Annotated in this window: 209 protein-coding genes (2 of these 209 running past the window's edge); 120 read left to right on the top strand and 89 right to left on the bottom strand. The window is 64.5% G+C overall.

The annotated features are described in order from the left end of the window. Positions 1-1,661: the 5' portion of an ABC transporter substrate-binding protein gene (locus tag T31B1_RS02070; RefSeq protein ID WP_353247796.1), read on the bottom strand. Its footprint begins 562 nt before the window's first position; only the first 1,661 of its 2,223 coding nucleotides appear in the window; it begins with the start codon at positions 1,659-1,661; the stop codon falls past the left edge of the window. A 139-nt stretch (positions 1,662-1,800) separates the two neighbouring features. On the opposite strand from T31B1_RS02070, the gene T31B1_RS02065 reads away from it, so the two are divergent. Continuing rightward, positions 1,801-3,711 (top strand): AMP-binding protein, encoded by a 1,911-nt coding sequence (locus tag T31B1_RS02065; RefSeq protein WP_353247795.1) that lies wholly within the window; start codon positions 1,801-1,803, stop codon positions 3,709-3,711. Between the two features lie 87 nt (positions 3,712-3,798). Next, on the top strand, positions 3,799-5,001 hold the full coding sequence (locus tag T31B1_RS02060; RefSeq protein WP_353247794.1) for an SH3 domain-containing protein: 1,203 nt from the start codon (positions 3,799-3,801) through the stop codon (positions 4,999-5,001). A gap of 98 nt (positions 5,002-5,099) precedes the next feature. On the opposite strand, the gene T31B1_RS02055 is transcribed toward T31B1_RS02060, so the two are convergent. Both T31B1_RS02055 and T31B1_RS02050 read right to left on the bottom strand, forming a co-directional pair. Next, the gene (locus tag T31B1_RS02055) at positions 5,100-5,606 is read right to left on the bottom strand and encodes a GNAT family N-acetyltransferase (RefSeq protein WP_353247793.1); all 507 of its coding nucleotides are present in this window, start codon (positions 5,604-5,606) and stop codon (positions 5,100-5,102) included. After that, the gene (locus T31B1_RS02050; RefSeq protein WP_353247792.1) at positions 5,603-5,992 is read right to left on the bottom strand and encodes a DnaJ family domain-containing protein; all 390 of its coding nucleotides are present in this window, start codon (positions 5,990-5,992) and stop codon (positions 5,603-5,605) included. The genes T31B1_RS02055 and T31B1_RS02050 overlap by 4 nt, the downstream gene beginning before the upstream one ends. Positions 5,993-6,138: 146 nt before the next feature. Between T31B1_RS02050 and T31B1_RS02045 the strand changes: the two genes are divergently transcribed. Continuing rightward, a complete protein-coding gene (locus T31B1_RS02045) occupies positions 6,139-7,086 on the top strand; it encodes an alpha/beta fold hydrolase (RefSeq protein ID WP_353247791.1) in 948 nt (315 codons plus the stop codon). A 117-nt stretch (positions 7,087-7,203) separates the two neighbouring features. Here T31B1_RS02045 and T31B1_RS02040 read toward each other — a convergent pair whose 3' ends face one another. Continuing rightward, positions 7,204-8,298 (bottom strand): PA0069 family radical SAM protein, encoded by a 1,095-nt coding sequence (locus tag T31B1_RS02040; RefSeq protein WP_353247790.1) that lies wholly within the window; start codon positions 8,296-8,298, stop codon positions 7,204-7,206. 54 nt (positions 8,299-8,352) lie between these two features. Further along, a complete protein-coding gene (locus T31B1_RS02035; protein ID WP_353247789.1) occupies positions 8,353-9,111 on the bottom strand; it encodes an SDR family NAD(P)-dependent oxidoreductase in 759 nt (252 codons plus the stop codon). Between the two features lie 225 nt (positions 9,112-9,336). Here T31B1_RS02035 and T31B1_RS02030 point away from each other — a divergent pair, with 225 nt between their 5' ends. Beyond that, a complete protein-coding gene (locus tag T31B1_RS02030; protein WP_353247788.1) occupies positions 9,337-10,611 on the top strand; it encodes a GGDEF domain-containing protein in 1,275 nt (424 codons plus the stop codon). 2 nt (positions 10,612-10,613) lie between these two features. Here the strand turns inward: T31B1_RS02030 and T31B1_RS02025 are convergent, their stop codons facing one another. The 3 genes from T31B1_RS02025 to T31B1_RS02015 all read right to left on the bottom strand — a co-directional run bounded on the left by T31B1_RS02025 (position 10,614) and on the right by T31B1_RS02015 (position 13,856). After that, positions 10,614-10,907 (bottom strand): hypothetical protein, encoded by a 294-nt coding sequence (locus tag T31B1_RS02025; protein WP_353247787.1) that lies wholly within the window; start codon positions 10,905-10,907, stop codon positions 10,614-10,616. A gap of 66 nt (positions 10,908-10,973) precedes the next feature. Beyond that, on the bottom strand, positions 10,974-12,272 hold the full coding sequence (locus T31B1_RS02020) for an HlyD family secretion protein (RefSeq protein WP_353247786.1): 1,299 nt from the start codon (positions 12,270-12,272) through the stop codon (positions 10,974-10,976). A 24-nt stretch (positions 12,273-12,296) separates the two neighbouring features. Next, a complete protein-coding gene (locus T31B1_RS02015; protein ID WP_353247785.1) occupies positions 12,297-13,856 on the bottom strand; it encodes a DHA2 family efflux MFS transporter permease subunit in 1,560 nt (519 codons plus the stop codon). A gap of 97 nt (positions 13,857-13,953) precedes the next feature. Between T31B1_RS02015 and T31B1_RS02010 the strand changes: the two genes are divergently transcribed. After that, entirely contained in the window at positions 13,954-14,583 is a 630-nt protein-coding gene (locus tag T31B1_RS02010) for a hypothetical protein (RefSeq protein ID WP_353247784.1), read from the top strand. Positions 14,584-14,628: 45 nt separating this feature from the next. Here the strand turns inward: T31B1_RS02010 and T31B1_RS02005 are convergent, their stop codons facing one another. Then, positions 14,629-14,766 (bottom strand): entericidin A/B family lipoprotein, encoded by a 138-nt coding sequence (locus tag T31B1_RS02005; protein WP_353247783.1) that lies wholly within the window; start codon positions 14,764-14,766, stop codon positions 14,629-14,631. 127 nt (positions 14,767-14,893) lie between these two features. Further along, the gene (locus T31B1_RS02000) at positions 14,894-15,358 is read right to left on the bottom strand and encodes an Lrp/AsnC family transcriptional regulator (RefSeq protein WP_353248727.1); all 465 of its coding nucleotides are present in this window, start codon (positions 15,356-15,358) and stop codon (positions 14,894-14,896) included. A 183-nt stretch (positions 15,359-15,541) separates the two neighbouring features. On the opposite strand from T31B1_RS02000, the gene T31B1_RS01995 reads away from it, so the two are divergent. The 6 genes from T31B1_RS01995 (at position 15,542) to T31B1_RS01970 (ending at position 22,041) form a co-directional block, all read left to right on the top strand. Further along, complete coding sequence (locus T31B1_RS01995) at positions 15,542-17,236, top strand: 2-isopropylmalate synthase (protein ID WP_353247782.1); 1,695 nt, start codon at positions 15,542-15,544, stop codon at positions 17,234-17,236. Between the two features lie 145 nt (positions 17,237-17,381). Continuing rightward, a complete protein-coding gene (gene pstS, locus T31B1_RS01990) occupies positions 17,382-18,422 on the top strand; it encodes a phosphate ABC transporter substrate-binding protein PstS (protein WP_353247781.1) in 1,041 nt (346 codons plus the stop codon). 132 nt (positions 18,423-18,554) lie between these two features. Continuing rightward, positions 18,555-19,463, top strand: coding sequence for a phosphate ABC transporter permease subunit PstC (gene pstC / locus T31B1_RS01985; protein WP_502950923.1), 909 nt, complete (start codon positions 18,555-18,557; stop codon positions 19,461-19,463). Beyond that, a complete protein-coding gene (pstA, locus tag T31B1_RS01980) occupies positions 19,456-20,310 on the top strand; it encodes a phosphate ABC transporter permease PstA (protein ID WP_353247779.1) in 855 nt (284 codons plus the stop codon). Before pstC ends, pstA begins: the two co-directional genes overlap by 8 nt. Before the next feature lie 44 nt (positions 20,311-20,354). Continuing rightward, a complete protein-coding gene (gene pstB, locus T31B1_RS01975; RefSeq protein ID WP_353247778.1) occupies positions 20,355-21,179 on the top strand; it encodes a phosphate ABC transporter ATP-binding protein PstB in 825 nt (274 codons plus the stop codon). A gap of 85 nt (positions 21,180-21,264) precedes the next feature. Then, on the top strand, positions 21,265-22,041 hold the full coding sequence (locus T31B1_RS01970) for an enoyl-CoA hydratase/isomerase family protein (RefSeq protein WP_353247777.1): 777 nt from the start codon (positions 21,265-21,267) through the stop codon (positions 22,039-22,041). Between the two features lie 57 nt (positions 22,042-22,098). Here T31B1_RS01970 and T31B1_RS01965 read toward each other — a convergent pair whose 3' ends face one another. The 3 genes from T31B1_RS01965 to T31B1_RS01955 form a co-directional block, all read right to left on the bottom strand. Continuing rightward, the gene (locus T31B1_RS01965) at positions 22,099-23,331 is read right to left on the bottom strand and encodes a c-type cytochrome (RefSeq protein WP_353247776.1); all 1,233 of its coding nucleotides are present in this window, start codon (positions 23,329-23,331) and stop codon (positions 22,099-22,101) included. Beyond that, entirely contained in the window at positions 23,328-24,053 is a 726-nt protein-coding gene (locus T31B1_RS01960; RefSeq protein WP_353247775.1) for a c-type cytochrome, read from the bottom strand. The genes T31B1_RS01965 and T31B1_RS01960 overlap by 4 nt, the downstream gene beginning before the upstream one ends. Before the next feature lie 324 nt (positions 24,054-24,377). Further along, positions 24,378-25,805, bottom strand: coding sequence for an aminotransferase-like domain-containing protein (locus tag T31B1_RS01955; RefSeq protein WP_353247774.1), 1,428 nt, complete (start codon positions 25,803-25,805; stop codon positions 24,378-24,380). A gap of 173 nt (positions 25,806-25,978) precedes the next feature. On the opposite strand from T31B1_RS01955, the gene T31B1_RS01950 reads away from it, so the two are divergent. Next, on the top strand, positions 25,979-27,091 hold the full coding sequence (locus T31B1_RS01950) for an AI-2E family transporter (RefSeq protein ID WP_353247773.1): 1,113 nt from the start codon (positions 25,979-25,981) through the stop codon (positions 27,089-27,091). A gap of 15 nt (positions 27,092-27,106) precedes the next feature. Here the strand turns inward: T31B1_RS01950 and T31B1_RS01945 are convergent, their stop codons facing one another. From T31B1_RS01945 to T31B1_RS01935, 3 genes are all read right to left on the bottom strand, one after another. Continuing rightward, entirely contained in the window at positions 27,107-28,429 is a 1,323-nt protein-coding gene (locus T31B1_RS01945; protein ID WP_353248726.1) for an NCS2 family permease, read from the bottom strand. A 99-nt stretch (positions 28,430-28,528) separates the two neighbouring features. Then, positions 28,529-29,311: an alpha/beta fold hydrolase gene (locus tag T31B1_RS01940; RefSeq protein WP_353247772.1), complete on the bottom strand. Its 783-nt coding sequence runs from the start codon at positions 29,309-29,311 to the stop codon at positions 28,529-28,531. A gap of 41 nt (positions 29,312-29,352) precedes the next feature. Beyond that, a complete protein-coding gene (locus tag T31B1_RS01935; protein ID WP_353247771.1) occupies positions 29,353-31,164 on the bottom strand; it encodes a chloride channel protein in 1,812 nt (603 codons plus the stop codon). A gap of 272 nt (positions 31,165-31,436) precedes the next feature. Between T31B1_RS01935 and T31B1_RS01930 the strand changes: the two genes are divergently transcribed. Further along, positions 31,437-32,240 carry a YiiX/YebB-like N1pC/P60 family cysteine hydrolase gene (locus T31B1_RS01930; RefSeq protein ID WP_353247770.1) on the top strand — a complete coding sequence of 268 codons (804 nt, stop codon included), beginning with the start codon at positions 31,437-31,439 and terminating at the stop codon, positions 32,238-32,240. 24 nt (positions 32,241-32,264) lie between these two features. Here T31B1_RS01930 and T31B1_RS01925 read toward each other — a convergent pair whose 3' ends face one another. Together T31B1_RS01925 and T31B1_RS01920 are read right to left on the bottom strand one after the other, a co-directional pair. Next, positions 32,265-32,573, bottom strand: a complete 309-nt coding sequence (locus tag T31B1_RS01925; protein ID WP_353247769.1) for a carboxymuconolactone decarboxylase family protein — start codon at positions 32,571-32,573, stop codon at positions 32,265-32,267. A 102-nt stretch (positions 32,574-32,675) separates the two neighbouring features. Continuing rightward, the gene (locus tag T31B1_RS01920; protein WP_353247768.1) at positions 32,676-33,065 is read right to left on the bottom strand and encodes a YbaN family protein; all 390 of its coding nucleotides are present in this window, start codon (positions 33,063-33,065) and stop codon (positions 32,676-32,678) included. A gap of 145 nt (positions 33,066-33,210) precedes the next feature. Here T31B1_RS01920 and T31B1_RS01915 point away from each other — a divergent pair, with 145 nt between their 5' ends. Both T31B1_RS01915 and T31B1_RS01910 read left to right on the top strand, forming a co-directional pair. Continuing rightward, entirely contained in the window at positions 33,211-34,242 is a 1,032-nt protein-coding gene (locus tag T31B1_RS01915) for a YihY/virulence factor BrkB family protein (RefSeq protein WP_353247767.1), read from the top strand. Next, positions 34,239-35,192, top strand: a complete 954-nt coding sequence (locus T31B1_RS01910) for an alpha/beta fold hydrolase (protein ID WP_353247766.1) — start codon at positions 34,239-34,241, stop codon at positions 35,190-35,192. Before T31B1_RS01915 ends, T31B1_RS01910 begins: the two co-directional genes overlap by 4 nt. Before the next feature lie 32 nt (positions 35,193-35,224). On the opposite strand, the gene T31B1_RS01905 is transcribed toward T31B1_RS01910, so the two are convergent. The 3 genes from T31B1_RS01905 to T31B1_RS01895 form a co-directional block, all read right to left on the bottom strand. After that, positions 35,225-36,490 (bottom strand): inorganic phosphate transporter, encoded by a 1,266-nt coding sequence (locus T31B1_RS01905; RefSeq protein WP_353247765.1) that lies wholly within the window; start codon positions 36,488-36,490, stop codon positions 35,225-35,227. A gap of 70 nt (positions 36,491-36,560) precedes the next feature. After that, positions 36,561-37,247, bottom strand: coding sequence for a TIGR00153 family protein (locus T31B1_RS01900; RefSeq protein WP_353248725.1), 687 nt, complete (start codon positions 37,245-37,247; stop codon positions 36,561-36,563). 100 nt (positions 37,248-37,347) lie between these two features. Beyond that, on the bottom strand, positions 37,348-38,079 hold the full coding sequence (locus tag T31B1_RS01895; protein ID WP_353247764.1) for a GntR family transcriptional regulator: 732 nt from the start codon (positions 38,077-38,079) through the stop codon (positions 37,348-37,350). A 142-nt stretch (positions 38,080-38,221) separates the two neighbouring features. On the opposite strand from T31B1_RS01895, the gene T31B1_RS01890 reads away from it, so the two are divergent. From T31B1_RS01890 to T31B1_RS01810, 17 genes are all read left to right on the top strand, one after another. Further along, positions 38,222-38,506, top strand: coding sequence for a UxaA family hydrolase (locus tag T31B1_RS01890; protein WP_353247763.1), 285 nt, complete (start codon positions 38,222-38,224; stop codon positions 38,504-38,506). Positions 38,507-38,508: 2 nt separating this feature from the next. Then, positions 38,509-39,675, top strand: coding sequence for a UxaA family hydrolase (locus T31B1_RS01885; RefSeq protein ID WP_353247762.1), 1,167 nt, complete (start codon positions 38,509-38,511; stop codon positions 39,673-39,675). A gap of 103 nt (positions 39,676-39,778) precedes the next feature. After that, positions 39,779-40,828: an ABC transporter substrate-binding protein gene (locus tag T31B1_RS01880; protein ID WP_353247761.1), complete on the top strand. Its 1,050-nt coding sequence runs from the start codon at positions 39,779-39,781 to the stop codon at positions 40,826-40,828. Positions 40,829-40,934: 106 nt separating this feature from the next. Then, positions 40,935-41,771, top strand: a complete 837-nt coding sequence (locus T31B1_RS01875) for an ABC transporter ATP-binding protein (protein ID WP_353248724.1) — start codon at positions 40,935-40,937, stop codon at positions 41,769-41,771. Beyond that, positions 41,761-42,663 (top strand): ABC transporter permease, encoded by a 903-nt coding sequence (locus T31B1_RS01870; RefSeq protein WP_353247760.1) that lies wholly within the window; start codon positions 41,761-41,763, stop codon positions 42,661-42,663. Before T31B1_RS01875 ends, T31B1_RS01870 begins: the two co-directional genes overlap by 11 nt. A 34-nt stretch (positions 42,664-42,697) precedes the next feature. Further along, the gene (locus tag T31B1_RS01865; protein ID WP_353247759.1) at positions 42,698-43,459 is read left to right on the top strand and encodes a sulfite exporter TauE/SafE family protein; all 762 of its coding nucleotides are present in this window, start codon (positions 42,698-42,700) and stop codon (positions 43,457-43,459) included. Then, complete coding sequence (locus tag T31B1_RS01860; RefSeq protein WP_353247758.1) at positions 43,452-44,156, top strand: haloacid dehalogenase type II; 705 nt, start codon at positions 43,452-43,454, stop codon at positions 44,154-44,156. Before T31B1_RS01865 ends, T31B1_RS01860 begins: the two co-directional genes overlap by 8 nt. Further along, on the top strand, positions 44,153-44,872 hold the full coding sequence (locus T31B1_RS01855; protein ID WP_353247757.1) for a succinate dehydrogenase/fumarate reductase iron-sulfur subunit: 720 nt from the start codon (positions 44,153-44,155) through the stop codon (positions 44,870-44,872). Before T31B1_RS01860 ends, T31B1_RS01855 begins: the two co-directional genes overlap by 4 nt. 23 nt (positions 44,873-44,895) lie before the next feature. Next, entirely contained in the window at positions 44,896-45,225 is a 330-nt protein-coding gene (locus T31B1_RS01850) for a succinate dehydrogenase/fumarate reductase transmembrane subunit (RefSeq protein ID WP_353247756.1), read from the top strand. Continuing rightward, positions 45,222-45,563: a succinate dehydrogenase/fumarate reductase transmembrane subunit gene (locus tag T31B1_RS01845; RefSeq protein WP_353247755.1), complete on the top strand. Its 342-nt coding sequence runs from the start codon at positions 45,222-45,224 to the stop codon at positions 45,561-45,563. The genes T31B1_RS01850 and T31B1_RS01845 overlap by 4 nt, the downstream gene beginning before the upstream one ends. A gap of 10 nt (positions 45,564-45,573) precedes the next feature. After that, positions 45,574-47,325 carry an L-aspartate oxidase gene (locus T31B1_RS01840; RefSeq protein WP_353247754.1) on the top strand — a complete coding sequence of 584 codons (1,752 nt, stop codon included), beginning with the start codon at positions 45,574-45,576 and terminating at the stop codon, positions 47,323-47,325. A 19-nt stretch (positions 47,326-47,344) separates the two neighbouring features. Further along, the gene (gene argH / locus T31B1_RS01835) at positions 47,345-48,856 is read left to right on the top strand and encodes an argininosuccinate lyase (RefSeq protein ID WP_353247753.1); all 1,512 of its coding nucleotides are present in this window, start codon (positions 47,345-47,347) and stop codon (positions 48,854-48,856) included. After that, on the top strand, positions 48,853-49,788 hold the full coding sequence (locus T31B1_RS01830; protein WP_353247752.1) for a hydroxyacid dehydrogenase: 936 nt from the start codon (positions 48,853-48,855) through the stop codon (positions 49,786-49,788). Before argH ends, T31B1_RS01830 begins: the two co-directional genes overlap by 4 nt. Beyond that, entirely contained in the window at positions 49,785-50,798 is a 1,014-nt protein-coding gene (locus T31B1_RS01825) for an Ldh family oxidoreductase (RefSeq protein ID WP_353247751.1), read from the top strand. The genes T31B1_RS01830 and T31B1_RS01825 overlap by 4 nt, the downstream gene beginning before the upstream one ends. Before the next feature lie 84 nt (positions 50,799-50,882). Beyond that, the gene (locus T31B1_RS01820; protein ID WP_353247750.1) at positions 50,883-51,866 is read left to right on the top strand and encodes a Bug family tripartite tricarboxylate transporter substrate binding protein; all 984 of its coding nucleotides are present in this window, start codon (positions 50,883-50,885) and stop codon (positions 51,864-51,866) included. Between the two features lie 58 nt (positions 51,867-51,924). Further along, complete coding sequence (locus T31B1_RS01815) at positions 51,925-53,454, top strand: tripartite tricarboxylate transporter permease (protein ID WP_353247749.1); 1,530 nt, start codon at positions 51,925-51,927, stop codon at positions 53,452-53,454. Further along, entirely contained in the window at positions 53,435-53,920 is a 486-nt protein-coding gene (locus T31B1_RS01810; RefSeq protein WP_353247748.1) for a tripartite tricarboxylate transporter TctB family protein, read from the top strand. The genes T31B1_RS01815 and T31B1_RS01810 overlap by 20 nt, the downstream gene beginning before the upstream one ends. A 197-nt stretch (positions 53,921-54,117) precedes the next feature. On the opposite strand, the gene T31B1_RS01805 is transcribed toward T31B1_RS01810, so the two are convergent. Further along, on the bottom strand, positions 54,118-55,005 hold the full coding sequence (locus T31B1_RS01805; protein ID WP_353247747.1) for an NAD(P)-dependent oxidoreductase: 888 nt from the start codon (positions 55,003-55,005) through the stop codon (positions 54,118-54,120). Positions 55,006-55,240: 235 nt separating this feature from the next. Then, positions 55,241-55,987, bottom strand: coding sequence for a dienelactone hydrolase family protein (locus T31B1_RS01800; RefSeq protein WP_353247746.1), 747 nt, complete (start codon positions 55,985-55,987; stop codon positions 55,241-55,243). A 233-nt stretch (positions 55,988-56,220) separates the two neighbouring features. Here T31B1_RS01800 and T31B1_RS01795 point away from each other — a divergent pair, with 233 nt between their 5' ends. Then, a complete protein-coding gene (locus T31B1_RS01795) occupies positions 56,221-57,954 on the top strand; it encodes a glycerol-3-phosphate dehydrogenase/oxidase (RefSeq protein WP_353247745.1) in 1,734 nt (577 codons plus the stop codon). A gap of 300 nt (positions 57,955-58,254) precedes the next feature. Here the strand turns inward: T31B1_RS01795 and T31B1_RS01790 are convergent, their stop codons facing one another. The 4 genes from T31B1_RS01790 to T31B1_RS01775 all read right to left on the bottom strand — a co-directional run bounded on the left by T31B1_RS01790 (position 58,255) and on the right by T31B1_RS01775 (position 65,666). Next, on the bottom strand, positions 58,255-61,320 hold the full coding sequence (locus T31B1_RS01790; protein ID WP_353247744.1) for a type I restriction endonuclease subunit R: 3,066 nt from the start codon (positions 61,318-61,320) through the stop codon (positions 58,255-58,257). A 116-nt stretch (positions 61,321-61,436) separates the two neighbouring features. Then, on the bottom strand, positions 61,437-62,150 hold the full coding sequence (locus tag T31B1_RS01785; RefSeq protein WP_353247743.1) for a DUF3800 domain-containing protein: 714 nt from the start codon (positions 62,148-62,150) through the stop codon (positions 61,437-61,439). 16 nt (positions 62,151-62,166) lie between these two features. Then, the gene (locus tag T31B1_RS01780; protein ID WP_353247742.1) at positions 62,167-63,498 is read right to left on the bottom strand and encodes a restriction endonuclease subunit S; all 1,332 of its coding nucleotides are present in this window, start codon (positions 63,496-63,498) and stop codon (positions 62,167-62,169) included. After that, positions 63,495-65,666: a type I restriction-modification system subunit M gene (locus T31B1_RS01775; protein ID WP_353247741.1), complete on the bottom strand. Its 2,172-nt coding sequence runs from the start codon at positions 65,664-65,666 to the stop codon at positions 63,495-63,497. Before T31B1_RS01775 ends, T31B1_RS01780 begins: the two co-directional genes overlap by 4 nt. Before the next feature lie 216 nt (positions 65,667-65,882). Between T31B1_RS01775 and T31B1_RS01770 the strand changes: the two genes are divergently transcribed. After that, positions 65,883-66,125 carry a prevent-host-death protein gene (locus T31B1_RS01770; RefSeq protein WP_353247740.1) on the top strand — a complete coding sequence of 81 codons (243 nt, stop codon included), beginning with the start codon at positions 65,883-65,885 and terminating at the stop codon, positions 66,123-66,125. A 52-nt stretch (positions 66,126-66,177) separates the two neighbouring features. Then, entirely contained in the window at positions 66,178-67,062 is an 885-nt protein-coding gene (locus T31B1_RS01765) for a GIY-YIG nuclease family protein (RefSeq protein WP_353247739.1), read from the top strand. Positions 67,063-67,131: 69 nt separating this feature from the next. Here the strand turns inward: T31B1_RS01765 and T31B1_RS01760 are convergent, their stop codons facing one another. The 7 genes from T31B1_RS01760 to dsbG all read right to left on the bottom strand — a co-directional run bounded on the left by T31B1_RS01760 (position 67,132) and on the right by dsbG (position 74,414). After that, entirely contained in the window at positions 67,132-67,509 is a 378-nt protein-coding gene (locus T31B1_RS01760) for a type II toxin-antitoxin system VapC family toxin (RefSeq protein WP_353247738.1), read from the bottom strand. Continuing rightward, a complete protein-coding gene (locus T31B1_RS01755; protein WP_353247737.1) occupies positions 67,506-67,703 on the bottom strand; it encodes a type II toxin-antitoxin system VapB family antitoxin in 198 nt (65 codons plus the stop codon). The genes T31B1_RS01760 and T31B1_RS01755 overlap by 4 nt, the downstream gene beginning before the upstream one ends. A gap of 81 nt (positions 67,704-67,784) precedes the next feature. Then, complete coding sequence (locus T31B1_RS01750) at positions 67,785-68,414, bottom strand: LutC/YkgG family protein (RefSeq protein WP_353247736.1); 630 nt, start codon at positions 68,412-68,414, stop codon at positions 67,785-67,787. Further along, positions 68,411-69,907 (bottom strand): lactate utilization protein B, encoded by a 1,497-nt coding sequence (locus T31B1_RS01745; RefSeq protein ID WP_353247735.1) that lies wholly within the window; start codon positions 69,905-69,907, stop codon positions 68,411-68,413. The genes T31B1_RS01750 and T31B1_RS01745 overlap by 4 nt, the downstream gene beginning before the upstream one ends. Next, on the bottom strand, positions 69,904-70,647 hold the full coding sequence (locus tag T31B1_RS01740; RefSeq protein ID WP_353247734.1) for a (Fe-S)-binding protein: 744 nt from the start codon (positions 70,645-70,647) through the stop codon (positions 69,904-69,906). The genes T31B1_RS01745 and T31B1_RS01740 overlap by 4 nt, the downstream gene beginning before the upstream one ends. Positions 70,648-70,822: 175 nt before the next feature. Further along, positions 70,823-73,561 (bottom strand): M16 family metallopeptidase, encoded by a 2,739-nt coding sequence (locus tag T31B1_RS01735; protein ID WP_353247733.1) that lies wholly within the window; start codon positions 73,559-73,561, stop codon positions 70,823-70,825. A gap of 82 nt (positions 73,562-73,643) precedes the next feature. Further along, positions 73,644-74,414, bottom strand: a complete 771-nt coding sequence (dsbG, locus tag T31B1_RS01730; RefSeq protein WP_353247732.1) for a thiol:disulfide interchange protein DsbG — start codon at positions 74,412-74,414, stop codon at positions 73,644-73,646. A 201-nt stretch (positions 74,415-74,615) separates the two neighbouring features. Between dsbG and T31B1_RS01725 the strand changes: the two genes are divergently transcribed. Then, the gene (locus T31B1_RS01725; RefSeq protein WP_353247731.1) at positions 74,616-76,247 is read left to right on the top strand and encodes an acyl-CoA synthetase; all 1,632 of its coding nucleotides are present in this window, start codon (positions 74,616-74,618) and stop codon (positions 76,245-76,247) included. A gap of 90 nt (positions 76,248-76,337) precedes the next feature. On the opposite strand, the gene T31B1_RS01720 is transcribed toward T31B1_RS01725, so the two are convergent. The 4 genes from T31B1_RS01720 to T31B1_RS01705 form a co-directional block, all read right to left on the bottom strand. Next, the gene (locus T31B1_RS01720; protein WP_353247730.1) at positions 76,338-77,153 is read right to left on the bottom strand and encodes an SHOCT domain-containing protein; all 816 of its coding nucleotides are present in this window, start codon (positions 77,151-77,153) and stop codon (positions 76,338-76,340) included. A gap of 102 nt (positions 77,154-77,255) precedes the next feature. Then, positions 77,256-78,005, bottom strand: a complete 750-nt coding sequence (locus T31B1_RS01715) for an SDR family oxidoreductase (protein WP_353247729.1) — start codon at positions 78,003-78,005, stop codon at positions 77,256-77,258. Positions 78,006-78,079: 74 nt separating this feature from the next. Next, entirely contained in the window at positions 78,080-78,817 is a 738-nt protein-coding gene (locus tag T31B1_RS01710) for a sulfite exporter TauE/SafE family protein (RefSeq protein ID WP_353247728.1), read from the bottom strand. A 71-nt stretch (positions 78,818-78,888) separates the two neighbouring features. Beyond that, on the bottom strand, positions 78,889-79,431 hold the full coding sequence (locus tag T31B1_RS01705; protein WP_353247727.1) for a cytochrome b: 543 nt from the start codon (positions 79,429-79,431) through the stop codon (positions 78,889-78,891). Between the two features lie 192 nt (positions 79,432-79,623). On the opposite strand from T31B1_RS01705, the gene T31B1_RS01700 reads away from it, so the two are divergent. Then, positions 79,624-80,883 carry a Glu/Leu/Phe/Val family dehydrogenase gene (locus tag T31B1_RS01700; RefSeq protein ID WP_353247726.1) on the top strand — a complete coding sequence of 420 codons (1,260 nt, stop codon included), beginning with the start codon at positions 79,624-79,626 and terminating at the stop codon, positions 80,881-80,883. A 212-nt stretch (positions 80,884-81,095) separates the two neighbouring features. Further along, positions 81,096-82,511, top strand: a complete 1,416-nt coding sequence (locus tag T31B1_RS01695; protein ID WP_353247725.1) for an alpha/beta hydrolase — start codon at positions 81,096-81,098, stop codon at positions 82,509-82,511. 1,702 nt (positions 82,512-84,213) lie between these two features. Here the strand turns inward: T31B1_RS01695 and T31B1_RS01690 are convergent. After that, on the bottom strand, positions 84,214-85,182 hold the full coding sequence (locus tag T31B1_RS01690; RefSeq protein WP_353247724.1) for a TerC family protein: 969 nt from the start codon (positions 85,180-85,182) through the stop codon (positions 84,214-84,216). 185 nt (positions 85,183-85,367) lie between these two features. On the opposite strand from T31B1_RS01690, the gene T31B1_RS01685 reads away from it, so the two are divergent. The 5 genes from T31B1_RS01685 to T31B1_RS01665 all read left to right on the top strand — a co-directional run bounded on the left by T31B1_RS01685 (position 85,368) and on the right by T31B1_RS01665 (position 90,586). After that, positions 85,368-86,759: a hypothetical protein gene (locus tag T31B1_RS01685; RefSeq protein WP_353248723.1), complete on the top strand. Its 1,392-nt coding sequence runs from the start codon at positions 85,368-85,370 to the stop codon at positions 86,757-86,759. Between the two features lie 73 nt (positions 86,760-86,832). Beyond that, the gene (locus T31B1_RS01680; protein ID WP_353247723.1) at positions 86,833-87,444 is read left to right on the top strand and encodes an LOG family protein; all 612 of its coding nucleotides are present in this window, start codon (positions 86,833-86,835) and stop codon (positions 87,442-87,444) included. Then, a complete protein-coding gene (locus T31B1_RS01675) occupies positions 87,441-88,931 on the top strand; it encodes an SLC13 family permease (protein WP_353247722.1) in 1,491 nt (496 codons plus the stop codon). The genes T31B1_RS01680 and T31B1_RS01675 overlap by 4 nt, the downstream gene beginning before the upstream one ends. Before the next feature lie 29 nt (positions 88,932-88,960). Continuing rightward, positions 88,961-89,572, top strand: coding sequence for an exonuclease domain-containing protein (locus T31B1_RS01670; RefSeq protein WP_353247721.1), 612 nt, complete (start codon positions 88,961-88,963; stop codon positions 89,570-89,572). Between the two features lie 63 nt (positions 89,573-89,635). Next, positions 89,636-90,586 carry an oxygenase MpaB family protein gene (locus T31B1_RS01665; protein WP_353247720.1) on the top strand — a complete coding sequence of 317 codons (951 nt, stop codon included), beginning with the start codon at positions 89,636-89,638 and terminating at the stop codon, positions 90,584-90,586. Positions 90,587-91,586: 1,000 nt separating this feature from the next. On the opposite strand, the gene T31B1_RS01660 is transcribed toward T31B1_RS01665, so the two are convergent. Continuing rightward, positions 91,587-92,714 carry a M23 family metallopeptidase gene (locus T31B1_RS01660; RefSeq protein WP_353247719.1) on the bottom strand — a complete coding sequence of 376 codons (1,128 nt, stop codon included), beginning with the start codon at positions 92,712-92,714 and terminating at the stop codon, positions 91,587-91,589. Between the two features lie 146 nt (positions 92,715-92,860). Here T31B1_RS01660 and T31B1_RS01655 point away from each other — a divergent pair, with 146 nt between their 5' ends. Continuing rightward, a complete protein-coding gene (locus tag T31B1_RS01655; protein ID WP_353247718.1) occupies positions 92,861-94,282 on the top strand; it encodes an amidase in 1,422 nt (473 codons plus the stop codon). Between the two features lie 33 nt (positions 94,283-94,315). On the opposite strand, the gene T31B1_RS01650 is transcribed toward T31B1_RS01655, so the two are convergent. Further along, positions 94,316-95,290, bottom strand: coding sequence for an integron integrase (locus T31B1_RS01650; RefSeq protein ID WP_353247717.1), 975 nt, complete (start codon positions 95,288-95,290; stop codon positions 94,316-94,318). A 160-nt stretch (positions 95,291-95,450) separates the two neighbouring features. On the opposite strand from T31B1_RS01650, the gene T31B1_RS01645 reads away from it, so the two are divergent. The 4 genes from T31B1_RS01645 (at position 95,451) to T31B1_RS01630 (ending at position 98,466) form a co-directional block, all read left to right on the top strand. Further along, complete coding sequence (locus T31B1_RS01645) at positions 95,451-95,930, top strand: OsmC family protein (RefSeq protein ID WP_353247716.1); 480 nt, start codon at positions 95,451-95,453, stop codon at positions 95,928-95,930. A 561-nt stretch (positions 95,931-96,491) separates the two neighbouring features. Then, a complete protein-coding gene (locus tag T31B1_RS01640; protein ID WP_353247715.1) occupies positions 96,492-97,001 on the top strand; it encodes a hypothetical protein in 510 nt (169 codons plus the stop codon). 83 nt (positions 97,002-97,084) lie between these two features. Further along, on the top strand, positions 97,085-97,555 hold the full coding sequence (locus T31B1_RS01635) for a hypothetical protein (protein ID WP_353247714.1): 471 nt from the start codon (positions 97,085-97,087) through the stop codon (positions 97,553-97,555). A gap of 83 nt (positions 97,556-97,638) precedes the next feature. Continuing rightward, positions 97,639-98,466, top strand: coding sequence for a hypothetical protein (locus T31B1_RS01630; protein ID WP_353247713.1), 828 nt, complete (start codon positions 97,639-97,641; stop codon positions 98,464-98,466). Between the two features lie 346 nt (positions 98,467-98,812). Here T31B1_RS01630 and T31B1_RS01625 read toward each other — a convergent pair whose 3' ends face one another. Beyond that, positions 98,813-98,962 carry a hypothetical protein gene (locus T31B1_RS01625; protein ID WP_353247712.1) on the bottom strand — a complete coding sequence of 50 codons (150 nt, stop codon included), beginning with the start codon at positions 98,960-98,962 and terminating at the stop codon, positions 98,813-98,815. A gap of 398 nt (positions 98,963-99,360) precedes the next feature. Here T31B1_RS01625 and T31B1_RS01620 point away from each other — a divergent pair, with 398 nt between their 5' ends. The 6 genes from T31B1_RS01620 (at position 99,361) to T31B1_RS01595 (ending at position 104,927) form a co-directional block, all read left to right on the top strand. Beyond that, entirely contained in the window at positions 99,361-99,735 is a 375-nt protein-coding gene (locus tag T31B1_RS01620; protein WP_353247711.1) for a hypothetical protein, read from the top strand. 136 nt (positions 99,736-99,871) lie between these two features. Then, positions 99,872-101,239 (top strand): ApeA N-terminal domain 1-containing protein, encoded by a 1,368-nt coding sequence (locus T31B1_RS01615; RefSeq protein WP_353247710.1) that lies wholly within the window; start codon positions 99,872-99,874, stop codon positions 101,237-101,239. Between the two features lie 114 nt (positions 101,240-101,353). Then, positions 101,354-101,755, top strand: coding sequence for a hypothetical protein (locus tag T31B1_RS01610; RefSeq protein ID WP_353247709.1), 402 nt, complete (start codon positions 101,354-101,356; stop codon positions 101,753-101,755). Between the two features lie 122 nt (positions 101,756-101,877). Further along, positions 101,878-102,876, top strand: a complete 999-nt coding sequence (locus tag T31B1_RS01605; RefSeq protein ID WP_353247708.1) for a DUF4917 family protein — start codon at positions 101,878-101,880, stop codon at positions 102,874-102,876. A gap of 692 nt (positions 102,877-103,568) precedes the next feature. Continuing rightward, complete coding sequence (locus tag T31B1_RS01600; RefSeq protein ID WP_353247707.1) at positions 103,569-104,465, top strand: REP-associated tyrosine transposase; 897 nt, start codon at positions 103,569-103,571, stop codon at positions 104,463-104,465. Between the two features lie 66 nt (positions 104,466-104,531). Next, complete coding sequence (locus tag T31B1_RS01595) at positions 104,532-104,927, top strand: PaaI family thioesterase (RefSeq protein ID WP_353247706.1); 396 nt, start codon at positions 104,532-104,534, stop codon at positions 104,925-104,927. Positions 104,928-104,942: 15 nt separating this feature from the next. Here T31B1_RS01595 and T31B1_RS01590 read toward each other — a convergent pair whose 3' ends face one another. Beyond that, positions 104,943-106,127 (bottom strand): MFS transporter, encoded by a 1,185-nt coding sequence (locus tag T31B1_RS01590; protein WP_353247705.1) that lies wholly within the window; start codon positions 106,125-106,127, stop codon positions 104,943-104,945. A 433-nt stretch (positions 106,128-106,560) separates the two neighbouring features. Between T31B1_RS01590 and T31B1_RS01585 the strand changes: the two genes are divergently transcribed. From T31B1_RS01585 to T31B1_RS01570, 4 genes are all read left to right on the top strand, one after another. Further along, positions 106,561-107,043, top strand: coding sequence for a GNAT family N-acetyltransferase (locus T31B1_RS01585; protein ID WP_353247704.1), 483 nt, complete (start codon positions 106,561-106,563; stop codon positions 107,041-107,043). A gap of 80 nt (positions 107,044-107,123) precedes the next feature. Next, positions 107,124-107,336 carry a hypothetical protein gene (locus T31B1_RS01580; RefSeq protein ID WP_353247703.1) on the top strand — a complete coding sequence of 71 codons (213 nt, stop codon included), beginning with the start codon at positions 107,124-107,126 and terminating at the stop codon, positions 107,334-107,336. A 178-nt stretch (positions 107,337-107,514) separates the two neighbouring features. Beyond that, complete coding sequence (locus T31B1_RS01575) at positions 107,515-108,012, top strand: GNAT family N-acetyltransferase (RefSeq protein ID WP_353247702.1); 498 nt, start codon at positions 107,515-107,517, stop codon at positions 108,010-108,012. Between the two features lie 924 nt (positions 108,013-108,936). After that, entirely contained in the window at positions 108,937-109,560 is a 624-nt protein-coding gene (locus T31B1_RS01570; RefSeq protein WP_353247701.1) for a glutathione S-transferase family protein, read from the top strand. 43 nt (positions 109,561-109,603) lie between these two features. Here the strand turns inward: T31B1_RS01570 and T31B1_RS01565 are convergent, their stop codons facing one another. Together T31B1_RS01565 and T31B1_RS01560 are read right to left on the bottom strand one after the other, a co-directional pair. Next, positions 109,604-109,990, bottom strand: a complete 387-nt coding sequence (locus tag T31B1_RS01565) for a group I truncated hemoglobin (RefSeq protein WP_353247700.1) — start codon at positions 109,988-109,990, stop codon at positions 109,604-109,606. Positions 109,991-110,769: 779 nt separating this feature from the next. Next, entirely contained in the window at positions 110,770-111,438 is a 669-nt protein-coding gene (locus T31B1_RS01560) for a GntR family transcriptional regulator (RefSeq protein ID WP_353247699.1), read from the bottom strand. 173 nt (positions 111,439-111,611) lie between these two features. Between T31B1_RS01560 and T31B1_RS01555 the strand changes: the two genes are divergently transcribed. From T31B1_RS01555 to T31B1_RS01535, 5 genes are all read left to right on the top strand, one after another. After that, entirely contained in the window at positions 111,612-112,478 is an 867-nt protein-coding gene (locus T31B1_RS01555) for an isocitrate lyase/PEP mutase family protein (RefSeq protein WP_353247698.1), read from the top strand. An 87-nt stretch (positions 112,479-112,565) separates the two neighbouring features. Next, the gene (locus T31B1_RS01550) at positions 112,566-113,555 is read left to right on the top strand and encodes a TRAP transporter substrate-binding protein (protein WP_353247697.1); all 990 of its coding nucleotides are present in this window, start codon (positions 112,566-112,568) and stop codon (positions 113,553-113,555) included. 3 nt (positions 113,556-113,558) lie between these two features. Continuing rightward, positions 113,559-114,056 (top strand): TRAP transporter small permease, encoded by a 498-nt coding sequence (locus T31B1_RS01545; protein ID WP_353247696.1) that lies wholly within the window; start codon positions 113,559-113,561, stop codon positions 114,054-114,056. Continuing rightward, positions 114,053-115,339: a TRAP transporter large permease gene (locus tag T31B1_RS01540; RefSeq protein WP_353247695.1), complete on the top strand. Its 1,287-nt coding sequence runs from the start codon at positions 114,053-114,055 to the stop codon at positions 115,337-115,339. Before T31B1_RS01545 ends, T31B1_RS01540 begins: the two co-directional genes overlap by 4 nt. Positions 115,340-115,413: 74 nt before the next feature. Beyond that, entirely contained in the window at positions 115,414-116,814 is a 1,401-nt protein-coding gene (locus tag T31B1_RS01535) for an FAD-binding oxidoreductase (RefSeq protein ID WP_353247694.1), read from the top strand. Positions 116,815-117,106: 292 nt separating this feature from the next. Here T31B1_RS01535 and T31B1_RS01530 read toward each other — a convergent pair whose 3' ends face one another. Continuing rightward, on the bottom strand, positions 117,107-118,189 hold the full coding sequence (locus tag T31B1_RS01530) for a GGDEF domain-containing protein (protein ID WP_353247693.1): 1,083 nt from the start codon (positions 118,187-118,189) through the stop codon (positions 117,107-117,109). A gap of 446 nt (positions 118,190-118,635) precedes the next feature. Between T31B1_RS01530 and T31B1_RS01525 the strand changes: the two genes are divergently transcribed. Then, positions 118,636-119,130 (top strand): GNAT family N-acetyltransferase, encoded by a 495-nt coding sequence (locus tag T31B1_RS01525; RefSeq protein ID WP_502950905.1) that lies wholly within the window; start codon positions 118,636-118,638, stop codon positions 119,128-119,130. A gap of 21 nt (positions 119,131-119,151) precedes the next feature. Here T31B1_RS01525 and T31B1_RS01520 read toward each other — a convergent pair whose 3' ends face one another. Beyond that, positions 119,152-120,198: an NAD(P)/FAD-dependent oxidoreductase gene (locus tag T31B1_RS01520; protein WP_353247692.1), complete on the bottom strand. Its 1,047-nt coding sequence runs from the start codon at positions 120,196-120,198 to the stop codon at positions 119,152-119,154. A gap of 86 nt (positions 120,199-120,284) precedes the next feature. Here T31B1_RS01520 and T31B1_RS01515 point away from each other — a divergent pair, with 86 nt between their 5' ends. Both T31B1_RS01515 and T31B1_RS01510 read left to right on the top strand, forming a co-directional pair. Continuing rightward, complete coding sequence (locus T31B1_RS01515; protein WP_353247691.1) at positions 120,285-121,568, top strand: alpha/beta hydrolase; 1,284 nt, start codon at positions 120,285-120,287, stop codon at positions 121,566-121,568. Next, the gene (locus tag T31B1_RS01510; RefSeq protein WP_353247690.1) at positions 121,565-122,329 is read left to right on the top strand and encodes an MlaA family lipoprotein; all 765 of its coding nucleotides are present in this window, start codon (positions 121,565-121,567) and stop codon (positions 122,327-122,329) included. The genes T31B1_RS01515 and T31B1_RS01510 overlap by 4 nt, the downstream gene beginning before the upstream one ends. A 222-nt stretch (positions 122,330-122,551) precedes the next feature. Here the strand turns inward: T31B1_RS01510 and corA are convergent, their stop codons facing one another. Both corA and T31B1_RS01500 read right to left on the bottom strand, forming a co-directional pair. Further along, positions 122,552-123,508 carry a magnesium/cobalt transporter CorA gene (corA, locus tag T31B1_RS01505; protein WP_353247689.1) on the bottom strand — a complete coding sequence of 319 codons (957 nt, stop codon included), beginning with the start codon at positions 123,506-123,508 and terminating at the stop codon, positions 122,552-122,554. A gap of 44 nt (positions 123,509-123,552) precedes the next feature. After that, positions 123,553-124,683, bottom strand: coding sequence for a glycerate kinase (locus tag T31B1_RS01500; RefSeq protein WP_353247688.1), 1,131 nt, complete (start codon positions 124,681-124,683; stop codon positions 123,553-123,555). A 684-nt stretch (positions 124,684-125,367) separates the two neighbouring features. Between T31B1_RS01500 and fliA the strand changes: the two genes are divergently transcribed. Together fliA and T31B1_RS01490 are read left to right on the top strand one after the other, a co-directional pair. After that, complete coding sequence (gene fliA, locus T31B1_RS01495) at positions 125,368-126,072, top strand: RNA polymerase sigma factor FliA (RefSeq protein ID WP_353247687.1); 705 nt, start codon at positions 125,368-125,370, stop codon at positions 126,070-126,072. Positions 126,073-126,163: 91 nt separating this feature from the next. Next, the gene (locus T31B1_RS01490) at positions 126,164-126,739 is read left to right on the top strand and encodes a gamma-glutamylcyclotransferase family protein (protein ID WP_353247686.1); all 576 of its coding nucleotides are present in this window, start codon (positions 126,164-126,166) and stop codon (positions 126,737-126,739) included. Here the strand turns inward: T31B1_RS01490 and T31B1_RS01485 are convergent. The 5 genes from T31B1_RS01485 to T31B1_RS01465 form a co-directional block, all read right to left on the bottom strand. Beyond that, positions 126,733-127,842, bottom strand: a complete 1,110-nt coding sequence (locus T31B1_RS01485; RefSeq protein WP_353247685.1) for a glycosyltransferase family protein — start codon at positions 127,840-127,842, stop codon at positions 126,733-126,735. The genes T31B1_RS01490 and T31B1_RS01485 overlap by 7 nt on opposite strands. Positions 127,843-127,905: 63 nt before the next feature. Next, positions 127,906-128,877: a chorismate transformation FkbO/Hyg5 family protein gene (locus tag T31B1_RS01480; protein ID WP_353247684.1), complete on the bottom strand. Its 972-nt coding sequence runs from the start codon at positions 128,875-128,877 to the stop codon at positions 127,906-127,908. 82 nt (positions 128,878-128,959) lie between these two features. After that, positions 128,960-130,057, bottom strand: coding sequence for a glycosyltransferase family 9 protein (locus T31B1_RS01475; protein ID WP_353247683.1), 1,098 nt, complete (start codon positions 130,055-130,057; stop codon positions 128,960-128,962). 127 nt (positions 130,058-130,184) lie between these two features. Further along, positions 130,185-131,480 carry a sensor histidine kinase gene (locus T31B1_RS01470; protein ID WP_353247682.1) on the bottom strand — a complete coding sequence of 432 codons (1,296 nt, stop codon included), beginning with the start codon at positions 131,478-131,480 and terminating at the stop codon, positions 130,185-130,187. Then, positions 131,470-132,150, bottom strand: coding sequence for a response regulator transcription factor (locus T31B1_RS01465; protein WP_353247681.1), 681 nt, complete (start codon positions 132,148-132,150; stop codon positions 131,470-131,472). The genes T31B1_RS01470 and T31B1_RS01465 overlap by 11 nt, the downstream gene beginning before the upstream one ends. Positions 132,151-132,287: 137 nt before the next feature. Between T31B1_RS01465 and T31B1_RS01460 the strand changes: the two genes are divergently transcribed. From T31B1_RS01460 to T31B1_RS01450, 3 genes are all read left to right on the top strand, one after another. Then, complete coding sequence (locus T31B1_RS01460; protein ID WP_353247680.1) at positions 132,288-133,151, top strand: HAD-IIB family hydrolase; 864 nt, start codon at positions 132,288-132,290, stop codon at positions 133,149-133,151. Next, positions 133,144-134,376, top strand: a complete 1,233-nt coding sequence (locus tag T31B1_RS01455) for a glycosyltransferase family protein (protein WP_353247679.1) — start codon at positions 133,144-133,146, stop codon at positions 134,374-134,376. The genes T31B1_RS01460 and T31B1_RS01455 overlap by 8 nt, the downstream gene beginning before the upstream one ends. A 172-nt stretch (positions 134,377-134,548) precedes the next feature. Continuing rightward, on the top strand, positions 134,549-135,787 hold the full coding sequence (locus T31B1_RS01450; protein WP_353247678.1) for a GGDEF domain-containing protein: 1,239 nt from the start codon (positions 134,549-134,551) through the stop codon (positions 135,785-135,787). Positions 135,788-135,806: 19 nt separating this feature from the next. On the opposite strand, the gene T31B1_RS01445 is transcribed toward T31B1_RS01450, so the two are convergent. After that, complete coding sequence (locus T31B1_RS01445) at positions 135,807-137,528, bottom strand: sugar phosphorylase (protein ID WP_353247677.1); 1,722 nt, start codon at positions 137,526-137,528, stop codon at positions 135,807-135,809. A gap of 181 nt (positions 137,529-137,709) precedes the next feature. Between T31B1_RS01445 and T31B1_RS01440 the strand changes: the two genes are divergently transcribed. Then, positions 137,710-139,119 carry a DUF945 family protein gene (locus T31B1_RS01440; protein ID WP_353247676.1) on the top strand — a complete coding sequence of 470 codons (1,410 nt, stop codon included), beginning with the start codon at positions 137,710-137,712 and terminating at the stop codon, positions 139,117-139,119. Between the two features lie 53 nt (positions 139,120-139,172). Here the strand turns inward: T31B1_RS01440 and T31B1_RS01435 are convergent, their stop codons facing one another. After that, on the bottom strand, positions 139,173-139,934 hold the full coding sequence (locus tag T31B1_RS01435; protein WP_353247675.1) for a DeoR/GlpR family DNA-binding transcription regulator: 762 nt from the start codon (positions 139,932-139,934) through the stop codon (positions 139,173-139,175). Between the two features lie 9 nt (positions 139,935-139,943). On the opposite strand from T31B1_RS01435, the gene T31B1_RS01430 reads away from it, so the two are divergent. Next, positions 139,944-140,987: a carbohydrate kinase family protein gene (locus tag T31B1_RS01430; RefSeq protein WP_353247674.1), complete on the top strand. Its 1,044-nt coding sequence runs from the start codon at positions 139,944-139,946 to the stop codon at positions 140,985-140,987. Between the two features lie 133 nt (positions 140,988-141,120). On the opposite strand, the gene T31B1_RS01425 is transcribed toward T31B1_RS01430, so the two are convergent. Continuing rightward, positions 141,121-141,810: a class II aldolase/adducin family protein gene (locus tag T31B1_RS01425; protein WP_353247673.1), complete on the bottom strand. Its 690-nt coding sequence runs from the start codon at positions 141,808-141,810 to the stop codon at positions 141,121-141,123. Between the two features lie 156 nt (positions 141,811-141,966). Here T31B1_RS01425 and T31B1_RS01420 point away from each other — a divergent pair, with 156 nt between their 5' ends. The 8 genes from T31B1_RS01420 to T31B1_RS01385 all read left to right on the top strand — a co-directional run bounded on the left by T31B1_RS01420 (position 141,967) and on the right by T31B1_RS01385 (position 152,070). Next, complete coding sequence (locus T31B1_RS01420) at positions 141,967-143,226, top strand: RbtT/DalT/CsbX family MFS transporter (protein ID WP_353247672.1); 1,260 nt, start codon at positions 141,967-141,969, stop codon at positions 143,224-143,226. 27 nt (positions 143,227-143,253) lie between these two features. Beyond that, entirely contained in the window at positions 143,254-144,039 is a 786-nt protein-coding gene (locus T31B1_RS01415) for an SDR family NAD(P)-dependent oxidoreductase (RefSeq protein ID WP_353247671.1), read from the top strand. 15 nt (positions 144,040-144,054) lie between these two features. Beyond that, entirely contained in the window at positions 144,055-145,968 is a 1,914-nt protein-coding gene (gene mnmG, locus T31B1_RS01410) for a tRNA uridine-5-carboxymethylaminomethyl(34) synthesis enzyme MnmG (RefSeq protein ID WP_353247670.1), read from the top strand. Positions 145,969-146,040: 72 nt separating this feature from the next. Continuing rightward, entirely contained in the window at positions 146,041-147,693 is a 1,653-nt protein-coding gene (locus T31B1_RS01405; protein ID WP_353247669.1) for a peptide ABC transporter substrate-binding protein, read from the top strand. Positions 147,694-147,715: 22 nt separating this feature from the next. Further along, positions 147,716-148,630 carry an oligopeptide ABC transporter permease OppB gene (gene oppB / locus T31B1_RS01400; protein WP_353247668.1) on the top strand — a complete coding sequence of 305 codons (915 nt, stop codon included), beginning with the start codon at positions 147,716-147,718 and terminating at the stop codon, positions 148,628-148,630. Then, positions 148,599-149,522: an ABC transporter permease subunit gene (locus tag T31B1_RS01395; protein WP_353247667.1), complete on the top strand. Its 924-nt coding sequence runs from the start codon at positions 148,599-148,601 to the stop codon at positions 149,520-149,522. Before oppB ends, T31B1_RS01395 begins: the two co-directional genes overlap by 32 nt. A 257-nt stretch (positions 149,523-149,779) precedes the next feature. Continuing rightward, complete coding sequence (locus tag T31B1_RS01390; protein WP_353248721.1) at positions 149,780-150,610, top strand: ABC transporter ATP-binding protein; 831 nt, start codon at positions 149,780-149,782, stop codon at positions 150,608-150,610. Between the two features lie 11 nt (positions 150,611-150,621). Next, positions 150,622-152,070 (top strand): phospholipase D-like domain-containing protein, encoded by a 1,449-nt coding sequence (locus T31B1_RS01385; protein ID WP_353247666.1) that lies wholly within the window; start codon positions 150,622-150,624, stop codon positions 152,068-152,070. Here the strand turns inward: T31B1_RS01385 and T31B1_RS01380 are convergent. Beyond that, positions 152,067-152,867, bottom strand: coding sequence for an endonuclease/exonuclease/phosphatase family protein (locus T31B1_RS01380; protein WP_353247665.1), 801 nt, complete (start codon positions 152,865-152,867; stop codon positions 152,067-152,069). The genes T31B1_RS01385 and T31B1_RS01380 overlap by 4 nt on opposite strands. A gap of 58 nt (positions 152,868-152,925) precedes the next feature. Here T31B1_RS01380 and T31B1_RS01375 point away from each other — a divergent pair, with 58 nt between their 5' ends. Next, positions 152,926-153,933, top strand: coding sequence for an ABC transporter ATP-binding protein (locus T31B1_RS01375; protein ID WP_353247664.1), 1,008 nt, complete (start codon positions 152,926-152,928; stop codon positions 153,931-153,933). Between the two features lie 6 nt (positions 153,934-153,939). Then, on the top strand, positions 153,940-155,163 hold the full coding sequence (locus tag T31B1_RS01370) for an amidohydrolase family protein (RefSeq protein ID WP_353247663.1): 1,224 nt from the start codon (positions 153,940-153,942) through the stop codon (positions 155,161-155,163). Between the two features lie 132 nt (positions 155,164-155,295). Here the strand turns inward: T31B1_RS01370 and rbp are convergent, their stop codons facing one another. Both rbp and T31B1_RS01360 read right to left on the bottom strand, forming a co-directional pair. Next, positions 155,296-155,568 carry an RNA-binding regulator gene (gene rbp / locus T31B1_RS01365; RefSeq protein WP_353247662.1) on the bottom strand — a complete coding sequence of 91 codons (273 nt, stop codon included), beginning with the start codon at positions 155,566-155,568 and terminating at the stop codon, positions 155,296-155,298. Between the two features lie 167 nt (positions 155,569-155,735). Next, complete coding sequence (locus T31B1_RS01360; protein WP_353247661.1) at positions 155,736-156,515, bottom strand: M48 family metallopeptidase; 780 nt, start codon at positions 156,513-156,515, stop codon at positions 155,736-155,738. A 135-nt stretch (positions 156,516-156,650) separates the two neighbouring features. Here T31B1_RS01360 and uvrD point away from each other — a divergent pair, with 135 nt between their 5' ends. The 3 genes from uvrD to T31B1_RS01345 all read left to right on the top strand — a co-directional run bounded on the left by uvrD (position 156,651) and on the right by T31B1_RS01345 (position 161,255). Beyond that, entirely contained in the window at positions 156,651-158,810 is a 2,160-nt protein-coding gene (gene uvrD / locus T31B1_RS01355; protein WP_353247660.1) for a DNA helicase II, read from the top strand. Between the two features lie 105 nt (positions 158,811-158,915). Then, positions 158,916-159,926, top strand: a complete 1,011-nt coding sequence (locus tag T31B1_RS01350; protein ID WP_353247659.1) for a DUF3187 family protein — start codon at positions 158,916-158,918, stop codon at positions 159,924-159,926. Between the two features lie 201 nt (positions 159,927-160,127). Next, positions 160,128-161,255: a transporter substrate-binding domain-containing protein gene (locus T31B1_RS01345; RefSeq protein WP_353247658.1), complete on the top strand. Its 1,128-nt coding sequence runs from the start codon at positions 160,128-160,130 to the stop codon at positions 161,253-161,255. A 145-nt stretch (positions 161,256-161,400) separates the two neighbouring features. Here T31B1_RS01345 and T31B1_RS01340 read toward each other — a convergent pair whose 3' ends face one another. The 9 genes from T31B1_RS01340 to T31B1_RS01300 form a co-directional block, all read right to left on the bottom strand. Next, positions 161,401-162,132, bottom strand: a complete 732-nt coding sequence (locus T31B1_RS01340; protein WP_353247657.1) for an SPOR domain-containing protein — start codon at positions 162,130-162,132, stop codon at positions 161,401-161,403. Positions 162,133-162,197: 65 nt separating this feature from the next. Then, positions 162,198-163,865, bottom strand: coding sequence for an arginine--tRNA ligase (gene argS, locus T31B1_RS01335; RefSeq protein ID WP_502950904.1), 1,668 nt, complete (start codon positions 163,863-163,865; stop codon positions 162,198-162,200). A 37-nt stretch (positions 163,866-163,902) separates the two neighbouring features. Beyond that, positions 163,903-164,772 carry a class I SAM-dependent methyltransferase gene (locus T31B1_RS01330; protein ID WP_353247656.1) on the bottom strand — a complete coding sequence of 290 codons (870 nt, stop codon included), beginning with the start codon at positions 164,770-164,772 and terminating at the stop codon, positions 163,903-163,905. 43 nt (positions 164,773-164,815) lie between these two features. Then, entirely contained in the window at positions 164,816-167,023 is a 2,208-nt protein-coding gene (locus T31B1_RS01325; RefSeq protein ID WP_353247655.1) for a primosomal protein N', read from the bottom strand. A gap of 313 nt (positions 167,024-167,336) precedes the next feature. Beyond that, the gene (locus T31B1_RS01320) at positions 167,337-167,933 is read right to left on the bottom strand and encodes an NUDIX hydrolase (protein ID WP_353247654.1); all 597 of its coding nucleotides are present in this window, start codon (positions 167,931-167,933) and stop codon (positions 167,337-167,339) included. A 75-nt stretch (positions 167,934-168,008) separates the two neighbouring features. Further along, entirely contained in the window at positions 168,009-169,406 is a 1,398-nt protein-coding gene (locus T31B1_RS01315; protein ID WP_353247653.1) for an NAD(P)(+) transhydrogenase (Re/Si-specific) subunit beta, read from the bottom strand. A 54-nt stretch (positions 169,407-169,460) separates the two neighbouring features. Next, the gene (locus tag T31B1_RS01310; RefSeq protein WP_006914082.1) at positions 169,461-169,745 is read right to left on the bottom strand and encodes an NAD(P) transhydrogenase subunit alpha part 2; all 285 of its coding nucleotides are present in this window, start codon (positions 169,743-169,745) and stop codon (positions 169,461-169,463) included. Positions 169,746-169,794: 49 nt separating this feature from the next. Next, positions 169,795-170,967 (bottom strand): NAD(P) transhydrogenase subunit alpha, encoded by a 1,173-nt coding sequence (locus tag T31B1_RS01305; RefSeq protein ID WP_353247652.1) that lies wholly within the window; start codon positions 170,965-170,967, stop codon positions 169,795-169,797. A 151-nt stretch (positions 170,968-171,118) separates the two neighbouring features. Then, positions 171,119-171,895, bottom strand: a complete 777-nt coding sequence (locus tag T31B1_RS01300; RefSeq protein ID WP_353247651.1) for a DUF4412 domain-containing protein — start codon at positions 171,893-171,895, stop codon at positions 171,119-171,121. Between the two features lie 268 nt (positions 171,896-172,163). On the opposite strand from T31B1_RS01300, the gene T31B1_RS01295 reads away from it, so the two are divergent. From T31B1_RS01295 to T31B1_RS01280, 4 genes are all read left to right on the top strand, one after another. After that, a complete protein-coding gene (locus tag T31B1_RS01295) occupies positions 172,164-173,036 on the top strand; it encodes a 5'-3' exonuclease (protein WP_353247650.1) in 873 nt (290 codons plus the stop codon). After that, positions 173,033-173,923: a fructosamine kinase family protein gene (locus T31B1_RS01290; RefSeq protein ID WP_353247649.1), complete on the top strand. Its 891-nt coding sequence runs from the start codon at positions 173,033-173,035 to the stop codon at positions 173,921-173,923. Before T31B1_RS01295 ends, T31B1_RS01290 begins: the two co-directional genes overlap by 4 nt. Positions 173,924-173,991: 68 nt before the next feature. Then, on the top strand, positions 173,992-174,810 hold the full coding sequence (gene ttcA / locus T31B1_RS01285) for a tRNA 2-thiocytidine(32) synthetase TtcA (protein WP_502950903.1): 819 nt from the start codon (positions 173,992-173,994) through the stop codon (positions 174,808-174,810). 260 nt (positions 174,811-175,070) lie between these two features. Then, positions 175,071-176,258: an acyl-CoA desaturase gene (locus tag T31B1_RS01280; RefSeq protein WP_353247648.1), complete on the top strand. Its 1,188-nt coding sequence runs from the start codon at positions 175,071-175,073 to the stop codon at positions 176,256-176,258. Between the two features lie 184 nt (positions 176,259-176,442). Here T31B1_RS01280 and T31B1_RS01275 read toward each other — a convergent pair whose 3' ends face one another. Together T31B1_RS01275 and T31B1_RS01270 are read right to left on the bottom strand one after the other, a co-directional pair. Continuing rightward, positions 176,443-177,321: an ion transporter gene (locus tag T31B1_RS01275; protein ID WP_353247647.1), complete on the bottom strand. Its 879-nt coding sequence runs from the start codon at positions 177,319-177,321 to the stop codon at positions 176,443-176,445. 46 nt (positions 177,322-177,367) lie between these two features. Continuing rightward, on the bottom strand, positions 177,368-178,060 hold the full coding sequence (locus T31B1_RS01270) for a C40 family peptidase (protein ID WP_353247646.1): 693 nt from the start codon (positions 178,058-178,060) through the stop codon (positions 177,368-177,370). On the opposite strand from T31B1_RS01270, the gene T31B1_RS01265 reads away from it, so the two are divergent. Further along, complete coding sequence (locus T31B1_RS01265) at positions 178,059-179,585, top strand: Ppx/GppA phosphatase family protein (protein ID WP_353247645.1); 1,527 nt, start codon at positions 178,059-178,061, stop codon at positions 179,583-179,585. The genes T31B1_RS01270 and T31B1_RS01265 overlap by 2 nt on opposite strands. Positions 179,586-179,712: 127 nt before the next feature. On the opposite strand, the gene T31B1_RS01260 is transcribed toward T31B1_RS01265, so the two are convergent. Both T31B1_RS01260 and T31B1_RS01255 read right to left on the bottom strand, forming a co-directional pair. Continuing rightward, positions 179,713-181,323 (bottom strand): peptide chain release factor 3, encoded by a 1,611-nt coding sequence (locus T31B1_RS01260; RefSeq protein ID WP_353247644.1) that lies wholly within the window; start codon positions 181,321-181,323, stop codon positions 179,713-179,715. A 336-nt stretch (positions 181,324-181,659) separates the two neighbouring features. Next, positions 181,660-181,938 (bottom strand): acylphosphatase, encoded by a 279-nt coding sequence (locus T31B1_RS01255; RefSeq protein ID WP_353247643.1) that lies wholly within the window; start codon positions 181,936-181,938, stop codon positions 181,660-181,662. 58 nt (positions 181,939-181,996) lie between these two features. Here T31B1_RS01255 and T31B1_RS01250 point away from each other — a divergent pair, with 58 nt between their 5' ends. The 4 genes from T31B1_RS01250 (at position 181,997) to T31B1_RS01235 (ending at position 183,695) form a co-directional block, all read left to right on the top strand. Beyond that, on the top strand, positions 181,997-182,671 hold the full coding sequence (locus tag T31B1_RS01250; protein ID WP_353247642.1) for a hypothetical protein: 675 nt from the start codon (positions 181,997-181,999) through the stop codon (positions 182,669-182,671). A 105-nt stretch (positions 182,672-182,776) separates the two neighbouring features. After that, positions 182,777-183,118, top strand: coding sequence for a c-type cytochrome (locus tag T31B1_RS01245; protein WP_353247641.1), 342 nt, complete (start codon positions 182,777-182,779; stop codon positions 183,116-183,118). Next, positions 183,118-183,492, top strand: a complete 375-nt coding sequence (locus T31B1_RS01240) for a c-type cytochrome (protein ID WP_353247640.1) — start codon at positions 183,118-183,120, stop codon at positions 183,490-183,492. Before T31B1_RS01245 ends, T31B1_RS01240 begins: the two co-directional genes overlap by 1 nt. Before the next feature lie 26 nt (positions 183,493-183,518). After that, on the top strand, positions 183,519-183,695 hold the full coding sequence (locus T31B1_RS01235) for a hypothetical protein (protein ID WP_353247639.1): 177 nt from the start codon (positions 183,519-183,521) through the stop codon (positions 183,693-183,695). A 4-nt stretch (positions 183,696-183,699) separates the two neighbouring features. On the opposite strand, the gene T31B1_RS01230 is transcribed toward T31B1_RS01235, so the two are convergent. Next, positions 183,700-184,518 carry a ParB/RepB/Spo0J family partition protein gene (locus T31B1_RS01230; protein WP_353247638.1) on the bottom strand — a complete coding sequence of 273 codons (819 nt, stop codon included), beginning with the start codon at positions 184,516-184,518 and terminating at the stop codon, positions 183,700-183,702. A 115-nt stretch (positions 184,519-184,633) separates the two neighbouring features. Between T31B1_RS01230 and T31B1_RS01225 the strand changes: the two genes are divergently transcribed. The 5 genes from T31B1_RS01225 to plsB are packed head-to-tail and all read left to right on the top strand — an operon-like array spanning position 184,634 to position 190,626. Next, positions 184,634-185,452 (top strand): lysophospholipid acyltransferase family protein, encoded by an 819-nt coding sequence (locus T31B1_RS01225; RefSeq protein ID WP_353247637.1) that lies wholly within the window; start codon positions 184,634-184,636, stop codon positions 185,450-185,452. Between the two features lie 8 nt (positions 185,453-185,460). Then, positions 185,461-186,540, top strand: a complete 1,080-nt coding sequence (locus T31B1_RS01220; RefSeq protein WP_353247636.1) for an NAD-dependent epimerase/dehydratase family protein — start codon at positions 185,461-185,463, stop codon at positions 186,538-186,540. Positions 186,541-186,573: 33 nt separating this feature from the next. Then, a complete protein-coding gene (locus T31B1_RS01215) occupies positions 186,574-187,344 on the top strand; it encodes an MlaA family lipoprotein (RefSeq protein WP_353247635.1) in 771 nt (256 codons plus the stop codon). After that, the gene (locus T31B1_RS01210) at positions 187,304-188,056 is read left to right on the top strand and encodes a protein kinase family protein (RefSeq protein WP_353248774.1); all 753 of its coding nucleotides are present in this window, start codon (positions 187,304-187,306) and stop codon (positions 188,054-188,056) included. The genes T31B1_RS01215 and T31B1_RS01210 overlap by 41 nt, the downstream gene beginning before the upstream one ends. 59 nt (positions 188,057-188,115) lie before the next feature. Further along, positions 188,116-190,626, top strand: a complete 2,511-nt coding sequence (gene plsB, locus T31B1_RS01205; protein ID WP_353247634.1) for a glycerol-3-phosphate 1-O-acyltransferase PlsB — start codon at positions 188,116-188,118, stop codon at positions 190,624-190,626. 21 nt (positions 190,627-190,647) lie between these two features. Here plsB and sppA read toward each other — a convergent pair whose 3' ends face one another. The 6 genes from sppA to T31B1_RS01175 form a co-directional block, all read right to left on the bottom strand. Next, positions 190,648-191,670, bottom strand: coding sequence for a signal peptide peptidase SppA (gene sppA, locus T31B1_RS01200; protein ID WP_353247633.1), 1,023 nt, complete (start codon positions 191,668-191,670; stop codon positions 190,648-190,650). A 2-nt stretch (positions 191,671-191,672) separates the two neighbouring features. Then, positions 191,673-192,185, bottom strand: a complete 513-nt coding sequence (locus T31B1_RS01195) for a hypothetical protein (protein WP_353247632.1) — start codon at positions 192,183-192,185, stop codon at positions 191,673-191,675. Between the two features lie 156 nt (positions 192,186-192,341). Beyond that, positions 192,342-193,682 (bottom strand): ATP-binding protein, encoded by a 1,341-nt coding sequence (locus T31B1_RS01190; protein WP_353248718.1) that lies wholly within the window; start codon positions 193,680-193,682, stop codon positions 192,342-192,344. Next, positions 193,682-194,389 (bottom strand): response regulator transcription factor, encoded by a 708-nt coding sequence (locus tag T31B1_RS01185; protein WP_353247631.1) that lies wholly within the window; start codon positions 194,387-194,389, stop codon positions 193,682-193,684. Before T31B1_RS01185 ends, T31B1_RS01190 begins: the two co-directional genes overlap by 1 nt. A gap of 33 nt (positions 194,390-194,422) precedes the next feature. Continuing rightward, positions 194,423-194,779, bottom strand: a complete 357-nt coding sequence (locus T31B1_RS01180; protein WP_353247630.1) for a PepSY domain-containing protein — start codon at positions 194,777-194,779, stop codon at positions 194,423-194,425. Positions 194,780-194,820: 41 nt separating this feature from the next. Beyond that, positions 194,821-195,249 carry a glycine zipper 2TM domain-containing protein gene (locus T31B1_RS01175; RefSeq protein WP_353247629.1) on the bottom strand — a complete coding sequence of 143 codons (429 nt, stop codon included), beginning with the start codon at positions 195,247-195,249 and terminating at the stop codon, positions 194,821-194,823. Between the two features lie 175 nt (positions 195,250-195,424). On the opposite strand from T31B1_RS01175, the gene T31B1_RS01170 reads away from it, so the two are divergent. After that, on the top strand, positions 195,425-196,003 hold the full coding sequence (locus T31B1_RS01170) for a hypothetical protein (RefSeq protein WP_353247628.1): 579 nt from the start codon (positions 195,425-195,427) through the stop codon (positions 196,001-196,003). A 116-nt stretch (positions 196,004-196,119) separates the two neighbouring features. Here T31B1_RS01170 and T31B1_RS01165 read toward each other — a convergent pair whose 3' ends face one another. Continuing rightward, on the bottom strand, positions 196,120-197,169 hold the full coding sequence (locus tag T31B1_RS01165) for a DUF3080 family protein (RefSeq protein ID WP_353247627.1): 1,050 nt from the start codon (positions 197,167-197,169) through the stop codon (positions 196,120-196,122). 39 nt (positions 197,170-197,208) lie between these two features. Between T31B1_RS01165 and T31B1_RS01160 the strand changes: the two genes are divergently transcribed. Continuing rightward, entirely contained in the window at positions 197,209-198,513 is a 1,305-nt protein-coding gene (locus T31B1_RS01160) for a sigma 54-interacting transcriptional regulator (RefSeq protein ID WP_353247626.1), read from the top strand. Between the two features lie 36 nt (positions 198,514-198,549). Then, positions 198,550-199,920 carry an NADH:flavin oxidoreductase/NADH oxidase family protein gene (locus T31B1_RS01155; RefSeq protein ID WP_353247625.1) on the top strand — a complete coding sequence of 457 codons (1,371 nt, stop codon included), beginning with the start codon at positions 198,550-198,552 and terminating at the stop codon, positions 199,918-199,920. Between the two features lie 2 nt (positions 199,921-199,922). Here T31B1_RS01155 and T31B1_RS01150 read toward each other — a convergent pair whose 3' ends face one another. Together T31B1_RS01150 and T31B1_RS01145 are read right to left on the bottom strand one after the other, a co-directional pair. Further along, positions 199,923-200,249 (bottom strand): hypothetical protein, encoded by a 327-nt coding sequence (locus T31B1_RS01150; protein ID WP_353247624.1) that lies wholly within the window; start codon positions 200,247-200,249, stop codon positions 199,923-199,925. A gap of 11 nt (positions 200,250-200,260) precedes the next feature. After that, complete coding sequence (locus tag T31B1_RS01145; protein WP_353247623.1) at positions 200,261-200,863, bottom strand: BON domain-containing protein; 603 nt, start codon at positions 200,861-200,863, stop codon at positions 200,261-200,263. Between the two features lie 108 nt (positions 200,864-200,971). Here T31B1_RS01145 and dusB point away from each other — a divergent pair, with 108 nt between their 5' ends. Then, the gene (dusB, locus tag T31B1_RS01140) at positions 200,972-201,955 is read left to right on the top strand and encodes a tRNA dihydrouridine synthase DusB (RefSeq protein ID WP_353247622.1); all 984 of its coding nucleotides are present in this window, start codon (positions 200,972-200,974) and stop codon (positions 201,953-201,955) included. Here dusB and T31B1_RS01135 read toward each other — a convergent pair. After that, positions 201,952-202,503: a YIP1 family protein gene (locus T31B1_RS01135; protein ID WP_353247621.1), complete on the bottom strand. Its 552-nt coding sequence runs from the start codon at positions 202,501-202,503 to the stop codon at positions 201,952-201,954. The two genes, dusB and T31B1_RS01135, sit on opposite strands and share 4 nt — an antisense overlap. A gap of 148 nt (positions 202,504-202,651) precedes the next feature. Here T31B1_RS01135 and T31B1_RS01130 point away from each other — a divergent pair, with 148 nt between their 5' ends. Genes T31B1_RS01130 through T31B1_RS01115 form a run of 4 tightly spaced genes read left to right on the top strand, consistent with a single transcriptional unit; the run spans position 202,652 to position 207,860 of the window. Next, positions 202,652-203,566, top strand: a complete 915-nt coding sequence (locus tag T31B1_RS01130; protein ID WP_353247620.1) for a lipid kinase — start codon at positions 202,652-202,654, stop codon at positions 203,564-203,566. A 33-nt stretch (positions 203,567-203,599) separates the two neighbouring features. Beyond that, positions 203,600-205,822, top strand: a complete 2,223-nt coding sequence (locus T31B1_RS01125; protein WP_353247619.1) for an acetyl-CoA hydrolase/transferase C-terminal domain-containing protein — start codon at positions 203,600-203,602, stop codon at positions 205,820-205,822. Next, complete coding sequence (locus tag T31B1_RS01120; protein ID WP_353247618.1) at positions 205,819-206,718, top strand: AAA family ATPase; 900 nt, start codon at positions 205,819-205,821, stop codon at positions 206,716-206,718. Before T31B1_RS01125 ends, T31B1_RS01120 begins: the two co-directional genes overlap by 4 nt. Continuing rightward, a complete protein-coding gene (locus T31B1_RS01115; protein ID WP_353247617.1) occupies positions 206,715-207,860 on the top strand; it encodes a vWA domain-containing protein in 1,146 nt (381 codons plus the stop codon). The genes T31B1_RS01120 and T31B1_RS01115 overlap by 4 nt, the downstream gene beginning before the upstream one ends. 6 nt (positions 207,861-207,866) lie before the next feature. Here the strand turns inward: T31B1_RS01115 and T31B1_RS01110 are convergent, their stop codons facing one another. Next, positions 207,867-208,928 carry a DUF5924 family protein gene (locus tag T31B1_RS01110; RefSeq protein ID WP_353247616.1) on the bottom strand — a complete coding sequence of 354 codons (1,062 nt, stop codon included), beginning with the start codon at positions 208,926-208,928 and terminating at the stop codon, positions 207,867-207,869. A gap of 228 nt (positions 208,929-209,156) precedes the next feature. Here T31B1_RS01110 and lipA point away from each other — a divergent pair, with 228 nt between their 5' ends. Continuing rightward, positions 209,157-210,152, top strand: coding sequence for a lipoyl synthase (gene lipA / locus T31B1_RS01105; RefSeq protein ID WP_353247615.1), 996 nt, complete (start codon positions 209,157-209,159; stop codon positions 210,150-210,152). A 74-nt stretch (positions 210,153-210,226) separates the two neighbouring features. Here lipA and budC read toward each other — a convergent pair whose 3' ends face one another. Then, the gene (gene budC, locus T31B1_RS01100) at positions 210,227-210,994 is read right to left on the bottom strand and encodes a meso-2,3-butanediol dehydrogenase (protein WP_353247614.1); all 768 of its coding nucleotides are present in this window, start codon (positions 210,992-210,994) and stop codon (positions 210,227-210,229) included. A gap of 120 nt (positions 210,995-211,114) precedes the next feature. Then, complete coding sequence (locus T31B1_RS01095) at positions 211,115-211,951, bottom strand: methyltransferase domain-containing protein (RefSeq protein WP_353247613.1); 837 nt, start codon at positions 211,949-211,951, stop codon at positions 211,115-211,117. A 761-nt stretch (positions 211,952-212,712) separates the two neighbouring features. Between T31B1_RS01095 and T31B1_RS01090 the strand changes: the two genes are divergently transcribed. From T31B1_RS01090 to djlA, 6 genes are all read left to right on the top strand, one after another. Next, entirely contained in the window at positions 212,713-214,353 is a 1,641-nt protein-coding gene (locus T31B1_RS01090; RefSeq protein ID WP_353247612.1) for an ATP-dependent DNA ligase, read from the top strand. 52 nt (positions 214,354-214,405) lie between these two features. Then, positions 214,406-214,720 (top strand): YbaN family protein, encoded by a 315-nt coding sequence (locus T31B1_RS01085; protein WP_353247611.1) that lies wholly within the window; start codon positions 214,406-214,408, stop codon positions 214,718-214,720. Beyond that, positions 214,717-217,191 (top strand): ligase-associated DNA damage response DEXH box helicase, encoded by a 2,475-nt coding sequence (locus T31B1_RS01080; RefSeq protein WP_353247610.1) that lies wholly within the window; start codon positions 214,717-214,719, stop codon positions 217,189-217,191. Before T31B1_RS01085 ends, T31B1_RS01080 begins: the two co-directional genes overlap by 4 nt. Positions 217,192-217,341: 150 nt before the next feature. After that, positions 217,342-218,031: a ligase-associated DNA damage response endonuclease PdeM gene (gene pdeM, locus T31B1_RS01075; protein WP_353247609.1), complete on the top strand. Its 690-nt coding sequence runs from the start codon at positions 217,342-217,344 to the stop codon at positions 218,029-218,031. Next, positions 218,028-219,425, top strand: coding sequence for an MATE family efflux transporter (locus T31B1_RS01070; RefSeq protein ID WP_353247608.1), 1,398 nt, complete (start codon positions 218,028-218,030; stop codon positions 219,423-219,425). Before pdeM ends, T31B1_RS01070 begins: the two co-directional genes overlap by 4 nt. Positions 219,426-219,434: 9 nt before the next feature. Further along, complete coding sequence (gene djlA / locus T31B1_RS01065) at positions 219,435-220,235, top strand: co-chaperone DjlA (protein ID WP_353247607.1); 801 nt, start codon at positions 219,435-219,437, stop codon at positions 220,233-220,235. Here the strand turns inward: djlA and T31B1_RS01060 are convergent. Continuing rightward, positions 220,228-221,139 (bottom strand): LysR family transcriptional regulator, encoded by a 912-nt coding sequence (locus T31B1_RS01060; protein WP_353247606.1) that lies wholly within the window; start codon positions 221,137-221,139, stop codon positions 220,228-220,230. The genes djlA and T31B1_RS01060 overlap by 8 nt on opposite strands. 334 nt (positions 221,140-221,473) lie before the next feature. Here T31B1_RS01060 and wrbA point away from each other — a divergent pair, with 334 nt between their 5' ends. The 4 genes from wrbA (at position 221,474) to T31B1_RS01040 (ending at position 225,624) form a co-directional block, all read left to right on the top strand. Then, positions 221,474-222,076 carry an NAD(P)H:quinone oxidoreductase gene (gene wrbA, locus T31B1_RS01055; RefSeq protein WP_353247605.1) on the top strand — a complete coding sequence of 201 codons (603 nt, stop codon included), beginning with the start codon at positions 221,474-221,476 and terminating at the stop codon, positions 222,074-222,076. Between the two features lie 46 nt (positions 222,077-222,122). Continuing rightward, positions 222,123-222,719: a nitroreductase family protein gene (locus T31B1_RS01050; RefSeq protein WP_353247604.1), complete on the top strand. Its 597-nt coding sequence runs from the start codon at positions 222,123-222,125 to the stop codon at positions 222,717-222,719. 115 nt (positions 222,720-222,834) lie between these two features. Beyond that, complete coding sequence (locus T31B1_RS01045) at positions 222,835-224,829, top strand: BCCT family transporter (protein WP_353247603.1); 1,995 nt, start codon at positions 222,835-222,837, stop codon at positions 224,827-224,829. Positions 224,830-224,967: 138 nt separating this feature from the next. Beyond that, complete coding sequence (locus T31B1_RS01040) at positions 224,968-225,624, top strand: rhomboid family intramembrane serine protease (protein WP_353247602.1); 657 nt, start codon at positions 224,968-224,970, stop codon at positions 225,622-225,624. Positions 225,625-225,670: 46 nt separating this feature from the next. Here T31B1_RS01040 and T31B1_RS01035 read toward each other — a convergent pair whose 3' ends face one another. After that, positions 225,671-226,099: an organic hydroperoxide resistance protein gene (locus T31B1_RS01035; protein ID WP_353247601.1), complete on the bottom strand. Its 429-nt coding sequence runs from the start codon at positions 226,097-226,099 to the stop codon at positions 225,671-225,673. A 158-nt stretch (positions 226,100-226,257) separates the two neighbouring features. Here T31B1_RS01035 and T31B1_RS01030 point away from each other — a divergent pair, with 158 nt between their 5' ends. Then, on the top strand, positions 226,258-228,116 hold the 5' portion of the coding sequence (locus T31B1_RS01030) for an ATP-binding protein (RefSeq protein ID WP_353247600.1). Its footprint extends 589 nt past the window's final position; 1,859 of the gene's 2,448 nt are visible here — the first part of the coding sequence; the start codon lies at positions 226,258-226,260; its stop codon lies beyond the right edge, outside the window.

Genomic DNA, 228,116 nt, shown 5'->3' with positions numbered 1-228,116 from the left:
ATACCGAGCTTGTCGAACTGCTGTCGCATCCAGTCCATCTGCGACTTGAACTCGGGCCCGGTCGCCGGGGTGTCCAGATGCAGCAGCAGCGGCCGGCCGGTGTCGCGGCTGACACCGTTCGGATAGCCGGCCTCGGCCAGCAGCCGGCGTGCCGTGTCGAGCGATTTGCGCCGCGGCGCGCCGTCGTTCCAGTCGTAGACGACCTCGTTGGTCCCGGCTCTGCCCTGGCTGGCACCGGTGATGCCCGGTGGCAACGGGCCCTGGGCGACGATGCCGCGGCCGTTGAGGAAGATCGCCACATAGGCCTCGTAGTCGATGGCGATCGAGATCGCCTGACGCAGCTTGCGCTGTTTTTCATCCAGGCCGCCGACCACATCGTCGCGCATGTTGAAGCCCAGATAATAGATCGCCGGCAGGACCGTGGTCGCCAGGCGCATATCGCGTTCGGCCATGGTGGCGGTCAGATGCGGCTCGCCGTCGCTGTCGATACGAATCGCCTGGCCGAACGCATCCGAGGAAATACCGGAGCTGTCGTAATAGCCCTGCAGGAACTTGTTCCAGTAGGGAATGGATTCCTTTTCCAGCGAAAACACCACTTTCTTGATGAAGGGCAGCGGCTGGCCGGCGTCGTCCAGCAGCCCGGCCGCGCGATCCCCGGGTTCGCCTTCGGTGGGATAACGTTCGCCGTGGAAGTTGGGGTTGGCCTCGAGCACCATGCGCCGGTTGGGATTGTTGACCGTGAGCATGTACGGGCCGGTGCCCACCGGGAACGTATCGATCGTGATGTTCTTGGCGGCCAGCGCGGGCTGGTTGTAGAAACGGGTCACCTCGGCCGGCACCGGTGCAAAGAACGGCATCGCCAGCCAATAGCGCAGCTGCGGGTAGACGCCCTTCACGCGGATGACGAAGTGATGATCGTCGATCACCTGCGCCCCGGGGAAATCGTATCGGGTCAGATCCAGGTGTTGGTCGGCGGGTAGATCGGCCCTGATCGAGCGCAGCTGTTCGGCATAGTCCGCCAGCCCCTGGATATGCTCGACCATCACGCCGAGGATCGGCGAGTTCACTTCCGGGCTGGCCAGGCGCTTGATCTCGTGGACGAAATCCGCCGCCTTCAACTCGCGGCTGCCCTGGTGCTCGAAATCTGCCGGCGAGTCGATGCCGGCCAGGTCGGCTTCGGTGAGCGCGCTATAGCGCGGGGCGCCGTCGGCGGTGGTCGCGAACGCAGGATGCGGCTGATAGCGGATGCCCGGCTGGATTTCGATCGTGTAGACACTTGTCGCGACCTGATCCGGCGGCGTATCGGCAGGCAAGGGCCGGCCGTCGGCGTCCAGATATTGCGGCTCGGGCACGCGGGTCGCCGACCGCGGGATCAGCGTATACGGGCGCTTGAGATAGTGATATTGCAGCGGCGGCTCGTAGATCTGCTCGGTGAACGTGGCCTCGTCGGTGGCATACGAGCGCGCCGGATCGAGATGGCGCGGCGATTCCGAGAACGCGCGGTAGAGTACGTCGGCGTCGGTCGCGGCATCCGGGTAGGGGCTGTTCCATGGCCGCTCGCAGCCGGCGGCGAGTAGAGCCAGCGCCGTCCACAGCAGTATGCTGATCGCGCGACGGGTCGGCGAAACGCGCGATTCGACAGAGAACGGGCGAGCGGGCATAGACTGCAATCTAGCTGAATATCGCGCGCCTATGCACGCGGACGGGCAGCGCGCCACCTTCGTCGTATAGGGCAGGCATGGCCGACGCTGGCATATTGGCCGGCGGCTGTGCCTGCCACAGATAATTCGAGGAGAACGCATGAGTAACGACCACGACTATCGCGCCCAGTTCGATGCAGCCCGCGATGACCCCGCGACTTTCTGGGGCGAGGCAGCGCGCGCCATTCGATGGACCCGCGAGCCCACACAGATCCTCGACGACAGTGCGGCCCCGTTCTATCGTTGGTTCGCCGACGGCCAGATGAATACCGCAGACAACTGTCTGGACCGGCATGTCGACGAAGGCCGCGGCGACGTGGTCGCGCTCATCCACGACAGTCCCGTCACCGACAGTCAGCAGCGCTATACCTATGCCGAGCTGCGCGACGCGGTCGCCCGGTTCGCCGGCGTGATCCGCAGCCAGGGCGTGGACAAGGGCGATCGGGTGATCATCTATATGCCGATGATCCCGGAAGCGGTGATCGCCATGCTCGCCTGTGCGCGTATCGGCGCGGTGCATTCGGTAGTGTTCGGCGGCTTCGCCGGCGCCGAGCTCGCCAAACGGATCGACGATGCGACGCCCAAACTGGTGTTATCGGCCTCCTGCGGTATCGAGCCCACGCGTGTGGTCGAGTACAAGCCGCTGCTCGATCGCGGCATCGAGCTGGCCGAGCACCCCGTCGAGCGCTGTGTGATCTTCCAGCGCGATACCCTGCGCTGCGAGCTCATCGAGGGCCGCGATCAGGACTGGCAGGCCGCATTCGAAGCCGCCGAACCGGTGGACTGCGTGCCGCTTTCGGCCACCGATCCGCTGTATGTGCTCTATACCTCGGGGACGACCGGCAAGCCCAAGGGCGTGGTGCGCGACAACGGCGGCCATGCCGTGGCCATGCATTACTCGATGAAGGCGGTCTACGGGGTGGGCCCGGACGATGTGTTCTGGACCGCTTCCGACGTCGGCTGGGTGGTCGGCCACTCCTACTGTGTCTATGCGCCGCTGCTGGTCGGCTGCACGTCGGTGCTCTACGAGGGCAAACCGGTGGGCACGCCCGATGCCGGCGCGTTCTGGCGGGTGATCGCCGAGCACAAGGTCAACGTGTTCTTCACCGCGCCCACCGCCTTTCGCGCGGTCAAGAAGGTCGATCCCAAGTGTGAGCTCGGCGCGGCCTACGACGTCTCCAGTCTGCGCGCGCTGTTTCTGGCCGGCGAACACACCGACCCGGACACCGCGGTCTGGGCCGGCGAGAAGCTCGGCGTGCCGGTGGTCGATCACTGGTGGCAGACCGAGACCGCCTGGCCAATGAGCGCCAATCCGCTGGGCATCGAGACACTCGATGTCCCCGTGGGCTCGGCCGGGCGGCCCGTGCCTGGCTACGATATCCGGGTACTCGGGCCCGACGGCGTGGAGGTGGACAACGGCGAGATGGGCGATATCTGTGTGAAGCTGCCGCTGCCGCCGGGTTGCTTCCCCACGCTCTGGCAAAACGACGCGCGCTACAAGTCCTCGTATCTGGAAGATTTTCCCGGCTATTATCGATCGGGTGATGCGGGCTATTTCGATGCCCAGGGCAATGTCTGGGTAATGAGCCGGGTCGACGACATCATCAACGTGGCGGGCCATCGGTTGTCCACGGGCATGATCGAAGAAGTCATCGCCGGGCATCCGGACGTGGCCGAAGCCGCAGTCGTGGGCGCTCACGATGCGGACAAGGGGCAGCTCCCGGTGGCGATGGTGGTGCTCAAGTCCGGGGTCACCCGTTCGCCCGATGAGGTCATCGCCGATCTGATTGCCCGGGTGCGCGAGCAGATCGGGCCGGTGGCGGCTTTTCGCAAGGCCACCATCGTCGAGCGGCTGCCCAAAACCCGTTCCGGCAAGGTGGTGCGCGCGACCCTGCGCGAGATTGCCGACGGCAAACAGTGGAATACGCCGGCGACGATCGACGATCCGGCGATTCTCACCGAGATCGAGGCGCAGCTCGGCCGTATCGGCTATGGCAGCGCGCGCCGCTGATCGCTGACGGCGGATGCGCACGCCGATGTCGACGGCCATCGATCGAGTCCTGTGGGCAGACGCCTGCCTCGGGGCCGCGTCGCATTGGTGAACCGAGCGTGGCTGGGCGTCGCGCTCCTGGCGCTGAGCGGCTGGGTCGGCGGGCCGGCGCTAGCGGCGGAAAACGCGGCCGCCGCGGCTTTCACTGACGGTGACTATGCGACCGCGGGTGCGCTCTGGCGCCCCGCCGCCGAAGCCGGCGATGCACAGGCCCAATACGGGCTCGGGCTGTTATATGCCAACGGCTGGGGCGTGCCGCAGGATCCACTGGCCGCGCAGCGCTGGTATGGCCTGGCCGCAGAACGCGGCCTGGCGGCTGCGCAGTACAACCTGGCGGTGATGCGCGAAACCGGCCATGGCGTGCCCCGTGACGTCGCCGAGGCCGGGTATTGGTATACAGAGGCGGCCGCCCAGGGGCTGTCGCCCGCCGCCCGGAACCTGGCGCTGATGATTCTCGGCGGCGACGGACTGGAGCGGGACCCGGCACGCGCCGTCAAGTGGCTCGCACGCAGCGATCGCTCGGTCCGCGCCCGCCTGATCGCCTCGCTGCCGTCAGCGCATACGATCGGCCGTGCCAACCTGCGGGCCGAGCCGCGCATCGGCAGCCGTCGATTGACCACGCTGGCTGGTGGCCAGTCGCTGCCAGTGTTTGCCCGCCGCGACGGCTGGGCCCAAATCTGGCAGACCGATACGGATCGGGTGGGCTGGGTCGCCGAATCGCTGCTGCGCGGTTTGCCAACAACCGGAGCGCCGCGGGTGGCGCTGTCGCGTCTGGCCGGCGGCCCCTTAAGCGCGATCGACCCGACGTCCGCCGAGTCGGCGATGACCACGACCCGTGCAACGACATCGGATAGCGGCAAGCGCCGGTTGCTGCGCAATTCAGGCTGGCTGGTCGGGCTCGACACCGGCCTGGCAGCGGCCGGGTCGGGCCGGCGCATGCGGGTGGCCAGCGCCCGCCTGAACGTACGCGACGCGCCCGGTATGCAGGCGGCCATCGTGGGACGCCTGGCACACGACGACATCGTGCGCGTGCTGGCAACGCGCGCCGGCTGGCGTCAGATCGCCCTACCGGACGGCGGCCGAGGCTGGGTGGCCGGCTTTCTGCTTGCCGAGCCCGCGAGCGCGGTGGACACCGTCACGCCACGGCGCGGACCCAAGCCCCATGTCGGCGCCGTCACCGCGTCCGAGCGACCACCGGCCCGCCAGCAGCCACGCCCGGCATCGATACCGATCGGCCAGGGGGGCGGCTAGAGCGCTGGCTGGCGCGCGGTGGCTCGGATCGCGCATGGCGTGGCGGTCTTCATCGATGGTCATCCACGCGCTGCCAGCGTGGGGCGACGATACAGCGGCTACGGCCCGGGCAGGTGACGGCGCATGACATAGTCGTCCATGACGAATCCGTTGCCAATGGCTTTCACATCGGCCGTTTCGATGACGAAGCCGAGCCGGTGATAGGCCGCGAGCGCGTCGTGATTGTTGCGATTCACGCGCAGCCGGAGGGTCTGGCAGCCATGGTGGCGAGCGTGATCGATCGCATCCGCGACCAGCGCCCGGCCCATTCCGGTGCCGCGGGTTGTTTCCAGGACATAAAGCTTGTCGAGCCAGGCTGCCTCGCCCGCTGGCGTCGTGGCGGCAAACCCGCACGCCCGGTTGTCCAGCCAGGCCAGCATCAGGCGGGTTCCGCTGCGTTGCTGGTCGGCCAGCGCCGTATCGCTATAGCCGCGTTCGAGCATGTACTCGATCTGGGCGAGGCTGATGATGCCGGGATAATGCTGGTACCAGATCCGATGCGCCAGGGCGGCCAGCACGCCACGGTCGGCCGGCGTATCCGCCGGGTGCAGGCGTAGGCGACTCACGTGTCGGCATCCGGGGCGCCGCCGGCCAGCCGGCTGCGCACGGTCTCGGCATAGGCACCGCGGCGCAGCAGCGCGCGGCCCTGGCGTGTACTGCGCAGACGCGTCTCCAGCCAGCGCAGGCGTCGCGTCAGGCGTTCGGCCTCCGCGCTCCGGGGTTCGACGGTCTCCAGCAACGTTTCCAGGTCGCGGAACTGGCGCTGGGCTTCGATCTCGGGCGGCACGAAACCGGCGTTCTTGAGCAGCCGGTAGCCGGCACGCAGTTCGGCCGGCACGCGGCGCGCCGGGTCGGGCGGTAATGGCCGGCCTGACCCGGATAGATCGTCGAATTCGCCGCGTTCCACGGCGGCCTCGATATGGGCATCGGCCAGGCGGTCGAGCAGGCTCATCGTGGTGGGGTCGGACAGGACATGATCGATCTTTCGTGCGGTGCGGTCGAGGGTCGTGACGAGTCGGGCGCCGGTTACCTAAAATAACGTCTTTGGCTCTTTCATGGCACTGTGACGGGCATTCGAGGGACAAGGACCGTATGGCTATGGCCGATTTGCTGGCGCCGGATCTGGACGGCGCGGACATCCAGGGCAGCGTCGAAACCAACGGGCTGACGCTGGCGTACGAGCAGTTCGGCCACGATCACGACCCGGCCCTGGTGTTGATCATGGGTCTGGGCACCCAGTTGACCGGCTGGCCGGATGCGTTCTGCCGTGCGCTGGCGGACAACGGGCTCCGGGTGATCCGTTTCGACAACCGGGATATCGGGCTGTCGACCAAGATCCGTACGGCCACGCGGCACGACAGCCCGCGCAAGGCGTTCCTCAAGGCCTGGCTGAACCGGCCGATCGATGCCCCTTACACGCTCGAGGACATGGCCACCGACACCGTGGGTTTGATGAGCGCGCTCGGCATCCATCGCGCCCATATGGTGGGCGCCTCGATGGGCGGCATGATTGCCCAGCTGGTTGCTTCGCTGTATCCGCAGCGCGTGTTGAGCCTGACCTCGATCATGTCGAGCTCGGGTGCGCGCCGTCTGCCGCGCGCCCGTTTCAAGGTGCTCAACCGGCTGGCGAAGGCGCCCAAGCGCAACGATCCGGACACGGTGGCCCGCCATATGGCGCGCACCATGCGCATGATCGGCAGCCCCGACTACGGGCGCAGCCTCGACGACTGGACCAGCGAGATCCGTCGCAACGTCAAGCGCAGCTATTATCCGCCGGGTACCCGTCGACAGATGCTCGCCGTGATGGCCGCCCCGTCGCGGGTGGACCTGTTGGGGGCAATCGAGTGCCCGACGCTGATCATCCACGGCAAGGCGGATCCGCTGCTGCCGGTCAAGCACGGCCGGCACACGGCCAAGGTCATGCCGGATGCCCGTTATGAAGAGATCGAAGGCATGGGCCACGATCTGCCCCCCAGGCTGCTGCCCTATTTCGTGACCCTGATCACCGAATTGGTCGAATCCAGCGAGTCACCGGCGCCGCGCTGAGCCAGCGGCATACCGCCGTTCCAGCTGCCGCGGCCCTCCGAACCGGGCACGGTTGCGCCTCGCCCGGAGGCTTGTCGTAGCTTGTCGCAGCGGGCGCGCAGGAGACACGGCCCCGCGCTAGCCGAAGTCGAAACGGTGCTGGTCGCCGGCGGCCGGCGGCACCGCGAACGCCGTGGTATCGAGCGAGATGCGGCCGCGCCGGCCCGGAATGAGCCCGGCACGGCGACAGGCCAGACGGAAACGCTGGGCGAACAGATCCGCATACACGCCGGTCCCGGTCATGCGCTGCCCCCAGGTGGCATCGTAATCGCGCCCGCCGTGCAGTTGGTTGACCAGACTCATCACGTGATCGGCACGCTCGGGGTAGTGCTGCGCCAGCCATTCACGAAATAGGTCCTTGACGCCGTGAGGCAGGCGCAGCATGACGTAACCGGCGCTGTGGGCCCCGGCCTGTGCGGCCCGATCGATCAGGGTCTCGAGCTCGTGATCGGTGATCATGGGAATCACCGGCGCGATCAGCACGCCGGTGGGCACCCCGGCGTGCCGTAATGCACTCACGCAGCGCAGGCGCTGGGCAGGCCCGGCCGCACGCGGTTCCAGGCTTCGCTTGATGGTGGCATCGAGGCTGGTGAGGCTGACGAAAACACTGACCAGACGCCGTTGAGCCAGCGAGGTCAGAAGATCCAGGTCGCGCGTGATCAGTGCGCCCTTGGTGATGATGGATATCGGCTGATTGAAGCGATCGGCCACGGCGAGCAGCGATCGCGTGATGGCCAGGTTTGCCTCGTCGGGCTGATAGGGGTCGGTGTTGGCGCCCAGCGTGATCGTTTCGCAGCGATAGCCAGGAGCGCTCAGTTCGGCGGCGAGGCGTTCGGCGGCATCCGGCTTGTAGTAGATCTCGGTTTCGAAATCCAGCCCGGGCGAGTGGTCGAGATACTCGTGTGTCGGCCGGGCGAAACAATAGATACAGCCGTGGCTGCAGCCCTTGTACGGGTTGATCGAGGCGTTGAAGGGCACGTCCGGCGAGTTGTTGCGGCTGATCACGCGGCGGGCCGGGTCGGCGTGCAGCCGCGTCGGCGGGCGCGGCGGAGTCTGGCTGTCTTCAGCCAGCGTCTGCCAGCCGTCGTCGAAATCGACGGTATGGCCTGCCGCAAAGCGCGATGCCGGGTTGGTGAGCGCGCCGCGGGACTTGTGATGCGTGGGGCGATGCATTCGATAAACTGTATGTATGAACAGTCATGATGGCAAGCCCGGGCCGGCTCGCGGTCAGGGATTGATCGGCTGGCCGGCCCAATCGAACAATCGGCCGCTGTCGTCGGGCGTGAGGTTGGCGATCACCTTCAGCAGATGCGTCGCGGCCTGATCCGGGCGCTGCAGCTGGGCTTCGGGCACGCGTTGCTGGAACGGCTCCGACAAGGCGGTATCCACCGTGCCCGGGTGCAACCCGACACAGATCAGCTCCGCCGAGCGGCGGCGCAGCTCGATCGCGGCAGTCCGGGTCAGCTGGTTCTGGGCGGCCTTGGAGGCGCGATAGGCATACCAACCGCCCAGGCCATTGTCCGAGATCGAGCCCACCCGTGCGGACAGGGTGGCGATCACGGCGCGCTCGCCGTGGATCAGCAGATCATGAAAATGGCGAATCATGAGGATCGGCCCGGTCGCATTGACGGCAAAACTGCGCGCCAGATGATCGGCCTCGATATCGGCAAGGCGTTTTTCCGGCCACAGGTCGCGCTCGGCGTCGTGGAGCAGCCCGGCACAAGTGATCATCAGATCCAGACGATCGCAGGCGCGGCCGACGGTCTCGCGTGCGGCTCTGATGCTGTTCGCATCGGCGATATCCAGCGTCAGCGTCTGCAGCCGGTCGCCATGGCGCTTGTGCATCCGCTGCAGGCCTTCGGACTGCTCCGGCGCGCGTGCGCTTGCGAACAGGCAGGCCTCGGGCCGATCGGACAATAGACGCTCGACCAGGGCCAGACCCAGCCCGCGCGCACCGCCCTGGATGAGAATATTGTCTGCGCTCATGGGCTTGTCGCTCCCTGGCTCACAAGTGTAATCGGGGTGACTATCAAGTTACCGAACCTGCAGCCGCTAACATAGGCATTCCTTGCAGCGGTCGATGGACCATCGTCGGATGTTGGCATTACCCGGCCAAAGTGGCACAGACATGACATGCTCAATTGCGCACGATAAGTTGCACCCTCAAGCACGCGTGCGAAATTGAATGACGACTGAGTTGGCTCGCTGTCGATGAAATCCTCGACGAGCGATCTCTACACGCTCCGGCCTTCGCCCAACATCGCGGATGCCGATGCAATCGCACAGCCGCCCCCCGTGGAGCGTCTACGCGGCCAGATCGCACGCGGTTTCGCCACGCTGCGCTTCGAGCCCGGCCTGGAGCGGGATTTTCGACGCTATCTGCGTTACTCGGGGCGGATCAGTCGTGCCAGTCTGATCGCGCTGTCGTTCGTCGGCATGCTCGTCGTCTTGTCGGTCGATCGGTCCGTCATGCAGCTGCCCGACGTCCTGCTCGGTCCGACACGGTTATTGCAGGTCGGCGTGATGATGCCCGCCATCGTCGCCTGCGGCCTGTTCTGCTGGTTCCGTGCCGAATCCGCGGCCATCGAGCCAACGATGCTGGTGCTGTTCGCGGGCATGAACATCGGCATGCTCGGACAACGTATCGTGGCCGCGCCCTATGGGTTCGACGTGCCCGCGGAAATGTATGGCGTGACGGTGGTGGCCATGTTCTCGATGGCGCGGGTGCGTTTTCGGCTCATGCTGCCGGCGGCGTTGATCGGCGCGGTGGTTGCCTTCGTCGTGGAACTGGCGGTGATCCGGCCCCCGCCGAACGACTACTATCACCTGTTTTCTGCCTCGCTGTTGTTGGCGATCGGCGTGATGGGCGGTTACTCGACCGAATATTTCATTCGTTGGACCTGGCTCAACGGCACCCTGCTGCGTTATCTGTCGCGCCAGGACAGTCTGACCGGCCTGCTCAACCGTCACGCACTGGAGGAGGCGCTCGATCGTGCCCACGAGATGGCGCGTCGCGAACGACGCGGCTATGCACTGGCGATGGTGGATATCGATGCGTTCGGCGCCTACAACGATCACTATGGCCATCAGGCCGGGGATACCGCGTTGCGGCGTATCGCCGGCGAGCTCGGCGCGACCGTGCGACGCCCGCTCGATGTCTGCGGCCGTTTCGGCGGCGAGGAGTTCGTGCTGTTGTGGTGGGACGCCGACATCGCCGAGGCAGCAGCGCTGGCCGAAAAAGTGCGCCAGGCGATCGAGCGCGCTCGTATCGCTCATGAGGCGTCGCAGATTGCGCCCTGGGTCACGGCAACGGTCGGACTCTGCCATCTGCACGCCGCCGACGACCGCGTCGAGTTGAATCAGGTGCTTCGCCGCGCCGACGAGTTGCTCTATGAAGGCAAGAACGCTGGCCGCAATCGGGTAATCGAGGCTCGTTATGGCGTGGTCTCGACAGAGCGGCAGCGGCCGCTACGCCATTACGCTTGAGCTCAGTGAATCAGCCAGCTCAACAGGATCAACCCGATCACGATCCAGAGCACGCCGCCCACGAAGGCGCGCCGCAGCAGCGCACGCAAGCCGGCATAGAGCATCGCCAGGCCGATGACCAGTAGCAATATGCCAAACCAGGATGAATCGATACCCAGCGCGCCGGTCAGTCCATGGATGAAGCTGTCGATAGCGCCGTAGAGATTGCCGAAGATCCACTGCAGCCCCTGAACGACCAGACGGATCGCAGCGCCCAGCATTTCGCCGATCGAGTGAAAGAAGTCGTTCGTTTCCATGTTCTAAAGGCTCGCCGTCCGGTGCCGGCATGGTAGCAGCACGACCGTGTCGTCGGTGCCGTCCGGCTAGTTCGGCTGGGCCGCGCCGTCGGCGTTTTGCCGTCCGAGGCGATGGCCGCGCTGGACCGTGGCGGATTCAGCCGCCGGCTCAGGCTCGGCATGGCGCTGGCGGTTATCGGCGATGGTCGCGTCATCCGCGGTCAGGTCCACGCTGACCTCCACCATCATGCCTGGTGCGAGCAGCCCGCGCGGTCCGTCGTCGATCGCGATGCGCACGGGAATACGCTGGGTGATCTTGGTGAAATTGCCGGACGGATTCGGGTCCGGCAGCAGGGCGAACTGATTGGTCGCGGCATGGCCGATCACCTGCACATGCCCGCGGTAGGTCGTATCCGGGCGAGCATCCACGTGGATCGCGACCGGCTGGCCGATGGCCAGATCGGCGATCTTGGTCTCTTTCATCCTGGCCTCGATCCACACATCGTCCGGGTCATGCATCATCACGATCGGCTGGCCGGCCGCGACATACTCGCCCTGCTCGATGAACGTCTGGTCGACCACGCCGGCCAGCGGGGCGGTCACCGCCAGATCGGCGATCCGGTTGCTCTGATGGGCCAGCGCTGCCCGGGCCTCGGCGAGCTGGCGCTGCATCACCGCGCGCTCGTTGGTGAGTACGTCGGGGTTGGCCACGGTGGTCGACGGGGTCGTCAGCATGCCGGTCTTGGCGTTGGCCAGCGAGATGCGGTCGAGCGCCACCTGCCGCCGGGCCCGTTCGTATTCGGCCCGTGCCGAGGCGTAGGTATAGCGGTCGATATCGCGCTCTTCCTCGGACACGCCGTTCTGCCGATACAGCGACTGCGAACGCTCGGCGTTGTGGTCGGCCTTTTCCATGTCGGCCCGGGCGGCGTGCATGGCGGCGATATCGGCCTTCAGATGGTCGCGGGTCTGTTCTGTACCGCCTTGGATCTGGCGCCGGGCAATATCGATTCGTGTCGACTGCGCATCCAGCTGGGCCTGCATACGATCCACGCGCGCGGCGAGCTGCTGGCGCCGCAGCTCGTCCGGACGGCTGTAGAGCTGCGCGATGCGATCGTCGATAGCCAACCGGTCGCCCTGGATCAGGTCGAAATCGGTGACCCGGCCGTCGAGCCGGCTGCTGACGGTGATCTCGTGGGTCGCCACGCGCGCGTCGTTTTCGGCGACATGGGTCATGCGGTGGTAAAGCCAGAACGCCAGCCATGCGACTACGGCCCCCGCGGCCACTACCGCGGCGATCAGTTTGAGCAGTCGACGTCTGGGCCGGGGCACATTGCTGTCGGCATCGACCGTGTGGCGGTCGGTCTCGGGTGTACGGGTCTGGCTCATGTGGGGGTCATATCCATGGCGAGGTCAGCTCGCCGCGGCGTCGGTCTCCGCCCAGCGGCTGAGCAGGTACGACGGCAGGGCGACGCTGAGCAGGGCGAGTGCAACCAGTACAAAGCCGTCCTGATAGGCATAGATCACCGCCCAGATCTGGTCGAAGCCGGCCAGAACGTGGCGGGCCGCGGCGTCTCTGTAGACATCGCTGGTGCCGGTACGCGCGACCGTGGCACCGACCTGTTCCAGCGCCCGGCGCGCCATGTCGTTGCCCGGGTCGAGCTGGGCGGTCAGGTGATCGCTGTGATACAGGGTGTAGCGGTCCAGCAGGGCGACCAGGATCACCGTGCCGAAGGCGCCGCCCAGCTGCAGCGCGAAGTTGATCGCGCCCGATCCATAGCCGATCAGGTGCGACGGCAGCGCGCTGATCGCACGCGAGAGCGTCGGCGGCGGTACCGCCGCCATGGCCACGCTCAGCAGCGCGATGCTGGTGGCAAGACTGGCAAACGAGGTATTCCAGTCGGATCCGGCCATGCGCCAAACCGCCCAGGCAGCGAACGCCAGACCCGGCAAGGTCAGCCAGTGGGGCTTGAGTCGGTCACTGAGCTGTCCGACCAGCGGCACGAGGACGGCCAGCACCAACGTGGAAGGGGTGAACAGCATGCCCGATGTGATCGGGCTGTAGTGCAGCACCGCGTCCATGAACTGGGGCAGCAGGTACATCACGCCGTAGAACGCGCCGCCGAACATGAGCATGACGACGGAGCCGACCAGAAACCCGCGATTAGCGAAAATACGCAGATCGAGGATCGGCCGTGGCTGGCGCGGCTCCCACCAGATGAACACCACGGTGGCCACCAGTGAAATCGCCTCCAGCCGGAGGATGGCCATATCGCCCCAGCCCCAGCGCTGGCCGTTGGCCAGGGCTGCCAGCAGGGTGAAGATTGCCACGAACAGCAGCGTGGCACCGATCCAGTCCAGATAGGGGCGGGGGCCGCGCGCTTCACGGGTGGGCAGGTACAGCCAGCCCATCACGATGGCGGCCACACAGATCGGGATGACCACGAAGAATACATAGCGCCAGTTGAACGCCTCGACCAGCCAGCCGCCGATCACGCTGGCCAGGGTCAGTGGCAGCCCGAGGCTCATGCCGTACATGGCGGTGGCCATGCCGCGCTTGTGCGGCGGGTACACCGCGAACAGCGCTTCCAAGGCGACCGGGCGCACCACGCCGGTCATCGCCCCCTGCAGCACGCGCGCGACGATGAGGCTGCCCATGCCGGTGGACAGGCCGCCGATGAGCGAGGCCACGATGAACACGCTCAACAGCCCGACATAGGTCGCGCGCTGACCGAACGCCGAGATCAGCCATGGCGAGATCAGCAGCGATACCGTGGTGGCCGCGAGAAATCCGGTGGACAGCCACTGCACCTGGTCGGCGCTCATGCCGAACGCCCCTTTGATATAAGGCGTGGCCACGTTGACGATGGTGATCGACATGCCCAGCGCGACGAGGCCGAGCAACACCGTCAGTGTGACGAGCACACGGTATTTGCGACCGTGGCGTTCGAACATGGCCTCGATCTGGGTCATGGGGCGAGGCGGGCGCACAATGGGAGGCGGAATCAATGCATACTACAATATTCCCGTGTTTTATTGTTAGATGCAGCGAATGCCAAAGGAGTCGTTCATGACCCGAGTCACTGCGTTATGGGCCCGGGCCGGGCTGGTCGCGCTCGTGTTCAGCGGTGTGCTGGCCGCCTGTGCGGGTGCGCGACCGGGCGATCTCGATACCCCGGTGGCGGCCGGCCATACCCGCTTCGTCAGCGACGACTACGGCATCGTCGTCGTGTATCCGGATCGCGTGCACGCGGCCAATGCATTCCAACCGGATTATTTTCTTGGCTCGCGCTGGAATTCCACGGCCGACGACGACACCGCGGGTTCGCCGCTGCTGGCGCTGACCCTGCCCGGTTCGAACAAGCTCACCCGCGGCGTGATGCGCGTGGGGGCGAGCGACGATGCCCGTGCCGTGGATGCCTGCGAGCGGTCTGCCGACGGCACGCGGGTCACAACCCAGCGGATCGGCGGCGTGCGGTTCACGCGCGTCGACAGCGCGGATGCGGCGATGAACCATTACAGCCGTATGCAGCGCTATCGGGCCGTTCACGACGGCCGATGCGTGGCGATCGATCTGATCGTGACCGGCGTGAACGCCGACGTGTATGCCGCCGAGGATCGGCCCAGGCAACCGTTCACGCCCGATCAGGCCATGAACCGCCTGCACGCGCTACTGGACGGCGTGTTCTTCACGCGTTGAAGGCCGGGGGTGTCCGGCCGCCGTTGTCAGCGGCCGGACCGCGTATTAGCCAGCGGCGTCCTGAACGCCTTCGCCAGCGCGTTCGATATCTTCGCCTGCACCCTTCATGGTGTTGCACGCGGACAGCAGGCTGGTTGCGCCGACGAGTACGGCAAGCAGGGTGGCGATTGCGATCTTGTTCATGGGTGGGCTCCGGGAAAGACAGACATCGAGACAGCGAACTTCGCCCGTGCAGGGCTCGTGGATAGAATATATCCCCTGTCCGACCGGCGTGCATGCCAAGGCGCTTGATCAGGCCCCGCGAAGGCGCTCAGCGGGGCGGCAGGACGCGATCAGCCAGCACCGAGCGCAGCACGAAGCTCGAATGCACGCCGCTTACCCCGGGGATACGGGTGATGTGCTGTAACAGCAAGCGTTGGTAATCATCCATATCCGCGACCGCGATACGCAGCTGATAATCGGCCTCCTGGCCGGTAATCAGCAGGCATTCCCGAACCTCCGGCAATTCGGCCACGCGCGCTTCGAACTGGGAAAAGCGTTCGGGGGTATGGGCGTCCATGGAGATCAGCAGCAACGCGGTCAGCCCGTAGCCGAGCGCGCGGGCATCGACCATGGCGCGATAGCCCACGATGAGGCCGGCGTTCTCCAATGCGCGTACGCGACGCAGACAGGGCGACGGTGACAGATTCACGCGCTCGGCCAGGGCCTGATTGCTGATCCGTCCATCGGCCTGGAGGATCTCAAGAATCCGGCGATCGAAGCGGTCCAGGGTCAGGGTGTTTCGTGTATCTCCCATGGCGCGCAATAAAACCCTCACAAAGAACGGTTCATTGGCATGATAATGCGCGCAGACCCGGTTTTCCATCGCGGTTGGCAATCCGCTGCCGCTGAATGGCGGTTACACTGATCGCCTCGTCGCGGCTCGGCTGCGGCACCCAAACGTGGACAAGGATTCGTCATGACTCGTTTCGACCATCGCAAGTACCGCCCGATACCCCGGGTGACCGGTTTCGAACGGACCTGGCCCGATCGCGATCTCGACAAGGCCCCCATCTGGGTCAGTGAAGATCTGCGTGACGGCAACCAGGCCCTGCTCGAGCCGATGAGCGTGGAACAGAAGAAACGGCTCTGGCAGCTGTTGGTGGATGTCGGTATCAAGGAGATCATGGTCGGCTTTCCGTCGGCCAGCCAGCCCGACTACGACTTCGTGCGCTGGCTGATCGACGAGGACCAGATTCCCGACGACGTCACCATCGCCGCGTTGACTCAGTCGCGCGATCATCTGATCGATCGCACGTTCGAGTCGCTCGAAGGCGTGCCGAAGGCGATCATCCATCTGTACAACTCGACCTCCACCGTGCAGCGCGAGCGCGTGTTCGAGATGGACGAGGACGGCATCGTCCAGATCGCGGTCGAAGGCGCCAAGCGGGTCAAGGCCAACGCCGATGCGCGTCCGCACGTCGACTGGCGGCTGGAGTATTCGCCGGAGAGCTTTTCCTCGACCGAGCCCGAGTTCGCCGTGCGCATCTGCGAGGCGGTCATGGATATCTGGCAGCCCACGCCGGACAACCGGATCATCTTCAATCTGCCGAATACGGTGGAGCTGGCCGGGCCGCATCATCATGCCGACCAGATCGAATATTTCTGCCAGAACGTCAAGAACCGCGACTCGGTGATCGTATCGGTACACACCCATAACGATCGCGGCGGTGCCGTAGCCGCAGCCGAATTGTGCATGCTGGCAGGCGCCGAGCGGGTCGAAGGCACGCTGCTGGGTAACGGTGAGCGCACCGGCAACATGGACATCGTGATTCTGGCGATGAATCTCTACGGCCAGGGCATCGACCCTGGGCTGGATCTGTCCAACCCGGATCGCATCATCCGGGTGGTACACGAATGCACCGGCATTCCGTTGCACCCGCGGCACCCGTGGGTGGGCGAACTGGTCTATACGGCGTTTTCCGGCAGCCATCAGGATGCGATCCGCAAGTCGCTGCGCAAGCAGGGCGGCGACGAGCCCTGGCAGGTGGCCTATCTGCCGATCGACCCGCGCGATATCGGCCGCGACTATCAGGCAGTCATCCGCGTGAACAGCCAGTCCGGCAAGGGCGGCATGGCCTTCCTGCTGGAGCGCGATTTCGGCATCAACCTGCCACGCTGGATGATGCTGGCACTCGCGCCGCATGTTCAGGCCGAAAGCGAACGGACGGCCGGCGAGTTGTCGAGTACCCAGATACGCGATCTGCTGTTTGCGCATTTCGCCCGCAGCGCGCCGATCGCGCTGGTCGACTACGGGCTGAGTCGGGCCTCTGACGGCCAGTCGCTGGTGGTGACGCTCGAGCAGAATGGCGAGCAGTTCACGCTGGAAGGCCGGGGCAACGGGCCGATGTCGGCGTTCGTCAACGCCTGGCAGAGCCATTCGGGCGAGGATGTGGCCGTGGTCGACTATTCCGAGCACGCGCTGTCGGCCGGCTCCGATGCCAATGCCATCGCCTTCGTGCAGCTGCGCTCGGGTACGGTCCGGATACCGGCGGTCGCCGAGGATGCCGATACGGTCAGCGCCTCGCTCAAGGCGATCATCGGCGCGCTGAACCTGTCACGCGAGGCCGACGAAACCGGCCAGCGCGGCGGACTGACGGCCCTGGCGAGCTGATCGGACACCTCGAATGCGCTGTAAACCCCGCCCCGAGCGGGGTTTTTTATGCGTCATGATTGTGTAGCAGAACTGTCACAAAGCAGGCCTAGACTTTCTCCTGACATTCACGGGGGGCGCCACGGGCGTCCGATCAGGAGAAACCATGTTCAAACGTCTTTTGACCGCGGCCGCTGTCGGCAGCCTCATGTGCGCCAGTGCCGGTGCGATGGCCCAGTCCATCAACGGTGCGGGTGCGACCTTCCCGTATCCGGTCTATTCGAAGTGGGCCGATGCCTACCAGAACGAGACGGATATCGGCCTCAACTACCAGGCCATCGGTTCCGGCGGCGGTATTCAGCAGATCAGCGCACGCACGGTGACCTTCGGCGCCTCCGATGCGCCGCTCAAGCCCGAAGAGCTCAAGAAGAACACGCTGGTGCAGTGGCCGCAGATCACCGGCGGCGTGGTGCCGGTGGTGCATGTCGAAGGCGTGGACAAGGGCGGGCTCAAGCTCGACGGCAAGACCCTGGCCGATATCTATCAGGGCAAGATCAAGAAGTGGAACGACAAGGCTATCGCCCAGCTCAACGAAGGCGTCGATCTGCCTTCGACCAACATCACGCCGGTCTATCGCGCCGAGGGCTCGGGCACGAACTTCCTGTTCACCCATTACCTGGCTCAGGTCAGCGACGAGTTCAAGACCAACATCGGCGAAGGCAAGTCGGTGGCTTGGCCGTCGGGCGTGGGTGCCAAGGCCAATGCCGGTGTCGCCAGCCAGGTCGGTCAGATCAACGGGGCGATCGGCTATGTCGAATATGCCTATGCGGTCGAGAACGATCTGAACGTCGTCAGCATGAAGAACAAGGCCGGCAAGTTCGTGACGCCCAATATCGAGAGCTTCAAGGCCGCTGCCGGCAACGCCGACTGGAAGGACGCCGAAGGCATGTACCTGGTGCTGACCAACCAGCCGGGCGAGGGCAGCTGGCCGATCGTGGGTGCGTCTTTCATCCTGATGCACACCGACGTCAAGGACGCCGAGGCCGCCAAGCGGGCGCTGGCCTTCTTCGACTGGGCCTATGAGAACGGCGACGACGCGGCCACCGAGCTCAACTATGTGCCGATCCCGTCGAACGTGGCCGAGCTGGTCCGCGAGCAGGTCTGGAGCCAGATCAAGGCCGACGGCAAAGCGGTCTGGGACAAGTAATCGGACGGGCCAAGCCCTTCATCTCGGATCGATCAGCCGCGGACGCAGGTCCGCGGCTTTTCCCGACTCCGGGATCCGTTGCCAAAGCCAACCATCGGTCATCGCATGTCAACGCCTGAATATCCGTCGAATATGCCGCTGGGCGCCGATCAGCATCGGCTCCGGGCGCTGGGCCGCAACCACCGGCTCGATCTGGCCTTCCAGGGCACGACCTTCGTGTTCGCCATGCTCGTGCTGGTCACCCTGTTCGCGATCATCGCTTCGCTGGCAGTGGCGGGCTACTCGACGTTCGCAACCTTCGGATTCGATTTCTTCACCCTCAATCGCTGGTCGGCGAACCAGGAAATCTTCGGCGCGCTGCCGGCGATCTACGGCACCCTCGTGTCGTCGGCTATCGCGATCCTGATCGCAGCGCCGATCTCTATCGGTATCGCGGTATTCCTCACCGAGAAATGCCCGTCGAAGTTGCGCCAGCCCCTGGCCACCACGGTAGAGCTGCTGGCCGGCGTGCCGTCGATCATCTACGGCATGTGGGGTGTGCAGGTGCTCGCGCCGTTCCTGCAGCGGTATTTTCCGAGTGTGCTGCCGGCCGGCACCGGTCTGTTCACCGCCGGGCTGATTCTGGCGATCATGATCATTCCGTTTATCACGTCGGTCACCCGGGACGTGCTCATGACCGTGCCCAAGGCCACCCGTGAATCGGCCTACGGCGTGGGTGCGACCACCTGGGAGGTCACCCGCTCGATCCTGCTGCCGTCGGTCAAGGGCGGCGTGGTCGGTGCGATCATCCTCGGGCTCGGCCGCGCGCTGGGCGAGACCATGGCGGTGACGTTCGTGATCGGCAACAACCTGTTCTTCGCGCCGACGCTGTTCGGCCAGGGCACATCGATCGCAGCCCTCATCGCCAACCAGTTTCCCGAGGCCGACGGGGCCCAGCGCTCGGCGCTGCTCGCACTGGGTCTCGTGCTGTTTTTGATCACCCTGCTCGTGCTCACCGCAGCGCGCCTGATGCTGCGCAAGATGGATCGTGCCCATGGCTAGTCATGCCTTCGAGATTCGCGATATCGGGCTGTACCGGCGTCGGCGCTGGCGCAACAGCGTGTTCGTGTTCGCCTGTACCGGGGCCACGCTGTTCGGCGTGGTGTGGCTGGCGCTGATCGTCGCCGAGCTGCTCATTCAGGGGCTGCCCGGCCTGAGCCTGTCGGTGTTCACCGAGCGCACCATGATGTCCGGCGGCGGCCTGGGCAACGCGATCGTCGGCAGCCTGATGATGACCGCGGCCGGCACCGTCATCGGCACGGTGGTCGGTATCGCCGCCGGCACATGGCTGGCCGAGTATGGGCGTGACGGCAAGCTCGCCAACGTGATCCGTTTCATCAGCGATATCCTGCTCTCGGCGCCGTCGATCATCGTCGGCCTGTTCATCTATGCGGTCATGGTCCAGCCCATGGGCCATTTCTCCGGCTGGGCTGGCGGCGTGGCTCTGGCGATCATCCTGCTGCCGGTGGTGGTGCGCACCACCGAGGACCAGCTCGGGCTGGTGCCGCAGAGCCTGCGCGAAGCGGCGTCGGCGCTGGGGGCTCACCGCTGGCTGATCGTCACCAAGGTCTGCTACTCCGGGGCCCGGGCGGGCATCGTCACCGGCGTGCTGCTGGGCTGTGCGCGTATCAGCGGCGAGACCGCGCCGCTGATCTTCACCGCGCTCAACTCCAACCAGTGGACGACCCGCATGAACGACGTCATGGCGAATCTGCCGATGACGCTCTATCAGAACATGACCATCAACTCGTTCATCCCGGATCTGGTCCAGCTCGCCTGGACCGGCGGGTTGCTGCTGACCATGGCCATTCTGGCCTTGAACATCATTGCGCGCTTCGTCGCGCGCTGAGTATTACGTCTGACGGGCGCCGCGAGCGCCGAGGAATCATCGAAATGAGTCTGACCCACGCCGCCGACGATATCACCGGCTATACCATCAAGGCCCGCCGACAGCGCGAACAGGTGGCGGCCAAGATCGAGGTCGAGGGCCTGAACTTCTATTACGACAAGTTCCATGCGCTGAAGAACATCAGCCTGGAGGTGCCCACCCGCCAGACCACGGCCTTCATCGGCCCGTCCGGCTGCGGAAAGTCGACGCTGCTGCGCTGCTTCAACCGGATCCACAACCTCTATCCGGGCCAGCGCACCGAAGGCACCATCCGAATGGACGGCTACGACATCACCGATCGCAAGCTCGATGCGAACCTGTTGCGCTCGAGGGTCGGCATGGTGTTTCAGAAGCCCACCCCGTTTCCGATGAGCGTCTACGACAACATCGCCTTCGGGGTGAAGCTCTACGAGCGTCTGTCCAAGTCCGAGATGGACGAACGGGTGGAGTGGGCGCTCAAGCGCAGTTCGCTATGGGGTGAGGTCAAGGACAAGCTCAAGCAGGACGGTCAGTCGTTGTCCGGCGGCCAGCAGCAGCGCCTGTGTATCGCCCGCACGATCGCGGTCAAGCCGGAAGTCATCCTGCTGGACGAACCCACCTCGGCGCTGGATCCGATCTCCACCGGTGCGATCGAGGAACTGTTCACAGAGCTCAAGCGCGACTACACCCTGCTGATCGTGACCCACAACATGCAGCAGGCCGCGCGCATCTCCGACCTGACGGCGTTCATGTATCTCGGCGAAATGGTGGAGTGTGGCGATACCGACATGATGTTCACCAACCCGCGCAAGAAGCGCACCGAGGACTATATCAACGGCCGCTACGGCTAATCCGTTCGATCGTACACCGTCGACCGTAGCCGCGGACGCGTACAGCGCTTATATTCGTGCCTTCGATTCGTTCTGGGAGGCACGTGTGTCCGAGTTCGTCCAGTCATCCGTTCGCGACGGTATCGCCCATGTCCGGCTGAACCGCCCGGATGTGCTCAACGCCATGCATGCACCCATGCGCGATGCCTTCATCGCCTGTCTGGCCGGGCTCAATGAAGAGCCGGCGGTCGCGGCGGTGGTCATCACCGGTGCCGGCGGGCGCGCGTTCTCGGCCGGCCAGGACCTCGACGAAGCCGTCGGTTTTGCTGGCGCGGCGCGGATCGAGGCCTGGATGCGTCATCAGGGGGCGGTGATCGCAGCCGTACGCAATATGGACAAGCCCGTGGTGGCCGGTTTCAACGGGGTGGCCACCGGCGTGGGTTTTCAGATCGGGCTGGCCGCCGATTGGCGTGTAGCCTATCCCGAGGCCCGTCTCGGCCAGCCGGAGGTCAAGGTCGGGCTGGCCAGTATCTACGGCTCCTGGCTGATGTCCCTGCATCTGGGGCTGGCTGCAAATCAGGCGCTGTCGCTGACCGGCGATCTGATCGACGGCCGCCGGGCAGCTGCGCTGGGCCTGGTCAACGAACTGGTCGACCCAGCTGCCGTGGAAGACACCGCCTTCGCCAGCGCGCAACGCATGGCAGGCGTGCCCGCCACCGCAGTACGCTTGACCAAGGCCCGGTTCCGGCAGCAGAGCCAGGCCGATTTCGAGGCCACCTGTGACGCGGCTGTCGCTGCCCAGATCCAGGCGTATGCCGGCGGCGAGCCTCAACAGCGCATGCAAGCGTTCATCGATGCGCGCCGGGCCCGGGCATCCGGCTGAACGTTCGGGCAGGCCAGCGCCGAACGGAGCCCGGCGCCAGCGTGTTCGGGGTTCGGTCTATCGGCGCAGATTGGTGCCGGTGACCGGCGAGGCCTGGTTGCCCCAACTGCCACGGATATAGCTGATCAGCGCCGCCAGCTCGCGGTCGGAAAACCCGTGGAAGGGCGGCATGCCGTAGGGCTGCGGGTTGCCCTCGGTGGCCGGGGCGAAACCGCCGCCGCGGATCATGTTGGCCACGTTGATCGGATCCGCCAGCGTCACGGCGCGGTTGCCGGCCAGAGCCGGTGCTCCGTCGCCGCCCTGCCCGTTGTCACCGTGACAGTCGGCGCAATGCTTGCCATAGAGCGTACGGCCCTGATCCATGGCGGCGCGCTGGCCGTCCCGGCTCAGACGGATCAGCCGAACGGGTGATTCGACGTCACGGGCGGGCAAGGATTTCAGATAGGTGGCCGCGGCCAGTGCATCCTCGTCCGACCAGTACTGGAGACTGTCGAACACGACATCGGCCATGGGACCCATCATCGCGGCATGATCGGCCTTGCCACGCTTGAGAAAGGCCGCTGCATCCTTGATCGACCACTGCTGCAGACCGGCCTGGGCCGGATCGGCCAGCGGCGGCGCGTACCAGCCGTGGATCATCGCGCCCGGCGCGTCGTCGGCGCTCTGCAGCGTTCCGAACCGTCCGCGCGCGCGATGGCATTCGTTGCAGTGGCCGAGGCCTTCGACGAGATATCGGCCCCGGTTCCAGGCAGGGCTCTGCTGGGGCTTGTCGGCCAGCCCCCCGGGCTCGAAATACAGCCACTGCCAGACCGTGAGCAGGCTGCGATAGCGATACGGCCAGTCCAGCCGGTGGTCCGGGGTGTCGTTGGCGGCCGGCGGGATCTGGCCCAGATACGCATGCAGGGCGTCGATATCGGCGCGCTCGACATGGGTATAGCTGGTGTACGGACAGGCCGGATACATCGCCGAGCCGTCCGGCCGTCGCCCTTCGTGCATCGCCCGCCAGAAATCGTCGTCGGACCAGCGGCCGATGCCGTGGTCGGCGTCAGGCGTGATGTTGGGGGTGATGAACGTCCCATACGGGCTGTCCAGGTGCAGACCGCCCGCCATCGGCTGGCCGCCAGGCGCGGTATGACAGCCGGCACAGTTGCCCACGGTGGCCAGATACTGGCCGCGATCGACGCTCGAATCGCCCGAGGGGGTAGGCGGCTGGGCGTTGGCCGGGCAGACCACGCTCAACAGGCCGGCGAGCGCGACGACTGCCGCGGACAAACCGCGTGTTCGGCTCATGGTCGGCGCTCCGGGACGGGCACGCTGCCGCAATCCAGCGGCGGGTCGAGTACGGCGTTTGCCACCGGATGCGTATCGGTCGGAATCGGGCGCGAGGCCAGCCAGGCAGCCACGGCTTCGATATCGCCCGGGCCCATGCGCCCGACGATCGTATGCATGCAGTCCGGTGCCGCCGCGTGTCGTGTGCCGACCCGCCAGGCGCCGAGTTGGGCCATGATGTATTGCCGCGGCAGGCCGATGAGCCCGGGCGTGTTCGGCTGCACACCGGTCAGCCGCTCGCCGTGGCAGGCTGCACAGGCCGGTATATCGGCCCGGGTATCACCATGGCGGACCAGCTGTTCGCCGCGTTCGGCCACAGCGGTCGCGGGCGCAGCGGCCGGCTCGGGATAGGGTGTATCCAGGCCGGCGAAATAATCGGCGATCTCGTAGAGATAGGCAGGCGACAGATGCGCGACCATATGGTTCATGCTCGTGTTACGCCGCCGATAGTCCTGATAATTGATCAGCTGGTTGTAGAGATAGCCCGCCGGCTTGCCATGAATACGAGGCACGTAGCCGTCCTCGAGTTCGATACCCTGCGGCCCGTGGCAGGCCGTACAGGCCGCCAGCCGCCGGGCCATCGGATCGTCGTCCCCCGCTTGGGCGCGCGCCGAAGCGCTCGTGACGGCGATCAGACCCCAGGCAAGCAGGGCGCTGAGCAGCAAAAACCTTGGAACAGGCACGGTGGGCAGATCCTGGTTGGGTCGCCGGCAGGGCCGGCGATCGAGCGTGGCCCCATTATCCGTACATCATCGTCGGCGACCAAGCGACAGACGCGGGCGTGAATCCATAACAGTGGTGTGCGAAGGCTGCGGCGCGCGGCCCCGGTGATGCATGAGGCGACGGTCCGGCACGTGAACGGCCCCGGCCGGCGCGGCCGGAATCGCCAGCACGGCCCCGTGCCGTCCCGGCGTCGTAGCAAACCGTGGGCCGCCCGTTTGCCGGGTGGTCGGTCCTGTTCGCCGTGGCCCGGCGTTTCGCCTGTGCCCGTGCGATATCGCCCAGGCTTATTCGGACTGCTCGGTGAGGATGCCCGCCAGCCGTACGATGCCGCGCTCCAGTGCGGCCGGCGATGGGTGACCGTAGTTCAGGCGGATATGATCGTCAAAGGTGTCGTCGCAGCCGAACAGCACGCCAGGGGCAATGCCCACCCCGGCAGCCAGGGCCTGGTGGTACAGCCGACGCGCGCTGATGCCCTGCGGCAGTCGCAGCCACATGACATAACCGCCCTCCGGCCGGGTGAACTCGACGCCGGCCGGAAAGTGGGTTCGTACAAGGTCGATCAACCCGTCGCGGCGGCGGCGCAGCTGTTCACGCAGCGTGGTCAGATGCGTGTCGTAATGTGTCCCGCGCAGATAGTCGGCGATACCGACCTGCGCCGGCAGCGAGGCCGCGAGCGTACTTTCGAGCTTATATCGGAGCACGCATGACACGTAGCGGCCCGGCATGGCCCAACCGATACGATAGCCGGGCGCCAGGCTCTTCGAGAAGCTGCCGCAATGCAGGATATTGCCGGTGCGATCGAAGACGCGGGCCGGCGGGGGCCGCCGCGCCCCGTAATAAAGTTCGGCGTAGGCGTCGTCCTCGATCAGGGGAACCTCGTGCGCGGCCAGCAGCTCGACTATGGCCTGCTTGGCGGCCGCCGGCACGAGCGCACCGGTCGGGTTCTGAAACGTCGGCATCAGCCAGCAGGCGGCCGGGCGGTGCACGGCCAGCTGTCGTTTGAGCCGATCCGGGTCGAGACCGCGCACGGGGTCGATCGGCAGTTCGATGGCACGGCGCCCTAGGCGTTCGATCGATTGCAGCGCGCCGTAGAAGGTCGGCGACTCGATCAGCACCGTGTCGCCCGGGCGGGTCACGGCCTGCAGGCATAGATTCAGTGCTTCCAGCGCACCGTTGGTGATCACGATCTCGTCGGGATCGACGTGTTGGCCGTCCAGGTGATAGCGAACCGCGATCTGACGGCGAAGTGCGGCGTTGCCGGGGGACAGATCCTCGACGCTCTGATGCGCATCGACGTGCTGCAGGCCGCGATAGATCGAGCGGCGCAGGCGCGCCAGTGGAAACAGCCGCGGATCCGGGAACGCCGAGCCCATCGGTACCAGATCTCGCGAACGGGTCGCTTCGAGCACTTCGTGGATCAGCCCGCCGCGGTCGACCGGCACGCCCGAGGGCATCGCATGCATCGTCGTCACGGGCCGGTCGGGCTGGCGTGGATCGGCACGGTTGCGCGGGCTGACATAGTAGCCCGATCGCGGGCGGGCCTCGACCAGCCCGCGGGCTTCGAGCAAGCGGTAGGCCTGAAGCACCGTCGACACGCTCAAGCCGCGCCGCCGACTGACCTCGCGTACCGAGGGCAGACGTTCGCACGGGGTGAGCGCGGCATCGAGGATCAGTCGCTGGATTTCATCGGCATAATCGATATACAGCGCCATCGGATCGGCCGTCCGTCTTCGAGCGTCGTGGTCGGGCACGCGCAGTATAGCGAGGACGGCGACCCGGCCCGAATGGGGCAAAGCTACGGATAGCGCCCGGCCCGGCCTGGCTGTATTTTAGAGCGCTTCTGCGGTCGACCAATGCCGCACGATGCACTCAAACAGGGGATTGCATGGCCGAATCGGTTGGCGACACGGGGCAGTCGCGCAGGGACGACGTAATGCGGCTGTTCGAACGGCCGATTCATGTGCGCTCGGTGATCATGACCGCGCTGCTCGTGCTCGCGGTGTTCTATACCCTGTATTTCGCGCGTTTCGTGCTGATTCCGGTGGCGCTCGCGCTGATCTTCAACCTGCTGCTCGGGCCGATCGTCACGCGCATGCAGCGCTGGCACATTCCGCGTTCGTTCAGCGCGCTGCTGATCATCGGCAGTTTCACTGCGGTGGTGTGTTACGGCGGCTACATGCTCATGGGGCCGGCGCAATACTGGATCAACCGCGCGCCGGAGGCGTTCTCCGCGTTCAACGAACAGACCCAGGATCTGCAAAAGCAGATCAAGGACATGAACAAGTCCACCGAGGAGCTCAAGAAGGCGGCCGCCGATCTCATCGGCAAGGCGTCCCAGCAGACCACCATCCAGATCAACGAAAAAGGCCTGCGCGCCCAGATCATGGCCAATGTCCAGTGGGCGGCCGGCATTCTGTTCATGACCCTGATCATGCTGTATTTCATGCTCTGCAGCCGGGGGTCGATGTTTCGAAAGCTGCTGCTGATGACGCGTACCGGGCGTAGCCGGCGCAACGCGGTGCGCATCGTGCGTCATCTACAGGCCGATATCGGCCGCTATCTGGCTACGGTCACCGCGATCAATATCGTGCTGGGCGCCTGTGCCGCGGGCGTGCTGTGGGCGATCGGGCTGACCGACCCGATCCTCTGGGGCGTGCTGGTGGGCCTGCTCAACTTCGCCCCGTACGCCGGTGCGGCGATATCGCTGGCCGCGATCACGCTGGCCTCGTTTGCGACCTTCGATACCCTGGCCCATATCCTGCTCGCGCCGGCGGCTGTGTTCGCATTGAACGTGCTCGAAGGCAATTTCATCACCCCGGCGATCCACGGTCGGCGTTTCGAGATGAGCCCGCTGATGGTGTTCTTCGCGCTGTTCTTCTGGGGCTGGCTATGGGGCGTGGCCGGCATGCTCATGGCCGTGCCGTTGCTGGTGGTCTGCAAGGTCACCTGCGACCATATCGCCGAACTGCGTCCGATCGGCCGGGCGTTGGGCCGCTGAGGCGACGGGACGCCGTTACAGGCGCAGGAACGCGAAATAGATCAAAAACACCACCGCCAGCGCGGCCATCAGCGGATGGATTTCGCGGCGGCGGCCGGCGGCGATCATGGTGATCGGATAGGCGATGAAACCGATCGCGATACCGGTGGCGATCGAATAGGTCAGCGGCATCAGCAGGGCGGTGAGAAACGCCGGTACCGCGATCTCGAAGCGCTCCCAGTCGACGTGGCGCAGCGAGGCGGCCATGAGCACGCCGACCACGATCAGCGCCGGCGAGGTCACGGCCTCGGTCACCACGGCCAGCAGCGGCGAAAAGAACAGCGCGGCGAGGAACAACAGCCCCACCACCACGGCGGTGAAGCCGCTGCGTCCGCCGGCGGCCACGCCCGAGGCGGATTCGATATAGGCCGTGGTCGACGAGGTGCCGATCAGGCCGCTGGCGGTGGTCGCCAGGGCGTCGGCGAACAGCGCACGGCCGGCTCGCGGCAGCTTGTTGTCGCGGATCAGTCCGGCCTGGCGGGCCACGCCCATGAGCGTGCCGGCGGAATCGAAGAAATCCACGAACAGCATGGTCGCGACCACCACCAGCATATGCGGGGTGAACACGTCGGGCAGATGGCTGATGGCCGCGCCTGCGACCGGGCCGATATCCGGCACTCGGCCTACGACGTGCTCGGGTAAGGCGATCTGACCGGTGGCCAGGCCCAGTATCGAGGTGGCGACCATGCCCACGAATATTGCACTGGTCAGACCCAGCGTCATCAGTACCACGGTCACGATCAGGCCGAAGATCGCCAGCAGGGTGTGCGGATCGGTCAACGGCGCCAGGCTCACCAGTACCGCGTCGTCATTGACGATGATGCCGGCGCTGGTCAGCCCGATGAAGGCGATGAACAACCCCACGCCGGCGGCCACGGCGTGTTTGAGATCGGCCGGAATGGCGTCGATGATCTTCTCGCGCAGTCTGGATACCGACAGCGCCATGAACACCACGCCGGAGACGAAGGTCCCGGCCAGCGCGGTCTGCCAGGGAATGCCCATGCCCAGCACCACGGAGAACGCGAAGAAGGCGTTCAGCCCCATGCCGGGCGCCTGAGCGATGGGAAAACGCGCCAGCAGACCCATGACCAGCGACCCGAAGGCCGCGGCAATGGCGGTGGCGGTGAACACGGCATCGCGCGGCATGCCCAGGCCGGCCGCATCGGGGACTGATGCCAGCGACAGCACCGCCGGGTTCACGAACAGGATATAGGCCATCGACAGGAAGGTCGTCAGCCCGGCGACCGTCTCGGTCCGGAAATCGGTGGCGAGCGTGTCGAATTCGAAATAGCGCGCGATGGCGTTCACGATGGCAATCCCCCGATTGCATGACGGCGTGGACGCCGACGATATCAAGAACCCTGCCCGGCCTGCGCGGACCCCCAGGCGGATCCGGCCTCAGAGCCCGGCCAGAAACGCTTCGATATGCGGATTGACCGCCTCGGCGTGGGTCAGATTGGCCGCGTGGCCGGCGCCTTCGATGGTCACGAACGTCGAACGAGGCAGCCGGTCGGCCATGTCCCGGGCACGCTCGAGGGTGATCGCGCGGTCATCGGTGCCGTGGATCACCAATGCCGGGATATCGATCTCGCCGAGCCGGTCGCTGATATCGTCGCGGGTGTCCAGCGTGTCGTACAGATAGTAGACGTTGTCGGCGGTGAAACCCCGCCACTTGTCCTGCCAGTAGGCGGTATCGGCAAAATCCTCGCCCAGAATGCGCTGTGCCGTGTTGTCGGCCATGGCATCGGTGAAGCCGTGCTCGCGCCACATCGCCAGGGTCTTCTGGTGGGTGTCGATACGCTCGGCGGGTTCGGGCCGGGCCTGCGTGTCGATGAGCACCAGAGCGGCGATGCGCTCGGGATGGGTCAAGGCGGCACGCAGCGACAGATAGCCGCCCTGGGACATGCCCACCCAGACGGCGGAGGGGATGTCCAGGGCATCCAGCAGCGCAGCCGCATCGTCGGCCGAGTCGTAGTAGGAAAAACGCGCCGTGGCCGGCCCGGTCTGTCCGTGGCCGCGTTCGTCCCAGGCAACACAGCGGTAGCGATCGGCCAGCGCGTCGATCTGCGGAGCGAACATCTCGTGATCCATGTGCAGACCGTGCGAGAACAGCAGCACCGGCTTGTCGCCACCGGTATCGGTATAGAACAGACGCTGGCCGTTGGCTTGGATATGCGGCATGACGATTCCTCGGTGAGTCGGGCCGACCGGGCGTCGGCGCCTCAGGTCGGTGTCGTGGTCTTCGGCTTGATCCGGCGACGCTCCATCTGGCGCGCCAGCCGGCTGGAACGGGCGACGTCCGACAGCGTGAGCACACCCTGGACCTCGCGCGGATGGGTCATGGAACCGTCCGCGGTCACCAGGGCCACCTCGCAGTTGGCCGCGCGCAGACGGCCGACGATATCGAAGATCATGTCGTCGGCGCCCACCACGATGTAGTCGGTCTCCATGTGTTCGTCGGCCCAGCTTCGGATCGCGCCGCGCCGGGTCAGCCGGTAGTGGCGACGTGAGGAGAAGATCGCCTGGATCTTGTGGTCGGCGTCCATGACCAGCACGTTCGGTGTCTGGCGCCCGAAGCGGCGAAAGCGCCGGCGGATCTCGGCCATGCCGCGGGTCGAGCCCACACGCACCACGCGCGGGTCGTAGAAGTCCGACGCCTTGCGCAGCATGAACAGGTTGGTTTCCAGCGAAGCCGGTACGGGATGATTGCGCTGGGACAGCTTGAAGGTATAGATCGTGTCCATCATGAAGAACTGACGCACGCCGTAGGCGATCGACACGATGATGATCATGGGAATGATCACGTGATAGTCGCGGGTCATCTCGAAGATGATCACGATGGCGGTGAGCGCGGCACCCGTGGAACTGGCCACCACTGCCGCCATGCCGAGCACGGCCATGGTCGCAACATCCAGATGGAACCAGGGCGCGACCTGCTGCATGCCCACAGCGAATGCACCGCCCAGCGTCGCGCCCAGATACAGCGCCGGCGAGAACACGCCGCCCGACGCCCCCGAGCCGATGGTCAGCGAGGTGGCCAGCAGTTTGGCAGCGAACAGCAGCAGCAACAGCCAGGGCGCGGTGAGCGTGTTTTCCAGAATATCCTGGATGGTCGCGTAGCCCACGCCTTCGACATAGTAATGGCCGGTGTAATACACGAACGCGTACATCATCAGCCCGACCAGCCCCATGCCGATGATATGGCGGCTGTAGTCGTTGCCCGGCATCTTTTCGAACAGGTCCTCGAACAGATAGATGCTGCGATTGAACACCAGCGCGGCCAGGCCCATCACCACGCCGAACAGCACGTAGACAATCAGCAGTTCCGGCGAACTGACGTCCAGCGCGTTGTTGGTCAGGGCCGGAATATCGAACGAGGGCGTATTGCCGAAGAGCATGCGGCCGACGAACGCGGCCGCCCCGGTTGCCAGTGCCACGGGGATGAGCGTGCGACCGCTGGTCTCCGGCAGGATGATCTCGATGGCGAACAGCAGCCCGCCCAGCGGCGCGTTGAAGGTTGCCGCGATGCCGGATGCCGCGCCGGCGGCGATGAGTGTGTTGCGCTGCCATTCGCGCACCAGCGTAAGTTGGCCCACGGTCGAGCCGAGCGCCGAGCCGATCTGGATGATCGGACCCTCGCGGCCCACGGCACCGCCGGTTGCGATCGAGATCGACGAAGCGAGCGCCTTGGTCGCCGCCACGCTGGGCCGTATCTTGCCGCTCTTGTAGTAGATCGCGTCGATCACCTCGGGCACGCCATGCCCCTTGGCTTCGGGGGCGAAGTTCTGTACCAGGAAGGTCACGGCCACCGCGCCCAGCATGGGCACGAGGATGATCCATGCGCCCCACGGGCTGGCCGCGGTATGCAGGTTGGCGTCGTAGACCAGCGAGAAATGGCCGAAGAAGGCGAGGTTGTGGAAAAACGAGATCAGGCCGCGAAAGATTGCCGCACCGTAGCCTGCTGCAATGCCGACGCCGATGGCGAGCAGGCTCAGCAGAAGACTGGAACGTTCGATGGTGCGCGCCCGGGCCACAGATATCCTTCGGTCGGACGCCAGGCGGGGCGGTATGCACAAGCGGTACGCCGGTCACCGCTGGGGCCGTCTGTGCGTGGCGTCGTGAACTACGGGCCGGGCAAGATGCCGAACAACCCGTGCAGGTCGCTGGAGTATACAGTAGATCGGCGGATATTTCGAAGAGATGACCGGGATGACGAAACAGCGTCGAAAGGCCGAACTCGGCGAGCGCATGGCCTGGCGACAGGCATGTGCAGGGCCACGGCCGCCGACGGCCAGGCGGATAGACGATGAGTGACGACGACACGGCCCAGCATCGGCTGATTGCGCCGGTGGTGGCCTGGCTGGCCGCCGATGCCCAGCCGCTGGGGCCGCCGCGTACCGACTTTGCGCGCTTTCGATCCCACCTGCGGCCGGCCGATGTCGTGCTGGTGGAAGGCCGCAGCCGGGTCTCCGCGGTCATTCAGAGCGTGACCCTCAGCGCCTGGACCCACGCGGCGCTGTGTGTCGGCCGCCTCGACGAGCTCGAGCACAGCCGCCACGCCCACACGGCGGCTTCCAAACTGCGCGCGGCGGGCGTGGACGGTAGGAGCATGATCGTGCTCGAGGCCGAACTCGGCCGCGGCGTGCATCTGTCGCCGATCGAGCGCTATGCCGACGAGCACCTGCGCCTGTGCCGGCCGCGCGAGCTCGACGATGCCGATGCGGGCCGCATCGTGGGGTTCGCCGTGGAGCATCTCGGCATGCCCTACAATGTGCGCCAGATCGCCGACCTGTTGCGCTTTTTCTTCCCCTACGGCCTGCTTCCGCGCCACTGGCGCTCGAGCCTGTTCGAGGCCGGCCATGGCGAAATGACCCGAGCGATCTGTTCGACGCTCATCGCCCGCGCGTTCGCCAGCGTGCGATATCCGATCCTGCCCACGATCCACCGCAGCGACAACGGCGAGATGGTCTTTCGTCGCCGCAACGCGCGCCTGATCACGCCCAAGGATTTCGACCACTCGCCGTATTTCGAGATCGTCAAATACCCGTTTTTCGGCGACGATGTCGCACGTTATCGCGAGCTCAACTGGCAGGGCGACACCCGGCCCTGATCGAGCCGGGCGCCCCTGCGGCGGCTATTTCTTGAACATGTGGGTGGCGTGGGTCACCGCACCGCCGGCGCGGATGGCGGCGGCGACCATGGCGGTCTCGGCCAGTTCGTCGTCACTGGCCCCGGCCTTGCGAGCGGCATCGGTATGCAGCTCGATGCAATAGGGGCACTGGGTGGTCAGTGCGGTGGCCAGGGCCAGCAGCTGCTTGGTCTTGGCGTCGATCGCGCCGGGTGCGAACGCGGCCTTGTCGAAAGCCCAGAAAGCCTTCATGCCGTCGCCGGCGTGTTCCTGCAGGGTGCCCAGACGGGACTCGAGATGCTCCAGATCGTACATGACGCCTCCGTTATCGTTTTCTGGTTGTCGCGCGCCGTTAGTCACGGCGCGTCTCGAGACTGCGCCGGCGGTTTTCGTGTCGTCAATACGCCGCGTGAGGGCTCAGTGCGTCCGGGGCTCGGCCCGTGTGGCGAGAAAAACAGCCACACCGCACAGACCGAGCGTGACCCCGATCGCCAGCGGCCGGTAGTCGATATGCCACCACACCAGCGCGGCGCTGGTGGCCAGCATGGCCAGGGCGACACACTTGCTGCGCCGCGAAATCGCCCGTTCGCGTTCCCAGTGCACGATTGCAGGCCCCGCGTAACGGTTCGCACGGATCCAGGCCGCGAACCGCGGCGAACCGCGCGAGGCGAGCGCGACCGCGGCGAGCATGAACGGCGTGGTCGGCAGCAGCGGCAAAAACACCCCGAGCACGCCGAGCGCGAACAGCAGCGCCGCGGCGACCACGAGCAGCCGCTGGCCGACGGTGGGCCGGCGTGGCGCCGTCATGCGGGCACCGTCGGCAGCGGGGACAAGCCGTGTACGGTCATGGGCGCATGCTACGCGCGGCCCGATAGCGATGTCATGCCGACGACGGCGTCAGGCATGTGTCGCTCTGCGTATACTCGGTTACGGTATTTTCAGGCGAGAACCGATGGTGCATCGACGCAACGCACAGAAACTCAGGCCCGGGGCGCAGATCCGTCACGACGGGCGCGGCCGTACGGCCCATACGCCGGTTCGTATCCCGCTCAAGGGTTGGCGTGATGTCTTCCTGCGCGTCTACCACGCCTTTGGCGACAACAACCTGTCGATTATTGCCGCGGGCGTGTCCTTCTACGGCCTACTGGCGATCTTTCCCGGCATTGCCGCATTCGTGGCCATCTACGGGTTGTTTCTGGATCCCTCCGGCGTGGTCGGTCAGATGGAACAGCTGCGTGGGATCGTGCCCGCGGACGTGATCAGCACGGTCACCGGCCAGATGACGCAGATCGCGGCCAAGCCGCAGACGTCGCTGGGCTTTGCTGCGCTGTTCACGCTGGCCCTGGCGTTGTGGAGCGCGCGCAAGGGCACGACCGCGCTGATGGTCGCGCTCAATGTGGTCTATGCCGAACGCGAGCGCCGCAATTTCTTCGTCCAGATCGCAGTATCGCTGGCCCTGACGCTTGCCATCATCGCCGGGCTGATCGCGATCGCCGTGCTCGCGGCCGGCGTGCCGCTGGTGCTGGCTGCGCTGAACTTTCCCGGCTGGGCGGTGGCCGTAGGGCGTGGCGTCGGCCTGGGCGGGGCCGCGCTGTTTCTCATGGCCGGCATCGCCGGGCTGTATCGCTATGCGCCCAGCCGGCGCGCGCCCAAGTGGCGATGGGTGATGGTCGGCGCGGTCATGGTGACCATCTTCTGGATTCTGGGCTCGCTTGCTTTCTCGGTCTATGTGGCGTTCTCGGGCTCCTACTCCGCCACTTATGGATCGCTGGGCGCGGTCGTGGTGGTACTGACCTGGCTCTACATCACCGTGCTGATCATGCTGGTCGGCGGCGAACTCAACGCCCAGCTGGAGTACCAGACCACCGAAGACACCACCACCAGCGGCAACCGGCCGATGGGCCAACGCGGGGCGTTCGTGGCCGACAACGTGGCCATGCGCGCCGAAGACATCGATTTCGACAAACAAGAAAAACCTGAATGAACACAGTCTGTACCGATCTCGAGCTCGTCAGCAGTGCGGCGCCGGACGAGCGTATCCATTTGCGCGAAAAAGCCGCGGGCGATGATCCATCCGCGAGCGGCCGGGCGATTCTGTTCGTCCACGGCGCGACGTACCCGGGCGTCATGTTCGACGTGCCGGGCGCCAGCTGGCTGGATCATGCGGTGGCCGACGGCTATAGCGCCTACGCGCTGGACGTGCGCGGCTATGGGCGCTCCACCCGGCCGGCGGCGCTTGACGCGCCCGCGCGCGACAACCCGCCGTTCGCGCGCGCCGAATCGGCCGTGGCCGATATTGCCGACTGTGTCGCAGCCATCCGCGAACGGACCGGGCTCGCGCGGATCGATATTGTCGGCTGGTCCTGGGGCACGATGACCGCCGGCCTATATGCCGCGGCAGGCCCGGGCACGGTCGACCGGCTGGTGCTGTTCGCGCCGGTGTACTGCCATGCACGGCCCGACCGGATTGCCGGGCTGGCCGATCGCGACGACCCGGCCCGGCTGCGTCCGCTGGGGGCCTATCGCACCGAAACACAGGCCCAGGCCCGCGAACGCTGGGACAGCGAAATCCTGGCCGATGATGCGAACCAGTGGCGCGACCCGGCCGTGCTGTCTGCGTGGTTCCAGGCGATGCTCGCCGACGAGCCGGGCGAGGCCGTACGTGCGCCCAACGGAGTGCTCGTGGATCTGTGGGAGGCGTTCAACGAACGGCCCCGCTATGACGCCGGCGCGATCGACATGCCGACGCTGGTGGTACGCGGGACCGATGATGCCACCGCCGTGCGCGCTGACGCGCTCGGCCTGTTCGATCGGCTGGGCAGCGCGCACAAGCAATATGCCGAAATCGGTCATGCCACGCATTTCGCCCTGCTCGAGCGACGCGCGCCGCAGTTGTTCGAGACGGTCGGCCGTTTCCTGAACGGGCAGCTGTAGCCGTCTCGAGACGCCGCCCCGGCAGCGGCGGACTAGACGAAAATCGAGCGCAGGATGAAGTAGAACACGGCCGTGAACAGCGCCGCACCCGGCAGGGTCAGCAGCCAGCCGGCGAACACGCCGCCCAGCACGGAGAGGTTGAGTGCGCGCATGCCGCGGGCCAGGCCGACGCCCAGCACCGCACCGACCAGCGTCTGGGTGGTGGACACCGGAATACCGAACCAGGTCGCCAGCACTACGGTGCTGGCGGCCGACAGCTCGGCCGAAAAGCCGCGTGTGGGCGTGAGTTCGGTGATGCCTGCGCCGATCGTCTTGATCACCCGATGCCCATAGGTTGCCAGCCCGACCACGATCCCGGCGCCGCCGAGGATGAGGATCCAGCCGGCCAGCTGCGATTCGTCGCCGATCTGGCCGGGGTTTTCGATCACGTTGACTACAGCGGCCACCGGCCCGATGGCGTTGGCGACGTCGTTGGAGCCATGAGCAAAGGCCATGGTCGCGGCGGTGAAGATCTGGGCATAGCCGAACACGCGCTCGACGTTGCGATAGCGGTCGCTGGCACGCGCTTCCGGGCTCAGATCGATCCGGCGCAGCAGTACGGTGGTGATCGCGGCCGCGATCAGGCCGATCCCCACCGCCAGCACCACGCTCACGCCGGTGGACAGCACCAGCCCGATATGTGAAAGCCCCTTGATGAGGGTGACCAGCGCGATGACGAGCGCGGCCAGGAACACATAGCCCGGCACATAACGGCGGGCGCCGACCGCCGGGTCCGGGTGGTTGAAGATCAGGTGGCGGATGGACTCGAACAGCAGGAACGCGATCAGCCCGGCGATGATTGGCGATACGATCCAGCTGGCCACGATCTTGACGATCTCGCCCCAGTTGATCGGGTCCGCGCCCAGCGACACCAGCGCAAACCCCATGATGCCGCCGATGATCGATTGCCCGGTGGATACCGGCATGCCGCGCAGCGAGGTCACCAGCAAGAACGTGCCGGCCCCCAGCAGGGCCGCAAGCATGCCGATCACCAGCAAATGTGGTTGATCGGCGAACAGTTCCGGATGAATCAGCCCCTTGCTGATCGTCTGGGTGACCTGACCGCCGGCCAGCCAGGCCCCCAGAAACTCGAAGATCCCGGCGATGATCACGGCTTGCCAGATGGTGATCGCGCCCGAGCCCACGGACGTGCCCATGGCATTGGCCACGTCGTTGGCGCCGATCCCCCAGGCCATGAAAAAGCCGAAAATGCACGCGAGGATCAGCAGCGTGTCCGCGTGTTGCGCGATGATCGCCATGGTCTTCCTGGTCGTCGGACGCGTCGGCGTCCCGAGGGGGTGCGGATTGTAGCGCCTGACGGCCCGGCTTTCAGCGCGCCATCATGATCTGCAGGCGGGCGCCCACGCGTTCGGCCCGGTCCGAGACCGTGCCGATCCAGTCGATGATCTGGTAGAGGAACATCACCTCCAGCGGCGGCAGCTCGGACTCCAGATCCAGCAGACGATGGCGGATCACGATCTGTTCTTCGTCGGCGCGCTTTTCGAGCTTGCCCAGTTCGACGACCATATCCTCGATCATCTCGGACACATTGCGGCCGAACCCGGATTCCAGCAGCTCGTCGAGTTCTTCGAGCACCTTGCGTGCCTGGTGAACGGCAGCAATGGTGACCTTCATGTAGTCGTTGATGCCCGGCAGCAGGGCGGGCGGAAACTGCATGTGCCGGCCGGTCATCAACCCGGCGATATCCTTGATCTTGTTGACGATCTTGTCCTGGGCCTCGATCAGCTCCAGCAGATCGGAACGCGAGATCGGCAGGAAGAGCGTGCTCGGCAGGTTCAGCCGGATCTGATCCTTCAGATCGTCGGCCTCGTGCTCGCAATCCGAGATCTCGTGATAGAGCGTCTCCGCCCGTGCCCAGTCGCCTTCCGAGCTGTAACGGAAGAATTCGGTGAGCAGATCCGCCCCGCGGTCGACCTGGCGGATGTGTTTGGTCAATGCCTCGAAGGGCGAACGGCCGAACAGGCGCGACAGCGGGCTGGTCTTGCTGGGATCCATCATGGGCTCCGGGCGGAATCTGGCTCAATTATAAAGGCAAAGCGATGAGCCACGGAGCCGGGATCGAGCACGGATCAGCCGTATCGCGGCTAGGCGAGTATCAATCGAGCTCGTTTAAATAGAAATGATGGGCAGTATCGCAGTAGCTCAGGCGCCATTCGACCGGGCGATTTTCGAGATTGAGCGCGCGTCGCTCGATCGCCAACAGAGGCGCGCCGGCTGATACCCCGAGCAGTTCGGCGTCGGTTTCGCTTGCCGCGGCCGCGCGCAGACGCTCGCTGGCGTGGGCGACCACCACGCCGTATTGCGTTTCGAAGAATTCGTAGAGGGTGTTGGGTACCTCTTCGAGCGCGCGTTCGGCCAGGCCTGGGAACATCGCCGTGGGTACGCTCAGTGACTCGCTGATCACCGGCCGTTGGTTGAGATCGCGAACCCGCCGAATTCGGGTCACGGATGCGCCGGCGGTCAGGTTGAGTGCGCGCCGTTCGCACGCGCTTGCTTCGCCTGTAGCACAGCTGAGCACCCGGCTGACCGGCAGTTCCCGGACGTTGTCATCGCTGAGTAGATGGAAGAACTGGAACAGCGAGCGTTGCTGGCTATGGCGTGCCGCGAACGTGCCACGGCCCTGCCTGCGCTCGACCATATGCTCGATTTCCAGTTCGTTGAGCGCCTTGCGCACCGTGCCTTGGCTGACGTTATACGCCTGCGCCAGCGCGATTTCGCTCGGTAGCGCGGTGCCCGGCGGCCACTCGTTGGCTGCCAGGCGACTCACCAGCAAAGTCTTGATTTGTTGATAAAGCGGTTGGTAATTCGGCGAAGCGGCATCGTTCATGGCCGGAAAATCCACGGTAAAGCGAGCGTCGAAAGCATATCCGAGTCCTGGTTATTTGACAGTCTTATATAAGACATATTACAACAATGACCGGCTGCAGATTGCACCGGAACTCGGATAAATCGAAGAGGAGAGACGGCACATGGAGACCCACTTCCTGGTCCACAACAAGGCCGACAAGGTCGGCGTTGTCGTGGTCGAAGGCATCAAGGCCGGGCAGACGCTGTCGGGTTGGATGATGGAGAACGACGAAACGATCGAACTCAAGGCCAATCACGACATTCCGATCGGCCACAAGATCGCGCTCGATGAAATCGGCGACGACGACACGATCATCGAGTACGAGCACGACATCGGCCGTGCCGTAGCCGCGATCGCCAAGGGCGACCACGTCCACGTCCACAACATCAAGACCAAGCGGTGGTAACCATGAGCAAACGCACATTTCTGGGCTACCGGCGCGAGAACGGCCGTGTCGGTATCCGCAATCACGTCATCATTCTGCCGCTGGACGACATATCCAATGCTTGCTGTGAGGCGGTGGCCAACAACATCAAGGGCACGATGGCGATTCCACATCCCTACGGACGCCTGCAATTCGGTGCCGATCTGGATCTGCATTTCCGGACCCTGATCGGCACCGGCGCCAATCCGAACGTCGCGGCCGTGGTGGTGATCGGCATCGAGCCGGGTTGGACGCAGCGGGTGGTCGACGGCATCGCGAAGACCGGCAAGCCCGTCGAGGGCTTCGCGATCGAACAGCATGGCGATATCAACACGATCTCCCGTGCTTCGTGGGCGGCAAAGAAATTCGTTCAGGACGCCTCGGAAAAGCAACGCGAGGAATGCGGTATCGATGAGCTGTGGATATCGACCAAGTGCGGCGAATCCGACACCACGTCGGGCCTGGCTTCCAACCCGACCGTGGGCAACCTGATGGACAAGCTCGTGCCCGAGGGTGCGACGCTGTGTTTCGGCGAGACATCCGAGCTGACCGGCTGTGAGACGGTCTGTGCCGAGCGTGCCGCCGACGAGGCGACCAAGAAGAAATTCTTGGACACCTGGGGCAGTTACAACGATTTCATCAATCGCCACAAGACTAACGATCTGTCCGAGTCGCAGCCGACCAAGGGCAACATCGAGGGCGGGCTGTCGACGATCGAGGAAAAGGCGTTCGGCAACTTCATGAAGATCGGCAACGACTCGAAGTATATCGATGTGCTGGAGCCGGCCGAAGAACCGTCGAAAGGGCCCGGTCTCTACTACATGGATACCTCGTCGGCCGCCGCCGAATGCGTGACGTTGATGTGTGCCGCGGGTTTCGTAGTCCATCTGTTCACCACCGGGCAGGGCAACATCATCGGGAATCCGGTCGAGCCCGTGGTGAAGTTGTCGGCCAATCCGCGGACGGTGCGCACCATGTCCGAGCATATCGATCTGGACGTATCCGGAATCCTGCGTCGCGAAATGGATTTCGATCAGGCAGGCGATGCCTTGATCGAATCCATGCTCGAGACCTGCAGTGGCCGGCTCACCTCGGCCGAAGCGCTTGGCCACCGTGAATTCGTGCTGACCAAGCTGTATCGGAGCGCATGACTTGGCACCGGCCTGGCGTCGGATTTTGATGACGTCAGGCCGGGATACCGGGGTATCACATAACTAGATAGCGGCCTCGAAGTCGCAACCGGAGGAGAAAGCCATGACCACGAATCGACGTTCACGAAAAATTGCTGTCCGGCCTTTACGGGTCGTCACCGTGCTACTGGCCGTCTTGCTTGCGAACGCATGGCTGACAGGTTGCTCGGGCGGGGAAAGCGAGACACCGACCATCCGTTTCTCTCAGCAGTACGGTGTCGGCTATCTCCCGTTGATGGTCATGCGCCATAACAAGATGGTCGAAGCCCAGGCCGCGGAGCGCGGTATCGATCAGGTCGACATCGAGTGGGTGACGCTGGGTGGCGGCGCATCGACCAGCGCCGCACTGTTGTCCGGCAACCTCGACTTCGCCGCCAGCGGCGTAGGCCCGATGATCAAGATGTGGGACAAAACCCGTGGTGCCCAGAACGTCAAGGCGCTGGGTGCGATCAACAGCATACCGATCGTGTTGACCACGTCCGATCCGGAAGTCCAGTCGATCGAGGACTTCAACAAGACCGATCGAATCGCGTTACCGGCAGTAAAGGTTTCCATTCAGGCGGTCACCTTGCAGATGGCAGCGGCCAAGCAGTGGGGAAACGACGCCTACGATCGGCTCGACGACCTGACGGTGTCGATGAAACATCCCGATGCGATGGCGGCGATGTTGAGCAACAGCGAAGTCAACGCGCATTTTGGCTCGCCTCCCTACTACCAGCAAGAGCTCGAACGTGACGGGATACACCAGGTTCTGACCTCCTACGACGTCCTGGGCGGCAAGTCGACCTTCAACACGTTATGGGCATCCGACAGTTTTCGTAACGACCATCCGAAACTGTTCGCCGCGGTATTCGCCGCGCTCAAGCAGGCGATGCAGTTCATCGCCGACAAGCCGCGTGAGGCGGCCAAGATCTATATCGCCGAAGCCAATTCGAAGCTACCGGAGGATCTGATTTTCCAGATCATCACCGATCCGGACATCGAGTTCACGACCACGCCCAAGAACGTCATGAAATACGCCCGGTTCATGCACCAGATCAAGTCGATCGACCACGAGGCCGGTTCGTGGAAAGACATGTTCTTCCCGGAGGTCGCCAACGAGCCGGGCAGCTGACGCAACTAAGTCACATCACAACGCGGGCCGGGCCTACAACAACAACAGCCTCGACCGCGGTAACGCCTGAAGCATTTCGGAGGAGATTCAGATGCTGACCAGTGCCATGAATGGCATCGACCCATCGGTGCCGTCTTCGACCCATGCCGCCGAGCCGTTGCTCGACGTGCGCGGCGTGACTCTGCAGTACAAGACCAAACGACAGATAGTGACCGCCAGCTATCAGGTCGACTTCCAGGTCCATCCGGGCGACCGTTTCGTTCTGCTCGGGCCCTCGGGCTGCGGCAAATCGACGTTGCTCAAAGGCGTAGGTGGCTTCATGTCTCCAGTCGAGGGCTCCATCAATCTCGGCGGAAAGCCCGTTCGGGGGCCCGGACCCGACCGGATGATGGTGTTTCAGGAGTTCGACCAGCTACTGCCCTGGAAGACGGTGCTGGAAAACGTCGTTTTCCCCATGATCAGCAGCGGCAAGTACGGCCGTAAAGAGGCCTTCGAACGCGGACGCCTGTATCTCGACAAGGTCAATCTCAGCAAGTTCTGCGAGGTTTATCCACACCAGTTGTCCGGCGGCATGAAACAGCGTGTGGCGATCGCACGCGGGATGGCCATGGGACCGGCGGTCCTTCTGATGGACGAGCCGTTCGCCGCGCTTGATGCGCTGACCCGCCTGAAGATGCAGGAGGAGCTGCTGCAACTCTGGGACGAGCTGCGCTTCACCGTACTGTTCGTAACGCATTCGATTCAGGAAGCTGTGATCATCGGCTCACGCATTCTGGTGCTCTCGCCCCATCCGGGCCAAGTACGTGCGGAGCTCAACGCCGAGCAGTTCAATCACGCCAATCAGGACTGCCCGGAGTTCCAGTCCTTGCAGCAGCGGATACACCACATGCTGTTTTCGGAGCAGGTCGAGGCCGAGCAGAAGGTCGAAGCTCATGGCGAATAATACGAGTGCTACCGGAACGCCTGCGCCGATCGAGCCACCGGTCAGAGCCGAGTTCGAGAGGCAGCCGCGGCCTGTCGGCGAGATCGGCGAGATCGCCAGAGATCTCAGCCTCTGGCAACGCGTACGAGACAATACGCTGGTCCGTAACCTGTTCATTCTACTGGTGCTTGCCGGCATCTGGCAGCTCTATACCGTATGGGCAAACAACCCGCTGCTGTTCCCGACATTCACGGCGACGATCAGTGCGTTATGGGACTCGGCAGTCCACGGGCCGCTCCTGTCGCGGGCTTGGAATTCGATCAGTGTGCTGCTCGTCGGTTACGGCGCCGGCGTAGCCCTTGCAACCGTGATGACCACATTCGCGGTCCTGACCCGGTTCGGCTCCGACCTGCTCGGCATTCTCACCGCGATGTTCAGTCCGCTTCCGGCGATCGCATTGCTGCCGCTGGCTTTGCTGTGGTTCGGGCTCGGCACCGGCAGCATCGTCTTCGTGCTAATTCACGCCGTGCTCTGGGCGGTGGCGCTGAACATGTTGTCCGGTTTCATTTCGGTGAGCGAGACATTGCGCATGGCGGGTCGCAACTATGGCCTGACCGGCTGGCGCTACGTGACCAAGCTGCTCATGCCCGCGGCGTTTCCGACCATTCTGTCCGGGTTGAAGATCGGCTGGATGTTCGCCTGGCGTACACAGATCGCCGCCGAACTGGTGTTCGGTGCCAATTCCAGTGGCGGCGGTATCGGCTGGTTCATCTTCGAAAACCGCAACGAGCTGCAGACCGACGCCGTGTTCGCCGGACTGCTGACGGTCATTCTGATCGGCCTGCTTGTAGAAGGCCTGATCTTTCGCACGATCGAGGTCAATACGGTGCGCAAGTGGGGGATGCAGCGGTGACTGTCTACCCGTGCCTGACACACGGAGCGGCGTGATGGATGTGGCGGGTTTGTCACCCGTATCCGCCACGATGCTCGTGGCCTTGGTGCTGCTGCTGGCCGCGACCGTCAAGGGCACCATCGGCATGGGCCTGCCGGTGGTCAGCATCGCCTTGCTGGGCAGTTTTCTAGATCCACATCAGATGCTTGCGCTGATGGTCGCGCCGGTGATCGTGTCCAATTTCTGGCAGGCGGTCAGCAGCGGTTATATCCGGACCGCGTGGCGCAACTTCTGGCCGTTGATCCTTTGCTTCTGTGTGGCCACCGCCGTGGGCGGCTGGCTGATGGCCAGCATCGATCCGTCGGTGCTGTTGCTGATACTGGGCGTGATCGCGATCGGCTTTGCGATCGTCAACGTCCTCAAGCCGACGTTACGGCTGCGGCCCCGGGATCGCGGCTGGGCCGGTCTGGTCGTGGGGAGCAGCGCCGGCGTGTTGAATGGCTTGTCGACCGTCAATGGGCCGCCGCTGCTGATGTATCTGGTGGCCTGCGATCTCGACAAGGATCAGTTCGTCGGTGCCTATGGCCTGATCGCGCTTGCGGGCTCGATCCCCTTGGCGATGTCCTATATGGCCACCGGCGTACTCGGCGCCACCGAGCTGATCTGGTCGTGCGCCGCGCTGTTGCCGGTGTTTGCCGGCCTGACGATCGGCCGGATCGTTCGAGGCTATATCGACGCGGTGCTGTTCCGACGCATCCTGCTGGGCGTGCTTGTCGTGCTCGGGATCAACCTCATCAGGCGAGGCATTCATGGCTGATTCGGTAATAGACCGGTGGGTGACATTCGACGTCTACTCGGCGTTGTTCGATTTCCGCGGTTCCTTGCTGCCAGCGCTGACGCAGGCACTGGACGGCGACGATCGGTCGCATGCGAAAGGGGTGCTCGAATGCTGGCGAACCCGACAGCTGGCGGTGGCCATGCACCACAGTATGCTGCAAAGAGGTCATCTGTCGTTTCGTCGCGCTACGGCGCTGGCGTTGGACTATGCGTTGGCCACGAATGCGATCGATCTGCCCCGGCGCGTGCGCCAATCGCTGGTTGATGCCTGGGACGAACTGTCGCCTTGGCCGGACGCGCCTGCGGCGCTGGCGAAGCTGCATGAGCAGGGTTACCGACTGGCGCTGCTGTCCAACGGCGATCAGGACATGCTGGAAGCCCTGGCCCGTCGGTTGCCGTTCATCGAGGCAGTGCTGTCGGCTGAGCGCGCCGGCGCCTACAAGCCGCATCCAAACGTGTACTGGCATGCGCTGCACACGCTGGATGTCCTGCCCGAGGCATTGATTCACGTGGCCGGCTCGTCGACCGATGTCATGGGTGCCCGCGCGGCCGGCCTGGCTTGTGCGTGGTCGAACCGGTTCGACGATCGCCTGGTCGAGCCGCGTTTCACGCCCGACTGGGTCGTTGCCGATCTGTCACAGCTGCCGGCCGTACTGGCCTACGGAGTCGTTTCATGAGCCATAAATTGACGGTTGCCGTCTGGAAAGGCGCCGACGAAGGACACTACGCAGAACACCGGGTACCCCAGCGGGCCAACCAGACCGTGTTGGACGTCGTCAGCTATATCCAGCGCGAGATCGACGAGACGCTGGCCTATCGTTTTGCCTGCCGGGTCGGCATGTGCGGTTCGTGCGCCATGCGCGTGAACGGGACCGCGCGTTGGACCTGCCGTACGCACGTGGACAAGGTGGCCGCCAACGGCCGGCTCGAGATCGCGCCGCTGGCGAATCTGCCGGTGATCAAGGACTTGGTCACCGACATGGCACCATTCTTCGACAAATGGCGGGATGCGGGCGGCACCTATGTAGGTTCCACAGAAGATAAAACCGCCGAGTTCGCCGTGGTCGAGCCGGACTCGCCCGCACGCCGGTTGGCCGATCAAGCCCAGGAATGTATCGGCTGCGGCGTGTGCTACAGCAGTTGCGATGTCGTCGCATGGAAGCCGGATTATCTCGGACCGGCCGCGCTCAACCGGGCTTGGGTACAGATGAACGACGAGCGCGATACCGGGCACACAGCGCGCCTACGCGCCGTCAGCGGCGACGCGGGCTGTCATGCCTGCCACAGCCAGCAGAGCTGCACGCTGCGCTGCCCGATGGAACTCGACCCGGCAAGCGCCATCGCTGGCCTCAAACGCATGAGCGTCGTCGCGGCTCTCAAGGGCAAGTTATGAACCGCTCCTCATCAATGCCCGCCATGACGGAATTATGGATATGGGTCGCCATGCGGCTCAGCTCGATGGTGCTGGCGCTGGCCGTTGTCGTTCATCTGGCCACGATGATCATCGTGGTGCAGGGCGGTCTGTCGGCCGACGAAATACTAGCGCGTACGCGTGGGTCGGTCGCCTGGTACGGGTTCTACGCGATCTTCATGGTCGCGGCGTCCGTCCACGGTGCCATCGGTTTGCGCAATATCGTCCGTGAACATACCCGTTGGCACGGGCGCAGCCTGGATCTGGTGGCCATCGGCTTTGCGGTCCTGTTGTTGGTGCTGGGCCTGCGTGCGTTGCAGGGGTTGTTCGCATGAGGGGCGGGCCGAGACAGCACCTGCCGTACTGGGGCTTCGCCGTTCACCGGATCTCCGGGCTGCTGCTGGCGCTGTTCCTGCCGGCGCATTTCTATGTATTGGGGCTGAGTCTGGCTGGGGCTGCCGAGCTCGATCACTTCCTGGCGTGGACAGAGCTGCCGCTGGTACGCGTGGCCGAGGGCGGACTGGTCGTGCTGCTGTCGGTCCATCTGGCCAGTGGTCTACGCATCCTGGCACTGGAAATGCTGGGCTGGCGAGCCGCGCAGAAGAATCTCGTCGCAGCAAGTTTCGCCCTGGCGCTGGCCTGCGGGCTCGGTTTCCTTTTGCGAGCGTTCTGAGGACAACGGCATGAAACAGATATGTACCGACATTCTCGTTCTGGGCAGTGGTGGGGCCGGACTACTGGCCGCCCTGCATGCCAAGCGGGCCGCGCCCGAGCTACGCGTGACCATCGCCGTTAAGGGGCTGCTCGGCAAATGCGGATGCACGCGCATGGTCCAGGGCGGCTACAACGTCGCCTTGGCGCCAACCGACTCCACCGAGCGCCACTTCATGGACACCATCAACGGTGGCAAGTGGCTCAACAACCAGGACGTGGCCTGGACGCTGGTCGAGCAGGCCCAGGTACGGATCCGGGAGCTAGAGAACGAATACGGCTGCTTTTTCGATCGTAACCCGGACGGAACCGTCCACCAGAAAGCGTTTGCCGGCCAGACTTTCGATCGTACGGTCCACCGCGGGGATCTCACCGGCATCGAAATCATCAGCCGTCTCGCCGAACAGACCTGGGCCACCGGTGTCGAGCGTTTGGAGGAGCATCGCGCGGTCGCGATCATCCCGACCGACGCCGGCGATGCGCTCGCTGGCGTCCTGATGATCGATATCCGCAGTGGCGAATACCTTCTCTGTCGCGCCAAGGCGGTCATGCTCGGCACGGGCGGCGGGCCGACCATGTACAAGTACCACACGCCGTCCGGCGATAAATCCTGCGATGGATTGGCGATGGCGCTGGAGGCCGGCCTGGCCCTGCGTGATATGGAGATGGTCCAGTTTCATCCCACCGGGCTGTTGGCCGGAGAGCACACCCGAATGACCGGTACGGTGCTCGAAGAGGGGCTGCGAGGTGCGGGCGGCTACCTGTTCAACGGCGACGGCGAACGCTTCATGGAGCGCTACGACGAACGCGGTGAGCGCGCTACCCGCGACATCGTGAGTCGGGGCATCTTCAGCGAGATAGGTGCCGGCCGCGCGACGCTCAACGGCGGCGCTTATATCTACATGGCGCATCTGGGGCCCGACAACGTGCGCCGGCAGTTCCGCGGCATGGTCAAACGCTGTGCCGATTGCGGCTTCGATCTGGCCGGTGAACGCGTCGAGGTGATCCCCACAGCGCATTACATGATGGGCGGCGTCGTCTTCGACGAACGCTGTTTCACCTCCTTGCCCGGGCTGTTCGTGGCTGGCGAGGATGCCGGCGGCGTGCATGGCGCAAACCGCCTCGGAGGCAACGGGGTGGCCAACTCGACCGTGTTCGGCGGCATCGCCGGCGACAGCATGGCCGCATGGATCGACCGTGCAGCGCCCTTGGCCGAGCCCGACCAGGCCGTCGTCGAGCGCGCCGTAGCCGCCTGCAACAGGCCGCTGCAACAGGCCAGCGTTGCCTTGCAGCCGATTCGCGAAGCGCTCTACGAGCTCATGTGGCACCAGGTCGGCATCGTGCGCAATCACGCCGATATGAGCGCGGCGCTCGATGAGCTGACGGCGCTGCGACAGCGCCTCCACGCCGGCGGTGTGGATGCGAGTACGCGCGCTTACAACGTCACATGGCACGACTGGCTGAATCTCGACAACCTCATCACGGTCAGCGAGGCGATCACCCGAGCTGCGCTGGCCCGCCCGGAATCCCGCGGCGCGCATTTTCGTGCCGATTATCCGCACATGCTCGAGGCCGAGGCGGCCAGTTACACCGTCGTTCGTGCCGAGGAAGGCGAACTGGTCACTGCCCGTGAGCCGGTCCGGCATACCCGGATCGCCCCGGGTCAGAGCCTGATCGAGGATAACGAAGTGCCGCCGCTTACCGCTGCGCCGGCCACCCAATAACTGTATCGGAGGACAGACCATGTCGGAAGATCGTCGTATTTCGCGGGAACGCCTTGAAGGCCATCCCGGCGAAATCTATACGCGGACCGTGCTCAAGCCGAGCTATGACTTCATGCTCGAACATTATTTCGACGGGCTTATTCAGGCGAATAAAGCCTGGACCGTCATGCTCGCCGAGCAGCAAATTATTCCCGAGGCGACCGCGGCCGGTCTTCTGGAAGCCATTGAGGGGCTGGCCACCGATGGACGTCAGGGCATGGGTGAGTTCGATCCGCAGGTGGAATACTTTTATTCGACCATGGAGCGGTATCTGACCGCACAAGTGGGAGAGACCGTAGCCGGCGATATCAATATCGGCCGAACCCGTCCTGAGCCGCTGGTGCGCATCGTCATGCGCGATCGGTTGATCGGGGTCGCGCGTTTGTCACTGTCGTTACGCAATCAGCTGCTTGAACTGGCAGTGGCGCATCGAGATACGGTGATGCCGCTGGGTACCCACATGCAGCATGCCCAGATCGTCACGCTCGGGCACTATCTGGTCGGGCTGGTGAATGCCCTGGAGCGCGATCTCGATCGATTGCTGGCGGCCTGGCACCGCTGCAACTACTGCACGCTGGGCTGCGGCGCCCTGGCCGGATCGTCCTACGCGATCGACCGCGACCGGGTCGCCACGTTGCTGGGCTTCGAAGGCCTGATCGAAAACACCAACGACTGCGTCGGCGCCGGCGACTACATGCTCGAATCCGTGGCGGCACTGGCCAATCTGATGACCACGGTCAGCCGACTTTGTCAGGACTTCTATACTTGGCATACCCAGGAATTCGGTTATATCAGTATCGGCGATGACTATTCGGGGTCGTCGAGCATGATGCCGCAGAAGAAGAACCCGTACCCGTTCGAATACGCACGTTTTGCGGCGACCCACGTCATCGGCGACATGAGCGGGACGTTCGCGAGCCTGCATAACGTCAACTACCAGGACACCAAGGACGTCGAGGAAGGGCTTGCGCCGCCGGTGTTCCACGCCCTCGACGAAACCGGACGGATCTTGGAGTTGCTGACCGGCGTGTTTTCGACGGTCAGGGTCGATGCCGAACTCATGAAGCGACAGGCCGCTCGGCATTTTGCCAGCTGTACCGAACTCGCGGCGGTCATCCATCGCAACTCGGAGCTATCGTTTCGTACCGCGCACCGTATCGTCGGCAATCTGGTTTTGCGTGCGCTTCAGCAGGGCAAGGACGCGACCGAGGTCGATGCCGCGCTGGTCAACGAATCCGCACGAGAGATCTACGGACAGGACCTGCCGATTGACGATGCCATGGTACGTGGCGCGCTCGATCCCGAGAGTTTCGTTCAGGTACATACCGTCGCCGGCGGCCCGGCTAAACGGCCGATGGAGCAGGCACTGGCCCGGGCGCGTGCCCGGCTGGACGACGATCGCAGCCGTATCGACTCGCTGACCGAAGCGCTGGATATGGCCGATCGCGAACTCGAGGCGGCGGTGAGTCAATGGCGGGATGGTGCCGCATGAGCGATATCGTGATCACCGAATTCATGGATGACACGCCCGTGGCGGATCTGCGGGCTCGTCATTCGGTATGTTTCGACCCGGGCCTGGTCGACGACCGGAAAGCGCTGCTCGAAGCCGTCGCGCCGGCGGTTGCAATCATCGTGCGTAACCGCACCCAGGTCGACGCCGAGCTGCTGGACGCAGCGCCGGCGCTGCGGGTGGTGGGTCGTCTCGGCGTGGGGCTGGACAATATCGACCTGGACGCCTGCCAGCGGCGCGGCATTCGCGTGTTGCCGGCCACCGGGGCCAACGACGTCGCGGTCGCCGAATACGTGATTTGCGCGGCGTTGATGCTGCGTCGCGCCGCATATACGGCCAGTGCCCAGGTCGCCGCGGGTGCCTGGCCGCGCGCCGAGCTGATCGGCCATGAAGTCGCCGGCCATACGCTCGGGCTTGTCGGTTTTGGCGGCATCGCCCGTCGGGTCGCCGTACGTGCAGCCGCACTGGGGATGACGATCGTCGCTCACGATCCGATGCTGGCCGCAGACGACCCATGCTGGGCAGCCCATGCCGTCACGCCGGTGTCGTTCGACGATTTGCTGGCCGAGGCCGATGTGATCAGCCTGCATGTGCCGCTGGTCGAGACCACGCGTCATCTGATCGACGAACACGCCATCGGCCGGATGAAATCTACCGCGGTGGTCATCAACAGCGCCCGTGGTGGCGTCATAGACGATGCCGCGTTGGCGGCGGCGCTGAGGACCGGCCGAATCGCCGGTGCTGCGATCGATGTGTTCGAAGACGAACCGTTGCCGGCCGATTCGGTGTATGGCGGCTTCGATAATGTGCTGCTCACTCCGCATATCGCCGGGGTTACCGTGCAGGCCAACCAACGCGTCAGCCGGGTCACGGTCGATAACGTGCTCGGCGCGCTCGACGAGGTCCGGCCATGACCCGCCAGACGATCGAACAGGCGCGCAAGCTGGCCGTATCGGTACTCTGCAACAGCAACGTCAGCCAAACAAACGCCGAGGCCGTGGCAAGCGCGCTGGTCGCAGCCGAGGCCGACGGCCTGGCCTCGCACGGTCTGGCCCGCTTGATCGCATATGCCGACCAGGCCGCGTCCGGCAAGGTCGACGGTGAGGCCAAGCCGCGTATACGCGACCAGGCCGCGGCCGCCCTGGCCGTGGACGCGGGACACGGGTTTGCGTTCCCGGCAATTCGCTATGGATTGGAACAAGCCGTTGCCAGGGCTCGCAGCGCCGGCAGCTGCGTGGTGGGTATCAGTCATTCTCACCACGCCGGTGTGCTGGGGCATCACGTCGAAGCCGTGGCCGAACAGGGGCTGGTCGCGCTCGGCTTTTCCAATTCACCGGCGGCGATGGCGCCCTGGGGGGGCCGTGAAGGGGTGTTCGGAACCAATCCGATCGCGTTCGCGAGTCCGCGGACGTCGGGCCCCCCGTTGGTGATCGACCTGTCGTTGAGCCATGTCGCGCGTGGAAAGGTCATGCTTGCCAAGCAGCGTGGCGAAGCCATTCCCGAAGGCTGGGCGCTGGATGCCGAAGGCCGGTCGACGACAGACCCCGATGCTGCACTGGTCGGCACGATGGTCCCGCTCGGCGGGGCCAAAGGTGCTGCGTTGGCCTTGATGGTCGAGATCCTTTCTGCCTCGTTGACCGGCTCGAACCACGGTTTTGAGGCGAGTTCGTTCTTCGACCCGAAGGGGGCGCCGCCGGGCATCGGCCAGAGTTTCGTGCTGATCGACCCCCAGCGTCTGGCCGGGCCGGATTTTCTGGCTCGCCTCGATGTGCTGCTCGAGGCTATCGAAGGCCAGCCGGATACGCGCCTGCCGGGCCAGCGGCGTTATCGGTTGCGCGCCAAGGCGGCCAGCGACGGTATCGACATCAACGATTCGTTATTCGCGGATATCAGAAAGCGTGTGGCGAATTCCCCAGCGCACTGACAACAACAAACTCGGTCGCCCGCCATGGCACGACGGTCGTGGCGGGCCGCCCGATACGACAACGATTCGAAAGGAGGAGAACCGATGACAACGCGAACCAGAAAACGTGTGATCCATGCGCTGAGTGCGGCGCTGGCTGTATGGACTATTGCCGGTGTCGGGATCGCATCGGCGGCGGATGCGGCCGACTACCCAAGCCGGCCGGTGCACTACGTCATCCCGTTCGGGCCGGGCGGCGAGTCGGATATCACGGCGCGCCTGCAGCAGCCGATCTTTCAGAAGATCACCGGTCAGGACATGATCGTCGAGTACAAGCCCGGCGGGGGCGGCGCCGTGGGCTGGTCGCAGCTCAATTCGAGCAAGGGCGACGGCTACACGATCATGGGCACGAATCTGCCCCATATCATCGTCAAGCCATTGATGGGGAACGTCGGTTTCAAGACCGACGATATCACCAACGTGTTCATGTTCCAGTACACGCCGGATGCGATCGTGGTCAACAAGGACAGCGAGTTCAAGACACTGGACGACCTCATCGCCTATGCGAAGGAAAACCCCGGCCGGCTGACGCTGTCCGGATCGGGTAGCGGCACGGCCAATCATATGGCCAACGTACGGTTCAACAAGATGACCGGCACGACCACGACCTATATTCCCTTCAAGGGCACCGGCGCGGCCTATACCGCGATGCGAGGAGGCCAGGTCAAGGCCGAGTGGGGCTACAGCACGGTCGCGGCCAACCATCCCGATGAAGTCCGTCTGCTGGCGGTCGCCACTGACGAACGCATGCCGCTGTTCCCCGATGTGCCGACGTTCAAGGAGAAAGGGATCGACATGGTGGGCGGTGCGTACCGGGGCATCGCGGTGCCCAAGTCCACGCCTGAGCCGATTCGTCAGAAACTGTCGGATCTGATCGGCCAGGTCAACGCCACCGATCAGTTCAAGCAGGAAATGGATGATCGCGGGTTCGTGCGCTTGAACGTGCCCTACGGCGAAATCGACAAGTTCATGACCGAAAAGACCGAGGTCTATACCGAACTGGCGACCGAAGCGGGCCTGATCAAGTAGTACGGCGAGTGGCGCCCGGCCCCGTGCAGGGCGCTGCCGCGGTCCCCGGAGACCTTGCATGTTTCATGTCGAGAGTATTTTCGGCGCGCTGACGCCGTTCAATCTGTTGATGGCCGTGGTGGGTGTCACCGCCGGTACCGTGCTCGGCGCGATCCCCGGCCTGACCGCGACCATGGCGATCGCGGTACTCGTGCCGTTGACGTTTTCGATGGAGCCGACGTCGGCGCTGTTGCTGATGGGCGCGATCTATACCGGGGCCATCTACGGCGGCGCCTATGCGGCGATCCTGCTTAATACGCCGGGTACGCCTTCAGCCATCGCGACGACGTTCGACGGCTTTCCCATGGCCAAGCAAGGCGACGGCGATCTGGCGGTTACCATCGCCTGTCTATCGAGCGTGATCGGCGGGCTGGTGGGGGCCGCAGCGCTTTTGTTCCTTGCGCCGCCGCTGGCCAACGTCGCCCTGGCGTTCGGCCCGGTCGAATACTTCTGGCTGGCTATCTTCGGGCTGACGCTGATTTCGGCCATTTCGGCCGGTCAGCTGACCAAGGGGCTAATCGGCGCATCGTTCGGTCTGGTGTTGTCCTGCGTGGGCGTGGCGCCGATCAGCGGCGCGCCGCGTTTCACGTTCGAGTCGACCACGCTGCTGGGCGGAATCGACGTGGTGTCGGGGCTGATCGGGCTCTACTGTATTCCGGTACTCATCGATCTCGTGGCACGGCCCGAGCGCCATCTCGAAATCCAGGGCGAGAGCCGGGGTTATCGCCTGGTCGAAGCGGTCCGCTCCTGTGTAGTCAACTGGATCAATCTGATCCGTTCGTCGCTGATTGGCGCATTCGTGGGAATTCTGCCCGGGGCGGGCGGTTCGATCGCCGGCCTGGTGGCCTACTCCGAGGCGCGACGTAACTCACGCCAGCCGGAGCGCTACGGCCAGGGTGAGCCGCGTGGGCTGCAGGCCAGTGAGTCGGCCAATAACGCAACAGTCGGCGGCGGCATGATCCCTACGCTCGTACTGGGCATTCCCGGCACGCCCCCGGATGCGGTCATTCTGGGAGCGCTCATGGTGCAGGGCATCCAGACCGGGCCGGCGATGTTCCAGTCAGGCGGCGACAGCGTGGTCTATACCTTCATCTACGGATTGTTCATCGCCACGTTACTGATGCTGCCCATCGGGTTGTTGATCGGTCGTTATGCGTTCAAATCCATCGTCACCTTCCCCAAGGCCGTTCTGGTGCCGATCGTCGCATTTATGACCATTCTCGGCGCCTATGCGATACGCAATTCGCTGGCCGACGCCGTCATCATGATCGTGCTCGGCGTGATCGGCTGGTTTCTCAACCGGCTCGGCTTCAAGCCGTCGCCCATCGTGCTCGGCCTGATTCTGGGGCCCATTGCCGAACAGGGCTTTGTCCAGGGTTGGATGATCGGGGGCGCGACGGGCGATCCACTGTCGATCTTCCTGTCTGGGCCGCTGGCGATCACCATCGTTGTGCTGATCGCGTTGTCGCTGTTCTATCCGCTCATCGCAGCACGCTTGCGTGCCACCCCGTCGATAGGAGATGCCCGTGATGGCTCGCACACCGGATGAAGATCGCCACGACGTGCGTGGCACCCTCGGGGGCGTACTGTTTATCGCAGTCGGTCTGATCGGATGGTGGGACCTACGCGATGTGCCCGACGGCCCGGCGGTGGTTTTTCCGCATACCGTGCTGGGACTGATGATGGCGTTCAGCGGGCTGCTGATCGTGCGGAATCTCGTGGGGCTTGCCTCGCCCGAGTCGCGTGCCGCGCCGGGCTCGGTCAGCCGGCGGGTGGGGCTGATCGTGGCCATGGTGCTGGGCACGTTGGCGATGCCATTCATCGGCTTCGTGCTCGCAGGCTTGGTCAGCTATCTGGCGATCATGAGTGTTGCCATGTATGAACGCTGGACCTGGTCACGCTGCGCGGTCTATCCGTTGGCGGGCTTCATTGTCGTGCTGGGTTTCTACTTCGTCTTTCAAGGATTTTTCCAGGTACCGCTGCCCGACGCCAGTCTGTTCGTCCTCCCTTTCTAGGGTGGGTGGCCGAGCCGCGTCGGTAGACACTTTCGGGGACTGCCGACGATCCGTCATGTTGAGGCTGGCCACGAAGCTTCGGGTCGCGTTCGTGGGTTGGCACTGGCTGCGTGGACGGCGCACCGAAAAGCCCAGCGTCCGCCGCGGACCCTGGCGCGGGCGTCTGGGCGCCAAGTAGCGCTGATTGCAGACCGACGCTAATCGCGATCGTCCAGATGCGCGTGCCGGCGCGACACTTCGGCCATGGCCGACAGGTCCAGCTCGCCGTCGCCGGCGGCCACGGCCTCGGACATGCGTTCGCGCACCACCGCGCCGACGGGCATGGCTACCTGCTCGGCACGGGCCGCGGCCAGGGCCAGGTCCATGTCCTTGGCACCGAGCTTGAGCTTGAAGCCTTCCGGGTTGTCGTACGCCCGCTTGGCCATGGCTGGCGCGTAGCCCATGTATGCAGGGGCTGCGAATACCGAGCTGGTGATGATCTCGAGAAAGTCGGCGGGCTCGATCCCGTACTTCGCGGTCATGCTCGCGGCCTCGCCCATCGTTTCCACGGCGGCCATCAGCATGTAGTTGGTCGCCAGTTTGATGACGTTGGCGCGATACGGGTCGTCGCCGGCGGGCCAGACCTTGGCGCCCATGGTTTCCAGTGCCGGGCGTGCGGTTTCGATGGCGTCCGAATGGCCGGCGGCCACGATATTGAGCTTGGCGGCCTTGGCGATATCCGGCCGGCCCAGCACGGGGGCCGCGATATAGGTCTTGCCGGCGTTCGCGTGTCGTTCTGCCATGTCGCGCGCGCACGCGACCGACACCGTGGCCATGTTCACGTGCACGGTGGCGGCGCCCATGGCGTCGATCAGGCCGTGCTCTTCCACCACGGCTTGCAGCGCCGCGTCGTCGGCCAACATGGTGATCAGCACGTCGCAGGCCGCGCAGTCGGCCGGCGAATCGGCCTGGGTCGCGCCGGCCTCGACCAGTGGCTTGCACCGCTCGGCGGTGCGATTCCAGACGGTCACGTCGAAATCCGCGGCGACGAGGTTCTGTGCCATGGGCGTGCCGATGGCGCCCAATCCGATGAATCCGATACGCATCTCAGGCATTCCGTACGTGATGGGTGTATGACACAGGCAAGGCTAACATCGCCGCGCGGCTGGCGTATCCGGCCTGGCACGAGCCGGCCGGCGAGGCGCGTGTAGCGGCATCTCGGCGGCGCTTGTGTCTATCGGGGTGCCGACGGGGCGTGATCGACCCGCCGATATTGCCGAGGCGCCGCGACAGGCCAGGCGCGCGCGGCGCCCGGCCGACCGGTCGGGCTGAATTGCGGCGTTAGGTCAAAAGCGTTTCTTCGAACAAGGTGAGCAACCGCTTGTAGTGACGCGCGTCCGCAGCTTCGTTGTAGGCCGGTACGTCGCTGGCGGAATAGCCATGCCGGGCATCGGCATACAATTCGGTGGTGAAATGCACGCCGGCCGTGGCAAGCGCTTCGTCCAGCCGTGCGATCTGGTCGGGCGGCAGGTGATCGTCGTTGTTCGCGTGGCCCATATAGACACGGCCGCGAATATCGGCGACGGCGTGCATGGGGCTGTTCTCGTCGCCGGCCACGGCCAGGCCCGCGGAATGGAAGGCCGCCGCGGCGGCAACCCGTTCCGGATGGGCGGCTGCCATGCGCAGCGCGAACGCGCCGGTCAGGCAGTAGCCCACCACGCCGATGGCGCCGCCGGCGAACTCCGGCTCGGCGTCGATCGTGGCCAGATACGCCGTGGAATCGCGTTTCTGGGCGTCCGGCGTAAGTTTCTGGGCCAGGTCGAACAGGTCCGGTAGCACGTCGTCGTCCAGAAACGCCTTGCCTTCGGGCACCGGTGAGCCGGCCCCGTCGCGGTAGTAGATATTCGGCATGAGTACGGCATAACCGTCGTCGGCCACGGTCTGTGCCTTGTCGAAAAAGCATGGCCGCAGGCCGCCGATATCGGTGAACAGCACGACCGCCGGTAGCGGGCCGCTGGCGTTGTCGGGCGTGAAGACATGGGCATCGATGACGCCGTCGGAGCTTTCGATCTGGATCGCGCGGCTCATGGGCAGGGCCTGCAGGTAAATGATGGGCCGTGTTGTAACGCCGATCGGCCGCGCCCGCAACGGCCGCTGCCCACCGACACGGCGAAACCGGCGGCTGGTATCGCTCGTAGAGCGGGCACGGCCTGCCGGGAACGCCGGCGTGCGCGCCCGGATGCGGCACACGTTATCGTGGGCGGGTCAGCGTCTGCGGCCGCACGATCGGCGCGATAACGCATGCCCACAGAGAACCCGGAATGCAGCTACGCGAAGCCAATATCGAGAAACTCGCCACCGGCGACGTCTACGATGCGCTTATCGTGGGCGGCGGCATTAACGGCGCCGTGAGCGCGGCGGCCTTGGCAGGCAAGGGCGTGAAGACCGCGCTGATCGACCAGGGCGATTTCGCCGGTATGACCAGCATGTGGTCGTCCAACCTCATCTGGGGCGGCATCAAGTACATGGAGTCGTACGACTTCAAGCTCGTGCGCGAGCTGTGCGTGTCGCGCAACCACCTCATCAAGCACTATCCCTCCACGGTGCAGGAAATCCGCTTCCTGACCACCATCACCAAGGGCTTTCGCTGGCATCCGCTGGTGCTCTGGGCCGGCACCTGGCTGTACTGGTTTTTTGGCAACTGCTTCACGAAGATGCCGCGGCTGCCGCGGCTTTCGACCGTCAATGAAGAAGAAGCGGTCATCAACACGAAGCCCGCCATCGGCTGCTTCGAGTATTCCGATGCCTTCCTGCACGACAACGACGCCCGCTTTGTCTTTAACTTCGTGCGCGTGGCCATGAACAGCGGCTGCGCCGCGGCCAACTACGTGGAATCCACAGGTGCGGCCCGCGAGAATGGCATCTGGACCGTGCACCTGCGCGACATGATGACCGGCCGCGAATTCACCGCAAAAACCCGCGTGCTCATCAACGCCTGCGGCCCGCTCGCCGATCGCTACAACCAGCTCACGCACAAGCAGACCGAGCACAGCCACGTGCTGTCCAAGGGCATCCATCTCATCGTCGACCGGCTCACGCCCCACAAGCGCGTGCTCGCCTTCTTCGACGAAGACGGCCGCCTGTTCTTCGCGATTCCCATGGGCAACCGCACCTGCATCGGCACCACCGACACGCGCACCGAAGACCCGTTTGCTGCGATCACCGACGAAGACATCGACTTCGTCCTCAAGAACATCAACGCCCGGCTGGATCTGGAGCAACCGCTAAATCGCGACGACATCATCGCCACCCGCTGCGGCGTCCGCCCGCTGGCCGTGAAGGCCGATGCGGGTGCGGATCGCGACTTCCTGCAGCTTTCCCGCAAGCACGAGATCGATTCCGACATCGACGGCGGCCACATCAGCATCTTCGGCGGCAAGCTCACGGACTGCGTGAACGTCGGCAACGAAATCACCCATCTGGTCAAACAGATGGGCATCGAAGTCCGCTACCCGAAATACCGCTGGTACGGCGAACCGGTGGATGCCGTGCGCGATGAGTTCTTCCACCAGGCCCGGCTCATGAACCTGGATGCCTACACCGACCCGGCCTCGTCCGAGCCGCTATCCACCCGCCTGTGGCGCCGTTATGCCGGGCATGCCATCACCCTGCTAGAACATATCCGCGAAGACCCGCGCCAGGCCGAAATCCTCATCGAGGGCACCGAATACATCCGCGCCGAAGTCCGCCAGGCCGCCCGCCGCGAGATGATCACCAAGCTTGAGGATTTCCTGCGCCGCCGCTCCAAGATCAGCCTCGTCTCCCGCCAGGAGACCATCAAGAACTCCGCCGGCCTGCTCGAAGCCTGCGAAATCCTGTTCGGCGACGATGCGAAAATGCGCTTCGACGAATACTTCCGCGAGCATCCGGTCACCAACGGCATCGCCAAGGATCCGTCGTCGGGCCAGGCGGCAGCCGACGACGCCCCGGAGGCGACCGAAGCGGCCGATTCAGCCCGCGAGCGTGAGCGTGAGTTCGAGACGTTGAACTGGTAGGGCTCAAGTCTTTCGTGTTGAACGCTTGAAGCTCAATGATGTGTCGATTTGAGACCGATTTATCGACACGTCTCACCAGCGTGTCGACGCAATCGACATAAGGCGTTCGACCCGGACCGATCTTTCGGCGATTTACGCGGCCTATTGCTCTTAAGCTTGCTATCGCTGAATGCGATGTCTGTAAGGCATTTAGTGAGTGCACGGGCCTACGATGATAGTTAAAGCTTTTTACTTAGCTGTGCCTCTTAGTAAACGAAATCGGTGTTTCGTTTACTAAGGGGGGCAATCAGCGTAGTTGGGTTAGTCGTAACTGCGCCGAACGTTCTTGAATATCTCTGCTGCCAAGTGTTCGTGCGCAGCCGATCGAAACGACTGGTCGCCCATAACACGCGAAAAAATTTCTTCGTTTCCTTCCATGCGCTGAATGAACAGCTCGTCGAGAACGCGCTCGAGATAGGATTTGAAATTAGGCCAAGTGTTGGCTTTCGCCGCTTCGCTAATCTTGTCGTCCTGCTCGGCCGATACGCGAATCTGATCAAAGAAATATTGGTCGGCTTCAGTAAAGTTTGTGCCGAAACGCTCGTTGAGTTTGTCCACGAGTGTGGATAACGGAACAGCCTCGTCTTTGATACCGGCTGTGCCGACGTCTGTTGGCCCCTTCAGCGGATAGGCTTCACCTTGGCCGAGCTCGATCGAGCCGTCGGTCATCTGCTGCAGGCGGTAATACCGTAGCGCCACGTCATCTTCGAGCGTAAAGGGTGTGCCGTCGTCCGGTAGCGGAAGTTTCGTCATCAGGTTTCGTACGAACGTATAAAGCTTCTCTAGTTCGCTGTCCTGATACGGAATAATCTGTGACAAGAAGGAGTAGAGATTGCGAAATGCCGTGAGCTGTCCGCGAAAGCGTGTTTGCTCCTCCTCTGCCAGTTCCTTGAAGCGCGTCACCACGCGGTCCAGAACGCTCGCCATTTCTTGATGCTCACGGCCGCTATGCTCGCGTTTGGGCCGATACCAGATGGCGGTGAAGTCAGCGATATCGTCCGGAGAGAATATCGCCCGCTGCAGTAATTCATGCTGGAGTTCATTGAGCCGCTGCGGCTTCGCATTCTCTTCGACGGGCGTGGTTTCGTAATAAGGTTTAAATGCCTTGTAGATTTCCGCTTCGTCGTTAACGAAATCGAGCACAAAGGTACGCGCCTTGCCCGGTGCCATACGGTTGAGGCGTGAAAGCGTCTGCACGGCCTGAACGCCTGCGAGGCGTTTGACCACATACATCGTCTGTAGCAGCGGCTGGTCGAAGCCAGTCTGATATTTGTCGGCAACGAGCAGGACACGGTAATCGTCGCGTTCGAACGCCTCGGGTAATTCGCGTTCCGATAGCCCGTCGTTCATCGCCACTTCGGTATACGAAGCGCCCGGATCGTCCGGGTCTTCGACCGTGCCAGAAAAGGCGACAAGCGAGCGGATGCCCGTGTAGTCGTGGTCTTTCACATATTTGTCGAACGCTTTCTTGTATTTCACGGCGGCAAGGCGTGATCCGGTCACCACCATCGCCCGCGCCCGGCCGCCAATTTCGTGCATTACGTTCAGCCGAAAGTGCTCGACGATCACGGATACCACCTGGTCGATATTGACCGGGTGCAGTTCCATGTAGCGCGACAGTGCCTTCGCCGCTTTCTTGCGCGGCACGTCCGGGTCTGCCTCGGCCTGTTTTACCAGTCCGTAAAACCGTTGGTAGGTCGTATAGTTCGCCAGCACATCCATGATGAAACGCTCTTCGATTGCCTGACGCATCGAATATTCATGGAAGGGCGAAGTGCCGGTCGGTCCGGGTTCGTCGAACAGTGCCTTGGTCTTGAACTTGGGCGTGGCTGTAAACGCGAAAAAGCTGAGGTTCGGTTGACGCTGGCGGCGCGCCGCATCGCGCAGCAGATTAGCTTTGGCGGCATCGGACAGATCATCGTCTTCCTCATCGGACAACTGCGCCGCGATGCTCGATTCGATGCCGTCCTTGTTCAGCAGGCCGCGCAACGCGCCGGCCGTTTCTCCGCTTTGTGACGAATGCGCCTCGTCCACGATCACGGCAAAGCGTTTGTTCGCTGTATCGACGCGAAGGCTTTCGCCTTTCTCGTCCAGTTTTTCCAGCGCCTGCGAGATGAAGGGGAATTTCTGAATCGTCGTGATGACGATCGGCGTGCCCTGGGATAACGCCCGGGCGAGCTGCTGGGTGTCTTCGTCGATCTTTTCGACCACGCCCGTTTTGTGCTCGAACTGGTAGATCGTGTCCTGCAGCTGGGCGTCGAGCACGCGGCGGTCGGTCACCACCACCACCGAATGAAACACCTTGGTATCGGCCGCGTCGTGCAGGCTTGCCAGCCGATGGGCGAGCCAAGCGATGGAGTTGGATTTGCCCGACCCGGCCGAATGCTGCACCAGATAGTTGTGGCCCGAACCGTTGGCCTGTGCGTGGCCGACGAGTTGACGCACCGCATCGAGCTGGTGATAGCGCGGGAAGATCATCGTTTCCTTGCGTACCGTGCGTATGCCACGGCCCGCGGGCGTCTTGTGCTCGGTTACCTCCAAATGCATGAAGCGCTGGAGGATATCCATCAGGCTATCTGCCTGTAGCACCTCGTCCCAAAGATAATGCGTTTTCCAGTTGTCGGCGACGGGCGGGTTGCCTGCGCCATGATTCAAGCCGCGGTTGAACGGCAGAAAGAAGGTGTCGTCGCCTTTTAAACGCGTGGTCATCCAGACTTCGTCTGGGTCCACGGCAAAATGTACGAGCGCGCGCTGCTTGAAGCTAAACAACAAATCGCGCGAGTCGCGATCACGCTCGTATTGCTTGATGGCATCGGCTGCCCGCTGGCCCGTCTGCGGGTTCTTCAGCTCTGCGGTCACAACGGGCAGCCCGTTTACCGCTAACGTGACATCAATGATGCAGCGTCGATGCTTTCCGTCCGGCCGTTTCAAGGCTGACGTGAACGCGACCTGCCGGGTAATGGTCAAGCGGTTCTGCCGATAGCGTGCCGCCGACTCCGGGTTCATGCTCGAGTTGGGCTGGAAATACGCCAACCGCAGCAGCTTGCCGTAACACTTGAAGCCGTGCCGCAGCACATGCAGTGCGCCCTTGAGAGCGAGTTCCTTGGTCAGACTGTCCAGAACGGTGGCTGAGGTCTTGTCGGCGAGCAGGGCTTCGAGCTGTGCCCAGCGTTTGGGCTGTGAATTCCGGATAAAGCCGATGGCGTCATCAGGGAACAGCGCCATCGATTCATCGTAGGCGCTCGGGTCGCGTTTTTCGTAGCCGCCGCGCTCTATTAACCCGGCCTCAATCGCGGTTTCGAAATGGTGTTCGGTGTGTGCCGGCATCGCCGTCCCCTATCGATCGGCTTGATTCTGGCGCGTCGGCGCCTTATCTTTCTATTAGCGACTAGAGGGCCGTTCCCAAAAGCGGCCTAACCCACGCGGTCTAGTCGTTCCGAATATCAAGGCCAGTGCTGGATATGCATATCCGCACTGGCCTTTATCTTTTCCCATATCTCCCAGACCTTCGCATCGTGCCATTTTTCCGGCGCTTCGGGCTGGTGGAGATACCGCCCCGCCATATAGACCACTACATCGGCCAGCTGTAGAAACCGGCTATGGTGCGATTGCGTGAAGTACACCGTATCCACGAGCCGCCCCAGTGGCCGGCCGTAGTGCATGGGTGTCCTGCCCGAGGTCTTGTACTCCGAAAAGTCCACGACCGAGCGGGCGACTTCATCCTGCTCATAATCGCCGAACGCGATACCCAGGTCGTCCACCGAATCCAGATAGTCGCAGGCGCGCTCCAGGAATAGCATCAGCCCGAGCCGGTACTCCGGCTCGGGATAAGTGTATTTACCGCGATGACGATTCACGTCGATATGGATCAACCGAATCGGGATGGCGTTATCGACGAGAAACGTGGCCAGGTAATCGAACAGCTGTACCCGCTCCGCCAGCTTGCGGCCCTTGAACGAGCCCTTGCCGTGAAACATCTCCTTGCCGTGGAACTCGTTCTGGGTTGTGAGATGGCTGCTGCCAAAGAAATGCGACTGAATCTTGGTCAGCGTTTCATCGAGCTCCAGCACCTTCGCTTCCGGCACCAGGACGCCGCCAATCGTGAAGAACGGATTGGCTTCGCTGTACTTGTTTTCGTCGAAGTAGATTAGGTGCACGGGAGAATTCCGCTAACTATTTAGGCAGCGACTCACCGGTTACCACAGCCGTAACCAGTGCATTCCGATATTCTTTAAGACGGACTATGGACTTTTCAACTTGGTGGGCTATTTCCCGGAAACGACGCTCGGTTTCCAGCAGGAAATTGCTGATATCGTAAGCTTCGTCTTCTGGTGGCAACAAGGCCGGAATGTTCTTAAGCTGTTGGCTGTCTATTCCACTAATAGTAACTTGCTTTGTAATAGCCAAGAAGAAAGCTCTGCCCACTTGAGACTGAAAGTAGTACGAGAGAAATCTGGAATATTTTTTCGGGTTTTTGATTCTTACGCGGATCATGGAGCTTTCGAAAAGATGCGGTTCGGTTGTTTTTTCGATTCTTACAGACTTTCCCGAACCGTCGAAAACTAGTGACCTGCGCGCTATTAGGAAATCGCCTTCACGGAGACCCCACTTTTTAACCTCTTCTTGAGTAGCCAGAACTCTATCTTCGGTGCCGCCTTGAAAGCTCTCACTTCGGAATGCTTCTCCCATCTGAATGAAGGGGATGCCAGAATCGTCGAATTGGTCCTTTGGCTTGTACAAACCATTGACAGTGCTGCATGCCATTAGAAAACGGAGTCGCCGTACTTTCCAATGCTCTGGTATTTCACCAAGCCAGTCTAGTCCGGAAGACTTCATTGGTGTATGCGGGTCTAGCCCCTTAGTGACAGCCTGCGTAATTAGCGCTTGGCGTTTTTCGGCCAGCCGAGCCAGAAGCGCGCGCTTCTTTTCGATCAGCGCGTCGATTCGGGCGGTTTTTTCGTCGAGAAAGTCAGCGATATTCCGCTGCGTTTTTATTGGCGGCAACGCAATATAAGCGTTTTTCATAGAATGCTGCCCGAGCCCGAAACGCGTGACTCCGTTGGCCGCGGTTTTAAACTGATTATTCAGTGGCGGTGAGCGGCAGAGCCAAGAGAGGTAATTACCGTCTAGTTTGTCGGTCGGATCAAAGATCGCTAAATGGTAGCCGCACAAAACGTCTGGCATGTCTTCGGCAACGAGTGCAGGGATGCCTATGTCGTCCCAACCTTCGCTATCTTTAGTGATGATAACTTGGCCGGATTGGAGACGGAATTTCCGAATCTCTGCCGCAGTGGCTGATCCTTGCATAAAATCCATGCTAGGAAGGATTCGGTCGTTGTAATAAACGTCCGTATAGTTGCAAAGCCCCACCGGGATTTCTTCTTCAGAGAAGTTTTTATCAACGTTACTAGTTCGGACAGTCGCAAAAAACTTCAGCTTCTGTAACTCCCAACCCTCGGGCAAGTCACCGTAGGCGATGTGGATGTCGGCTGGTATCGTTGTCATGTCGGCAGCCCTTTAAGCAAGTCGGCGATTTCATTTTCAAGCGAAGTTATATCGGCCTCTATGGCCCTGACGTCGCGCGGGGGCTTGTAAACATAGAAATGCCGGTTAATCGGAATCTCGTAACCGACCTTCGTTTTTTCATAGTCCACCCAGGCGTCAGCGACGTGCGGTAAGACCTCGCGCACCATGTAAGCGTCAATATCGCCACGGAAAGTCGCGACCAGCTCATCATTCGGCTTATCCGGTCCGAAACCCATTGGCAGCGGTAGTATCGTGTTGCGCGGCAATGGAATATTTTCAGTATCGCGTAGTTCGCTATCCGGTTCCGGGCGGCCCTTGCCGTCGTAGCAGATCTCGGCTTCGGGATCGCGTTCGCCGAGCGCATTGAAGATCGCTTTCTTGAGCTGGGCGGCTAGCTTCACTCCGGCTTGCTTCGCGACCTGCTTCAGGTCGTGCTCGAACGCCGCGCGATCCATGTATCGACCGTTCGCCGCCAGGCCGGCTAGCAGGCCACGAATCTCGGCCTGCAACGCTTTACCCGCGGCGATCTCTTTGGCCGCGGCGTCTTGATCCTTGCGTTTCTTGGATTGGGCCAGGTTGGTGAAGGCGGTCTGCTCATCAAGCCGGGCGATGCGTTCGGGCGTGGCCTCGAAGTTCATACGCAAGGGCCGTTCGACAGTGACCTTCAGAAAGCCGAATTCGTGGTTCTTGAAGACTCGCGAGACCACGCGGTTTTTGGTTTCGCCGCCGATTACGACATCCGCGGTTTCACCGTCCTGATAACGGCCGTAGATACGCGTGAGGTCGTTGATCTGGCCGTCGCCGATTTCATGGCGCTTGTTGTTGAGGCTCTTCTTCATACGCTGGAAAAAGCGCGTGCCGTCGATGAGCTGAACCTGGCCGCGGCGTTCCTCCGGTTTGCGGTTGGAAACGAGCCAGATATAGGTATAGATGCCGGTGTTGTAGAACAGCTGATCGGGCAGAGCGACGATGGCGTCCAGCCAATCGTTTTCGATAATCCAGCGGCGAATGTTCGACGGGCCGGAGCCGGCATCGCCCGAGAATAACGGTGAGCCATTGAATACGACGGCGATACGCGAGCCTTCGCCGCCGTCATCGGGCGCGGCGTGCATCTTCGAAATCATGTGCTGCAAGAACAGCAGAGAGCCGTCGTTGATCGGCGGCAAGCCTGCACCAAAGCGGCCGTTGAACCCGTTGGTCTTGTGCTCGCGCTCGACGCCGCTTTTCTGATCTTTCCATTCCACGCCAAACGGCGGGTTGGCAAGCATGTAGTGGAACTGGTATTGCTCGAAGCCGTCCACCGTCTTGCCGTCGCCGAGCGTATCGCCGAGCACGATATTGCTCGTTTCCTCGTCCTTAATGAGCATGTCGGCGCAGCAGATCGCCCAGGATTCCGGGTTGTACTCCTGGCCGAAGAGCGCGAGGTTGGCGTCTTTGTTCTGGGCGTAGATGAATTTCTCGGATTCCGAGAGCATGCCGCCCGTACCGCAGGCCGGGTCGTAGATGGTGCGGTAGATGCCGGGTGTGTAGACGTCTTGCTCGCCGGTATACACGAGATTGGCCATCAGGCGGATCACTTCGCGCGGGGTGAAGTGGTCGCCGGCTTCTTCGTTGGCCTGTTCGTTGAAGCGCATCACCAGATGCTCGAACAGATAGCCCATTTGCAGGCTGTCGATCCGATCTGGATGCAGATCGAGTGCGGCCATCTCTTTCACGATGGTGAACAGCCGATTACTGGAGTCCAGCTTTTCGATCTGCTCGGTGAAGCCGAACTGCTCGAAGATGCTGCGCGCGATCGGCGAAAAACCGTTGATATAGGCGACGAGATTCGGCGCGATGTTGTCCGGATCGCCCAGCAACTTGTCGAAGGTAAACGGGCTGATGTTGTAGAGCGCCTGTTGGCGTTTCGGGTCTGCCGCACGGCCGAGTAGCTTTACGAGCGTGTCGTTATCGTGATTCTGATGCTTGAGCCGCTCGTATTCCGCGAGTACATGTTCCTTGCGCTCTTCGACAACGCAATCCAGTCGCCTCAACACCACCATCGGCAACATAACGAGCCGGTACTGCGGCGGCCGGTACGGCCCACGCAGACGGTTGGCAATCTCCCAGATTGCGCTTTTGAGTTGTTCATGCGCCTGAATATTCAACCGTGGTGTCCTCGTTTTTGGGACGCAAATGACCGACCGCGAATTTAGCCACGCGGTTGGTCGCTAAAGCATGGTCGGCTAGTCTAGTAATCTGACGCATTGGGCGCGAGGCGCCAACCGTCTGAAATCGTGATTGCTTCGCGTGATCTGCGAATGAACTAGGCCTGAGGGCTGATGCGTCTAGTCTTTAAGAAGCATCAAAACAAGGGGCGGAACATGCGCTGGCTTGAAAACGCGCAGAGGTTAAAAAGGCCGTTCATGAATTCCATTGCATGGCGAACCCTGAACAGTCGCTGGAAAATGGCCGAACGTCAGTTGGTTCGGATGCGCGATGTGTTGGTGTCCCCGCTCTGGGCCGCGCCTATCGAAAAGACATCGCCGTTCGACGTTGGCGGCGTAAAAACCAAAGCCACGACGGACGATATTCTGTCGGCGGTCCGCGAGTCGCGCGCGCGTTGATACGCTGTCGCGCTAGTGTAGGCATCGTTTTTTTCATGAATGCCGGGACGACATGACCCAGCCGCGCCCCACGTCCATCCGCATCTTCCTGGCCGACGGCACGCCGGACGGCCTGCGCGTGGTGGAGAAATCCAACTGGACCGGTCGGGCGGTGGTGGTGAGCCGGTCGGAAATCGGCCGCGCGCTCGCACGGGACGAGCTGCGCCAGCCGGGCGTTTATGTGCTTACCGGCCCGGCCGAGGACGGCGCGTCGCGTTTGTATGTAGGTGAGGCCGATGTGTTGGGTGAGCGGATCAGGCAGCATGTGGCCGGCAAGGAATTCTGGACCCGCGCGGTGGCGTTCACCAGCACCAACGAGGGCTTGAACAAGGCGCATGTCCGCTATCTGGAATCTCGCTTGATCGAGCTGGCCAAGCGCGCCAACCAATGGGCGGTTGAAAATGGCACGGCGCCGGCCGTACCGCCGCTGTCCGAAGCCGATCGCGCCGATGCGGAATGGTTTCTCGACGAAATGCTGGTGATCTTTCCGGTGCTGGGCATCGATGCGTTTGAGTCTGCCGCAGGACAAGCGCGGTCGGAGTCGTCGCCCACCCAGCCGCAGCCGACCGAACTGTGCTTGGAAGAGCGAGGCGCTCGGGGACGAGGCCGCGAAGTAGCCGACGGGTTTGTCGTGCTGGAAGGCTCGATGGCGCGTATGGACGAAACCGGCTCGATCCACGAGCACATGCGGGATTTGCGTCAGCAGTTACAGGATCGTGGTGTTCTGATACGCGACGGCCAGAGGCTTCGATTCACGCAGGATTTCCGCTTCAATTCGCCGTCGCTGGCGGCCGGTGTTCTGGTCGGCGGCAGTGCGAATGGCCGAGTCTGCTGGAAGGATGAAAGCGGGCGCACGCTCAAGGCGCTGCAAGAAGCGCGTGCAGAAGCCGCGATATGAATCGTCGGCCGTGCTTAGCCGAATTCAGTGACAAGGGTTTTCGCGTCCGCTTTCGGTTTAGCGCAGCGCTCACGAGCCGCCGACCGGGTCTATGGCCAGGCTCAGTTCGCCAGCCGTGCGCGCGAGGCGTTTGTCGCGGGTCCACAGGCGCCCATCGCCCATGAGCGCTGTCGCTGCGAGCAGGTGCACGTCTACGAAGCCGATGCCGCGGCCCATCAGCGCGTGCCGCTCGATGAAGTCGCGGGCTTCGGTGTGCGTGGCGACCGGCGCCGCAGGTAGTGCGTCGAGCAGCGCGAATATCTCGCGGCGCGCTTTGAAGTGCCCGCAGGCGAGTTCGCCGAGCACCATCGGGTGGGTACAGACTTCGTTGCTGTCCAGGCGCGATTCGAGGGCGGCGTCGCCATGTCGGAAATGGTCGATCCAGATTGAGGTATCGACCAGAATCACGCGGGTTCGGATTGGCGCCGCGGCGGGTTATTCAATTGCGGTTCGGTGCCGCCCAGGCGTGCCAGGCGCTGCGCGCTTTCGCGTTGGATCAGCGCCGAAAGCGCTTCGCGTACGAGCGCGGTACGCTCGGAAAGGCCGGTCAGGCGTTGGGCTTCCGCGAGTAATGCATCGTCGAGATTGATCGTCGTACGCATGGGCGACATCCATGTGGCGGATGATTCAATCGTACAGCATCCGGTGACGATAATGATGCGTTCAATACGCGTCGCTCGTCCTCAGGCCGGCGTCGCTGGCGCCGGAATCACCGTCAGCGACCGCACGCCCTGTGCCCCGCGCACCAGCACGCCTTCGATATCCGCGGTGGCCGAGGGGCCGGTGTGGAAGACGGTGTAGTTGGCGTTGACGAAGTCGTCGCGCTGGTAGGCGCGGTGCATGTTGGCGACGATTTCGGCCGGGTCGAGCAGCACGACGAGGTGCTGGGCGAGGTAGGCGACGGCGTTGACGGTGAGTTCGGCTTCGGTGAAGCACACGCTGCCGGTTTCGGCGATGCCAAAGCGTGCGCGCAGCACGGCGATGTCCACATCGTGGACGCTGGCCGGGACGTCGCTTTCGGTCAGCGGCCGGTTGCCGGCGACTTCCGGCACGTTGGAGGCGATCACCGCGTCATCGAACGGCTTGCCGACCTTGTCGGCGAGCACGTCCTGCAAAACGGCATCGATACTTTGGCCATCGGCCAACGCGTGCCAAGTGCCGCCCATGGTGGCCAGCCGTTCGGCGAACAGGGCGGCGAGGCGGTCCGCACCCTGCGGATAGGCGTTGTCGTAGTTCGGCACGGTGGGCGCGGGGGCGTCGATCGCCGGCTTGTTGGTGCGCACGGCACCGAGGATGTCGTCGCGCGCGCTCATTGGCTGTCGCCCTCGTTCGGGGTCTTCGCCTGGTTCTTCAGGCGGTTACGCCGGTACCAGTCGTGGAAGGTGCCGTTGTCCGGCGGGCTGGGCATCTCGCGGCCTTCGCCCCAGGCGTTCATGCGGTTGTAGAGCGCCCAGCGCGGCAGGTGCTTGAGCGCGGAATTCGTGGTCTTGATCGCCACCCGATAGCCTTTGGGGCTGGCAAGCACCTTGCCGGCGGCACTCAGAGCGGTCTTCTTGGTCCACGGCAGATGGCCGTTTTCAGCGAGCACCTGGCGCCAGCCGAAGATCTGTTCGTGGATATTGATTTTCACCGGGCAGACGTTCGTGCAGCTGCCGTTGAGCGTGGAGGCGAACGGCAGGTTGGAATAGCGGTGGGCATCGAACGTAGGGTTCAGGATCAGCCCCAGCGGGCCGGCATAGGTCGCGCCATAGCTCAGCCCGCCGGAACGCCGATACACCGGGCAGGTGTTCATGCAGGCGCCACAGCGGATGCACTTGAGCGACGACCAGAATTTCTCCATGCCGAGGCGCTTGGAGCGGCCATTGTCGACCAGCACGATATGCATTTCGCCGCCTTGCTTGGGCGCGCGGAAATGCGAGGTGTACTGGGTGATCGGCGAGCCGAGCGCCGAGCGCGACAGCAGGCGGATGAACACGCCCATGTCTTCGACCCGCGGCACGAGCTTTTCGATGCCGATGCTGGCCACGTGCAGGTTGGGCACGTTGGCCGACAGATCGGCGTTGCCTTCGTTGGTACAGACCACGAAGCCGCCGGTTTCAGCCACCGCGAAGTTCGCGCCGGTCATGCCGGCATCGGCATCCAGGATGAGCGGGCGGGTGGCATCGCGCTGCGCGCCGGCGAGATAGTGGGCGTCGTCGTTGTCGGGGTCCGAGCCGAGCTGTTCGGCGAACAGGCGCGCTACGTCCGAGCGCATCTTGTGGACGGGCGGCACCACGATATGGCTCGGGTCCTCGCCGTCGAGCTGCTGGATGCGCTCGCCCAGGTCGGTCTCCACGATCTCGATGCCCACGCTGTCCATGTAATGCCGAAAGCCGCACTCTTCCATGAGCATGGACTTCGCCTTGATCACGCGTTTGACGCCGTGCTCGGTGAAGATCTCGTGGACGATGCGGTTGTGCTCGGCGCCGTCGGCCGCCCAGTGCACGTGGATGCCGTTGGCCTTGGCGTTGGCCTCGAACTGCTCGAGATAGGTATCGAGGTGGGCGAGCGTATGCGTCTTGATCTGGCTGGCCAGCTCGCGCAGTTCTTCCCATTCCTCGATGGTGTGCGCCTGCTTGTCGCGCTTGGTGCGCATGGCCCACACGCGGGTGTCGTGCGACTTGGCATGCTCCGGCGCGTTCAGGAACTGCTTGGCCGAGCGCGCATGGTCCACGCGTTTGCCGTCCGCGGCTTTCGCCGGGCGCGGCTGGGCCTCGGGTGTCGCGCGTTGCAGGGTCGCGGCCGGGTTGGGTTCGTTGCCGCTCATTGGCTTGCCCCGTTGAGAATCTCGGCGATGTGCTTGAACTTGATCGGCGCACCGATGCGTGCGGCACAGCCGGACTGGTGCATCAGGCAGGAGGAATCGGCCGAGACGATATATTCGGCGCCGTTGCGGCCATGATCGGCGATCTTGTCGCGGCCCATCTGGGCCGAGACTTCCGGTTCGGTCACCGAGAAGGTGCCGCCGAAACCGCAGCATTCGTCCGGGCGGTCGATCTGGACGAGTTCGATGCCGGCAACCTTTTCCAGCAGCGCGCGCGGTTTGGAGAAGGGCTCGCCGTGCAGTTCGCTGGGCTTGCCGTGGCCGAGGTTGCGCAGCGTATTGCAGGAGTCGTGATAGCCCACGCGGTGTTCGAAGCGTGCCCAGGGAAACGCATCCACCTCGAGCACATCGTGCAGGAACTCGACGAGTTCGAGCGTGTTCTCGCGGACGTGCTTGACGTCGGGCGTCTGCTCGACGGCGGTCAGGTTGTCGCGTATCTGGTGCACGCAGGAGCCCGATGGCGCCACGATCACGTCATATTGGGCGAAGTTCTTCACGAACAGCGCTTCGGTCGCCCGCGCCTCTGCGTGGCAGCCCGAGTTGACCATCGGCTGGCCGCAGCAGGTCTGGTCGAAAGGGTAGTCGACCTTGCAGTGGAAGCGTTCCAACAGTTCCAGCGTGGCGATCCCCACGTCCGGATAGAACGCATCGATGAAACAGGGAACGAACAGTCCAATGCGCATGCGCTCTCCGCTGGCGGTCGGGCCACGCCGCGCGAGATGCCGCGCCGGCGGGTCTATCAGACAATACGCGAACCCGGCGTATTCGACGCGCGATGATTGCACGGATGCCCCGATCCGTGCGACCCGGCGCGCACACGGCTCATACGTGTCGCGCCGGGTCGCCGGAGGCGCCGGATCAGCCGGGCGCCGGGCCCTGGATCACGCGGACCAGATCGTCCGGACGGATCCACTGCTTGAACGCCGCCTGGATCTCGTCGGCGTCGATCTTCTGATAGGCGGCCGCCGCGCGGTAGGGTGCATCCAACGGGGCGCCTCGCTCGATCCGCGACAGCAGCCCGCCGCCGATGGCGTCCGCGCTGGCCTGGTTGAGCGCGACCTGGCGGATCAGCTCGGCCCGCGCGCGGTGCAATTCGGCCGCGGAGACCGGCGCGTCGATCATCTGGGTCAGCGCATCGGCGATCAGCCGGTTGGCGGTGGCCACCTTGTCGGGCAGTGCGCCGTATTCGAAGGCCAGATGGGTGCGCGTACGGCTGGCATCGATACCCGAATGGATGTAGTAGACCAGCCCGCGCTCGGCGCGCAGCTCCCGGTACAGACGGCTGGCATAGAAACCGCCGGTCAGAACCTGATTGCCCAGTTCCAGTGCCCGATAATCGCGCTGGTCCTCGTGCAGCCCGAGTGTTTCGGCCAGCTGCACGGTGTCCTGCACCTTGGCGTCGTCGGGTACCTGGATGGTGGCGGGTTCGTTGGCCGGCACGGGCGGCAGGTCCACGTCGGGTGCGTCGCCCTTGGCCTGCCAGCCGCCGAAAGCGCGTTCGACGTCTTTCTTCACCGCGGCCGGGTCGACATGGCCGACCACGACCAGCGAGGCGAGATCCGGCCGGAATACCTGCCGGTAGTAGGCGGTGAGATCGTCATAGCTCAGAGAATTGACGCTCTCGGCGGTGGCATGACGCAGGCTCGGGTCGTCCTTGGGGTACAGGCCGCGCTTCATCGCCTGGCCGGCATGGAAATCCGGGCTGCCGATCGTGCCGGCGGTCGCCGCGGCGATCTGGGGCCGGACGATGTCGAACGCCTTTTTCGGCAGCGCCGGGCTCAGCTCGTTCTCGGCCAGCAGGTCCAGCCCGCGGCCCAGGTGGTCGGGCAACACCACCAGGGAGAAATCGGTGCCGGTGGTGGTATCGGCGCCGATCGCGTCCAGCGCGGCCTGGTAGGCCACGCGGTCGTGTTTCTTGGTGCCGAACGACAGCATCTGGTCGAGCACCGCGTCGATGCCTTCCTGCCGGGCCGGGGCCTGCAATGCCGGCTCGGTACGGATCGAGCCGTAAACGTGTACCGCGCGCGTGGCCTGGGTCGGCACCACGATCAGGCGCATGCCGTTGTCCAGCTTCGATACGACCGGCTTCGTGGTCGGGTGGGGCACCTCGATCCTTGCCAGCGGCTTGGCGGCCCATTCGGGCAGGGTGACGTCCTCGACGTGTTTGGGCGTGAAGGACTCGCCGCCGCCGAAGCCGCCGCTGTTCGACGGCGCGCCCGAGCCTTGTGGCGTGAGCACGGTCAGTACGCTGTTATCAGCCGCGAGCATCCGCCCGGCCAGGGCGTTGACGGCCTCGGGGGTGACGGCTTCCAGCGCATTCAGTTCCGCCTGGGGCGAGGGCATGCGATCGATGGCCACGGCCTGCGACCAGGCCATGGCCTGCCCGGGAATGGAGTCCTGCTCGGCGGCCGCCTGGGTGATCAGCTGTCGCTTGGCGTCCTCGACCGCGTCTGCATCCACACCGTTGGCGCCGATATCGCCCAGGATGGCGCGCATCCGCTCGACCAGCTTGTCGCTGTCCGCGCCGGCCGGAAAGGCGGCCGCGGCAAAGGCGATGCCCGACGAACGCAGCCCGTCGACGGCGAACTGGGTGCCAAGGCTGTCGCCGGTGGCCACGAGCTGGCTGTAGAGCGCGCCGCGCGGGTTGGACAGTATCTTCGCCAGCACCTGTGCGGCCGCGTGTGCCTGTGGATCGTCGGTGCCCGGCGCCCGGTAGGCCAGATACGCCAGCCCGTAGCCGGCATCGGTGGGCATGCGGATGGGCTTGGCCTGCACGGGCGAAAGCTTGACCGGCGCGGTTTCGGGCAGCGGGCGTTTTGCGATACCGCCGAACAGGCGACGGACCGTGGCCAGGGTGGCCTTGGTGTCCACATCGCCGGCGATCACCAGGGTGGCGTTGTTGGGCGCATACCACTTGTCGTGGAAGGCCTTGAGCATCTTGCCGGTGGTCGCATCGAAGGAGTCTTTCGTGCCCAGCGCGTCATGCGCATAGGGCGTGCCGTCGAACAGCTGTTCGCGCAGCCGGGTATAGGCGACATAGCTCGGCGAGGACAGATCGCGGGCGACCTCCTGCTCGATCGCGCCGCGCTCGGCGGCCCAGTCGGCCTGGGCGTCCTTGACGCTTTTCATGCGCTCGGCGTGCAGGCGCAAGGCCACGTTCACATAGGCCGCGGGCACGGTGAAGTAGTACTGGGTGACTTCATCCTGCGTGTCAGCGTTGAACTGCCCGCCCATGGCGGCGGAAATCGCCGAGATCTGTGCGGCCGACAGGGTATCGGTGCCGCGGAACATCATGTGTTCCTGCGCATGGGCCATGCCGGGAAAGCCCTCGGGCGTATCGCGCGAGCCCACGTCGTAGTTCATCACCGTGGTCACGGCCGGTGCCAGCCGGTTGGGGATGATCACTACCTGCAGCCCGTTGTCGAGCGTGGCGCGTTTGACCGCGGTCTCGTCCGGCGCCTGCCGGGCAGCGGGCGGCTCCGGCTGGGCCGTCGACGGTTGGCCCGAGGCGTCCGCGGCCAGTGCTGCGCCCGACAAAGCCGACCAGGCGAGCGCCGTGCCGAAAAGAATCAAACGCGTGCTGAAAACTCTATACATCGACCGGCCCCATCTGCCTGCATGAAATAACTGCTCCATACAGACAACGTCGATCGGCAAGAGTGCCGCGATCAGCGCGGTTTCATTTGGGCCCCATCACGTGCTCGAGTGCCGCACCCTGCGGCACGCCCTGCTTGACCTGAATCGTGCCGTCGGCGTCCTTGTAGAAGATGCCGGGCGTGCCCTGAATACCCAGGTCCGACATCAGCATGTTGTTGGCGGCAACCCGGTCGTGCAGGTCGGCCGGTACATCGTCCAGGGGTTCGATGCCGCCCGAGCGGTATCTGGCCTCGTGCCGGGCCATGGCCTTGGCCGGATCGTCGGCGGCCAGCAGCGCGGCGGCCTTGCCCGGGCTGCTCGGCTTGAGGATACCCACCGGGATATGGCGCAGCTGTACCTTGCCGGACTCCACCCACGGCCGTGCGTCTTCATAGAACTTGTGACAATACGGGCAGTTCGGATCGGTGAATACGTACAGCGTGCGCGGCGCGTCGTCGTCGCCGTCGGCGATCCAGCTCGCCTTTTCCAGCAGCGGCCAGGCGCTTTGCGTATCCGGCCGGGTGATCGCTGCGTCCAGCTGCGGTTTCGACAGATTGTTGCCCTCGGCGTCCAGCAGCGTGCCCACGATCACGTGCTGGCCGTCGGGCGTCAGATACAACGCGATCGGCCGCGAGCCGGCCCGTGCAGCGAAGCCGGTCATGCCGCCGGGCGCATCGAACTGCTTGACGATGGTCACGCCCTTTTCCTGTATCTGGCGAATGGGCGCCGGCCACGGCTGGGCCACGGTCGGGCCGCTCACGAGCGAACCGGCGAACACAACGACAACTAAAACCATGCGGGCGAAGCGCGGCATGCAGCGGCTCCTGGCAGACAAGCGGTTGGACGCATCGAACCGATGGCCCTCGAACTGGCCGCCAGTCTAAAACAACGATCGGCTCGTGGGGCCCATCGTTGAGCGCCGCGTTTTATCCGCAATCTTGCAGATAAAGCGTTCGAACGATCTCGCGGCGTCGGTCTATGGCAGCATACGGCTACCACCCGTATTTCTATCGTCATGACCGCCACCGACCGTTTCGCCGCGCTAGAGAAGAACGCCGCCAACTATTCGGCGCTATCGCCGACCAGTTTCCTGGCCTGGTCCGGCGAGGTCTATCCCGACCGGGTCGCGCTCGTGCACGGCGATCTCCGCCAGACCTGGGGCGAAACCTACCGCCGCTGCCGGCAGCTGGCCAGCGCGCTGGAAAAACGTGGGCTGGGTGTGGGCGATACCGTCGCCATCATGGCGCCCAACATCCCGCCGACCTACGAGATGCATTTCGCCCCGGCAATGATCGGTGCGGTGCTCAACGCGCTGAACGTGCGCCTGGATGCCGATACGCTGGCCTTCATGCTCGATTTCGGCGGGGCAAGGATGGTGATGGTCGACCGGGCCTTCGTGCCGGTCATGAAAAAAGCCATCGCCCAGATGGATAACCCACCCGTCGTGATCGATATCGACGATCCGGAATACGACGGCGACGAAGGCCCGATGGGCGAGACCGACTACGAGTCGCTCGTCGCCGAGGGCGATGCGGATTTCGCCTGGCGGCTGCCGGCCGACGAATGGGACGCGATTTCGCTGAACTTCACCTCGGGCACCACCGGCAACCCCAAAGGCGTGGTCTATCACCATCGCGGCGCCTATATAAACGCCATGACCAATGCCATGGCCTGGGACATGCCCACGCATGCGATCTATCTGTGGACGCTGCCGATGTTCCATTGCAACGGCTGGTGTTTTGCCTGGACACTGGCGGCCAAGGCCGGGACTAACGTGTGTCTGCGCCAGGTTGCCGCCGAGCCCATCCTAGAAGCGATCAAGACACATCGTGTCACGCATTACTGCGGCGCGCCGATCGTGCATTCCATGCTGATCAACGCCGACGAGCAGCAGCTGGCCGGCATCGATCACACCGTCCACGGGCTGGTGGCCGGGGCCGCGCCGCCGGCCGCCATGATCGAAGGCATGGAGCGCATCGGCTTTTCTCTGACCCATGTCTACGGCCTGACCGAAACCTACGGGCCGGCGGCGCTGTGTGCCAAGCACGAGTCGTGGGCCGAGCTGAGCCTCGACGAGCGGGTGGCAAAAAACGCGCGCCAGGGCGTGCGCTACCCGACCCAGTCAGCGCTCACCGTGATCGACCGCGAGACCGGCGCTGAAGTCCCGCGCGACGGCCAGACCATGGGCGAGCTGGTGTTCGCCGGCAATATCGTCATGAAGGGGTACCTGGACAACCCCGAGGCCACGGCCGAAGCGTTTGCCGATGGCTGGTATCACACCGGCGATCTCGGCATGATCGAAGCCGACGGCTATATCCGTATCGCCGATCGGGCCAAGGACGTGATCATCTCAGGCGGCGAGAACATCTCCTCGCTGGAGATCGAGAGCGTGCTCTCGCGGCACCCGGCGATCGCCTCATCGGCCGTGGTCGCACGCCCCGACGAAAAATGGGGCGAAACTCCCTGTGCGTTCGTCCAGCTGCGCGAAGGCGCCGAGGCCACCGAAGACGAGATCATCGCCTACTGTCGCGAGCGTCTGGCGCACTTCAAATGCCCGAAGACAGTGGTCTTCGAGCCACTGCCGACTACCTCCACCGGCAAGATCCAGAAATACGAGCTGCGCAAGCGCGCCGACGAACTGGAATAGCCCGACGGCATCGTCTGGCAACGGGGCGGGCGGCGATTCGCGACTGAAAACCGGGCCGGCGCCTGGCAACGTTCGCCGGCCCGTGACGGCCTACAGGCGGGCCAGCAGCTCGGCCTTCTTGGCGTCGAATTCTTCGATGCTGAGCAGCCCGCGTTCCTTGAGCTCGCCCAGCCGTTCGATGGCCGCGAAGATCGCCTCGTCGCCGGAACGCCGAGCATCGCCCGGTTCGCTGGTCGGCTCGGCGGGCCGTTCGGTCGCACCGGACGGGCCGGCGCTCGCGACGCCGACCTGCGGCAGCTCGGCCAGATTCAGCGGGCCGTATTGGGTCGTCAATGTAAAGCGGCCCTGGCCGTCGCTTTGCTGCTGGGCGGCACCGGTCACGCGGTACTCGCCGGTATCGAACAGCCGTAGCCCCTGTTCGTCTTCCACGGCCAGACGGCAGGTCTGGCTGAACCAGGCATAGTGCAGCCCGTTCTGGCTGCCGGTGACGCTCGGCGTACCCAGATCGGCCGGCCAGTGGCGATCGCCGGCTGCGGCCACGCCGCGTTCGCCGGTGTACGCCGGCACCCCGGATCGCTGTGACTGATACTGGTGCTGGCCGGCACGGGCCGCTGGTGCAATGGTGGCCGCGCGCAGCCACGGCTCGCGGGCCAGCAGGGCGGCGACATCGTTGCAGGCCGCATCGACCTGCGCCTTGAGCGCATGGTTGCCGCTGTCGGTGAGCATGAGCATGCCGCCGGTCATCCACATCGCCGGGCCGCCGAACTCGGGGTGGTCGAATTCCGCCATGCGCCCCTGGCCTTCGGCGACGGCGGCCAGCAGCCGCGTGATCGCGTCTTCGCTGAAGCCGTGGCGTTGGGCCAGGGTTTCGATATGAGGCTGTGCCTCGGCAGGAAGTCTGCTCATCAACGATCGTCCTGGCGCAGCGCCGGCAGGGGAGGGATAAGCAGTTTAGAGCAGCCCGCGGGCCGGGGGCGTCCGTGGTTCCACGGATGCCCCGCCACCGGGTTACACGCCGCCGTCGACGTCCAGAAACGCGCCGGTCGTGAACCGTGCTTCGGCCAGGTAGATGATCGCCTCGGCGATATCCTCGGGCTCGCCCACGCGGCCCAGCGGGATCGCGCTCTTGGCCTGTTCGGGCTTGTCCGGCAGGCCGCCGCTGGCATGGATCTCGGTGTTCACCACGCCCGGGCGTACCGCGTTGACGCGGATGTTCTCGCCGGCGAGCTCGTGGGCCAGGCCTTCCGTCAGGGTATCGATCGCGCCCTTCGAGGCGCCGTAGTCGATATAGGTCCCTGCGCCGCCTTTGCCGGCGGCATGGCTGGCCGCCGACGAGACGTTGACGATCACCCCGCCGGAGCCGCCGTGCTCGGTGCCCATCCGGCGAATCGCCTCGCGTGCACAGATGAACGGGCCGACGACGTTCACGCTCATCATCTTCGCGACACGTTCGGCGCTCATGTCGGCTACTTTCGAGGGCTGATCGACGATGCCGGCGTTGTTGACCAGGGCCGTCACCCGGCCCAGGGTGTCGTCGATGGTGGTGAACATGTTCACCACCTGGGCCTCGTCGGCGACGTCGGCCTGCACCGCGATCGCGCGGCCGCCGTCGGCCTCGATGGCCGCGACCACCTGCTCGGCGGCTTCGCGGTTGCTGCGGTAGTTCACGGCGACTGCATAGCCGTATTTGGCGGCCATCAGACAGGTCGCGGCGCCGATCCCCCGGCTGCCGCCGGTCACGAGCATGATCTTGTCCATGGAATATCCTGGTTGGGGGTCGATAGGCACAGCCTAGACAAGGCACGCCCCTGCACGCCAGCGCAGGCTGCGTGTCAGGTGCGCAGGAACATCAGCCCCGTCATGATCGTGCCGATGACCACGATGCCGATGCGGTGCCAGCCGGGGGCGATGCGATAGCCGAACGCCGCGCCCATCCACCCGCCGAGCATCGCACCGGCCGCCATCAGCACGGCCAGCGGCCAGTGGATCAGTCCGAACAGCGCATAGACCGTGACCGAAATCGTGGTCAGCGTGGCCGACATCACCGCTTTCATCGCCACGGAGGTCAACAGCCGGGTCTGGCCGAGCAGGCCCAGCAAGGCGATGACGATGATGCCGACGCCGCCGTTGAAATAGCCGCCGTAGGTACAGGCTGCATACAGCGCCACGGCGGCGACGGGCGTGCTCGCCTGTCGCTGTGCCATGGCCTGTTTGATATGAGGCGCGGCCGCGAAGATCAGCGTGGCCAGACCCATCAGCCACGGCACGACCGCCGAGAACGCGCGATCCCCGGTGATCAACAGCAACGTGGCGCCGCTGATGCCGCCGGCGGCGGCGATTGCCACCATGGCCGGCAGCGACAGGGCGGCCGGCGGCGCCACATCGCCACGGAAGCGGAACAGCGTAGTGGCATAGCCGGGCAGCACCGCCGTAGCGCTGGTGGCATTGGCCACGGTGGGCGGCAAGCCATGAAACAGCAGCGCAGGCAGCGTGATGAAGCTGCCGCCCCCGGCCAATGCGTTGATCGCACCGGCCGCGAGAGCGGCGGCGAAGAGCAGGACCAGATCCAAGAGCGTGTCCGTGACGCGAAAGCGCAGACTCTAACGCATGTCGCGTGCCGGTCGGGGCCGGCGCCGGGGGCTCAGGGGCGTTCGTCGCCGCGCGTCATGCGCGCGATCATCGGTTGTTTCCAGGCGTAGGTATGCACGAACGCCATGACGACATGGCCGGCGATGAGCGCGATCAGCACCCAGCCGAGAAACCCGTGCCACTGGTTGCCGAGTTCGCTCATCCACTCGATCTTGCGGTCCATGCCGGAAAAGATCTCCACGCCGAGCGCGGAAAACGGCTTAATACCGCCGTAGGCACGGATGATGGCGATCACCGGCACTGCGATCAGCAACGCATACATCGCCACATGGCCGACCACCGCCGCCCGCGCGACGGCGCCGTCGTGGGCCGGCCGGCGCGACAGATTGATCAGGCCCCACAGCCCGCGCAGGATCGCCAGCGCCAGGATCAGCACCCCGTTGGAAAAATGAAAGCCGAAAAAGAAATCGGCAATCGGGGTGTCGTCCAGTGCATAGTGCAGCGCGGCCGAAATGATCTGCCAGAGCAGCAACAGCGCCATGGCCCAGTGGAAGGCTCGGCTGATCAGGCCGTAGCCATACGCGTGATCCATCATTCGAGTACTCATCGGTTGCCCGGGTCTGCGCATTAAGGCTCTCGATATTATCCGAGCTCGGCGCCGGTTTCAGCGCACAATGCATTGAATTCGCGAATATTATCGGTCGCGTCTACAAGGCGGCTGGCGGCGTGCTTGAATTATCGGTTCGAGACAGGCAGGTAATACGTTTTACCGAATCATTGGATCGCCATGCCCAGTCTGTTCGACGGAGCCAGCGCCCGTATCGAGGCCGCGCTCGCCCATATCGAGATCTCTGACGATATTGCCCAGCAGCTCGCCCAGCCCGATACCGCACTGAAGGTGTCGGTACCGTTGCGCCACGACGACGGCGCGATGAAGCTCTACCCCGGCTATCGCGTGCGCTACGACACCACGCTGGGCCCGGCCAAGGGCGGCATCCGCTTCCATCCGGACGTGAATGCCGACGAGGTGTCGACCCTGGCGTTCTGGATGACGATGAAATGCGCCGTGCTCGGTCTGCCGTTCGGCGGCGGCAAGGGCGGAATCGCGATCGACCCGAAGCAGCTCTCACCCGCCGAGCTGGAACGGCTGTCGCGTGCCTATATCGACAAGGTCGCCGATTTCATCGGCCCGGACAGCGATATCCCCGCGCCGGACGTGAACACCAACCCGCGGGTGATGGGCTGGATGATGGACCAGTACCGGATCATCAACCGCGCCGAGGTACGCGACGTGATCACCGGCAAGCCGGTCGAGATGGGCGGCTCGGCCGGACGTACCACTGCCACCGGCGACGGGGCGTTCCATACCCTGACGACCCTGATGAAACGCTGGGAGCGCGAGCCCGACGGCACGACCGTGGCCGTCCAGGGCTTTGGCAATGCCGGCGCCCGGTTCGCCCGGCTGTGTGCCGAGGCCGGCTATACCGTGGTGGCGGTGAGCGATTCGGGCGGCGGCATCTACAACGCCGACGGTCTGGATCTGGACGCCATCGCCAAGGCCAAGGAGACCGATGGCTCGGTCAGCGCCGCCGACGGCCAGACGCTGTCCAACGACGAGATCGTCGAACTCGAAGTCGATATTCTCGCGCCGGCTGCGCTCGAGAACGTGATCACCGCCGACAACGCCGACCGGGTGCGTGCCGGGGTGATTGTCGAGATCGCCAACGGGCCCGTGGCCAGCGAAGCCGACCGCACGCTCGAAGACAACGGCGTGCAGGTCGTGCCGGATATTCTGGCCAATGCCGGCGGCGTGACCGTGAGTTATTTCGAGTGGGTCCAGAACCGCCAGGCCTGGTACTGGGCGGCCGATACCGTTGCCGAGCGTCTGCAATCGCGCATGGTCGAAGCCACCGAGGCCGTCGCCGAACGCGCCGAGACGCTGGAGGTCGGCTATCGCACGGCGGCCTACGTGATCGCGCTGGAAAAACTCGAAGCAGCGGCCAAGGCCCGTGGCACCAGCGCCTTCTTCCGCACCGATAACGGCTGAATAAGAGCGCGCCGGCCGCGGCACGGTTCGCGGCCGGTGTCTTACGTCGTTCTACGACCTTTGGCCGGCTTGACCGCGCTGAGGGGCGATGCATAAATGAGGCGGGACGCGAAATTCGGTTTCAAAAAAAGCCGCCGCGCCCCGCCACAATAATCAGAGCATCGTATTCGCAGCTTGCGCGCGCCGATGCCGAGCGACGGGGAGGAGAACCCATGGACAGGAATCACGGGCCGCGGTTGGCGGCCGGACTGGTGTGTATGGCTGCGTTGCTGGCCGGTTGCAGCGACGGTGGCAGCGACGACCGAGTGAGTGTGGGCGACGACGCGCCGGCGCAGCCGGACCAACCGGCTCGGGTGCAGGACACGCGCATGTTCGCAGTCGACGAGGATGAGCTTGCCTTCGAAGCACTCGACGGCCTGCCCACCGAGCGCTATACGGGCGTGCTCGACGGTGCCGGCTACCGGATCGAGGTGCCGGAGAACTGGAACGGACTGCTGGTGATGTATGCCCACGGCTATCGCGGCGAAGGGCCCAAGCTGACCGTCGACAGCCCGCCGATACGCCAGTACCTGGTCAGCCAGGGCTATGCCTGGGCGGCGTCGAGTTATTCCACCAACTATTACGACGTCCGCACCGGCGTGGAAGACACCAACAATCTGGCGCTGAACTTCGCCGATATCACCGGCCAGATGGCGCCGACCAAGACCTACATCATGGGCGTTTCGATGGGCGGACATGTCACGGCCGCTGCGATCGAGGCCGAAACCGCGGCCAACGCCAACCACAAGGTCAGCTACGCCGCAGCCATGCCGGCCTGTGGCGTGGTCGGCGGGGGCGACACCGAGTTCAACTATCTGCTGAACTTCACGTTTGCCGCCCAGCACGTGGCCGATATGGGCCCGACGATGTTTCCGAATACCGATTTCGACCAGCAGGCCATCGATGCCGTGCTCTGGGAGACGGTGCCCTCGTTCACCGAGCAGGGCGTGCCGACCGAGCAGGGCCTGGAGCTCGAGGATATCGTGCGCCAGCTGTCTGGCGGCGATCGCCCGGTCTTCGAGCAGGGCTTTCGCGGCGGCTACTACAACGTGGTCATGGGTACCGGCGGTCGCGACGGCACCATCAACGGCATTCTCGCCCGCGATTTCACCAGCAATACCGGCTTTACCTACCAGTTCGATGCCGACGACGACCTGAGCGACGCCGAGCAGATGTTCAACGACTCGATCCTGCGCGTGATGGCCGACGCCGATGCCAACCCGCTGCAGCCGGATGGCCTGCGCTGGCTGCCCAACGTCAACGGCCAGTTCAGCGTACCGGTGGTATCACTGCACGGGCTGGGCGATCTGTACGTGCCGTTTTCCAACGAGCAGGTCTATCGTCGGCGCGCCGAGGCCAACGGCAACGGTGATCTGCTGGTGCAGCGGGCGATCCGGTCCGCGCCGCACTGCGACTTCACTGGCACCGAACTGGTCAGCGGCTTCCAGGCGATGATCGACTGGGAGCAGAACGGCACCAAGCCGGCTGGCGACGACGTGCTCGATGCCGACACGGTCGCCGACGAGAACTACGGCTGCCAGTTCACCAGCGAGACACGCGACGGCGTAGCGGCCTGCCCGACGGATTGATAGTCGGGCGTTGACGAACAAGGCCGGAATCCAGCGATTCCGGCCTTTTTTGTGGGCGCGGTCAGGCGGGGCGGTTTGTTCTGGGCCGGTTGAGCAGCGCCTGAGCCTCGAGTGCGGGTGCATGGGCATGGTCGATCCAAGACTCTTGGGTTCGAGCCGCGCGTGTTCTGGCGCTCACGAGTTCGACGGCGCTGTCGTCGCGCGCTGCCGCGTTTCGGTCGGCTTACGCCTTTGGCTAAGCCGACCTACGAGAATAAATCAGAAGCGATCTTTAGCGCGCCCGCCCGCGAGTTTGTCTGTATTCAATCCCTTGGGCGTAGCGCAGGGCATCGGCGCGGAGCGCCGACGCAAGGCAGGGTGTCGTTTGCTTTGGTGACTTACCTGGACAAGCAAATGAAAGTTACTCGCACAACAGTGCGAAACCCCAAGTGAGAATTCGCCTGCGTGGTCGATTCAAGACGCTGGGTTTAAGCCACCCGTCTTACGGCGCTCACGAGCTTAGCCAAGCTCTTGTTTCGCGCTGCAGCGCGAGCTACTTCTCTTTGCTTGTCCAAAGAGAAGTAACGAAGAGAAACGACCCCCGGGTTGCGCGCCGACGCGAAACGCGCCGGGGCACTGCGATGCTCGCCCCCAAGGGATGCGGCCAGAACTCGCGTCGCTTTGGCGACGCTCAAACAGGCTGGCCGCACCGGCGCAGTGCGCCGGACACCCTCGGGCGCTGTGCGTCTCGTCGCTCCACACGGGGGCCGAATACAGGCGCTCCACCATTAGGCGGAAGGTCGGATCACGGTGCAAGACACCTGATCCGACCTGGGTCACTGTTCGGGCTCCGGCTTGTCTGGAGCGGAATTCGTGTCGGATTACGCTGCGCTAATCCGACCTACACGGCTTCAGCGGCCGCCCGCGAGCTTGTCTGTATTCAGTCCCTTGGGCGTAGCGCCGAGCAGCGGAGGCCGAAAGAGGATCCAGACAGCCGTGTGTCTGAGTGCCGCCCAGCGGCGCGAGTTTCGCGGCTGTCCCTCTTTCGGCCGGAGCCGCGCAGGGCATCGATGCGCAGCATCGACGCAAGACAGGGTGTCGTTTGCTTTGGTGACTTTCATTTGGACAAGCAAATGAAAGTTACTCGCACAACAGTGCGAAACCCCAAGTCGAAGTTCGTCTGCGTGGTCGTTTCAGGACAATGGGTTTAAGCCACCCGTCTTCCGGCACTCACGAGTTCGACGGCACGCTTGTTTCGCGCTGCCGCGCGACTCCCTTTCGTTTGCTTGTCCAAACGAAAGGAAGCAAAGGAAACGACACCCGGGTTGCGCGCCGACGCGAAACGCGCCGGTGCACTGCGATGCTCGCCCCAAGGGATGCGGCCAGAACTCGCGTCGCTTTGGCGACGCTCAGACAGGCTGGCCGCACCGAGGCCGTGCCTCGGACACCCTTGGGCGCTGTGCTTCTCGTCGCTCCACACGGGGCCAATACAGACGCTCCGCCAGGATCCGACCTGGGTCACTGTTCGGGCTCCGGCTTGTCTGGAGCGGAATTCGTGTCGGATTACGCTGCGCTAATCCGACCTACACGGCTTCAGCGGCCGCCCGCGAGCGTGCCTGTATTCCCCCCCCTTGGGCGTAGCGCCGAGCAGCGGAGCACGGCCGGGGATGAAGCAGCCGGGTGTCTGAGTCGCGCGTACCGTGTTCAGGTTCTCACGCCGCCGCTACTTGTTCTTGCTGCTCATCAGGCTGGCGACCGTGGTCACGATCAGGATGCCGATGATTACCGACAGCGACAGCCAGATCGGAATCTCGGGCACGAGATGCACTTCCTGGCCGCCGTTGATGAAGGGCAGTTCGTTGGTGTGCAGCGCATGGATCATCAGCTTGATGCCGATGAAACCGAGAATGACCGCCAGCCCGAACGAGAGGTAGACCAGCCGGTCGAGCAGCCCGCCGAGCAGGAAATAGAGCTGGATCAGGCCGAGCAGGGCGAAAGCATTCGCCGTGAACACGATATAGGGCTCCTTGGTGAGCCCGTAGATCGCCGGGATCGAGTCCAGCGCGAACAGGATATCGGTGGCGCCGATGGCGATCATCACGATCAGCATGGGCGTGATCAGGCGCTTGCCGTTCTGCACGGTGGTCAGCCGGGTGCCGTCGTAGTCTTCGGTCGCCGGCAGGTATTTCTGGGCCAGACGCACCATGATGTTGGGCTCGTACTCTTCGTCCTCGTCGTGCTTGGTACGGGCCAGGCTCCACGCCGTGTACAGCAGGAAGATGCCGAAGATATAGAACACCCAGGAGAAGTTCTCGATCGCCGCCGCGCCGAGAGCGATGAAGATCGTACGCAGGATGAGCGCGATCACCACGCCCACCAGCAGCACTTTCTGCTGGTATTCGGCCGGCACGTTGAACGAGCCCATGATGATCACGAACACGAACAGGTTGTCGACCGACAGGCTCTTTTCGGTGATATAGCCGGCAAAGTATTCGATGCCGTGGTCGTGGCCCCAGACCATCCACAGGCCGATGCCGAAGATGATGGCCAGTACCACATAGAAGATCGACCAGCCGCCCGCTTCCTTGAGCGACGGCGCGTGCGGCGTACGCACATGGGCGAAGAAATCGAAGATCAGCAACGCCAGAATGCCGGCGATCGTTGCGCCCCAGACCCAGACAGGTACATCCATCGTTCGTCTCTCTTGCGTAATGCGTACGGGCCGACTCGATACGGACCCAGGCCGGGCCATCCTACGGCCGGTCCCGTCAAATGCCTGTTAAGGCTGGCTTTACCACCGATCGCAAAAGAGGCCCTGCGATGAGCCGGCTCGCCCTCGGTGCTATCGTACGCGCATCGATACCGGGGGATTTTCATATGCTGCCATGGGCCCGCAGGGAAGCCGGCGAATCACCGTACTGGGGCGCCGGACCCTTCAAGATCCGTCTGCCGTTCTATCACTATCGTTTCGAATGGCCGGATTATCTTCAGGGCCTGTTGATGTGCGCGGTCGATCTGGCCGCGATCCCGCTGATGACCGACCTGCTGGGCATGCCGTTCGAGGCCGCTCTGGCCGTGGTGATGCTCAACGGCCTGTTCTATCTGACGCATCACCTGCTCGGCGATCCCGTGGTGCCGGGCTGGATCACGCCCGCCATTCCGCTGCTCATTGCCTACTGCGAAGGCTTTCCCGAGGGCGTGGACCGCGTGCATGCGCTGATCGCCTTTCAGTTCATGCTCGGTACGCTGTCGATCGCCCTCGGCGTGACGGGCCTGGCCAAGCACGTGGTGCGTTTCGTGCCGCCCGCGCTCAAGGCGGGCATCATCATGGGTGCGGGCCTGGCCGCGGTGAACAGCGTGTTCTCCGACGGCGGGCGTTTCTGGACGTTTCCGTTCACGATCTCGATCGCCGTCGGGCTGGCTTTCCTGCTGATCTTTTCGCAGGGCTTCAACGCGCTCAAGCAGCGCAACGCGGTGATGGGGCTGATCGGCAAGCTGGGCATCTTCCCGATCATCGCGCTGGCGATCGTGCTCGCGCCGCTGTTCGGCGAAGCGCCCTGGCCGAACGTGGAATGGGGCTTCTCCAAGCCGGACTTCGTCACCCTCTGGACGCAGTACACGGTGTTCGGTGTCGGCCTGCCGCCGGCCTGGTTCTTCATCCAGGCGCTGCCGATGGTGGCCGCGACCTATATCGTGCTGTTCGGCGACGTGCTCCAGTCCAAGGCCCTGCTCGACGAAGCCGACGGCGCGCGTCCGGACGAGGATATCGACTACAGCCCGGACCGGGCTCATATGATCTTCGGCGCGCGTAACGCCAGCATGAGCATTCTCGGGCCGGACGTGGCCATGTGCGGCCCGCTGTGGGCGGCCATGCACGTGGTGATCGTCGAGCGCTACAAGGAAGGCCGCCGCGCGATGGATTCGATCTTCGGCGGCTCCGGCTCGTTTCGCTGGGGCACCAACACCGGCCTGCTGCTGTTGCCGATCGTGTCGGTGATCCAGCCGATTCTGGGCGTGGCCCTGGCCCTGACGTTGCTGATCCAGGGCTATGTGAGCGTGCGTATCGGCATCATGGAAGCGCGCAGCCAGCGCGATCTGGGCATCGCGGGCGTGACCGCCGGCGTGCTGGTCACCCAGGGCGCGGCCTGGGCATTCGGTATTGGCATCGGTCTGTGCCTGCTCATCTACGGCAAGCGCTTCTTCGCCGGCGAGGTCGACGAAACCTTCGTCAAGGATCGCGCGGACGACGACGAGCCGGGCCGCCGATGAGCGGGCGTGCCGGCTGCGCGGCCGACTCCGGCTGTTTAGAATGCGCGCCCGCCCGCCGCTTCCGGAGCCTGTCATGACCGCTCGCACCGCCGCCTCGCCGATCGCCAGCCTCTGTGTCTACTGCGGGTCACGCGCAGGGGCGCGGCCGGAATATATCGACGCCGCGGGCGCGCTGGGCACGGCTCTGGCCGACCACGGGATCCGCCTTGTCTATGGCGGGGCCCGGGTCGGTCTGATGGGTGCGGTGGCCGATGCCGCCCTGGCCGCCGGCGGGGCGGTCTATGGCGTGATCCCGCGCTCGATGACCGAACGCGAACTGGCCCACAACGGGCTGACCGAGCTGCATATCGTCGAGACCATGCACCAGCGCAAGCTGGCGATGATCGAAGCCGCAGACGGCTTCATCGCGCTGCCGGGCGGTTTCGGCACCCTCGAGGAGCTGTTCGAGGTGCTGACCTGGCACCAGCTCGGCTGGCACGACAAGCCCTGCGGCCTGCTCGACGTAGCCGGGTTCTACGAACCGCTGGCCGCCTGTATCGGCCATATGCAGACCGAGGGCTTCGTCGGCGCCGCCCACGCCGAACGTATCCACCGGGCGCGCGATGCGCATCGATTGCTCACGATGATGGGAGTGGGCGACGATAGCATCCAAGAACGACCGAACCAGCAAGGGAGAAACCGATGAGCCCCAGCCAGGACAGCGTGTCCTCCAATCAGCAGGACGCGCATGCGACCAGCACCGCCGGCCGCATTGGCCTGTTCCTGGGCCCGTTGTGGCTTATCGCCACGCTGGTGATCCCGGCGCCGGCCGGCATGGAAGGCGCGGCCTGGCACTGTGCCGGGCTGGCGTTGTTCATGGCCACGTGGTGGGCGACCGAGGCCATTCCCATCCCGGCGACTTCGCTGCTGCCGCTGGCGGTCGGCCCGGCCATCGGCGTGGGTGAATTTCAGGATCTCGCCCACGGCTATGCCGACGACATCATCTTCCTGTTTCTGGGTGGTTTTCTGATCGGTCTGGCGATGCAGCGCTGGAATTTGCACCGGCGGATCGCACTGACCACGCTGCTGGCGGTGGGCACCCGCCCGGCCCGCCAGATCGCCGGATTCATGATCGCGACCGGCTTTATCAGCATGTGGGTGTCCAATACCGCCACCGCGATCATGATGCTGCCGATCGGCATGTCGGTGGTCAGCCTCATGGCCGACGACCCCGACGGCGAGCAGGCGCCCGAGGTCGAGCGTTATGCCACGCGCCTGCTGCTGGCGATTGCCTATTCGGCATCGATCGGTGGCGTGGCCACGCTCATCGGCACGCCGCCCAATGCGCTGCTGGCCGGCTATCTGTCGTCGGATCAGAACATCAATATCGGCTTCGCCCAGTGGATGGTGGTGGGCATTCCGGTTTCCATCGCGATGATGGCCGCGGCGTGGCTGTGGCTGGTCCGCGGCGGTTTCAATCTGGATACCGGCAAGGCCGGTCGCGACATGCTCACCGACGAGCTCAAGAAGCTCGGCCCGCTGACCAGCGCCGAAAAACGCGTCGGCTTCATGTTTCTGCTGGCGGCCGCCCTGTGGATCAGCCGGCCGCTGCTTACCGACGCCGGCGTGTCCTGGCTGTCGGACTCGATGATCGCCATGGCCATCGGCGTGGCCCTGTTCGTGATCCCGGCCAGTGACGGCAAGGGCTCGCGCTTGATGAGCTGGGAGAACGAGGCCAACGTGCCGTGGGGCGTGCTGCTGCTGTTCGGCGGCGGCCTGGCCCTGGCCGGGGCGATCAAGGACACCGGCCTGGCCGAGTGGATCGCCACCCAGATGGAGATCTTCGGCGTGCTGCCGGCGATCCTGCTGGTCGGCGCGGTGGTGCTGGTGATCATCTCGCTGACCGAGGTGTCGTCGAACACGGCGACCGCAGCGGTGTTCATGCCGCTACTGGGCGCGCTTGCCGTGTCGGTGGATATCGACGTCCTGCTGCTGACCGTACCGGCGGCGATCGCAGCCAGCTGTGCGTTCATGATGCCGGTGGCCACGCCGCCCAACGCGATCGTGTTCGCCACCGGGCGCATGAAGATCCAGTCCATGATCCGGGCCGGGCTGGCCCTGAACGTGACCTGCGTGATCCTCGCCACGCTGATCCCGTACTTCCTGATCAACTGGTTCTGGGCGGCCGGCTGAGCCGCCCAGGCTCCGGCCAGCAGGCTGACATGGCACGGCCGATCGCCGCCCCCGCGCAGCTGCACGTCGAGGCCGACGCGTTCGTGGCCATCGACGTGGAGACCGCCAACGGCGACCCGGCCAGCATCTGCCAGATCGGTTTCGCCCGCTTCGCCGACGGCGCGCTGATCGACAACTGGTCGTGGCTCGTCAATCCGCGGACCTGGTTCGCACGCGACAATATCGCCGTCCACGGTATCCATGCCGCGGACGTGCGCGATGCGCCGACCTGGCCGGACTGCTATCCGGAGATCGTGCGCCTTTTGACCGGCCGGGTCGTGGTTTCGCATACCGCGTTCGATGTCACCGCCACTTCGCGGGCCTGCGCCCGCCACGAGTTGCCGTTGCTCGATGCCCACTGGCTGGATTCCACCCGGGTCGCACGGCGGGCGTTTCCACGCTTTGCCCGGCGCGGCTACGGGCTGGCCAGCCTCAGCCGGCATCTGGACATCGACTTCGCCCATCACGACGCCGGCGAGGACGCCCGGGCGGCCGGGCTCGTCGTCGTGGCCGCGGTCGCAGCGAGCGGCCGCTCGGTCGCCGATTGGCTGACCGATGCCCATCGGCCGTTGCGCTCGTTCCTGCCGGCCGCATCCGTCTGACCCTGCGCATCCGCGCTTGTCGGTCGGCGGTATAGTGAACAACTCGTTTCATCTGTTGCCGTCATGCCGAGCCTGACCCGTCTGACCGATCGTCTATCGCCGCGCCAGGCTAATCTGCTCACGCCGGTGCATACACGGCTGCGCAACTGGATCGTGCAGACTGTCGCCACCACCGAGGACTTCGGCATCGACTACGATGCGCCGGTCGGCGATCCCGGCCTGTTCGGCCCCGACTCGGCCACCTGGAAGATCCACGGCGACTTCCCCGGCATGATGGCCGGCGGTATCGCTGCCCTCATGCTGCAGACACTGCATCCGCGTGCGCTCGCCGGCGTGATCGACCACTCCAATTTCCGTACCGATGCCATCGGCCGGCTGCGCCGCACGACCATGTTCGTGGCCGCGACCAGCTATGCGCCGACCGCCGACGCCAGGCGCATCATCGAACTGGTCGATCGTATCCACGACCGAGTCCAGGGCACCACCGACGAGGGCGAGCCGTACTCGGCCCACGATCCGGACCTGCTCACTTGGGTGCATTGCACCGAGATGGCCAGCTTTCTGGCCGGTTACCAGCGCTATCGCCGGCCGGATCTGAGCATCGCCATCCAGGACCAGTATTTCGATGAAACCCGGCGGATCGCCGAGGCGCTGGGCGCGAAAGATGTGCCCGCTTCGCGCGCCGAAATGGATGCCTATTTCCAGGCCATGCAGCCCGAGCTGCGGTTCGACCATCGCTCGCGCGACACGCTCGCCGTGCTCGAATCCCTGGAGTTGCCGATTCCCGTGGCCGGCGTATCGCGCCGCATGTTTCTGGGGGCCGGGGCCGCTCTGCTGCCGGAATGGGCCCGCGGGCTGATCGATCGCACGCGCCGCCAGCGCCTGGTCGATCGCGCCTCTGCAGAAACGCTCAACCGTATCGCTCCCTTGATTCGCAACTCCATGCGCGAAGGCGTGGCCATGCGCTCGGCGCGTCGGGTCGGCGCGACTCGAAGCTGTCTCAGTTTCGATTGATCGCGGCTGTGTGCCTGGCATGCCGGCCGGCCTCCGCTGCTCGGCACTGCGCCCAAGGGATTGAATACAGGCAAGCTCGCTTAGGGTTCGCGCCGGTGGGTTGTATTCGGGCCCCGTGTGGAGCGAACGAGACGCGCAGCGCCCGAGGGTGTCCGGCGCACTGCGCCGGTGCGGCCAGCCTGTCTGAGCGTCGCCCAAGCGATGCGAGTTCTGGCCGCATCCCTTCGGTATGAGCATCGCAGTGGTTCGGCGCGCTCCGCGCCGACGCGTAACCCGGGTGTCGTTTCCTTTGCTTCCTTTCGTTTGGACAAGCAAACGAAAGGGAGTCGCGCGGCAGCGCGAAACCAAACTGGCGTCTAACTCGTGAGCGCCGCAAGACGGGTGGCTTAAACCCAGCGTCTTGAATCGACCACGCAGGCGGATTCTCGCTTGGGGTTTCGCACGGCTGTGCGAGTCACTCTCATTTGCTTGTCCAGGTAAGTCACCCAAGCGAAGGACACCCTGTCTTGCGTCGATGCTTCGCATCGATGCCCTGCACGGCTGCGGCCGAAAGCGGGACAGCCGCGAAACTCGCGCCGCTGCGCGGCACTCAAACACAAGGCTGTCTGTATCCTCTTTCGGCCTCCGCTGCTCGGCACTGCTCCCAAGGGACTGAATACAGACGCTCGAAGGAGCGATGATGACGCGGCTAGAGCCGCGTGTTTGTATTGGGCCCCGTGTGGAGCGACGAGACGCACAGCGCCCAAGGGTGTCCGAGGCACGGCCTCGGTGCGGCCAGCCTGTTTGAGCGTCGCTAAAGCGACGCGAGTTCTGGCCGCATCCCTTGGGGGCGAGCATCGCAGTGCACCGGCGTCAGCCGGCGCGCAACCCGGGTGTCTTTTCTCTTGGTTACTTCTCTTTGGACAAGCAAAGAGAAGTAGCTCGCGCTGCAGCGCGAAATAAGACCTTCGATGAGCCCGTGAGTGCTCGAAGACTACCGGCTTGAGCTGGCGAGCGCGCCTCACTCACCCGGCAGGCTAGGCAACGGCCGCAGATAGGGCGCCGGGTCGACCGGCCCGCCGGCGGTATAGATGCCGAAATGCAGATGCGGCGGGGTGGTGCGCGCATTGCCCGTGTTGCCGACCCGGCCGATGACATCGCCCTTGGAGACCGTATCGCCGGATTCGACGTCGAACGCGTCGAGATGCGCATAGTAATAGCGCGCGCTGGTAAGTCCGAGCACGCCGCCGGACAGCCAGATGTGCTTGCCGCCGAGGCCGCTGTTGCCGGTACGCACACGCCCGTCGCGTACCGCGATCACTGGCGTGCCACGGTCGGCGAATATGTCCACGCCGTGATGGCGTCGCGAGCCGCCGTCGCGCGGGGCGCCGAAGCCGCTGCCGATATCGCGGGCCGCCGCCCCCTGCACCGGCATGGCCAGCGAGCCGCCGGTCGCCATGGCCAAGCGATAGGCCGCCTCGCCGAACAGCTCCGGCTGCAACACGATGCGATAGTCGCCGTCGCGGCCCACGATCACGGCGTCCGCTTTACCGTCGGCGGCCAATGCGGTCACGGTGGACCAGTCGTCGTCGGCGCCGTCGCGGCGCTCCAGGCTGGCATAGAGCCGGGTACGCGAATCGTCGTCGGCCCCGGTGCGGCTCAGCCGCCAGGCGATCTGCTCGCCGGCGTCGAGCGAGGCGGAATATACGTGCGCGGCAATCGTGTCGTTATCGAAGCGTGCCGTTCGTACCCGCTGCCGGCCGATCGCCACGGGTTCGGCGGTATCGGCGGCGGCGCGCCAGCGCCGGCCCAGCGGGCTGTCGTAGAGCCCGGCCACGCGCAGCCGCCAGACGAACAGCTGGCGGGGCGACAGGCCGAGTCCGTCGTAGGCCAGGGTGTGCAGGGCATCGCGGGCGGTCACCGCGGCCGGCCCGCGTACGTCCGGGCGCATCACCAGCAGGCCGATCAACGCAGCCAGCAGCAGGGCGAACAGCCACGGCCGGTAGCGGCCGCGCCGGCGCGACGCGGCGCCGGACGTGCCGGCCGTCGAACCCGACTCGCGCGGTGTGTCGTCCGCGTGTCGGTCAGCCGTGGCCGCAGTCGGGCCGGGCTCGGCCCGGGTGTCGGATGGGTCGGAAGATTCAGACATGCAAAGGCTTGGACAGGCGCAAACGCAGGACGTGCCCGGCGCGCACCGTGTCGATTGCTAGTTACTTGTACGGATGCACTACGCAATTCGGCCCGCGTAGGGTGCGCACGCTGAAATTCCGGGTGGACCAGAACACGGGTGCGACGATGAGTGGAGACGATACCGACCTCGGCACGATGGATGCCGGTACGCTGACCAAGCTGTTCGAGGCCGGCGATGCCTCGCCGCTGGAGGCCACGCGCGCCGCGCTCGATCGAATCGACCGTTTCAACGATGCGGTCAATGCCTATGTCTATGTCGACCGCGAAGGCGCCGAAAAGGCAGCCAGCGCCTCGGCACGCCGCTGGGGCCAGGGCAAGCCGCTGTCGCCGATCGACGGCGTGCCCGTGTCGCTGAAAGACCTGACCGAAGTCGCCGGCATGCCTGCACGTGAAGGCTCGGCCACCACCGGCACGGGCCTGTGCGATGCCGATGCGCCGCCGGCACACATGCTGCGCGAAGCCGGCGCGGTACTGCTCGGCAAGACCAACACGCCGGAGTTCGGCTGGAAAGCGGTCACCGACAATCGCGTGTTCGGGCCCACCTGCAACCCCTGGGATACGCGCCTCACGCCGGGCGGCTCGTCCGGCGGGGCGGCCGCGGCCGCCGCGCTCAACATGGGCGTGCTGCACCAGGGCGGCGATTCGGGCGGCTCCATTCGTATCCCGGCCGCGTTCACCGGCGTGTTCGGTTTCAAGCCCACCTTCGGCTGGACGCCCCAGTGGCCGCCGGCGAAGATGCCCACGCTCAGCCATATCGGCCCGCTGACCCGCAGCGTGCCGGACGCGGCTCGCATGCTCAACGTGATCGGCCGCTACGATTATCGTGACCCCTATGCCACGCGTGGCCAGCCCGACGACTGGGGCGTGGACCTGGACTGCGATCTGCGCGGCCTGCGAATCGCCTATTCGCCGGATCTGGGCTATGCCGATGTGGACGAGCAGATCGCCGCCCGTGTGCGCGAAGCCGCCAACAAGCTCGAAGACCTGGGCGCCGAGATCGTGGAAGTGCACCCGGGCCTGGAGTCGCCGATCGATATCTTCCGCCGGCTGTGGTTCACCGCGTCGCTGGAAGTCTGGTCGCAGTGCGACAACAAGGGCCGCGAACTGCTGGACCCGGGCCTGGTGGCCAACGCCAAGCACGCCGAAAACTGGTCCGCGCTGGATCTGTTCCGCGCCTTTGCCGACCGGGCTCGCCTGACGCTGGACCTGGAGCACTTCAACCAGGACTACCACCTGCTGATGACGCCCACGGTCCCGCTTGAGCCGTTCGAGGTGAACCACGAAGTGCCGCCCGGCAGCGGCATGCGCGACTGGGAGGAATGGGCGCCGTTCTCCTACCCGTTCAATCTCAGCCAGCAGCCGGCCGCGAGCATTCCCTGCGGCTTTACCGACTGCGGCCTGCCGGTCGGCTTCCAGCTAGCCGGCGGCAAGTTCGACGATATCCGCGTGCTGCGCGCCGCCAACGCCTATATGCAGGCCCACCCGCCGCGCTTCCCGGCCGTGCCCAACCCGGCCGAATACGGCTAGCGAGCGCTACTGCCGCCCGCTCGGCGGCGGCGCTCAGTCGTCGAGCGGGCTCGACACGCCGAGGCCACCGCGTTTGAGCACGTGGGTATAAAGCTGCGTAGTGCGTATGTCCTTATGGCCCAGTAGCTCCTGCACCGTGCGGACATCGTTGCCGCGTTCCAGCAGATGCGTGGCAAACGAATGCCGGAACGTATGGCAGCTGGCTTTCTTATGGATATTCGCAGCGCGAACGGCGTTCTTCACCGCACGCTGCAGGCCTTTTTCGTTGATGTGGTGGCGGCGAACCGCCCCCGAGCGCGGGTCTTTCGATAATTGGCCGGAGGCGAACACGAACTGCCAGGCAAGCTCGGTCGCCGCGTTCGGGTATTTCCTGTCGAGCGCCTCGGGGAGAAAGACACGCCCATAGCCGGCGGCCAGATCCTCGGCGTGCATGGCCGCAACCCGGGCGATCTGCGTTTTCAGCGGCTCGATGGCACGCTCCGGTAGCGGCGTGACACGATCCTTCGCGCCCTTGCCGTCCCGTACGACGATCTGCCGGTAATCGAAATCCACATCCTTCACCCGAAGCCGCACGCCCTCCATCAGGCGCAGGCCCGACCCGTACAGCAACGACGCGATCAGCGCGTTCACCCCGGTCAGATGTGCCAGTACCTGGCGCACCTCGCGTTGGCTCAGCACGACGGGTAGTCGTTTGCCGCGTTTGGCACGCACCACGTCCGTCATCCACTCGACGTTGATATCCAATACGGATCGGTAGAGAAATAGAACAGCGTTCAACGCCTGGTTCTGGGTCGAAGCGGAAACCTGACGATCAACCGCCAGATGCGTTAGAAACGCCTCGATCTCCACCTTTCCCATATCGCGCGGATGACGTTTGCCGTGAAAGATAATGTATCGCTTGATCCAGCCGATATAGCTTTGTTCGGTACGGTAGCTGTAATGCTGGACGCGAAGCACGTCACGCACCTGGTCCAGAAGTTTTTTCTTCGGGGTCGGCTCTGTCGACATTTCACGCTGCCATTCGTGTCCGTATAGCACGCACTATGCCGCATTCCGGCGGCAGTGCGTAATCTGAAAGTCGTACTATGGCGAAATGGTTCGGCGTGCTATACCTACCGATGTCGTCGAATTGGCGTTGGGCGAGTTACTTACTAATAGGGAAACTTTGATGTCGAAGAAAGGTGAGCACGATTATTCCGCTACCGTCGTCTGGACCGGCAATTCAGGCGTTGGTACAAAAAATTATCGCGCCTTCTCGCGCGACCACGAAATTACATGCGGTAATAAGACCAAAATATACGGGTCGGCAGATCCAGCCTTTCTAGGCGACTCGTCTCGCTACAACCCAGAGGAGCTATTGCTCAGCTCGCTCTCAGCATGTCATATGCTTTGGTATCTGCATTTGTGTGCTGACGCCGGTATCACAGTGTCGGAATATACGGACAACGCTGAAGGTCGAATGATCGAGACTAAAAGTGGCAGCGGGCACTTCGAGAAAGTCACGCTGCAGCCAATCGTTAACATTGGCGCGGGTGATGATAGCGAGCTAGCTAAGTCTCTCCACGAGAAAGCACATTCGTTTTGTTTTATTGCAAATTCGGTGAATTTCGAGGTTGCTTGTGAACCCGAAATTCGCAGCAGCGTATAGGTCGCCCAACAAATCGCTGCAGTTGACCGCCCAAAGCGCTGGCGCGCTTCGGGTTCCCTCCGCAGGCTTCGCCTGCTCCGGCGTCAACTGAGCTTCGGCGTTGGGTAACTGCGTTGCTTGAATTTCGGCGTATTGGAGTTGACAGCCAAATATCAGCCGAATCGGCTTCGCAAAGTCTCTGTCCCACTTCGCAAGAAAATCTGGCACGTTCATCTTCGCGTCTCCGTTCCAGGCTTGGTGGTCGGAACGGCATCTTCAGCCTGAGGAGTCGCCGGAAATCTATGGCCCTTTCGTTTGATGTCCCGAGCCCACTTCGAAAAAAGCGTCTTCGCTCGGACTTTGCTATCTTCAGGGCACGGAGCATTTATTGGCTACAAATTGTAGGCTTCGTTCAGTCGGACTGATCGCCTTCGTTTAACCGAACGGAGGCAATTCCAAAGTTTTGCAGTCACCCAACAAGTCGCTGCAGTTGACCGCCCAAAGCGCTGGCGCGCTTTGGGTTCCCTCCGCAGCCTTCGGCTGCTCCGGCGGCAACTGAGCTTCGGCGTTGGGCTAAATCGAATGGATAAAGCAGAAGACACCAGTTTCGCCGGCACACTTATCGATGGAGCGCGAATGTATGCAGCATCCGCCGACGCCGTAAATGATAAGTATCCAAATGCGTTACATGCTTTAAGTCACATGCTGGGAATGAGCATCGAATTGGCTTTGAAAGCATATTTAAAGCAGCATCATTTGACGGATAAAGAAATCCGACGCTTGGGCCACGACCTTGAGGCGCTATACGAACGAGCCAAGGAGTTCGGTCTTAAAGACACTGGCAGCAGAAGCTTTCGCTTAGCAGTGTTAGGCGCAAATTACAAAGCTCGTATATTCGCTTATCCGAAAGAGACGAATTTGAACGTGATCCAGCCATGGAGCTTACGCGAAATAAGCCAAGAAATTATTCAAGAGGTTTTCGAAGTGGTTAAAGGAGTCGAAGCCGCCTCCGAGCTTCAAGATGCTCCGGGTCTTACCATTCTCTCTTTCTATCCGTCGGATATCGTTCCTTCAGCTTGGGCGGTGAAATAAATGCCCAACAAATCGCTGCAGTTGACCACCCAAAGCGCTGCCGCGCTTCGGCCGGCAACTGAGCTTAGGCGTTATGTCTGATTATGAATTGGGATGAATTGAAAGAAGTTGCTTCCTGGGGGCAATACCTTCTGTTGGCGCAACTAAACGCTGACAGATGGATGTGTGCTGATGAAGATACGCCAGCTGAGTCAGTTGTTCTGTCGTTTCAATTCTTTGCCTCGATGTATGTGGTGATCGAAGGCTGGAAAAAGCTGAAACTCCAGGATGAGAAGATCGAAGAGATTTTGAATCGGAACCGAGAAGGAGTCGATCTGCTTCGACGGGCGAGAAACGCGGTTTATCATTTCCAAAAAGAAATGTATGGAAGAAAAATTGCGGACTTTGCTGACGAAGTGGGCCGGAACAGCTGGTTGAGAACGCTATACCGCGAGTTCGTTCGGTTTCTGGCCGAGTACCCGGAAAGCGTCTACCCCTTCGATGACGGTGAAGAACAGTTTTGCATCAAGTTCTATGAAGTTTTGGGGTGGGTGCCGGATTATGAGCGAACATAACAAGTCGCTGCAGTTGACCGCCCAAAGCGCTGCCGCGCTTCGGGCGGCAACTGAGCTTCGGCGTTAGCTTTAAAGGTCCTACAGTGTCGAATGAAGACCAAAATAAACTCGACATAGCTCTGACACGGGCTAGTCATTTATCACAAATATTACTCGTGCTATTTGCAATATTTGGCTACTTCTACACTGTTCGCCCAATACACCAAAATCAGGTGCTGTCTGAAAAAATTTCTAGAAAAGAAATGCAGCTAAAAAAATTCCAGCATGAGCTTAAGGAGAAAGTCGCAGATGCTACTGCGCTGACTTCTGAAATAAAAAATCTTAAGTCGAGGAGAGGCGAAGAAGAAAGAAATGTTGAGAGATTAAAAGATAGAGTAGCAAGTCTAAAAAATTCTGCTAAAAGAGCTCAGTCGAAGCTGTTCGATCTAAATAGCCGGGTATCGAAGCTATATAACAGTATTTATGTTGAAAACATGTCTGGATCAGCTGCCAGAATCTTATCCCTTAATTTAGACGATTTTAATAAAGCCTTATTCGACGAAACGAATTTTGACAAAGCGAGGTCTCTGCTTCCAATTTCTGTGTACTCGGCAATTACCGAGCTTCTAAGCCGATCAGACCCAATTATTGTAGCTCAGGCTAAAGACGTTCCCGATCAAAGAAAAGAACTTATCAAAGCGGTTATAGAGCGCTTGCAAAAGAAATACAGGTCGAGGCTCTCATCGACGGATGCGGCAAGAAAGTCGTTGTTAAGGAAAATGCAAAATGCGAGTGGCGCTAGTCAGTACGAATTGTACTCAGGATATCGAGAAAAATTTTGGAAAATAACCGAACAAGATTTTGACTTAATATCGTGGTTCTTCGGCAAAGTGTCCGAAGAAATTAAGGCGAATGAAGATAAGAGAAGCTAACAAAGCGCTGCAGTTGGCCGCCCAAAACGCTGCCGCGCTTCGGCCGGCAACTGAGCTTAGGCGTTAGCACCCAGAAAGGGGGAATCATTCATGGCTACTTACCTCATCGGTTATGACCTCAATCGTCCTGGACAGAGCTACCCAGAACTATTTGAGGCAATCAAGAGCGTCGGAAGCAATTGGTGGCACTGCTTGGACTCCACCTGGATCGTCAAGCACCCAGGCCCAGCGACGACAATAAGAGATGCGCTCACGCCTCACATTGACAGCAACGACAAGTTGCTGGTTTTGTTGCTTTCAGGAGAGGGAGCTTGGCGCGGGTTTAATGATGAATGTTCTTCTTGGCTCAAAAACAACCTATAGCTTCACTCGCCACGGTAACTTCTTCGTGATCCGGCAGTTCAAACGCTGAGCAAATGACCTTCAAAAACGTTCTTTTTGCCAGCGTCATGCTCACACTATCCAGTGCTAACACGGCGCTCCAGCCGACGTTCATTCCGCTACGCTCCATGAACGCGGCTGAGCTTAGGCGTTGTACGGCGGTTGGTTTGTGTTGTGGTCGAGCTTGAAAGTCGGCTATCAAATCGCAGTCGGTAGCCGAGTCTCGGCCCGTCTTTTTCGCTACTCGCTGATTCCTGGCCCAGTGGCCTTCGATCCACGTCGATGCCTTCCCGTCAGTAGCCATTCGCGGTAAGTTCGAGTTCGGGCAATTCTTTCATTCGGCTCGTCGGGCTTTGCGGTCCGCGGGCCAGCTCGGGAAAACGCCAACCGATGCAGTTCACGTACAACGAGGCGCTTCAGTTGACCGCCCAAAGCGCTGGCGCGCTTCGGGTTCCCTCCGCAGGCTTCGCCTGCTCCGGCGGCAACTGAGCTTAGGCGTTCTGTATAAATCCCATGCTTACCGCTTACCAGAAATTATCGTCTCAAGAGGAGCTAACGCGGAGTCTGGGAAAAATGGTGCTCGCGTTTGGCCATTTAGAGAGCGTTCTGCTTACTTACCTCGAAAGCAAGGATGTGCCGGCTTCATCGAAAACGCCCTTGGGTGGACTCGTCAAGAAAATGCAGGCGAATCGTATCGTTGACGAAACAGCCGCTTTCCATCTTCGTTTTCTCATGGATCAACGTAACTACTTTGTCCACCGTGTTTCCGCTTTAATGAACGGGCACGAGATAGATCAGCGAGATGTCGACACATTTCGCAACCGTATTGATGGCCTTACCGACGAGGCGGAGTTTTTTGCATCGGGCTTCTCGGAAGTGCGAAGTTAAACAGAACAAGTCGCTGCAGTTGGCCGCCCAAAGCGCTGCCGCGCTTTGGGTTCCCTCCGCGCTTCGCGCTCCGGCGGCAACTGAGCTTTCGCGTTAGATTTTATAGGGGGGAATGGTGAGAATCACTGAGCAATACATGAGAGCGGGATACTTTTGGTTGCCGGATGAGCCTGATAAAAAAATCCCTGGGACGCTAACAATATCCGACGGCGGAGAGATAGAGCTCGAAGTAGTTGGTTTATTCGACGAGAGCATCGACGCACTTAATGGCAAGGACGACCTAAGTAGGATTGTTGGCCACGTAGAAAAAGACGGGCAAGTAACATTGGAGAACTGCTTCTACAAGAAAAAGAACATAGCATTCGGAAACATTGCCAGATCGCTTGTCCACGTGAATAAAGCTTTTTGCGCCGTCGCATACGATAAAGACGAAGACGTGACGTTTAATACTATGTCGTTTTCGATTGAAGGACTTGATGAATGGATTGGTATTTCTGGAATAACTGTGTCGTATGGCAGTGATTACAGAACAGCTGCTATAGCCTACGTTCCCCAAGACGAAATGGTTTTTTCTCTAACTAACGGATTCAGCTTACACATCTGCTTCGGTTATACGTTACCGGGATTCCCAACGACGACCGAGGCGAAAATAACCCAACGAGCGTATTTCAAATTGTCGTCAGAGGAGCCTAGGGAATTTGAAGAATTCGTAAGTGTAATCCACCAGATAACATACTTTATTTGTTTCGCGGTGGACGCAACCGTCACTATTAGGGACGTATCGGCAACCTCAAACGAAATTATGAGAGAGGTTTCTGAGGATAAGAAGATACCGGTGAGCATAAAGGTTTACTACCCGAGTCTTCCATTTTCAGAATCTACGCCAAAAATCGATCCTCATAGAATGTTATTCAGATTTGATAATATTCAAAAAGATGCTGAGTCGATATTTAATAGCTGGCTTACCGCATACCTGATCATTAGACCAGCGCTTGGATTGTATTTCTCGGCAGCATCTGGAGCTCATAAGTATTTAGACGGCAAATTTCTAGCGCTGGCACAAGCTCTAGAGACGTATCACAGAAGAACATCTTCAGAGACTCTCATGGCGCCTGACGAATTCAGAAGTCTTGTTGCTAGATCACTATGGTCTTGTCCCAAAGAGCATAGGAAGTGGTTAAGAAATCGAATATATTATGGGAACGAAATAAGTCTTGGCCAAAGAATAAAACGGATCATAGATCCATACAAATCTCACATCGGTAATAGCAGGCAGCGAAGTAAACTGATTAGAGCCGTTGTGAATACCAGGAATTATCTGACCCACTACACAGAGGCGCTTGAAAGCGAAACAGTCGGAGGCAAAAACCTTTGGCTTACCTGTCAAAAAATGGAAGCGATATTTCAACTTCATTTGCTTGAACAACTGGGCTTTTCCGAGGAAGCAATTCAAGGAGTCTTAGCGAATAATTATAAGCTTAAACAAAAGCTCGATGAAATCTAACTAAACGCTGCAGTTGACCGCCCAAAGCGCTGGCCCGCTTTGGGTTCCCTCCGCAGCCTACGGCTGCTCCGGCGGCAACTGAGCTTCGGCGTTAGGTATTACAGGAATAACATAGTGCCGAATAGTTATATAAGCTCTTATGACTGGGCGCGTAGCAAAAGGCGCCAAATCGACGAGGAAACGCTAATAGATCTTCTCAAAGTAGTGAAATACCAAGCCGACCGCCAAACGGCGCTAGAGGAATTGGGTATTGAAGATCGAGCGGCGCCGGAAGAAGCGCTGTTTGATTATGTGCTGGATGCTATCGGAGTTCCTGCGGAGGGGGACGAAAAGCATATGCACGGAGATCACGAGCGGTTTAGCCGTGTATGCAAATTTTCTCGGGAATGGTTCGAGGAGCTTTTTTACCAGGAATTCTTGCTTAACAACTCCGAGCATGGCTGGGACTATAAAGATTTACTTCGGGAATTGAGGGGCGGAGTCAGTAATGGCGCGTTGTCCAGCCACTATCGCTAAAAAACCTAACGAGGCGCTGCAGTTGACCGCCCAAAGCGCTGTCGCGCTTCGGGTTCCCTCCGCGGCCCTCGGCCGCTCCGGCGGCAACTGAGCTTAGGCGTTAAGCACCAAAGGAAATTGTGATGCCTTTCGAGATTTACAACTGGGGCGAAATTTCAGGCAACTACGGCGGTACGCTGCTGCTAGGCAATGGCGCGAGCAGGGCGGTGGACGCGCGCTTCGGTTATAGGTCGCTTCTGGAATATGCTTCCTACCATGGGCTTTTAAGCGATGACGTCCAGCGTTTGTTCGAATACTTCGAGACCGAAGATTTTGAGTTAATACTTCGGCTCGTTTGGCATGCTTCGAATGTAAATCAGTCACTGGGTATTCCGGATGACCGAACTCGAAACGCATATGTTCGTGTACGAGATAGCCTGATAAGCACTGTAAGGGATATCCACCCAGAGCATCAGGAAGTTTATTGGCAACTACCCACGATCTACAATTTTGTCAAAAATTTTGATACGGCCATCACTCTAAATTACGACCTAATACTTTACTGGGTCATCATGTATGGCCAAGAAATTTTCGACGGTGCTTCGTTGAAAGACTGCTTTATCCACGGTGAATTTGACGAAAATTGGCGTAGGTTACGCCAGCCAATACGAGGGCACACATCCTCAACTCTAGCTTTTTATCCTCACGGGAACTTGGTCTTAGCGCGCAACTTTATCGGATCCGAGGGAAAGCTCGTGGGGCGTGGTGAGGCGTTGCTGGAGTCGATACTTGACGCTTGGGAGACCGGACGGTACGTCCCTTTATTCGTGAGTGAAGGGACTGCGGCCCAAAAAGTCAACTCGATTAGAAGCAGCGGTTACCTAAGTACGGTATATCGTGAGGTGTTCACCAGCCTTTCACCAGACCTTGTAATTTATGGATGGGGACTTTGGGAGCAGGACCTTTACATTTTGGACCCAATGCATTCTTCAAATCTGAAACGAGTTGCCTGTTCCGTGTACGGCGATGATCAAGCTTATTGCAACAGAGTCTATCAAATTATTCGGCAGAATTTAGGTCCAGAAGTTTACGTCGAGTTTTTCTACAGCGACAGTCCCGGCTGCTGGAACAATGGTGCTTAACTCATCGCCGCAGTTGACCGCCCAAAACGCTGGCGCGCTTTGGGTTCCCTCCGCGGCCTACGGCCGCTCCGGCGTCAACTGAGCTCAGGCGTTAGAGCGTGAAATGAGGAAATTGCTCGCTTCAAATAAGTTGCTGCTTTGGCTAACGGCGATGTCTATCGCTGCTGGCCTCGGGTTCAGTTTGTACTGCCACGATTTTACTTGGATGAGTCGGTTTGGCGCCTTAGTTATTTGTTGGGGAATTCTTCTTCTCGCGCGACCAAGTATTACGAGCAAAGAGATAGGGCAGCATGTTATAGCTCATAATTCAGAGCTGAGCGTTTTTGATCCCGAATACTACAACCGGAAGGGCGAGCCTGTGCCGGAGTGGGCTATGGACAACGTACTATCTCGTCGCGCCACCGGCATTTATGGGCCTGCAGTGTGTTTCGTTGGCACACTCGCGAATGGGTTTGCTAGTTTGCTAAATGGGCTATTTGGCTTTGCGCACTAACAAATCGCTGCAGTTGACCGCCCAAAGCGCTGGCGCGCTTCGGGTTCCCTCCGCAGGCTTCGCCTGCTCCGGCGTCAACTGAGCTTGGGCGTTAGCTGAAGAGGAAGAGCGGGTTGAGCCTTAAGGACGACAAACTCACGGCAAATGGGGTCAGGTCTTGCGTTTTGCCTTTGGGCCCCGGCGCTCGTAATATCGAAGCATGGCCAGACCGCTACGACTCGAATTCGCTGGCGCGCTGTACCACGTCACCTCACGGGGCGATCGGCGCGAAGCAATTTACGAAGACGACGACGATCGTGTCGCCTTTCTCCGTGTATTGGCGAGCGTGGCCGACCGCTTCAATTGGCTGATCCATGCGTATTGCCTGATGGGCAATCACTACCATTTGCTGATCGAAACGCCGGACGGCAATCTGGCCAAAGGCATGCGCCAGCTCAACGGCGTGTATACCCAGTACAGCAACCGTCGTCATCGTCGGGTAGGGCACCTTTTTCAGGGCCGCTATAAGGCAATTCTGGTTCAGAAGGAATCATATCTCCTGGAGGTGGCGCGCTATATCGTCTTGAACCCCGTACGCGCGCACCTGGTGCGCAGCGCAGGTGATTGGCCGTGGAGTAGTTACCGGGCGACGGCCGGTCGGGTGACTTCACCGGATTGGCTCACGACCGCATGGGTTCTTTTTGCGTTTGGTGACCGTTCGTCGGCGGCGCAATTCGCATACCGCCGTTTCGTGAGTGAAGGTCGCGGCCAGCCCGGGCCCTGGGTGGATCTGGCGCATCAGGTGTTCCTGGGAAATGAAGCCTTTATCGACGATATGCGCGAACGTATCGAGCAATTGAATCGGCCGCTGACTGAGGTGCCGAGGGCGCAGCGTGTTCGCCGTGCGAAACCGATTGGCGATTACGAAGCCGAGGCCGATACACGCGATGAGGCAATCTCGCGTGCATACGCCTCCGGCGGGTATAGCCTGCAGGAGATCGGCACGCATTTCGGGCTTCACTATTCTCGTATCAGCCGCATCGTTAAAGCAGTCGAGCGTGGGAGTAAAAATAGGAAAGCCGGGGCAAAAAGCAAGACTGGACCCTCGCCGTCTTGACCCTCGCTTTCTCGCCCCTCGGTCATGCCGGTGCGCCGGCTGGCAACCGAAGATAAAGGCCTGCCCATGAATCGACGCCTCGAACAGGTAATCGCCCACCCGCTGCACCGGCATCTGGGCATCGACACGATCGAATCCGACGACGGCCGGGCGCGCCTGTCGATCGTCGTCGGCGAGACCACCGTCAATCCGGCCGGGGTCTTGCACGGCGGTGTGCTCTACCTGCTGTGCGACGTCTGTGCCTATGCCGGGCTGCTCAGCCGGCTGGATCCCGGGGTCGAGGCGGTGACCCACGATATCCATGTCTCGGTGATGCGCGCCGTGCGTGCCGGGCAGGTCGTGGTGTTCGAGTCCACGCCGGTGCGGGTCGGCCGGCGTATCGCCTTCATCGATGTCAGTGCCCGCGTCGACGAGCGGGTGGTTGCCCAGGCCCGCGTGACCAAGACGCTGGTCGATGTCTGAACGGCAGGGTCGCGGCTAGCTCGCGGTATCGCCGAGGCTCTGACGCCGCGGTTGACCCGGGAACAGCACGATCGTCGCCAGCGAGATTGCGGCCTGGGCCACGAACGTCCATGCCAGCCCGAGCGGGCCGGCCAAAAAGCCGCCCAGCGCCGGGCCAACGATGTTGCCGAGCGCGAACATCGCCAGTGTGGCGGTGAAGCCGAGCGTCGGCAGGCCCGGATGCAGACGACTGCTCCAGAACGAAAAGATCGCGCTCAAGACCATGATGCAGGCGCCCTGCAGCGCGGCGGACAGGAGCAGCGCGCTCCAGGCAGTCGGCAGCAGACCGAGCAGGCACAGCGACGCCAGCGAACAAGTGAAGATGCCGCGCACGAGGGCCGTCAGGCCGATACGGGTCTTGATATCGGCCGTGAGAAAGCCGACCGTGCCGCCGATGCCCAGCGCGATATACAGCACCGGCCCCGAGAGCGCGGTCGCGATGCCGGCCAGGCCGCCGGCTTGCGAGACATGATCGACCGCAAACGATAGGTAGAAGCCGTTGGTCACGCCGAACGACAGGGCGATGGCCAGCAGCGGCCAGGTCGGCGGGGCGACCAATTGGCCGAGCCAGCCGCGCGGCACCGTTCGGGCCGCGCCGCGGGGTAGCCGGGCCAGCGCATAGAGATTCACGATCGCCGACAGCAGCGCGGCAAGACAGAACACCACCCAGACCGTGCGCCAGCCGTGATCGAGCCCGGCCACCGCCAGCGCGAGAACGCCCGCGCCGACGATACCGGCGGCCGTGCCGGTACTGATGATCGAAAGCGCGCGCTCGCGCCGTTCCGACGGCACGCCGCGTTCGGCGGCATTGTTGAAGGGCGACCAGCAGAAACCGGCGCTGGTGGCCGCGAGCACGGTACCGAAGGCGAGCATGCCGGTGTTCTGGCTGATTGCGACGAGGACCATGCCGCTCATCGCGGCAAAGCTGCCGAGGGCGACCGGCAGTCTCGGCCCGCGGCGGGAAATAAGCCAGGCGGTGAGCAGCAGGGCCACGAGAAAGCCGGCGAATGCGCCACTCGCGATCAGCCCCGCGCCGGCTGTAGACAATGCGAACCGCTCGCGGAAAATTGGCAGGAACAGCCCGAAACCCATGCGGGCCGGGCCGAATGCCACCGCCGTGGCCAGCGCACCGCCAAAAGCCAGAGGCCATGTTCGTACCACGCAATCACTCGTACGTTGGGCAAGGCCGGCACACCCTAGGGCGTTCATGAAACGCTCGCCATCCGTTAGAACACGGGCTGATTCTCGGCGCGCGACGTGGTCGTCGATATGTCAAATTCTCGACCGCTGGTTCCGTGTCGGTTTGCGTGATTAGTGCGAGGTAGCGAGTCGTTGTATGGGGGGCGATGGGCCGCTTCTGCAGGAACCCGTTGAGGCTGGTTCTCAAGAATCTCGGCGCCGCTTGTCGGGCGACCGGCACGTGATACTCAGCGTGTCGGACCCAGCGCAGTGACCACACGCCCGGCTTCGGTTTTGCCGTTGATACGGCAGTGACGGCCTAGCGCTTGTATTGCGGCGCGGTGTAATCGAGTCGCGGTCGCAACGATCTGTCCGGTTAGAATATCGGGCCGCAAGCGGCTAGATGGACCAATCAATGGATGAATATCGCTTCCGCGAAGCCCGCGCAGAGGATCTTTTGGCGCTGGTCGCTATGCTGGCCGACGACGAACTCGGCCGACAGCGCGAATCGCCGGGTGCGCCACTGGACGATGGCTACACGGCCGCCTTCGAGGCGATACAGCGCGATGCGAACAACGAGCTGGTGGTATGCGAGTGCGGGGGCGAGCTGCTTGGCATGCTGCAGATTACCTATATTCCCTACCTGACCTATATCGGCCGGTGGCGGGCGTTGATCGAAGGCGTACGCGTGGCGTCCTCGCAACGCGGCACCGGGGTCGGCGGCCGACTGTTCGCGTGGGCGATTGAACGCGCGCGGGAAAAAGGCTGTGTCATGGTCCAGCTCACGACCGACAAGCAACGGCCCGATGCCATTCGTTTCTATGAAAAACTCGGCTTTACGGCCTCTCATGAGGGCATGAAACTTTGGCTGGACCGGGCGAAGACCAGGGTTCGATGAAGCGCGGGCAAAGGGTCCACGACACGGGGCGACCCGGCGGATGGCGGCGCACTCGGGTGTGCCGATGTGAGGATAAGCCCATGACTGCCGACAACCGCCGGGCGCCGCTCGCCATAGCCGGGGGCGTACTCCTGCTGAACAGTTTCGTGTTTCTGGTCGTGATGTTCGCCACGCGTTCCACCGCGTTGTGGGGGCCAGCCGCCGGTTGTCTGGTGGCCGGTATTCCGCTGCTGGTGTTACGCCGGGTAGGTAGTAAGGGCACGACAGGGCCCGCCGATACGCGTTTGGGCTGATCGGCCGATAGCGGTTTCCGGGCACGCCGATTCATCCTTGCGAACAACGATTGTCATGGACATCGCAACACTTGCGCTGGCCGGGAAGCCGTTGCGGGGCTGTGCACGGCACCCGGCGTGTCGCGGCATGTTGCCGGACAACGCCTGACGAGTTGGGGCGGGCTCGATCATGCCTGGAATGCAACACTCCTTGCGCTCTTCTGCCTCGATCCGGCGTTTTCGTCATGGCGACGAGTCTGCGTTGTACGAGGTCTTCCACTCAGCGGTGCATTTGATTGCCCGACACGATTACACGCCGGCGCAGATCGCGGCGTGGGCGCCGGCGACGCTGGACGCCACACGCTGGGCCGAGCACATGCGCGCGATCAACCCGTTCGTGGCCGAGTGTGACGGCCAGGTCGTGGGCTACGCGGATGTGCAGCCATCCGGCTATATCGACCACTTCTTCGTGTCCGGCCACCATCCTCGCCAGGGGATCGGCACGCAGCTGATGGCCGCCCTTCACCAGGAGGCCGCACGGCTCGGGCTTGCGGTGTTGTCGGCAGAGGTCAGCCTTACGGCTCAGCCATTTTTCAAACGATCCGGTTTCATGGTCGTTGAAGAGCAGATTGTCGTGCGCCGCGGCGTTGGATTACCCAACGCGCTGATGCAGAAAGTTATTTTGTCGCATGCTTGACGGCGCGCTACCGAGTCGGTCTGAAGCGGCGCCAGGGTAGCAGCCGTTGCGCCGTCACCGATTTCCGGCGCTGCAAGCGGGGCGGTCTGGCCTCGCCGAACTCAGGCGGCCGCTGGATTCAGGCCGGCGCTTGTTTGTGTCGATGTCGACGTCTTCACGCGGTGCGATCCGGGCTGACCGGCAGTGCGGTAGCCGGTACGGGGGATGCTTGAACGGTCGTGTCCGCCGTTCGGTACAAAGACGAGGGCAATCGGATATCGCGCCAGTCCATGTGTAGACGACGGCCTGCCGATCACAGGCAGCCGATTCGGGGCGCGGGCACGCCCGGCGCATGGTACGCGCTCGGCGCGAGACGCTCGGACAACGCTGGCCTGGAGCCGACGCGTGCTGCTGCCTGGCGTCTTGGTGATGGTTCGTTAGCCAGGATGTAACGGTCGTCGCTCGGTGAAATCGACACGACCGACAAGCGGTTCGTCATGGATACAATGCCGGTCGGCGATACGCTGACCCAGGACTTCGCCGCCCGCCACATGCTGACGCTGGCAGTTACAGACAGGTGCCGCCTGGCCGATGAGCGCCAATCGCCCGAGCGCCCGGGTCCTCGCGGCCATCGGCTGGTGGTACGGCGCGGCGCGCTGCGATTCGCACAGGCCGTGGTTGTCGCGTTGCATGTCGTCAGATGCCGGGTTCGGCCGCCGTCGTTGACGTGTGAATCATCGTCGATCGGCTATGCGTGTCGCTGGCGTGGTGCGGTTGCCGCCCCCGCTACAGCGCTATACTCGAGACATGCTCCGCCCTGGCGCGGCCGCTGATCGTGCGCCTGCATGGCCAGAGCGGCCCGACCGATTCGCCGCCGCTGAGTGTGTTCGGTGGATAGGGACGGTCGGCCACATATGCCCGGGCGACGGGCAGGAGGGTCTGGCGATGACGATGCGCATTCACGGCGATCTGATGTCGGGCAACTGTCTCAAGGTCAAATGGGTGGCCGACCATCTGCGTCTGCCCTACGACTGGGTACCCGTGGATATCCTGACCGGCGAGACCCGGTCCGCGGCGTTTCGCGCGATCAACCCCTTCGGCCAGGTACCGGTGGTGGAATTCGCCGACGGCCATACGCTGACCCAGTCCAACGCGATCATCTGTCATCTGGCCCGGGGCAGCGTGCTGGTGCCTGCCGAAGCCTTCGAGCGCGCACGCATGCTCGAATGGCTGTTCTGGGAGCAGTATTCCCACGAACCGGCGATCGCCGTGCGCCGCTTCGAAAAACACTTCATGCACAAGGCCGACGACGAGATCGAGCCGCGCCTGTTCGAGCGCGGGCACCTCGCACTGGCGCATATGAACACCACGCTCACCTATCGCGATTGGCTGGCCGGCGGCGACTGGATCACGCTCGCCGATATCGCGCTGCTGGCCTATACGCGGCTCGCCCACGAGGGCGGCTTCGATCTGGCCGCCTACAACGCGATCCGGCACTGGATCGCCCGCTGCGAGCCGCTGCTCGGGCTTGCGCCGATCGCCGACACCCGCCAAGTGCCCGGCGAGTAGGGCGGCTCGCCCCGCCGCGGCCGAGTCTCGGCGGGGCGCGCGGTCACGCCGCGGCGATCACCTTGCTGCGGTAGCTTTCCACGATATCCATGAATTCGTCGACTTCGGTCCGCGGTACGCCGACCTGATACAGGGAATTGCGAATCTCGTGGGCGGTAACATCGAACTCGTAGTCGGTCAGGCCCAGATGCTTGTGCGCTTCGAACATGTCGCGGCCGGGATAACAGGCCGGCCCGCCGGTCACCTCGATGCTCCAGGCCGTCACCATGAACTTGTAGCCTGCCTTGTACGGCGTGGCATGAAAATCGGCGACCTTATCGTTCGCCTGGTTCAGGGTCTGGTTGGTATGCAGCCGGTCGATCAGGTAATCGACCGCGCTGGCGATCGGGTAGGCGCCGCCCAGGCGCTCGTACAGGCTCTGCTCTGCCATGATCTCCACCTCTCGCGTGATGTGTTTGGTTGTATCGTGTCGCGTGCGGCGCCGGTGCCGACGGGCTCGCCCGGGCCGCCGATCCAATGGGTAACATGTATTACTGCCTGGTGTCATCACACTGCGGTCGCCGGCCGGCGGCCACATGCCAGGCGTGTCGTGGGCGATCGGCGTGTCGGCCAACAGGGCGGCAGCCGCGCTGCCTTGCAGCGACACTACCGGCCCGTCCCGACATGGCAGCACTCAGGTTGGATCGGGCGGATACGGGACATGCAACGCGAACCGGGTGCGGCTCACCGGCTGTACGCGTTTGTCGCGCGGCGAACACCTTGCGGGATCGGTCTAGTACGCCCCGGGCCCTGTTGGCCGGCCACGGAATCGCCGGCAACCGGGCTTTGCCGTGCGCCGGCGCGGCGGCCCCGGTTCGGGTGACGACATCGTGACCGGATTCGATGCCCACATGTAGAACGTCCACCGCACGGCGAGACTCATGGCATTACCATCGCCGTTGACAGGATGCTGGCCGCTGCCGGCCGAACCGAGACGGCATCCGCGCTTGCAGGCATTTAACGACGACGCCCGGCCGAGCCGAACGCCGCGCGGGCCGGGGCCGGGCGAGACCGATGCCGGCGATCCGCTGTCCAGAACCACCGCTGCTCGATACCCGAACGGCGGTCTGCTTCATGCCGGCATGGTGGGCCGGTGGTCGTTCGAGCCGGCCAGGGCTGCAAACCTGGGCCACCCACTTACCCCGGCCGGTCGGGGCGGCGTTTCGGCGGCTAGACAGTCGCCGAGTCGTCGGCGTTGAAGCGCTCGGTTTCGCTCAAAAAATTCGCACGAGCGGCCAGGATATGGCTGCGCATGATCGCACCGGCCAGCTCCGGCTCCCGCTGCGTGATCGCGTTGAGTAGCTGCCGGTGTTCGAAGAAGCTGCGCGGCAGGTCGCTTTCGTCGAACTTCTTGTACGACTTCATGATCAGGTTGAGCTCGATCAGGTTGTTGACGATCTGCAGGATGCAGCGCTGGCCCGAGGCCTCGATCACCACCTGGTGAAATCGGTTGTTGAGCGGCGCGATCTGCAGGTAGTCGGGCGGACGGGCCTCGCCGAGTGCTTCCATCTGCTCGCACAGGCGTTCCAGCGTGTGCAGGTGGGCGTCGGTGCGCTCGGTGGCGGCCAGGCGCGCCGCCTGGGGTTCGAGCAGGGCGCGCACTTCGAAGATCTCGTACATCTCGCGCATGTTGTAGCCGCGCACGATCGCCCCGGCATGCGGCGACATCACCACGAAACCGTCGTTGGCCAGCCGCTGAAGCGCCGTGCGCACGGGCGTGCGGCTGACCCCGTAGCGAGCGGCCAGCTCTTCTTCGCGCAGACGTTCGCCGTTGACGAACTCGCCGGAGGCGATACATCGGCGGATATGGTCGTACACACGCACGCTGGATGTGGCCATCGGTCTCGCAGGGTTGGGCAGGCAGGCGCGAATAGTGTCACGCCATCGGCAGGCTAGCCAAAAGTCTAATAGGGTGCCGTCTTGTTTTGTATACAAAGCGCTGTCAATATCGCCGTACACAGCGGTAATACGCCCATTTTGTATACAAAAAGCGAAACGCATCGGAGAGAGCCGTGTCCAGCCAACTCAAGGAACTGATCCAAGCGCCCGAACTGCTGGTTGCGCCCGGCGTGTTCGATCTCATCTCGGCCAAGGTCGCGCAGAGCCATGGCTTCAGCGCGCTGTACATGACCGGCTACGGCACCGTGGCCTCGCATCTCGGGCTGCCCGATGCCGGTCTGGCCGGCTATCGCGACATGGTCGACCGGGTCGCGCATATCTCGGCGCGGACCACGCCGCCGCTGATCGCCGACGGCGACACCGGCTATGGCGGACTGCTCAACGTCCAGCACACGGTGGCCGGCTACGAGCGGGCCGGCGCGCAGGCGATCCAGCTGGAAGACCAGGAGTCGCCCAAGAAATGTGGGCACATGCTGGGCCGGCGCGTGGTCGCCGCCGAGGAAATGGTCGCCAAGATCCGGGTCGCCGTGGACACCCGCAACAGCGACGACTTTCTGATCATCGCGCGGACCGATGCCCGCACCACGCTGGGCCTGGACGAAGCCCTGCGCCGGGCCGAGGCCTATGCCGAGGCCGGTGCCGACATCCTGTTCGTCGAGTCGCCGGAAAGCCCGGACGAGATGCAGACGATTGCCGATCGGTTCGATCTGCCGTTGGTGGCCAACATGGTCGAGGAGGGCCGCACGCCGTTCATGTCGGCCGCCGAACTGCAGGCGATCGGATTCAGCCTGGCGATCTATCCGGCCAGCGGGTTTCTGTCGGCCGCCGCGGCCATGGACAAGGCCTACGGCGCGCTCAAGACGCGTGGCACCACCACTGATTCGGGCGTCGACCTGTATCCCTTCCAGGGGCTGGGCTCGTTGCTGGGCTTCGACGATGTCTACGCCTTCGAGCAGAAATACGCCGATCTGGACGACTGAGCGACGCCCGAGCACCGGCATGGCGGGCCGGCCTCAGGCCGGCCCGCAGACGAATACCAACAAACGAACCGATTGGGGAGACAATCCATGACTAGCAGACTTTTCGGACGTATGGGATGGGCGATCGCCCTGTTGGCAGCCGCGGCGATCGTGCCGGCTGCCCAGGCGAAGACGGTGACCATCGCCTCGTCGGCGCCCAACAGCGGCATCAACAAGGTGTTCGTCGACACACTGGTCTCGGAGCTCGGCAAGCGCACGCCGGAGCTCGATACCGAGACCTTCCTGGACAGCCAGCTCGGCGCCGAGCGTGAGCTGATCGATCTGGTGCGCTTCGGCGAAACCACGATCCATATGGGTGTGATCCATTCGGCCCAGTACTACCCGGAGCTGGATGCGACGCTGATCCCCTATCTGTTTCAGGACTATGCGTCGGTCAAGCGCTTTCTCGCCGGGCCTTACGGCCAGAAGATGGAGGCGGCCCTGCGCCAGCGCGGCAACGCCGTGACGCTGGGCTACTACTATCTTGGCGCCCGGTGGACCACGACCCGCGGGCGTGCGTTCCGCACCGTCGACGAACTGAAGGGGCTGAAGATTCGCATGCCCAAGATCCCGTCCTGGATCGATATCTGGAGCGGGCTGGGTGCGACCATCACGCCGATGCCGTCCAAGGAAGTGTTCTCGGCGATGCAGGCCGGCGTGATCGATGCCCAGGAGAACATGCTCTCCAATATCTGGGGCCGACGTATCTACGAGGTGTCGGATTATCTGGTCGCTACCAAGCATCAGCAGAGCTATATCACGGTCATGATCAACCAGGATTTCTGGAACGATCTGTCCGCCGAGCAGCAGACGGCCGTGCAGGCATCGGTGGATGCGGCCAGCCAGGCCGCCGATAACAAGGCGTTCGAATACAACAAGAAGATCATCGCCGATATCGAGGCCTCCGGCGTCGAGCTTGTCGAGCCCGATCCGTCGTTCCGCAAAGACGCGCTGCCGGTGGTGAAAAAGGTCGCCGACGGCATTCTGGCCGACGGCGTGTGGGACGCGGCGGTCGCCGCCGGCCAGCCGCAGGGCTGAATCGTGGAGCGGCTGGCAGGCTGGATCGCCACCACCGCCATGGCGCTGTCGGCGCTGTGCTTCGGGGGCTTTCTGTTGATGGTGATCGCCCAGGTGGGCTATCGCTATCTCGGAATATCGATGGTCTTCAGCGAGGACGCGGCGCGGTTGTTCAATATCTATGCGCTGTTTCTCGGCCTGGTGATGATCGTGCATGCCGGCGGCGATGTGCGTATCGACCTGATCGATCGCTACCTCGCTCCCGAAGGCGCGGCTCGCCGCGGGCTGGCCGTGTTCTATGCCCTGGTCCAGGTCCTGCTGCTGGCCGCAATCTGCTACGGCTCGTATGAGCTGATGCGCTCGAACTGGGGCTGGACGCTGCCGGCGATCAGCTTCCTGCACCAGGGCCATATCTATATGGCGCCGTTCATCGGCAGCGCGCTGTCGCTGCTGGTTCTCGCGCTGCGGCTGCCCGCGCGCCTGTCGGGCAGAGCGCGATCGGCCGAAGGAGACATGCGATGAGCTCGGCGATCGTTCTGATCGGCCTGATCGTGCTGCTGATTGTCGGGGTATCCGCGGCGTTCGCACTGGGCATGGCGGGGCTGGGTTATTTCGCCTTCACCCGCGGGCTGGACGGCATTCCCTACGAGATCATCACCCAGCGTCTGGTCGGCACCATCGACTCGTTCACGCTGCTGGCGATTCCGTTGTTCCTGTTCGTCGGCCACATGATGAACGAATCGGGTGCGACCACCCGCGTGTTCCGGTTCGCCAACGTGCTGGTCGGCCACTGGCGGGGCGGGCTCGCCCAGGTGAACGTGCTTGCCTCGATGCTGTTCGCGGGCATGTCCGGCTCCGGCACGGCAGACGCGGCTGGTCTGGGTGCGATCGAACTCAAGGCCATGCGCGAGGCCGGCTACGACGACGACACCTCGATCGGCGTAACCGTCGGCAGTGCGCTGATCGGCCCGATCATCCCGCCATCGATCGCCGCGATCCTGTATGCGGTGCTCGCCGAGGTCTCGCCGGCCGACGTGCTGCTGGCCGGCGCGATCCCGGGCGTGCTGATGGCGGTGAGCCTGATGATCCTGGTCGCACTGCTGGCCAAGCGTCGGGGCCTGCCATCCTCGCCGTTCCCGGGCATGGGCGAACTCTGGCGTACGTTCGTGGCGGCGATCTGGTCGCTGCTGACGCCCTTCATTCTCATCGGCGGCATCATGGCCGGCGTGTTCACGGCCACCGAATCGGGTGCGATCGCTGCGCTCTGGGCCACGCTGGTGGCGGTGTTCATCCATCGCAGCGTGAACCTGAAGGGCCTGCTCGGCGTGTTGCGCCGTTCGGCCTACGATTCGGCAGTGATCATGTTCATTCTCGCCTGTTCGGGGCTGTTCGCCTGGATTCTGACGCGCGCGCGGCTGCCGCAGACCATCGCCGACGGCATTCTGGGGGTGACGGCCGATCCGACGATCGTCATGGTGATGATGGCCGCGTTTCTGATCGTGGTCGGTTGCTTCATGGCCGTGGCCGTGTCGATCAATATCCTGACCCCGATTCTGGTGCCCATCGCCGTGACCATCGGCATGGACCCGGTGCATTTCGGCATCGTGATGATCATGATCCTGGTGATCGGCGAGGCCACGCCGCCGTTCGGCATGGTGCTGTTCGTGATGACCCGGATCGCCGGGGTGCCGTTCGATCGGGTCGTGCGGGCGAGTCTGCCGTTTCTCGCGGCGATCGCGTTGGTCATCCTGCTGGTGGCCATATTCCCGGCGCTGGCGCTATGGTTGCCGCAGCACGTGGGTTAGCACCGACGAATCTGTAGAATCGCTGTCCCATACACCATGAGGCGCGCCCGCCGGGCGCGCCCGGGGCAAGACCCATGGCAGCCGACAGCGGCCAAGCAACACAGCCGGAAGCGATCGCGGCGGTGATCGCGACGCTCGAACCCGTGCTGGGCACACGGGTGACCACGAACGGCGCGGTGTGCGAACAGCACGGCCACGACGAATCCTGGCATCATCCCGCTGCCCCGGATGCGGTGTGTTTTCCCGAAACCACGGACGAGGTCGCCGCGATCGTGCAGGCCTGTAGCCGCCATCGCGTACCGGTGCTGGCCTACGGCGTGGGTACCTCGATCGAGGGCCAGATCATCGCCGAACGCGGTGGTATCTGCGTGGATATGTCGCGCATGAACGCGATCCGTGCGGTACGCGCACAGGATATGGACGCCACCGTGGAGGCGGGCGTGACCCGGAACCGGCTCAACGCGCATTTGCGCGATACCGGGCTGTTCTTCTCCGTGGACCCGGGGGCCGATGCCTCGCTCGGCGGCATGGCCTCGACCCGGGCCAGCGGCACCAACACCGTGCGCTACGGCACGATGGCCGACAACGTCCGCTCGCTGACCGCGGTCATGCCCGACGGCTCGATCGTGCGGACGGGCGCACGAGCGAAGAAATCGGCTGCCGGCTACGACCTGACCCATTTGCTGATCGGCGCCGAAGGCACGCTCGGCATCATCACCGAGCTGGTGGTCCGGCTGCACGGCCTGCCGGAAGCGGTGAGCGCGGCGACGGTGGTCTTCGAGGACGTCGCCGACGCGGTCGATGCGGTCATCGCCTCGATCCAGTACGGCCTGCCCATGGCGCGTATCGAGTTACTCGACGGACTGTCCATGCATGCGGTCAACCGTCATAGTGGGTTGGCGCATCCGGAAAAGCCGACGTTGTTCCTGGAGTTCCACGGCACCCGGGCCGGCGTGGCCGAACAGGCCACGATCATGGGCGAGCTATGTGCCGAATTCGGCGGCAGCGATTTCGCCTGGGCGACCCGCGAGGAGGATCGCAGCGCGCTATGGGCGGCTCGGCACTCGGCTGCCTATGCAGCCAAGCAGCTACGCCCGGGCAAGGAATTTCATGCCACCGATATCTGTGTGCCGATCTCGCGGCTGGCCGAATCCATTGAGGCCGCGCGGGCAGACGTGGTCGAGCTGGGCCTGACCGCACCGCTGTTCGGGCATGTCGGCGACGGCAATTTCCATCTCGTGGTCGTGGTGGATCGCCACGATGCCGCCGAGATCGACGCGCTGGAAACGCTCAACGAGCGCCTGATCGCGCGCGCGCTCGCGGCCGAGGGCACCTGCACGGGTGAGCACGGCATCGGGCTGGGCAAGCGGGCCTACATGCGTGCCGAGCACGGCGACGCCGGCCTGGCGGTGATGCGCGCGATCAAGGCCGCGCTGGACCCGCACGGCATCATGAACCCGGGCAAGCTGATCTAGGTCCTGTTGCCGTTTCATGCGAGCGCCGCGTTGGAGACCGCAAATCGTGTTCTGCAAGGCGCGAGTCGCCGGTCGTGGCGTGCCACGATCAAGACTTGCAACGCCGCAGGGCGCCCTGGGCCGATTTTTCATGGGCGGCCCAACCCTTCGAGACAAGCGCCCGACAAACAACGACACGACGGCAATCCAGCGTTGTAGCGCGCTGGTGCAGAATGACTGCGCGGCGCGCGCTACGCCTTGTCTTGCCGCAAAACAGCCCTTGGCACGGACTCGCATGAAACGGCAACAGGACCTAGGCCCGTACGCGCTCTGCGCTGTGTCGGCCTGATGCGGCCGGATCGATATCTTCGCTGACCACACGGTTGCGGCCGGCGGCCTTGGCCCGATAGAGCCGCTTGTCGGCCTGGGCGAACAGGCTGCGCAGATCGCGGGCGTCGTGGCCGTATCGGGCCACGCCGATGCTCAGCGTGAGCTGTCGCACATCGTGGTCGTGGAGCCACGGGGTGGCGGCCAGGCGTTCGCGCAACGACTCCGCCCTGGCGGGGGCATTGGCAGCGTCGTCGCCGGTCAGCAGAATGCCGAATTCCTCGCCGCCGATACGACAGACATGGCGTGTATCGCTGGCCGCTCCGCGTACGATCGCGGCCACGAACCGCAACGCCCGGTCGCCGGCCACGTGGCCGTGGTCGTCGTTGATGCGCTTGAATTCGTCGATATCGGCAATCAGCAGCGCAACCGGCGGGCCGTTACGCTGTGCACGGTGAATCGCCGTCTGAAACAGGTGGTGAAAGCGTGCCCGGTTACCCAGGCCGGTGAGCGGGTCGGTATAAGCCAGATCGCGCAGCCGTGTGTCCTGGCGTTCGCGCCCGATCTCGTAGACCTGGGAGAAGCCGATGACCGCCGCCGCGCACAGCAGCACGTTGGCCAGCGAGTTGATATTGATCAGCGCGCTGGCCTCGCCGTAGCGGGCGAAGAACAGCGCGGCCGAAGCCGCCAGCACCGCCAGCCCGATAGCCAGACCCAGCCAGCGGCCGAGCAGCAGGTGGGTCAGCAAAGGCACCATCAGTACCCAGCAGAACACGCTCGGATCGGTCACCGGTGAGACCAGCGCGCATAGCATGACCGCGAAGAACGGCAGCAAGAATGCGAGCGTGACGGCCGTCAGGCGGGCGGTGCGCCGCGCAACCGGGATCAGCAGCAGCGCATAGCCGGTGACGAGCGCCTCGATCGCGGCCAGGCGGTAGTCGTATAAACGCAGATTGAGCCAGACGAACAACGGCCCGAAGCCGGCGGTCAGCGCCAGCAGCATCAACAGCACATTGCGCCGATAGGTGGCGCCGAGGCCGACCTCATCGAACCGTCTGGATGGCCCCAAGACTGGCGTCCCCCGAACTGGCGAGTGCCACACGCCATGCCGATCGGACGGCGGCGGGCGGCGGTCGATATGGGCTCGGAGTATAACGATTTGCATCCGGCGTCGCCGTTGGCGGCGCGTTCGGCGTCTGCGATGTCTTTATCGATCACCCGCTTCGCAGTTCGGACCGCCGATGCGCTGGGGAACACGTTTTCGTGCAGCATCGCGCGGTCGCGCGGCGGTATGGCCGGCGGCCGGCCGCGCCGGCCCGAGTAACGAACCGGTCGGGTATGAGGTCAGCCATCGGCCGGCGCGCGCGCCGGCCGGGACCTGGCATGCCCGCCGGTGCCGGCCGCCGAACGAGTCCGTTGCCCTGACAGAACGCGCAGGTCGATGCGCTGATACGGGCCCGGGCAGCCGGGCGGTGGGCGCGATATCATCGCCGCCGATTGTATGAGAGGCCTGTGATGTCGAAATTGACGATTCGTGCCGCCGAGCCCGCGGATGTGCCCCAGATTCTGGCATTCGTGCGCGAGCTGGCGATCTATGAAAAAGCGCTCGACGAGGTCGTGGCGACCGAGGCCATGCTGGAGACGTCGTTGTTCGGCCCCGGCTCGACCGTCGATGCCGTATTGTGCGAGCGCGACGGTCGGGCGATCGGTTTTGCCGTGTATTTTTTCAACTACTCGACCTGGCTGGGCCGCAACGGGCTGTATCTCGAGGATCTGTTCGTGCAGCCGGCCGCGCGGGGCGAGGGCGCGGGTCGCGCCCTGCTGGTGCACCTGGCACGGATGGCCGTCGATCGCGGCTGCGGGCGTTTCGAATGGAGCGTGCTCGACTGGAACCGGCCGGCGATCGATTTCTACGAGTCGCTCGGCGCGGTCGCCCAGTCGGAATGGATCGGCTATCGCCTCGAGGGCCCGGCCTTACGGCGATTGGCCGAGACCGCGTCGCCGGCCTAGGGCCCGCCATCGGCGTGCCGATCAGTCCGCGCATCCGGCAGCGATCAGCGCATGTGCGGCCTGGCGGCCGGAACGCCAGGCTCCCTCGATACGGCCGCCGGCCAGCCAGTCGCCGGCCAGTGCCCAGCGCTGCTGCGGATCGGCCACACAGCCGGTGTCCGCTGCAGGCGCACCGTCGCCCGGACGTGCATAGCGCCAGCGATGGCGGTGCACGGGCCGGACATCGGTTGTCGCCAGGCCGGTGATCGCGGCGAATTCGGCGATCAGGGCGGCCTGCACGCAGGTCGGGTCGTCTTCGAGATGGGCCTGGCTGTATGCCGGGCCGGCGTGCAGTGTCCAAAAATGAGGCCGCTCCCGGTCACGCTGGGCCTTGTGGCTGTTGTCGGCACACCAGGCCAGCGCGCCGCCCTTGACGAACAGGCCGTGGAATTGCAACGCGCCGGGCGTCTCGACGATCAACGACTGACACGGCGCCAGCGCGGTGTCTGCCTGTGCCAGCGCCGGGATCGAACGGGCGGCGTCGCCCAGCAGGTCGGCGGCCTGGGGGGCGGGTACGGTCACCACCAGCGCATCGGCGATGCGGGCGGTGGCCTCGTCGTGGCAGTGCACCTGCCAGCCGTCGGGCCCGCGAACCAACGACTTCACACGCGTATTGCAGGTCGCGTGCACGCCGGTACGCGCCAGCCGGCCGGCCAGCCACGGGTTCAGGCCATTGACGCCGATCAGGCGCTCGCGCTCATCGGGCGAGGCGCTCATCTGCCAGCCGGTTTCGGTCTGCTCGGCCAGGCCGATCCTGGGCTGCCAGGCGCACAGCACGCCGGCGCGACGATCTGCGGCCAATGCCGCCCGGAAGGCCGGATCGCGGGCGGTGAAATAATGGGCGCCATAGTCGAACCAGCCGCCGTCGCAGGCTTCGGGCAGGCTGCGGGTGGCACAGCGGCCCCCCGGTTTGTCGGCCTTGTCCAACAGCATGACCTGCCAGCCGGCCTCGACAAAGCGTTCGGTGGCGGCGATGCCGGCCATGCCGGCGCCGACCACGATCACGCGCGGGCCAGGGGTGGATTTCATGGGTTCTCCAGGCGCCGTGCACGGGCGTTAAAAAGCGGTATCATGCAGTCCATTGTGCTCGATATATTGCGGTCCAGAGTCCATTGATGCATCGAATCCAGCCGTTGCTGTGGTCAGTGTTGCTGTTGACCGCAGCGCAGGCGCTTGCGGCGCCGTCCAAGTCGGAGCGCTACCCGATCGACGACGGACTGGCGGCCACCGTGATCGGTACGCCGGCAGACTACCGGGCGGATGACCTGCCGGACGATCTGCCGTTTCAGATCCGCACACTCAAACCCCTGGTCGAGCGCGAAACGCCGCCGACGCTGCGCTATGCGCGGCCGTTGCAGTATCTGCTCGTGACCCAGGACGGTCCGGCTCCGCTGGCGTTCGCGATTGCCGGCACCGGCTCCAGCGCCTTGTCGAGCAAGTGCGTGCTGCTATCGCGCGTGCTCTACGCCGAGGGCTACAGCGTGGCTTGCCTGCCCTCGCCCACGAGCGTGACCTTTATGCTCGGCGCGGCCGAGTATCCGGTGCCGGGCCGCATGTCGACGGATGTCGCCGATCTGTACCGGATGATGGCCGCGATCGACGATGAAGTGGCCGCCAAGCATTCGATCACCGGCCATGCCCTGACCGGCTGGAGTCTGGGCGCGACTCAGGCCGCCTTCATCGCCGCTCGCGATGCCCAGCAGCATCGCTTCGATTTCCAGCGCGTGATGCTGCTCAACCCGGCGGTCGATGTCTGGGCGTCGGTCCAACGCATGGATCGGCTGCTGGCCGACAATCTCGATGGCGGCATCGACGGCATTCCGGCGTTCGTCGCGCGCGGTCTGGGCGGACTGCGCCAGATCTATTCCAACGGCGATCCGCTGCGATTCAACGAGGATTTCCTCTATCGCGCCTATATGGCTCAGTCACCCGATCGTTCGGATATCGCCGCCATCGTTGGCCTGGCGTTTCGGCTGTCGCTGGCGAACATGGCATTTGCCGCGGACGTGATCACGCGGTCGGACGTGATCGTGCCCAAGACCGTGCGTCTGGGGCCTTACGACTCGCTCGATCCGTATATTCAGCGTTCGTTTCGCGTGTCGTTCACCGATTACATCAACGAACTGCTGGTGCCGTACTGGAACCGCGACGGCCGCCACGTACCGCGTGACGAGCTGATCGCCGAAGCCAATCTGCACCGCATTCGCGATTTTCTGGCCGCCAGCCCCGACATCGCCGTGTTCACCAATGAAGACGACCCGATCCTGAGCGATGACGAGGTCGCCTTCCTGCGCCAGACCTTCGGCGAGCGCGCACATATCCGTCAGCGGGGCGGACATATGGGCAATCTCGCCTACCGCGACGTGGTTCAATCGATACAGGAATTCTCCGCGCCATGAATGGGTTGGCCTTGATACTCGCGCGCCAGCGCGCCGCGTTCGTCGTCACGGCATGTCTGCTGCTGGGCGCTTGTGCGACCACGCCGCCGCCGCAGACCATCGATCCGGAAACCCCGGCCGAGGTGCCGGTGGCCCAGACTACGGCCAACCCGCTGGCGATCTACGATCCGCTGGAAGGGCTCAACCGGCGAATCTATCGCTTCAACGCGCTGGCCGATCGCTACCTGCTGATGCCGGTGGTCCAGACCTATCGCAAGGTGACCCCCGGTTTCGCCCGGGCCGGCGTGCAGAATTTCTTTTCCAACCTCGGCGAGATCAACACTTTCGCCAACAGCGTGCTGCAGGCCAAGCCGACCAGTTCGGCGGTGACGCTGTCGCGGTTCGTGATCAACACCACCGTGGGCCTGGCCGGCTTGTGGGATCCGGCCACGAAGATCGGGCTGGATCAGCGCAACGAGGACTTCGGCCAGACGCTCGGCTACTACGGAGTGGGTGCGGGGCCGTATCTCGTGCTGCCGTTCTTCGGGCCGTCGTCGCTGCGCGATACCGTGGGCCTGGTCGGTGACCAGGGGCTGTTCTACGTGATCGATCCGTTGCAGCTGCAGGACAACGACGCCGCTCGCTGGGCTTATCTGACGATGTACACCATCAACAAGCGCGATACGGTCAATTTCCGTTATTACCAGACCGGCTCGCCGTTCGAGTACACGCTGGTGCGCCTGGTCTATATGAACTACCGCGCGCTGCAGGTCGAACAGTAACGCAGCGCCAACGCGCCGAGTCGGTTCGCCCGGCCGTCCGTCGGGACGCGCGATTGTCTTGCGGAGGCGCGATCGGGCGAATCGTATGCCAGGCTTCGACGGTCTCGCGCCGAGAGCGTGCCGACGGGCGGATCACGCCCGGCCGGCTACGTCTGCCGGGGGCGCGGGTCCGGTCCGCTGTTGGCGGCTGCCTCGGCCGGATACGCCGGGCCGATGCGTCCGCTAGAGCCAGTTCTTGTACTTGAAATAGGCATACGGGGCGATTCCGGCGAGCACCATCGCCACCAGTGCGATCGGGTAGCCGTAGGTCAGCGCCAGCTCCGGCATATGCTGGAAATTCATGCCATAGATGCTGGCGATCAGTGTCGGTGGCAGGAACACCACGGCCGCGATCGAGAAGATCTTGATGATCTGGTTCTGCTCGATGTTGATGAAGCCCTGCGTCGAGTCCATGAGGAAGTTGATCTTATCGAACAGGAACGCGATATGACTCATCAGCGTATCCAGATCGTGCAGGATCTCGCGGGCGGTATCGCGCACCGGCGAGCGGGCCGGCAAATGCCGTAGCAGAAACGAGATCGAGCGCTGCGTGTCCATCAGGCACAGGCGGATCTTGCCGTTGGAATCCTCGAGCTTGGCGAGTCGGTCGATCGCATCCTCGAGATCCGCCTCTTCGTCCTCGAGCACGAGATGGCTGACCTGTTCCAGCTTGAAGTGGATATCCTCGACCGTATCGGCCAGATTTTCCACCTTCTGCTCGAAGATCGTGGCGAGCAGGGCGGCGGGCGAGTCGGCCTCCACCTGGTGACGCCGGGCGCGCATGCGCAGCAGGCGGAAATCCGCAAGATCGCCTTCGCGAAAGGTGATCAGGCGATCGTGCTGGAGGATGAAGGCGACGGTATCCGTGTCGTGCCGGCCTTCGCTCTGGGACAGAAACAGCGAGTGCACGTGAATCCCGTCGGCGTCGACGAAATAGCGGGCCGAGGATTCGATTTCCTCGACGTCATCGCTTTCGGGCAGTTCGTCGGACAGAAACCGTCCGAGGATCTCGCGTTCGTCGGTGGTGGGGTCCTGGGCGTCGATCCAGCTGGCCGCAGCCAGACGCGCGGCCTGATCCGCCGGTTCCGGCGTGCTGCGTTCGACGATGGTCTGGCCTGATATTTCGAAGGTCCGAAGCATTGCGTAAGGCGTATCCCTGAAGAGTGAGGCGGACGTCGCGCCGGTCAGCCGGCGCTCTGCCGTGCGGTGTCTTGCCCGATCTCACGGGCGGCCTGACGTAGCCAGCGCAGGGGCTCGGCCCGGGCCGCTTCGACGCTGCCGGCCCGTTCGACCAGCGTATGGCATGCCGCGAAATGGGTCTGCAGTTCGGCGCGGGCCTCGTCGGCGATCCCGCCGGAGACCAGCCACGTCGGCGTCGGCGCAGCCGCACGCGCGATCGCCAGAGGCAGCTTGCCGGAGAGCGTCTGTGCGTCCGAACGGCCCTCGCCGGTGATCACCAGGTCGGCCTCGGCGAGGCGCGGGCGCAGGCCGGTCAGGTCCATCAGCGCATTCGCTCCCGGAGCCAGCTCGGCCCCCAGTACCGCCAACGCGAAACCCAGCCCGCCGGCCGCACCACTGCCGGCCGCGTAGATATTCCCACGCGGGCCGCATTCGGTGGCCAGGCCCTCGAAAGCAGCTTCCACCGCCTGTATCTGGGAATCGGTCAAGCCCTTCTGGGGGCCGTAGATCCGGCTGGCACCCTGTTCGCCGAGCAGCGGGTTGTCCACGTCGCACAGGGCGGTCAGCCGGGTCTCGGCCAGCCGCCGGTCCAGGCCCGACAGGTCCAGACGTGCCAGGGCCAGCAGGCCGTCCATGGTGGGCGCCACGGCCTGGCCACTGTCGTCGTGTGCGGTTGCCCCGAGTGCGGTCAACAGGCCGAGACCAGCGTCGTTGCAGGCGCTGCCGCCCAGACCGATGGCGATATCGCGGCAGCCGGCGTCGAGGGCGCCGATCACCAGCTCGCCGAGGGCGCGGCTGCCGCGCGCGGCCAGCGCGGGGGCGTCGACGCTGGCCTCGATCAGCGGAAGGCCGAGCACCGTGGCCGATTCGAGGATCGCGCGGTCATTTTCAGTGCGATACCAGGGCGCATCCATCGACTGGCCGTGGATGGCGGTCAGCCGGGTTGTCTGCCAGGCGCCCGCGACGGCGGCGGCGACACAATCCAGCGTGCCTTCACCGCCATCGGCCATCGGCGCCAGCCGCAGGCGAGCGGTCGGTAGCGATTGTTGCAGCCCTTCGCCGAGCGCATGAGCAACTTCCAGCGCGGATGCGCTGCCCTTGAAGCTGTCGGGAGCGAGCACGATTCGCAGGCTCATATGAGGCCTTGCGCGGCCGGTGCAAAAAGAATGTCGATAGTTGCGGGCATGGCGGGCCGTTGGTTCGGTGATCGATCGCGACGTGGCGCTCGCAGCCCCGGCATGCATGCCGAAGGCGAGCGGCCGCCCGCGTCAATGATAGCGCTTTGGCGCCTGCATGCGCCGCCCAGTGTCGTTCGTCGATCTGCAGACATGAAGCCGCAGTGCAGACGGGCACGGCGGCCGGATGTTTCCGAGCCGGTAGGTAGTCGGCAGGCCAAGGCGGGGAGGCTGTCCGATATAAAAGTGAGCGTTCGTCGTGCGCTACGAACATCTCGCCGGACAGACGGTTCGATCAGACGCTCGGCCACAGGTTAAAAATAGAACTCAATTCCGCAAACTGACAATTAACGGCACTGAGGTTCGTTATCTCCGACTTTGGTCGTTTTTTGTGGTCAAAGCTTCCCAAAACCGTCTGTTTATGACGTAATAAGGCATAGCGACACGGCCCAAAACTGACGCACAGCGTCATATTGCGGTTAAGTGGTTGTAACTGGAGAGAATCGGAAAAGGCACGGTTTCTGCTTCCTGGTCATGAGGAGTGTCGGCTTGGATCGCAACGAGCCTTGCGGACATGGCGCGTAGATAAAGGCTGAGCGTGCGCCCTCGGCCCAGCTAGACGAGGGGGAGACGATGTTTGCAGCGATGGATTGTAACGATCGACAACGCGAACTTGGCAGCGTACTCGAGTGTCATCTGGAACTGGTCAAGCGTATTGCCTGGCGTTTGCACAGACGATTACCACACAGTGTGGATATCGAAGATCTGATCCAGGCGGGCGTGGTCGGCCTGATCGAGGCACACATGCGCTATCAGTCGGAGGCCGACGCCAGTTTCGCCACGTTCGCGGGCATTCGTATCCGCGGCGCGATGCTCGACGAGATTCGCCGGGGCGACTGGACACCGCGTTCCCTGCATCGCTCGGCGCGGGCCATGATGGAGGCGCGCCAGAGCGTCGAGCAGCGCACTCATGGAGCCGCGACCAGCCAGATGGTGGCCAGCGAGCTGGGTATGGATCTGGGCGACTACCGGCGCCTGTGCGACGACATCGGCTTGTCACAGATTACCAGTCTGGAGGCAACGCTTGCCGACAAGCCCGGACTGGATATCAGCGCCAACGATTCGGTGATGCCCGAGGAGGCGGTCACGTACCAGGATATGTGCCGCGCCGTCATGGAGGCAGCCCGCACGTTGCCCGAACGGGAACAGACGTTGTTGCATCTGTATTACGAGGCTGACGAGAACCTGCGTCAGATCGCCGAACGCATGGGCGTCTCGGAGTCCCGGGTATGTCAGCTGCATGGCCGAGCGATTCGCCAGATCCGCAGCCGGGTCGGCCAGGCGGCATGAAGTAGAGAACGTGCGGCGACGGCTCCGACCGCTTGGTCGGGCCGGGCGCGCGCGTTAATCTGGCCGTTCATCCGGTGTCGATTGGCCTGCCATGTATTATTTCGCCTACGGATCCAACATGCTCACGGCCCGGCTGGCCGAGCGGGTCCCTGCAGTACGCCCGGCCGGCCCGGCCTGGCTGACACATCACCAGCTGCATTTCCATCTGCGTGGCAGCGATGGGTCCGGCAAGTGCAATGTGCTGCACACGGGCCAGGCGGACGACATCGTCCACGGGGTGTTGTTCGAGCTGGATGCCGCGCGCCTGACGCGGCTGCACGCAGCCGAGGGTCCGCCGTATGCGTTCCTCGAGCTCGACGTCGGCACCGCCGAGGGCCCGTGTCGTGCGGCAATCTATCGCGGCAAGCCTGCGTATCTGGATGACACGCTCGTGCCCTATGACTGGTATTGCGCCTTCGTCGTCGGCGGCGCGCGCGAGCACGGCCTGCCGGCAGACTATGTCGAAACACTTGCAGCGGTAGCCAGTCATAGCGATCCGGACCCGCTGCGTGCCCGACGCAACGCGCGCACGCTCGCACATCGGCCGACCAATGTTCACCATGAACCGCTCGCCGAAAGCGACCGTGGCCGGTCGGCTTGTCGTGACCGCGTCAACGACCCTCAGTAGCTGCCGGTCAGCCGCGCCAGACGGCCCGGCGCGCGTCGGCCGCCGGCGGTCAGTTCGGCGATGGCACGGTTGAGATGACCAATCGCCTGGACCAGCCCATCCTGGCGATGTGCGGCCGTGGCCCGGGCATAATCGTGGCGGCGTTCCAGGAAGCGGGTGAGTGTGGCGGCTGACAGCCGGTGCAGCGGCGTGCTTTCGCCGACGCCCATATCCTGGATCGCCCGTGCGTTGAGCCGCTGTTCGACTGCATCCTCGGGCAGGGCGAGCACGGGCTTGCCGAGATGGATGGCTTCGGACAGCAGCTGGTTGCCGGCCGTGCAGATCACCGCGCGGGCGGCCGCCAGGTCGTCGATGAAGCCCTGGCCGGCGGGCGCCTTGAAATGCAGGTTGGCAGACAGCCCGCGCCGGCGCGTGCCGTAGACCACCACGCTTTCGCCGCATCCGCGCAGGGCGCTGTCCAGTGCCGCGGTGTACTGGTGATCGCCCTTGTTGAGATAGACCAGCACATCACGCCCATCATAGGCATGCGCTGCGCGTACGCCGTCGCGCAGGATCGCACCGACCACCCGGATACGTGCATGGCGCGGTCGGACCGGATAGAAGCTCGAGACCAGTACCCGGTCCGGGTCGCCCATGAACGCACGATAGCCGAGCCCGTCGCGCAGGCCGGCCAGTCGATCGCCGTCGGCGAAACGGCAGTGGCAATACGCCATGATCCCGACATGATCGAAGCCGATTCTGGGAATGCCGTAGTGACGGGCAAAACGGTGGCCATAGGTTTCCGAATCGCTGATCACCAGATCGGGCTGAAATCGGGCGAGGGCCGCCCAGACGCGCCGCGTTTCGGGGCCGGCGGCGAGCAGATCCGCCACACGTCCGGCGTTTGCGATCAGGGTGCGGGGCGCAGAGATACGACCGCCGCGGCCGTACCGATACCCGATGACCGGGATTTCGTGACTGTCGTGTTCGCGGGCCAGCACATCGTGTGCGTCACGGCCGGCGAATACACGCACGGTATGTCGGGCTTCCAGTGCCGGCAGTACGGCGGCGGTCCGCATGGCATGGCCGCGGCCATAGCCCATGACGGTGTAGGCGATTCGCATGGCGATTCGGACGTTCGACTCTCGGCGCGAGCCTAGTGGCCGCACATGACGGGATCGTGACGACTACACCGGCATCTGTGCTTCGAACTCCACGAGCAGTTCTTCGCGGCACAGCGGCGCGTGCAGTAGCGCAGCGGGTACGCCGGGCAGGCGGGCGGACAGGCGTGCACGGACTGCCGGGGCGTCGGCCGGATCGCGAACATAGGCCTTGATGCATTCGAGGTCGGTCAGCGCATGCGCTCCGATTTGCGGTGCGGCGGCTTTGATGACCGCGGCCAGATTGTTCATCGCCTCGTCGGCCTGGGCGTCGACATCCCCCGGGTGCCGGCTTTCGTGACCGATGATGCTGGCCGTGCCTGAGATCAGTAGATAACGGCTGCTGCCGAGCGTGGCCACGCCGCCGCGGGCGAACGCCGGCGCCCGCAGCCCGTAATCGCGCGGGTATCGGTAGGCGCTGACCTGACGGGGATTTTCGATCGGCTGGACGGCGCGGTCGCCGATCAGCGCATGCATGCGCACGCCGCGGCGGGCGCCGCTGACCAGCGTCGCCGGCGGCAGGACGCGCACCGGGTGGCCGGGGGTATCGAGCGCCTCGGCCCGCCCACGACAGAAGCGCTGATAGCGTTCGTCGTCGCCGTCGCCTTCGGTCACCGACGACAGCCAGTGCCAGATGCGCTGCAGTTCGCTCAGTCCGAGATCGGCCTGAAGTGCGAACAGCGCCCGGTAGCCGTCGTAGGCGGCCTGCTGTATCGCCTCGGGATCGGGGTCGGGGCCGTCGTCGATATGACAGGTGGCCAGGGCGATGCTTCCGCAGCGACGGTAGCGCCAGCCGTGGGCCTGTCCGGATTCGATCTCGGCGGCGTCGAGCTCAAGTGACCAGGCTTCACCCCGAAAATCGCCCTCGATCCATTCCAGGGGGCAGGCAAACCAGTCGTCTCGAGGGTCGTGCGGCACGCTGGCCAGCAGGCTGGAAGCCGCCGGAGCGGCATCGGAATGCCAGCGTACAGCGGGCTGACCGGTCGATACGTCGGGCATGCGATAGACAGTAGCGCGAAGGAATGGCGCCACAGTCTAGCGGCGTGCAGGGACGCCGACCAGTCGCAGCCGGGCCGACGCGTCAGGCGACCCCGCGCCGTCTGGGTCGTACGACGGCCTCGACCACCGCGCCGGCCGCCCGCTCGGCGTCGAGCTCGGGCTCGGTCAGGCTCGTGCAATCGTGGCCGAGTGGCGCATAGCGTGCCGGCTGTGTGGCACGGAACAGGCCGACGACCGGCACGCCGGCGGCGGCGGCCAAGTGCATCGGCCCGCTGTCGGCGGCGACGAATGCCTGCAGGCGGCTCAGCAACGCGGCCAGTACGTCGAGCTCGGCGATGGCCACGCTGGCCGCGCCGGGCAGCGCGCTGTCGGTCTGGCCGGGCGGGCATATTTGAAGCAGACGCGCGCCGGGCAGTCGGGTCTGGAGTGCGTTCTGCCAACGATGCCACCAGTCGGCCGGCATCTGTTTGCGCCCGGTCGCGGCGGTGAAAAACCCCACGACCGGCGTGGTCTCGTCCCCGAGTGCGCGCCGCCAGTGACGCGAGGCCTCGGCCTGGGCCCGCTCGTCGGGGAATACCGCAAGCGTGTCCAGGCGCTGGAAGTCGGTGCCGGTAACGCTGTCCAGCAGCAGCTCGACGCCCTGTTCGGCCTGATGACGACTGCGCGGCCGGGGTGCGGCGTGGGTCAGTCGCAGCCACTGGCTGCGGCCGGCGAAGCCCATACGCTGACGCGCGCCGCTCAGCGCCACGGCCAGCCGGTTGCTGGTGGAGTTGCCGCTCGGGTCGATGGCCAGATCGTAGTGCTGTGCCCGCAGCGTGCGCAGTTGGCCGAGCAGACCCCACAGGCCGCGCTGCTGTACCCAGATACGCCCGACACCCGGCAGGCTTTCGAGCAGCGCCGCCTGACGCGCATCCTGGATGAGCACATCGATACGAGCCGTCGGCAGCCCGGCGGCGAGCGTGCGCAGCATCGGGGTCAGAAACAGGATATTGCCCAGCCGCTTGTTCAGGCGCACCACCAGGATGCGGCGGGTGCCGGTAGCCAGAGGCCGGCGCCTGGGCGTCGGCGTGCCGGTCAGGCGTGTCAGCAGGTCGTTGAGACGGCGGCGGTTGTTGCGACGCCAGCGTTTGATCCGCGCCGCCCACCCGGTCGCGTTCACCGTGCTGTGCTTGTCTGGCATGCCACTGTCGTTTACCCCGAGATTCGCCTGCGAATGATGCCTCATGCGGGCTCGCAACCGAATCAGCACGAGATCAAAGATTCGTTACCGTCGGCGGGCAGGCCGGCGGTGGTCCGCCGCTCGGAGGCTAGGCGCGTGCCAGACGCAGCTCGATCCGCGTGCCTTCGTCGGGGCGGCTGGCCAGCCGGATCCGCCAGCCGTAGCGGTCGGCCACGCGCTTGACCAGATACAGGCCCAGGCCCAGGCCCGCCCCGGGCCCGGCGCGATAGCCGCGGTCGAAAGCGCAGCGCAGCTGTTCGCTGGTCATGCCCTGGCCGCTGTCAGCGACCGTGAGCAGGCCATGCGCGAGCGTGATCCGGACATCCTCGCCGCCGTGGCGGATGGCGTTGCGCAGCAGATTGCCCAGCACGATGATCAATGCGATACGGGGCGCGGCGATCTCGCAGTGCTCGAGGGCGGCGATTTCCACGGTCTTGGCGCCGAGCATCGGCCGATAGGCATCGACCACATCGGTGATCACGCTCTCGGCGTCGCAGCTGGCATCGCGGGAGTGGATCTCCTGAGCCTCGTCGCGGGCGAGGAACAGCAACGCCTCGATGAGATCGGCCATCTGGCGGGCGGCGCGTTCGATACGCACCATGGGCCCGCTCGTGGCGATGCGCTCGTCCTGTTGCAATACTTCGATCGCGCCCTGGATCACTGCCAGCGGCGTGCGCAACTCGTGGCTGGCATCGGCGGTGAAGCTGCGCTCGCGCTCGACGAAGCCGTCCAGTCGCGTCATGAAGCGGTCGAAGGCACGGGCGATCGTGCCCACCTCGTAGCGGTCGAACCGGTCGGCCAGCGGCTGGGTGGCATCGCCCGGCCGGAGGTTGCCGACATGATCGGCCAGCGAGTTGATCGGCTTGAGGCTGATACGCGCGATCCAGATACCCAGCGGGACGGCCAGCGCCAGCACGATGAAGGCGGCGGTGACGAGCACGATCTTGAACATCGACTCGCGCGCTTCGAACGCGGTGATGTCGTAGGCCACGAATGCGCGCTTGTCGCCGATCGAGCCGGTGGCGACCCGGTAGGTGCGGTTGGAAAACGCGATATTGATGCCGTGTTCGCTCAGCGGCAGACCGCGCAGCGGCCGAGGCAGCGTATCCACTTCGTCGGGGCCGACCACGAACGCCACGATCGTGGCCGAATTCGGCAATGCAGCATCGCCTTCATGCGGATACTCGGCGATAAGTTCGTCCATCTCGTGGGCGATGATGCCGTTGAGCAGGTCGGATTCGAGCCGTTCGTTGATGGCGAACAGCGCCAGTACCATCAGCGTGCAGACCACGGCCACGAACAGTGCCAGGGCGGCGGTGACCCGGAACTGCAGGCTGTCCAGCGGCCGGCTGAACAGCTGAGCGATGCGTCGTCTAGCCGGCATTCGGGTCGATCAGGCGATAACCCATGGTCGGTACGGTCTGTAGCAGCGCCGCATCGAACGGCTTGTCGATTGCCGAACGCAGGGCGTGAATATGTGTGCGCAGCGCTTCCGAATCCGGTGGGTGATCGCCCCAGATGGCGGCTTCCAGCTCGGCACGACGCACCAGCCTGGGCGAGGCGCGCATCAGCACGTCGAGCAGGCGCAACGCAGTCGGTGTGAGCGAGATACGGGTGCCGGCCCGCTCGGCCTGCCAGGTATCCAGGTTCAGGGCCAGATCCGAGACCTTGAGCACGTGCTGGCTGCGTCGCGGACCGCGGCTGCCCAGGGCGTCCAGGCGCGCGTCGAGTTCCAGCAGCGAGAAGGGCTTGATCAGATAATCGTCGGCTCCCGAGGAGAACCCGGCGAGCTTGTCGTCGATCGTGTCACGCGCGGTGAGCATCAGGATCGGCGTCTGCTTGTCGGCTTCGCCGCGCAGCCGGGCGCAGACGTCCAGGCCGTCGATGCCCGGCAGCATCAGATCGAGCACGATGGCATCGTAGTCGTTGACCACGGCCAGATGCAGCCCGGTCACGCCGTCGGTGGCGTTGTCCATGACATGCCCCTTGGCCGACAGGAATTCGATGATGTTGGCGGCGAGGTCTTCGTTGTCTTCGATGACAAGTATTCGCATGGACCGGTCCGGCTGCATTTGTCGCTATCTTAATCAATAACGCATGCCAACGTGATAACGATTACGAACGTGATCGGCGATGCGCCGGTCCACGACGGGCTGGTCTAGACTGGGTGTCAAGGCCGGGGGAGCCAACCATGAATCGCACCAAGCCAGCACAGACCGTCGGCCACCACCGTCGACGCGTGATCTTCACGGATCTGGATGCGACGCTGCTCGATCATCACGACTACGGATGGGGCGCCGCGGCGCCTGCCCTGGCCGAGCTGGGCCGGCGCAACGTGCCGGTCTGTCTGGTGACGAGCAAGACGGCCGCCGAAGTCGCCGCGCTGCGTATCGCTTTGGATAACGGCCACCCGTTCGCCGTGGAGAACGGCGGCGCGGTCGCCGTGCCCGAAGGATATTTCGACGGCGCGGTGTGCGACGCCCGCACGCCGGTCGAGCTCACGACCCTCGGGGCCGGGCATGACGAACTACGCGCGCTGGCCCGGCGGTTGCGCGCCGCATACGGGTTTCGGTTCACCGGCTTCGGCGACATGGATACCGCGGCGGTTGCCCGGGCCACCGGCCTCGACGCGGCCGCCGCCGAGCGCGCGCGCAGGCGCGAAGCCTCCGAGCCGTTGTTATGGCAGGACAGTGCCGACGCGCTCGATCATTTCACGGCACGGGTCGCCGAAGCGGGTTATGCGGTCCGCGTCGGCGGTCGCTTCGTCCACGTGCTGGGCCATGCCGACAAGGGCGGCGCGCTGGCGTGGCTGCGTGCCCGCTATGCCGCCGTTCACGGCTCGATTCTTGCTATAGCGTTGGGAGACAGCGGCAACGATGCCGACATGCTGGCCGCCGCCGATATCGGCTACTGGGTGGCCCGCCCCGATGGCAGCTACTACGCACCGGCCGGCGGACCCATTCGGCATGCACCGGGTATCGGTCCGGCCGGCTGGGCCGCGGCCATCGATGCGCTGATCGAGGGCGAAGAACTACCAGAGGACGTACATGGCTGACTTTCACCAGAACGGGCTGATCACCACCTTGCATCGGCTGGGCAGCCGTCCGATCGATGCGCTCGAGGCCGAACTGCGGCGATTTTCCAGACGGCGGCCCATGTCGCTGATCCTGCCGTGTCTGTATTCGGAGCTGGAAGGCGATGCGTTGCCGGCGATCGTCGACGAGCTGTCGCGGGTCGATTATCTGGCCGAGATCATCATCGGTCTGGATGCCGCCAACGCCGACCAGTTCGCCCACGCCCACGCGTTTTTCGAACGCCTGGGCCAGCCGCATCGCCTGCTCTGGAACGACGGGCCGCGCCTGCAGGGCCTCTACGACCGGCTCGATGCCGAAGGCCTGGCGCCGGAGCGGCCCGGCAAGGGCGCCAATGTGTGGAACTGCATGGGCTATTTCCTGGCCTCGGGCACGGGCCGGGTCATGGCCATGCACGACTGCGATATCAAGACCTACGATCGTGACCTGCTGGCGCGGCTGTTCTATCCGATGGTGCATCCGAACTTTACCTACAAGTTCGCCAAGGGCTACTACGCCCGCGTGGCCGGGGGCCATATCAACGGGCGGGTCGTGCGGCTGTTCGTCACCCCGTTGCTGCGGGCGCTGATGACCGTGGTCGGGGATATGGAGTACCTGCGCTATATGGACAGCTTCCGCTACCCGCTGTCCGGCGAATGTGCGATGAGCGCAAGCGTGGCCGAAGCCATCCGGATCCCGAGCGACTGGGGCCTGGAGGTCGGCATCCTGGCCGAGGTGCATCGCAACTACACGCCGAACGCGATCTGCCAGGTCGATATCGCCGACTACTACGATCACAAGCACCAGCCGGTCTCCGATCACGAGGCCGACGCGGGGCTGGCCAAGATGAGCAGCGATATCGCCAAGGCCTTGTATCGCAAGCTGGCCACCTACGGTGTCGTGCTTACCCCCGAAACGATACGCACGATCAAGGCGGTCTATCTGCGCAACGCGCTCGACAGCGTCGAACGGTTTTATTTCGATGCCCAGATCAACGGCCTGGACTACGACCGCCACAAGGAGGAAAAGACCGTCGAGGTGTTCGTCGAGGCGATCATCAAGGCCGGCGAGCAATATCTGGCCAATCCCATGGAAGTGCCCTTCATGCCGACCTGGAACCGGGTGCGCGCCGCGTTCCCGGAATTTCTCGACGATTTCCATGCCGCGGTCGAGGCCGACCACGCCGAGGCTTGCGCCGGCCAACGCTGAGCGCCGAACGCGGCGGTAAGCCTGAACGCAGGGCATACGTCGCGTGCGCGGAACCGGGCGGTCTGGTCGTGGCTAGGCCACTGTTGTAAAAGGACCTGGAGGGTGTGTTCAGGCAGCGGTACGGCGGACGTGCTATCAAGCGTGCCTTTCACCCGGCCGATCCGTCTACCGTATGCCGAGAGTTCGCGATCATGCGATCGACCCCGTCGAGCGTATCGACAACGTGCGCGGCGCGCCGTGGATGATCGGTGCGATCCGGCGTCAGCTGGATCGGGGCTTTGGCTGGCTGCGCTTCGAGCCGGCGCTGGAGCGCGAATTCGTGCGCTATCTGAACCGCAGCGCGCGCAACAATCGCATGGCGCTGCTCGCAATCGGCGCCCTGACCCTATTGATTGCTCCCGTACTCGATCGGTTGCTGTTCAATCTGCCCACCGACGCGATGACCGCGGTTCGGCTGGTTCAATATGTCGGCATGATCCCGGTGCTGCTCGGGGCGCTCGCCTGGTGCTGGTGGCGTCCGTTGGCACAGGCCACCGAACTGGTGATGGCCGGCCAGTTCGTGTGTATCAGCCTGGGTCTGATCGCCACGCGCGTGTTGCTCAACCGGCACGGCGTGGATTTTCCGATCGAGTTCATCAGCGTGAGCTTTATCGGACTGGTCGCGCTCGGGCGTATCCGTGCCTGGGTGATGATTCCCACCGGCGCCGCTCTGGCGGTCGGCGTGCTGCTGGCCGAAACCCTGCTCGTCCAGCCGCAGCGACCGGCCTATTATCATATGGCCGCGGCCGGCACGCTCGCGCTGCTGGCCGGTTATATCCAGTACGCGTCCGAGCATTTTCTGCGCGGCTCGTGGCTGGATCGGCGCCTGCTGCAGCTCGTCTCCCGTCGCGACGGGCTGACCGGCCTGTTCAATCGCACCGCGCTGGAGAGTGCGCTGACGGTCGGCCATGCCCATGCCGTTCGAGAAGGCGTCGGCTACGGTCTGGCGATGATCGATATCGACGAATTCGGCTCTTACAACAATGCCTACGGGCACCCCGTGGGCGATCGTTCGCTGCGCGAGGTGGCCCAGATGATCGAGTCGTACGCGCGACGGCCGCTGGATGTCTGCGGGCGCTATGGCGGCGAGGAGTTCACCGTTCTGTGGATCGACAACGATCCCGCCCGCCTAGCCGAGCATGCCGATAACCTGCGTTCGGCGATCCAGGCATTGCATATCCCCCACAAGCGTGCGGCCGCGTCTGCCTGGCTGACCGTGAGCATCGGCATGTGCTACGTCAGCGCGCCGGAACCCGACGATTCGCTCTCCGCGGTGTTGGCCACCGCCGATCGGCTGCTGTTCGAGGCCAAGCGCGGCGGGCGAAATCAGGTCGTCAACGGGGTATACAAGACACTCTCTAAACCGGCCTGACCCGCGCTCGGCGGCCGGCTCAGCTGCTGATCCAGGCGACTTCGAAAGGCGCGAGCGTGATCGAACGCGTAGCACCGGCGATGTCGGTGCCGGCGGTGACGTTGCGCCGAACGCGGGCCTCGGGCAATACGTGGGCCGGCACCGGTACCGGTTCGGCGGTGACGTTGTGCAGGGCCAGCAGCGTCTGTCCCTCGGCTCGGCGCTGAACGGCGAACAGCGACGGGCCCAGGTCGATGATCTGCTGGGCGGCGTCAGGGTGAAACGCCGGCTGGCGTGCACGTACGGCCAGCAGCCGTTTGAGACGAAAGAATACGCGGGCGTGATGTCCGTCGGCCTCCAGCCGATGGCCGAGTTCGCCGACGTCCCAGCGACGACGGTTGATAGTGCGATAACGCCCGGTCTGCTCGACCCCGGTCAGGTCGTTGCGAGTGCCTACCAGGCTGTGGAAATACAGCGCCGGAATGCCGGCCAACGCCATGGCGATCGCCTGGCTGCAGATGAATCGGGCGATATGGGCGTCGCTGTCGTAATCCTCTCCGGTGCCGAACAGATCGTAGTACGAGATATTCAGTTCGTATGGCTTGTGCGTGCCGTCGGCGATGGCGCGTGTGGACACGAAGCCGCCGCGCTCGCGTACGGCGTCGACCAGGCGCTGGATCGCCTCGGCGTCCAGGATGGTCTCGACCGCCCGCAGGCCGATGCCGTCGTGGCTGGCGGTGAAGTTGAGAAAATGACAGCCGTCGGGCAGTGCAGGCAGGCTTGCTGCCCAATCGGTCAGATTGGCCGCGCTGCCGCTGATCAGCGCATCGGCGATCAGCGGTGGCAGCGGGAACTGATAGGCCACATGGGCCTCGTCGCCGTCTACCAGATACGAGATATTCTCGGCGTGCGGTACGTTGGTTTCGGTGATCAGCAGCACGCCCGGTGCGTAGCGACTCAGCAGGGCGCGCAGGAACTTGATCAGGCGATGGGTCTGGGGCAGGTGGATACAGGCGGTGCCGAGCTCCTTCCAGAGGAAGGCCACGGCATCCAGGCGCAGCAGGCGCGCGCCACGGGCGACGTATTCAAAGATGATATCGATGAACTCGCACAACACCTCGGGATTGGCGAAGTTCAGGTCGATCTGATCGTCCGAAAAGGTGGCCCACAGATGCCGCGTGCCGCGCGCGGTGGCGACTTCGGCCAGCAACGGGGTGCTGCGAGGCCGAACCACCGCGCGCAGGTCGGTGTTCGGGTCGACCTCGATGAAATAGTGGCGGCCCGGATCGACGTCGCCCAGATAGTTGGCGAACCATTGACCCTTGCGCGAGGCGTGGTTGAGCACGAGGTCGAACATGAGCGGGTGTTCGGCGCCGAGCGCGGTCACGTCGGCCCAACTGCCCAGATCGCGGTTGACCGCGCGATAGTCCATCACCGAAAACCCGTCGTCGGAGCTTTCCGGATAGAACGGCAGGATATGCACCGCGGCAATGGTATGCGCCAGGTGATCGGCCATGAACCGACCGAGCGTATGCAGCGGCGCCTCTCCCGGCCGCTGCACGATATCGCCGTAGGTGATCATCACGTTGAACGAGGCATCGATATCGGTGCTCGCCTCGAGCGGCAGTCCGTGTCGGTGGGCCGCTTCGACTGCCGTGTCGATACAGTGCTCGGCCCCGGCCTGGCCGTAGAGTGGTTCCAGCCAGTCGACCAGGGCGTCGTGCGAGGCCGGCGATGCATTATGCGCTTGGGTATCGGGCATGAATTGAGCGATACAAAAGATGTGCCAGCATGCATTATGACGGCGCCGGCTCTATCATGAACTCACAGTGGTCGGCGGGCCGCGGCACGGTGGGAGCAGCCATGAACGTGGGTTTTTTTCGGCGGGCAGGCGCGATCACTCGTCGAATGGCGGATGCCGGCCAACACGGTTCGCCTAGCTCGTGATCGTACGTACGCTGATCGTCGGGTTGCTGGTGCTGGCCGCTCTGGCGGTTGGTGCGCCGGCACTCACCGGACTCTATCTGGCGCGTGAGTTCGACCAGTCGGTGGCTCGTCTCCAGCGTCCCGGGCTGCTGGAGGTGGTCTCGTCGCGACTGACACGCGGCTGGTTCACGTCCGATGCCACGATACGGGTGGCCCTGTCCGGGCCCTTGTGCGCCGGCCCGCCGTGTCCGAGCGTGACGCTGACCAGTCGTATTCATCACGGGCCCATTGCCTTCAACGCGCCGATCGAGCCGGGCCATGGGCTGACCCCCAGCCTGGGCGTAGTCGAAACCCGGCTCGATCTGTCCACGCTCTGGCCGCGGCGAGTCTTCGAGCCTGAATTGCCGCCCGTGGGGCTGATCACGCGCGTGGGTTTCGATGGCCAGGCTCGCACCGCGCTCAAAATGGCCGGCACCCGCACTGAAATCTCTCGTCGCCAGCGTCAGGCGCATCTCGATCTCGATGCCGTGACGGGGAACATCGCCCAGTCGATGACCGGCGGCGTGTCGAGCGTCGACCTGAAGGCGCCGCAGCTGCGATTGCTGGCAGAGCAAGGCGCGCAGTTCGTCTGGCGGGACCTGACGCTGGATCATGCCCCGGCCACGTCTGCAACGGCCGCGGCCACCCGGTTGAATATGGCCGCCCTGACGCTGGCCGACGGTATGGGCAGCGCCGGCCAGATACGCGATCTGCGCATGCGCTGGCAGCCGATGGCCGCCGACGCGCGGCCAGGCTCCGGCCTGAGCGGTCATGCTGAGCTGCATGCGGAAAGCTGGGTTGTCGATGACCTGCGCGGCGGGCCGGTCGCCGTGCAGGCTGATCTGAAGCATATCGATCCGATGGCCGTCCAGAGCCTGGGCGAGGCGCTCGGTAATCTGTACGACGCTCGTGGCCTGATCGTGCCGGAGGTCCGAGCGCGGCTGTATCGTCAGTGGTTGCCTGGCGTGCTGGCCAATCGCGCAGCGCTCGATATCCAGCGGCTGAATGTGGTCACCGAGCGCGGGGTGATCGACGCGCATATGCGTATCGTCGCACCTGAAACCCTGCGCCCCGTGCGTCTGCTGGCCGACGCCGTGTCCCAGTTGAACGTGGATCTGGCGGTATCGCTACCGGTGGCCATCGCACGGGACCTGGCCGTTCAGGTGATGCTCGCCAACGGCCGCTCGCCCTACGACATCGAAGAGACGGATATTGACCGCGCCCTGGGGGAACTCGTCGGCCAGGGTTTGATCGAGCGCCGACCGGACGAGACGGTCTATCGCCTGGCGCTGACCATCGAGGCCGGCCGTCTTCGTCTGAATGGCCGCAATCAGATCGGCTGGCAGAGTCTGGTCGACCAGTTCGAGACCGCCCGGGCGCGCTTATAGGAGCACAGCCGGTAGCGCATGCCCGGGTCGTTCCGCATCTTGCGCGCTACCGATCAAGAACCCGCGATCAGCCTGATTCCCAGGCCCGCCAGCTTATCCTCCCATTCGGCAGAGAGCGGCTTGTCGGTGACGATCACATCCAGTTGATTGAAATCGCAAAGGTTCACGAAAGTGGTCTTGTCGAATTTCGTATGGTCGACCAGTAATATCCGACGGTCGCATTGCTCCAGCATGGCGCGCTTTACCCGCGCCTCGCTCAGCGTTGCCTCGGTAATGCCACGCGATGGGTGAATGCCGCGACAGCTGAAAAAGCAGATGTCTCCATTGAAATGACGTGCGTATTCTTCGGTCAGCGAACCGGTGTACGACATCGAGCGTTTACGCAGTTCGCCGCCGAGCGTCACGATATTGTGAGGCGAATCTGCACACTCGGCAGCGATCCGCGCTGAGTTGGTGGTGATCGTCAAATTGTTGAAGTGATGCGTCGCAGCCAACAGTTCGTATGCCGTCGAGGTGGCATCCAGCATGATGTGGTCGCCATCGCCAATGCATTGGACCGCCAGGCTCGCGATGGTCTGTTTCAGCGACTGGTTGATTGTCTGTCGCTCCTTGTAGGGGAGCTCTTGGCTGTTCTTGCGATCAATGACCGCCCCGCCGTAAGTGCGCTGTAGAAAACCGCGTTGCTCCAGCTTTTCCAAGTCGCGACGCACGGTCTCGGGCGTGACGTTGAACCGTTTGCTTAACGCCGATACATAAAGACGTTTCTCTCGGTAAAGAGAATCCAGGATCTGCTGCTGGCGTTCGAGTGCGAGCATTAAATCTGTTTGCCTTTGTTTTTCTGTGATAGGTTCCGATATTGTTTATTGTCAGGTTCTTGGTTTAGGCCAAGTCCAACAGATAAAGGCATTCGGATGGCAGGCACGGTTAGCGTAGTGGGACTGTACATATTGGACGTGCTCGGGCGCCATATGAGCCAGATGCCGCCTGTCGGCAGCTCTGATCGTATCGATGAAATACGGCTTACGGTGGCGGGCACCGCAGGCGGTACGGCCGTGGACTGCGCCAAACTGGGTATGCAGACCGTCGGCTTCGGGGCGGTCGGGTCGGACGACAATGCCGACGTCCTGCTTGACCTCATGCGTCGGCACGGCATCGAGACCGCATTTATGCAACGCCTTGCGGATACCACCACATCGTCCACGATACTGCCGATTCTCCCTTCTGGAGAGCGTAGCGCATGGCATGCTCCGGGTGCGTCGTCGGCTTTCTCGCCATCGCCGGCGGATCTGATGCGCGCGGTTGAGAGCGATTTCGTGCATCTGGGCGGCACCGGCCGCCTCGATGCATTCGACGGCCCGGCGAGCCGGAATTTTCTGGCTCAGGCGAAACAGGCGGACTGTATTACCACGCTAGATCTCATCGGCGCCCGCGCCGAAGTCTCTGCGTTGGTCGATCCGCTGATGCCCTATGTGGACTATTACGTACCGAGTATCGAAGAGGTCTCCCGGTTGACGGGTTACGAAGACGTCGAGGCCGCCGCCGAGCATTACATCGCGCTGGGCGCCGGTCATTGTTGTATCACCCTGGGCGCGCAGGGCAGCTATATCCGGGCCGCCGATGGGGCCTGCCACCGCATTCCGGCAATTCAGCAAATCGAGATTCTGGATACCACGGGTTGTGGCGACGCTTATTCTGCGGGGCTGATCGTGGCGCTTGATCAGGGTTGGGATCTCGAGTTCTGCGGCTATTTCGCGACCGCTGCCTCAGCCCTCGTCGCGACCGGGCTGGGTTCCGATGCAGGCATCGTGTCGCGACAGGAAACCAAGGCGCTCGCCGAGCAGCACTATCGCAGGTTCGCGAATGCCTGATTGTGCGAGGCCCTATCCCGGCCGCGGTATAGGCGAGTATTGGCCAGGCTAGATACCGCGGCGGGTTTCGGGCATATCCCTTGGGCGACCGTATGCGCGTACACCCAACGGTGCTGCTGCGGCCGTTGGCGGTTCACCCGTCGATCAGGGGATGACGGCCCGGCTTTTTGAACCGGTCACGACGCAAGTTCACAAGTTGTTCAAGCGTCTGTTCGTCGAACGCGTTCGGCCCGCCCATGCTGTTAGCGATATGCAATACCTTGGCATAGAACTCGAGCGTCTCGAGCTTGAAATAAGCGGCTTGTAGATTTATGCCGACGGTGACGGCGCCGTGGTTCTCGAGTAATACCGCATCGTGACTCGCAAGATACGGCGCGATAGATCGAGGAAGATCCTCGGTCGAGGGTAAGGCAAACGGTGCGACCGGCACCTCGCCGAGCGAGATGGTGGCTTCGGGCATGATCTGCTGGTTCAGCGGCTTGCCACACACGGCGAAAGCCGTCGCATAAAGCGGGTGGCCGTGAACGACGGCGCTGATATCGGGCCGCTCGCGGTAGGCGCGCAAGTGCATTTTCAGTTCGGATGAGGGTTTGCTGTGTTCCGGGTGGGCATCCAGCACCTGGCCCTCGTAATCCACGATGCACAGAATTTCCGGCGACATGAATCCCTTCGACACCCCGGACGGAGTGCACAAGAGCCGTTCCTCATCAAGCTTCACGCTGATGTTGCCGTCGTTGGCAGCACCCATCTCGCGCGCGTACATGCGTCGACCGATATCGCAGATCGACCGACGAAGTGATTGTTCCAGATCGTTCTGGTTCATAGCGGGTTCCGAGTCGAACAGGCCTTCATTGTAAAGACCGCGCACATCAAAAACAACAAAACAAAACAATTACAAGTTTGATTGATTTTGTTGTGTTGTGTTTCTGGGGATGCTATAACGCAGAAAAACAGATCAAGACCGTAAGAGGAGGAGCCTGTGTTTGCTTTACTTTCGAGAGCGGGTATCCCGCCGAAGCTCGCGCCGGGTTATCTCGGCGTCATCGTGTTCATGATCGGCGACGGCTTGGAGGTAGCGTGGCTACAGGACTATTTCGTAACGCACGGCCTCACTCAGCCTCAGGCCGCAAGCATCTTCGCCGGGTATGGGCTCGTGGTCGCTTTCGCTGCTTGGTTGTCTGGAGTGCTGACTGAAGCGCTCGGTCCCAAGGTGACGATGTCGGCAGGTGCGGCCTTGTTCATCATCGGCAGTCTTTTGTTCATTCCGGCCCTCAACGCCGGCGCGTCGTATCCCGTGTTGCTTTGCAGTTACGCCATACGCGGGTTCGGTTATCCGCTGTTCTCCTATTCGTTTCTAGTCGTCGTCGCGCGGTCGACCGACAAAGCCGCGCTCGGCAAGGCGGTCGGCTGGTTCTGGTTTTGCTGGGCAGGCGGCTTCTCCTTTTTGGGCACTTGGTATTCGGATATCGCGTTCTCGGGATTGCATTTGAGTCCGATCGAGCTGCTCTGGACCGGGCCCGTGTTCACCTTGGCCGGGGCGGCCATTGCGCTGTATACGATTCTGAACGCTCGCAAGGATATGGCAGTAGGGGAGGGCGGCCGCCGTGGCGTCGAAATGGCCGCCCTTCTGAAAGGTATTACCTTGCCGTTCGAGAACTACAAGATCGGCTTCGGTGGGCTGGTGAGAATCATCAATACGGTGTCGGTCTTCGGCTTTTTAGCGTTCATGCCGACGTTCATGGTCGAGCAAGACTTTACCCGTAGCGCATGGCTGCAGATCTGGGCGGCACACGCTTTCAGCAACATCCTGGCCAATTTGGTGGCCGGTGCGATCGGTGACCGCATAGGTTGGCAGCGGACCATCATCTGGGGCGGCGGTTTTCTCTGCGCACTCTGCGTGCTCGGCTTCTATTACATCCCTGTCTGGACCGGCAGTTACTGGCTGATGATGCTTCTGTCGGTTGCCTACGGTATCGCGCTGGCCGGCTACGTCCCGCTGTCCGCGCTGGTGCCGACACTCGAGCCCAGACACGCCGGTGCGGCACTTGCGGTTCTGAATCTCGCGGCCGGCCTGGCCGTCTTCGTGGGGCCGGCCATCGTGGGTCTGCTCATTGAACCGCTCGGCCCTGAGGGCGTGGTCTGGGCATTTGCTGGCCTGTACCTGGTGAGCATGGTGTTGACCCGGTTCATGAGCCTGGATGAAACCCGTAACGAGCAGCGGCACGTTCCCGCGGTTTAAACGTCATTGCAGCAGGAGGCATACCTAATGGCAGAGCAGAACAATGCGGCCAATTCGCAGGGCACACGTGCACCGGCGGCGCTCATCACCGGAGCCAGTCGAGGCATCGGCAAGGCTTTGGCTATCGGTCTCGCGGGCCTTGGTTACGATATTGCGCTGGCCGACCTGGACAGCTGTCAGACCGGTCTGCGCGACGTCGAACAGCAGATAACCGCTAAGGGGCAGACCGGTCGCGCATACACGGTCGACGTCAGTCGCAAGTCCCAGGTCGTTGCGATGATCGAGCGCGCGAGCGCCGATTTCGGTCAGATCGATTTGCTGGTGAACAATGCCGGAATACTCAAGCGCGCGCTGCTGGAAGATCTGGACGAGCACGACTGGGACCAGCATTTCGATGTAAATGTCAAAGGCGTGTTTCTCATGTGTCAGGCAATAACGCCCTACATGAAGAAGCGTCGCGCTGGCCGTATCGTCAACGTGGCGTCGATCGCCGCACGAGGTGGTGCGGTTGAACAGGGGCACTATGCCTCCACCAAGGGAGCGGTCGTGTCGCTCACACGCGTTCTGGCCAAAGAGTTAGGGCCGTTCGGAATCACGGTCAACGCGATCTGTCCTGGTATCATTCTGACTGAGATGGGGCGCAACAACCTCGGCGATGACGCTGCGGTTCGGCACTGGGAAACCACGACCGCATTGCGCCGGCTCGGCCAGCCCGAGGATTTGGTCGGCGCTGTATACTTCTTCGCATCGCCGCACGCGGATTTCATCACCGGCCAGGCCTTGAACGTGGACGGCGGCATTCGTTTCAACTGACTCCGTTTTCGCTGTATGTCAGCAAGCCAGACTCATTTCGACGTGATCGTGGTCGGCGGCGGCCATGCCGGCACCGAGGCGGCCATGGCGGCGGCCCGCATGGGCCGGCGTACGCTGCTGCTGACCGATAATATCGAGACGATCGGTCAGATGTCCTGCAACCCGGCCATCGGCGGCATTGGCAAGGGGCACCTGGTGCGCGAGATCGATGCGCTGGGCGGCGTCATGGGGCGAGCCGCCGATGTCGGCGGCATTCAGTTTCGCCGTCTGAATGCCCGCAAGGGCCCGGCGGTGCGGGCGACACGGGCCCAGGCCGATCGCGCGCTCTACAAGGCCGCCGTTCGGCGCATGGTGGAAAACCAGCCGAACCTGGCCCTGTTCCAGCAGTCGGTGGCCGATCTGATCGTCGACGATCATCACGTTGCCGGTGTCATGACCACGATGGGTCTGGCCTTTCATGCCCGTCAGGTGATTCTTACGGTCGGCACGTTTCTGGGCGGCACGATCCATATCGGGCATCGCCAGTTCGGCGGCGGCCGCGCCGGTGATGCGCCGTCCAACGCGCTCGCCGAGCGGCTGCGCGATCTGGCGCTGCCAGTGGGCCGGCTCAAGACCGGTACGCCGCCACGGATCGATGCCAAGACGATCGACTATGCGCGTCTGGCCGAACAGCCGGGCGATACGCCGGCGCCGGTGTTTTCGTTCATGGGGCGGCGCGCCGAGCATCCCCGCCAGGTGTGTTGTCATATCACGCATACCAACGAGACCAGCCACGCGATCATTCGCGACAATATCGGCGAGTCGGCCATGTATTCCGGGCGGATCGACTCCGTCGGGCCACGCTATTGCCCGTCGATCGAAGACAAGGTGGTGCGCTTTGCCGATAAGGACAGCCACCAGATATTCATCGAGCCCGAAGGCCTGAACTCGGCCGAGGTCTATCCCAACGGCATCTCCACGAGCCTGTCCTTTGAAACGCAGATGCGCGTGGTACGGAGTATCGTCGGCTTCGAGAACGCGCATATCACGCGTCCCGGCTATGCGATCGAGTACGATTACTTCGACCCGCGTGCGCTGGCCCACAGCCTCGAGACGCGCGCGATCGCCGGGCTGTATTTCGCCGGCCAGATCAACGGGACGACCGGCTACGAGGAGGCCGCCGCGCAGGGCCTGCTGGCAGGGATCAACGCCGCCCGTGCCGCAATGGGCCAGCCGGCATGGTGGCCGGGCCGCCATGAAGCCTATCTGGGCGTGCTGGTCGACGATCTCGTCACGCGCGGTACGCAGGAGCCCTACCGAATGTTCACGTCACGGGCCGAGTATCGGCTGTTGCTGCGTGAGGACAACGCCGATACGCGCCTCACCCCGCTGGGCCGCGACATGGGCCTGGTCGACGACGTGCGCTGGGCGGACTTCACGGCTCGGGCCGAGGCCGTGGCCGCCGAACAGGCGCGTCTGGCCGCGATCGTGGTGCGGCCGTCCGATCTCGCCGACGAGGGCCGGGCCGTGCTGGGCGATCCGCTCAAGCAGGCGACGCCGGCGGCGGATCTGCTCAAGCGTCCGGGTCTGGACCATGCCGCGGTCACCGCGATCGAGCGCGTCGGCCGTGCCGATTCGGGCGCGCTGGATGCCGAAGCCGTGGAGATGGTCAGCGAACAGGTCGAGATCCAGGCCAAGTACGCCGGCTATATCGACCGCCAGAACGCCGAGATCGAACGGGCCGCGGCCCACGAAGCCACAGAGCTGCCCGCGGATCTCGACTACGCCGAGGTCTCGGGGCTGTCACGCGAATTGCAGGGCAAGCTGGCCGACGTGCGCCCGGCACGGCTGGGTCAGGCAGCCCGTATACCGGGGATGACGCCGGCGGCTGTTTCGCTGCTGCTCGTCCACCTCAAAAAGACCGGCCGGCGGCTGGCTCGGAGCGCTTGATCTCGATGCCGGGATTCGCCCGGATTTTCGTGTAGTCTCGGCGTCATACACACCACCGGCCACGCTTTGCCGATGCCCTCGCACCCGCTCGCGCGCGCTTTGTTCATTCTTGTCGTCGGCGCCCTGGCGCTGTTGTCGGGCTGCGGCGGCGGTGAAGACGATACGGGAAGTTTCCCGGTCAAGATCACGCCGGAGATCGACGAGGACGGGCAGGCGGTGCTGCGTCGCGGCAACGGCGCCGAGCCCGGTACGCTTGACCCGCATTCGGCGCGGGGCGTGCCGGCGGCCAACATCATCCGCGATCTGTACGAAGGGCTGGTGTCGATATCGCCGTCCGGCGAGGTCGAGCCGGGCGACGCCGAGTCCTGGCAGCTCAGCGACGACGAACTGACCTACACCTTCACGCTGCGCGGCAATGCGCGCTGGTCCAACGGCGAACCGGTCACCGCCGGCGACTATGTCTACAGCCTGCGGCGGGCGGTCGACCCGGCCACGGCATCGCCCTATGCACAGCTACACCTGCCCATCGAAGGGGCCCGCGAAATAATCGCTGGCGAGGCGGCGCCGGATACGCTGGCGGTGAGGGCCCTGGATGATCGGCATCTGCAGATTCGGCTGACCGCGCCGACGCCGTATTTCCTGGGCACATTGGCCCACCCGAGCAGTTTTCCGGTCTATCGCCCGGCGATCGAGGCCCACGGCGATGCGTTCACCCAGCCGGGCAATGCGGTCACCAACGGCGCCTACACCATGACCAGCTGGCGGGTGAATTCGATGATCGCGCTGACCCGCAACGATCAGTACTGGGATCACGAGCATGTGAAGATTCCGCGCGTCGAGTATTACCCGATCGCCGATGCCAACTCCGAACTGTCACGCTATCAGGCCGGCGAGCTGGACTGGGCCGGCGTGATCCCGCCGTCGCGGCTCAAGACCGTCAAGACCCAGATACCGGCTCAATTTCATGCCGTGCCGACGCTCGGGGTCTACTACTACGGGCTGAATCTGCGCCGGCCGCCGTTCAAGGACGCGCCCAAGCTGCGTCAGGCGCTGTCCATGGCCATCGACCGTCAGGTGATCGTCGACAAGATCACCCTTGGCGACGAAGTGCCCGCCTACAGCTGGATACCGTCGGTCGTCGAAGGCTACGACAGCGCCAAGTTCAAGTGGGCGACCCTGACCGACGACAAGCGCGAAGCCAAAGCCAAAGAGCTTTACGCCCAGGCAGGCTACTCCGCCGACAACCCTCTGCAGGTAGAGATTCGCTACAACAGCAACGAAGGCAACAAGAAGATCGCTTCGGTGATCTCGGCGATGTGGCGCGGCGTGCTGGGCGCCGAGGTCACGCTACGCAACGAGGAATGGAAGGTCTATCTGGATTCGGTCCGCCAGGGCGCCGATACTCAGGCGTTCCGCATGGCCTGGATCGGCGACTACAACGATCCGAACACCTTCTTCGAGTTGATGAACTCGGGCTTCGGTCTGAATGCCACCGGCTATCACAGCGACACCTACGACCGGCTGCAGTCGCAGGCAGCCCACATGCCCGACGGCGCCGAGCGCAACCGGATCATGCATGAAGCCGAGGCCACGCTGCTGGCCGACAGCCCGGTGATCCCGATCTATTTCTATACCAGCAAGTATCTGATCAAGCCGTATGTGACCGGCTTCAAGGGCAATCCGCTGGATATCTACTACAGCAAGGATCTGGCGATCGAACCATGAGTGCCCGGTCGACGCGTTCCTGATGGCGGCCTATGCGTTCAAGCGCCTGCTCGGCGCCGTGCCCACGCTGTTCATACTGCTCACGCTGGCGTTCGTGATGATGCGGCTCGCCCCCGGCGGGCCGTTCGATGCCGATCGCGAACTACCACCTCAGGTTCGGGCCAATCTCGAGGCGAAATACCATCTGGACGATCCGCTGGCCGTGCAGTACGGCCGCTATCTCTGGGACGTGGCGCATTTCGATTTCGGCCCGTCGTTCCAGTACCGCGATGTCACCGTCAACCAGCTCATCGCCGCCGGCTTTCCCGTCTCGGCCACGCTCGGAGCCGCTTCGCTGGCGTTCGCGCTCGCGCTCGGCATTCCGCTGGGCATGACGGCGGCGCTGCGCCAGAACAAGACCGCGGACTACGCAGCAATGACGGTGGCGATGCTGGGGATCTCGATCCCCAATTTCGTGCTGGCGCCACTGATGATCCTGGCATTCGCAGTGTATAACGACTGGCTGCCGGCCGGCGGGCTGGGGGGCTGGCAGAACTTCGTCATGCCGGTGCTCGCACTGGGCACGGCGATGATGGCTTACGTAGCGCGTCTGACCCGGGCGGCGACTATCGAGGTCATGCGCTCGAACCACGTACGAACGGCCCGGGCCAAGGGACTGTCCAAGGCCCGGGTGATCTGTGTCCACGCCCTGCCGGGTGCGCTGACGCCGGTAGTGTCGTTTCTCGGACCGGCGGCGGCCGGTATCGTCACCGGTTCGGTGGTCATCGAGACCATCTTCGGTATTCCGGGTCTGGGCCAGTTCTTCGTCCAGGGCGCGCTCAACCGCGACTACACACTGGTGATGGGCGTGGTGTTGTTCTACGGCATCCTGATCGTGCTGTTCAATCTGCTGGTCGATCTGCTGTATGGCTGGCTGGATCCCCGTGTCACCTACTGAGCGCGCCGAGGCCGCGCCGTCCGGGGCAGCTGAGCCGGCCGTGCGCGGGCGCAGCCTGTTCTCGGATGCCCTGCGTCGCCTGGCGGCCAACAAGGCCGCGCTGGTATCGGCCGCGCTGCTGGGGATGATCGTCGTGGCGTGCGTGATCGGCCCGTGGGTCTCCCCGCACGACTACTTCACCCAGGACTATGGAGCGATCTGGGTAGCGCCGACCCTGACCGATGCGCACTGGCTGGGCACCGACGGGCTGGGTCGTGATCTGTTCGTGCGCGTGCTCGAAGGCGGGCGCATCTCGCTGCTGATCGGGCTGGTGGCCACGCTGGTGAGTCTGGTCATCGGCGTGGCCTACGGCGCGACCGCGGGCTATGCCGGCGGCCGGGTCGACGGCGTGATGATGCGTATCGTCGATATCCTCTATGCGATGCCGTTCCTGTTCTTCGTGATCCTGCTGATGGTGTTCTTCGGCCGCAATATCCTGCTGATCTTCGTGGCCATCGGTGCGATCAACTGGCTGGACATGGCGCGTATCGTCCGGGGCCAGACGCTGGCGCTCAAGAGCCAGCCGTTCATCGAGGCCGCACGCATGGCCGGAGCGCCCGCGCCAGTGATCGTGGCCCGGCATATCGTGCCCAATCTGCTGGGCGTGGTCGCGGTCTATATCACCCTGACCATTCCGCAGGTGATCCTGTTCGAGTCGTTTCTGAGTTTTCTCGGTCTCGGCGTGGCCGAGCCGGCCACCTCGTGGGGCGCACTGATCAAGGACGGGGCCGACGAGATGAGCCGGGCGCCGTGGCTGCTGATCGTCCCGGGACTGTTTCTGGCGGCCACGCTGTTCTGCTTCAACTTCATCGGTGACGGGTTGCGGGATGCGCTTGACCCGAAGGATCGCTGAGGCCCGTCGCGGCCTGGTACGCAGGCGGGTCAGACAGGCCCCGGGCCGGGTCGCCGAATAACCGACGCAGAATGGCCATTCGCGCCGGTGTGTTTGGACTCGCGCCGGCGCACCGGCCCTTCGGCGTGGTACGGGATGGCAACGCAGCGCCGTACCGGCGGTCTCGGGCGCTGCCCCGACCCGCCGATGCGCACCGAATGCTCGATCTCGGTGCATCCTGCACGTCAGAGACCGGCCGATTCACTTACACTGGGCCGATGCTGCTCGACGTCGCCGATCTCAACGTGGTGTTCGACACGCCGGACGGCCAGATTGATGCCGTACGCGGTATCGATTTCTCGCTGGCGGCGGGCCAGGCGCTGGGCATTGTCGGCGAATCCGGCTCAGGCAAGAGCCAGAGCGTTCTGGCGCTGATGGGACTGCTGGCATCCAACGCCCATGTGAGCGGCAGTGCGCGGCTGGCTGGCGAGCGCGGCCAGCCGCTGGAGCTGCTCGGCGCCGCGCCGCGTGTTCTCAACCGGGTGCGCGGGGCACGTATCGCGATGATATTCCAGGACCCGATGACCGCGCTCAACCCGCATCTGCGGATCGTCACCCAGATGACGGAGGTGCTCACCCGTCATCGCGGTCTGGGGCGTTCGGCGGCGCGCCGAGAGGCCGTCGCGATGCTGGAGGCGGTACGGATTCCCGATGCGGCGCGGCGTATCCGCTATTATCCGCATCAATTCTCGGGGGGGATGCGCCAGCGGGTGATGATCGCCATGTCGCTGGCCTGTGAGCCGGACATCCTCGTGGCCGACGAGCCGACTACCGCGCTGGATGTGACGGTGCAGGCCGATATCCTCGAACTCATCGACGCAATGCGCGCGCGCACGAATACCGCGCTGATCCTGATCACCCACGATCTGGGAGTGGTTGCAGGCCATACCGAGCAGGTGCTGGTCATGCGCGCCGGTCAGGTCGTCGAACGGGGCAATGTGGACGAAGTGTTCGCCGCGCCGGCCCACGACTACACACGGGCCCTGCTGGCCGCGGTGCCGCGCCTGGAGACGCCGCATGCCCGCCCTCGCATCGATCAGGCCGGCTGAGCCGGCAGCGCATGGATATCGCGCCCGAGATTCTGTCTGCGCTGCGTTTCTGGGCAACGGTGGTTGTGGTGGCCGGCAGTGCCTTGGCTGCGAGCGTACATGCGCTGCTCTCGCGTGAAACCCCCAGCAGTGCGTTCGGCTGGATCGGCGTATCGCTGCTGTTTCCGCCGGTTGGTCCCCTGCTGTACTACATGTTCGGCGTCAATCGCGTGCGGATTCGCGCCCGACGGCTGGATGCGGCGTCACGCCACGGGCTGGGCGCGCATCGGCCCGGTGCCAATGCGGAATTGCGCGACTACAGCGATCTGCTCGACCGGCGCCGGCACGGGCTGGCCGCGGCGGGCGACCGCTTGTCGGCTTGGCCGGTGGTCGGCGGCAACCGAGTGGATGTGCTCCAAAACGGCGAGCAGGCGTATCCGCCGATGCTGGAAGCCATCGAACGGGCCCGGCGTTTCGTCTATCTCACCACCTATATTCTCGAGACCAATCGCCTTGGCAAGCGCTTCATTGCCGCGCTGGCGCGGGCGGCCGAACGCGGCGTGGATGTACGGGTGCTGGTCGACGGCGTGGGCGAATACTATGCCTGGCCCGGTTGGCGCGCCGTGCCCTTGCTCAACCGGCGCGGCGTCAGTGCGGCCCGGTTCCTGCCGCCGCGGCTGCTTCCGCCGTCGCTGCGGCTGAATCTGCGCAATCACCGCAAGATCCTGGTCACCGATGCCGGGATTGCCTTCACCGGCGGGATGAATATCGGCGATCGACATCTGGCCGGACGGCCCGGCGGTACGCAGGATCTGCATTTTCGTCTGCGCGGGCCCATCGTGCGCCAGATCGAGGCGGTCTTTCTGTCCGACTGGGCGTTCGCGACCGGACGCCAGACCGCCATCCACAACCGCCATCTGCCGGCGATCGGCAACGCCGCCTGTCGGACCGTGGAGAACGGGCCGACCCGCGACACCGAGCGGCTGGCGATCCTGATTCAGACCGCCGTGGCCGCGGCGCGGCGTCGGGTGTTGATCATGACGCCGTACTTTCTGCCCGGCCCGGCGCTGATCGGCGCGCTGCAGTCGGCCGCGTTACGCGGGCTGGATGTATCGATCGTGCTGCCGTCGAAGAACAACCTGGCGTTCGTCGAATGGGCCTCCCGGCATGGGCTCGGTGAACTGATGGCCCGCGGCGTGAAGATCTTTTACCGGCCGCCGCCGTTTGCCCATACCAAGCTGTTCGTCATCGATGACGACTATGCGCTGGTCGGCTCGCCCAATCTGGACCCGCGCAGTCTCCGGCTGAACTTCGAGCTGGCCATCGAGATCTTCGACGCCGAAGGCGTGCCGGCGCTGGCTGAGCATATTCTGGCGATTATCCAGGACAGCCGTCGCTACAGTCTCACCGAGCTGCGGCGCAGACGCTGGCCCGCGCGCATGCGGGATTCGTTCTTCTGGCTGTTCTCGCCGTATTTCTAGTCGCGCGGGTGGCTGGTCAGCGCCAGCGACAGGGCGTCGGGCAACGCCAGACGCATCTGAACCGGCCGATGGTCCGACAGGGTCGCATCGACCACGGCCGCATCGGTCACCGGCAGGTTCGCCGAGACCATGATGTGATCGATGCCACGGCGCGGGCGCCAGCTCGGAAACGTCGGTAGTAACCGGTCGTAGACGCGCAGGTCGCTGGCGGCGAGCGCCGGATCGGCCAGCAGGGCCGCTGCGCTGCAGTTGGTGTCGCCCATGACCACGACGTGTTCGTCGTCGGCGACCAGCTCGCAGATCGCGGCGAGCTGACGTGCACGGCTGCCCGCACCCAGCGCCAGATGAGTCACCACGACCGTCAAGGCGTGGTCGGGGGTGCCGAAGCGAGCGATGAGCGCGCCACGACCGGGCAGGCGGCCGGGCAGTTTGTGTTCGGAGACCTGGAACGGTGTGTAGCGGCTGATCAGGCCCAACCCGTGCTGGGCTACACGGCCGAGGTTGCGGTTGACCTGAACCCGCCAGTACGCAAAACCGGCGTGCTCGGCAAGCTGCTCTATCTGGTTTTCGTAGCGGCTGCGCCGGCTGCCGGCATCGATCTCCTGCAGACCGATGATGTCGTGGCCGACCAGCAGCTCGCCGATACGCTCGAGATTGTCGCGGACCTGCTGGCTTGGCAATACATGCCGCCAGCCGCGCGTGACGTACTCGCGGTAGCGCTTGGTGCCTACGCCGACCTGCATGTTGAAGCTCAGCAGTGACAGCGCCGGTGCGGTCTGACGGTTGGGACAATCCACGTGCCCAGCGTACCATCGAAGTTCTGATCCCGATGAGCCGACTTTCGGCTGACCCGGCATGAACGATGCCCTGTTGCAGCTGCGCGACATAAAAGTCCATTTCCCATTGGTGGCGCCGCGGCCCTGGCGTCGCGGCGAAACGCTTCGTGCCGTGGATGGCGTCAGTCTGGAACTCTCGGCGTCGCGCACCCTGGGGCTGGTCGGCGAATCCGGTTGCGGCAAGTCCACGCTGGCCCGTGCGGCCGTGGGCATGACGCGGCTGACCGCCGGCACGGTATCCATGAACGGCCGTGCGATCGACGCCGGCTCGCCGGGCGCCTGGCGAGCCGTGCGACGCCACGTTCAGATGATTTTCCAGGATCCGCTGGCCAGCCTCGACCCGCGCATGACCGTCGGCCAGATCGTGGCCGAGCCGTTGCGGCATCTGCGCCCCGAGCTCGGCCGTACGCAGCGCCAGGCACGAGTGCGATCGATGCTCGAGCGGGTCGGCCTGTCGGTGTCCCAGATCAATCGCTATCCGCACGAGTTCTCCGGCGGCCAGTGCCAGCGAATCGGCATCGCCCGTGCGTTGGTGGTCGAGCCGAAAGTGCTGATCTGCGACGAGCCCGTCTCGGCGCTGGATGTCTCGATCCAGGCCCGTATCGTCGAACTGCTCATGACCCTGCAGGCCGAGTTCGGCATCGCCGTGCTGTTCATCGCCCACGATCTGGCGGTGGTGCGTCAGATCAGTCATACCGTGGCCGTGATGTATCTCGGTCACGTGGTCGAGCGCGCCGAGACCGACACGCTCTTCGATACGCCGGCCCACCCCTATACCCGCGCATTGCTGTCGGCCGTTCCCCGCCCGGATCCGGCGCTGGAGCGCCGGCGCGAGCGTATCCGGCTGCCGGGCGAGCTGCCGTCGCCGGCTGATCCGCCCTCGGGCTGCGTATTTCGGACCCGCTGCCCGTGGGCGGACGCTCGTTGTGCCAGCGAGGTCCCGGCGCTGCGCCGGTTCGCGTCGGGCTCGCAGGTGGCCTGTCATTACGCCGAGGCGATCGCGGCCGATCGTCGGGCGCTTGCCTGATCCGCGATGCGGGCATTTTTCCAGCGAGTGTCAGTGGTTGCCCTGGTGTTGGCTGCGCTGGCCGTGCTGGGGCTGTTCGGCTGGCAGGCCGTGCTGGATCGCGTGGCGGGCGCCTGGACCCATGCGCCGGAAGACGCGCCCTGGGTTCTGGGCGACTCCGCACAGGCGCTGGTCGATGCGTCGTTCGCGGATGCCGACCCGCGTGGCGTACTCGATGCGCATGTCGATGTGTTGCCGAACGGCCAGCGTCTGGCCCCCGGCGTGGATGCCGGGCACGCGGCCGCGGCCGGTGACCGGCGCGCCACACCACTGGCCTGGATCGCCGAGCGCGTGCGAGATCACGCCGCCGGCATACGCCCGGGCGGGCGGGCCGATGCCGAATATCTGGCCCGCCTGCTGCGACAGATGCGCAGTATGCCGGTCGACTATCGCGCGCGACTGTTCGCCCGCGATGCGGTCTACGACCGTCAGGGTCGACGCGACGACGCCGCCAGCGTCGGCTACGTCGCGAACGCATATGTGGCCTGGCTGGCCGAACAGGCGGACGATCGGCTCGATTTCGTGGTCTCGATCCACCCTGATCGGTCGGACGCGCTCGATGCGTTGACGCGCTGGGCGAAGGCGGGCGCGGCCGGTGTGGTCTGGCAACCGATCGCCCAGCGCTTCGACCCGGCCGGGCCGTCGGCCCAGGCGTTCTACAAGCGGATCGAGGAACTCGGGCTGAGCCTGTATCTACCGCTGGGCGGGGCCCGGGCGGACAACGGCAGCCGCGGCTGGATCGGCGTCGATGCGTTGCGTGCGCCGCTGGCGGCCGGTGTGGATGTCGTTGTCCGGCTGGACGAAGTCGTCGACGACGACGGCCAATCCCTCATGCCGGCATTGTTTTCGCTGCTGCGCGAGCCGGCGCTCGCGGCGCAGCTGCACATCGAGCTGTCAGGCGTGGTTGCCGGCGCCCAGCCCGAGCAGGTGCTCGAGCCCTTGCTCCAGCATCCCCAGTTCTTCAAGCATCTGAGATATGCCAGCGGCTATCCGTCGCCGGCGATCGCCAGTGCGATCGATCTGGCCGGTCTGGCCGATGCCGGTTTTCTCGATCCGGGCCTGATCGAGCCGCTGCGTCAGATCTATGACGTCAACCCGCTGCTGTTCGCCTTCGTGCTCATGCGTCAGATGCATCTGCCGGGCACCACGCTGACGCTGCCGGACGCGGTGTTTTTCACTGCGTCGTCGTGATCCGAATCGGGGCACACGCGCCGCGCGTGCAGTCGTGCACCGGTTCGGCGGTGGGTGCGAGCCCCGCGAACGCCATACGGCGGCCAAAAAAAAGCCGCCCGGAGGCGGCTTTCATGTCGTCAGCGTCTGGGCTTAGAAACGACGCGGGCCACGGGGCCGATCATCACGCGGACGCGCTTCGTTGACGCGCAGCGTGCGACCGCCGAGGTCCTTGTTGTTCATGCCGTCGATGGCCTGCTTGGCGGCGCTGTCGTCGGGCATTTCCACGAAGCCGAAGCCACGCGAACGGCCCGTTTCGCGGTCCATGATCACCTTGGCCGAGGAGACTTCACCGAAGCTCTCGAAAGCGCCGCGGAGTTCGTCGTCGTCGGTGTTCCACGACAGGTTGCCTACGTAAATATTCATCTCAACTGATCCTAGCGATACCGTGCCATTTTTTCTTGAAAACCGTCCGGACTCGTCAATGACACCAAACTAAGACCAACGGAGGACGGCATTGCCGTACCCTTCCGGAGTCTACATAAGTTTGGTCGCCCGGCAAGAGGCTAGTTGAAAAAAAATTCGAAATCGGGTTAAGACTTGCGGCAGTTCGGGTGATTCGGCGCCTGCTGGTATAGCTCGACCGCTTTGGCCATATGGCTTTCCAGGTTGTTGATGCGTGTCTGATCCGACGGGTGGGTAGACATGAATTCGGCCGGTTGCTCACCGCCGGCGGCCGCCATGTTCTGCCAGAGCTGGACCGACTGCCGCGGATCGAAGCCCGCGCGCGCCATCAACTCCAGCCCGATCAGGTCCGCCTCGCTTTCCTGGGTACGCGAAAATGGCAGCAGGATGCCGACCTGGGCGCCCAGGCCCAGCGCCGACATCACGGCCTGGCTGCCGGCGCCGCCACCGCCGCTACCGAGAAAGGCCGACACCACCGACAGCCCGCCCTGGGTGGCGTACTGCTGCGAGATGCGTTCGTTGCCGTGGTGGGCGAGCACGTGGCCCACCTCGTGACCGATCACCGCGGCAAGCTGATCGTCGTTCTTGGCCACATCCAGCAGGCCGGAGTAGACGCCGATCTTGCCGCCGGGCAGGGCGAACGCGTTGACCTGGTCGTCCTTGAACACGGTCACTTCCCATTCGCCGCCGGTCACGCGGGTGATCGCATCGGCGACGCACTTCACATACCGGTTATCGGCGGTGCTGGTATCGATGGGTTCCTGCTGCTTCATCTGCTGATAGCTCTTCACCCCCATCTGGGCGATGGTGTCTTCGGAAAACAGCTGTAGCTGGCTGCGTCCGGTCGGTGAGGTCGCACAAGCGGCCAGCAGCAGGGTGAATACGAGGGCAGCGGTCAGACGGCGCATGGTCGTGTCTCTCTCGTGTGGTTCGGCACCGGCGGTTCCATAGGCCGCCATTTCTGGATCGACCACAGTGTGTCGCGACAACGCTTGCGTGTCGATGAACGACGGGCCGTGGCGGGCTTTGGGTACAATCCCGCCATGGATGATGTATCGACGATTCTCGAAGGCCTGAACGAAGCCCAGCGCGAAGCTGTAGGCGGCCCGCCCGGACACATGCGCGTGCTGGCCGGGGCAGGATCGGGCAAGACACGTGTGCTGATTCACCGCATCGCCTGGCTGATCGGCGTGGAGGGCGTCTCGCCGCAATCGATTCTGGCGGTGACTTTCACCAACAAGGCGGCCGGCGAGATGCGCGCCCGCCTGGAACCGATGCTGCGGGTACCGGCGCGCGCGATGTGGGTGGGTACGTTCCACGGCATCGCGCATCGGCTGTTGCGGCTGCACTACAAGGAAGCGAAACTGCCACAGGCGTTCCAGATCATCGATTCGGATGACCAGTACCGGCTGGTACGGCGTACGCTCAAGAATCTGGAGATGGACGAGCAGCGCTGGCCGCCGCGGCAGATGGCCGGGTTCATCAACAGCTGCAAGGAGGCCGCCGAGCGCCCGCACGATCTGGCCGATACCGGCGATTACGCCCGCGCGCAGATGATCCGTGTCTACGCGGCGTATGAAAGCGCACGCGAAGCCGCCGGCCTGGTGGACTTCGCCGAGCTGCTGCTGCGCGCCTACGAGACCTGTCGCGACAACGCCGATCTGCTGGCGCATTATCGTCGGCGTTTTTCCCATCTGCTGGTCGACGAGTTCCAGGACACCAACGCGCTGCAGTACGGCTGGATCCGCCTGCTGGCCGGTCCGCAGGGCAAGGTCTTCATCGTCGGCGACGACGATCAGTCGATCTATTCCTGGCGCGGCGCGCGGGTCGACAATATCCTGCGCTTCGAGGACGACTTCAAGGATGCGGCCACCGTTCGCCTCGAGCAGAACTACCGTTCCACGGGCACGATTCTGGCCGCGGCCAACGGCCTGATCGGCCACAACCTCTCAAGGCTCGGCAAGGAGCTGTGGACCGCCGGGGCCGACGGCGAGCCGATCGAGGTCTACGGCGCGTTCAATGAATACGACGAGGCCCAGCACGTGGTCAACCGTATCCAGAGCTGGATCGCCGACGGCGGAGCGCGCTCGGATATCGCCATTCTCTATCGTTCCAACGCCCAGTCGCGCGTGCTCGAAGAGCGCCTGATCGCCGCGGAGATCTCCTACCGTATCTATGGCGGACAGAAGTTCTTCGAACGCGCCGAGATCAAGGACGCGCTGGCTTACCTGCGCCTGTTGCAGTCGCGGGCTGACGACGCGGCCTTCGAGCGGATCGTCAATACGCCCACCCGCGGCATCGGCGCGACGACGGTCGACAAGATCCGCGGCCATGCCCGGGCCGGGGCGATGAGCCTGTGGCAGGCGGCCTTCGATCTGGCGGAGAACGGGCTGGCCGCGCGCGCGGCCAAGATGGTGATGGCCTTCATTGAACAGATCGACACGCTGGATGCGGCGATCGAGGACATGAGCCTCCACGAAGCTGCCGACCACGTCATCGCAGCGACCGGGCTCAAGGCTTACCACGGCAAGGGCGGCGACGAGAAGGCCGAAGGCCGCAAGGAAAACCTCGATGAGCTGGTCTCGGCCGCGCGCGCCTATACGCCGGACGACGACGAGACCATGGACGAGATCACCCAGTTCCTGGCCTATGCCTCGCTGGAGGCCGGCGAGAATCAGGCCGGTGAATGGGACGACTCGGTACAGCTGATGACGCTGCATTCGGCCAAGGGGCTGGAGTTCCCGCTGGTCTTCATGGTGGGGCTGGAGGAAGGGCTGTTCCCGCATCAGCGCTCGGTCGAGGACGATGCCGGCCTGGAGGAGGAACGCCGGCTGTGCTATGTCGGCATGACACGCGCGATGGAAAAGCTGCATATCTCGCATGCCGAGGTGCGGCGTCTGCACGGCACGGAGAATCTGTGCGCGCCGTCGCGGTTTCTGCGCGAGATACCGGCCGATTATCTGCGCGAGATCCGGCCCCAGGCCGGCATCAGCCAGCCGGTGTTCCGGCCCGGGGCGCTGGGCCGGGCCGAGCAGAGCGCGGCCGGGCTGAGCCTGGGCCAGCGGGTGGGCCACCGCAAGTTCGGCGAGGGCACGGTGCTTGCGTTCGAAGGCGACGGCGCGCGTGCCCGTATCCAGGTGAATTTCGATGACGTCGGCAGCAAGTGGCTGATCGCCGGCTACGCCAAGCTCGAGCCGATCTGAAACGCGCCGGCGGCTGCGTCTCGGCCCGCCAACGCTTATAGTCGGGTCATTCGATAATCCGGGTGACGCCCATCGGCCGGCGTGATCCGCCAGGGGGAGGCAGGCATGGGGGCATGCAGCCGAATCGCCGCTGCGATGATCGCGGTAAGCTCGATGACGCCGGCGGCCGGTGCGCCGCCTGATGCAGCGGGCGCGCCGCCGCGACCGTTTGCCCTGTTCGATCAGTCGCCGACGGCGGGCATCCACGGTCTACCGCGCGCCGACAGCTACGCGGTGGCCGAGCCCGGCCGGTGGCATGCCGGGCTGGCGCTCGACTACACCAGTCACTACACCACCCAGCAGGCCGCCGGGGAACAGCTGGTGTTCGACGGCGAAACCACACGTGCTGCGCTGGTGTTTAGCCGCGGCTTTGGCGATCACTGGCAGGCAAGCATCGAGATTCCCTTCGTCGACCACAGCGGGGGGTTCGCCGACGGATTCATCGACGATTTCCACGATACCTTCGGTTTTGGCGACGGCGGCCGTTCACGCGCGCCCCGCGATCAGCAGGCCTTCCGTTATCGTCGCGACGGGCGGCTCGCCCTCGATGTCCACGATTCGCCCTCGGGGCTCGGGGACGTGCGGCTCGGGTTGAAAAAACGGCTCGCCGATATCGGCGACTGGAGCACGGCCGTGGCTGGGCAGCTCGAACTGCCCAGCGGTGACGCCGGCCGGCTCACCGGCAGCGGAGCGACCGACGTGGCCGTGTGGGCGAGCATCGGCAACAACGTCAGCGGCCTGTCCGACTGGCGTCTGGCCGCCGGAGCCGGTGCTTTGTACAGCGGCGCCGGCGACGTGCTCGCCGACCAACGGGTACAGACGGTCGGCTTTGGGTGGGCTACGATCGGGTATGCCCTGACCCGGGACTTCGTGGTCCAGGTCCAGGCCAACACGCACAGCGCGTTCTACGACGATACACGTCTGGAGGCGCTGGAGGGGATTGCCGTTCAGGGGGCGCTTGGCTTCGATTGGCAGGTGACCGAGCGTTCCGGCGTGACTCTGGCCATCATCGAGGATCTGAACGTCGGGGCCTCTCCCGATGTGAGTTTCGCGCTCGGGCTGCGGCATGGGTTCTAGCGCCGCCGTGGCGATACGCGCGGCCAATGGCCCGCAATGGATCGACAGCACCGGCCTGGATGAATGTTCACCCCAACGGCCGGAAGCGCATGCCGGTTCCGTTTCATTCTTGTTGGTGATGCGCGGACCTTGCAGACCGCCCACTCGACAGAGCCCGTATCGCAACGCGATCGGCTCGGTTCACGACCAGGGAGTAAAGCCATGACCCATTCGACGCGGATCGGCCAGCGCATCCGATGGCTGCTGGTGCTGTCGCTGTTGTTGTATTCGGTGGCGGCGCTTGCCCAGACCGGGGCGGACGCGGACCATGCAGGCATGCCGGCCAGCGAGGTGGGCGCGAAGCTGACTGTGGGGACCAAGGCAGCGCCGCCGTTCGTGATCGACACCGATGGCCGTTATTCGGGGATCAGCATCGCGCTGTGGCAGGCGGTTGCAGAGCGTATCGGCGTGACCTTCGATTATGCACCGACCACGTTGCCGGGCCTGTTCAGCGGGCTCGAAGACGGCCAGCTGGATGTCTCGGTGGCTGCCCTCACGGTGACCGCGCCGCGCGAGGCGCGGATCGATTTCACCTATCCGTTCTATTCCACCGGACTGGCGATCGCGGTACCGGCCGGCGGCAGCCGGGTATGGTCGACGGTCGAGCGGTTCTTTTCTTGGCAGTTCTTGAGCGCGCTGGGCGCACTGGCCGTGGTGCTGATGCTTGTCGGGGTGCTGGTGTGGCTGTTCGAGCGCCGCGCCAACGCCGAGGAGTTCGGGGGTGGTCCGGCGAGCGGTCTGGCCAGCGGCTTCTGGTGGGCCGCCGTGACCATGACCACGGTCGGCTATGGAGACAAGTCGCCCCGCACGCTCGGCGGGCGAGTGGTCGGCCTGGTGTGGATGTTTGCCGCGATCATCATCATCTCCAGCTTCACCGCGGCGATCGCTACCTCGCTGACGGTCGGTCAGTTGTCCTCCGGTATCCGCGGTGTGGAAGACCTGCCCGGCGCTCGGGTGGCCACCATCAGCGGCTCGGCCGCGGCCGACGCGCTGACCGATCGCGGCATTGCCTACCAGGCCCGTGACGAACTCGACCAGGCGCTCGAGGATCTCGCGGCCCGGCGTGTGGATGCGGTGGTCTTCGATGCCCCGCTGTTACGCTATGAGGTGCTCGAACGCTATGCCGGCAAGCTGGATGTCGTGGAAGGGGTGTTCGATCGCCAGGACTATGCGTTTGCCCTGCCCCAGGGCAGTGACCTGCGCGAGCCGATCAATCGAGCCATTCTCGAGTATCTCGGCGATGACGACTGGTCGGCGCTGCTCACCCGATATCTGGGCGCCAAGCACTAGGCGATCGCTCGCCCTGGTACGCGGCGGCGCCGGCGTGTGTTCCGGCGCCGGCGCGGATCCCGTGCGGGCGGCGCGCAGCCCGTCTTGTACGGATTGGAGCACGGGCCACGCGGCGTCGCTCGTATACCGGGGGCGGGCCGGGGCGTTAGTTTTTCGCGCGCATGACCAGCGTATCGATCCGGTTTTCACGCAGTCGGCCAAGGGTGTCGTTGAGCTTGCTGCTGGAAGTGATCGTCTGGCTCTGTACCCGGTAGACCGTCTTGCCCGAGGCCAGGTCCACGTCCACGATCTGCGCGGGTACGCCCAGCAGCGCCAGTTCGGCCTTGCGACGGTCGGCGTCGGCAAACGTGGAGAACGAGCCGGCCTGGATGATGTAGTTGCCGGGTTCATCGACCTTGGGTGTGGTCGGTTGCGGACGACTGGGCTTGGGCGGCGGCTCGCCTGCGGGCGTGCTGTGATGCGTATTCGATGACGTCTGTTGCTTGTCCGGGTATTCCTCTTCCGGGATCACCACCTCGTAGTTGGGCAGCATCTTGTAGAACGAAAACCGCGGCTCCTCTTCCTTCTGAACCGGGGCAGCTTCCGTCTCGGCGTTGTCGTCGGCCATCGAAGCGCGCTGCTCGTCGGTGACATTCTCCGGCGCGGTGATCGCGATCTGCTCGCGCATGGGCGTACCGGCCGGTCGTGCGAACACGTAGAACCCGGCGGCCACGGTCAGTCCAATACACAGGCCGCATACCAGCCATACCCAGCCCGGCGGGCCCGAGCCGGCCGGGCGTTTCTTCGACGCGGGCCGGGCAGCGGCCTTTCGCTGCGGCGTCTTGCGCCGACTCTTTCCGGCCGGTGCGTTGCGGCGCGAGGAATAATCGCGGGACATCTAAAACCCTTCTGCTGCTCAAGTGGCCGGCCCGTGACAGCGCCGGGGTGGCCGAACCGCGAAGACTACATCGTCTCCGGTGCGCTCACGCCCAGCAGGCTGAGACCGTTGGCCAGAATGTGCCGTGTCGCGCTCACCAGTGCCAGACGCGCGTTGCGCAGCGAGGTCTGTTCGACGAGAAACGGCTGCGCGTTGTAGTAGCTGTGAAATGCATCGGCGACTTCGCGCAGGTAGTGCGGAATCGCCTGAACCGCGTTGTCGGCGGCAGCCGCAGCCACCACCTCCGGGTAACGGGAGAGCGTGCGGATCAGCGCGGTTTCGTGTTCCGCGTCGAGACCGCTCATATCCGCGGCGGCGCGATCGAACGTCCAGCCGCGTTCGGCGGCCTGGCGCAGCACGCTGGAAATCCGTGCATGGGCGTACTGGATATAGTAGACCGGGTTCTCTTCGGTCTGGCTGCGAGCCAGGTCGATATCGAACGTCTGCTGGGAATCCGGCTTGCGGGCGACCAGGAAATACCGCGTGGCGTCGCGGCCGACTTCGTCGATGAGCTCCCGCAGGGTCACGTACGAACCGGCCCGTTTGGACAGCTTGACCTCTTCGCCGCCGCGCATGACGGTGACCATCTGGTGGAGGACGTAGTCGGGCCAGCCCTCGGGTATGCCGATATCCAGCGCCTGCAGACCCGCGCGCACACGTGCGATGGTGCCGTGATGGTCGGCGCCCTGTTCATTGATCGCACGGGTGAAGCCACGCTCCCATTTGGCGCGGTGATAGGCGACGTCCGGCACGAAATAGGTATAGCCGCCGGCGGCCTTGCGCATCACCCGGTCCTTGTCGTCGCCGTAGGCGGTGGTCCGCAGCCAGAGCGCATCCTCGGCTTCGTAGGTGTGCCCGGCGCGCACCAGCGCATCGACCGTGGCCTCGACCCGGCCGTCGGCATACAGCGACGACTCCAGCGAGTAGACATCGAAATGCACGCCGAAGGCGCGCAGATCGGCGTCCTGTTCACGCCGCAGATAGGCGACCGCGAATTCGCGGATGGCTTGCAGATCGTCGGGGTCGGCGCGCGCGGTGACTTCGCGGTCGTCGGCCGTGACCGTTTCACCGGCCATGTAGGCCGCGGCGACATCGGCCAGATATTCGCCCCGGTAGCCCGCCTCCGGCCACTGCGTATCGGCCGGTGTCAGCCCGCGACAACGAGCCTGTGTCGAATGCGCCAGGTTGTCGATCTGCACGCCCGCATCGTTGTAATAGAACTCGCGGGTGACCTCCCAGCCCGTCGCCTCATAGAGCCGGGCCAGACAGTCGCCGACCGCTGCCCCGCGTCCGTGACCGACGTGCAGCGGGCCGGTCGGATTGGCCGAGACGAATTCGATCAGCACCCGACGGGATTGTCCGGCATCCGAGCGACCATAGGCTGCGCCGTGATCGAGGATCTCGTCGATGGCCCCGCGAAAGGCCGCCGGGGTGAGAAAGAAGTTCAGAAAACCCGGGCCGGCAATCTCGATCCGCGCGATCCGTTCGTCGGCGGGCACCGCATCGACGATAGCCTGCGCGATCTCACGCGGATTGCGGCGCAGCGTCTTGGTGAGCGTCATCGCGATATTGCTGGCGAAATCGCCGTGAGCCGGGTCGCGGGTGCGCTCGACGTGCGGTGCGTCGGGGGTATCCAGATCGGGCCAGGCGGTTGCGACGGCCTGGGCCAGCAATTCTTGGCAGAGACGTTTCACGGTGGCAAGGGCTCGCGGGCTCGGATGACCGCGCAGTCTAACGCGCGTCGGTGCGAGCGGCTACGGTGGCCTCGACCAGACAGAAGGCTCGATGCGCGGCCGGCGGTGCCCGATCGGCGCCGTCGAGGCGGACGTCGTCCACTTGTGTCGCGTGTTCGAAACCGCAGTCGCCAAGGATGGACAATGCCTCGGGCACATCGACAAACAGCTGACCGGCCAGATCGCGGCCACTGATGCCTCTCAGGCCGGCAAGCATCAGCTGCGCGCCAGTGCCGAATGCCGCCAGCCGCGCAGCCGGATGAATATCCATGAGCAGACGCCCGCCGCCGAGCCGGCCCAGCAGGGTGGCGATGCGGGACAGCGCCCGCTGTTTCTCGGATGGGTCGAGATAATCGATCACGCCCTCCAGCAGCACGCAGGTGGCGCCGAGCGGATCGGGAGGGCTCAACTCGGCGCCGATCGCAGGGCCGAGCAGGTCGGCGCTGCGCAGATCGTAGTTGGCCGGCAGCGACAGTCCGTGTAGGCGGGTGCGTCGCGCGTCGGTCATGTGCGGCAGGTCATAGTCGACCCAGCGACACGTCGGATGAGTACGCGCATGGGCCAGGCCGCGCCCTGACAGCCCGGCGCCGATCTCGATCGCCAGATGCGGACGGTACTTCATGACCCAGTCGGAAAACCAGCGGTGACGCCAGTACAGCGAGCGGGCGAACGCGCCCGCCGGCGGTGAGATCGGCGCGATGGCGCGACAGCCGAACCGGAGCAGGCCGAACAGCAGCCGCCCACGTCGGCTATCGAAACGGCCGGATTCGGCAAACCCGTAGCGGGCCCAGGCACTGGCCGTGACATAGCCGGTAAGGCCGACGCGCGGATTGCCGACCGTGCCGTTATTATCATCGTTGGATGTCATGGTCGTCGATCATGCCCGAGTCGTCGTCCGGGTCAAGCTCGGCTCAGAGCAGATCCTGCGGGTCCACGTCGATCGACCAGCGCACCTGTCTGGCCTGGGGCAGATCCGCGAGCGTGGTTTGCCAATGGTCCAGTGCCGGATGCAGCGCGGCTCGGTCGGTGGCGTGCAGCAGCAGATGGGCCCGGAAACGCCCAGCTCGGCGTTGCATCGGTGCCGGGACCGGGCCCCAGCATGCCGGATCGCCGCCGGCATCGATGAGCGCCGCAGCGGCGTGCAGGAATTCGAGGGGCGCGGCCTCGCGCGTGGCCTCGGCCCGCAGCAGCGCGAGATGCCCGTACGGTGGCAACGCCGCCTCGCGGCGTTCGGCCAGCGCGGCATCGGCAAAGGCGCGATAGCCACCGGCCAGCAGCTTCTGCAACAGGGGATGATCGGGATGGCGTGTCTGCAGCCAGACTTCGCCGCGCAGATCGGCCCGGCCCGCCCGGCCGGCGACCTGGGTTACCAGTTGGGCCATGTGTTCGGCGGCGCGAAAGTCCGCCGAGAACAGGCCGCCGTCCACGTCCAGCACGCCGACACAGGTCAGACGGGCGAAATCGTGGCCCTTGGCCAGCATCTGGGTACCGACCAGCAGCTGGGTGCGGCCGCTGGCAACATCGGCCAGCTGGGCTTCCAGCCGGCCCTTGCGGGCCATGCTGTCGCGGTCGAAGCGGGCGATGGCGACGTCGGGAAAGCGACTGCGCAGGGCGCCGGCGACCCGTTCCGTACCGGCTCCGAGCGCGATCAGCTGATCGCTGCTGCAACTCGGACAACGTCGAGGCGCCGGCTCGGCCGCGCCGCAGTGGTGGCACTGGAGACGGCTCATGCCTCCATGCAGCGTCAGCGGCGCGTCGCAGCGCGTGCAGGGCGCGATCCAGCCGCAGTCGTGGCAGGCAAGCGCCGGTGCGTAGCCGCGACGATTGATGAAGATCATCACCTGGTTGCCGGCGGCGAGCTGGGTCTCGATCCGGGCGAGCAGCGGATCGGACAGGCCACCGAGCAATGGTCGCGATCGGATATCGATGACCTCGATCGGCGGCAGCCGGGCACCGGTCGCCCGTTGATCCAGGCGCAAGTGACCGTAGCGCCTGTGCTCAGCGTTATACAGAGTTTCAAGGGCCGGTGTCGCGCTGCCGAGCACGATGGGGATGGCCGCCCGCTGGGCCCGCCGGAGTGCGACGTCGCGGGCGTGGTAGCGGAAACCGTCCTGCTGCTTGTAGGAGCCGTCGTGTTCTTCGTCGACCACGATCAGCCCGAGCCTTGGCATCGGGGTGAACACGGCCGAGCGGGTACCGATCACGATATCGGCTTCGCCGGCACGGGCCGCGCGCCAGACATCACCGCGCTCGCCTTCGCTGCGCTGAGAGTGGAGTACGCCGATACGAGCGGCAAAACGCTGTTGAACGCGCTCGATGAGCTGCGGTGTCAGGCCGATTTCGGGAGCCAGGAACAGAACCTGGCCGCCGGCAGCCAGGATGTCGGCCATGCGACGGAAATAGAGCTCGGTCTTGCCGCTGCCGGTCACGCCTTCGATGAGCGTGGGGGCGAAGCCGGGCTCGACGGCGCGCAACGCGGCCACCGCGACGGCCTGATCGTCGGTCAGCTGCGGGGCGCTACCCATCCTTCCCTGAATCAGCCCGCCGGGCCGTTCGACCGGCTCGATCAGACCGCGCTCGACCAGCGCTCGCAGTGTGGCCGCTGCGTTGGTGAATCGTTCTTTCAGCTGGCTATGGTCGACCGGGGCCTGAGCACTGGCCAGCCATTCGAATATTTCGCGTTGGCGTGGCGCGCGTGCCAGACGCGCCGCGAGGTCCGTCGGGTGTTCGTCGTGGGCGATCCGCCAGGCGCGGTATCGGCTAGGCGTCTGGTCGTTGCGGGCCCGGCGCAGGACCACCGGCAGGGCGGTGTTGAGCGCCTCACCGAGCGGATGATGATAATAACGTGCAGCCCAATGCAGCAGTCGTAGCTGATCGGCGTCGAATACCGGCGTGTCGTCCAACAACGTCTCGGCCGACTTCAGCCGGTCGACGTCCAGCTCGCTGTCGACATCGGCAGCGACCACGATGCCGACGAGCTTTCGTCGGCCGAAGCGCACCAGTACTCGATGACCGACCGGGTCGGGCGGGGTGTCGGACGGTGCGAGATAGTCGAATCCGCCGTGCAGCGGCACAGGCACTGCCACCCTCAGGACGCGTTGTCCGGCGAGCGGTTTCATTCGCGGCGTACAGCCTGTGGATAAATCAGTGGATTATTTTGCAGGGCTGCGTTCATAGACTGGGGCTAAAAAAATCAGGATTTCCGTTACATCTATAAATAATTTTTAATATTAGTGGGTTATGAGCACCCTGTACGGCAGCGAGCGAACGGTGGCCGTAAAAAAGCCGCGGCGGCGCGGCGAACCGTTTGTGGATAAACAGTGATTTCCGCGTGGATAGACTATCGAGATACCTGTCAACTAGCCGTTGGTCCTGTGGCCAAGCCAGCGACGGGCGCGCCGCTGTCCGAGCCGCATTCTATCTGGCAGGCGTTCACCTGAGGCGGCCGCGATCGGCAATGCGGAGCAGTTCGTCGAGAATCTGTAGGGTCAGGCCCCAGATCACCCGCCGATGGTCGCATGGGTGACAGGGCATGGGCAGTGCGACCGGGCCGATGCGCCAGCTCAGCGTCCCCCGCCGGCCGGGTTCATCGAGATCGGCCAGGGCCACCCAGCACGTGTCGGCGATCTCGTGATTGAGATACAGACAGGTTTCGTTGTCGTATCGATAGACGAACGGCGACAGGACCAGCGCGCCGCGCCGGCGATGATCCAGTGTGAGGCGGTCGGACAGACGGCCGACCCCGTGGGTCGAGTCAAGTGCCAGTCCGATCTCCTCGGCAGTCTCGCGCCGGGCGGCCGTCGAGCCGCTGGCCCGGTCGGCGCGCTCCAGGCGGCCGCCGGGCAGCGCCATGTGCCCCGACCAGGGGTCCCCGGCGCGCTGCGCTCGTTCGATCAGCAGAACTTCGCCGCCCTGGCGGGTCTCTCGCAGGATCACGGCCACCGCTGCGCGCTGCAGGTGGCGGCGCAGCGGCTGCCGGCGTGGTCGGTGGCGGGCCAGGGCGGTGATCAGCGGTGACAGTTCGTGCATGCGGGGCGTGTTCCGGGTGACAGACAGAAAAAAGCCGCCCGAAGGCGGCTTTTTTCGAACCGTATCGAACGGGGCCTAGAGCTGCTTGAGCCCGTTGGCCAGATCGGTACAGACCTGCTTGGCGTCGCCGAAGATCATCCGGGTATTGTCGCCGAAGAACAGCGCGTTCTGGACACCCGAGAAACCGGTGCCCTTGCCGCGCTTGATCACATAGACCTCACGCGCCTTGTCCACGTCCAGGATCGGCATGCCGTAGATCGGACTGGACTCATCGGTACGAGCCGCCGGGTTGACCACGTCGTTGGCACCGATCACCAGGGCCGCATCGGCATTGGGGAATTCGGCGTTGATTTCCTCCAGGTCGAAGATCATGTCGTAGGGCACCCCGGCCTCGGCCAGCAGCACGTTCATGTGTCCGGGCATGCGACCGGCCACCGGATGGATGGCGAACTTCACGTCGACATCGTGTTCCTTGGACAGCATCTGCACGAATTCCCACAGCTTGTGCTGGGCCTGCGCGACGGCCAGGCCGTAGCCGGGCACGATGATGAGCGAATCGGCATAGGCGAACGAGGCCGCCGCGTCGAACGCCTCGGTGGACTTCATCTCGCCTTCCGGGCCTTCCGCGGACGCGCCGTCGTCGACGCCGAAGCCGGCGAACAGCACGTTCGAGATCGACCGGTTCATGGCGTTGGCCATCAGAATGGTCAGCAGCGAACCGGCTGCGCCGACCACGGTGCCGGCAATGATCATGGCCGGGTTGCCGAGCACGAAGCCTTCGAAGGCCACGGCCAGGCCGGTCAGCGCGTTGTACAGCGAGATCACCACCGGCATGTCGGCGCCGCCGATGGGGTTGGTCAGGAACACGCCGAAGACCAGGCAGACCAGGAAGAACAGCGTCACCAGCACCGGTGCGCCGTCGCTCGACGCGCAGATCGCGATGCCGAGAATGACGGCCAGCAGCGCGATGCCGCCGTTGATGATGTGCTGGCCGGGCAGACGGATCGTTTTGTTCATCTTGCCTTCGAGCTTGGCCCAGGCAATCAGTGAACCGGAGAACGATACGCCACCGATCAATGCGCCGATGACCGCGAGAATCAGCACCGTGGTGCCATGTTCGAAGGCGGCATGGGAGTAGAGCTCGACCAGCGCAATCGCGGCGGCCGCACCGCCGCCCATGCCGTTATACAGCGCGACCATCTGCGGCATGCCGGTCATCTGGACCTTCTTGCCGGTATACCACGCCCCCGCGCCACCAATGCCGATGGCCAGCAGGATCAGCACGTAGCGGAAGAAGCCGGCGTCCATGTCCGGATGCCACAGGGTGACCACGGTGGCCAGCACCATGCCCACGCCAGCCCATTTGATGCCGGCCTTGGCGGTCTTGGGCGAGCCCATCCGCTTGAGGCCGATGATGAACAACACGGCTGCAATGAAGTAGCTCGCGTCGACGGTGAATTCCCAGAAACTCATAGTCGGTAACCTTTTCGTGTGCGCTTTTTATATGGAATCGGTACAGACGCGAGATCAGTCCTTGGAGGACTTGAACATCTCGAGCATGCGTTCGGTCACCACGTAACCGCCGACGGCATTGCCGGCGGCGAGGATCACGCCGATGAAGCCGATCAGCGTCTCCCAGAAGCCGTCGGCATGACCGAGGGCGACCATGGCGCCGACCAGCACGATCCCGTGCACGAAGTTGGAACCCGACATGAGCGGGGTATGCAGAATGGCCGGAACCCGGCCGATGATCTCGTAGCCGGTGAAGGCAGCGAGCATGAAGATATAGAGTGCGACAAAACCTGTAATCACAGCGTGTCTCCCTGAATGTGTATGGCCGTCGACAAAAAAAGCGGGCCGATCAGCCCGCCTCGGCCAGCGCCTTCTTGGCGGCCTCGTTGACGATCTGGCCGTCGTGCGTGAGCGCCGACTTGGCCAGGATCTCGTCGTCCCAGTTGATTTCCAGCTTGTATGTCTTGTCCGCCGGCTTGGCGTCGTCCTGGCCTTCTTCGGGCACCACGATCAGCTGCAGGAAGTTGAACAGGTTCTGGGCGTACATCTCGCTGGAGTGCTCGGCCAGCAGGGCCGGCACGTTGGACGGCCCGTAGATCGTTACGCTGCCGTGAGTAACGGTCTCGTCCGGACGGGTCAGCTCACAATTGCCGCCGCCAGAGGCGCCCAGATCGATGAGCACCGAGCCCGGTTTCATGGCTTCGACCATGGCCTGGGAGATGATCTTCGGCGCCGGCCGTCCGGGTACCGCGGCGGTGGTGATGACCGCGTCCGCATCGGCCATGTTCTTTTCCAGCATCTGCTGCTGCTTGGCCTTTTCGTCCTCGTTGAGCTCACGCGCGTAGCCGCCCTCGGCCTCGGCTTTCACGCCTTCGGCCATGAGGAAATCGGCACCGAGCGATTCGACCTGCTCCTTGGTGTCGGTCCGTACGTCGTAGGCGAATACCTTGGCGCCCAGGCGCTTGGCCGTCGCGATCGCCTGCAGACCGGCCACGCCCGCCCCGATGACCAGCACCTTGGCCGGACGAATGGTGCCGGCCGCGGTGGTCAGCATCGGCAGGAAGCGTTCCAGCGAATTGGCAGCCATCAGGGCGGCCTTGTAGCCGGCCGCAGAGGCCTGCGAGGACAGCGCGTCCATGGACTGGGCGCGGGTGATGCGCGGGACCAGCTCCATGGCGAAACAGGTCACCGAGCCGCTGTTCAGCGCCTCGACGACCTCGCGGTTGTTGTGTGCCTGGACGAAGCTGATCAGCACCGATCCCTTCTTCATCTTGGCGATCTGTTTCGGATCGGGTGCATTGACAGCCAGCACCACGTCGGCGCCGAAGATGTCGGCAGCACGACCCGAGAGCTTGACGGGCTCGTTGTAGGCCTCATCCGGAATACGGCTGCCTTCGCCGGCGCCCTTGGCCACCAGAAGCTCGACGTTCAGCTTGGTCAGCTTGTCGGCCACCTTCGGCACCATGGCGACACGCGTCTCGCCGCTGGCCGTCTCCTTCGGGACTGCGATTTTTACGCTCATGTCTTCCCTTGTTTGTTGCGATGAATACCCGGCGCGGCATGCGCACGTTCGTGCGAGCGTGCATTTCCCCCAGGGCCGCCGGTCCGGGTCAACCCGAAAATGAGTCTAACCGAAACCCCGAGGCTTTCGTAGCTTGGAGGCGACGCGCCGATCAGCTGCCGGGCGGGGCGATCGCGGTCTCGATATAGGTATCGGGAATGGTGAAACGCGAATCCGGCAGCTGCTTGTGATCGACGCTGATCAGCTGACGCTGCTCGCCGGTGTTGGTATCGGTAAAGCGTACGGGCATGCCCGACAGGCTCAGGTAGGGCAGGCCCGCCGCCTGGAAACCGGTACCGGCCAGCATCGTCTGCATGAGTTCAAACATGGATTGCACGCTGTCGAAGCCGGCCCCGGATATGCCCAGGGACTCCGCGCTGGCCACACACAGGCTCTCGGCCGGCCGGCCGTCGCGGACCACTTGGACCACGTTGCAGGCCACGCCGGCGATCGTGTCGGTACGGCCCGTCTTGTCCAGGCCGACCCGGTGCTCGCTGGAGTCCAGTGCCGGCATCGACTGCAGCAGCGCGGCTCGCGCGGTGGCCTGCTGGCTTTCCGGCAGCTGGCGAACCTTGGCGTCGACTCGCGAACGCAGGGCATCGACCTGAGCTCGTATATTGCGGGCGGTGCTCTTGTCGAGCCGTGTATAGCTCTGGTCGGTCGGATCGACCGAAAAGATCGCCTGTTGGCTTTCGTCGTAGAGCTGCCACTGACGGCTGGCATCATCGATACGCACTTCGCCCGGCCGGATATCGACCGTGAAGCGGCCCTGAGCGCCCTGGTAGACCAGCGTGGTGTCGTCGCCGGCGGCCAGGGCCGGACTCGCGGCCACGGTCAGCGTGATCAGGCCGCCGAGCAGCGCGGCGGCAGACAGAAGCAGTCGATTCATGGTGGGCTCGATTCCTGTTGCGATCCGTTGTGGACAGGGTCGCGATCGGCGGACCGATCGGCACTCCGTGGTGCAGTACACTAGGGCCTGTCAGATCATTATGCACGTGCGCGGACTCGATGCGTGGCGTGCCGGCCCCGCTGCGAGGAGACAGGTTTGGCCCGCCAGACGAGCAAAGACCAACGCCAGCGTGCGCACCGATCGCTGCGCGGCAATGGGCTCCAACGACGTGCAGCGGGCGCCGACACGGTGAGACGGAGATAGGCACATGCTGCTCATCGATGCCAGTGTCTATATCTTCCGGGCCTATCATGCCCTGCCCTCGAGCATCACCGGAGACGACGGCCGGCCGGTCAACGCCATTCACGGCTATGCAACCTTTCTGGTTCAGCTGCTCGCCGGTGCCGAGGACGACCGCGTCGCCGCGGCTTTCGACGAATCGCTGGTCAGCTCGTTCCGCAATGAGCTGTATGCCGACTACAAGGCCACGCGAGAGCTGCCGCCGGCGGATCTCGAAGCCCAGATCGCCGGCTGTCGTGCCCTGACCGAGGCACTTGGCGTGGCGACCCTGTCGAGCCCGGTCTATGAAGCCGACGATCTGATCGGCACGCTGGCCGTCGACGCCGACGAGCCGGTGACCATCGTTACCTCGGACAAGGATCTGGCGCAGCTGCTTGGCGAGGGCGATACGCTCTGGGACTATGCACGCGAGATCCGGTACGACGCCGCCGCGATCCGTGCCCGGTTCGGCGTCGGCCCGCGGGCGATTCCGGATTATCTGGCGCTGGTGGGCGATACCGTGGACAACATCCCCGGCGTGCCGGGCATCGGCGCCAAGACGGCGGCGGCGTTGCTCGGCTGCTTCGAGGATCTCGAAGCCATGCTGGTCGATATCGACGCGGTCGCCGAGAGCGGTGTGCGTGGTGCACGTTCGCTGGCCGGCCGGCTCGAGACCCATGCCGATCAGGCGCGCTTGTCGCGGCGGCTGGCCACGATCGTGACCGATATCGATCTGTCGGCGGCCGAACGCCGGATCGAGCGCCGGCCGGTCGACGCCGAACAGCTGCGCGCGGTGTGCGACCGTCTTGGCCTGGGCCAGGGACTGCGCCGCAAACTGGGGCTCGACGAGGCGTCCGAGTGATCGACTGGCCCGCGATCGATGCCGGCATCGGCCGGGCGATTGGCGGCCATTTCGCCAGTACCACGCGTGTCCGGCTGGCCGGCGGGTCGATCAATCTGGCGTATCGCCTGGAAGGGGCCAGTCACCGCGGGCCGGCCCGCTATTTCGTCAAGCTCAATCGCGCGCACCGCGCCGAGATGTTCAGTGCCGAGGCCGCCGGGCTGGATGAACTGGCCCAGGCCGTGGGCCTGCGCGTGCCGCGGCCGGTCGCCCGCGGGCAGGCCTCGGCGCATGCGTATCTGGTGCTCGAGCATATCGATCTGCAGCCGCTGTCGCCGCTGGCGATGACCCGTCTCGGCGAGGCGCTGGCGGATATGCACGGCGTGATCTCGACCCACTACGGCTGGCACCGCGATAACGTCATCGGCGCATCACCGCAGCCGAACGCGCCGCATCCGCGCTGGACGGAATTCTGGCGTGAGAACCGGCTGGCGGCGATGCTCGACGCATTGGCGCCGGCGCATCCGAAGCTGGCCCGCGAAGGCGATGTGCTGCTGGGCATGCTCGACCGGTTGCTGGCCGGCCACATACCCGAGGCCTCATTGGTGCACGGCGATCTGTGGGGCGGCAATGCCGGTATGGATACCGACGGCCACCCGGTCGTGTTCGACCCGGCGGTCTATTACGGCGATCGCGAGACCGATCTGGCCATGGCCGAGCTGTTCGGCGGTTTTTCGCCGCTGTTCTTCGAAGCGTACTGGGGCGCCTGGCCCATGACCGCGGGCTATCGCCATGTCCGGCGGCCGCTCTACCAGCTCTATCACCTGCTTAATCACGCGCGTCTGTTCGGCGGGCACTACGTGGCCGAAAGCCGGCGTGTGATCGCGGAGCTGCGCGCGCTCGGCTGAACGCCGTACAGGGCGGCGCGTACAATACGGCGCTGTTGCTCCGATTCACTGCCGACGATCGCCTCGCCATGTCCGATATTCCGGTTCTCGATACCCGCCCGCCGGCCGGCCTGACGCCGGGCTCGGTGTCGGCCAACAAGCTGGCCAAACGTCTCAAGCGCCTGACCGGTCAGGCCGTGACCGATTACGGCATGATCGGCGAGGGCGATCGGATCATGGTGTGTCTGTCCGGAGGCAAGGACAGTTACACGCTGCTTGACATGCTGGTGTATCTGCAGCGTGTGGCGCCGGTCCGTTTTTCATTGACGGCCGTGAACCTCGACCAGAAGCAGCCCGGCTTTCCGGCGTTCGTGCTGCCGGAATATCTCGCTGCCCGAGGCGTGGACTACCACATCATCGAGCGCGACACCTACAGCGTGGTCACGGACAAGGTCGCCGAGGGCAAGACCATGTGCGGGCTGTGTTCGCGCCTGCGTCGCGGCATTCTCTATCAGTATGCGAAAGACCACGGGTACAACCGGATCGCCCTGGGGCATCACCGCGACGATATCGTGGAGACGTTGTTTTTGAACATGTTTCATGGCGGTCGCATGGCCGCCATGCCGCCGAAGCTCAAGAGCGACGACGGCGAGAACGTGGTGATCCGCCCGCTGGCCTATTGCAGTGAGCGCGATATCGACAAGTTCGCTCGGCTGAACGAGTATCCGATCATTCCCTGCAATCTGTGTGGCTCGCAGGCCAACCTGGAACGCCAGAACATCAAGACGATGCTCGCCGAATGGGAGGCCGCCGACCCCGGTCGAAGCGAACGCATCTTCCGTTCGATGACCCGTATCGCGCCGTCCCAGATGGCCGACCGCGACCTGTTCGACTTCGCCGGTCTATAGGACGACGACAAGGCCGGACGGGGAACGGCGACAAACGTTCGTGGTCCAACCCACGGTACGACTTGAAAGCGGGCCCAGGGCAGGCCCGGAGGCGGTTTCACGACCGTTGGCTTGCCCCGCTCCGGCGAGCCTCCACGTGCAAAAGCGCGTGTGGCGCTTTCTTGAAAACGATTCTTATCTGCCGCATACTCAATGCGTCAGTGAACAGTTGTGCACTGCAACGAATTCCCCGGATTTTTTAGATTGAGGGCGCTACGCCAATGACCGCAGAAAGGAAGTATCCATCCAATCCCGAAATGGAAGACCGTTTCGACTGGGTCGAATTCATCCCCTTTGCGCTGCTTCATGTGGCGTTGATCGGGATCTGGTGGACAGGCTTTACGGCCACCTCGATCGCCCTGTGTGTCGGTCTGTACGTGTTCCGCGTTTTCGGCATCACCGCAGGCTATCACCGCTATTTCTCGCACCGCGGTTACAAGACCAGCCGCGCGTTCCAGTTCGTGCTGGCCTTTCTCGGGGCGACCGCGTTTCAGAAGGGCCCGCTCTGGTGGGCGGCCAAGCATCGCGAGCACCATCGCGACGCCGACATGCCGGCGGATTCGCACTCGCCGCGTCAGTACGGCGTGTTCGATGCGCATGTGGGCTGGGTCTATCGTGAAGCACGCGCCAATCCGGACATGGATCTGATCAAGGATTTCTCCAAGTACCCGGAAATTCGCTGGATCGAGCGGCATCAGTACATCCCGGGCATCATCGTGGGCGTGTTGTGCTTCGCGATAGGCGGCTGGGCCGGCCTGTTCTCGGGATTTCTGCTGTCGACCGTTCTGGTGTATCACGCCACGTTCACGGTCAACTCGCTCAACCACATGATCGGCAAGCAGCGTTATCTGACCGGTGACGACTCGCGCAACAACTGGTTCCTGGCCATCCTCACGATGGGCGAGGGCTGGCACAACAACCACCATTATTACCCGTCGACCGCGCGCAACGGCTTCTTCTGGTGGGAGTTCGATACGACCTACTACATGCTGCTGGGGCTCAAGAAGCTGGGCCTGGTCTGGGACCTGCGCCAGCCGCCGAAGACGATCCTGGCCAACGAGAAGGCGCCGACGCAGAAGATCATCGACAAGTGCGCGACCTATATTGCCGATGGTTTCTCGCCCGACCGTATCAGCGCGAACATCCGCCAGCGGTGGGAAGGCAGCCACATCCTGGACGATCTGCGTGGCCATGCGCGAACCAAGTGGAGCGCGGCCGAAGCTTATCTGGCCGAGATCGAACTGCCGGAGTTCCCGAGCGCCGAGGAGCTCAAGGCGCGGGCGCACAAGCAGTTCAAGATCCGCCACGAAGGCCTGGACCGTGCGATCGAGCGGGCGCATGAAATGCTGCACAAGGCGGTATCGCATCGCCTGATCGAGCAGGCCCGCTCGGAGCCGGTGCGCGCCTGAGCCGTACGCCTGCGCTGATCGTTGTCTGCGCCTGAGCGGACAACGTCGCCACTCGAGCCCGTCGCGTCAGCCGCGACGGGCTTTTTTGTGGGCTCGAGCGGACCACCTGCGGCCGAGTGATTCTCCCGTCGCACCGATGCCTGTCGGTGACAGTACGGCGTCGATATGCGCGCCGGTGACCGGGCTAGTCGAGTTTGTCGCGAGCCTCGGCCTGTTCCTCGTCGGCGGGCGCATCCTCGGCTTCATCGGCGTCCAGGGCGCCGCCACAGAACTTGCAGTAGTGGGCGTCGATCTCGTGGCCGCTGCGTTCGCAGTGCGGACACTGGCGCCGCTGCCGCTCGCTGGCGATCTCGTTGGTGAGCTCGGCGGTGATGATGCCGCCGGTCACTGCCAGCAGCGCATAGCCGAGCATGATCGCGATACCGGCCAGCGCCTGGCCCAGCGGGGTGCCGGGCGCGATATCGCCGTAGCCCACCGTGGTGATGGTCACCACCGCCCAGTACATGCTGCGCGGGATGCTGGTGAAACCGTGAACCGGGCCTTCGACGACATACATCAGCGCGCCCAGCACCACCGTGATGAGAGCCAGTACGCCGAGAAAGATCTGGATCTTGCGCTGGGCATGGCGCAGCGATCGAGTCAGCACGTTGGCATCGTTGGCATAGCGCACGAGCTTGAGTACGCGGAATATGCGCATCACTCGCAGCGCACGGATGGCGACCAGATAATGCGCCGAGGGCAGCATCAGCGCGAGGTACAGCGGCAGAACCGACAGCAGATCGACGATGCCGTAGAAGCTGCGGATATAAGCCCAGCGGCGTCGGGCGGCGTAGATACGCACGAGGTACTCGATGCTGAACGCCACCGTGAAGCCCCATTCCAGCGCATGCAGGAGCGTGCCGACGCGGGCCTCGATGGCCGCGACCGAGATCAGCATCAGGTTGGCTACGCTGGCCACGATGAACACCAGCAGCACGATATCGAAGCCGCGTCCGGCCGGTGTATCGGTACCGAAGATGATTTCGCGCAGGCGTATGCGCAGGCTGTGTTCGTCGTCGGTCATGGCGGGCCGGGTGGTAGCGACGTGCCGGCCGCCGAACCGCAGCGTATCAATTGACGGATGCGGTTACGCGGCGTGATTGCCAGTAATGGTTGCGCCAGTAGATGTTGTCCAGGCGCGATATCGTCACGCCCTTGCTGGTCGAGGCGTGCATGAAGCGTCCGTTGCCGACATATACCCCGACATGACGTCCGGAGCCGCCGGTCTTGAAGAACACCAGATCGCCGGGACTGAGTTCGCTGCGATCGATGGGCTCGCCCCGTTCGGCCTGTTCATAGGTCGTGCGGGGCAGGTCCAGCGATTCGATCGCGCCCATGGTCTGGCGCACGAAGCTGGAACAATCGATACCGTCGGTGCCGCGCCCGCCGTAGCGGTACGGCACGCCCTGCCACTGGCGATAAAAGTCGTGCAGCGCATCCTCGATGGCCGAATCGCTACCGGAAAACCGATTGCGCGACGAGGCCGGTCCCGCAGACCGGGCGTCGTTCATATGAGGGGAGCTGCCGGCTTTACGCACGGAATAGCCGTCGTTCTGAGCGCCCAGCGTGCGCGGTTGGCTGGCACAGCCGGATACCAGCAGCGCCAGCGCCGCCAGTGTCAGCCACGCCCGGGCCGATGCCACCGGGCGAATGATCAGCAACGGCACGAGCGCGCCATTACCGGACAGATCCTCGTCATTCGGCGTTTTCGCAAAACGTCGGCCCCTCGCGCCCCTGGTCACGAGCACATAAGATAGCCGCATGAATCGTGTCTTGGAAAGCCCCCGCGGCGAATACGCACCCCAGACCGTGGCCGCGGTGGACCTGGGATCGAACAGTTTCCACATGATCGTGGTGCGCAACGACGACGGAAAAATGCACGTCGTCGACCGGTTGAAGGAGTCGGTCCGGCTGGCGGCCGGGCTGACGGCCGATCGTCGTCTGGACGGCGCGGCCTGCGAGCGTGCATTGGCCTGCCTGGAGCGTTTCGGCCAGCGTCTGCGCGGCCTGCCGCACGATCACGTGCGTGCGGTCGGTACCAATACCCTGCGTCGCGCCCAGGGCAGCGACGACTTCATCGCACGCGCCAGCCAGGCGCTCGGACACCCCGTGGAGGTGATCTACGGCGCCGAGGAGGCGCGGTTGATCTATGGGGGCGTGATCCAGGACCTGGGCGACGAATGGCCGCGACGCCTGGTCGTGGATATCGGCGGCGGCTCTACGGAACTGATCGTCGGCGAGCACGCGCGTCCGCAGCTCGTGGAAAGCGTGTCTCTGGGCGCGGTCATGCACATGCAGCGCTATTTCGGCGATGGGCGCATCAGCCGCAAGGCCTGGCAGGCCGCGGTGATGGATGCGCGTCTCACCCTCGAGCCCATCGTGCGCGCCTACCGCAGCGCAGGCTGGGATCTCGCGGTGGGCGCGTCAGGCAGCGTGAAGTCGATTCTGCGCGCCACCGGAGCCACCCAGGGCGACGAGACCATCACCCCCGCGGCCTTACGCGAACTCGGCCGGGCGGTGGTCAAGGCCGGGCGCGTGGACAAGCTGTCGCTGCCTGGCGTTTCCGACGATCGCCGGGCCATCTTTCCGGGCGGCCTGGCGGTATTGACCGGTATCTTCGAGAGCCTGGGCATCGAGTCGATGCGCGTATCCGACAAGGCGCTTCGCGAAGGCGTGGTCTTCGATCTGCTGGGGCGGCTCCAGGATCACGATGCGCGCGAGGACGGCGTCCTGGCGGCCAGTGGCCGCTACGATGTCGACCAGTCCCAGGCCGAGCGCGTCGCGGCCACCGCCATTCGCCTGCTCGGCCACGTCGAGGACGACGACGAGATCACCGGTGTCATGGGGATTCGCCTGCTCCGCTGGGCGGCCCTGTTACACGAGATCGGTCTGGCGATTTCGCACAAGGGCTACCACAAGCACGGTGAATACATCCTCCGCAACGCCGACCTGCAGGGTTTCTCGCGGGCCGATCAGGCGATTCTGGCCACACTGGTGCGCCTGCATCGTGGCCGTTTCCGGCGCGACATCCTCGACGCGCTGCCGCGGGCGTGGCGCAGCCTCGCCGAGCGATTGACACTCGTGCTTCGCCTGGCCGTGATCCTCCATCGTGGACGCGACCCGCAGGTCCAGCCGCCGGTGCGTCTGGTCGCCGATCAAGCACGGCTGCGACTGCTTTGCGATGCCGAATGGCTGGCCGCGCGACCGCTGACCCAGGCGGATCTCGCCCGCGAGGCCGAACTGCTCGGACGGGCCGATATCACGCTGGTCACTGCGCCCGGCAAGTAGCGCGCATGGTGCTGAGCGCGCGCTCGGCAACCCGCTTGACGGGCAGACGCAACCCAACGCGCGGCGGGGATCCGGCAGGGCCTCCAAAGCCTGCCGATCGAGGCGCTAGATTACCGTCGCGCCTCGCTCAGCCTGTGTTGTACTCGCGCGTGGCCGCGAAGGTGATTTCCGGCCAGCGTTCTTCGGTCAGGGCCAGCTTCACCCGCGACGGCGCCAGATAGACCAGCGCGCCGCCATGGTCTTCGGCCACGCCGTCGTCCATGCGGTCGCGAAAGCGGGCGAGCTCGCGTTCGCTGCCGTAGATCCAGCGTGCGGTGAATACGTTGATCGCCTCGAAGCTCGCGTTGACGTTGTATTCGGTCCTGAGCCGCTCGGCGACCACGTCGAACTGCAGCACGCCGACCGCGCCCAGGATCACGTCGTTGTTGTTGACCGGGCGGAACACCTGGGTCGCGCCTTCCTCGCAGAGCTGGTCGAGACCCTTGTGCAACGCCTTGGCCTTGAGCGGGTCGCGCAGGACCACGCGCTGGAACAGCTCGGGCGCGAAGTTGGGGATGCCGGTGAACTGCAGATCCTCGCCCTGAGAGAAGCAGTCGCCGATGGCGATGGTGCCGTGATTGTGGATACCGATGATGTCGCCCGGCCAGGCGGTTTCCGCGGCCTCGCGCTTGTTGGCCATGAAGGTGATGGCGTCGTTGACGCGGATCTCCTTGCCGGCCCGCAGATGCTGCATCTTCATGCCTTTTTCGTAGTGGCCGGAGCACACGCGCATGAAGGCGATACGGTCGCGGTGCTGTGGGTCCATGTTCGCCTGGATCTTGAACACGAAGCCCGACAGCGGCTCTTCGGTGGGGACGACTTCGCGGCTGGTGGTCGCGCGGGGGATCGGCGCCGGTGCCCATTCGACGAAGGCATCCAGCAACGGGCGGATGCCGAAGTTGTTCACGGCCGAACCGAAGAACACCGGCGTGAGTTCGCCGGCGAGATACATCTCCAGGTCGAAGCCGTCGCCGGCTTCGCGGATCAGCTCGATCTCCTCGAGCAGGTCGTCGTAGTAGTGGCCGGCGATTTCCTTGAGACGTGGGTCGTCCAGGCCGTCGAGGGTGACGGTCTTGCCGCCGGCCTCGTTGTCGGAGCCTTCGTAGAGGTGCACTTTGTCTTCGAGCAGGTGATACACGCCCTTGAACTGGCTGCCCATGCCGATCGGCCAGGTAATCGGGGCGCAGGCGATACCGAGCACTTCCTCGACCTCATCGAGCACTTCCAGCGGCGGGCGGCCTTCACGGTCCATCTTGTTGATGAAGGTGAAGATCGGCGTGGTACGCAGCCGGCACACTTCCATGAGCTTGATCGTGCGCGGCTCAACGCCCTTGGCGATGTCGATGACCATGAGGGCGCTGTCCACCGCCGTGAGCGTGCGGTAGGTGTCTTCCGAGAAGTCCTCGTGGCCCGGGGTATCGAGCAGATTGACGATGCGTTCGTTGTAGGGGAACTGCATCACCGACGTGGTCACGGAGATACCGCGCGACTGCTCCATGGCCATCCAGTCGGAGGTGGCATGACGCGATGCCTTGCGGCCCTTGACGGTACCGGCGAGCTGGATCGCGCCGCCGAACAGCAGCAGCTTTTCGGTAAGCGTGGTCTTGCCCGCATCAGGGTGCGAGATGATGGCGAAGGTGCGTCTTTTGGCGGCTTGTTGCGCGGCCGATTTGCTATCGGCGGCGATTGCTGTGCTCATCAGGTGCTCCGGGCGGCCGTAATGCGCTGTGTGCGCTGAACAATATAGATGTATAGTGCAACACTATATATAGTTAAAAGAAATGCAATTGGGAACGACCATGCTTCGTGCCTATACTCTGTCTCGAAGACGACGGGAGCCATCCCGCCGCCTGCAGATTCGGTGTCCCCCTCACCGTTTACTGCTAAAGCAGCCGGCACGCCGACCCGACGCGTGTCGCTGCACCGATGACGCCGTTCTCCCCCTGGCGGCGTTGTTACCAGGCCCGGATCGGTTGCCCTCCCGATTCGGGCCTACCTTTGTCCGGCGTTCGTACGTCGCGAATCCGATCATCGCTCAACGGATTTCGAACTGACCGACCGCCTTTTCAGGCCGGTCATCGATACCCTCGCATACCAGCGTGTCCACGCGGGCCATCGCCGGCCCCTGCGCCAGCCAGGCTTCCAGCGCATCGAGCGTTTGCGCATCGCCGCGGGCCAACCCTTCGACGCTGCCGTCGGCGCGATTACGCACCCAGCCGGCCAGTCCGAGCGAACGTGCTCGATCCCGAGTTGCCGCGCGAAAGCCCACGCCCTGCACGCGGCCGGTAACGGTAAAGTGTCGGGTCTCTGGCATCGGTCGGCTCCATATCGCAGTATAATCGCTGTACCCATTTCATGGCGCAGGTTCGTCGATGTTCAACCGAGTGCGCGGTCGGCTGCGTCGGCTGACTGGCCGTGAAACGCATGCCGCCCGGCCCCACGATGCCAGTGTGCGGCTTCGGCTGCCCAGTCCCTATGGCGGCGCGCCGTGGCTGACCGCCACCGTCGCCCTGACCACCAGACCGCACGGCCAGGGAGAAACGTTGCGCCTGCGTGCGCACCTGGACGGTTGTCTGCGCCTGCCTCGCGAGCAGGGCTTTCACCACCGGCTGAGCACGGCGACGGACCGGCGCCGCTCGCTGGTACATCAGGGACGGGACGTGGCCGCTCATCTTGTGCGCCGTGTGGTCGACCGTCTGCCGGCTGAGCGGTTGGAGCCCTTGGCTTCGCGCCGCTGGCGTAGCTGGCTCGATATCCAGCTGAGTACGTCGCCGCTGGATGCGGGCGCGGATGCGCTCATGCCCGAGCGACTGCGTGGGATGTATGGCGGCGGCCTGCCACGTGCCGGCACCGGCGAGCCCCGGATCGGCGTCTGGTCGGGCCCGGCCGGCGGGCCGGCTGGCGGCGTGGCACAGCTGGCGCTGCTACAGCTCGACGAGCGCGATTTCGGCGCGCGTGGGCGCGAACAGGGGCGTTCCGGGTTCAACCTCAATGCCAGCATCGCGCAGCTTGTCGAGCCCTCGGCGGCGGACGACGAACCGGTGTGATTGGTCGACGCCCGGGCGCCGTGCGGAATTGACTCGAAAGCGGTTTTACAAGAGCATAGCGCTGCGCCGGGCTCCCTGGCGCAGGGCTGTTACCGGGAGATATTGATGATGCATAGCTGGCGTATGGGCCTGATGGCGTTGGTGTGTAGCTTTTGCGCGGCTGCGCCGGCGTTCGCTCAGGACCAGGCACAGGGCGATGCCGCGGCAGGCAAGGAACGCTTCTATACCTGTGCCGGATGCCACGGTATCAAGGGGTATGCGAATGCCTATCCGACGTATCACGTGCCCAAGATCGGCGGCCAGCACGCGACCTATATCGTCTCGGCGCTTCAGGAATACCGCAAGGGCGCACGCAAGCATTCGACCATGCATGCACAGGCGTCCAGCCTGAGCGACGAGGATATCCAGAACATTGCGGCATTCCTGTCGCAGCAGAAGCCGGACTGATGGGGCATAGCACGATGATTCAGGTGATCTACCGCAGCGTGGTGCTGCTCGCTCTGGCCGCTCTGGCCACGGTGGCCTCTGCCGAGTCCGAACAGGACAAGCCGGCCGGCAACGACTGGGTGTCTCAGGCGACCCAGACCTGTGCCAGTTGTCATGGCAAGAACGGCGTATCCCAGACCGCCAACTTTCCGGTGCTCGCCGGTCAGTATCAGGACTATCTGTACCACAGTCTCAAGGCGTATCGGGACGGCGAGCGCGAGAACGCGATCATGGGTGGTCAGGTTCAGGGCATGAGCGATGCCCAGCTCAAGGCGCTGGCCAAGTATTACAGCAACCAGACGGAAGGCCCGCTGCACACCCCGCATCTGGATTAGTCGCGGCGGCTTCAACGGGGGATTCCATGTCCAATTTTGCCATTTACATGATCGGCGTGGTGGTGGTCGTGGCCGCGCTCGGCTACGGCGCCTACGTGCTGAGCGTGCCGCCGGTCTGGATTGGCGTCGGCGTCGCGGTGATCGTCGGCTTCGGCCTGATGGGCGCCGTCAAGAAGACGCGCGAGCCCTCGCGCCGCCGCTAGGGCGCTAATCCGGGCGGTAACCCAGTCGTTCCAGCAGGCCGTCGAATTCATCGAGGTCGTGGAAGGAGATTCGCAGCTCGCCGCGGCGGCGATCCGGTTCGTAGATGATGCGCACGGCATTGCCGACGTGCTCGCCCAGTCGTGTCTCCAGCTCCGTCATGCCGTGATCGGTCGCCGGCGCTGGCGCCGGCGGTGGGTCTTCCCGCCGGGCGGCTCGTTCCAGTGCGCGCACGCTCAGTTGACGTGCAACGCTTTTGCGCGCCAGGGCGATCTGTCGCACAGCGGGCAGTCCGGCCAGGATCTTGGCATGCCCCAGCTGCAGCGCACCGTCTGCAATGAGCTGCTGTACCGGCGGCGCCAGTTGCCGCAGCCGCAGGTAGTTGGTCACGTACACGCGTGACTTGCCGATACGCTGGGCTACGCTATCGTGGGTGAGGCCGAAGCGTTCGCATAGTCGCGCCAGCCCCTGGGCGGTGTCCATCACGCCCAGCGATTCGCGCTGGAGATTCTCGATCAGGCCCAATACCACCGCCTCGTCCTCGGAGAGGTCGTTGCGGATGATCGCCGGCAGGCACGTCAGCCCGGCACGTTGCGCGGCGCGCCAACGCCGCTCGCCGGCCAGCAGACGATAGCCGCTTTCGGTATCGCCGCTGACCACCACCGGCGAGATCACCCCGGACTCGGCGATGGAGGCGGCCAGTTCGTCCAGCGCGCGGGCATCGAAATCGGTCCGTGCCTGGGTCGTGCCCGGTCGGATCAGGTCGATATCGAGGGTGATCACCCGGGGGTGATCGGCGCTCGTCGGGGTCGCTGGGTCAGGCATGTCGGTAGGCCACATTTACGCGCTGGGTGCGTGCTAAGCTCGATCTAGACAAGGGCAGTGTAAAACCATAGGCCGCGCGGCGTTGTTCGTGTCGGCCCATCGTGCGAGGAGCGACATGCGCACCCGGCAATTTCTCAAACCGCGAACGGTCAGCCGCGAGGTGGACGCGCTGGTCGATGCGCTGCCCAAGCACAACATCGGCAGCCAGGGCTACGATCCGTGGGGGCTGAATCCGGATACGGCCAAGATCACCTTCACGGCCGTACGCTGGCTCTACGAGAACTACTTTCGCGCCCAGGCTTACGGGCTCGATAACATTCCGGCCGATGGGCGCCTGCTCATCGTGGGCAACCATAGCGGTCAGTTGCCCATGGACGGCGTGATGGTGAGTTTCGCGGTCGCCAACAAGGCCGAGAACGCACGCCTGCCACGCTCGATGATCGAGCGCTGGTTTCCGTCGGTGCCGTTTCTCGGCAACTGGATGAACTCGGTGGGCGGGGTCATCGGCGATCCGAAGAACTGCGCGAAGATGCTCGAGCGCGAAGAGGCGATCGTGGTGTTTCCGGAGGGGATCCGTGGATCCGGCAAGCCCTATCGCCTGCGCTACCAGCTACAGCGCTTCGGGCATGGCTTCATGCATCTGGCCATGGAACACAATACGCCGATCGTGCCGGTCGGCGTGGTCGGCTGCGAAGAAACCATGCCGTCGCTGGTCAATATCAAGCCGCTGGCACGCATGCTGGGTCTGCCGTATTTCCCTCTTGCGCCGTTGGTGCCGTTGCCAGCACGGGTGGTGATCAATTTCGGCAAGCCGCTGCGCTACGCCAACGACGCCCGCAACGAGCGAGACGTGGAATGGCGGGTCGAAGAGGTCAAGGATGCGATCCGGGATCTCATCGACACCGGCATCGCCCAGCGAAAAAGCATCTTCTAGGCATCGGCATGACAGAAAAACAAAAAACCGGGGCCGGTACCGGCCCCTCCGATACGGCGTCCCATCCAACACCCAGCAAGCGCAAGACGCCGGCCCGGCGCCGTGCGTCGGCCGGCGCCGGGAAAAAACGCAAAGCCGCGCCCGCGGGTATCGGCAGCGAAACGCGCGGCAAGGTTATGGTCACCGGCGCGGCCGGCGCGCTCGCCCAGCATGTGATCGCGCTGCTCAAGGAAAATTACGACGTGGTGGGGGTCGAGTTCCGTGGCCTGCAGACCAGCTACCCCGATACGGTCGATTACGTGGTCGACTTCAACACGCGCCCGTTCGAGGATGTATTCCGCGAGCACGGGTTCACCGCGATCATCCATCTCGGGCGTATCCGCTTTACCCAGTCCACGCGCGGACGGCGCTATTCGGCCAACGTGATCGGGACCGCGCGTTTGCTCCGGCTGGCATTGAAATACGGTGTCGAACAGGTCATCGCGCTGTCGACCTTCCATGTCTACGGCGCGGACGCCCGCAACCCCTCGCTCATCGACGAGGAGTACCCCATGCGGGCGGCCAATCTGATGCGCGAGGTGGTCGACGCGGTCGAGCTCGAGAATCTGTTCAATATCTATCTTTACAAGCATCCCGAGCTCAACATCGCGATCCTGCGGCCCTGTCATATTGCCGGACCGGGAATAAACAACGAGATCAGCCGCATGCTCGCCCAGCCGGTCGCGCCCTGTCTGCTGGGTTTTTCGCCGCTGATGCAGTTCATCCACGTCGAGGACATGGCCGAGGCGGTACTGCGCGCGTTCGAGCGCAACCGGCCGGGCGTATATAATGTGGCACCGGATGATTACGTGGCCTATCAGGATGCGTTGCAGCTGGCCGGCTGTCGGCGACTGTTCCTGCCCTCGGTACCACCGGGGCTGGCGCGTCGGGCGGTGCGCGCGCTGGGCCGCTACGCGCCCCCGGACTATCTGATCAATTTCTTCAAGTATGCAGTGATCATCGACGGTAGCCTGTTTGCACGCACCTTCGATTTTAAACCCCAGCGTTCGCTCACCGAACTGCTTGGCCACTACCGTGGCGACAAGTAGATCGCTGCGCGGCGTGGCTCGAGGCTGAACAAGATGAAGCGTTTTTCCTTTCCGCTGGCGCATGTGGCCAGCCTGCTCGGTGTGATGGTTCTGGCCGGCTGTGTTCACAGCCCGCCGTCGGACCCGTGGGATCCGATCGAACCGGTCAATCGGGCGGTCTACAAGTTCAACGACACGGCCGATCGATATGTGCTGCAGCCGGTGGCACGGGGCTACGACAAGGTCACTCCGGACCGTGTGCAGAAGAGCATCGGCAACTTCTTCGCCAATGCGCATCAGCCGGTGAGCATCGTCAACAGCGCCCTGCAGCTCAAGTTCGGATCGTTCAACGAGTCCCTGGGCCGGTTCATGGTCAATACCACCGCCGGCGTCGGCGGTCTGTTCGACGTCGCCACGGCCCTGGGCATTCCCGATCCGGACGAAGATCTGGGCCAGACGCTGGGCTACTGGGGCCTCGGGCAGGGGCCGTATCTGGTGCTGCCGTTCCTCGGACCGAGCAGCGGTCGCGACTTCACCGGTAGCCTGGGCGACCAGTTCGCCTATCCGATCAACTATCTCGACGAATTTCACGAGATCGATCAGAACTACCCGTGGGTGCCGTATGCGCTGCGCGGTCTGGAGCTGCTGAACCTACGCGCGAGCCTGCTCGGTTTCGAGGACACGCTCAACCAGCAATTCGACCCGTATGCATTCCTGCGCGGTTACTATCTGGAGAACCGTCTCAAGGACGTCTACGACGGCAACGTGCCGCCGGAGCGGCTGTATGGCGACGAGACCGGCGACGACGCGGGCGACAACCCGTAGCGCGAACGTGACCCGCGATGCCGAGCCGAGGCAGGCCAGTGGGCTGACGCGGCTGTCGCGCGCACAGCTCCACGGGTACGCGCAGCACTACTTCAAGGCCGGTGGCGCGACCGAGCCGGAGGTCGCGCTGGTGGCCTGTGGCGAGGCACAGGCTATTTTCAAGGACTATGCACGGACACCCGGCTGGTTCGGCCGCGTGATTGCGCCGGTGCTGATCTGGCGTGAAGCCAGCGCGTTGCGCCAGCTCGCCGGCATCGACGGGGTGCCGCGGGTCCTGCGCCAGCTCGACCGCCGCGGCCTGCTCATTGAATATCTGCCGGCCACACCGTGGCCGAAGGCTCGACCCCCGGACGCCGCTTATGCACGGCTGCAGGCACTGGTGGCGGCCATGCACGCGCGCGGGGTAGCGCACTGCGACCTGCGCGCGCCCAGTAATATTCTCGTCGATGACCAGGGGCAGCCCTACATCGTGGATTTCGTGGCGCGCGTTCGTCGCGGTGCGGCGTGGAACCTGCCCTGGAACTGGTTGTTTCGGCAGTTCGTGGCGGCCGACGACAGCGCGCTGGTCAAACTGCGTGTACGCTTCGCGCCGTCGCTGGCCACCGCAGCCGATCGTGCACGGCTGGCCGAACGCGGGCCGCTCGAACGTGTCGCGCGGGCGATTGGCGAATTCAGCCGCAGTATCGTCCGGTTTTTCGTGCGCTCGAGCTAGCCTCCGACGCCAGTCCACGCCCACGCCATTCACTGGAACGACACGCCGCTCAAGCCACCATGCAGTTGTTGATCCGTTTTCTGATGCTGTTCATGCCGCTGCTGCGCTGGCCGCTGCGTGCCTGGACGAACACGCATGCCTCGCCCTCGGATCTCGGCGAGATCGCGCTCGCGGCCGACAAGCCGGTCTGTTACGTACTGCCGGTCGCCAGCGTCATGGACTGGCTGGCGCTCGAAGCCGTCTGTGCCGAACAGGGCCTGCCGCGGCCGTATCTGGCCGGCAACGCCATGCCGCGCATCAACCGGGCCGTGGTGCTGGCGCTTCCGGTCGGGCGTGCCCGGGCGCGCTCCGAGCTGCATCGCATCGTCTCGCGCGGGCTGCACGACAAGCACTTCGATGTGCAGCTGGTGCCGGTGTCGGTGTTCTGGGGCCGCAACCCGGTCAAGGAGACATCCCTGCTGCGTATCCTGTTCGCCGACAGCGAGCGAACCGGCCGTCTGCGCAAGTTTCTGATCGTACTGGCCAACGGGCGCAACACGTTGGTGCATTTCGGCCAACCGCTGGACTATCGCGCATTTCTCGATCAGAACGAGAGCCCGGCCACGCTCGTGCGCAAGCTCGTACGCGTGCTGCGGGTGCATTTCCGGCGCCAGCGCGCGGCCACGCTCGGCCCGCCGCTGTCGCGCCGCAGCCAGCTGATCAACTCGCTGCTGGCCGACCCGGACGTCCAGCACAGCCTGGAAGAAACCGCGCGGCGGGAACAGACGAGCCTGGCGGCCGCGCGGGCCCGAGCGCGCGACTATGCCAACGAGATCGCGGCCGACTACTCGAACATCGCCATCGGATTCATGCTGCGGGTGCTGACCTGGCTATGGAACCGGATCTACGACGGCGTGGATGTGCGTCATCTGCCGCGCCTGCGGGCGACCACGCACGACCGCCGCGAAGTGATCTACCTGCCATCGCATCGCAGTCATATGGACTACCTCCTAGTGTCCTACATCCTGTATCAGGAAGGACTTGCGCTGCCCCAGATCGCCGCGGGCGTGAACCTCAATTTCTGGCCAATCGGTGCGCTGCTGCGCCGATGCGGTGCGTTCTATCTGCGTCGCAGCTTCAAGGGCGACCGGCTCTATACCGCCGTGTTCCGGGCTTATGTGGATGTGCTCATCCAGCGCGGCCAGCCCATGAAGTTCTATCCGGAAGGCGGGCGCAGCCGGACCGGGCGGCTGCTGTCGCCCAAGACCGGCATGCTGTCGATGGCAGTGACCAGCGCCCTGGGCGGCAACGGTGCGCCGGTGGCGATCGTGCCGGTCTATATCGGCTACGACCGGGTCATGGAGGTCAACAAATATTTCGACGAGCTCCGCGGCACCCGGCCCAAGAAGGGCGAATCGGTAGGCGATCTGGTGCGCGGCTCGACCAAGGTGCTCAAGCGAAAGTACGGCCGTGCTTTCGTGTCGTTCGGTGAACCCATCGATCTGCAGGCCTATGCCGATGCGCATCTGCCGAACTGGCGCGAGCGCATGGCAGGTCTGGATGTCGACAACCGGCCGAAATGGCTGCAGACGTTCGTGGCCGACCTGTCCGATCGCGTCATGGAGGGCATCAACGCCACGGCCACGCTCAATGCCACCGGCCTGGCATCACTGGTGCTGCTGGGCAGCCCGCAGAAGGCGGTGGCCGAAGACGAGATGATCCATACCCTGGAACTGCTGGCCCGGCTGGCGCGTATCAGCCCGTATTCGCCCGATGCCAGCGCACCGGCGGATACCGACGGCGCGGCCCTGCTGGCCGAGGCCGAGCCGACCATGCGGTTGCTACGCGTGCCGCACGCCTGGGGCGACGTGCTCACGGTCGAATCGCGCCAGGCGGTATTGCTCACCTACACGCGCAACAATGTGATGCACCTGTTCGCGCTGCCGTCGCTGATCGCCAATTTCTTTGCACATTTCGAACAGCGCAACCGGCGTGCGCTGCTGGCCGACGCCTGCGAGCTGTATCCGCTGCTGGCCTCGGAGCTGTTCCTGCGCTGGCCGGTCGACCAGGCTGAAGCCGCGCTCGACGAAGCCATCGACGGCATGCTGGCCTGCGGGCTGCTGATCGCCACCGACAAGGGCCGGTTGCGGCGCCCGGAGGCCGGGACCCATGCGTTCGCGGCGCTGGTGAGCCTGTCGCGCATCATGCGCGAAGCGCTGGAGCGCTATGCGATGACTGTAATGCTGCTCAGTCATCATCTGGACACCGGCCGCATCATCGAGCGCGGGCGCTTCGAGCGCCAGTGCCAGCTCATGGCTGAGCGCATGGCCATTGTCTCGGGACGCAACAGCCCCGAGTTCTTCGACGTCCGCCTGTTCCGGAACTATCTGCAGACGCTGGTTCGGATCGGGCTGCTCACCCAGCAGGGCAATCGTCTGCATATCGACGAACGGCTGCGCAACGTCGCCGAACATGCGCTGCGCCTGCTCGGCTCGGATCTGCGCCAGTCGATCGCCCATCTGACGTCTCTGCCCCATCTCGAAGACGCCCAGCCGGCGACCAATACAGCGACAACCGGCGACCGCGACTAACCCGCCCGGGCGCCGCGTGCCTTAGCGCGCCAGGCCCGGCTGCCAGAGATAGAGCGGCTCGGGGGTGGCCTCGGTGGCGGTGCTCATATCGATCGGAATGCCAGCAGCGCTGACCGCCAGGCGCCCGTCGCCCACCCGACTGTCGGCTACCAGTGTCGCCGGCGCACTGTTGCCCTGGTAGTACCGCACGATCCGCGCATCGTCGTCGCCCGCGCGTGATCGGGCCAGGGCGATGACGTCGTGCAGATGACCGATCCGATCGACCAGGCCCAGGCGGCGTGCATCCTCGGCGGCGAAGATCCGTCCGTCGGTGATCATCTCGAGCTGGTCGGTATCCAGATCCGGGCGCGCCGTGCGCACGACGTCGACGAATCGCCGGTAGAGCGAGTCCACCACCGACTGGACGATCGCGTGTTCGTCGGCCTGCGGTGGCCGCAGCGGCGACATGATGTCCTTGTGTTCGGCCGAGGTGACGGTCTGGTCGGTCAGGCCGAGCTTGTCCATGAGCCCGGCTGCGTTGACGCCCAGAATCAGTACCCCGATGGAGCCGGTGATGGTGGTCGGCTGGGCGATGACCTGATCGGCGGCCATGGCGACATAGTAGCCGCCCGAGGTGGCCACGCCGGCCAGGCTGGCGACCACCGGTACGCCGGTCTGTTCGTGGTAGCGCATCACCCGCGCGTAGATTTCGTCGGCGGCGGACACCGTGCCGCCCGGGCTGTTGATACGCAGGACCACGGCCTTGACCGTGTCGTCGTCGGCGGCCTTGTCGAGCGCGCGATCCACCATGGCCAGCGTCGAGGGCCGTTGTACCAGGCCGAACGCGCCGCTTGAGGGGGTGTCGGATATGAACCCCGAGATAGGCAACCACAGCACCTTGGCCTGGCCTTCGCCGTCCAGCGTGGTCTCGTGGAGCGTGTTGTCGCGACCACCGAAGGGCTGGACGGTGACACAGCCGCCCAGCAGACACAGGCTCAGCGCCAGAACAGCGCCGAGTCCGAGCCCGTCGTACACGATACGCCGGGGGCGACGGCGATCGTTCACGCTCAGTGGACCTGGGTCTGCCAGGCCTCGATCGCGGCGATCGTGCGCTGGGCGGACTGGGTCAGACAATGCAGCGCTTCGTCACGCTGACCGTCCTCGAAATGTTCCCAGGCCATGGCGATGAACGGTCGCGCCTGGGAAAGGACGTCCTGCTCGTGCAGCTGGCGATAAGCCGTCTCCAGCGCGGCCAGGCACTGGCCGATCGCATCGGCCGGCAGCTTGGCCTGCTGAAAGACCATCACACAGGCGCCGGTGGCCGCATGTTCAAGCATTTCCGGCTCCACATGGGCCTGAGGATAATGCTCGGCGTGCAGATCGGCCAGGCGGGTCACCATCTCCACCAGAGCCAGCATCGCGGGCATATCGTCGTGGAGGGTCGGGTGGCCACGCTTGGCAGCCACATCGGCGGCCACCTGCAGGGCCGGGCCGACCACGCGGTGGTAGGCATCGGCATCCATGGCCTCCGGGTTCAGGTGTTCCGGGTCCAGGCGACGCGCCGTTTCGGAGTCGGTCATAGCACAAACCATAGCGTTGAGATTTCGATTGCCGGTGCCGGCGGACCCGGTGCCCGGCCGCCGGGTCCACGATGGTCGATCGTGTCGGCCGGTACAACGAGCCAGCATGGGGGCGGCGCCGGCGTGCACAACAGCATACACGGGCGGACGGGGCGATTACTCGGCCGGGATCACTACATGGACGCGCCCGCCGCCGCGCTCGTTTCGGGTCAGCTCGATCTTGCCGGTATACGAACGCACGATTTCGGCGGCCATCGCCAGGCCCAGCCCCTGGCCTTCGCGCGACGTGTCGGCGCGGACACCGCGCTCGAGCAGGCGCTGGGGAGAGACATCGCCGAAACCGTCGCCGTTGTCGTCGACGAGCAGGTGCAGATCGTTATCGCGCTTGGATGCGCTGACGATCACCTCGCCGCGGCCGTACTTGGCGGCATTGTCCATGAGGTTGCCGAGCAGCTCGGTCAGGTCGCCCTCATCGATCGGGGCTTTCAGCCCGGCATCGATCCGTACCTCGAAGACGGTGCGCTGCTCGGCATAGACCTTGGTCAGCGCACGCCCCAGCTTGGCCGCGATCGGGGCAATGGTCAGCGACGGCGCCAGGCTGCGCTTGCCGGCCGCCGCGGCTTTCTGCAGCTGGTAGTCGAGGATATCGTTCATGCGTGCGAGCTGGTTGCGCAGACCCCGTTGCTGGGTGTCGTTCAGGGTGTCGTCCTCGGCCAGACCGCGCAGGATCGCCATCGGTGTCTTCAGGCTGTGGGCGAGATCGCCGAGCGCGTTGCGGTAACGCATCAGCCGAGCCTGGTCGTTGGACAACATGGTGTTGAGATTGGAGACCAGCGGCTGAATCTCGTCGGGATAGCGCCCTTCGATACGGCGCTTTTCATGTGCCTGCAGGGTGGCCAGATTGCGGGCCAGACGACGCAACGGCGACAGCCCCCAGCGCAGGATCAGCAGCTCGACGACCAGCAGCAGCAGCGCCGAGGCCGACAGCAGCGTCCATAGCACGCCGCGAAAGCGCTGCATCTGCTTGATGAACGTGCTTGCATCCTCGGCGACGACGAGTGTGTAACGGTAGTCCTTGCCGGCATCGGTGACCCAGCGGAAACCGAACGACAGGGTAATCAGCGTGGTGTTGTCGCGCTCGACGCGAGCGAACAGCCATTCACCGACGGCCGGTACGGTGTCCAGTTCGATGGTGCCCAGCAGCGACGGCGAGCGCCAGACAGGCTGTTCCTTTTCATCGAGCACCAACGCATAGAGCCCGGACTCGGGGCGGGTCAGATCGGATTCGGGCAGCACCCGAGGCGCCAGTTTGAAGCTGCCGTCTTCGGTGATCTCGGCGCTGCCGAGCAGCGCATAGCTCAGGCCTTGCAGCCGGTCGTGCTCGGCCTGGTCGGCGCGCTCGCTCACCGCCGTCTCCAGCGCGAGCCCGGTCAGCACGATAAAGGCCAGAAGGAGAACCGCGGTGGCGGCGAGCAGCCGCGCCCGCAGCGAGTTCATCACGAGCCGGCCGTGTTCGTCTCGGTGGCGCTGCGGTCATCGCGAGCCAGCCGGTAGCCGCGACCGCGCAGGGTTTCGATGGGCTTGCGCTGGCCGTCCGGATCCAGCTTGGCTCGCAGTCGGCGCACGAACACCTCGATGACGTTGGAGTCGCGCTCGGCGTTCTCTTCGTATATGTGTTCGGTCAGCGCCGTCTTGGAGACCACCTCTCCGGCGTGGAGCATCAGGTGTTCGAGCACACGATATTCATAGGCGGTTAGCTCCACCACCGTGCCGGCCACGAAGACTTCCTGGCGCGAGGTGTCGAGCACGATATCGCCGGATTCCAGCTTGGGCTGCGCCCAGCCTCGCGAGCGCCGTACCAGCGCCTGAATACGCGCGGTCAGTTCCTCCGGCTGGAACGGCTTGACGACATAATCGTCGGCGCCGGCTTCCAGTCCCTCGACCTTATCCTGCCAGCGGCTTCGCGCGGTGAGAATCAGGATCGGATAATCCAGCCCCGCGTCGCGGACTTCGCGGATGATATCCAGCCCGGTCGGTCCGGGCAGACCCAGATCGATGATAGCGATATCCACCGGATACTCCTGAGCGAAGAACAGGCCTTCCTCGCCCTCGCCGGTCGCATCCACGGCAAACCCGTCCTGGCGCAGCTGCGCACAGACCTGTTCACGCAGGTCGACATCGTCCTCGATCACCAGAGCTCGCATGCGTTTTATCCTTTGCCCGATCGTCTGCCGGCGCTAGTGGCGCGCCTCCACGTGGACGATACGTACACGTCCGCCGTCCAGAAGCTTGACCCGATAATACGGCCCGCCCGGACCGTCTTCCAACACGACGTTGAGCACCCGGCCGCCGTACTCGCGGCTGGCACGACGCGCCGCTTCCCCCGGCGCGACGTTGGGTGGCAGACGTTCACCGCGTTCGCTGTCCCGGCTCTGGCCCGGCCCGGCCCCCTGCGCCATCTGCGATCGCAACGCGCCCGGGTTCTGCGCATGGGCCGCCGATACCGAGCCGAAGAGCAGCAGCGCCAGCAACAGGGCCAGGATCAGCTGCCTTGGGTCGATGGTCCGGTTGACCGGCGTGCGCGACACGATCATGGATACGCCTTGAGGGCCGTTGACGGAATCACGGCGTCGAGTCAGCTACCCTGATATCGGTAGCCGCCGGCGTTGCCGTTCTGGCCACCGGTTCGCTGGAGACAGTGGTCCAGACGGTTGTTCTGCATGCGGCGCGCGTTCCATGCGCCCGCCGCGGCGCCGGCGGCCACGCCCAGGCCCGTGCCGATATCACGGCCGGTGCCGCTGCCGAACTGGTTGCCCAGCAGACCGCCTGCGGCGCCGCCGATCACGGCCTGACCCGCCGTGCTGGTTGCGCCCTTGGCGAACACATTGCGGTCGTCTTGCTGGGTATAACAGTCGTAGCGGCCGCCGGGAACAGCGGTGAAGATAGGATCGACGTCCGGCTTGGGGTTGCTCGCGCATCCGGTGACAATCGTGACCAAGGCCGCCGCGAGCACCGGCATCAGACGGGCTGAGCGGCTGGCCGAACTGCGCTGGAAACTGTTCATCACTCGATCCCCTTGTGTGGATATCGCAGGCTACGCAGGCCGCCCTGAACCTTTGCTTAAGCCTCCTCGCCCGCGCCCGCGCGACGACCGTGGAAATTCATACGCCGTTCAACCGGTCGGTCGCACGATGCGAATCCGGCACCAATTCCTCGCCCGTGTCGACACGGAGCCTGCCATGAAGACCGTCGTCACCCCGCGTATTCCGTTGTTCGCCGCTGCGTTGGTCGGTTTACTCGCGTTGTTGCCCGGCGCCGCGACCGCGGCCGACAACTCGGCGGTAATCATCATCGATCGTGCGCATCTGAACACGCCGTACGGGCGGTACGACAGTCATCGCCGGACCGAAGTGTTCGGCCCTTCGAGCGGCTATCGATACGAGGAATACAGACAGACCGTGCCGGTGCGTCCGTACGGCGGCCGGGCGCCCGACGAGGCGCCGTTCGGGGCGCATAGCGGGCGAGTCATCGAGCAATACGGGCCGGGCGCCTATGGCCGATTCGGTGCCGGCGGCGCGCCGGCCGCGCCTCGTATCGACGGGTTTGGCAACCCGTACGGGCATTCGTATCGTCAGCGCGAAGAGCACAGGCATGGTCGCGGCGATCATCGCGGGCGGCCGTCCGATGGCTACGATCGCGGGGATAGGGCCAGCCGTTCCTCGAGCGCCTATGGCGTCGGTCGGGACCCCTCGGCTCGTCAGATCCAGCCGGCGCAGCGGGCGATTCCGCCGGCGGGACGGGCCCTGGATCGGCGCTAGGGCTGCCGAGGTCGTGCGACGCGCCGATATACCCGCACGACCAGCCCGCCACCGGGTCTGTCGGAGGCGACGTGGTCGCACGGTACCGGCTGATCGGGTCACGCGCAGGGCGCCGTTCAACTGCCGGGCATGAGACCGCAGTCACCCAACAGTGTCTGCCATTGCCGCGTGTGGTCTTCGATTGCGGTATTCAGCCGTGGCCATAGGCCGCTGTCGGTGGCGAGGGTCGCCTGCCAATAGGTTCGAAACGATGCAGGCACGGGCGTGCGCTGAGCGTCGACGAGGCGGTCGACTGCAGCACGCCATTGATGGCCTGCCCGGACCAGATCCGCCAGATAAGACTGGACCTCGGGCCCGTAGACTTCAAGCAGGATCGTCTGCAGTGTTCGGCCCCGGCGGTTGGGGCGCTGGTTGAAGCAGATCGGGCGTCGGGCCATGCGCTCGGTCAGCATGGCGGTCGCGCTGTCGAGCGACTGGATTGCCCGTATCGCCGCGATCTGTAGCTGACCGCCGTAGGTGCTGGCCTCTAGCGTGCGGTAGAACCCGGCGAGTGTGTCGGCGTCGAGCCGGTCGCCTCTGGCGAGAGCGTCGCCGGCGCTGGCGAGCGCACCGATGGCCTGACGCGTGGCCCGCCCGCTGGCGGTGGGTGTCAGTCCGGGTGGACGACCGGCAAGGCTGAATACATGAATCACCGCGTCGCCGCCCAGCGTACGGTTCCAGAAGATACGCGGTACGGCGTCGCGCTTGCGTGCGATCAGCGTGTCGAGCCGGTCGACGAAGTCCGGGTCGGCGGTTGCCGCCTCGGCCGATAGTTCCTTCCGGCAGCGGGTCAGCCCGGCCAGCAACTGCGACTCGTAGGCCAGACGCTGGTGCGCCGGGGCAACCCGACCGAGGATGCTGTTGCGTTCGGAGACCAGATTGACCAGCCCGCAGCGGTGCAGTTCGAACAGCCCGATCCAGCCGGTGCGCGGGGTTTCGACCGGCCGTTGCAGCCGGCGCTTGTCCGGATAGGCACGGGCTACCGGCGCCGACGGACTCGGACGAGGCGTATCCAGAGTGCGGGCCAGACGCGCGAGATAATCGTCGAAACGCGTCTCGGGGCTGTCCTGGCCGGTACAGCCGCCGATAACGCACACAACGAGGATCACGCATAGTCGGGCGGCCACCGTCCGCAACCGATCACGGCCGGCCGACCGGGAGCGACAATGTTTGCGGGCAGAGGACAACGCCGCGCTGCGGCACAGCAGGAGACCGAAACACGAGTGGCGATCTGTCTGCCGGACGATCTGCCGGTCGACGAGTCGCTGAAATCGCATATTGCGGCGGCGGTCGCCCCGGCCAGCGCCTGGCTGCTCACCGGCAGTCGTGTGTCCGTGCCGCCCGTGGGCGCGGTGTTCGCTTTGTTTCCAACGGTCGATACGCTTCATCGACTGGCCGCGGCCGTTCGCGATCAGCGCCAGGGACGGGACGACGGCTACCCGGTGCTTGTGGTCGGACTCGCCCCCCACCAGTTGACCGAATTCGGTCGCTGGCTGGCCGAGGCCGCGCCTACGGGAGAGATTGAGGGCCTGCGGCTGATCGTCGGCCAAGACCCGGCGCAGGTGCTCGATCAGCTCGCCGACCATCTGCAACCGGTGTACGAGCCCAACGTGATCGCCATGCCGGTGTCCGGCGAGATCGATACGCCGCGGATCAAGTACTTCTATTGTCTGAGTCCGGAGCTGCGCGAGCTGTTGGCGTATCTGGCCGAACTGGCAGAGAACAACGTCTCGCGTATCTACCTGCTCGGCGGCCCCGGCGCCGGAAAGACCTCGCTGGCCTATTATTTTCATCTGTGCCGGAAGCTGGGAAATTTCGTCACCGTCAATCTCACCGCCGAGGCGACCCACGACAAGGCGGCCATGAAGTCGCTGCTGTGCGGGCACGTCTCCGGTGCATTCCCCGGCGCCGGCTCGCGTACCGGAGCGTTCTCCCATGCCCGCGACGGCGTCTGTTTTCTGGATGAGTCTCACGGAGTCTCCGGTACGGTCATGGAAGTGCTCATGGAGGCACTGGATTCGAACCAGTATCTGCCCTATGGCGCCTCGGCCAAGCGTCCGCTGGATTGCGCGATCGTATTCGCCTCCAACCGCAGCTGGGAGACACTGATAGCCTCTGTGAACATGGACGAACATGCACGTCTGGGCGCCCAGATCCTGCATCTGCCGGATCTTGCGGTGCGCCGGGAGGATCTGGTGGCCGTGCTCGCTGCAACCCTGCATCAGATGAAGAGCCGCTCGACCAGCTGGGTCGCCCCGGCCGGCTTGTCGCGGGCGGCATGGCAGGCGATGTGCGCCTGCCCCTGGCGAGGCAATACGCGTGCATTGATCCGGGTCATCGAGACCGCGTTCGTGACTGCGGCCACCGAGCGTGCGTCGCTGATCGAGCGTCATGCCGTGGAGGCCGCGCTGGCTCTGTGGGAGCCCTCGACGCATGCCAGCCACGATATCTATACCCGTGCGGGGCGCTGAACGCCGGACGGTACCGGATCGCGTTATGCTCGGCCGATGAGTCGACATGCGACGCTAGAAGCACTACCCGAGCCGGCACGCACCGAGATCGCGCGGCTGCGCGAGCCGCTGCACCTGCCGTGTGGTCAGGTACTGGCCAACCGCCTGGTCAAGGCGGCGATGACCGAAGGCCTGGCCGATGCCCACATGAACGCCACACCTGCGCTCGAGCGCTTGTACGGGCGATGGGCGCGCGGCGGCGCCGGCCTGCTGATCACCGGCAACGTGCAGATCGATCGCTGGGTGCTCGAACGCCCCGGCAACGTGGTGATCGACGGCGACGAGGACGAGTCGGCGCTCGAGCGATGGGCGGCGGCCGCCCATGCCGGCGGCAGCCGGATATGGATGCAGCTGTCGCATGCCGGACGTCAGGCGCCGCTGTACTGTTCGCCGCGTCCGGTCGCACCGTCGGCAGTGGGGCTCAAGCTGCTGGGTGCCTATCGGCGACCGCGTGCGCTCTCGCTGGCCGATATCCGCAGCGTGGTCGAGCGCTTCGTGCATGCCGCCGCCGTCGCCCAGCGCTGTGGTTTCGACGGCGTGCAGATACACGCCGCCCATGGCTATCTGCTGAGCGAATTCCTGTCGCCGCTGATCAATCATCGCGGCGACGACTACGGCGGAACGCTGGGAAACCGCGCGCGTCTGTTGCTGGAGGTCGTCGATGCCGTACGGGCGGCGGTCGGCGAGGACTTCGCAGTGGCGGTCAAGCTCAATTCTGCGGACTTCCAGAAAGGCGGTTTCTCCGACGACGACTGCCTGCAGGTGGTGCGCTGGCTCAACGATCGCCGGATCGATCTGCTCGAGATCTCCGGTGGCAGCTACGAGCAGCCGCGCCTGCTCGGACACAGCGGCGATGAGGCGACTGCAGAAACGCTGCGTCCCAGCACGCGGGATCGCGAGGCCTATTTCCTCGAATACGCCGCGCGGATACGTGACTGCACCCGTGTGCCGCTGATGGTTACCGGCGGTTTTCGTACGCGTTCGGCCATGGCCGCGGCACTGGCCAGTGGCGATACAGACCTCGTCGGGCTCGCACGACCGCTGTGCGTGGACCCAGGCTGGGTCGCTCGACTGTTCGAGGCTACGAGCGACCGCGCCGAAGATCCCGGTGCTGCGCTCGCCTACGGCCCGGGATGGCGCGGACCGCGATCGCCGATCGCCAGCCTGCGGTTCATCAACATCTTCTCGCAGATGGGCTGGTACTACGTCCAGATCCTGCGTATGGGGCGCGGCGAAGAGGCGGACTGGCGCATGCCGCTATGGCGCGGCCTGTACGGGCATCTGCGCGCCGAACTGGCCGCGGCGCGGGCCATCCGCGCGTTTCAGAAACGCGCCCGGCCGCTCGGCCGCGACGGCGACGCGCTTTAGTTTCAGCCGAAAACGACGACGCCCAGCAATATCACCCCCAGCGTGTTGACCGCGCCGTGGGCCCAGATCAACATTCGTGGCGGCGCGCTGTTGCGCCAGATCACGCCGAACAGCGTTGCCCCGGCCGCGAAGCCGAGCGCCAGAAGCCCGAATGCGGTCCAGACCAGCGTACCGGGCTCGATCAGCGCGCCGATCAACAGGCAGAACAGGCCGAGCCCGGCGATCAGGCCGTGGCCGATGCGCAGCGGGCGGGTCGCCCCGTCCAGTCCGGCCATGGCCGCGCCGCCGCCAGCGGCCGCCAGCAGTACCCAGAACGCCAGAACCAGCATCGGAGCGGGGCCTAGGTCTGGCTGGGCGAGTCGGACTTGTCGCCGGCACCGTCATCGCCCGGCTGCGGCGGATTCTGTTGTTGCTGTTGTTTCTGCTGTTGATCCTTCTGTTTTTTCTCCGCGTCCGTATCCTTGACCTGAAGCTGGTCGACCACGTTCTTCACGCCAGCCTGGGAGCGCGCGGTCTCCAGCGCCTGCTTGTGGGTCTTTTCATCGGGCACGTTGCCGGTGAGGGTCACCACGCGATCCTGGACGCCGACGGAAATCGCGGCCTGGTCGAATTTCTTCTTGTCGAGCAGTTCGCGCTGAATGGTGCGGAACAACACCTCGTCGTTCACCGTCTTGTTGACCGCCTGCGAGGCCTGGTCGACCTGATTGCGGGCATCGCTGAGATTGGATTCGGCCTCGTCGAGATTGGACTGCAACTCGGCCAGCTCCTCCTTCTTGGAGTTGAGCTTGTCCTGGGCATCGTTACGTGCCTCACGTGCCTCGTTGAGCTGCTCGACGGCGTCGTCGTATTTCTCCTGCGGGTCTTTCGAGCAGCCGGCCAGGGTGGTCGCGCCGATGACCAGCGCCAGCGACGTGGCAGCGAAACGAACGGTGAGCTTGTTCATGCAATCGACTCTGGAAAGAACGTGATGAAGCAAAAATAACACGTTTCCGAAGCCGCGCCGTCGCGCGCGATCGGCCGCGGCCGCTGGATTGGCTTACAATCGGCGCCCATGCAGATCGCCGGTTATCCATTCGCCCACGGACTGGCCGCCGCGCCGATGGCCGGCGTGAGCGACCGTGTGTTCCGCCAGCTCTGCCGCAGTCTCGGCGCGTCCTCCACGACCGCCGAAATGGTCTCGGCCCGCCCCGAGCTGCGCGGCACGCGAAAGTCGCGCCTGCGGCTGGACCATGCCGGCGAGCGGGCTCCACGGATCGTCCAGATCGCCGGCGGCGACGCCAAAGATCTGGCCTTCGCTGCGCGCGTGAACGCCGACGAGGGCGCGGATATCATCGATATCAACATGGGCTGCCCGGCCAAGAAAGTCTGTCGCAAGGCCGCCGGCTCGGCGCTGATGCGCGATGTCGATCAGGTCGGACGCATTCTCGATGCGGTGGTGGCAGCCAGCCCGGTGCCGGTCACGCTCAAGATGCGCACCGGTGTATCGGCCGACCGGCGCAATGCGGTGGCCATCGCGCGTATCGCCGACGCCGCGGGAATCGCTGCGCTGGCCGTGCACGGGCGCACCCGCGACCAGCATTATCGGGGCCAGGCGGAATACGACACTATCGCCGCGGTCAAGCGTGCGGTTTCGATTCCGGTCTGGGCCAACGGCGATATCGACTCGCCGGCCAAGGCGCGGGCGGTGCTCAAGGCCACCGGCGCCGACGGACTGATGATCGGCCGTGCGGCCTGTCGCCGTCCGTGGCTGTTTCGCGAGATCATCGTCGAACGGGCCACCGGCTGCGCCCCGCCGCCGCCGGGACTCGACGACGAGCGGGAGCTGTTGCTGGGCCTGATCGAGCAGATCCATGATTTCTACGGCGAAGAGCAGGGCTTGCGTGTGGCTCGCAAGCATATCGGCTGGCTGATCGAACGCCGCCCGGTGCCGCCCGTGCTGTACATGGACCTCATGCAGGCAGCCAGCGCTGCGCGCCAGCTGCGCCTGCTCGACTGCGTGTTCGACGCTGCCGAGCAGCGTCACATTCCGGCCTAGAGAGCCGGCGCGCTCGCGCTGCCGCCCATGCCCATCTGGGCGCCGCCGAAGAACAGGCCGAGAATCAGCAGCTGGACCACCCAGCCGATCAGGCAGACCCCGACCGCACGCCACGTGCTTTGATAGTCCAGCGCCTGGCGCACCGCGATCACCGTGGTGATCAGCATCCACACGTTGACGACGAGGAACACGATGCCCCCGATCAACGGAATGAAGCCCAGCACTCGCAGCAGCCCGGGTGCCGCGGCAAAGCCGAGCGTGCGCAGCAATTGCCCGATATCAGCTTCGGTCTGGGCTTCGGGCAGCAGCTTGGTGCCGACCAGCCAGATAATGGCCGCCCAGATCACCCACCCCAGCAGCGCCGCGATTGCCGAGAGAAGGAAGAGCTGCAGGCTGCCGCCGGCCATCGCGCCGATACCGGCCGCCAGCGCGGCCAATACGATCACGCCGGCGGCCTGGCCGGTCGCGCTGCGATCGTGCTCGACTTCTTCGTAGGTGGACACATCCAGGCGCGCGGCCCCGATCATGCGTTGAACGAAACTCTGCATTGATAGGTCGTGTTGAACGTTTGTGCGCCAGCTTGGCGCAAAGCGGCGAGCTTGGCCAGCGGCGTTCGTGACGCGGCCGCGACGATGGCGTGCATTGCGCGGCCGACGGGTCGCGCTTACGCTTGGCCATTGTCTGTCTGCCTAACCGGTGAGCCCTCTGCGCGTCCTTCTACTGATCAACCGCGAATCCCGGCAGGGCGAGGCCCATGCACAGGCCGCCCGCGATGCCCTGGAAGCGCTGGACGTCGAGGTGCTGCTCGGTAACTTCGAAAAGCCCGACGATGTACCGGCGGAGATCGAGGCCTACGCCGACCAGGTGGACATGATCGTGCTCGGCGGCGGTGATGGCACACTCAACCTCGCGGCCGGGCCGGTGATGCATTCCGGCAAGCCGATGGGCGTGCTGCCGCTGGGCACGGCCAATGATTTTGCCCGTACCCTGCTTATCCCCACCGAGCTCGAGGCCGCCTGCCGTAATGTTGTCGAAGGTGTGACGCACCGCGTCGACCTGGGTCAGTGCAACGACGTCTATTTCGTCAACGTCGCCAGTATCGGACTGGCGGTGCGCGCCTGCGAATATCGCTCGGATGCGGCCAAGAAGTGGTTCGGCGCGTTCGGCTATGCGTCCAACGTTTTCCAGGCGTTTCGCGATACCGACCCGTTCAGTGCCGAGGTCCGTTGCGGAAACCAGCGTCATCAGCTGCGCTCGATACAGCTGGCCATCGGCAACGGCCGTTATTTCGGCGGCGGGCTGGCGGTGTCCAGCGATGCCGCGCTGGACGACGGCCGGCTGGATCTGTACAGCCTCAAACCCGCTTCACTGACCAAGCTGGTGGGCATGCTGCCATCGCTGGTACGTGGGCCGGACAAATCGGTGCAGGGCGTACAGTTGCTCGAAGGCACCGAATTTCATGTCAGCACCGACCGGCCGATGCAGATCAACACCGACGGCGAACTGCTCACCGAGACGCCGGCCACGTTCCGGGTGTTGCCGGGCGCGCTGTCGGTCAAGGTGCCCGACGAATACATTCAGCGATATGGCAGCGGCCGGCGCGGCGACTGATCCACGGCCGGTCGAGCCCAGGGAGACTGCTCCATGAGTCAACGCCCGCGCCGTTTCACCGACGCCGAAGCCACGATCGACTGGCTCATCGAAACCATGGGCCGCGAACTGCATGTCGGCGCTCCGCTGGGCCTTGGCAAGGCGGCTACGCTGATGAACGCGCTATACGCGCGCGCCCGGGCGGATTCGTCGATCCGGTTGAGCATCCTGACCGCGCTGTCGCTGGATCTGCCGGAGGCGTCCAGCGAACTCGAGCGGCGGCTCATGGATCCGATCGTCGAGCGGGTGTTCGAGGATTATCCGGGCCTGGATTACGTCCGCGACCAGAAGGCCGGCGCGCTACCGGATAACGTGACTGTCTCGGAATTTTTCTTCCAGCCGGGTGCGATGCTCGGCAACGATGATGCCCAGCGCCATTATCGCTCGGTGAACTACACCCATGTGGCCCGGGATCTGATGAACGCGGGTGTGAATGTGCTCATGCAGATGGGCGCCCCCGGACCCGACGACAGCTGTTTTTCGCTGTCGAGCAACACCGATGTGACGCTCGACCTGATACCGGCGGTGGAAGCCGCGCGTGCGGCCGGCCGGCCGCTCGTGGTGGTCGGCCAGCTCAACTCGCGCATGCCCATGATGACGCGAAGCGCGCTGGTCGACGCCTCGCTGGCCGATGCCGTGTTCGAAGGCCCGGCGGCCGATTTCAAGCCCTTCGGTGCGCCGTCCATGCCCGTGTCGCTGGCCGATTATGCGATCGGGCTGCGCGTGTCCACGCTGCTGGCCGATGGCGGCACCCTGCAGATCGGTATCGGATCGCTGTCGGATGCGATCGCCTACTGTTCGGACCTGCGCGAAAACCACAACGCTGACTATCGCGCCTTGGTCGAAGCGATGAACCAGCCGGCCGATGGGGCCTCGCTGATCGACACCATCGGCGGCCTGGCGCCGTTCGAGCGTGGTCTGTATGGCTGTACCGAGATGCTGGTCGATGCCTATATCCAGCTCTATCGGGCCGGGGTGATCAAGCGCTGCGTCTACGACGACATCGCCGTCCAGCAACTCGTCGATGCCGGACGCATCGACGCCCGGGTCAGCCCCGCCACGCTCGCCGCGCTGTGCCAGGCAGGCGCGGTGCGGGCGCAGCTCAATGCAGACGATGTCGCGTATCTGCGCCGGGTCGGGGTGTTTCATGCCGACGTGAAATGGGCCGACGACTGTCTGGATGCAGCAGACGGCGGTGCGCTCATCGGCACCGATCTGGACAACGATGATGCACGCGCGGCGATCGAATCACGCTGTCTGGGCACGCGGCTGCACGGCGCGACGCTGGTACACGGCGGGTTCTTTCTGGGGCCGTCGCGCTTCTATCAGGCGCTGCGAGATCTGAACGACGACGAACGCGAGCTGTTCCATATGACCAGCGTCGGTCAGATCAATCACCTGTACGGCGATGAGGCGCTGCGGCGAATCCAGCGGCGCGATGCGCGCTTCGTCAATACCGCGATCAAGGCGACGCTTTCCGGTGCGGTCGCCTCCGACGGGCTGGCCGACGGCCAGGTACTGTCCGGCGTAGGCGGACAGTACAACTTCGTCGCCCAGGCACACGAGCTCGAGGGCGGCCGGTCGATCATCTGCGTACGCGCGACCCGCAACGGCTCCGACGGGCCGGAATCGAATATCGTCAGCCACTATGCCCACACCACGATCCCGCGCCATCTGCGCGATATCGTGATCACCGAATACGGCGTGGCCGATCTGCGCGGCAAGACCGACGAGCAGGTCGCCATGGCCATGATCGAGATCGCCGACGCTCGGTTTCAGGAGGATCTGCGGCGTTCGGCGATCGATGCCGGCAAGCTGCGACCGGACTACCAGATACCGGCGGCCGCCCGGAACAATCATCCCGAGCGGCTGACCGAGCTGTTCGCCGCATCGCGCCGGGCCGGCCGCTTCCAGGCCTATCCCTACGGCAGCGATTTCACCGAGATCGAACGGACGCTGATCGATGCGCTGAAAAAGCTGCAGGCCGGTTCGGCACGGGCGACCCTGGGCCAGCTGATCCGCCATGCCAGGATTCTGTCGCACGTGCCGGCCGCCGCGGGCGCGTATCTCGAGCGTCTGGGACTCACGCGGCCGCGCAGTTGGCGCGAATCGCTGTATGCCCGGCTGGTGTCGCTGGCGCTGATCGAACATGGCGTGATCGATGCCGAGGGCGAGGCCGAAGCCGACCCCGACCCCGGCCCCGACCGCGATTCGTGAGCCGCGAGACGGCGCCGAACCGGCCGGCTGCCGTGGCCGACCCGCGGGCCCTGGGCGCCGCGCTGGCTGCCCAGGGTTATGTCGGCGACACCGAGCTGACCACCACCCTCTATCTGGCCCTTGCGCTCGGCCGTCCGCTGCTGGTCGAAGGCCCGGCCGGCGTCGGCAAGACCGAGATCGCCCGCGCGCTGGCCGCGGCGGTCGATACCCGCCTGATCCGCCTGCAGTGCTATGAGGGCCTGGATGCGGCCGCGGCGCTGTATGACTGGGATTACCCGCGCCAGCTGTTGGAAATCCGCTTGGCCGAGGCGGCCGGCGCGGATGCCGGCGAGCTGCGACGCGGGCTCTACGACGACGCATTTCTGCTCGAGCGGCCGCTGCTGGCCGCGCTGCGGGCCGAACCACCGCCGGTACTGCTGATCGACGAACTCGACCGCGCCGATGAGGCGTTCGAGAGTTTCCTGCTCGAGATCCTGTCCGATTGGCAGATCAGCATCCCCGAGTACGGCACGGTGGTTGCCTCGACACCGCCGATGGTGGTGATCACCGGCAACCGCACCCGGGCGCTGGCCGAAGCCACCCGTCGGCGCTGTCTGTATCTATGGCTGGATTATCCCGACCGGGCCAAGGAGATCGCCGTGCTGCAGGCGCGGCTGCCGGATATCGACACGGCGCTGGCGGAGTCCATCGCCGACTTTCTGGCCTGGGCACGCCGTCAGGAACTGGCCAAGACCCCGGGCCTGGCCGAGACACTCGACTGGGCCGCTGCCCTCATCGAGCTGGGCGCCGCCAAGCTCGACGATCCGGTGGCCGCCACCACGCTGGGTGCCTTGTTCAAGGACGGCGCCGATATCCGCACGATGCGCAAGCGTCTGGCCGACGACCGCCGCGCGTGAGCGGCTGGTCGCTGGCCGGTCCGGTTGCAGATTTCGCCGCCGCGCTCCGGCGACACGGCGCCGCCGTGAGCCCGGTCGAGAGTGCCGATGCGCTGGCTGCGCTCGAGCGGCTCATGCCTGCCCCGGAGCCGACGTTTCGCAGTGCGCTGCAGGCCACGATGGCCAAGACGCCCGAGGCGCGTCGAATTTTCGACACCGTCTATCCCGCCTTCTGGCATGCACGCGTCCAGGCTTCGGTCGAGGCGGAGGACCGCGAGGCCTCAGACCCAGGCGATCCACCGACGCCGACACCGGCTTCAGCTGACGGCTACACGCCGGCGCCATCCGACGCCGACGCGCCCGGTGTCGATTCGCTGAACGGGCCGGACCACGGCGCAAGTGCGTTACGCAGCGCGCGCGACGCCGACCTGGCAGGCCTGGACGACAACGAACAACAGGCCACGGCCGCGCTCATTCGGGCCCTGGGCCGAGCGCTCGCACGCCGGGCGGATCGTCGCTGGCGCGCCCGCGGCCAGGGCCGACTGGACATGCGCGCCAGCCTGCGCGCAGCTCTGGCCCGCGGCGGCGAAGTGGCCGTGTTCCGCCGTCGATGGCGCCCGCCGCGCCGGCCGCGGTTGGTGGTGCTGGCCGATGTCAGCCGCTCGATGTCGGCCTACAGCCGTTTTGCGCTGTTGTTCATCCATGCCTTCGGGCAGGTGTTCCGCTCGGTAGAGAGTTTCGTGTTCTCGACCGGCCTGACCCGGGCCACGACAGCGCTGGCCGCGCCGTCGCCGGCGGTGGCTCTCGACCGATTGGCGGCAACGCTCGACGACTGGGCCGGCGGCACGCGGATCGCCAGCGCGATCGAGCGCTACGTTGCGCGTTATGGCGCCCGCCAGCTCGGCCGCGACACCGTGGTGATCGTGATCTCCGACGGCTGGGATACCGATCCTCCGGATCGCCTGGCCGCCGCGCTCCAGCGGTTGCACGGCCAGGCGCGGGCGCTCATCTGGCTGGACCCGCTGATGGACCACCCGCGCTATTTCGCCAGCGCCCTGGGGATGCAGCACACCAGCCCGCATGTGGATCTGTGCGTGCCGGCACGCAACGTGGCCGGGCTGGCGGCGCTGACCGAACGTCTGACCGAACGTCGTTTGATCTGAGTTGAGTTAGTCGATGGTGAACCGGCGGGAGCCGATGAGCTGGCCGTCGTCGGTGACCACAGAGACCCGCCAATCGCCGCTCGGGTCCGCGCCCAGGCTGAGTTTGTGGCTCCAGGCACGAAAACCGGCTTCGCGGTCGCCGCCGACGATCTCCAGCGGAATCCGGTCGACCTCGACACCGTCGTGATACCAGACATGCAGGATCTGCTGGTGCAGGCCGCGCGGTGCCTTGATCGCGGTAAAGGCATACAGCCCGTCGGCGGCCAGACCGGTACGTGGAAAGTTGTCACGGTCGCCACCGGGCTCGCGGGCGGTGGTATCCATCCGGGTGGTGATCACCATGTCGGTCGCACGCAGCGTGGCCGGCGGTATCCAGTAGCGTCCATACCAGCTCAGCGCGCCCATGGAGATCGACAGCGCGGCGAGCAGGAACCAGCGCCACCAACGGCCGGCCTGAAGCGCATCGTTGAAGCTGGGAAGCGCACAGATGCCCATGGCCACCGACGCGATCGCCACGCTCTGGCCGGTGGTCAGCGAGAACAGGATCGGCCCGGCGGTCAGCAGGGCCGCGAACAGCGTAAAGCCGTGGAAGCCCAGGAACAGCCAGCGCCGCTCGGCGATGCCGTGCAGATAGACCGGGTCGACCGTCGATGCCGCGGCGGCCACGATCAGAACGCCGGTGAACACGGCCTGGCCGCTCAACCAAGTGGTCGTGGCCAGAAAGAAGGGCAGCACGAAGAACAGGGTTTCCTGATGCAGGCTCTGGGCGGCGAATCGCACCGCCATCTGCGGCACGCGTTCGCCGAACCAGCGCGCCAGCAGGCGACACAACAGCCCCTCGAACAGCAGCGCCACCCATCCGAGCAGCATCAGCGCGGTCACCCATTGGGCGAGCTGAGCTTGGCGTTCGACCAGGAAGAAGCTGGCCGCACCCATGGCGAAAGAGGCAAACGGCACCAGGCGTCGATACCGGTACGCCAGCCGGGCAACCCGGCTGGCCATCATGCGACGAACGAACTGTTCCAGTGGGCTGCGCGTGGGGGCGGCGCGCGAGGCTTCGGCGGTCATGCGTTTGGCGATCGTCCGTGGCGTGTAGCGACAGGGTTCTCAGGCTGTAGAAAACAGCCGAGCGGCGCTTGATATTAGCAGCCGGTCAACTGACTGCGCGCTGACCCGGGGCCAAGGGTTGCAACCGGCTTGGGCGCCCGCATCGTAGACCGGGCCGATCCGGGCGTCCGTGCAGCGGGTGTTAGGATCATGGCAACGAACCGATTTCTATTCCGGTTAATGAGCGTCATGAGCGATTTCAAAGGCATTCCCGTCGTCACCGGCTCGAAGATTCAGAAGCCCAACGGCACGCGGGCGATCAAGAACGGCATGAAGGCGAACAAGAACGCCGCAGCCGTGCCCATCGGGCGCAAGCCGGACTGGCTGCGGGCCCGTCTGCCCAGCGGCCCCGAGTACGCCAAGGTCAAGCAGAACGTGCGCGAGCACCGGCTCGCCACGGTGTGCGAGGAGTCCATGTGTCCGAACATCGGCGAGTGCTGGAGCCATGGAACCGCCACGATCATGATCATGGGCGATACCTGCACCCGTGCCTGTCGGTTCTGCGCGGTCGATACCGGCAACCCGCGCGGCTGGCTGGACACTGACGAGCCGGCGCACTGCGCCGAGTCGGTCGAGATCATGGGGCTGAACTATATCGTGCTCACCTCGGTCGATCGCGACGACCTGCCCGATGGCGGCGCCCAGCACTATGCCGACTGTGTGGCCGCGATCAAGCGCCGTACGCCTGATGTACGCGTGGAAGCTTTGGCACCGGATTTCCGTGGTGTCTTCGAGCATGTCGACAAGGTGGTCGACTCAGGCCTGGAGGTCTTCGCCCAGAACGTGGAGACGGTCGAACGGCTGACGCACGTGGTACGCGATGCGCGGGCCGGCTATCGGCAGACGCTGGATGTGCTCGAGCATGCCAAGCAACACAATCCGGATGTGTTGACCAAGACGAGCGTCATGCTGGGCCTGGGCGAGACCGAGGAAGAAATCGCCCAGGTGCTGGATGATCTGGCCGAGATCGGTGTCGATATCGTCACGTTCGGCCAGTACCTGCGGCCTACCGTCAATCATCTGCCGATCGACCGCTACGTGCCGCCGGAGGACTTCAAGAAATATCGCCAATGGGGTCTGGCCCGCGGTTTTCTGGAAGTCGTCTCCGGCCCGCTGGTGCGCAGTTCCTATCGTGCCGATCGGGTGTTCGACCAGAACAACGCCGGCCTTGAACAGACCGCCTAGACGAAAACGCTAGTGCCAGACGACAAAAGCCCCGGCCAGGACCGGGGCTTTTTCGTAAGCGACGGGCGTTCGGCTCAGACCTGCGGCGGCTGCCCGTTGGAGGCCATCAGGCCGCCGTCGACCGGCAGATTCACACCGGTGATGAAGCGCGCATCGTCGCTGGCCAGAAACGCAATGGCGCTTGCGATGTCTTCCGGCTGAGCGCCCGCGCCCAGCGGCATCCGTTCGCGGAACTTGGCCAGCAGTTGTTCGTTGTCGAACACGCCGCTGGCCATGTCGGTGCGGGTCAGGCTCGGGCAGACGGCGTTCACGCGGACGCCGTCGCCGCCATGATCCAGCGCGAGCGCGCGTGTGAAGTTGCTTACCGCGCCCTTGCTGGCGTTGTAGACGCTCATGCCCCAGTCGCCTGACAGGCCCGACACCGACGACGTGTTCACGATGTTGCCGCGTGTCTCGATCAGATGGGGCAGGGCTGCGCGGCAGCAATGAAACACGCCGTCCACATTGATGCTCATGAGCTTGCGCCACGTGTCGTCGTCGGTCTCGGTGATCCGGCTCTGGGTAGCGACGCCGGCATTGTTGACCAGCACGTCGAGGCGGCCGAAGCGTTCGACGGTCTCGTCGATCAGGGCATTGACGTCGGCGGCATCGGCGACATCGGTCGGGCGCACCAGTACGCGCTCGGGATCGGGCAGCGAGTCAGCCAGTGCCTCGAGCTTGGCGCGGGTACGGCCGACCAGCACGGTCGTGGCGCCTTCCTCGGCCATTCGCCGGGCGGTCGCCGCGCCCATGCCGGAACCGGCGCCGGTGATGATTATGATCTTGTCCTTGAAACGATCCATGAGAAAGTCCTTATCGAATGAGCGGACCAGGCCGGGCGCTGATCGCGCCGGCCAGGGTTGGCGGGTCGACCATGGCCACGACGGCCGCACAATCAAGCCGGCGCTGGGTGAGAGTACGGATCAGTCCGGCGCGTCGAAGCGCATGATGCCCCATGTCAGATAGCCTGCCCGGCCCGCGGCCACCCAGTGTTCCAGGCCGCGCCGCATGTTCGCGACGTAGTCCGACGAAATCGCCGGTGCCAGGGGCTCGGCATATGCATCGAGCGTCTGGTGCACGCGCGTGTAATGCAGCGGCACCTGGTCGCTGTGATCGGCAAAGCTCGCTTCGGTGAACCCCCGTGAGGCCAGCGCGGCCCGGTAAAAGCCGGGCGAGCCCATGGTTTCGAGGCTGATGCGATCGAGCACCGGTTGCAGCACGCCCGCCGGGCAGTCATCGGCGGTCATCGGGTCGGTGAAAATGAAGGTGCCGCCGGGTTTGAGCACGCGCGCGACTTCGGCGATCACACGTCCGCGATCGCCGGAATGCAGCATGGCGTCCTGTGACCACACCACATCGAAGTGGTCGTCGGGGTACGGAATATTCTCGAAATCGCCGTCGACGATGTCCACCCGATCGGCCAGGCCCTGCTCGGCGTTCATGCGTCGGCCCCGCTCGTTCTGGACCTCGCTCAGGTTGAGCGACACCACCGTCGCGCCACGTGCACGGGCCAGATAGCGTGCCGCCCCGCCGTAGCCCCCGCCGATATCCAGTACGTGCGCGCCGGCCAGGGTATCGCCGAGTGTGTCGGCCATGCGTTCGACGGTGCGATGGCTGGCGGTGAGGATCGCCTCGTCCGGATGATCGTAAAGACCGATATGAATATCTTCGCCGCCCCATACCCGGGCATAGAAGTTGTCGGCGTCATCGCTGTTGTAATAGGCCCGTGCGGTCTTCACCGCCTGGGAATACCGGCTCATCGGCAGCCTCCTGTCAGCTTGCGTTCTCGGTGTGATCCGCGACGTCGGCACAAAAAAAGGCCGTGGCAGCGGCATGGATGAAGAAATCTGGCTCGTCGTCGCGTCGTAGCGGCCGACGGCATCGTGCGTCAACCATCACCAGTTGCTGGGGGCGGTCGTAAGAATGAGACCGCGTTTGCGGGCGTTGTCGAACGCCTTGGCCAGCATCTGCGGGTTGTCGTCAACGCTGGCCAATCGAACCCGGCTTCCAGCAGCTCTACGGAGTAAAAGCCGGTCACGGTGACCGCATCGATGACCGACCGACAGCCGTAGTCGTAAAGAAGTGGGAGAGACACTGGCCCTTGCAGGCTGGGCGCCCGTCCCGGTCTCCGGGTCGGTCCCGGCGTTCGACGAAATCCTGCGCGTATTCTTGCCGATCGTGGTCGGTCTGGCCTATGGCCGTCGGCTTGCGGCCGAAGTGATGGGTACGCTGGTAGCTCAGGTGGTCGTCGGTAGGGCCGGTCATCCACGAAATTGTCCGGCGCGGTGGCATGCCACGGCAACGAGCGGCCACGCACTCTTTCAGATCGACAGAGCACACCCTATGCAGACCGGTATTCCGTTTCAATCCTCAAGCCTGGCCGTACCCGTTCGGCGGTGACCAGCGGGTATGCTCTGTCCATGATCGTTGCAATCGACAAACCAGTACGCGTGCGGCGTGAGCCAGCCGGCAGCCGAGACCGGCCGTGCGTCGCCGCAACCCATTGTGGCGGGCTGCGATAATGCGTCTGTTCACCGAGCTCTACACGCGGCTGGACGCCACCACGGCAACCAACGACAAGATCGCGGCCATGCGCGATTATTTCGAGGCCGCGCCGGCGGCGGATGCGGCCTGGGCCGTTTCGTTTCTGTGCGGACGTCGTATCAAGCGCCTCATTCCCGGTGTACGGCTGCGTGAGTGGGTCGGCCAGGCGATCGACATGCCGGGCTGGCTGGTCGAGGAATGCTACTCGGCGGTGGGGGACTCGGCCGAAACCATGACCCTGCTGCTCGACGAACTCGACAACGACGACACTGGGCTCGACGTGCCGCTGCATGTCTGGGTCGAGCAGCGCATCCTGCCGTTGAAATCGGCCTCGGAGGCACAGCAGAAGCAGTGTCTGCACGATTACTGGAGCCATCTGCCCACGGATGCGCGTTTTACGCTCAACAAGCTGTTGACCGGCGCGTTCCGGGTGGGGGTTTCGCGACGGTTGGTCACCCGGGCGCTGGCTGAAGTCGCCGATATCGAGCCCGCGCGCGTGGCGCATCGGCTGATGGGCCACTGGCAGCCGACGGCGACGTTCTTCGAGCGCCTGATCGATCCCGCCGATCGCGGCGAGGATGCGGCCCAGCCCTATCCCTTCTTTCTTGCCTCGCCCATCGAGAACGCCCCGATCGAACAGATGGCCGATCTCGGCGATCGCAGCGACTGGCACGCGGAATGGAAATGGGACGGCATCCGCGCCCAGATCATCCGTCGCCGGGGCGAATGCCACATCTGGTCGCGCGGGGAGGATCTCATGGACGGTCGGTTCCCCGAGATCGAAGCCGTGGCCGCCGAACTGCCCGACGGCTGTGTTCTCGACGGCGAGATCCTGGCCTGGGTGGAAGGCGAGTCGTTGCCGTTGCCGTTCGCACGCCTGCAGCGGCGTATCGGGCGGCTCAAGCCGTCGGCGGCGATGCAGAAAAAGCATCCGACCCGATTCTTCGCTTACGACCTGATGGAGTGGCAGGGGCGCGATATACGCAAGCTGCCGATCGAGACCCGGCGCGAGCATCTGCAGACGGCACTGGCCGATGTGGGCGCGCGTATCGGCGTGTCCGAGCCGCTGGACGCGGAGTCCTGGCCGGCGCTGGCGGCATTGCGCGAGCGATCACGCGAGTACGCCACCGAGGGCTTCGTGCTCAAGCGGGCCGGCTCGCCCTACCGGGTGGGCCGCACCCGGGGCGACTGGTGGAAATGGAAGGTCGACCCGTTCTCGGTGGATGCCGTGCTGCTGTATGCCCAGCCGGGCTCGGGGCGACGCTCGAACCTGCTCACCGATTACACCTTCGCGGTCTGGGACGGCGACGATCTGGTGCCCTTTGCCAAGGCCTATTCGGGGCTGACCGATGCCGAGATCGGCCAGGTGGACCACTGGATCCGGCGCAACACCCGCGAGCGCTTCGGCCCGGTACGATCGGTCACGCCGCACCACGTGTTCGAACTGCACTTCGAAGGCATTCAGGTGTCCAAACGCCACAAGTCCGGCATCGCCGTACGCTTTCCGCGTATCGCCCGCTGGCGGCACGACAAACCGCTGGCCGAGGCCGATACCCTGGACAACGTCAAGGCGCTGCTGCCCCCCAGCGAACGGCGTGCGCTGGCGCCTGCGTCGTGAGCCTGCGATGTCCGGCGCTGGTGGTTGCCCAATCAGACCCCATGTTCCTGCCATGAACGACTCGCCGAACCCGTCCGATGGCGCCCAGACGCCGCCCGAGCCGACCCGGATCGAATGGGCCGACATGACCTGGCGCGACTATGTGCGAATCGGGCTGGGCGTGTTCTTTTTTCTGTTGGGCATCGCCGGGCTGGTCCTGCCGATCCTGCAGGGCGTGCTGTTCCTGCTGATCTCGGCGATCCTGCTGGCGCCGTATTCGATCTGGGTACAGAAACAGCTGATCCGCCTGGAGACCAAATTCCCCTGGCTGGCGGCCAAGGCGCGTTCGATCGCCACGCGCTGGAGCCCGAAGAAAAAGGCCGAATGACGGGTATCGACCCGCGCATCGAGCGCTGGTTCGCCGCGCGCGACTGGCAGATCTTCGACTTCCAGCGCGCCACCTGGGCAGCCGTGGCTGCGGGCGAATCCGGGCTCGTGCATGCGCCGACGGGAACCGGCAAGACGCTGGCGGCCTGGTTCGCCGGGCTCAATCAATGGCTGGCCACCGCCGCCGACGACACGGCCACCCCGGGCCTGACGGTGCTCTGGATCACGCCGCTGCGCGCGCTGGCGGCCGATACCACCGCGCATCTGGCCGCCAGTGCCAGCGAACTGGGCCTGAACTGGCGCGTCGAGCAGCGCACCGGGGATACCAAGAGCCACGTCAAGGCACGCCAGCGCAAGCGTCTGCCCAGCGCGCTGGTGACCACGCCGGAAAGCCTGTCGCTGCTTCTATCCTATGCCGAGCATGAGCGGCTGTTCGCCACGCTGGACCTGGTCGTGGTTGACGAATGGCACGAACTGCTGTCGACCAAGCGCGGGGTCCAGCTGGAGCTGGCCCTGGCCCGGCTGCGGGCGCTGCGCCCGGCGCTGTGTACCTGGGGGCTTTCCGCCACGCTGGCCAATCTCGACGAGGCGGCGGCCACGCTCACCGGCGATGATGCCGCGCGCCAGATCGCCGGGGTGGTGCCGGCGACCACGCATATCGATGCGCTCATTCCGGACACTATCGAGCGTTTCCCCTGGGCCGGGCATCTGGGCACGCGGTTGGTCGAGCCCGTGCTCGCGGCCCTGGACGACGCGCGCACCACGCTGCTTTTCACCAATACCCGCTCGCAGGCTGAGCTCTGGCACCAGGCGTTGCTGCGTGCTCGCCCCGACTGGATCGCCAGGATCGCGCTGCACCACGGCTCGCTCGATCGCGACCTGCGTGAGCGTGTGGAGGCGATGATCGCCGACGGCACGCTGCGCTGCGTGGTGGCGACCTCGAGCCTCGACCTGGGGGTGGATTTCTCGCCGGTCGATCAGGTGATCCAGATCGGCAGTCCCAAGGGCGTGGCACGACTGCTCCAGCGCGCCGGGCGGTCGGGCCATCGACCGGGCGTGGCCAGCCGTATTCTGTGTGTACCCACCCATGCGTTCGAGCTGGTCGAGATCGCAGCGGCCCGTCGCAAGGCGCTGGCCGGCGAAGTGGAGGCACGTGCGCCGCTCACCGGGGCACTCGACGTGCTGGCCCAGCATCTGGTCACACGCGCGCTGGGCAGCACGGCGGCCGGGGGCGTGGCGGTCGATGCACTGCTGGACGAAGTCCGCTCGGCGCGCGCCTATCGCGATCTGGGCGACGACGAATGGCAGTGGACGCTGGATTTCGTGACCCGCGGCGGGGCCGCCCTGGCCGCCTATCCCGAGTTCCAGCGCGTTGAACGCCTCGAGAATCGCCTGCAGGTGACCGATCGGCGTATCGCACGCCGGCACCGCATGACCATGGGCACGATCACATCGGATGCGGCGATGAGCGTGCGATGGCTCAAGGGCGGCCGGCTGGGCGCCGTCGAGGAGCGGTTCATCGCACAGCTCAAGCCTGGTGACGTGTTTCTGTTTTCCGGGCGTCTGCTGGAACTGGTACGGACACGCGAGCTGACCGCCTATGTGAAGGCGGCAACGCGCAAGAACCGCCAGGTACCGCGTTGGGCGGGGGGACGCATGGCGATCTCCGGCACGCTGGCCGACGCTATTCGCGAGCTGCTGGAAGCCGCCCGCGACGGTGATTACCGGGAGCCGGAGCTGGCCGCGATCCGTGATCTGCTCGAGATCCAGCGTGGCTGGTCGGCGCTGCCGGCGGCCGACGAACTGCTCGTCGAGCATGTGACCAGCCGCGAAGGTCGACACTGGTTCTTCTACCCGTTCGCCGGACGTCTGGCCCACGAAGGCCTGTCGGCGCTGGTGGCCTGGCGGCTGGCGCGTATGCATTCAGCGTCGTTCCGATTTTCAGTCAACGACTACGGCTTCGAGCTGGTCACCCGCAACAAGGTGAACTTCAGCGCCGACGAACTGCGCGCGGCGCTCTCGCCGGCGCATCTGGTCGACGACCTGCTGGCCTGTCTCAACGCCGCGGAGCTGTCCAAGCGCGCGTTCCGCGATATCGCCCGGATCGCCGGTCTGGTATTTTCCGGCTACCCCGGCCAGCAGAAGAGTGCGCGTCAGGTCCAGGCCTCCAGCGGGCTGGTGTTCGACGTGCTCACGCGCTATGACGCCGATAATCTGCTGCTCGGTCAGGCCCGCCGCGAGGTGCTCGAACGCGAACTGGAATTCAATCGCGTACGCGATGCACTGGCCGCCATCGGTAGCCAGACGCTGTGTCTGACCGAGCCACCGCGTCTGACGCCACTGGGGTTCCCGCTCTGGGTGGAGCGGGTGGCCAGCCAGGTCACCGGTGAATCCTGGCGCGATCGGGTCGAACGCATGACCGTACAGCTGGAAAAGGCGGCCGACCGCCGACCGAAAGCGTCCGGTCGATGAGCGATACCCGTGCCGGTCGACACACCGACACGCCGGCGCCGGATAGCCCGGCACGCGCGGAAAACCGTGCGCCGGTCGTGGCCGGCTCGCGAATCAGCCACCGACCTGGGCGACGATCATTCATGTTTGGATTCGAATCACGACAGGCTCATGCGACCAAGCGCTGAATCGGTCAACGAGACGGGTCAGGCCGAGCTGATGCTCGCCGGTGAGCGGCTGTGGTTGCGCGGTGATCACAGCGTGTTCTGGCCGGCGCACGCGACGTTGTTCGTGGCCGATACCCACTTCGGCAAGTCCGGTGTGTTCCGACGTCAGGGGCTGGCGCTACCGCGGGGCACCACCGATCGCGATCTGGCACGCCTTGAGGCGGCCTTGACGATCACCGGCGCGCGCCGACTGGTGGTGCTCGGCGATTTCGTCCATGCCCCGCCGGGGCGCGACGAACCCTGGCTGGCCCGGTTCGCGAACTGGCGGAACCGGTTCCACGATGTGCAGATCGTGGTGACCCGCGGCAATCACGATCGCGGCGACCGGCTCGCCGAGCTTTTGGCGGTGGATTGGCATGAGGGTGCATTGTTCTCGGCGCCCTTCGTATGTCAGCACGAGCCCGGCACGGACCCGCGCGGCCCCACGCTGGCTGGACATCTGCACCCGGTGGTGCGACTGGGCGCGGGCAGCGAACGACTGCGCGCGCCGGTATTCTGGCATCACTGTGACGGGCTCGTGCTGCCGGCGTTCTCCAGCTTCGCCGGTGGCGGACGTATCACCCCGGCGGCCCGCGACCGCGTGTTCGCCGTCGGGGAAGGGCAGGTTCTGGAAGTGCCGGTGGGCAAACCGTGAGCGCGGTGGTCGCCGGGCGCGGCGGCGTGCGTCTGGACGAAGGCGGCATCGCCGGCCATCTGGTCGCGCTATCGCTGCCCATGGTCTGGGGCATTCTGGCGATGATCGCCTACAACGTCGCCGATACGTTCTTTGTCGCCCGTCTGGGGACTGCGCCGTTGGCCGCGCTGTCGTTCACCTTCCCGGTGGTCATGACGATCTTTTCCTTGGCGCTCGGGCTGGGTATCGGTACAGCCTCGGTAATCTCGCGCACGGTCGGTCGCGGCGATCACGAAGCCGTACGTCGACTGACCACCGACAGCCTGTGGCTGTCGATGGCCGTGGTGCTGGTGTTCATGATCGCCGGGCTTGCGACCATCGAGCCGCTGTTCGGCCTGCTGGGCGCTGGCGAGCAGACCCTGCCGCTGATCATCGACTATATGCAGATCTGGTATCTGGGCGCGCCGTTCGTGATCGTGCCGATGATCGCCAACAACGCCATGCGCGCCTGCGGCAATGCCCGCCTGCCCAGCTACATCATGATCGGCAGTGCTGCGCTGAATTTCGTGCTGGACCCATTGTTCATCTTCGGGCTCGGACCCGTGCCGGGGCTCGGGATTCAGGGCGCGGCCATCGCCTCGCTGATCGCGCGCTTCGCCGGGCTGGTGCTTGCCCTGCTGGCCCTGCATTACCGGATGGGGCTGATCGTATGGGCCTGGCCGCGATGGTCCCAGCTGCTGGAGTCGGCCCGCCAGGTCGCGTTGATCGCGTTGCCGGCGGCGGCGACGAATATGGTCAACCCGATCGCCGTGGCGGTGGTCACCGCCGTGGTGGCCTGGTATGGGCCCGAGGCCGTGGCGGGCTTCGGCGTGGCCACGCGTATCGAGGCGATCTCTGTCGTGCCGTTACTGGCACTGACCGCGGGCCTGGGGCCGTTCATCGGCCAGAACTGGGGCGCCGAGCGCGCCGATCGGGTACGCGCGGCGCTGCGCATCGCGGCGTTGTTCTGTCTTGTCTGGGGCGCAGCGGTGGCCGTTCTGCTCTGGTGGAGTGCGCCCGCGATCGTCGGCTTGTTCGGTGCCGGTCAGGCCACGGCCGATACCGCCATCGTCTATCTGCGACTGGTACCGGCCAGTTTTGCCGCTTACGGCGTGCTCATCTGCGTGAACGCGGCGTTCAATGCAATGGGCCGGCCGGTGGTGGCGACGGGGCTGATGCTGGGCCGGACCTTCGCGCTGTTCGTGCCACTGGCGGCGCTCGGCGGCTGGCTGGTCGGGCTATGGGCGGTGTTCGCCGCGGCTGGCCTGGCCAACGTCCTGCTCGGGCTGGTCGCCTATGGACTGGGCCAGCGAGCGCTGGTGCCGGAAGGGCGAATAGCTGCGGCTCGTCTCGCCTTGGGCCCGGCCCGCCGGTAGAATCACGTCATGCTTATCGCGATCATTCTCGGCGCCATCGCCGGCGCTTCGTTCTTTGGTCTGCCCGGCGCGATTCTGGGCGGTGTGCTGGGCTTCTGGGGCGCACAGCTGCTGGCTATGACGCTCATGAAGGGCGCACTCGGCACGATCCGTACCCAGTTCCTCAACTCGACGTTCGCGGTGATGGGCGCGTTGTGCAAGGCCGATGGCCAGGTCACCCGCGACGAGATCAAGGTGGCCGAGGAGTTGTTCACCCGGCTGCGGCTGGGCGAGGACCAGAAAGCCCAGGCACGTGCATCGTTCAATCGGGGCAAGGACCGGGACTTCGATCTGGACGGCGAAGTCGCACGCTTCGTCAAGGTCGCCCGCGGCCAGCGCGCACTGCATCAGATGTTCCTGCAGGTCCAGATCGCGGCCATTGCCGCGGACGGCAAAGTCAGTGCCGCCGAGCACGAAGCGCTCATGCGCGTCGCCCGCGGCCTGGGTCTTTCGGAAGCCGAGATCCGTCAGCTCGAGGCGATGCTGGGCATGGGCGCGGCGGGCGGCGGCGCCAGCGGCGACGGCATGGGTTCGAAGGCCGGCGTATCCCGGGAAGAACAGCTCCAGCAGGCCTACGACGTACTGGGTATATCCGCATCGGCCAGCGACGCCGAGGTCAAGAAAGCCTACCGGCGTCAGATGAGCCAGAACCATCCGGACAAGCTGGCCGCCAAGGGCCTGCCCGAGAGCATGCGCGACATGGCCGAGCAGAAGACCCGTGAGATCGGCGCTGCCTACGAGCGCATCTCCGAAGCACGCGGTATCAGCTGACCGGCGCGGAGCGATGGCCGGGCGCGGCGAGCCGCTCGATGAACCATTGCAGCGCCCGTCCCCGGTCGCCGCGCCGCCAGAGAACGAATGTATCGCGGTGTGCCGGTTGGTTGGCCGTCTCGAGTGCCACCAGTCGCCCGTCCGACAGCCACGGCTCGACCCATCGGGTCGGACAGTAGCCGACGCCCAACCCGCGGGCCAAGGCTTCGATCTTGCTGCGCATGCTGGCCACGGTCAGGCGCGGCTGGCCGTCCAGCAGGTTGCCGCTGCGTGGCGCGAAGCGTCGGGCGCTGTCGGCGACCACGAGCGCCCGCTGGCCGCGGATGCGCTCGTCGTCCAGGGGGCGCGGTGCCTCGACCAGCGGATGGTGGGGCGCGCAGCAGAAGCAGAACGTCAGCCGGTCGTAATGTGCCCGTTCGATGCCCGCATGGGCGGGGGGATCGGTCACGCCGATGGCCAGATCGACCCGTTCATCGATCAGGGCCTCCCAGCTCCCGGCCAGGACTTCCTCGCTGATGCGTACATCGATTGCCGGGTGGGCGGCGGTGAATTCCGCCACCAGCGGCCAGAGATCCTCGGCCGGGGTCGTGGCGTCGAGTGCGATTCGAAGCTCGGGCTCCCAGCGCAGGGCACGGCGACGCGCCGCGGCGGCCAGTTCCCGGGTCGCGAGCAGAATACGCCGCCCTTCATCGAGCAGCAGGCGGCCCGCCGGGGTGAGCACGGCCCGGTGGCCACTGCGATCGAACACCGCGACGCCGAGCTCGGTTTCCAGCTGGCTGACGGTATAGGAGATCGCCGACGGTACGCGATAAAGAGCCGCGGCCGCGGCGGCAAAGCTGCCATGCCGGTCAATGGCGTCCAGCGCTTGCAGCGCTTCCAGACTGATGGGTTCGCGGCTAGCCATGACTCGCGCCTGGGTCATTCGAAAATATTGAACGAGTATGCCAAAAGCGTTCGCTTTCCGGCTGACGGGAGACTCGATACGGTACTGGCTGAGGAACGCCAGTCGTCTGTATGTATTTTCAAGGTGAGCCCGGGTAGGGCGAAGCCTTGAGGCGCGCCTACGACGGCAGTTGTTCGATTTTGATGAACCAGATACCTGAGCGTTCGACAGGGCTTGCAACGACGACCGGCCGACCGATACGGGACATGCCGTTCGCTGGCAGGCAGGCTGTACGAATCGCCAGAACACCACCCAGGCGCCTGGCCCGGCCGGCGCCTATGTTCAAGGAGAGATCATGAAGAAGATACTGGTGCTCTATTACTCCATGTACGGTCATATCGAGACCATGGCCCAGACGGTGGCCGAAGGCGCGGCGTCCGTCGACGGCGTGGAGGTCACGCTCAAGCACGTGCCCGAAACCATGCCCCGGGACGCGCTCGAGGCCGCCGGCGGCAAGACCGAGCTGGCCGGTGAAACCGCTTCGCCCGGCGAACTGGCCGACTACGACGCCATCGTGTTCGGCACGCCGACGCGCTTCGGCAACATGGCCGGGCAGATGCGTACTTTTCTCGACCAGACCGGCGGTCTCTGGGCCAACGGCAAGTTGGTTAACAAGTTTGCCAGCGTGTTCACTTCCAGTGGAACCGGTGCCGGCAACGAAACCACGATCACCTCGTTCTGGAATACCCTGGCTCATCACGGCATGATCATCGTGCCGGTCGACTATGCCGGCGCCCAGGAGTTGTTCGACATTTCGGAGCTGCGCGGCGGATCCCCCTACGGTGCAGCCACCTATGCCGGCGGCGATGGCGCTCGCCAACCCAGCGACAAGGAGCTGGCGATCGCCCGTTACCAAGGCGCCAAGGTGGCCCGGCTGGCCATCCGGCTGGCCGATTGAGGCTCGCCGGACCGGCCGTGATGTATTTCGTTTGCCAGGAATTGCCATGAACAAGAACGCCCAAACCGACGCACCGATCGTGAACACGTTGGCCGTGCGCTGGAGCCCGTATGTGTTCAGCGCCGAGCCGGTGGCCGCCACCGATCTGAATTCGTTGTTCGAAGCCGCCCGTTGGGCGCCTTCGTCGTACAACGAGCAGCCCTGGCGCTATATCGTGGGCCAGAAGGGCCGGGACGACGTGCACGCGCGAATCCTGTCGTGTCTGGCCGAGGGCAATCAGCCCTGGGCGGCCGACGCGCCGGTGCTCGTGCTGGGTGTGGTGATGCGCCGGTTCAGCGCCAATGGCCAGCCCAACAAGGCGGCCGAGCACGATCTGGGGCTGGCATCGGCGAACCTGGTGCTCGAGGCGACGGTGCGCAAGCTGCATGTCCACCAGATGATCGGGCTCGACCCGGAGGCGGCGCGCACGGCGTTCTCGATTCCCGAAGAAGCCGAGGCATTCACGGCCCTGGCCATCGGACACAGAGACCGCTCCGCAGGCGGCGATCCGGGGCTGCGCGAACGCGAGGCGAAACCGCGTAACCGCCGTCCGACAGACGAATTCGTGTTTGGATCGCGCTTCGGAGTGCCGGCGGAATTCTGAGCGTGGGCCGCGGGCCGGCGTCCGGCCGGCCCGTCTCCGAAGCGATGCGGGCTGTCGTTAATCGGCGACAGGCATGTTATAGGTAGAAGAGGGAATTCATACATAGCAAGACTGAATGAGCGATAGCCAACCCACCAAGGCGGGTATCAATCCGCCGGTATTCTTTCCATCCGTGGCCGTGATCGGCGCGCTGGTGCTGTTCGGTGCCCTGATGCCCGAGACAGCCGATGGTTTCTTCAGCGCCATGCAGAGCTGGCTGATCGAAACCTTTGGCTGGCTGTACCTGGCCTCGGTGGGCGTCTACCTGATCTTCTGTATCGTGCTCGCTGTATCGCGATACGGATCGTTCCGGCTGGGCCCGGACCATAGCGAACCGGATTTCAGCTATATCTCCTGGTTCGCCATGCTGTTCTCGGCCGGCATGGGCATCGGCCTGATGTTCTACGGCGTGGCCGAGCCGGTGATGCATTACGCCAACCCACCGCTGGGCGACGCCAACAGCGCGCAGGCCGCAAAGGATTCGATGCGGATCACGTTCTTCCACTGGGGCGTGCATGCCTGGTCGATCTACGCGGTGGTGGGTCTGTCGCTGGCATACTTCAGCTTTCGACGCGATCTGCCGCTGCGCATCAGTTCGGCGTTCTATCCGTTCATCGGCAAGCGCATCTACGGTCCGATCGGCAACATCATCGATATTCTGGCCGTATTCGGCACGCTGTTTGGCGTGGCGACTTCGCTGGGATTCGGCGCCCAGCAGGTCAACTCCGGGCTGAACTTCCTGTTCAGCGTGCCGGAGGGCATGACCACGCAGATCGTGCTGATCTGCATCATCACCGCCATGGCGACGACATCCGTGGTGCTTGGCCTGGACGGCGGCATTCGCCGCGTATCCGAGCTCAACCTCTGGCTTGCTGCGGCGCTGCTGCTGTTCGTCATCGTGATGGGCCCGACGCTCTATATCTTCCAGTCGCTGACCCAGAACATCGGCAATTACGTGTCGTCGCTCGTGGACATGACGTTCAATTCGTATGTCTATACCGGCGACGAGGGGACCGAGAGCTTCATGAGCTCATGGACGCTGTTCTACTGGGCGTGGTGGATCTCCTGGTCGCCGTTCGTGGGTATGTTCGTCGCACGCGTGTCGCGCGGGCGGACCATTCGCGAGTTCGTCTGTGGCGTGCTGCTGGTGCCGGTGGGCGCGACCTTCCTGTGGCTGACTGCCTTCGGCGACGGCGCCCTGCACATGATTCTGGTGGACAACGCCACCAATATCCTGGACGCGGTCGATGCGAATACCTCGACCGCGCTGTTCGTGTTTCTCGAACAGTTTCCGTTCACCTGGCTGACCTCCGTGCTGGGCACGCTGCTGGTCGTCACCTTCTTCGTGACTTCCTCGGACTCCGGGTCGCTGGTCATCGATATCCTCACCGCGAAGGACGGGGAAGAGCCGCCGGTATGGCAGCGTATCTTCTGGGCCGTGCTCGAAGGCGTGGTGGCGATCGTGCTGCTGGCCGCCGGCGGTATCGGCGCGTTGCAGGCCGCCTCGCTGGCCTCAGCGTTGCCGTTCACGATCATCATCATGATCATGGCGCTGGGGCTTTATAAATCTCTGAGCGTGGAAGCGGTGAAGCAGGACAGCATGCGTCACATGATGAACACGCCGTCCAATGTGGCCTCTTCGTCGGCCGGCGGCGGCTGGCAACGCCGTCTGGACACGCTGATCTCCTCGCCTCGCAAGACCCAGGTCGAGACGTTCCTGCGGGACGTGGTCGGCCCGGCGATGAAGGAAGTCGCCGCCAAGTTCGAGGAGTCGGAGATGTCGACGAAGGTGACGATCGAGGACGACCGTTGCTATATCGACGTCGACCACGGCGCCGAGATCGATTTCGTCTACGGCGTCCGGGCGCGTCGGTTTGCCGCTCCGTCATTCGCGATCGCGGGCCTGCGGGAACGCAAGAGCGACAAGGATCGCGCACATTTCCGTGCCGAGGTCTATCTACGCGAGGGCGGCCAGCAGTACAACGTCGTCGGCTATACCAAGGATCAGCTGATCGGCGATATTCTCGACCAGTACGAGAAGCACCTGCATTTCCTGCATCTGGTGCGCTGATACGCCCACGGGCGCTGCCCGTACCGACCCGGCGTCCCGAGGGGGCGCCGGGTTTTTTTATGGTGGGCGCGGTGCGGCAGGGCGTCGGCCTTCGGTGATGCGGTATCCTTGATGCGCCCATTCCACGACCCGCCCGCCATGCGCCAGGATCCGTTCGCCGTGTCGAACGTGCCGCCGATGATCAAATGGTTGCTGATCGCCAACGGCATCGGTTTTCTGTTTCTTCTGTACGCGCCGGAGCCGACCATGCAGCATTTCGCGCTGTGGCCGTTTGGCGAATATCCGGTCGGGACCTCGCACGGCCCGGACACGGTCGGCTTTCAGTTCTGGCAGCTGTTGTCGTATGCCTTTCTGCACGGCGGCTTCGGACACCTGTTCTTCAACATGTTCGGGCTATGGATGTTCGGCCGGGTTGTCGAGCAGGTCTGGGGCGGGCAGCGGTTTCTCCTCTACTACCTGGTGTGCGCGGTGGGTGCCGGCATCACGCAGGTGCTCGTGCTGTTCTTCTTCTCCAGCGGCCAGGTGGTGCCGACGGTAGGCGCCTCGGGCGGACTGTTCGGCGTCTTGCTGGCCTTCGGCATGATGTTTCCCAACGCCCGCGTGATGCTGCTGATTCCGCCGATTCCGATGACGGCCAAGTGGCTGGTGATCGGCTACGGGGCGCTCGAACTGTTCTTCGGTGTGACTGGCACCCAGGCGGGGGTCGCGCATTTCGCCCATCTGGGTGGCATGGCGTTCGGTCTGGCGATGATCGCCTACTGGCGTAGCCAGGGCCGGATGATGGGGCCGCGCTAGGGCGAAGAAGACGACCGGCGGATCCCGCCGGTCATGGCCTCGGTTGCTAGACCTCGACGTGCAGATCGACGTCGATATTGCCGCGCGTCGCGTTGGAGTAGGGGCAAACCTGGTGGGCGGCATCCACCAGTGCGCGGGCCTGATCGGCCTCCATGCCCGGCAGGTGCACGGTCAACGCGACCTGGATACCGAATGCCTGGCCATCGGGGCCGATGCCGACTTCGGCCGATACCGCGGTTTCGCTCGGCAGCTTGGCCTTCTGGCGCCCGGCCACGACCTTCAGTGCACCGATGAAGCAGGCCGAGTAGCCTGCGCCGAACAGCTGTTCGGGGTTGGTGCCGTTGCCACCGCTGCCGCCCAACGCCTTCGGCGTGCTCAGTTCGACGTCGAGGGCCTGGTCCGACGAGGCGGCGCGTCCGTCGCGGCCGCCAGTGGCCTGGGCTCGGGCTGTGTAGAGTACTTTGTCCAGTGACATGGCGTTGACTCCTGGCTTTCAGGTGATAATAGATTGCGCGCAACTGACATTGCGCCACGATCCGTCGGATTTCAAGCGGCGCGGGGTCGGGTCGGGGTTTGTGGTCCGCCGGTGAGCCGGGTATTAATGATCACGCGGGCAATACGGCAGGGGGCCAGGTGCAGGACTACGAAAAACTCGGCGCGTTCTATCTGGGCCGTACACTCGCCGACGATGAGCAAGCCGCGGCCACCGTACTCTATGACTCGGCCGACCTGACCACGCATGCGGTAATCATCGGCATGACCGGCAGCGGCAAGACCGGGCTGGGCGTGAGCCTGATCGAAGAAGCCGCGCTGGACTCGGTGCCCGTGATCGCCATCGATCCCAAGGGCGATCTCGGCAACCTGATGCTGAGCTTTCCCGATCTGGCCGCCGCCGACTTCGAACCCTGGGTGGACGCGCGCGTGGCGGCCGGCCAGGGCATGAGCCCGACGGACTATGCTCGCGATCAGGCCCAGCGCTGGCAGGCCGGGCTGGCCGAATGGGGCCAGGACGGCGAGCGTATCCGCCGGCTCAGACAGGCCGCCGCATTCGGTATCTTCACGCCCGGCAGCCGGGCCGGGACCCCGTTGTCGGTCCTGGGTTCGTTCGAGGCGCCGCCGGCCATGTTGCGCGGTGACCGGGAGGCGTTCGCCGACCGTATTCAGGCGACTGCCACGTCGATACTCACGTTGCTCGGTGTCGATGCCGATCCGATCACGAGCCGGGCCCATGTATTGATCGCCAATCTGCTGCAGCACCACTGGGAGGCTGGCCGCTCGCTGGATCTGGCCGGGTTGATCGCTGCGGTCCAGAATCCACCGATGCGCCGTATCGGGGTGATGGACGTCGATGCGATCTATCCACAAGCCGACCGCTTTGCCCTGGCAATGCAGATGAACAACCTGCTGGCCTCGCCGGGCTTCGCCGCCTGGACCGAGGGTGTACCGCTGTCGGCACAGGGGCTGTTGTACACCGCAACTGGCAAGCCGCGCGTGTCGATCGTTTCGATCGCACATCTGAGCGACAGCCAGCGGATGTTCTTCGTGACGCTGCTGCTGTCCGAGTTGATCGCATGGATGCGAACCCAGCCGGGCACGGGCAGCCTGCGCGCGATCCTCTACATGGACGAGCTGTTCGGTTACATGCCGCCCACCGCGAATCCACCCTCCAAAGCGCTGTTCCTGACGCTGCTCAAGCAGGCACGTGCGTTCGGCCTGGGGGTGGTGCTGTCGACACAGAACCCGATGGATCTGGACTACAAGGGGCTGTCGAACACCGGGACCTGGTTTATCGGACGCCTGCAGACCGAACGCGATCAGGCACGCGTGCTGGACGGGCTGGCCGGTGCCGGCGATGGCGGAGGGCCGTTCGATCGGCAGCGCATGAGCCGGGTGCTGAGCGGCCTGGGCAAGCGAACGTTTCTGCTGCACAACGTGCACGAATCTCAGCCAGTGGTATTCGCGAGCCGTTGGGCGATGTCCTATCTCGCCGGCCCGCTCACCCGCGAGCAGATACAACGCCTGACCGCCGCGCTGTCGCCGCCGTTGTCGACGGAGACACTGCGCCCGGCGGGCCCTTCGGCTGCGCCGGCGTCCGGGCGGGCGCACCCAGACGTCGCGGACGCCGGGCGCGGCCCGCCCGTGCTCGCGCCGGGTATCGACGCGTTGTACGCGCCGGCGTCGTCCGTGTCCGGTACGGCGCTGATCTATTACCCGAGGATTGTCGGTGCAGCGCAGGTGTTCTATATCAACAAGACCTTCAAGGTGGATACGCAGCGCACCTTCCTGTTGGGCGTGGAGATCGACGACGGTCCGCTCGCGCTCGACTGGCCGCAGGCCGAACCGTTGGCGATGACCCTGGCAGATCTGGCCGCCCGACCCTGCCCGGGGGCAGGCTTTGCCGACCTGGCCGCTCCGGCTCATGACCCGGCCAATTACCGGCACTGGGCGAGTGCGTTCAAGACGTGGCTGCGCCAATCCTGCGGACTGACGCT

The organism is Salinisphaera sp. T31B1 (genome assembly GCF_040361275.1).
Classification (GTDB): Bacteria; Pseudomonadota; Gammaproteobacteria; order Nevskiales; family Salinisphaeraceae; genus Salinisphaera.
This window is presented reverse-complemented; position numbering and strand designations above follow the sequence as displayed.

What these genes read in the sequence shown, in the direction of transcription:
- T31B1_RS01510 (WP_353247690.1), top strand. Translation starts at nt 121,565, where the DNA reads ATGAATGGGTTGGCCTTGATACTCGCGCGCCAGCGCGCCGCGTTCGTC.
- T31B1_RS01045 (WP_353247603.1), top strand. Translation starts at nt 222,835, where the DNA reads ATGAGCGATAGCCAACCCACCAAGGCGGGTATCAATCCGCCGGTATTC.
- T31B1_RS01595 (WP_353247706.1), top strand. Translation starts at nt 104,532, where the DNA reads ATGAATCGACGCCTCGAACAGGTAATCGCCCACCCGCTGCACCGGCAT.
- T31B1_RS01650 (WP_353247717.1), bottom strand. Translation starts at nt 95,290, where the DNA reads ATGTCGACAGAGCCGACCCCGAAGAAAAAACTTCTGGACCAGGTGCGT.
- T31B1_RS01725 (WP_353247731.1), top strand. Translation starts at nt 74,616, where the DNA reads ATGACCGCCACCGACCGTTTCGCCGCGCTAGAGAAGAACGCCGCCAAC.
- T31B1_RS01345 (WP_353247658.1), top strand. Translation starts at nt 160,128, where the DNA reads ATGACCCATTCGACGCGGATCGGCCAGCGCATCCGATGGCTGCTGGTG.
- T31B1_RS01175 (WP_353247629.1), bottom strand. Translation starts at nt 195,249, where the DNA reads ATGAACAGTTTCCAGCGCAGTTCGGCCAGCCGCTCAGCCCGTCTGATG.
- T31B1_RS01815 (WP_353247749.1), top strand. Translation starts at nt 51,925, where the DNA reads ATGTTTCATGTCGAGAGTATTTTCGGCGCGCTGACGCCGTTCAATCTG.
- T31B1_RS01550 (WP_353247697.1), top strand. Translation starts at nt 112,566, where the DNA reads ATGACTAGCAGACTTTTCGGACGTATGGGATGGGCGATCGCCCTGTTG.
- T31B1_RS01755 (WP_353247737.1), bottom strand. Translation starts at nt 67,703, where the DNA reads ATGCGTACGACGATCAATCTCGACGATGCATTACTCGCGGAAGCCCAA.
- T31B1_RS01255 (WP_353247643.1), bottom strand. Translation starts at nt 181,938, where the DNA reads ATGCCAGAGACCCGACACTTTACCGTTACCGGCCGCGTGCAGGGCGTG.
- T31B1_RS01855 (WP_353247757.1), top strand. Translation starts at nt 44,153, where the DNA reads ATGAGCCATAAATTGACGGTTGCCGTCTGGAAAGGCGCCGACGAAGGA.
- T31B1_RS01325 (WP_353247655.1), bottom strand. Translation starts at nt 167,023, where the DNA reads ATGAAACCGCTCGCCGGACAACGCGTCCTGAGGGTGGCAGTGCCTGTG.
- oppB (WP_353247668.1), top strand. Translation starts at nt 147,716, where the DNA reads ATGGCGGCCTATGCGTTCAAGCGCCTGCTCGGCGCCGTGCCCACGCTG.
- T31B1_RS01765 (WP_353247739.1), top strand. Translation starts at nt 66,178, where the DNA reads ATGACCCAGCCGCGCCCCACGTCCATCCGCATCTTCCTGGCCGACGGC.
- T31B1_RS01460 (WP_353247680.1), top strand. Translation starts at nt 132,288, where the DNA reads ATGAATCGCACCAAGCCAGCACAGACCGTCGGCCACCACCGTCGACGC.
- T31B1_RS02065 (WP_353247795.1), top strand. Translation starts at nt 1,801, where the DNA reads ATGAGTAACGACCACGACTATCGCGCCCAGTTCGATGCAGCCCGCGAT.
- T31B1_RS01265 (WP_353247645.1), top strand. Translation starts at nt 178,059, where the DNA reads ATGAATCGTGTCTTGGAAAGCCCCCGCGGCGAATACGCACCCCAGACC.
- T31B1_RS01225 (WP_353247637.1), top strand. Translation starts at nt 184,634, where the DNA reads ATGCGCACCCGGCAATTTCTCAAACCGCGAACGGTCAGCCGCGAGGTG.
- argH (WP_353247753.1), top strand. Translation starts at nt 47,345, where the DNA reads ATGTCGGAAGATCGTCGTATTTCGCGGGAACGCCTTGAAGGCCATCCC.
- T31B1_RS01695 (WP_353247725.1), top strand. Translation starts at nt 81,096, where the DNA reads ATGGACAGGAATCACGGGCCGCGGTTGGCGGCCGGACTGGTGTGTATG.
- T31B1_RS01920 (WP_353247768.1), bottom strand. Translation starts at nt 33,065, where the DNA reads ATGACGGCGCCACGCCGGCCCACCGTCGGCCAGCGGCTGCTCGTGGTC.
- T31B1_RS01600 (WP_353247707.1), top strand. Translation starts at nt 103,569, where the DNA reads ATGGCCAGACCGCTACGACTCGAATTCGCTGGCGCGCTGTACCACGTC.
- T31B1_RS01665 (WP_353247720.1), top strand. Translation starts at nt 89,636, where the DNA reads ATGCCGAGCCTGACCCGTCTGACCGATCGTCTATCGCCGCGCCAGGCT.
- T31B1_RS01745 (WP_353247735.1), bottom strand. Translation starts at nt 69,907, where the DNA reads ATGAGCGGCAACGAACCCAACCCGGCCGCGACCCTGCAACGCGCGACA.
- T31B1_RS02045 (WP_353247791.1), top strand. Translation starts at nt 6,139, where the DNA reads ATGGCCGATTTGCTGGCGCCGGATCTGGACGGCGCGGACATCCAGGGC.
- T31B1_RS01295 (WP_353247650.1), top strand. Translation starts at nt 172,164, where the DNA reads ATGCTGCTCATCGATGCCAGTGTCTATATCTTCCGGGCCTATCATGCC.
- T31B1_RS01470 (WP_353247682.1), bottom strand. Translation starts at nt 131,480, where the DNA reads ATGCCGGCTAGACGACGCATCGCTCAGCTGTTCAGCCGGCCGCTGGAC.
- djlA (WP_353247607.1), top strand. Translation starts at nt 219,435, where the DNA reads ATGCTTATCGCGATCATTCTCGGCGCCATCGCCGGCGCTTCGTTCTTT.
- T31B1_RS01455 (WP_353247679.1), top strand. Translation starts at nt 133,144, where the DNA reads ATGGCTGACTTTCACCAGAACGGGCTGATCACCACCTTGCATCGGCTG.
- T31B1_RS01850 (WP_353247756.1), top strand. Translation starts at nt 44,896, where the DNA reads ATGACGGAATTATGGATATGGGTCGCCATGCGGCTCAGCTCGATGGTG.
- T31B1_RS01940 (WP_353247772.1), bottom strand. Translation starts at nt 29,311, where the DNA reads ATGCCGCATATCCAAGCCAACGGCCAGCGTCTGTTCTATACCGATACC.
- T31B1_RS01395 (WP_353247667.1), top strand. Translation starts at nt 148,599, where the DNA reads ATGGCTGGCTGGATCCCCGTGTCACCTACTGAGCGCGCCGAGGCCGCG.
- T31B1_RS01825 (WP_353247751.1), top strand. Translation starts at nt 49,785, where the DNA reads ATGACCCGCCAGACGATCGAACAGGCGCGCAAGCTGGCCGTATCGGTA.
- T31B1_RS01900 (WP_353248725.1), bottom strand. Translation starts at nt 37,247, where the DNA reads ATGGATCCCAGCAAGACCAGCCCGCTGTCGCGCCTGTTCGGCCGTTCG.
- dusB (WP_353247622.1), top strand. Translation starts at nt 200,972, where the DNA reads ATGCAGATCGCCGGTTATCCATTCGCCCACGGACTGGCCGCCGCGCCG.
- T31B1_RS01260 (WP_353247644.1), bottom strand. Translation starts at nt 181,323, where the DNA reads ATGAGCACAGCAATCGCCGCCGATAGCAAATCGGCCGCGCAACAAGCC.
- T31B1_RS01515 (WP_353247691.1), top strand. Translation starts at nt 120,285, where the DNA reads ATGCATCGAATCCAGCCGTTGCTGTGGTCAGTGTTGCTGTTGACCGCA.
- T31B1_RS01465 (WP_353247681.1), bottom strand. Translation starts at nt 132,150, where the DNA reads ATGCGAATACTTGTCATCGAAGACAACGAAGACCTCGCCGCCAACATC.
- T31B1_RS01220 (WP_353247636.1), top strand. Translation starts at nt 185,461, where the DNA reads ATGACAGAAAAACAAAAAACCGGGGCCGGTACCGGCCCCTCCGATACG.
- T31B1_RS01280 (WP_353247648.1), top strand. Translation starts at nt 175,071, where the DNA reads ATGACCGCAGAAAGGAAGTATCCATCCAATCCCGAAATGGAAGACCGT.
- T31B1_RS01210 (WP_353248774.1), top strand. Translation starts at nt 187,304, where the DNA reads ATGGCGACGAGACCGGCGACGACGCGGGCGACAACCCGTAGCGCGAAC.
- T31B1_RS02020 (WP_353247786.1), bottom strand. Translation starts at nt 12,272, where the DNA reads ATGAGCCAGACCCGTACACCCGAGACCGACCGCCACACGGTCGATGCC.
- T31B1_RS01525 (WP_502950905.1), top strand. Translation starts at nt 118,636, where the DNA reads ATGTCGAAATTGACGATTCGTGCCGCCGAGCCCGCGGATGTGCCCCAG.
- T31B1_RS01085 (WP_353247611.1), top strand. Translation starts at nt 214,406, where the DNA reads ATGAACGACTCGCCGAACCCGTCCGATGGCGCCCAGACGCCGCCCGAG.
- T31B1_RS01095 (WP_353247613.1), bottom strand. Translation starts at nt 211,951, where the DNA reads ATGAGCCGGTATTCCCAGGCGGTGAAGACCGCACGGGCCTATTACAAC.
- T31B1_RS01735 (WP_353247733.1), bottom strand. Translation starts at nt 73,561, where the DNA reads ATGTATAGAGTTTTCAGCACGCGTTTGATTCTTTTCGGCACGGCGCTC.
- T31B1_RS01050 (WP_353247604.1), top strand. Translation starts at nt 222,123, where the DNA reads ATGAACAAGAACGCCCAAACCGACGCACCGATCGTGAACACGTTGGCC.
- lipA (WP_353247615.1), top strand. Translation starts at nt 209,157, where the DNA reads ATGAGCGATTTCAAAGGCATTCCCGTCGTCACCGGCTCGAAGATTCAG.
- T31B1_RS01490 (WP_353247686.1), top strand. Translation starts at nt 126,164, where the DNA reads ATGTATTATTTCGCCTACGGATCCAACATGCTCACGGCCCGGCTGGCC.
- T31B1_RS01185 (WP_353247631.1), bottom strand. Translation starts at nt 194,389, where the DNA reads ATGCGAGCTCTGGTGATCGAGGACGATGTCGACCTGCGTGAACAGGTC.
- T31B1_RS01715 (WP_353247729.1), bottom strand. Translation starts at nt 78,005, where the DNA reads ATGGACAAGATCATGCTCGTGACCGGCGGCAGCCGGGGGATCGGCGCC.
- T31B1_RS01870 (WP_353247760.1), top strand. Translation starts at nt 41,761, where the DNA reads ATGGCGAATAATACGAGTGCTACCGGAACGCCTGCGCCGATCGAGCCA.
- T31B1_RS01640 (WP_353247715.1), top strand. Translation starts at nt 96,492, where the DNA reads ATGGATAAAGCAGAAGACACCAGTTTCGCCGGCACACTTATCGATGGA.
- T31B1_RS01035 (WP_353247601.1), bottom strand. Translation starts at nt 226,099, where the DNA reads ATGTCACTGGACAAAGTACTCTACACAGCCCGAGCCCAGGCCACTGGC.
- pstA (WP_353247779.1), top strand. Translation starts at nt 19,456, where the DNA reads ATGGCTAGTCATGCCTTCGAGATTCGCGATATCGGGCTGTACCGGCGT.
- T31B1_RS01340 (WP_353247657.1), bottom strand. Translation starts at nt 162,132, where the DNA reads ATGTCCCGCGATTATTCCTCGCGCCGCAACGCACCGGCCGGAAAGAGT.
- T31B1_RS01535 (WP_353247694.1), top strand. Translation starts at nt 115,414, where the DNA reads ATGGCAGCCGACAGCGGCCAAGCAACACAGCCGGAAGCGATCGCGGCG.
- T31B1_RS01890 (WP_353247763.1), top strand. Translation starts at nt 38,222, where the DNA reads ATGGAGACCCACTTCCTGGTCCACAACAAGGCCGACAAGGTCGGCGTT.
- T31B1_RS01145 (WP_353247623.1), bottom strand. Translation starts at nt 200,863, where the DNA reads ATGAACAAGCTCACCGTTCGTTTCGCTGCCACGTCGCTGGCGCTGGTC.
- T31B1_RS02035 (WP_353247789.1), bottom strand. Translation starts at nt 9,111, where the DNA reads ATGAGCGCAGACAATATTCTCATCCAGGGCGGTGCGCGCGGGCTGGGT.
- T31B1_RS01670 (WP_353247721.1), top strand. Translation starts at nt 88,961, where the DNA reads ATGGCACGGCCGATCGCCGCCCCCGCGCAGCTGCACGTCGAGGCCGAC.
- T31B1_RS01605 (WP_353247708.1), top strand. Translation starts at nt 101,878, where the DNA reads ATGCCTTTCGAGATTTACAACTGGGGCGAAATTTCAGGCAACTACGGC.
- T31B1_RS01955 (WP_353247774.1), bottom strand. Translation starts at nt 25,805, where the DNA reads ATGGCGCTGTATATCGATTATGCCGATGAAATCCAGCGACTGATCCTC.
- T31B1_RS01485 (WP_353247685.1), bottom strand. Translation starts at nt 127,842, where the DNA reads ATGCGAATCGCCTACACCGTCATGGGCTATGGCCGCGGCCATGCCATG.
- T31B1_RS01860 (WP_353247758.1), top strand. Translation starts at nt 43,452, where the DNA reads ATGGCTGATTCGGTAATAGACCGGTGGGTGACATTCGACGTCTACTCG.
- T31B1_RS01585 (WP_353247704.1), top strand. Translation starts at nt 106,561, where the DNA reads ATGGATGAATATCGCTTCCGCGAAGCCCGCGCAGAGGATCTTTTGGCG.
- T31B1_RS01810 (WP_353247748.1), top strand. Translation starts at nt 53,435, where the DNA reads ATGGCTCGCACACCGGATGAAGATCGCCACGACGTGCGTGGCACCCTC.
- T31B1_RS01190 (WP_353248718.1), bottom strand. Translation starts at nt 193,682, where the DNA reads ATGAACTCGCTGCGGGCGCGGCTGCTCGCCGCCACCGCGGTTCTCCTT.
- T31B1_RS01350 (WP_353247659.1), top strand. Translation starts at nt 158,916, where the DNA reads ATGGGGGCATGCAGCCGAATCGCCGCTGCGATGATCGCGGTAAGCTCG.
- T31B1_RS01305 (WP_353247652.1), bottom strand. Translation starts at nt 170,967, where the DNA reads ATGAGCGTAAAAATCGCAGTCCCGAAGGAGACGGCCAGCGGCGAGACG.
- T31B1_RS01790 (WP_353247744.1), bottom strand. Translation starts at nt 61,320, where the DNA reads ATGCCGGCACACACCGAACACCATTTCGAAACCGCGATTGAGGCCGGG.
- mnmG (WP_353247670.1), top strand. Translation starts at nt 144,055, where the DNA reads ATGTCAGCAAGCCAGACTCATTTCGACGTGATCGTGGTCGGCGGCGGC.
- T31B1_RS01270 (WP_353247646.1), bottom strand. Translation starts at nt 178,060, where the DNA reads ATGCGGCTATCTTATGTGCTCGTGACCAGGGGCGCGAGGGGCCGACGT.
- T31B1_RS01675 (WP_353247722.1), top strand. Translation starts at nt 87,441, where the DNA reads ATGAGCCCCAGCCAGGACAGCGTGTCCTCCAATCAGCAGGACGCGCAT.
- T31B1_RS01740 (WP_353247734.1), bottom strand. Translation starts at nt 70,647, where the DNA reads ATGCGCATTGGACTGTTCGTTCCCTGTTTCATCGATGCGTTCTATCCG.
- T31B1_RS02050 (WP_353247792.1), bottom strand. Translation starts at nt 5,992, where the DNA reads ATGAGCCTGCTCGACCGCCTGGCCGATGCCCATATCGAGGCCGCCGTG.
- T31B1_RS01625 (WP_353247712.1), bottom strand. Translation starts at nt 98,962, where the DNA reads ATGAACGTCGGCTGGAGCGCCGTGTTAGCACTGGATAGTGTGAGCATG.
- T31B1_RS01620 (WP_353247711.1), top strand. Translation starts at nt 99,361, where the DNA reads ATGCTTACCGCTTACCAGAAATTATCGTCTCAAGAGGAGCTAACGCGG.
- T31B1_RS01315 (WP_353247653.1), bottom strand. Translation starts at nt 169,406, where the DNA reads ATGAGTTTCTGGGAATTCACCGTCGACGCGAGCTACTTCATTGCAGCC.
- T31B1_RS01845 (WP_353247755.1), top strand. Translation starts at nt 45,222, where the DNA reads ATGAGGGGCGGGCCGAGACAGCACCTGCCGTACTGGGGCTTCGCCGTT.
- T31B1_RS01405 (WP_353247669.1), top strand. Translation starts at nt 146,041, where the DNA reads ATGCCCTCGCACCCGCTCGCGCGCGCTTTGTTCATTCTTGTCGTCGGC.
- T31B1_RS01520 (WP_353247692.1), bottom strand. Translation starts at nt 120,198, where the DNA reads ATGAAATCCACCCCTGGCCCGCGCGTGATCGTGGTCGGCGCCGGCATG.
- T31B1_RS01180 (WP_353247630.1), bottom strand. Translation starts at nt 194,779, where the DNA reads ATGATCGTGTCGCGCACGCCGGTCAACCGGACCATCGACCCAAGGCAG.
- T31B1_RS01615 (WP_353247710.1), top strand. Translation starts at nt 99,872, where the DNA reads ATGAGAGCGGGATACTTTTGGTTGCCGGATGAGCCTGATAAAAAAATC.
- T31B1_RS01685 (WP_353248723.1), top strand. Translation starts at nt 85,368, where the DNA reads ATGCTGCCATGGGCCCGCAGGGAAGCCGGCGAATCACCGTACTGGGGC.
- pstS (WP_353247781.1), top strand. Translation starts at nt 17,382, where the DNA reads ATGTTCAAACGTCTTTTGACCGCGGCCGCTGTCGGCAGCCTCATGTGC.
- T31B1_RS01250 (WP_353247642.1), top strand. Translation starts at nt 181,997, where the DNA reads ATGTTCAACCGAGTGCGCGGTCGGCTGCGTCGGCTGACTGGCCGTGAA.
- T31B1_RS01720 (WP_353247730.1), bottom strand. Translation starts at nt 77,153, where the DNA reads ATGAGCAGACTTCCTGCCGAGGCACAGCCTCATATCGAAACCCTGGCC.
- ttcA (WP_502950903.1), top strand. Translation starts at nt 173,992, where the DNA reads ATGTCCGATATTCCGGTTCTCGATACCCGCCCGCCGGCCGGCCTGACG.
- T31B1_RS01320 (WP_353247654.1), bottom strand. Translation starts at nt 167,933, where the DNA reads ATGCACGAACTGTCACCGCTGATCACCGCCCTGGCCCGCCACCGACCA.
- T31B1_RS01500 (WP_353247688.1), bottom strand. Translation starts at nt 124,683, where the DNA reads ATGAGCCTGCGAATCGTGCTCGCTCCCGACAGCTTCAAGGGCAGCGCA.
- T31B1_RS01925 (WP_353247769.1), bottom strand. Translation starts at nt 32,573, where the DNA reads ATGTACGATCTGGAGCATCTCGAGTCCCGTCTGGGCACCCTGCAGGAA.
- T31B1_RS01240 (WP_353247640.1), top strand. Translation starts at nt 183,118, where the DNA reads ATGGGGCATAGCACGATGATTCAGGTGATCTACCGCAGCGTGGTGCTG.
- T31B1_RS01540 (WP_353247695.1), top strand. Translation starts at nt 114,053, where the DNA reads ATGAGCTCGGCGATCGTTCTGATCGGCCTGATCGTGCTGCTGATTGTC.
- T31B1_RS01570 (WP_353247701.1), top strand. Translation starts at nt 108,937, where the DNA reads ATGACGATGCGCATTCACGGCGATCTGATGTCGGGCAACTGTCTCAAG.
- T31B1_RS01480 (WP_353247684.1), bottom strand. Translation starts at nt 128,877, where the DNA reads ATGCCCGACGTATCGACCGGTCAGCCCGCTGTACGCTGGCATTCCGAT.
- T31B1_RS01795 (WP_353247745.1), top strand. Translation starts at nt 56,221, where the DNA reads ATGCAGCTACGCGAAGCCAATATCGAGAAACTCGCCACCGGCGACGTC.
- T31B1_RS01875 (WP_353248724.1), top strand. Translation starts at nt 40,935, where the DNA reads ATGAATGGCATCGACCCATCGGTGCCGTCTTCGACCCATGCCGCCGAG.
- T31B1_RS01645 (WP_353247716.1), top strand. Translation starts at nt 95,451, where the DNA reads ATGTCGAAGAAAGGTGAGCACGATTATTCCGCTACCGTCGTCTGGACC.
- pdeM (WP_353247609.1), top strand. Translation starts at nt 217,342, where the DNA reads ATGCGACCAAGCGCTGAATCGGTCAACGAGACGGGTCAGGCCGAGCTG.
- T31B1_RS01655 (WP_353247718.1), top strand. Translation starts at nt 92,861, where the DNA reads ATGAGTGGAGACGATACCGACCTCGGCACGATGGATGCCGGTACGCTG.
- T31B1_RS01385 (WP_353247666.1), top strand. Translation starts at nt 150,622, where the DNA reads ATGGATATCGCGCCCGAGATTCTGTCTGCGCTGCGTTTCTGGGCAACG.
- corA (WP_353247689.1), bottom strand. Translation starts at nt 123,508, where the DNA reads ATGCTTCGGACCTTCGAAATATCAGGCCAGACCATCGTCGAACGCAGC.
- budC (WP_353247614.1), bottom strand. Translation starts at nt 210,994, where the DNA reads ATGGATCGTTTCAAGGACAAGATCATAATCATCACCGGCGCCGGTTCC.
- T31B1_RS01360 (WP_353247661.1), bottom strand. Translation starts at nt 156,515, where the DNA reads ATGCGCCGTCTGACCGCTGCCCTCGTATTCACCCTGCTGCTGGCCGCT.
- T31B1_RS01370 (WP_353247663.1), top strand. Translation starts at nt 153,940, where the DNA reads ATGCGGGCATTTTTCCAGCGAGTGTCAGTGGTTGCCCTGGTGTTGGCT.
- T31B1_RS01950 (WP_353247773.1), top strand. Translation starts at nt 25,979, where the DNA reads ATGGCCGAATCGGTTGGCGACACGGGGCAGTCGCGCAGGGACGACGTA.
- rbp (WP_353247662.1), bottom strand. Translation starts at nt 155,568, where the DNA reads ATGAATATTTACGTAGGCAACCTGTCGTGGAACACCGACGACGACGAA.
- T31B1_RS02005 (WP_353247783.1), bottom strand. Translation starts at nt 14,766, where the DNA reads ATGAACAAGATCGCAATCGCCACCCTGCTTGCCGTACTCGTCGGCGCA.
- T31B1_RS01475 (WP_353247683.1), bottom strand. Translation starts at nt 130,057, where the DNA reads ATGCCAGACAAGCACAGCACGGTGAACGCGACCGGGTGGGCGGCGCGG.
- wrbA (WP_353247605.1), top strand. Translation starts at nt 221,474, where the DNA reads ATGAAGAAGATACTGGTGCTCTATTACTCCATGTACGGTCATATCGAG.
- T31B1_RS01580 (WP_353247703.1), top strand. Translation starts at nt 107,124, where the DNA reads ATGACTGCCGACAACCGCCGGGCGCCGCTCGCCATAGCCGGGGGCGTA.
- fliA (WP_353247687.1), top strand. Translation starts at nt 125,368, where the DNA reads ATGGATTGTAACGATCGACAACGCGAACTTGGCAGCGTACTCGAGTGT.
- T31B1_RS01040 (WP_353247602.1), top strand. Translation starts at nt 224,968, where the DNA reads ATGCGCCAGGATCCGTTCGCCGTGTCGAACGTGCCGCCGATGATCAAA.
- T31B1_RS01880 (WP_353247761.1), top strand. Translation starts at nt 39,779, where the DNA reads ATGACCACGAATCGACGTTCACGAAAAATTGCTGTCCGGCCTTTACGG.
- T31B1_RS01995 (WP_353247782.1), top strand. Translation starts at nt 15,542, where the DNA reads ATGACTCGTTTCGACCATCGCAAGTACCGCCCGATACCCCGGGTGACC.
- T31B1_RS02025 (WP_353247787.1), bottom strand. Translation starts at nt 10,907, where the DNA reads ATGGAAACGAACGACTTCTTTCACTCGATCGGCGAAATGCTGGGCGCT.
- T31B1_RS01930 (WP_353247770.1), top strand. Translation starts at nt 31,437, where the DNA reads ATGAGTGACGACGACACGGCCCAGCATCGGCTGATTGCGCCGGTGGTG.
- T31B1_RS01390 (WP_353248721.1), top strand. Translation starts at nt 149,780, where the DNA reads ATGCTGCTCGACGTCGCCGATCTCAACGTGGTGTTCGACACGCCGGAC.
- T31B1_RS01135 (WP_353247621.1), bottom strand. Translation starts at nt 202,503, where the DNA reads ATGCAGAGTTTCGTTCAACGCATGATCGGGGCCGCGCGCCTGGATGTG.
- T31B1_RS01125 (WP_353247619.1), top strand. Translation starts at nt 203,600, where the DNA reads ATGAGTCAACGCCCGCGCCGTTTCACCGACGCCGAAGCCACGATCGAC.
- T31B1_RS01150 (WP_353247624.1), bottom strand. Translation starts at nt 200,249, where the DNA reads ATGCTGGTTCTGGCGTTCTGGGTACTGCTGGCGGCCGCTGGCGGCGGC.
- T31B1_RS01910 (WP_353247766.1), top strand. Translation starts at nt 34,239, where the DNA reads ATGAACACAGTCTGTACCGATCTCGAGCTCGTCAGCAGTGCGGCGCCG.
- T31B1_RS01690 (WP_353247724.1), bottom strand. Translation starts at nt 85,182, where the DNA reads ATGGATGTACCTGTCTGGGTCTGGGGCGCAACGATCGCCGGCATTCTG.
- pstC (WP_502950923.1), top strand. Translation starts at nt 18,555, where the DNA reads ATGCCGCTGGGCGCCGATCAGCATCGGCTCCGGGCGCTGGGCCGCAAC.
- T31B1_RS01770 (WP_353247740.1), top strand. Translation starts at nt 65,883, where the DNA reads ATGCGCTGGCTTGAAAACGCGCAGAGGTTAAAAAGGCCGTTCATGAAT.
- T31B1_RS01425 (WP_353247673.1), bottom strand. Translation starts at nt 141,810, where the DNA reads ATGAACCAGAACGATCTGGAACAATCACTTCGTCGGTCGATCTGCGAT.
- T31B1_RS01245 (WP_353247641.1), top strand. Translation starts at nt 182,777, where the DNA reads ATGATGCATAGCTGGCGTATGGGCCTGATGGCGTTGGTGTGTAGCTTT.
- T31B1_RS01915 (WP_353247767.1), top strand. Translation starts at nt 33,211, where the DNA reads ATGGTGCATCGACGCAACGCACAGAAACTCAGGCCCGGGGCGCAGATC.
- T31B1_RS01060 (WP_353247606.1), bottom strand. Translation starts at nt 221,139, where the DNA reads ATGGCTAGCCGCGAACCCATCAGTCTGGAAGCGCTGCAAGCGCTGGAC.
- T31B1_RS01090 (WP_353247612.1), top strand. Translation starts at nt 212,713, where the DNA reads ATGCGTCTGTTCACCGAGCTCTACACGCGGCTGGACGCCACCACGGCA.
- T31B1_RS01275 (WP_353247647.1), bottom strand. Translation starts at nt 177,321, where the DNA reads ATGACCGACGACGAACACAGCCTGCGCATACGCCTGCGCGAAATCATC.
- T31B1_RS01155 (WP_353247625.1), top strand. Translation starts at nt 198,550, where the DNA reads ATGAGTCGACATGCGACGCTAGAAGCACTACCCGAGCCGGCACGCACC.
- T31B1_RS01895 (WP_353247764.1), bottom strand. Translation starts at nt 38,079, where the DNA reads ATGAACGATGCCGCTTCGCCGAATTACCAACCGCTTTATCAACAAATC.
- T31B1_RS01830 (WP_353247752.1), top strand. Translation starts at nt 48,853, where the DNA reads ATGAGCGATATCGTGATCACCGAATTCATGGATGACACGCCCGTGGCG.
- T31B1_RS01885 (WP_353247762.1), top strand. Translation starts at nt 38,509, where the DNA reads ATGAGCAAACGCACATTTCTGGGCTACCGGCGCGAGAACGGCCGTGTC.
- T31B1_RS01905 (WP_353247765.1), bottom strand. Translation starts at nt 36,490, where the DNA reads ATGGCGATCATCGCGCAACACGCGGACACGCTGCTGATCCTCGCGTGC.
- T31B1_RS01865 (WP_353247759.1), top strand. Translation starts at nt 42,698, where the DNA reads ATGGATGTGGCGGGTTTGTCACCCGTATCCGCCACGATGCTCGTGGCC.
- T31B1_RS01565 (WP_353247700.1), bottom strand. Translation starts at nt 109,990, where the DNA reads ATGGCAGAGCAGAGCCTGTACGAGCGCCTGGGCGGCGCCTACCCGATC.
- T31B1_RS01160 (WP_353247626.1), top strand. Translation starts at nt 197,209, where the DNA reads ATGTTTGCGGGCAGAGGACAACGCCGCGCTGCGGCACAGCAGGAGACC.
- T31B1_RS01800 (WP_353247746.1), bottom strand. Translation starts at nt 55,987, where the DNA reads ATGAGCCGCGCGATCCAGATCGAAAGCTCCGACGGCGTCATCGATGCC.
- T31B1_RS01560 (WP_353247699.1), bottom strand. Translation starts at nt 111,438, where the DNA reads ATGGCCACATCCAGCGTGCGTGTGTACGACCATATCCGCCGATGTATC.
- T31B1_RS02010 (WP_353247784.1), top strand. Translation starts at nt 13,954, where the DNA reads ATGACCCGAGTCACTGCGTTATGGGCCCGGGCCGGGCTGGTCGCGCTC.
- uvrD (WP_353247660.1), top strand. Translation starts at nt 156,651, where the DNA reads ATGGATGATGTATCGACGATTCTCGAAGGCCTGAACGAAGCCCAGCGC.
- T31B1_RS01965 (WP_353247776.1), bottom strand. Translation starts at nt 23,331, where the DNA reads ATGAGCCGAACACGCGGTTTGTCCGCGGCAGTCGTCGCGCTCGCCGGC.
- T31B1_RS01235 (WP_353247639.1), top strand. Translation starts at nt 183,519, where the DNA reads ATGTCCAATTTTGCCATTTACATGATCGGCGTGGTGGTGGTCGTGGCC.
- T31B1_RS01230 (WP_353247638.1), bottom strand. Translation starts at nt 184,518, where the DNA reads ATGCCTGACCCAGCGACCCCGACGAGCGCCGATCACCCCCGGGTGATC.
- T31B1_RS01705 (WP_353247727.1), bottom strand. Translation starts at nt 79,431, where the DNA reads ATGATGGATCACGCGTATGGCTACGGCCTGATCAGCCGAGCCTTCCAC.
- T31B1_RS02040 (WP_353247790.1), bottom strand. Translation starts at nt 8,298, where the DNA reads ATGCATCGCCCCACGCATCACAAGTCCCGCGGCGCGCTCACCAACCCG.
- T31B1_RS02015 (WP_353247785.1), bottom strand. Translation starts at nt 13,856, where the DNA reads ATGACCCAGATCGAGGCCATGTTCGAACGCCACGGTCGCAAATACCGT.
- T31B1_RS01435 (WP_353247675.1), bottom strand. Translation starts at nt 139,934, where the DNA reads ATGCTCGCACTCGAACGCCAGCAGCAGATCCTGGATTCTCTTTACCGA.
- T31B1_RS01635 (WP_353247714.1), top strand. Translation starts at nt 97,085, where the DNA reads ATGAATTGGGATGAATTGAAAGAAGTTGCTTCCTGGGGGCAATACCTT.
- T31B1_RS01080 (WP_353247610.1), top strand. Translation starts at nt 214,717, where the DNA reads ATGACGGGTATCGACCCGCGCATCGAGCGCTGGTTCGCCGCGCGCGAC.
- T31B1_RS01700 (WP_353247726.1), top strand. Translation starts at nt 79,624, where the DNA reads ATGCCCAGTCTGTTCGACGGAGCCAGCGCCCGTATCGAGGCCGCGCTC.
- T31B1_RS01110 (WP_353247616.1), bottom strand. Translation starts at nt 208,928, where the DNA reads ATGACCGCCGAAGCCTCGCGCGCCGCCCCCACGCGCAGCCCACTGGAA.
- plsB (WP_353247634.1), top strand. Translation starts at nt 188,116, where the DNA reads ATGCAGTTGTTGATCCGTTTTCTGATGCTGTTCATGCCGCTGCTGCGC.
- T31B1_RS01450 (WP_353247678.1), top strand. Translation starts at nt 134,549, where the DNA reads ATGCCGAGAGTTCGCGATCATGCGATCGACCCCGTCGAGCGTATCGAC.
- T31B1_RS01780 (WP_353247742.1), bottom strand. Translation starts at nt 63,498, where the DNA reads ATGACAACGATACCAGCCGACATCCACATCGCCTACGGTGACTTGCCC.
- T31B1_RS01805 (WP_353247747.1), bottom strand. Translation starts at nt 55,005, where the DNA reads ATGCGTATCGGATTCATCGGATTGGGCGCCATCGGCACGCCCATGGCA.
- T31B1_RS01415 (WP_353247671.1), top strand. Translation starts at nt 143,254, where the DNA reads ATGGCAGAGCAGAACAATGCGGCCAATTCGCAGGGCACACGTGCACCG.
- T31B1_RS01300 (WP_353247651.1), bottom strand. Translation starts at nt 171,895, where the DNA reads ATGAATCGACTGCTTCTGTCTGCCGCCGCGCTGCTCGGCGGCCTGATC.
- T31B1_RS01375 (WP_353247664.1), top strand. Translation starts at nt 152,926, where the DNA reads ATGAACGATGCCCTGTTGCAGCTGCGCGACATAAAAGTCCATTTCCCA.
- pstB (WP_353247778.1), top strand. Translation starts at nt 20,355, where the DNA reads ATGAGTCTGACCCACGCCGCCGACGATATCACCGGCTATACCATCAAG.
- T31B1_RS01840 (WP_353247754.1), top strand. Translation starts at nt 45,574, where the DNA reads ATGAAACAGATATGTACCGACATTCTCGTTCTGGGCAGTGGTGGGGCC.
- T31B1_RS01750 (WP_353247736.1), bottom strand. Translation starts at nt 68,414, where the DNA reads ATGAGCGCGCGCGACGACATCCTCGGTGCCGTGCGCACCAACAAGCCG.
- T31B1_RS01330 (WP_353247656.1), bottom strand. Translation starts at nt 164,772, where the DNA reads ATGACATCCAACGATGATAATAACGGCACGGTCGGCAATCCGCGCGTC.
- T31B1_RS01680 (WP_353247723.1), top strand. Translation starts at nt 86,833, where the DNA reads ATGACCGCTCGCACCGCCGCCTCGCCGATCGCCAGCCTCTGTGTCTAC.
- T31B1_RS02030 (WP_353247788.1), top strand. Translation starts at nt 9,337, where the DNA reads ATGAAATCCTCGACGAGCGATCTCTACACGCTCCGGCCTTCGCCCAAC.
- T31B1_RS01575 (WP_353247702.1), top strand. Translation starts at nt 107,515, where the DNA reads ATGCAACACTCCTTGCGCTCTTCTGCCTCGATCCGGCGTTTTCGTCAT.
- T31B1_RS01445 (WP_353247677.1), bottom strand. Translation starts at nt 137,528, where the DNA reads ATGCCCGATACCCAAGCGCATAATGCATCGCCGGCCTCGCACGACGCC.
- dsbG (WP_353247732.1), bottom strand. Translation starts at nt 74,414, where the DNA reads ATGCCGCGCTTCGCCCGCATGGTTTTAGTTGTCGTTGTGTTCGCCGGT.
- T31B1_RS01195 (WP_353247632.1), bottom strand. Translation starts at nt 192,185, where the DNA reads ATGACCGACTCCGAAACGGCGCGTCGCCTGGACCCGGAACACCTGAAC.
- T31B1_RS01820 (WP_353247750.1), top strand. Translation starts at nt 50,883, where the DNA reads ATGACAACGCGAACCAGAAAACGTGTGATCCATGCGCTGAGTGCGGCG.
- T31B1_RS01660 (WP_353247719.1), bottom strand. Translation starts at nt 92,714, where the DNA reads ATGTCTGAATCTTCCGACCCATCCGACACCCGGGCCGAGCCCGGCCCG.
- T31B1_RS01215 (WP_353247635.1), top strand. Translation starts at nt 186,574, where the DNA reads ATGAAGCGTTTTTCCTTTCCGCTGGCGCATGTGGCCAGCCTGCTCGGT.
- T31B1_RS01170 (WP_353247628.1), top strand. Translation starts at nt 195,425, where the DNA reads ATGAAGACCGTCGTCACCCCGCGTATTCCGTTGTTCGCCGCTGCGTTG.